The sequence below is a fragment of the Escherichia sp. HH41S genome, from assembly GCF_009820115.1.
Taxonomy (GTDB): Bacteria; Pseudomonadota; Gammaproteobacteria; order Enterobacterales; family Enterobacteriaceae; genus Escherichia; species Escherichia coli_F.
In genome coordinates this window covers 56,814-287,499 of record NZ_VNXE01000119.1, presented here as the reverse complement: position 1 = coordinate 287,499, position 230,686 = coordinate 56,814, and the positions used below count along the sequence as shown (strand labels likewise).

Genomic DNA, 230,686 nt, shown 5'->3' with positions numbered 1-230,686 from the left:
GCAAAATAGTCGCTCGTGTTTCATTGTCCATTTCTGCTCATGCACCATCTACACAGCTATCCGGATCTGCGCACTATGTTCCGCCGTCTGCTTATCGCAACAATAGTCGGTATTCTTGCGGCCTTTGCCGTTGCCGCGTTTCGTCACGCGATGCTGCTACTGGAATGGCTGTTCCTCAATAATGACTCCGGCAGTCTGGTCAATGCAGCGACGAATCTTTCTCCGTGGCGACGGCTGCTAACTCCGGCGCTCGGCGGACTGGCGGCGGGTTTGTTGCTGATGGGCTGGCAGAAATTTACCCAGCAACGCCCTCATGCGCCGACCGATTACATGGAAGCGTTGCAAACCGATGGTAAATTCGATTACGCAGCAAGCCTGGTTAAATCGCTTGCCTCTCTGCTGGTAGTAACTAGCGGCAGCGCAATTGGTCGCGAAGGTGCGATGATTCTTTTAGCTGCCCTTGCCGCCTCCTGTTTTGCTCAGCGTTTTACGCCACGCCAGGAGTGGAAATTATGGATCGCCTGTGGAGCTGCGGCGGGAATGGCTGCGGCTTACCGCGCCCCGCTTGCTGGCAGTTTATTTATAGCCGAAGTGCTGTTTGGCACTATGATGTTGGCCTCTCTCGGACCGGTGGTTATTTCTGCTGTCGTGGCGTTGCTGATTAGCAATCTGATTAATCATAGCGATGCATTACTCTACAGCGTGCAACTCTCAGTGACGGTTCAAGCTCGTGACTATGCGCTGATTATCAGTACTGGTGTGCTGGCAGGTCTATGCGGACCAGTGTTGTTAACGTTAATGAACGCCAGTCATCGAGGATTTGTTATTCTCAAACTTGCGCCCCCCTGGCAACTAGCACTCGGCGGGTTGATCGTGGGTCTGCTTTCTCTGTTCACCCCTGCCGTGTGGGGCAACGGCTATAGCACCGTACAATCCTTTTTAACCGCCCCGCCACTGTTTATGATCATTGGCGGGATCTTCCTTTGCAAACTGTTTGCTGTTCTGGCGAGTAGTGGTTCTGGCGCGCCCGGTGGTGTCTTTACACCGACGCTATTTATCGGTCTTGCCATTGGCATGTTGTATGGTCGTAGCCTGGGATTATGGTTTCCTGACGGCGAAGAAATGACACTCTTACTCGGATTAACCGGGATGGCGACACTGTTGGCGGCGACCACGCACGCGCCGATTATGTCGACGTTGATGATATGTGAAATGACCGGGGAGTATCAGCTACTCCCCGGTTTATTGATTGCCTGCGTAATTGCGTCGGTAATTTCGCGGACGTTACACCGTGACTCTATCTACCGACAGCACACTGCGCAGCATGGATAGGCGAATGTATTGCCCCAGTTCACGCTGTTCGGCGCGCGGCAGATAAGGCAGTTCACCAATGAGCGGTGCCGGAAGTTTTTTACCGAGCACATCAATGATTTCCGCATAATGCGCCAGTCCTGGGTTGATTCGGTTAGCCACCCAGCCAATGAGCGGCAGCCCGTCGTTGGCAATCGCCTGAGCTGTTAGCAGTGCATGGTTAATGCAACCTTCCTGAATACCGACAACCATCAACACCGGCAGTTGTTCCTGCACCACCCATTCAGAGAGCGGACGTAAATCATTCATCAGACTGCGCCAGCCGCCAGTCCCTTCTACCACGACATGATCGACTTTATCGGTCAGGTTTGCCAGGCCGTTTGAAATGAGGGTGTAATTGATTGGGCAACTATGCGCCACGCTACTTTCTTCTTCGCTTAACGCGATAGGATTAACTGCTTCATAAGGCAGTTCGATGGTTGAAACACTCTGCAACACCAGGGCATCTTTATTACGCAGCCCTTCGGGTGTCTCTTTGCTCCCCTTCGCTACGGGTTTATATCCCGCAACCGTTTTTCCCTGGGAGGCTAACGCTTGTAGCAATGCGCGGGAAACCACCGTTTTCCCTACAGAAGTGTCTGTACCGGTAATAAAGAAACGCTTCAGCATCACTAACTCCACCGTTATGCTTCACAAATATAAACCAGGAAAATAATTAACCTTGAAAGTCTAAGTTATGCTTTCCTGGCCCAAATTGAGATAGCGCAAATTTTGGTAGAACAGTTAAAAAATGTTAACCCTGCAACAGACGAATCAACAAAGAACCGTTATACATCGCGTCTTTTACCAGCGCAGCGCCCGCCATCGTACCCTGGTTAGAAAACTGGGTACTCTCAACGCTAATGTGCTGACTATACGCAGGAAGGGCCTGCTGACGGATGCTGTCCGAGATGACCGGGAAGAGGATATCTGCCGCTTTACTTAACGGTGAGCCAATCAGTATTTTTTGTGGGTTAAATAAATTCACCATGATGGCAAGAATGCGCCCGACATGCGCGCCTACCCCGGTAATGATGTCTTTTGCCAGCAGATCGCCGCGCAATGCCGCCTGACACAATGAGTCCACGGTTAACGGCTGTCCATGTAACATCGAGCTCATGGATTGATTGAGACGCAGCTGTGCCAGCTCAAGAATACTGTCCACACTGGCAATGGTTTCGAGGCAGCCGTGATTCCCGCAATAACAGCGTTTCCCATATGGGTCGACCTGCGTGTGACCAATCTCCACGAGGCTACTGCTGCCTGCGTGTAGCAGATGACCATCGGTAATGACGCCCGCCCCCACGTTGTGATCGATAACCACCTGAATCACATCGCGCGCCCCGCGTGAGGCACCAAACAAGGCCTCAGCCATCGTCCATGCGCTGATATCATGCTGAATATAAACCGGTACGCCGGTATGCTGCTCCAGCGCCTCGCCGAGCGGCATCTCTTTTACATCCTCGTAGAACGGCATGCGATGTACAATACCATTTTCCGTATCAATAATTCCCGGCAAGGTAATGGCAATCGAAGTCAGACGCTCAAGTTTTTTCTGATGGCGGATAAAAAACTGATCGATATGGGAAATGATACGATCCAACAATGGCGAGTCATCTTTTAACGCCAGTTCCTGCGACTCCTCCACCACCAGTTTGCTGCTCAGATCGCGCAAAGCAAGGAAAATCTCCCCGCGACTAATGCGCAGAGAAAGATAGTGCCAGGCTTCAGTTTCAACCACCAGCCCCACCGCCGGACGGCCACGGTTCCCCGCTTCTTTGATTTCCAGCTCTTGCACCAGGTGTGCTTCGAGCATCTCACGGACAATTTTGGTGATACTGGCAGGAGCCAGTTGCGCCAGACGGGAAAGATCGATACGCGAGACTGGACCAAGCTGATCAATCAGGCGATAAACCGCGCCCGCGTTGGTCTGCTTTATTTGATCAATGTGCCCAGGCTGGTTTTCAGCAACCACCGCATACTCCCTATATTTTCGCGCTCCGAAATAATCTGTAGGCTATGGTGAAGCACTTCAATACGTGTCGTCAAATTTTTACTTAGGCATGTGATTAACAGCACATTTTTCGGGCTTTTTCGCTGAAATTTCCCTCACCTGAGAGCATTCAGCAGATGAATACGAAAGTTACGCGCAGCCGGACTTTGTTCATGGTGTTTCGGCCAGACCAACCACATTTCAGAAACCGCATCCTCTTCAGCAATCGGCACCCAGCGCATTTCGTTGAGCTGAACACGTTTAAATGACGCAGGCAAAATTGAAACACCCAGACCAGCGGAAACCAGACCGATGATGGTCATTGCCTCACCCACCTCCTGAGTGATGACGGGCGTCAAATTGTAACGTCTCATCAGCCCGAGAATATCGTCATACAGCCCTGTCCCTACGTGCGGATCAAAAAAGACAAAGGGTTCTTTCGCCAGTTCAGCCAGCGTTACACTCGGGTTATTTGCCAGGGGATGATCGTGCGGGATCATCGCCATAAGCGGTTCATGGACGATGACTGCGTGTTCAAGCGTCTCCGGTAACGCTGTGTTACGCAGCAATCCCATATCCAGCGTTCCTTCAATGAGCGGAGCGATTTGCTCGCGAGTGTTCATTTCGCGGGTTTGTAAATGGACATCGGGATAATCACGACGAAACAGCGATAACGTATCGGACACCGCCCGAATAAAAGGAGCGGACGAAGTAAAACCAATGCGCAACTCCCCCGCTTCGCCCTGATGCAGCCTTTCAGCGCGAGCGGCAGCGTCATCCACCATAGACAGGATTTGCCGACTATCTGCAAGAAACTGTTTTCCTGCTTCCGTCAGCAATACACTGCGATTGGTCCTTGCCAGCAGTCGGGCACCAATTTGTTGCTCCAGCGCCTGAATCTGCTGACTTAGCGGTGGTTGCGAAATATTCAGGCGGGCAGCGGCGCGCCCGAAATGCAGCTCTTCCGCAACAGCAACAAAGTAACGCAGATGACGAAGTTCAATATTCATATTTAAAACATCTTATTTGAGATTATTAATATATTAGACAGAACAATTCGATTTTCCTAATCTATTCATAAGCCTGATCCACAGGCATATTTAGCAAGGATTTCAAGTGAGCCGTACTACAACTGTTGATGGCGCTCCGGCAAGCGTCACTGACAAGCAAAGCATTTCTCAGCCAAATCAATTTATTAAACGCGGTACGCCGCAATTTATGCGCGTCACCCTGGCGCTTTTCTCTGCCGGACTGGCAACCTTCGCACTTCTCTATTGTGTGCAACCTATCCTTCCGGTGCTTTCGCAGGAGTTTGGCTTAACGCCTGCGAACAGTAGTATTTCACTGTCCATTTCAACGGCGATGTTGGCTATCGGTTTGCTGTTTACTGGCCCGCTATCCGATGCCATTGGTCGCAAACCAGTGATGGTCACGGCGCTACTGTTGGCCTCCATTTGTACGTTACTTTCGACAATGATGACCAGCTGGCACGGCATTTTGATTATGCGCGCCTTGATTGGGCTTTCGTTAAGTGGCGTGGCAGCTGTTGGCATGACTTATCTTAGCGAGGAAATCCACCCCAGTTTCGTGGCCTTTTCGATGGGGTTGTATATCAGCGGCAACTCAATTGGCGGCATGAGCGGACGCTTAATTAGCGGTGTCTTCACGGACTTTTTCAACTGGCGAATTGCTCTGGCGGCTATCGGCTGTTTCGCGCTGGCCTCGGCGTTGATGTTCTGGAAAATCCTCCCGGAATCACGCCATTTTCGCCCGACTTCCCTGCGACCAAAGACGTTATTTATCAACTTTCGTCTGCACTGGCGTGACCGGGGATTGCCGTTATTGTTCGCAGAAGGCTTTTTGCTGATGGGGTCGTTCGTCACGCTGTTTAATTACATCGGCTATCGGTTGATGCTCTCCCCCTGGCATGTCAGTCAGGCCGTTGTCGGCTTATTATCGCTGGCCTATTTGACCGGTACATGGAGCTCACCCAAAGCCGGAACCATGACCACCCGCTATGGGCGCGGTCCGGTGATGTTGTTTTCGACGGGGGTTATGCTGTTTGGTTTACTGATGACCTTATTCAGCTCGCTGTGGCTAATCTTTGCCGGAATGTTACTCTTCTCAGCCGGATTCTTCGCAGCCCACTCCGTTGCCAGCAGCTGGATCGGCCCCCGCGCAAAACGCGCTAAAGGCCAGGCCTCCTCGCTGTATCTGTTCAGTTACTATCTGGGGTCGAGTATTGCCGGGACGCTGGGTGGTGTTTTCTGGCATAACTATGGCTGGAACGGCGTCGGCGCATTTATTGCTCTGATGCTGGTCATTGCTCTACTGGTCGGGACGCGTTTGCATCGTCGTCTGCACGCCTAAAAATAAGTCCGGACTGCGGTAAATACCCATCCGGACTTATTGCCTGCTCAAACCAACGTTAATAGCCATCCTAAAATAGACGAAGCGCCAGCCAATTCCCGCAGCGCATCTAGTGTTATCAGGATTATAAGTACCCAAATAAACGGATTCATTTTGCTGTGTGTCATTTATTACTGATGCGCAGTTATTCTACCGCTTTGTAAGTAGTAAAATAGTTAACCCGATCAAGACTACTATTATTGGTAGCTAAATTTCCCTTAAGTCACAATACGTTATTATCAACGCTGTAATTTATTTAACGTTTGTACATATCGTTACACGCTGAAACCAACCACTCACGGAAGTCTGCCATTCCCAGGGATATAGTTATTTCAACGGCCCCGCAGTGGGGTTAAATGAAAAAACAAATTGAGGGTATGACAATGAAAAAAGTATTAGCTCTGGTTGTTGCCGCTGCTATGGGTCTGTCTTCTGCCGCCTTTGCTGCAGAGACTGCGACCACACCTGCTCCGACTGCGACGACCACCAAAGCAGCGCCGGCGAAAACTACACATCATAAAAAACAGCATAAAGCAGCACCTGCCCAGAAAGCGCAGGCGGCTAAAAAGCATCATAAAAATGCGAAAGCTGAACAGAAAGCCCCTGAACAAAAAGCGCAGGCAGCGAAGAAACACGCCAAGAAACACAGCCATCAGCAACCGGCAAAACCTGCTGCACAACCCGCAGCGTAAGTTTTCAACAGTAATGCTGGCGCGCCCCCTCGCGCCTGAAAATTACGGTGCTAAGCGGGTAACGTTTAGCACCGCCTTTAGCGGAGGGTAGTATGGTGGGCCGTTATCGCTTTGAGTTCATTCTTATCATCCTTATTTTATGCGCACTGATTGCCACCCGTTTTTATCTTTCCTGATCGTAGTTATCTGATTTTACTCCCACTTTCATCCCGTCCCGTCTATAGTATTTATGAGGGTTTGCTTTTAATAATCATAATTACCCACCAGAGTGTGATATGCGTACAACCATTGCTGTAGTGTTGGGTGCAATTAGTTTGACGTCTGCTTTTGTGTTTGCAGATAAACCAGACGTTGCCAAATCGGCAAACGATGAGGTCAGCACCCTGTTTTTTGGTCATGATGATCGTGTGCCCGTGAATGACACGACCCAATCACCGTGGGATGCGGTTGGGCAACTGGAAACGGCCAGCGGCAATTTATGTACGGCGACGCTGATTGCACCCAATCTGGCATTAACGGCAGGACACTGTTTATTGACGCCGCCAAAGGGTAAAGCCGATAAAGCGGTGGCGCTGCGTTTTGTGTCAAATAAAGGTCTTTGGCGCTATGAGATCCACGACATAGAAGGCCGCGTTGACCCGACACTGGGAAAGCGGTTAAAAGCAGATGGGGATGGTTGGATTGTTCCTCCCGCAGCTGCGCCGTGGGACTTCGGTTTGATTGTGCTACGTAATCCCCCTTCTGGCATTACACCGTTGCCGTTATTTGCGGGAGATAAAGCCGCACTTACCGCCGCATTAAAAGCGGCAGGTCGAAAAGTGACTCAAGCGGGATATCCTGAAGATCACCTCGATACGCTATACAGTCATCAAAATTGCGAAGTAACTGGCTGGGCGCAAACGTCGGTGATGTCGCATCAGTGCGATACTTTGCCGGGTGATAGCGGTTCGCCACTGATGTTGCATACCGATGACGGCTGGCAGTTAATTGGCGTGCAAAGTTCGGCTCCTGCCGCGAAAGATCGCTGGCGTGCCGATAACCGGGCCATTTCTGTCACTGGTTTTCGCGACAAGCTAGACCAACTTTTGCAAAAATAGCATTCAAACGCTGCCCGACAGCACGGGCAGCGTGTTCATCAGGCAAACTTCACCATAATCATTCCAGCCAACAGCAAGACCAGACCAATCCAGCCTTTGCGATTTAAACGTTGACCAAACAAAACCCAACCTGCGACTAACGTGGCGGCAATACCAAATCCGCCCCACAATGCATAGGCTACAGACAAGTCAATCCCTTTAACGGCTTGAGAAAGCGCACTAAAGGCAGCCAGCACCGCCGCCAGGGAGAGCAAACCATAGATTTTGCGACGAAAGCCGTCAGAAAATTTCAAAAAGACATTAGCAACGATTTCCAGCACGATTGCCAATGCCAGCCAGACGGCGTGTACCCATTCAAACTGCGCCATGGTTCACCTCCGGCTCAGGTTTACGCGCTTTACGGGTACCTGATTTGATTAATACAATCCCAGCCACCAGGATCGTTAACCCGGCAATTTTCATCAGCGATAAACTTTCGTCGAATAACAAAACGCTAAACAAGGTAATCAATAAAATACCGATACCTTCCCACAGCGCATAAGCTACGCCTAAGGCGATTTTTTTAACGGCGAAGGAGAGAAATATATACGACAGAGAAATCATCACCAGCATTAAAATAAAACCGCCATTACCCTCACTGACGCTCGCCCATTTCATTGACAGCGTGCCGGTAATTTCCGTAGCAATAGCCAGACCTAATAAAATCCAATAAATATACATCGTCCTTCTCCTGCAAGAGAATTATTTTATCTTTCGCTCAATTCAGCGAAACCAGAGCAAAGTGATCAAGCCCCGCGCATAGCGCAAGGTTAGGCAGAAGAAAGGACTAAAGCGCGTTGCGCCAGTGCTGCTCACCTACGAGCAAGATAGTGGATGAGGTACGAAGATGGGTAAATGTAGAAAATAACGTCCTGAACAAATTGTCCATAATATTACAATTATCCGCAGTGTTGCTTCTCATCATCGCGGATGATAATTGTCCTCGGTAGTTGAACACGCCTGATTTGTATCATAGCTTAAGAATTAACTCAAAATATTTTCACTTCTTTACCCGAGCGGATTGATTTTCGTTATGATGACGGAACGAAAAAGACATTATTATTAGCAAAGAAAGAAAAAACGGGGACAAGCATGGCAAAGCCGATCATCACGCTCAATGGTCTAAAAATCGTCATTATGTTGGGAATGCTGGTCATTATTCTCTGCGGTATCCGTTTTGCCGCCGAGATCATCGTGCCGTTTATTCTCGCATTATTTATTGCTGTTATTCTTAACCCGCTGGTGCAACACATGGTCCGCTGGCGAGTGCCGCGTGTACTGGCGGTGTCGATTTTGATGACCATCATCGTGATGGCAATGGTGTTGCTGCTAGCTTATCTGGGGTCCGCGCTCAATGAATTGACGAGGACGTTGCCGCAATATCGCAACTCCATTATGACACCACTTCAAGCTATTGAACCGTTGTTGCAACGCGTAGGGATTGATGTCTCAGTTGACCAACTGGCGCATTACATTGACCCGAACGCAGCGATGACCTTGCTCACCAATCTACTGACGCAGTTATCTAATGCCATGTCATCAATATTTTTATTGCTGCTGACGGTGCTGTTTATGCTGCTCGAAGTGCCACAATTGCCCGGAAAATTTCAGCAAATGATGGCGCGTCCGGTTGAAGGGATGGCGGCGATTCAGCGTGCGATTGACAGTGTGTCTCATTATCTGGTGCTGAAAACAGCCATCAGCATCATCACCGGCCTGGTCGCCTGGGCGATGCTCGCCGCACTCGATGTTCGCTTCGCTTTTGTCTGGGGATTGCTGGCCTTTGCGCTTAATTACATCCCGAATATTGGTTCAGTCCTCGCGGCAATCCCCCCTATCGCTCAGGTACTGGTGTTTAATGGCTTCTACGAAGCGTTGCTGGTGCTGGCGGGATATCTGCTGATTAATCTGGTCTTCGGCAATATTCTGGAGCCGCGGATCATGGGGCGTGGGCTGGGGCTTTCCACATTGGTGGTATTTCTGTCGTTGATTTTTTGGGGATGGTTGTTAGGACCGGTGGGTATGCTGCTTTCCGTTCCGTTGACAATTATTGTCAAAATTGCGCTTGAACAAACAGCGGGAGGTCAAAGCATCGCCGTTCTGTTAAGCGATCTCAATAAAGAGTGACGGCCTCCGCAGAGGCCGTCAAGTTTACAGAGCTTTCAGGATTGCATCCACGCTGGCTTTGGCGTCACCAAACAGCATGTGGGTGTTTTCCTTGAAGAACAGCGGGTTTTGCACACCAGCATAGCCAGTGTTCATCGAACGTTTAAAAACAATCACGTTCTGCGCTTTCCACACTTCCAGCACAGGCATACCAGCAATCGGACTCTTCGGATCATCCTGCGCCGCCGGGTTAACCGTATCGTTAGCACCAATCACCAGTACGGTATCGGTATCAGCAAAGTCATCGTTGATCTCGTCCATTTCCAGCACGATGTCATACGGTACTTTTGCTTCAGCCAGCAATACGTTCATATGCCCAGGCAAACGCCCCGCAACCGGGTGGATACCGAAACGCACATTGATACCACGAGCGCGCAGTTTCTCGGTTATTTCAGCGACAGGATATTGCGCCTGCGCGACTGCCATGCCGTACCCCGGAGTAATGATCACTGAATGGGAGTTTTTCAGCAGTTCCGCTGTCTCTTCTGCGGTGATTTCGCGGTGCTCGCCCACTTCCTGATCATCGCCAGTAGAAGAGCCATCGGTGCCGAAACCACCCGCAATAACGCTGATAAAGGAACGGTTCATCGCCTTACACATAATGTAAGAAAGGATTGCCCCCGAAGAACCGACCAGCGCGCCGGTCACGATCAGCAGGTCGTTGCTAAGCATAAAGCCCGCTGCCGCTGCCGCCCAACCAGAGTATGAGTTCAGCATTGACACGACGACTGGCATATCTGCACCACCGATGGAGGCGACTAAATGCCAGCCAAATACCAGCGCAATGGCGGTCATTATCAGCAATGCCAGCACTTGCAGGCCGACGCTGTCCGTGCGAACAAATACAATCAGCAGCAGGAAGGAAACGACCAGAGCCGCCAGGTTCATTTTGTGACGGTTTGGCAGCATCAACGGTTTAGACGAAATCTTGCCACACAGTTTGCCGAACGCCACCACCGACCCCGTGAACGTTACCGCCCCGATGAAGATACCGAGGAACACTTCCGTCAGGTGAATATTGACCAGAATCGGTTCCATTCCCGCGTCATGATGCAGATAGCTGTTAAAACCAACCAGTACTGCTGCCAGACCCACGAAGCTATGCAGGATTGCCACCAGTTCTGGCATTTCGGTCATTTCAACTTTCTTCGCCAGGCGGATACCAATTGCCCCACCGATGACCATCGCCAACAATATCCAGCCAACATTACCCGTATCCGGTCCAAAGATGGTTGCGATTAACGCAATCGCCATCCCGGCGATACCGAAGTTGTTACCCTGGCGAGACGTTTCATGTTTCGAAAGCCCGGCCAGACTGAAGATAAACAGGATCGCGGCAACAATGTATGCAGCTGTAACTAATCCTCCAGACATATGTTACCCCTTAATTTTTGCGGAACATTTTCAGCATGCGCTGAGTCACGGTGAAGCCACCGAAAATATTAATGCTGGCTATAAGCACCGCGATAAAACTAAGGAAGCTAACCCAGCCGCCCTGGCCAATCTGCAACAGTGCTCCGACAACAATAATCCCTGAAATCGCGTTGGTGACCGACATCAACGGTGTATGCAGCGCGTGCGAAACATTCCACACCACGTAATAGCCGACAACGCACGCCAGCGCGAAAACGGTGAAGTGCCCAAGAAACTCTTTCGGCGCAACGCTTGCCAGCCAGCCGAAAAGGATAATTGCCAGCGCCATCAAGGCATATTTACGCCACGGTGAGCAGGTACATTTTTCCTCAGTTTTCACTTCCGGTGCCGCTTTTTGTGCCGCCTGCGGCTGAGCTGATACCTGAATCGGCGGTGCCGGCCAGGTAATTTCGCCAGCACGGATCACGGTCACACCGCGAATCACCACATCATCAAAATCAACCGTGATGTTGCCGTCTTTCTCTTTGCACAACAGTTTCAGCAGATTAACGAGGTTAGTGCCGTAAAGCTGTGAGGATTGCGTCGGCAGACGGCCCGGAAGATCGGTATAACCAATCACTTTGACACCATTTTCCGTAGTGAAAATTTCACCCGGTACGGTGTATTCACAGTTGCCGCCGTTTTGGGCTGCCAGGTCGACAATCACACTGCCCGACTTCATGGAGTCAACCATTTCACGGGTAATCAGCTTCGGCGCTGGTTTGCCTGGAATAAGCGCGGTGGTGACAATGATATCGACCTCTTTTGCCTGGGCGGCAAAGAGCTCCATTTCCGCTTTGATGAACGCATCCGACATCACTTTGGCATAGCCATCGCCGTTGCCCGCTTCCTCTTTAAAGTCCAGCTCGAGGAATTCCGCGCCCATACTTTGAACTTGTTCTTTCACTTCCGGGCGGGTGTCGAATGCACGCACAATCGCGCCGAGACTATTGGCTGCGCCAATGGCGGCCAGACCTGCAACACCCGCACCAATCACCATCACTTTTGCCGGTGGCACTTTCCCTGCCGCCGTGATTTGCCCGGTAAAGAAGCGCCCAAATTCATGTGCCGCTTCAACAATGGCGCGATAACCAGCGATGTTCGCCATCGAACTGAGTGCGTCCAGCGATTGTGCGCGTGAGATACGCGGCACAGAGTCCATCGCCATCACGGTCACGTTACGTTCCGCAAGTTTTTGCATTAATTCCGGATTCTGCGCAGGCCAGATAAAACTCACCAGCGTTGTCCCTGGATTCAGTAACGCAATTTCATCATCTAACGGCGCATTGACCTTCAGAATGATCTCTGACTGCCAGACGTTATTCCCTTCTACAATTTCGGCGCCCGCTTGCACAAACGCTTTATCGTCAAAACTTGCCAGTTGACCCGCGCCGCTCTCTACCGCGACGGTAAAACCCAGTTTCAGCAGCTGTTCCACTGTTTTTGGCGTTGCTGCAACACGGGTTTCATTGGTTAACCGTTCTCTTGGTATGCCAATTCGCATGATATTCCCTTCCATCGGTTTTATTGATGATGGTTTGCCTGTGTCAGGATCCACACAAGCCGCTCATGTACGAGCTAAATGTTACTCCGTTAAAATAAATTAGTAACAAACGCCCTATAACGTACTGAAAATTATGCCTGTGATCTAGCGCCAAAAATCAGTATTTCGGCGTGAACTCGCAAAATATTAACGATTCAGCCGTGATAGTGGGATAAACACCTTAGAACGCTAGATAAAGACTGATAATTATCTTCGGTGGACAGGTAAAACGTGATATCGCCCCGGCACGAATCATTACTTAACATTAAATTAACTTATACAATTCAGTTGCTTCAGTAGTATTGATGCTGATACGGCTGTTTTTTAAGCATAGACCGTCATTTGAACAGGATTAAAATTGGCTTAAGGAATGTGATATGAAAAATGACGCAGACAGTTACACCGTTTAAATGCAATAATCAGCCACGTTTCTCGTTAATAACAATACCAGTACCTGGTTTGCGCAAGGCGAAGGATTATTTTTATGAAGCTTAAGAACACCCTCCTGGCGTCGGCACTGCTTTCTGCTACGGCCTTTTCCGTTAACGCAGCAACAGAACTGACACCGGAGCAAGCGGCAGCGGTTAAACCTTTTGACCGTGTAGTGGTTACCGGTCGTTTTAATGCTATTGGCGAAGCGGTGAAAGCCGTTTCTCGTCGCGCTGATAAAGAAGGTGCCGCCTCTTTTTATGTTGTCGACACTTCTGATTTTGGTAACAGCGGTAACTGGCGTGTGGTCGCTGACCTCTATAAAGCCGATGCTGAAAAAGCCGAAGAAACAAGTAATCGCGTTATCAACGGTGTTGTCGAACTGCCAAAAGATCAGGCCGTTCTGATTGAACCGTTTGATACGGTTACCGTTCAGGGCTTCTATCGTAGCCAGCCTGAAGTCAATGACGCCATCACCAAAGCGGCAAAAGCGAAAGGCGCTTACGCTTTCTACATTGTTCGTCAAATCGATGCTAACCAGGGCGGTAACCAGCGCATTACAGCGTTCATCTATAAAAAAGATGCTAAGAAACGCGTCGTACAAAGCCCGGATGTGATCCCGGCAGATTCCGAAGCGGGACGTGCAGCTCTGGCTGCGGGTGGCGAAGCAGCGAAGAAAGTAGAGATCCCAGGGGTTGCGACAACCGCATCACCAAGTTCTGAAGTTGGTCGCTTCTTTGAAACCCAGTCATCAAAAGGCGGGCGTTACACTGTCACGCTTCCTGATGGTACTAAAGTCGAAGAATTGAACAAAGCAACAGCAGCGATGATGGTTCCATTCGACAGCATCAAATTCTCTGGCAACTATGGCAACATGACCGAAGTCTCCTATCAGGTTGCGAAACGTGCCGCGAAGAAAGGCGCTAAGTATTACCACATCACCCGCCAGTGGCAGGAACGTGGTAATAACCTCACCGTTAGCGCAGATCTGTATAAATAACTATTCAGTTACCACTATAAGGCGGCTTAATGCCGCCTTTCGCATTTTTAGTCACAAATTTCCCCACGACCATTGCATGCAGACACATCTCTTCGTAAAATCCCGCGCTTCAGTGGCAAACTCCATTTTTATGCGTTTTGCCCTAATATTTATTCTTCTAATCACGTTTTAACCACTGGATATCGATGGAAAAGAAACTGGGACTGAGCGCACTCACCGCGCTGGTATTAAGCTCAATGCTGGGCGCGGGTGTTTTCAGTCTGCCGCAAAATATGGCGGCAGTTGCCAGCCCGGCAGCACTGCTCATCGGCTGGAGCATTACTGGTGCTGGCATTTTATTGCTGGCCTTTGCCATGCTGATCCTCACACGCATTCGCCCCGAGCTTGACGGCGGCATCTTTACCTATGCCCGCGAAGGGTTTGGTGAGTTAATCGGCTTTTGTTCCGCATGGGGGTACTGGCTGTGCGCGGTTATCGCCAACGTCTCCTATCTGGTGATCGTTTTTTCCGCGTTAAGCTTTTTTACGGACACGCCGGAATTGCGTCTGTTTGGCGATGGCAATACCTGGCAATCGATCGTCGGTGCCTCGGCTTTATTGTGGATTGTTCACTTTTTGATCCTGCGCGGGGTACAAACCGCTGCCAGCATTAACCTGGTGGCGACACTGGCAAAATTGTTGCCGCTGGGCCTGTTTATTGTGCTGGCGATGATGATGTTCAAACTGGACACCTTCAAGCTCGACTTTACTGGCCTTGCACTTGGCGTACCGGTATGGGAACAGGTGAAAAACACCATGCTGATCACCCTGTGGGTTTTCATTGGTGTGGAAGGTGCTGTGGTCGTTTCGGCGCGTGCGCGTAATAAACGTGATGTAGGTAAAGCAACACTGCTGGCGGTTCTCTCCGCTCTGGGCGTTTACTTGCTGGTAACGCTGCTTTCGCTGGGCGTGGTAGCACGTCCTGAACTGGCTGAAATTCGTAACCCGTCAATGGCCGGTCTGATGGTGGAAATGATGGGACCGTGGGGCGAAATCATCATCGCTGCCGGTTTGATCGTTTCCGTTTGCGGTGCGTACTTAAGCTGGACCATCATGGCGGCAGAAGTTCCGTTCCTGGCAGCCACCCATAAAGCATTCCCGCGCATTTTCGCGCGCCAGAACGCACAAGCCGCGCCATCCGCCTCACTGTGGCTGACCAATATCTGCGTGCAAATTTGTCTGGTACTGATCTGGCTGACCGGTTCCGATTACAACACATTGCTGACCATCGCCTCAGAAATGATTCTGGTGCCTTATTTCCTGGTCGGCGCGTTCTTGCTGAAAATTGCAACCCGTCCACTGCATAAAGCGGTAGGTGTCGGTGCCTGCATTTATGGCTTATGGTTATTGTACGCCTCTGGTCCAATGCATCTGCTGTTGTCCGTCGTTCTGTATGCGCCAGGGCTACTGGTCTTCCTGTACGCGCGTAAAACGCATACACATGATAATGTACTGAATCGTCAGGAAATGGTGCTGATTGGCATGCTGTTAATTGCCTCAGTTCCGGCGACCTGGATGCTGGTGGGATAACGTTCATCCCATCGTTGGATAGCAAAGGAGATAACGATGGGTAAAACCCAGCCCTTGCCAATATTAATTACTGGAGGCGGCCGTCGCATCGGCCTCGCCCTCGCATGGCATTTCATTAATCAAAAGCAACCGGTGATAGTCAGCTATCGGACACACTATCCTGCCATTGATGGGCTGATGAATGCGGGTGCGCTGTGTATTCAGGCTGATTTTTCGACCAACGACGGTGTGATGGCGTTTGCCGATGAAGTGCTAAAAAGCACCCACGGCCTGCGTGCGGTGTTGCACAATGCCAGTGCGTGGATGGCAGAAAAACCAGGTATGCCACTCACCGACGTACTGGCCTGCATGATGCAGATCCACGTTAATGCCCCATACCTACTTAACCACGCGCTGGAAAGATTACTGCGTGGGCACGGACACGCCGCCAGCGATATCATTCACTTTACCGATTATGTGGTGGAGCGCGGTAGCGACAAACATATTGCCTATGCTGCAAGCAAAGCGGCACTGGATAATATGACCCGCTCGTTTGCCCGCAAGCTGGCACCGGAAGTGAAAGTGAATTCTATTGCGCCATCGCTGATCCTGTTTAATGAGCATGATGATGCCGAATATCGACAACAGGCGCTGAATAAATCACTGATGAAAACCGCGCCTGGCGAGAAAGAAGTGATCGACCTGGTCGATTACTTACTTACCAGCTGCTTTGTCACCGGACGCAGTTTCCCTCTTGATGGCGGTCGTCATCTGCGTTAATGCAGCTTAATCCAGCATATAATCAACACCCATGCGCTTAGTCCCCAGCACACTACAGAACCGATAAAAGCGGCGGGCAAGCGCATAATTCCGGTGAAATACCACAGCGACACCAGGTAAACAAAATAGGGAATTATCGACCACATACTAAAAATGATTGTTGCACGTAAGGCTTCAATGCCGCGTTCGCTGGCAACAATATAATGCGCGATGAGCGCAAAGGTCGGGAAAAGTGGAATCAGCCCGGCGATATAATAATTTTTCGTTTTTGCTAAAACACCAATCAACAGCACTACCAGCGCACCGAGCGCGGCTTTGATTACCAGCCCCATCTTTTTACCTTAACACTTCCATAACAAGTCACCAGTAGAATACCTGATGAAAACTTGTTTAGAAACGATTGATAGTAAGTAAAAACAGCGCGGTGTATTGTGACGTTTTTATATCTACCGTGAATAATATGAACACTATCGTATTTGTGGAAGATGATGCGGAAGTCGGTTCACTGATTGCCGCGTACCTGGCAAAACATGATATGCAGGTTACCGTAGAGCCGCGCGGCGACCAGGCCGAAGAAACTATTCTGCGAGAAAATCCGGATTTGGTGTTACTCGATATCATGCTGCCCGGCAAGGACGGCATGACCATTTGTCGTGATTTACGCGCAAAGTGGTCCGGACCGATTGTTCTTCTAACCTCTCTCGATAGCGACATGAACCACATCCTGGCACTGGAAATGGGTGCCTGCGACTATATTCTCAAAACGACACCCCCTGCTGTATTGTTAGCGCGCTTACGTTTACATTTGCGTCAGAATGAGCAAGCCACACTGACCAAAGGTCTTCAGGAAACGACGCTGACTCCCTACAAAGCCCTGCATTTCGGCACGTTGACCATCGATCCCATCAACCGCGTAGTCACTCTGGCTAATGCTGAAATCTCGCTCTCGACGGCTGATTTCGAATTATTGTGGGAATTAGCCACTCATGCCGGGCAAATCATGGACCGCGATGCATTGCTGAAGAACTTACGCGGCGTCAGTTATGATGGTCTGGATCGTAGCGTGGATGTGGCTATTTCGCGATTAAGAAAAAAACTGCTCGATAACGCCGCCGAACCTTATCGCATTAAAACTGTGCGTAACAAAGGCTATCTTTTTGCGCCTCATGCATGGGAATAAGCGATGAAAAAACTGTTTATCCAGTTTTACCTGTTATTGTTTGTCTGCTTCCTTGTGATGTCTCTGCTGGTTGGGCTGGTGTACAAATTTACCGCCGAACGCGCGGGCAAACAGTCGCTGGATGATTTGATGAACAGTTCGCTGTATCTGATGCGCAGCGAATTGCGTGAGATCCCCCCACACGATTGGGGTAAGACGCTGAAGGAGATGGATTTAAATCTCTCTTTCGATCTGCGTGTCGAGCCGCTGAGTAAATATCATCTTGATGATATTTCCATGCACCGGCTGCGTGGCGGCGAAATTGTCGCTCTGGACGATCAGTACACCTTTTTGCAACGTATCCCGCGCAGCCACTACGTGCTGGCAGTTGGTCCTGTTCCGTATCTTTATTACCTCCATCAGATGCGATTGCTGGATATCGCCCTGATCGCTTTTATTGCCATTTCCCTCGCCTTTCCGGTGTTTATATGGATGCGTCCGCACTGGCAGGATATGTTAAAACTGGAAGCAGCGGCGCAACGATTTGGCGATGGGCATCTCAGTGAGCGTATCCACTTTGATGAAGGTTCGAGCTTTGAACGACTTGGCGTCGCATTTAACCAGATGGCGGACAATATCAACGCCTTGATTGCCAGCAAAAAACAGCTTATTGACGGTATCGCTCACGAACTGCGAACACCGTTAGTGCGCCTGCGTTATCGACTGGAAATGAGCGATAACCTGAGCGCCGCCGAATCCCAGGCGTTGAATCGCGATATCAGTCAACTTGAAGCTTTAATTGAAGAGCTGCTGACTTATGCCCGACTCGATCGCCCACAAAACGAGCTTCATCTTAGCGAACCAGACCTGCCGTTGTGGCTGTCAACGCATCTGGCAGACATTCAGGCAGTAACGCCCGATAAAACGGTACGGATTAAAACGCTCGCGCAAGGCCATTATGCAGCGTTGGATATGCGCTTAATGGAGCGCGTGCTGGATAATTTGCTCAATAACGCCCTGCGCTACTGTCACTCAACGGTTGAAACCAGCCTGCTACTGTCGGGGAACAGAGCGACATTAATTGTTGAGGATGATGGCCCAGGGATCGCCCCAGAAAATCGCGAACACATCTTTGAACCTTTTGTTCGCCTCGACCCCAGCCGCGACCGCGCAACCGGCGGCTGTGGGCTAGGGCTGGCAATTGTTCACTCTATAGCACTGGCAATGGGCGGCACGGTTAACTGTGACACCAGCGAACTGGGGGGTGCCCGCTTCTCGTTTAGCTGGCCGTTATGGCATAACATCCCGCAATTTACCTCTGCCTGACACTACGCGCACGGTGGTCAAGTCACCACCACTGTGCTATAAAATAAGGATGTTGTAACTAAAGTGGTTAATATTATGGCTCGTTACGATCTCGTAGACCGACTCAACACTACCTTTCGCCAGATGGAACAAGAGCTAGCTGCATTTGCCGCTGAGCTAGAACAGCACAAATTGCTGGTTGCCCGCGTGTTCTCTTTACCGGAGGTGAAAAAAGAGGATGAGCATAATCCGCTTAATCGTATTGAGGTAAAGCAACATCTCGGCAAAGAGGCGCAAGCGCTGGCGATACGTCATTTCCGCCATTTGTTTATTCAGCAACAGTCCGAAAATCGCAGCAGCAAGGCTGCTGTTCGACTGCCTGGCGTGTTGTGTTACCAGGTCGATAACCTTTCGCAAGCAGTGTTGGTCAGTCATATTCAGCGCATCAATCAACTCAAGACTACGTTCGAGCATATCGTCACGGTTGAGTCAGAACTTCCCACAGCGGCGCGTTTTGAATGGGTGCATCGTCATTTGCCGGGGCTGATCACCCTTAATGCTTACCGAACGCTCGCTGTTCTGCACGACCCCGCCACTTTACGTTTTGGCTGGGCGAATAAACATATCATTAAGAATTTGCATCGTGATGAAGTCCTGGCACTGCTGGAAAAAAGCCTGAAATCACCGCGCAGTGTTGCACCGTGGACGCGCGAGGAGTGGCACAGAAAGCTGGAGCGAGAGTATCAGGATATTGCTGCCCTGTCGCAGAATGCGAAGTTAAAAATCAAACGTCCGGTGAAGGTGCAGCCGATTGCCCGCGTCTGGTATAAGGGAGATCAAAAACAAGTACAACACGCCTGCCCTACGCCGCTTATTGCGCTGATTAATCGGGATAATGGTGCGGGCGTGCCGGACGTTGGCGAGTTGTTAAATTACGATGCTGACAATGTGCAGCACCGCTATAAACCACAGGCGCAGCCGCTTCGCTTGATCATTCCACGGCTGCACCTGTATGTTGCAGATTAACGCCCTGCTTTCATACTGCCGACCATCTGTTCTGGCCGTACCCAGCTGTCAAACTCGGCTTCGCTAAGATAACCCAGCGCAAGGGCCGCAGCTTTTAAGGTCAGCCCTTCTTTATGCGCTTTTTTGGCGATCTCGGCGGCTTTGTCATAACCAATGTGAGTGTTGAGCGCAGTCACCAGCATCAGCGATTCATTGAGTAATTGATTGATTCGCTCACGATTCGGTTCAATGCCCACTGCGCAGTGTTTGTTGAAACTTTCCATGCCATCTGCCAGCAAGCGCACCGATTGCAGGAAATTGTGGATCACCATCGGACGGAAGACGTTCAGTTCAAAGTTACCGGAAGCGCCCCCCATGTTGATCGCCACGTCGTTCCCCATCACCTGACAGCAGAGCATGGTTAATGCCTCACACTGGGTTGGGTTCACTTTCCCCGGCATGATTGAGCTGCCCGGCTCATTTTCCGGGATTGAGATTTCACCAATTCCGCAGCGCGGGCCTGAGGCCAGCCAGCGGACATCATTGGCAATTTTCATCAGTGACGCAGCCAACCCTTTCAACGCGCCGTGCGCCTGAACCAGGGCATCACAGGTCGCCAGCGCTTCAAATTTGTTCGGCGCGGTAACAAACGGTGCGCAGGTAATGACTGCCAGTTCATCTGCCACGCGACGCGCATACTCCGGATGGGTATTTAGTCCAGTACCCACAGCTGTACCGCCCATAGCCAGTTCCGCTACATGCGGCAGGCTGTATTCGATATGTTTGAGATTATGCTCCAGCATCGCTACCCAGCCGGAAATCTCCTGCCCCAGTGTTAGCGGCGTGGCATCCTGCAAGTGGGTACGACCAATTTTGACGATATCGGCAAATGCGCGCGATTTCTCATTCAGCGTCTGTGTCAGGGTTTTAAGCTGCGGAATGAGTTGCTTGCGCAGCGCCAGTAGCGCCGCAACGTGCATCGCCGTCGGAAAGACATCATTGGAACTTTGGCTTTTGTTCACGTCGTCGTTAGGGTGAACTTTACGCTCCATCCCGCGCACGCCGCCAAGTAATTCACTGGCCCGATTAGCCAGCACTTCGTTCATGTTCATATTACTTTGCGTGCCGGAGCCGGTCTGCCAGATTGCCAGCGGGAATTCGTCGTCATGCTGTCCTGCCAATACTTCATCCGCCGCCTGCCGAATGGCGCTCGCTTTCTCTTCAGACAGCAAGCCTAAATCTTCATTAACTTTTGCCGCTGCGCGCTTGGTTAGCGCCAGCGCATGAATCAGTGAGGTGGGCATTTTCTCCGTCGAAATGCGGAAATGCTCCAGCGAGCGTTGAGTTTGTGCGCCCCACAGCTTATCTGCCGGGACATCAATCGCCCCCATCGAATCTTTTTCGCTGCGTACTGTATTCATGGCCTGCTCCTCACCTGATTAATTTTTTCTTTCTGTTTTGCTTTCGTTAAGCAACTTTTAGCTCACTCATTATTTACTATTTGATAACAAATGTTTGGTCTTTCGTGCCATGTAAAAAAACCGCCCCGAAGGGCGGCTCTGTTTATTTCACACAGCGGGTGCACTGTGTGAGTTGTATCTGCTGGAAGAAGTCATTTCCTTTATCATCCACAAGGATAAACGCCGGGAAATCTTCTACTTCAATTTTCCAGATGGCTTCCATTCCCAGTTCCGGATATTCAACACATTCCAGGCTCTTAATACTTCCCTGCGCCAATACTGCTGCCGGACCACCGATACTACCGAGGTAGAAACCGCCGTGTTTTTTACAGGCATCCGTCACCTGCTGGCTGCGGTTGCCTTTCGCCAGCATGATCATACTGCCGCCCTGCGCTTGCAGTTGATCGACATAAGAATCCATCCGTCCGGCGGTCGTTGGGCCAAGAGAACCGGAGGCATAACCTTCCGGCGTTTTGGCCGGACCCGCATAGTAAATCGGATGATCTTTGATGTACTGCGGCAGCCCTTCACCGTTATCCATCCGCTCTTTCAGTTTGGCGTGAGCAATATCACGACCGACGATAATCGTGCCATTCAGCGATAAGCGTGTAGAAACGGGATACTGCGACAACTGTGCGAGGATCTCTTTCATCGGACGGTTAAGGTCAACGCGCACCGCTTCGCCTTCTCCCGCTTTGCGCAGCTCTTCCGGGATATATTTGCCTGGATTATGTTCCAGTTTTTCGATCCAGATCCCCTGACGGTTGATCTTCGCTTTGATATTACGGTCAGCAGAACAGGAGACGCCCATACCGACCGGGCAGGATGCGCCGTGACGTGGCAGGCGAATCACGCGGATGTCGTGAGCGAAGTATTTACCACCAAACTGCGCACCCAGACCAAGATTTTGCGCTTCGATCAGCAATTCTTTTTCAAGTTCCACATCGCGGAACGCCTGACCGTGCTCATTCCCTTCCGTTGGCAGTTCATCATAGTATTTAGCGGAAGCCAGTTTCACCGTTTTAAGATTCGTTTCTGCAGAAGTTCCACCAATAACGAACGCAATATGATAGGGAGGACAGGCCGCCGTACCCAGCGTGCGCATCTTCTCAACCAGGTAATTTTTCAGTTTTCCCGGCGTCAGTAACGCTTTGGTTTCCTGATAGAGATACGTCTTGTTTGCCGAACCGCCACCTTTGGCGATACAGAGGAATTTGTACTCGTCACCATCAACGGCATAAAGATCGATCTGCGCTGGTAAGTTAGTGCCGGTATTCACCTCTTTATACATATCCAGCGGCGCGTTTTGCGAGTAGCGCAGATTATCCTCGATATAAGTGTTATAGACACCGCGCGCCAGCGCTGCTTCATCACCGCCACCGGTCCATACACGCTGCCCTTTTTTACCAACAATAATCGCGGTGCCGGTATCCTGACAGGTTGGCAGAACGCCTTTTGCCGCGATGTCGGAGTTACGCAGGAATTGCAGCGCCACATATTTATCATTTTCGCTGGCTTCCGGGTCACGCAGAATGTCGGCCACCTGTTGTTGGTGAGCCGGACGCAGCATAAATGACGCATCATGAAACGCTTGACGCGCCAACAAAGTTAACGCTTCGGGTGCGACTTTCAAAATCTCCTGCCCTTCAAATTCAGATACGCTAACGTGTTCGCTGGTTAGCAGGTAATACTCAGTATCATCTTTTTTGAGTGGAAAAGGAGCCTGATAATGAAAGGGTTTGTTTGACATTGTTCTCTCACTTACTGCCTGGTTTGGTTATGCTCTGGGCGGGTGTTCCGTTGCCCTGTTAAAAGCGAGTAACAATATCCTACACACTTTTTTAACAAAAACTGAGACTAGTACGACTTTTTGCTGCTCCAGGTTACTTCCCGTAGGATTCTTGCTTTAATAGCGGGATTAATTTCCACATTTAAACAGGGATTGATCATGCAAAAACTCATTAACTCAGTGCAAAACTATGCCTGGGGCAGCAAAACGGCGTTGACTGAACTTTATGGTATGGAAAATCCGTCCAGCCAGCCGATGGCCGAGCTGTGGATGGGCGCACATCCGAAAAGCAGTTCACGGGTGCAGAATGCCGCCGGAGATATCGTTTCACTGCGTGATGTGATTGAGAGTGATAAATCGACTCTGCTCGGAGAGGCCGTTGCCAAACGCTTTGGCGAACTGCCTTTCCTGTTCAAAGTATTATGCGCAGCACAGCCGCTCTCCATTCAGGTTCATCCAAACAAACGCAATTCTGAAATCGGTTTTGCCAAAGAAAATGCCGCAGGTATTCCGTTGGATGCCGCCGAGCGTAACTATAAAGATCCTAACCACAAGCCGGAGCTGGTTTTTGCGCTGACGCCTTTCCTTGCGATGAACGCGTTTCGTGAGTTTTCCGAGATTGTCTCCCTACTCCAGCCAGTCGCAGGTGCACATCCGGCGATTGCTCACTTTTTACAACAGCCTGATGCCGAACGTTTAAGCGAACTGTTCGCCAGCCTGTTGAATATGCAGGGTGAAGAAAAATCCCGCGCGCTGGCGATTTTAAAATCGGCCCTCGACAGCCAGCAGGGTGAACCATGGCAAACGATTCGTTTAATTTCTGAATTTTACCCGGAAGACAGCGGTCTGTTCTCCCCGCTGTTGCTGAATGTGGTGAAATTGAATCCTGGCGAAGCGATGTTCCTGTTCGCTGAAACACCGCACGCTTACCTGCAAGGCGTGGCGCTGGAAGTGATGGCGAACTCCGATAACGTGCTGCGTGCAGGTCTGACGCCTAAATACATTGATATTCCGGAACTGGTTGCCAACGTGAAGTTCGAAGCCAAACCGGCTAACCAGTTGTTGACCCAGCCGGTGAAACAAGGTGCAGAACTGGATTTCCCGATTCCTGTGGATGATTTTGCCTTCTCGTTGCATGACCTTAGTGATAAAGAAACCACCATCAGCCAGCAGAGTGCCGCCATTTTGTTCTGCGTCGAAGGCGATGCAACGCTGTGTAAAGGTTCTCAGCAGTTACAGCTTAAACCGGGTGAATCAGCGTTTATTGCCGCCAACGAATCACCGGTGACTGTCAAAGGCCACGGCCGTTTAGCGCGTGTTTACAACAAGCTGTAAGAGCTTACTGGAAAAATTAACATCTCTTGCTAAGCTTATTAAAGGCTTATAACACCTTCAGGCGGCCAGTCCGCCTGATTTCATTTTATGGATAATCATTATGAATAAATCGCTGGTAGCGGTAGGCGTCATTGTTGCGCTAGGCGTAGTCTGGACAGGCGGCGCATGGTATACAGGCAAGAAGATAGAAACCCATCTCGAAGACATGGTCGCGCAGGCGAACGCGCAACTCAAACTGACAGCTCCTGAATCCAACCTGGAAGTAAGTTATCAAAACTATCATCGCGGCGTATTCAGCAGCCAGTTGCAGCTGTTGGTGAAACCCGTTGCCGGAAAAGAAAATCCGTGGATTAAAAGTGGTCAGAGCGTCATCTTCAACGAATCAGTTGATCATGGCCCCTTCCCCTTTGCCCAGATTAAAAAACTGAACCTGATCCCGTCTATGGCATCAATTCAAACCACGCTGGTCAATAACGAAGTAAGCAAGCCACTGTTTGATATGGCAAAGGGTGAAACGCCTTTTGAGATTAACTCCCGCATTGGTTATAGCGGTGATTCCAGTTCCGATATTTCGCTCAAGCCACTGAATTACGAGCAAAAGGATGAAAAAGTCGCCTTTAGCGGCGGCGAGTTCCAGTTAAATGCTGACAGAGACGGTAAAACTATCTCCCTTTCAGGGGAGGCGCAAAGTGGTCGGATAGACGCGGTTAACGAATACAACCAGAAAGTGCAGTTGACCTTTAATAATCTGAAAACCGACGGTTCCAGCACGCTGGCAAGTTTTGGTGAGCGCGTAGGAAACCAAAAACTGTCGCTGGAGAAAATGACCATTTCAGTGGAAGGCAAAGAACTGGCACTGCTGGAAGGCATGGAGATCAGCGGTAAATCGGATCTGGTCAATGACGGTAAAACGATCAATAGCCAACTGGATTACTCGCTAAACAGCCTGAAGGTACAGAATCAGGATCTGGGCAGCGGCAAGCTGACTTTAAAAGTCGGCCAGATTGATGGCGAAGCCTGGCATCAGTTTAGTCAGCAATATAACGCGCAAACTCAGGCGCTTCTGGCACAGCCAGAGATTGCCAACAATCCCGAACTTTATCAGGAGAAAGTGACGGAAGCCTTCTTTAGCGCCCTGCCGCTGATGTTGAAAGGCGATCCGGTGATTACTATCGCGCCGTTAAGCTGGAAAAACAGTCAGGGTGAAAGTGCGTTGAATCTGTCGCTGTTCCTGAAAGATCCGGCAACGACAAAAGAAGCGCCGCAAACGCTGGCACAGGAAGTAGACCGCTCGGTTAAATCTCTGGATGCGAAACTAACCATTCCGGTGGGTATGGCAACTGAGTTGATGACTCAGGTAGCGAAGCTGGAAGGTTATCAGGAAGATCAAGCGAAAAAACTGGCGAAACAGCAAGTTGAAGGTGCATCAGCAATGGGGCAGATGTTCCGTCTGACCACCTTGCAGGACAATACCATCACCACCAGCCTGCAATATGCTAACGGTCAGATCACGTTAAACGGGCAGAAAATGCCACTGGAAGATTTTGTTGGCATGTTTGCGATGCCGGCATTAAACGTTCCGGCTGTACCCGCTATTCCGCAGCAGTAATTCACAGCCAAAATGCCGGAGATTTTTCTCTCCGGCGTTTTTTCTTACTTCAGCATAAAGTCATACTGAATACTCATTTTCACATCCCAGTAATTCAGGCGATCGCCCAGTGTACTGCCATCTCGCTTTTCCCGCCCTTTATCGGCAGCAAGAAAGAAATTCATCCCTTGTAACGGCCCTTCGCTGACCCGATAGTTCATACCACCTAAGATACCCGCGCCTTCAATCCGCACATCTCGTTTACTGGATTCATAGCCGCGAGTCACAATCGGTGCAAATGTCAGCGTAAATTGCGGAGTTAAACGATAATTGACGCCCAATTGCCAGGACTGCATTCCTTCACGGTTACGATCAAGACTTAATGAAAAGGGATAGCCAATGTCGGTGTCCACCACGGCACCATTCATTGCATGGCGCAAATAACCACCACTGCCAAATACGCTTCCCCACGGCGCATTCCAGGTCAATTGTCCACTAACCAACGCCGTTTCATTGGGCTGGCTGGTATTACGACTTAAACCTTCGAGTTGCGCGTAAAAGCCGAGCAACTCCCCTTTCAACGTATAATTCGGGTCGAGCGGTATGCTTTTCTCGAGAATACTTTGTATCTGATTGGAAACATCTTTCTGTACCGATGCCCCCAGAGAATAGCGACTGGTATCATCATGCCAACTGGCGGCTAAAAAAGAACGTGCGCGATGTTTATCGTATTTTCCCGTCTGGCTGTTATAAACCCCTTCATCACGAATACCGGTTGTTGAATCGGTCCATAAAAATACTCGTGACCGCCACATTCCCCACAGATCAATATTTGGCGTTAAAGCCCAGTAACCTAATGCTCCTTCAGAAACTGTCGGTAATGTACGTTGCGAACTGCCAGCAATTAACGGAATACGATAAGGTAAGCTACCATAACTATAATCCGTCCCGAAGCGACCTAATTTAAGCAGGCTATTTTCACTGGGTTTTATTTTTACTGCACCCAGGGCAAAGCCAAAACTTTTATCACCATCAAGATACCACCGGGTACTCATATCAGCACGAGCACCTAATTTATAAACATAATACGCCCCGCCTTCAACGCCAATAATATTGGAATAATAACCACTATTGAAATCGAGCAATCCTCCCTGTACCCATGCGTAAATATCTCTTCCCGCGCCAGCACTGGGCTTATCCGCCCTGCGCAATTCGTTTTTCAGTCTGATGCGTAGTCCCGCTTCATCGTCAGCCAGTTGCGCCGCGTAAGCAGAGGTAAGGCCAGAGGCAGCCGTCAGGCAAATAACGGCCATGGCCACTATTTTTCTCATAGTTGCACCTTTGATGTTCTGATTATTTTTATTGAATATTAATTAGTGATATCGGTGATTAATTGCTGCTGCATTTTTTTACGATTATCAATTTCAACCACGATTTCTTTGAATTTTTTATCCGTGAGAGGATAAAACCAGATAATGACGAATGCCAGCAGCATAAATCCGCAAGGTACTAAGGCAATTGATGTGCGGATGCCCATAATAACTTCCGGCGTTTGCACCTGATTGGCAATATATCCGCTTAATCCCAAAATAAAGGCAGGAATTGAACCTCCGATTGCCTGACCGCATTTACGGGTAAATGAGAATAGTGAATAGGTGAGCCCTTCTATTCGCACGCCGGTCAGGTATTCACCGTATTCTACAGTATCAGCTTCCAGTGCCCACATCACGGTCATGGTAACGCCCTGACCAATTGAAGCGATGGCCAACGCAACCAACGCCACCGGCAGTGACCAGACCGAAACCCAGAAGAACAGCAGATAACCGCAGGTTCCCAGCAAAGCGCCAATCAGGAAGGTATTCTTTTTACCGATCCTCGCGACCATCCCCGGCACCAGCGGTGCCGATGCCACAGTACCGACCAGGTTTTGCACCAGTACCAGCACAGTGAACAGCCCGGTATCATTTAACACATAGCGCACGTAGAACAACGACGAGGCGCTGACCGCGAAGGTCGAAATCAGCACACACAGCGCACCGATGCACAACATAAACAGCGGGCGATTCCGTTTCAGGGTTTGCAGACTGATCTTCAATGACGGCTGCGCCACGATACGTACCACATTCTCACGCGTCGATTTGAAGCAGATGAAGTAAAGCACCATTCCGGCAATCGCCAGCACAATCGTCCAGAAATGGTATACCGACACCATCTCTTCCGGACTGGAGTTCTTAATGCTCGGTCCTATCAGAAATGCCAGACAGACAAAGGTCAATGAAGCGGCAATCCCGCGAGCCGCGCCCAGACGGGCGCGGGATTGTGGTTGTTGGGTCATCGCGGTAGCAAGTGAACCATAAGGGATATTCACCAGGCTGTAGCAAAGCCCGAGGCCCATGTAGGTCAAATATGCATACACTACTTTGCTGCTATGGCTCCAGTCGGTCGGCACCCAGAATACCAGCACACTGAAGATCATTAACGGCGCAGTACCGAAGAGTAAAAACGGGCGGAATTTTCCCCAGCGGGTATTCACACTGTCCACCACTCGTCCGGCAAAGACGTCGGCGAAGGCATCGAATACCCGCACCAGTAACAGCATGGTGCCCGCCGCAGCGGCACCGACGCCAGCGACGTCGGTGTAGTAACTCAACAGGAAGAGCGCCCCCATTGCGAAGGCGAAGTTATTGGCGACGTCACCGAGGCTGTAGCCGACGATGGTGCGCCAGGAGAGTTGTTGATTCATTGTTTGCCTCCCTGCTGCGGTTTTTCACCGAAGTTCATGCCAGTCCAGCGTTTTTGCAGCAGAAAAGCCGCCGACTTCGGTTTGCGGTCGCGGGTGAAGATCCCTTTCTTGTTACCGCCAACGCGCAATATGCCTTGTGAGGTCGCAAAATCGGCGAAATTCCATACCTGTTCACCGACGACGGCGCTGACTCGATCAAAGACGCGGTGATACATATCCAGCCATGCACACTGATACTCTTCACTCCACATGTCGGTGTACATTGAGTGCAGCCCGGCTAACGTATCCACGCCGTATTCGGTGATGATAATCGGCTGATGCAGTTTCTCCTGCCAGGCCAGCAGTTCTTTTTCCAGTACCTTCTCTGCCGTTTCCAAATCGCCGCTTTGGACATACCAACCGTAATAACGGTTCAGACACAGCACATCAAAGAGATCGCTGATGGTATCGGTGTGAGCGTCGCAGAACATTACATTGACGCAGGTGATCGGACGCGTCGGGTCGAGTTTACGCGTTGCTTCCGCCAGTGGCGCGAAATATTCCCGTGCACCTTGCGGACGGGTATCCGGTTCGTTGGCAATACTCCACATCACCACGCTTGGGTGGTTTTTGTCACGCGCAATCAGCTCTTTAATCGCCTGTAAGTGCGCCTGCTGGGTTTCTCCGTTGACTGCCTCTTCGCTGTACAGTTCTTTCGGCTTGTTGCCCGCTTCGAAACCAATGCCTAAAGAGAGGTTAAAGCCTACAGCTGCAGTTTCATCAATCACCACGATGCCATGTTCATCTGCCCAGTCGAGCATCTCTTCAGCGTAAGGGTAATGCGAGGTACGGTAGGAGTTGGCCCCAATCCAGTCCATTAATGCGTGATCGTGCACCATCAGCACGTTATCGAATCCTTTGCCACGCAAATCCGCATCTTCATGACGACCAAAGCCAGTAAAATAGAACGGTTTGTGGTTAATCAGGAACTGCTCGCCCTTCACTGCCACTGACCGGATGCCGACGCGCAGCGGGTAGATATCACACTCTGTCTGGCTTTTGGCTGTGACGCACAGTTCATAGAGATAACCTTCACCCGGTTGCCAGAGGTGCGGATTCACCACTTGCAAAGTCCCGCTGGTGCCTTGTCCAGTTGCAACCACCTGTTGATCCGCATCACGCAGTTCAACGCTGACATCACCATTTGCCACCACCTGCCAGTCAACAGACGCGTGGTTACAGTCTTGCGCGACATGCGTCACCACGGTGATATCGTCCACCCAGGTATTCGGCGTGGTGTAGAGCATTACGCTGCGATGGATCCCGGCGTAGTTAAAGAAATCATGAAAGTAAGACTGCTTTTTCTTGCCGTTTTCGTCGGTAATCACCATTCCCGGCGGGATAGTCTGCCAGTTCAGTTCGTTGTTCACACAAACAGTGATACGTACACTTTTCCCGGCAATAACATACGGCGTGACATCGGCTTCAAATGGCGTATAGCCGCCCTGATGCTCCATCACTTCCTGATTATTTACCCACACTTTGCCGTAATGAGTGACCGCATCGAAACGCAGTACAATACGCTGGCCCGCCCAACCTTTCGGTATAAAGACTTCGCGCTGATACCAGACGTTGCCCACATAATTACGAATATCTGCATCGGCGAACTGATCGTTAAAACTGCCCGGCACAGCAATTGCCCGGCTTTCTTGTAACGCGCTTTCCCACCAACGCTGATCAATTCCACAGTTTTCGCGATCCAGACTGAATGCCCACAGGCCGTCGAGTTTTTTGATTTCACGGGTTGGGGTTTCTACAGGACGTAACATAAGGGACTCCTCATTAAGATAAAAATACTGGTCAACCTTTAATCTGATTAGTTAACCAATTCTGTGTTGCACACAGTTATCTGTGAGAAACCCATGGAAGAGAAATGGAAATAAAAAGAACTGACACCGCGATCAAAAAACCAAAAACTGCAATACCCACAGCGTGATATAGATCGCATTAATCTTTAAAACAGCGTTGACAGAAGCCATAAAATAAGCAATCGAACGTTCGTTCGAGTATCTTAAAAACGATAAACTCTCATGACATATGGCTACGACGAATATTTTGGGGGGAATTCTCCGAACCCGGGAAGGATAATTTTTGCACAGAGAAATTACGATATGAAACGCGGGCTCAGTTGTCACCAGCCCGCGGAAAGAGAGAGAATCAGGATGCGGTTAAGATACCGCCAATCATCGCGCGTAATCCCTGAGCAAACGACGCTTCACGCGCCAGATCTTCCGCTTCGATATCGGCCAGTACACCGTAGGTCAGATCCAGCAGTAAACGTGAAGTCATTGCCGTGTTGATGTCTGGGCTTATCTCGCCTTTTTGCTGGGCATCACGCATCCGCTGGGCAACAAATTCCGTGATCGTCATATGCTTATTTTTAAGCATGGCGGCGACCTGTGGGTTACGCATCCCTTCCGCCATAATTTCGACCACCAGCGCCCGTTGCCCAAAGGCCTCATGGGTGAGAGAGACAATAGACTCGACCATGTAGTCAACGAAATGAATCCCTTCAATCGGTTCCCGGAAACGGGCCAGCGCCCTCTCCTGGTCCTGTAAGATAATCGCCTGAATCAAGGCTTCTTTGGAGATGAAATGGTGATAGAGCGTCCCGGGACTAATGGCGCAAGATTTACAGATGGCTTTCATCGAGGCACTGTGAAATCCATTTTCTGAAAAAATCTCTCTGGCAGCATTGAGGATCCGGGTCCGTGTCGGTTGTGCTTCAGTCTGCATGTTATCCATCATTAAACCATTATAGTTAGCGTGAATAACTAGTTTACCGCGTTGTCAGGTGAGCGCCTATCATTGCTGTTGAATAGTGCGAAGGCACACTCTATTCGTATACTTTTCACTCGTAAATTGGTTAACCAATATCCGTGATTTGGTTGCCAGTTGTTTAGCAGAGACGTTGATGAGTTTATCCCGGTAAACAACACGGACGGTTGTTTACCGGTCCGTTAGTGTATTAATTGAGCTCCTGTACCCCACCACCGGAGACGGTGAGAATTTGTCCGCTTACCCAGCTGGCTGCAGGCGAGCAAAGGAATAGCGCCGCGTTAGCAATATCTTGCGGTTGGCCCAGACGTCTGATCGGCGTGTGCTGTAACATTTTTTGTTCAATTTCTGGTGTAATAACTGATTTCAGGGCATCGGTTAATATTGCCCCCGGCGCAATGCCATTCACCCGAATATTTTTTTCACCCAGGTCAAACGCCATATTTCTGACCAGATGACTGGCCGCAGCTTTAGATGATGCATAGGAGGTCATGTTGATATTTTTATTTTCTGCCGCCATAGAAGTAATGGTCAGAATAACGCCACCGCCATTTTTTTCCATTTCTGGCGCAACAAGTTGTGACAGATGGAAAAAAGAAAATACATTCAGTTCATAAGCGCGGCGAAAATCTGCCATTGGCATATCAAACGGTTTAGGACCACCGCCACCGGCGTTGTTAACCAGGATATCAACTTTACCCAGCTTACTGACGGCAAAGTCTGCCAGTGCAGAGAGTTCCTGTTCGGAAGTAATATCGCAGCGGCAGGCAAATGCCTGACCACCCAGTTGTTGAATTTCATCTACAACATGATTAGCTGCATCGGCGTTAATATCACTGACCACCACAGATGCGCCAGCTGTCGCGAATGTAATGGCGATTTCTTTACCAATACCTGCACCCGCACCTGTAATGATGGCGCATTTTCCGTCGAGTCTCAGGTTGTCAGAATTAAACACATAAACCTCCTGTGAACTTCAGTAAAAATAAAAGGCACCGCCTGTGTGCCACATTTTTTATCATTAACCTTGAGGAAAGGACACTACCAGGTATAGCAGATAAAGAGAGGATTATTTCGCCGCAATGAGCCGGGCGGGAATAATAAGATTGCGTGAATGCGTCTCTTCATGGGTGATTTTTTGCATCATGCGATCCGCAAGTGTGGTACCAAGTTCCCGCGCTGGCGTGCTGGCCCAGGTAACGGGTATATCATCAAGTGTGGTTGGCGTTGCATCGGTAAATGCCGCCAACGAAACCTGTTGCTCAAAGTAACGATCGACTCCGCTTTCCCCGCTTTGCCTCCCTGCTTTCAGCAAACCAAACCATGCCCCCATCGCAATAGTTTCGTTATAGCAAACCACGGCGCTGATGGTCGGGTTATGACGTAAAAGCGCCGTGATAGCTTCCGCGGCTTGCTTCTGGCTGGAAGTGCACTCCAGCACCCAATCGCTGTGAAACGGCAGGCCAAATTTTAGTAGAGTCGCACAATAGCCCCCCACCCGTTCTGCCCGGGTTAATGAGGAACTTTGCCCTCCCAGCCAGGCGATACGCTGATGCCCATTGCGAATGAGATGCTCCGTCAACAACTGTGCAGCCTGCATGTTGTCCGGGCGAACCGTATCAACGTCATCAAGATAACTGGCACGGGAAGCGAAAATCACCGGGATAGCTTTTTCTTCTGCCATCCGTCGCAGGTCATCGCTGCTTCCTGCAGCCCCGGCAATTACCACACCATCGACCCCCTGATTCAGTAACAGTGAAAACCGTTGTGCCAGCTGCTCGCCGTCTTTACCGCCGTGAAGCAAAAAAACCATCCGTCCCTGCGCTTCCAGAGCTTCCGTCAATCCGGCCGTTAATTCGGCGTAAAACGGCGCAGATAAATCACGGACGATCAAACCAATGACGCCGCTTTGCCCGCCGCGCAGCGCCGACGCCTGACGGTTGCGCACAAATCCCAGCTCTTCAATGGCGGCGTTAACGCGTTCTCCTGTGGCGGTAGAGATTCGCCCTTTGCCACTTAGCACCAGCGAAACGGTACTTACCGACACGCCCGCAGCCAGCGCAACATCATGAATGGTTATTTTTTTGGCGGTAGCCATGCAGATGACCTACTCCCTGATTATGTGACAGATAAAACGTTTTACCTTTTATTTATCTTATACCCGCTATTATCGTTGCGTAATGTGATTTGTGCCTCACTAAAATTTGATAAAACGTTTTATCTTCTCGCGCAATTTACTGAATCCAGATTGTTCTCTACGAGGAGTCGTTTTATGACGGCGAAAACAGCACCGAAAGTCACGCTGTGGGAGTTCTTCCAGCAGTTAGGCAAAACCTTCATGCTACCCGTGGCATTATTGTCGTTCTGCGGCATTATGCTCGGCATTGGTAGTTCCCTTAGTAGCCACGATGTCATCACCCTGATCCCGGTCCTGGGCAACCCCGTGTTGCAGGCTATCTTTACCTGGATGAGTAAGATTGGCTCGTTTGCTTTTAGTTTCCTGCCAGTCATGTTCTGTATCGCCATCCCGCTGGGCCTGGCACGCGAAAACAAAGGTGTAGCGGCATTCGCTGGCTTCGTCGGTTATGCGGTAATGAACCTCGCGGTAAACTTCTGGTTGACCAATAAAGGCATTCTGCCAACCACAGACGCCGCAGTTCTGAAAGCCAATAACATCCAGAGCATTCTTGGGATCCAGTCGATCGATACAGGGATCCTCGGTGCGGTGATCGCCGGTATTATCGTCTGGATGCTCCATGAGCGTTTCCATAATATCCGCCTGCCGGATGCGCTGGCATTCTTCGGCGGTACGCGCTTCGTGCCAATCATCTCCTCGCTGGTGATGGGCCTTGTCGGTCTGGTGATTCCGTTAGTCTGGCCGATTTTCGCCATGGGTATTAGCGGCTTGGGCCATATGATAAACAGCGCGGGTGATTTCGGACCGATGCTGTTTGGTACCGGTGAACGTCTGCTGTTGCCGTTTGGTCTTCATCACATTCTGGTGGCATTAATTCGCTTTACCGACGCAGGCGGCACGCAGGAAGTCTGCGGTCAAACCGTCAGCGGCGCACTGACCATCTTCCAGGCGCAATTGAGTTGCCCGACCACTCACGGTTTTTCTGAAAGCGCCACGCGTTTCCTTTCGCAAGGCAAAATGCCTGCGTTTCTCGGCGGTCTGCCAGGTGCAGCGTTAGCTATGTATCACTGCGCGCGCCCGGAAAATCGCCATAAAATTAAAGGGCTGCTGATTTCTGGCCTGATCGCCTGTGTCGTTGGCGGCACGACCGAACCGCTGGAATTCCTGTTCCTGTTCGTAGCGCCAGTTCTGTATGTCATCCACGCGCTGTTAACCGGCCTCGGCTTCACCGTCATGTCTGTGCTCGGCGTCACCATCGGTAATACCGACGGCAATATCATCGACTTCGTGGTGTTCGGTATTTTGCATGGTCTGTCAACCAAGTGGTACATGGTGCCAGTGGTGGCGGCAATCTGGTTTGTCGTTTACTACGTCATCTTCCGTTTCGCTATCACCCGCTTCAATCTGAAAACCCCGGGGCGCGATAGCGAAGTTGCCAGCTCAATCGAAAAAGCCGTTGCCGGTGCGCCGGGTAAATCAGGTTACAACGTTCCGGCAATCCTCGAAGCCTTAGGCGGTGCCGACAATATTGTCAGCCTCGATAACTGCATTACCCGTCTGCGTTTGTCTGTGAAAGATATGTCGCTTGTTAATGTGCAGGCACTGAAGGACAATCGGGCAATTGGCGTAGTACAACTTAATCAACATAACCTGCAGGTTGTTATCGGGCCACAAGTTCAGTCAGTAAAAGATGAAATGGCCGGTCTGATGCATACTGTTCAGGCATAAGGATAAGATATGTTCGATTTTTCAAAGGTCGTGGATCGTCATGGCACATGGTGTACGCAGTGGGATTATGTCGCTGACCGTTTCGGCACTGCTGACCTGTTACCGTTCACGATTTCAGACATGGATTTTGCCACTGCCCCCTGCATTATCGAGGCGCTAAATCAGCGCCTGATGCACGGCGTGTTTGGCTACAGCCGCTGGAAAAACGATGAGTTTCTCGCGGCTATTGCCCACTGGTTTTCCACCCAGCATTACACCGCAATTGATACGCAGTCGGTGGTGTATGGCCCTTCTGTTATCTATATGGTTTCAGAACTGATTCGTCAGTGGTCTGAAAAAGGTGAAGGCGTGGTGATCCACACACCCGCCTATGACGCATTTTATAAGGTCATTGAAGGTAACCAGCGCACAGTAATGCCCGTTGCTTTAGAGAAGCAGGCTGACGGCTGGTTTTGCGATATGGGCAAGCTGGAAGCCGTGCTGGCGAAACCAGAATGTAAAATTATGCTTCTGTGTAGCCCACAGAATCCTACCGGGAAAGTGTGGACGTGCGATGAGCTGGAGATCATGGCTGACCTGTGCGAGCGTCATGGTGTGCGGGTTATCTCCGATGAAATCCATATGGATATGGTTTGGGGCGAGCAGCCGCATATTCCCTGGAGTAATGTGGCGCGCGGAGACTGGGCGTTGCTAACGTCGGGATCAAAAAGTTTCAATATTCCCGCCCTGACCGGTGCTTACGGGATTATAGAAAATAGCAGTAGCCGCGATGCCTATTTATCGGCACTGAAAGGACGTGATGGGCTTTCTTCCCCTTCGGTACTGGCGTTAACTGCTCATATCGCCGCCTATCAGCAAGGCGCACCGTGGCTGGATGCCTTACGCGTCTATCTGAAAGATAACCTGACGTATATTGCAGATAAAATGAACGCCGCGTTCCCTGAACTCAATTGGCAGATCCCGCAATCCACTTATCTGGCCTGGCTTGATCTACGTCCATTGAATATTGACGACAACGCGTTGCAAAAAGCGCTTATCGAGCAAGAGAAGGTCGCGATCATGCCGGGGTATACCTACGGTGAAGAAGGTCGTGGTTTTGTCCGTCTCAATGCCGGCTGCCCGCGTTCGAAACTGGAAAAAGGTGTTGCTGGATTAATTAACGCCATCCGCGCTGTTCGTTAACCCCAATTGCGCAACCTAAAAAATCGTTGCGCAATCGTGGATTTTTACCCTGCTTTGTTTTTATAATGGTGCGCACTTTTATATCCAGAAAAAGAGTGCGACCATGATTGATACCACCCTGCCATTAACTGATATCCATCGCCACCTTGATGGCAACATTCGTCCCCAGACCATTCTTGAACTTGGCCGCCAGTATAATATCTCGCTTCCTGCACAATCCCTGGAAACACTGATTCCCCACGTTCAGGTCATTGCCAACGAACCCGATCTTGTGAGCTTTCTGACCAAACTTGACTGGGGCGTTAAAGTTCTCGCCTCTCTTGATGCTTGCCGCCGCGTGGCATTTGAAAACATTGAAGATGCAGCCCGTAACGGCCTGCACTATGTCGAGCTGCGTTTTTCACCGGGCTACATGGCAATGGCACATCAGCTGCCTGTAGCGGGTGTTGTCGAAGCGGTGATCGATGGCGTACGTGAAGGTTGCCGCACCTTTGGTGTGCAGGCGAAGCTTATCGGCATTATGAGCCGGACCTTCGGTGAAGCCGCCTGTCAGCAAGAACTGGAGGCCTTTTTAGCCCACCGTGACCAGATTACCGCACTTGATTTAGCCGGTGATGAACTTGGTTTCCCGGGAAGTCTGTTCCTTTCTCACTTCAACCGCGCGCGTGATGCGGGCTGGCATATTACCGTCCATGCAGGCGAAGCTGCCGGGCCGGAAAGCATCTGGCAGGCGATTCGTGAACTGGGGGCGGAACGTATTGGACATGGCGTAAAAGCCATTGAAGATCGGGCGCTGATGGATTTTCTCGCCGAGCAACAAATTGGTATTGAATCCTGTCTGACCTCCAATATTCAGACCAGCACCGTGGCGGATCTGGCTGCACATCCGCTGAAAACGTTCCTTGAGCATGGCATTCGTGCCAGCATTAACACTGACGATCCCGGCGTACAGGGAGTGGATATCATTCACGAATATACCGTTGCCGCGCCAGCTGCTGGGTTATCCCGCGAGCAAATCCGCCAGGCACAGATTAATGGTCTGGAAATGGCTTTCCTCAGCGCAAAGGAAAAACGCGCACTGCGAGAAAAAGTCGCCGCGAAGTAACAAAAATGGATGGTGCTAATTGCACCATCCTCTTTTCACGCAAGGCACAGCGTCGCGCGATGTTTGGCGGATTCGATGCCCAGCTCAATCAACTCCATTACCTGGATTGCCTGACTTGCCGGAACCGGATTTTCACCATCGCCATTTAACGCATCACGAATAGCCGCATAGTAAGCCGGATAATTCCCCGGCACCGTCAACAGCGTTTCTTCGACACGTTCCTCACCTTCCACGCGGGTAAGTACGCCATCACGCATATCGTAGCCCCAGTCTTCCTGCGGCAGACGCTCGCCATTTTTCAGACGTTCTTCCTGTGGATCGAGGCCATATTTCACATAACTGCCTCGGGATCCATGCACGATATAACGTGCTGACTCAGCGGCTGCCAGCATGGTGCCGTGTAAAATGACTCGCCGCTGCGGATAGGACAAGATGGCGTGGAAATAATCAGTCGACTGCGCTCCGGGCCGTAACTGTGCCAAATCTACCGTCATGCTAACCGGTAAACCAAATAGCGTAATGGCCTGATCAAGAAGGTGCGGTGCTAAATCGTACCAGATACCGCTGCCAGGGCCGCCCTGTTCACGCCAACGATCGCGCACCTGCGGACGGAAGCGGTCAAAATGAGACTCAAAGTAAGCAACTTCACCCAGTACGCCTTCCGCGAGCAAACCTTTTAGCGTCAGGAAATCGCTATCCCAGCGACGGTTATGGAATACAGACAGCACACGCCCCAGGCTTTTTGCCAGCGCTTCCAGCTCTCGCGCTTGTGACAGTGTCACGGTAAAGGGTTTATCAACGACCACATGTTTACCCGCCTCAAGCGCCGCTTTGGCTAACGGGAAATGGGTATCGTTGGGTGTAGGGATGACAATCAGGTCTATGTTGGGATCGTTAAACAGATGCTTCGGCTCAGAGACAACCGTAACCGTTGGCCAGTCGGCTTTTACTTTTGTTTCATCGCTGCTGGAGATTACCGCCAGTTCCAGCCCGGGCGTGCCCGCAATCAGGGGCGCATGGAAGGTTTTGCTCGCATAACCATACCCAATCAACCCAACACGGATGTTGTCGCTCATGTCATTGCCTCTCATTGAAGTATGATGGCTATTTGACACTATCCTTTACCCTCGCTCAACAGTTTAATAACCTGCCAGCAATAAGGGATGTTGTTTAACTTAAGTCAAAAAAATAGCGAATTTTCCAACGACAAAAGCTAAATATCGCAAAAACCTCAGTAAAAATCTTGCTGGAGCTATTATTGCTAAGTAACATTTACCCCCTGAAGTTAATGGATCAATCAACAGAGATGTGGGCTGTAATGAATCGTCTTATTGAATTAACAGGTTGGATCGTTCTTGTCGTTTCAGTCATTCTTCTTGGCGTGGCGAGTCACATTGACAACTATCAGCCACCTGAACAGAGTGCTACGGTACAACACAAGTAAGCTCTACTCTTGTAGAGCGACATGCTGCCCGACCGGGTGCATGTTTTAACTTGTCGGATATTAAACCAGGAATTTATTATCTTGTTCGATGTTGTTGGTGATTGTCAGGGATAGTAAAGCGCGTTACTCTTTTCAGAGCAGTTTTTCATCCCTGAATATTTACCATCAGCGCATTCTTATTATTGTAATAATACAAACGTTCACTTTTGGTGAAATTTTATCATCACTAATAATACCTACCCCTTTGGTATTAATTATTTTATGGACCTTTTATGACTGTTCAGGACTACTTATTAAAATTTCGCAAAATCAGTTCACTCGAAAGTCTGGAAAAACTCTACGACCATCTTAATTACACCCTGACGGACGATCAGGAACTGATCAATATGTATCGTGCTGCCGATCACCGTCGCGCAGAGCTGGTTTCTGGCGGGCGTTTGTTTGACCTCGGCCAGGTACCGAAGTCCGTCTGGCACTATGTCCAATAAAGAAAGTAGCGATCGGTTATAAAAGCCTTATAATAACGCCCCTAAAATTAGATTTGCCTGTTTGCGTCGCTATTCTGGAGAACCTATGACCACCACAACGCCACAACGTATTGGAGGCTGGTTGCTTGGCCCATTGGCCTGGCTTTTAGTCGCTCTGTTAAGTACGACGCTGGCGTTGTTGCTGTATACCGCTGCGTTATCTTCTCCGCAAACATTTCAAACGCTCGGCGAACAAGCACTGACGACACAAATCTTATGGGGCGTTTCTTTTATTACCGCTATCGCCATGTGGTATTACACACTGTGGTTGACCATCGCTTTCTTTAAACGTCGGCGTTGTGTTCCTAAACACTATATTATCTGGCTGCTTATTTCCGTATTGCTGGCAGTAAAAGCGTTCGCTTTTTCACCCGTGGAAGATGGCATAGCTGTTCGCCAGTTACTGTTTACTTTGTTGGCAACCGCATTGATCGTCCCCTATTTTAAACGCTCGTCGCGGGTGAAAGCGACGTTTGTGAATCCGTAATAACCTTACAGTTAACCTGTTGTCGCCTGCTCTGGATTAACGGATAATAGGCGGCTTTTTTATTTCAGGCCGAAAAATGACTGACTACCTGTTACTGTTTGTCGGAACTGTACTGGTCAATAACTTTGTACTGGTCAAGTTTCTCGGCCTCTGTCCGTTTATGGGGGTTTCCAAAAAGCTGGAAACCGCGATGGGCATGGGGCTGGCTACAACGTTTGTGATGACGCTGGCGTCTATTTGCGCCTGGCTTATCGATACGTGGATTTTGATCCCGCTTAATCTGATTTACCTGCGCACCCTGGCGTTTATTCTGGTGATTGCTGTGGTTGTGCAGTTCACCGAGATGGTGGTGCGCAAAACCAGCCCGGTGCTTTACCGTCTGCTGGGGATTTTTTTGCCGCTTATCACCACCAACTGTGCAGTGCTCGGCGTGGCGTTGCTGAATATCAATCTCGGGCACAATTTCTTGCAGTCGGCGCTGTACGGTTTTTCCGCCGCTGTCGGTTTCTCGCTGGTGATGGTGCTCTTCGCCGCCATCCGCGAACGCCTTGCTGTGGCTGATGTCCCGGCACCTTTTCGCGGTAATGCCATTGCGTTAATTACCGCAGGTCTTATGTCTCTGGCCTTTATGGGCTTTAGTGGTTTGGTGAAGTTGTAATGAATGCTATCTGGATTGCCGTTGCCGCCGTGAGCCTGCTGGGCCTGGCGTTTGGCGCCATTCTGGGTTATGCCTCCCGCCGTTTTGCGGTGGAAGACGATCCGGTCGTTGAGAAAATTGACGAAATCTTACCGCAGAGCCAGTGTGGTCAATGCGGTTATCCCGGCTGTCGCCCCTACGCGGAAGCCATCAGCTGTAACGGTGAAAAAATTAACCGCTGCGCCCCAGGTGGCGAAGCTGTGATGCTAAAAATTGCTGAGTTGCTTAATGTCGAGCCACAGCCGCTGGATGGCGAAGCGCAAGAGCTAACGCCTGCGCGGATGGTGGCGTTTATTGATGAAAATAACTGTATTGGCTGCACTAAATGTATTCAGGCGTGTCCGGTAGACGCCATCGTTGGTGCTACCCGCGCCATGCATACGGTAATGAGTGATCTCTGTACGGGCTGCAATTTATGTGTTGACCCGTGCCCGACGCACTGCATCTCGTTGCAACCGGTTGCAGAAACACCTGACTCCTGGAAATGGGATCTGAACACCATTCCCGTGCGTATCATTCCCGTGGAACACCATGCTTAAGTTATTCTCTGCATTCAGAAAAAATAAAATCTGGGATTTCAACGGCGGCATCCATCCACCGGAGATGAAAACCCAGTCCAACGGTACGCCCCTGCGCCAGGTACCACTGGCGCAGCGTTTTGTCATACCACTGAAACAACATATTGGCGCTGAAGGTGAGTTGTGCGTTAGCGTCGGCGATAAAGTACTGCGCGGCCAGCCGCTTACCCGTGGACGCGGCAAAATGCTGCCAGTTCACGCGCCCACCTCGGGTACCGTTACGGCTATTGCGCCCCACTCTACGGCTCATCCTTCAGCTTTAGCTGAATTAAGCGTGATTATTGATGCCGATGGCGAAGACTGCTGGATCCCGCGCGACGGCTGGGACGATTATCGCTCTCGCAGTCGCGAAGAGTTAATCGAGCGCATTCATCAGTTTGGTGTTGCCGGGCTGGGTGGTGCGGGATTCCCGACAGGCGTTAAATTGCAGGGCGGCGGAGATAAGATTGAAACGTTGATTATCAACGCTGCTGAGTGCGAGCCGTACATTACCGCCGATGACCGTTTGATGCAGGATTGCGCGGCTCAGGTCGTAGAGGGTATTCGCATTCTTGCGCATATTCTGCAGCCACGCGAAATTCTTATCGGCATTGAAGATAACAAACCGCAGGCGATTTCCATGCTGCGCGCGGTGCTGGCGGACTCTCACGATATTTCTCTGCGGGTGATTCCAACCAAATATCCTTCTGGCGGTGCTAAACAATTAACCTACATTCTAACCGGGAAGCAGGTTCCACATGGCGGGCGTTCATCCGATATCGGCGTATTAATGCAAAACGTCGGCACTGCTTATGCAGTGAAACGTGCCGTTATCGATGGCGAACCGATTACTGAGCGTGTCGTGACCCTGACTGGCGAAGCAATCGCACGCCCGGGCAACGTCTGGGCACGGCTGGGTACGCCAGTGCGTCATTTATTGAATGATGCCGGATTCTGCCCCTCTGCCGATCAAATGGTGATTATGGGCGGCCCGCTAATGGGCTTTACCTTGCCATGGCTGGATGTCCCGGTCGTAAAGATTACCAACTGTCTGTTGGCTCCCTCTGCCAATGAGCTTGGCGAACCACAGGAAGAACAAAATTGCATCCGTTGTAGTGCCTGTGCTGACGCCTGCCCTGCGGATCTTTTGCCGCAACAGTTGTACTGGTTCAGCAAAGGTCAGCAACACGATAAAGCCACCTCGCATAACATTGCCGACTGCATTGAATGTGGGGCTTGCGCGTGGGTTTGCCCGAGCAATATTCCCCTGGTGCAATATTTCCGTCAGGAAAAAGCTGAAATTGCGGCTATTCGTCAGGAAGAAAAGCGCGCCGCAGAAGCCAAAGCGCGTTTCGAAGCGCGCCAGGCTCGTCTGGAGCGCGAAAAAGCGGCTCGCCTTGAACGACATAAGAGCGCAGCCGTTCAACCTGCAGCCAAAGATAAAGATGCGATTGCTGCCGCTCTGGCGCGGGTGAAAGAGAAACAGGCCCAGGCTACACAGCCTATTGTGATTAAAGCGGGCGAACGCCCGGATAACAGCGCAATTATTGCAGCACGGGAAGCCCGTAAAGCGCAAGCCAGAGCGAAACAGGCAGAACTGCAGCAAACTAACGACGCAGCAACCGTTGCTGATCCACGTAAAACCGCAGTTGAAGCCGCTATCGCCCGCGCCAAAGCGCGCAAGCTGGAGCAGCAACAGGCTAATGCGGAGCCAGAAGAACAGATCGATCCACGCAAAGCCGCCGTTGAAGCGGCTATTGCCCGTGCGAAAGCACGCAAGCTGGAACAGCAACAGGCTAACGCAGAACCAGAAGAACAGGTTGACCCGCGCAAAGCCGCCGTTGAAGCGGCTATTGCCCGCGCCAAAGCACGCAAGCTGGAACAGCAACAGGTTAACGCAGAACCAGAAGAGCAGGTTGACCCGCGCAAAGCCGCCGTTGAAGCGGCTATTGCCCGCGCCAAAGCACGCAAGCTGGAACAGCAACAGGCTAACGAAGAACCAGAAGAACAGGTCGATCCACGCAAAGCTGCCGTTGCCGCGGCTATTGCACGCGCCAAAGCACGCAAGCGGGAACAGCAACAGGCTAATGCGGTACCAGAAGAACAGGTTGATCCGCGCAAAGCGGCAGTTGCCGCGGCTATTGCCCGCGTTCAGGCCAAAAAAGCCGCCCAGCAAAAGGTTGTAAACGAGGACTAAATGGTATTCAGAATAGCTAGCTCCCCTTATACCCATAACCAGCGCCAAACATCGCGCATTATGCTGTTGGTGTTGCTCGCAGCCGTGCCAGGAATCGCAGCGCAACTGTGGTTTTTTGGTTGGGGTACTCTCGTTCAGATCCTGTTGGCGTCGGTCAGTGCTCTGTTAGCCGAAGCTCTCGTACTCAAACTACGCAAGCAGTCGGTAGCCGCAACGTTGAAAGATAACTCAGCATTGCTGACAGGCTTATTGCTGGCGGTAAGTATTCCCCCCCTCGCGCCATGGTGGATGGTCGTACTGGGTACGGTGTTTGCGGTGATCATCGCTAAACAGTTGTATGGCGGTCTGGGGCAAAACCCGTTTAATCCGGCAATGATTGGTTATGTGGTCTTACTGATCTCCTTCCCGGTGCAGATGACCAGCTGGTTACCGCCGCATGACATTGCGGTCAACATCCCTGGTTTTATCGACGCCATACAGGTTATTTTCAGCGGTCATACCACCAGTGGCAATGATATGAACACACTACGCTTAGGTATTGATGGCATTAGTCAGGCGACACCGCTGGATACATTTAAAACCTCTGTGCGTGCCGGTCATTCGGTTGAACAGATTATGCAATATCCGATCTACAGCGGTATTCTGGCGGGCGCTGGTTGGCAATGGGTAAATCTCGCCTGGCTGGCTGGCGGCGTGTGGTTGCTATGGCAGAAAGCGATTCGCTGGCATATTCCCCTCAGCTTCTTAGTAACGCTGGCGTTATGCGCAACGTTGGGCTGGTTGTTCTCACCAGAAACATTGGCAGCACCGCAAATTCATCTGCTGTCTGGAGCGACCATGCTCGGCGCATTCTTTATTTTGACTGACCCGGTTACTGCTTCTACGACCAATCGTGGTCGTCTTATTTTCGGCGCGCTGGCGGGTTTATTAGTCTGGTTGATCCGCAGTTTCGGCGGCTATCCTGACGGCGTGGCTTTTGCCGTCCTGCTGGCGAACATCACGGTTCCTCTGATCGATTACTACACGCGTCCGCGCGTCTACGGCCATCGCAAAGGGTAAACCATGCTGAAAACTATCCGAAAACACGGCATTACGTTGGCGCTATTTGCAGCGGGTTCAACAGGGTTAACTGCGGCCATCAACCAGATGACCAAAACGACGATTGCTGAACAGGCCAGTCTGCAACAAAAGGCGTTATTTGATCAGGTGCTGCCAGCCGAACGCTATAACAATGCGCTGGCACAGAGTTGCTATCTGGTAACTGCGCCAGAGTTAGGTAAAGGTGAGCATCGGGTTTACATCGCCAAACAGGATGACAAGCCGGTAGCCGCCGTTCTGGAAACAACCGCGCCAGATGGCTATTCCGGTGCGATTCAGCTGCTGGTGGGAGCCGATTTTAACGGCACGGTACTTGGCACGCGCGTGACAGAGCACCACGAAACGCCAGGGCTTGGCGATAAAATCGAACTGCGCCTTTCTGACTGGATCACCCATTTTGCGGGTAAAAAAATCAGTGGTGCGGATGATGCGCACTGGGCGGTGAAGAAAGATGGTGGTGATTTCGACCAGTTCACCGGCGCTACGATTACTCCCCGCGCGGTGGTTAATGCGGTAAAACGCGCCGGATTGTACGCTCAGACGTTACCGTCACAACTTTCTCAACTTCCTGCCTGTGGAGAATAAAGCGTGAGCGAAATTAAAGACGTTATTGTTCAGGGGTTGTGGAAAAACAACTCTGCGCTGGTCCAGCTGCTCGGCCTCTGTCCGCTATTGGCGGTCACGTCCACTGCCACTAACGCTCTGGGTTTAGGACTTGCGACTACGCTGGTACTGACGCTGACCAACTTGACCATTTCGACGCTGCGTCACTGGACGCCAGCCGAGATCCGCATTCCCATTTACGTGATGATCATCGCCTCGGTGGTCAGCGCTGTACAGATGCTGATCAACGCCTACGCCTTTGGTCTGTATCAATCGTTAGGGATTTTTATTCCGCTGATTGTCACTAACTGTATCGTTGTGGGCCGCGCTGAAGCCTTCGCCGCAAAAAAAGGTCCGGCGCTTTCGGCACTGGACGGCTTTTCAATTGGTATGGGCGCAACCTGCGCCATGTTCGTGCTGGGTTCACTACGCGAAATTATCGGCAATGGCACGTTGTTTGACGGTGCAGATGCGCTGTTAGGTAGCTGGGCCAAAGTATTACGCGTGGAGATTTTCCACACCGACTCCCCTTTCCTGCTGGCAATGCTGCCACCAGGTGCATTTATTGGCCTGGGACTGATGCTGGCAGGGAAATACCTGATTGATGAAAGAATGAAAAAGCGCCGTGCTGAAGCAGCTGCCGAACGTGCATTGCCAAACGGTGAAACAGGGAATGTCTGATGAACAAAGCAAAACGCCTGGAGATCCTCACTCGCCTGCGTGAGAACAATCCTCATCCCACCACCGAGCTTAATTTCAGTTCGCCTTTTGAATTGCTGATTGCCGTACTGCTTTCCGCTCAGGCGACCGATGTCAGTGTTAATAAGGCGACGGCGAAACTCTACCCGGTAGCGAATACGCCTGCAGCGATGCTTGAACTGGGCGTCGAAGGGGTGAAAACCTATATCAAAACCATTGGGCTTTATAACAGCAAAGCAGAAAATATCATCAAAACCTGCCGTATCTTACTGGAACAGCATAATGGCGAGGTTCCGGAAGATCGTGCTGCGCTTGAAGCCCTGCCTGGTGTAGGTCGTAAAACAGCCAACGTCGTATTAAACACTGCATTCGGCTGGCCGACTATTGCTGTCGACACGCACATTTTCCGCGTTTGTAATCGTACTCAATTTGCGCCGGGGAAAAACGTCGAACAGGTAGAAGAAAAGCTACTGAAAGTGGTTCCGGCAGAGTTTAAAGTCGACTGCCACCATTGGTTGATCCTGCACGGGCGTTATACCTGTATTGCCCGCAAGCCTCGCTGTGGCTCTTGTATTATTGAAGATCTTTGTGAATACAAAGAGAAAGTTGACATCTGAAGAAAAGGGGTAACACCGATTACCCCATTGATAACCTTTCTTTATCCTCTTTTAAAACATCTTTTTAACGTCAATGATGCCATTGCTTAGCGTTATCATCAGGTAATCCGTTTGCGGATAACCAAAAACGCAGGTTAATTGTTTTTTTAATAGCGAAATTTTCTATTCATTCGTGATCAAGATCACGATGCTGTGGCAATGTAAAAACATTGCAAGAACTAGGTTAAAATCATTTAAATTTACACACGCAACAAATATTGACCTACAAAACATTACACTGGCTATTTTTCAGAAACTGGACTATCTCACTAGGAAAAACGCTAAATAGCAGAACATATCGCCGTTAAGCCATCATCCCCCTCTCAGGGTAGTGAAAAAATCTGCCGTTACGTTTTTTGAAAAATTTAACGCTGGATAACATTTCCCGGAATGGTTGAATTCCCCGCCTCAGTTATATGTAACAGATTATTACAAAGGACTTGTCTGAAAGTGCAAGATAGTGAACATTACCTGCCGTTTCCCCTCCCACTATAACAATTGCGCGTATGTTTTTTAGGCATAACGCGAGAAAGCACCCCCGTTAATATGGGATGTAAAAAAAGAGGTAAAAGTGTCCACTGCAAACCAAAAACCAACTGAAAGCGTCAGTTTGAACGCTTTCAAACAACCGAAGGCGTTCTATCTCATCTTCTCGATTGAGTTATGGGAACGTTTTGGTTATTACGGCCTACAAGGAATTATGGCTGTTTACCTGGTTAAACAACTGGGTATGTCTGAAGCGGATTCAATCACCCTTTTCTCTTCCTTTAGTGCCCTGGTTTATGGTCTGGTCGCTATCGGCGGCTGGTTAGGTGACAAGGTACTGGGTACTAAACGCGTAATTATGCTTGGCGCTATTGTGCTGGCGATTGGTTATGCTCTGGTTGCCTGGTCTGGTCACGACGCCGGTATCGTTTATATGGGTATGGCGGCTATTGCGGTCGGTAACGGCCTGTTTAAAGCTAACCCGTCTTCTCTGCTTTCTACATGCTATGAGAAAAACGACCCGCGTCTGGACGGTGCATTCACCATGTACTACATGTCCGTCAACATCGGCTCTTTCTTCTCTATGATCGCCACCCCGTGGCTGGCCGCGAAATACGGCTGGAGTGTTGCGTTTGCGTTGAGCGTTGTAGGCCTGCTGATCACTATCGTTAACTTCGCCTTCTGCCAACGCTGGGTTAAACAGTACGGTTCAAAACCAGACTTCGAGCCTATCAACTACCGTAACCTGCTGCTGACCATTATTGGTGTTGTGGCACTGATCGCTATCGCCACCTGGCTGCTGCACAATCAGGAAGTTGCGCGTATGGCGCTGGGCGTTGTTGCCTTTGGTATCGTGGTTATCTTCGGTAAAGAAGCCTTCGCGATGAAAGGTGCTGCGCGTCGTAAAATGATCGTTGCCTTTATCCTGATGCTCGAAGCCATTATCTTCTTCGTGCTGTACAGCCAGATGCCAACGTCACTGAACTTCTTTGCGATTCGTAACGTTGAACACACCATTCTGGGCCTGGCCGTAGAACCTGAGCAGTATCAGGCACTGAACCCGTTCTGGATCATCATTGGTAGCCCGATTCTGGCCGCTATCTATAACAAGATGGGCGATACCCTGCCGATGCCAACTAAGTTTGCAATCGGTATGGTGATGTGTTCTGGTGCGTTCCTGATTCTGCCGCTAGGTGCAAAATTCGCGTCTGACGCAGGTATCGTGTCTGTAAGCTGGCTGGTCGCAAGCTATGGCCTGCAGAGTATCGGGGAACTTATGATCTCTGGTCTGGGTCTGGCAATGGTTGCTCAACTCGTTCCGCAGCGTCTGATGGGCTTCATTATGGGTAGCTGGTTCCTGACCACTGCCGGTGCAAACCTGATTGGTGGTTATGTTGCGGGTATGATGGCTGTGCCGGATAACGTTACCGATCCACTGATGTCACTGGAAGTCTATGGTCGCGTATTCTTGCAGATTGGTGTCGCTACTGCCGTTATTGCAGTACTGATGCTGCTGACCGCGCCGAAACTGCACCGCATGACGCAGGATGACGCTGCAGACAAAGCGGCGAAAGCTGCTGTAGCGTAAAATTCAGGGAAACTCTTTTACAAGCCGCTAACTTTTCGTTAGCGGCTTTTTTTTTGTTCAGCAACGCACTACCATACTTTAAACCACAGACAAAAGGAGTTACCGATGAAATTGTTCTACAAACCGGGCGCCTGCTCTCTCGCTTCCCATATCACCCTGCGTGAGAGCGGAAAGGATTTTACGCTCGTCAGTGTGGATTTAATGAAAAAACGTCTCGAAAACGGTGACGATTACTTTGCCGTTAACCCTAAGGGACAGGTGCCTGCATTGCTGCTGGACGATGGTACTTTGCTGACGGAAGGCGTAGCAATTATGCAGTATCTTGCCGACAGCGTCCCCGACCGCCAGTTGCTGGCACCGGTAAACAGTATTTCCCGCTATAAAACCATCGAATGGCTGAATTACATCGCCACCGAGCTGCATAAAGGTTTCACGCCTCTGTTTCGCCCTGATACACCGGAAGAGTACAAACCGACAGTTCGCGCGCAGCTGGAGAAGAAGCTGCAATATGTGAACGATGCACTGAAGGATGAGCACTGGATCTGCGGGCAACGATTTACAATTGCTGATGCCTATCTGTTTACGGTTCTGCGCTGGGCATACGCGGTAAAACTGAATCTGGAAGGGTTAAAGCACATCGCGGCATTTATGCAACGTATGGCTGAACGTCCGGAAGTACAAGACGCGCTGTCAGCGGAAGGCTTAAAGTAATAGCCATCGGCCCACAGGCTGTTGTGGGCCGAAATGAGATATTTCAGAGCTTTGTTGCGCTGAAATAATGTTCTGGTTTGGCAATACGATCCTGAGCAGCAACCACTTGCAGCTCATATTCCTGCATTGCTTTGGTGGTCACCATGATTTCGTATACTGCAGCGGTCACATGTTCCAGGGCCTCCTGCAGCGTTGCCCCCTGAAGCAGTTTCACCAGCAGTAAACCGCTCGTCACATCACCGACACCTACCGGTTGGCGCATACCAAAATCCACCAGCGGACGGCTGATATGCCAGGCTTCATCGGCGGTAACCAGCAGCATTTCAAAACGGTCACGGCTGTAGCCAGCCCGCGCCAGGTGTTTAACCAACACAATTTGTGGCCCTTGCGCAATGAGTTCACGCGCTGCCAGAACCGCTTCTTCGACGTTATTTACCGGATGCTCACAGAGTATCTCCAGCTCAACCAGATTCGGCGCAATGATATCGCTGGCAGGCAAACCGTGACGCACATGAAACTCTGCGACACCCGGTGCAACGATGCAGCCTTTTTCCGGATGACCCATTACCGGATCGCAAAAATATTTCGCCTGCGGATTCGCTGCTTTCACCTGACGAACGATACCGAGGATATGTTCACCCTGCTCCGCCGAACCCAGATAGCCACTTAATACGGCATCACAGGTGTGTAATTTATCAATGGCGGCAATGCCTTGCACAATTTCGGTTAAATGGCTGGGCGGCATCACGCAGCCAGTCCATTTGCCGTATTGAGTGTGATTAGAAAATTGAACGGTGTTCAGCGGCCAGACATTCGCGCCCAGGCGGCGCATCGGAAACTCTGCCGCACTGTTACCCGCATGACCATAAACAACGTGAGACTGGATAGCGAGAATATTTTTCATCATGTTCCCTGTATAAAAACCAGGGGGAGTGATTTCTCACTCCCCCTTTCCACTTAATGCATTATTTCCAGCAAATCAGACAGTAATTCTTTTTGCCGCGACGCAGTAAGGTAAAACGACCAAACAGACGATCTTCTTCTTTAAAGAAGTATTCAGGATCGGACTGTTTTTCACCGTTAATGGTGATGGCATTGGAGGCGATAGTTTTACGCGCCTGACCACGGGAAGGTTGCAGTTCGGAATCGACCAGCGCCTGCATCAGGTCTGCACCTTTTTCCATCTCAACCATCGGTACGCCGTCCTGCGCCAGCTGTTCGAAGTCCGCTTCACTCAGCGCACTCAAGGAACCACTGAACAGACATTCGGTAATACGTTTTGCTGCCTGCAAACCTTCTTCACCGTGAACCAGACGTGTCACCTGTTCCGCCAGTACATACTGGGCGCGCGGTGCTTTACCACTGTTTTTATCTTCTTCTTCCAGCGCGTTGATCTCTTCAATGCTCATAAAGGTGAAGAACTTCAGGAAGCGGTAAACGTCGGCATCCGCAGTGTTGATCCAGAACTGGTAGAATTTGTACGGACTGGTTTTCTTCGGATCTAACCAGACTGCGCCGCCTTCAGTTTTACCAAATTTGGTGCCGTCTGCTTTGGTGATCAGCGGAACGGTCAGGCCAAACACCTGATTCTGATGCAGACGACGGGTCAGGTCGATACCAGAAGTGATGTTACCCCACTGGTCAGAACCACCAATTTGCAGCACCACACCGTACTGTTTGTTCAGACAGGCAAAGTCATAACCCTGCAACAGGTTGTAGGAAAACTCAGTGAACGAAATCCCCTGATCTTCACGGTTGAGACGCTGCTTAACCGCTTCTTTGTTGATCATCTGGTTAACGGAGAAGTGTTTGCCAATATCGCGCAGGAAGGTCAGCACATTCATATTGCCGAACCAGTCATAGTTGTTCGCCGCGATAGCAGAGTTTTCTCCACAGTCGAAATCGAGGAACGGGGCAACCTGCTTGCGGATTTTGTCCACCCATTCCTGAACAGTTTCTTCGGTGTTCAGCTTACGCTCAGCAGCTTTGAAGCTCGGGTCGCCAATCAGCCCCGTCGCGCCGCCTACCAGCGCAACCGGCTTGTGGCCCGCCTGCTGGAAGCGTTTCAGGCATAACAATGGAACAAGATGCCCCAAATGCAAGCTGTCAGCGGTAGGATCGAAGCCGCAATAGAGCGCGATCGGGCCTTGCGCCAGTCGCTCTGCTAACGCTTCCTCGTCCGTCACCTGGGCTACCAGCCCCCGCTCTTGCAATTGTTTAATCAAGTTACTGCTTGCCATCAAAATCTCCATGTATATAACGACTGCACCTTTGCCGGTACACGACTTTTCGCCAGATGCGAAAGAGACATAGAATAAAGTGCCAGAATCAGGAGTACCAGCGATTAAAGCAAGATTTTTGCATCTTTTCAGGGGGCAAGACGATCAATCTTCCACGCATCATTTTCACGCTGGTACAAAAAGCGGTCATGCAGGCGATGCTCACCGCCCTGCCAGAACTCAATCTGTTCAAGGCTGACGCGAAAACCGCCCCAAAAACTCGGCAATGGCACTTCGCCCTGTTGAAACTTCTGCTTCAGCTCCAGGAATTTACTTTCAAGGATACCGCGGGCAGAAATGCGACTGGACTGCTTCGAAACCCATGCACCAATCTGGCTATCACGGGGGCGACTATGAAAATATTTCATCACTTCGAGAGTCGAAAGTCGTTCCGCTTTACCGATCACCATCACCTGGCGCTCAAGGGTATGCCACGGGAACAGCAGGCTAACGCGCGGATTATTTTCGATTTGATGTGCTTTACGGCTGCCGAGGTTAGTGTAAAACACCATGCCTTTTTCGTCGTAATGTTTGAGTAAAACGATGCGCTGATAAGGCTGACCATGTTCATCCACGGTAGCGACCACCATCGCGGTAGGGTCCGCCAGTTTGGCTTCACACGCCTGAGAGAGCCAGCGTTCAAAAAGGGTTAATGGATCGGCGGGAAGATCGCGGCGGCGTAATCCGCCTTTGGTGTATTCACGGCGCAGATGCGCGATTTGCTGCAATTCGTCGTTATCAGACATGGTTTTCTTTACGGATTGTCAGTGGGTGACGCTATTGTGCGCCGCCCCTGGAAAAATCTCAACGCTGTGGATTTTGTAACTGACAGTTATTCAAGACGATGCGGTCGCGTTTATAGACAGTCGCTTCCTCGCCTTTCGACCAGAAAACATAGATCCCGTCGGTGTAACGTGCACCAGACGCAGAAATGCCCTGTTTGAGATGCAGTAGTTGATTATCGTAAACAAAACTGACTTCCTGGCGCGGATTATTCAGTTTGACCGTCAACGGTTTTTCATCACACTGGTATTCCAGCGTATCGGTTTGCATGCGCTCAACCAGTTGATTGAACGCGCTACAGCCGGTGAGAAGGACCGGCAAACAGATCAGTAACAGTTTTTTCATAGACATATCCCGAAGACTTTCCTGGTCTGGAGGGCAATACGCCCTCCCTAACGTTCCAAGTGTAACGGCAGACGCGGTAAGAAAAATTCAGTTAACTCTGATATCACAGGTTAGCGGGGAAAATAGCCCCCAGTACCGTCTCCTGGCTTGCGCCAGTGACGGAAGGCAGATTTCCTGGTAATCCCGCCAGCGTCCGCCAGGCAAGCCAGGCGAAAGCCAATGCTTCCATGTCATCGCCACTAATGCCAACGGCATCGGTGGTGGTGACTTCTATGCCTGGCAGTAATGCCGCCAGACGCGCCATGAGTAGCGGATTACGACTTCCTCCACCACATACCATCAATCGTTCGCAGCCACCGCTCAACAAAACTTGTTCAGAAATGGTCACGGCGGTGAGTTCTGCCAGTGTCGCCTGTACATCACGGGGATCAACACCCGGAAAATGGCGCAAATGGCGCTCCAGCCAGCCGTAGTTAAAGTATTCGCGTCCGGTGCTTTTCGGTGCAGGTTGCGAGAAATACGGGTCGCTGAGCATATTTTGCAGCAGTGGGAGAATGACTTTACCCGCCCGTGCCCACTCGGCATCTTTATCGTAAGGTTTACCTGCCTGACGCCAGATCCAGGCATCCATCAGCATGTTACCAGGGCCGGTATCGTAGCCCCCTACCGGCTGCCCAGGAATGAGCAGTGACAGATTGGCGATGCCACCAATATTGAGCACCATTCGTCGCTCGGTTGGATGAGCCAGCAGCGCATGATGGAACGCAGGTACCAGCGGTGCGCCTTGTCCTCCCAAGGCAATATCGCGACGGCGAAAATCACCGACAACCGTAATTCCGGTGCGTGCCACAATTTGATTGTTATCGCCAATCTGTAAAGTGTGTGGTGCCACGCCCGTCGGTTCATGCCAGACGGTTTGACCGTGACAGCCGATCGCAACGATATCTCTCGCCTGCAGGTTTTGTTCCTTAAGCAAGGCATTGATCGCATCAGCAAAAAGTCGCCCGAGTTGAGTATCAAGCTGTCCAAACTGCGAAAGTGTAAGCTGCTGGCCCTGGCAAATATCCAGTACAGCCTGTTTCAGAGACACCGGGATCGGCCAGCTCAAACTTGCCAGCTGTGCGACCCGGTGTTCATCAATTGTCGCCAACACAACATCAACACCATCAAGGCTGGTGCCTGACATAACGCCAATAAAGCGGCCCGATTTCATAGTTCATCCTTTTTCAATCTGACGTTTGCGCACCACTCAAACATAAACTTTTCGTGAATACTATGCGGAATGACCGATTTTTACCGTTGGTAGTAAAACATTATCTTCAAATCAATAATCATCATGAATGTTTTGTTTATAATTGGTTGATCCTACTTTCATTATGATTTGCTCATATTTGGTAGAACATGTAACCATGGATTCACATATGCCATATACTTTGACCATGAGGGATGCTTGCGTGGCGTTTCATGGTGAACAGGAGATTTTTCAATGATTAAACGCGTATTGGTTGTTTCAATGGTAGGTCTGTCTCTTGTCGGTTGTGTTAATAACGACACCCTGTCAGGGGATGTTTATACCGCTTCTGAAGCGAAACAAGTACAGAATGTCAGCTATGGCACCATCGTTAACGTACGTCCGGTACAGATTCAGGGCGGTGATGATTCCAACGTTATCGGCGCAATTGGCGGTGCTGTTCTTGGTGGTTTCCTGGGGAATACTGTTGGTGGCGGAACCGGGCGTTCTCTGGCTACTGCTGCAGGCGCTGTTGCAGGTGGCGTAGCCGGTCAGGGCGTACAGAGTGCAATGAACAAAACGCAGGGTGTCGAGCTGGAAATTCGTAAAGACGATGGTAATACCATCATGGTGGTACAGAAACAAGGCAACACTCGTTTCTCTCCGGGCCAACGTGTCGTACTGGCCAGCAATGGCAGTCAGGTGACCGTTTCCCCGCGCTAAATAAGTTTGCGTGTGGTCAGGTTACTGACCACACGCCCCCTTTATTTCACCCTTTGGCCTGTAACTCAATGATATTATGCTCAAGTTTTGCGATGAGCTTAATCAGTTGTTCCAGTTCCTCTGCGGAGATGCCATGTAAAATTTCCGCGCGGGTTTTGTTAATAACAGCTTCCATTTCGCTGATCAGCGGCTCTGCCTTTTCCGTCAGTTTAATACGTTTAGCCCGACGATCGCTGGCACAAGTTTGACGCGAAATTAACCCTTTTTCTTCCAGTTGGTCCAGAGTACGGACCAGTGATGGCTGCTCGATGCCAATCGCTTTTGCCAGTTGAATTTGCGACTGGTCTGGAGGTAACTGATGGATATTGTGTAACGTAACCCAATGGGTTTGTGTTAACTCCAGCGGTTTCAGGCGATGGTCTATCAGAGCACGCCATATGCGCACCAACCGTGCCAGATCAGAACCTAGTGGCGATTCCAATTTCATCTCCTTATAATTAGCTTGCTAAGATATTATGCGGCTTTTAGAATAGTGTGCAGCAATTGTATTGCTAAAACAAATGTATTGCTGCATTTGGTTACCGTCAGACATATTTTTCAGAAATTGCGCGTAAATTTTTCGCACTTAAAGAATATTTATTAATCTAACGCAATATATTCGGTCGTAAAGGAATCTACTTTGTGAAGTTTATGCTCAATGCAACAGGATTGCCCTTACAAGATCTGGTGTTCGGTGCGTCCGTCTACTTTCCTCCATTTTTCAAAGCCTTCGCGTTTGGATTCGTCATCTGGCTTGTCGTACACCGCCTGCTTCGTGGCTGGATCTACGCCGGTGACATCTGGCATCCCTTGTTAATGGATTTATCGCTGTTTGCGATTTGCGTTTGCCTTTCCCTGGCAATACTGATTGCGTGGTAACTATGTCAATTAAAACAATTAAGTATTTCTCAACAATCATTGTAGCGGTAGTTGCGGTTCTTGCCGGATGGTGGCTGTGGAATTATTACATGCAATCTCCGTGGACACGCGACGGGAAAATACGCGCAGAACAGGTTTCTATCACCCCTCAGGTGTCGGGACGTATTGTTGAGCTGAATATAAAAGACAACCAACTGGTTAACGCGGGGGATCTTCTGCTCACGATCGATAAAACGCCCTTTCAGATCGCCGAGCTGAACGCACAGGCTCAGCTGGCGAAAGCGCAATCTGACCTCGCAAAAGCCAATAACGAAGCGAATCGTCGTCGTCATCTCTCACAAAATTTTATTTCTGCCGAAGAACTCGATACCGCTAACCTCAATGTTAAAGCGATGCAGGCCAGTGTTGATGCCGCACAGGCGACGCTGAAACAGGCACAATGGCAACTGGCGCAAACGGAAATTCGCGCCCCGGTGAGTGGATGGGTGACTAACCTCACTACCCGCATCGGCGATTACGCTGACACCGGGAAACCGCTGTTTGCCCTTGTCGACAGCCACTCGTTTTACGTCATTGGTTATTTTGAAGAAACCAAATTGCGCCATATCCGTGAAGGGGCACCAGCACAAATTACCCTTTATAGTGACAACAAAACGTTACAGGGTCACGTTTCCAGTATCGGTCGGGCGATTTATGATCAGAGCGTTGAAAGTGACTCAAGCCTTATTCCGGATGTGAAACCTAACGTCCCCTGGGTTCGCCTCGCCCAACGTGTTCCGGTCCGCTTTGCGCTGGATAAAGTCCCAGGCGATGTCACGCTGGTGTCGGGCACCACCTGTAGCATTGCCGTAGGTCAATAATGAGTGCATCGTCATGGTCCTTGCGCAATTTGCCCTGGTTCAGGGCCACGCTGGCGCAATGGCGTTATGCGTTACGCAATACCATTGCCATGTGTCTGGCGCTGACGATTGCCTATTATTTGAATCTTGATGAGCCCTATTGGGCGATGACCTCGGCTGCCGTGGTTAGCTTTCCCACCGTTGGCGGTGTCATCAGCAAAAGCCTCGGACGCATCGCTGGCAGTTTGCTGGGAGCCATTGCAGCACTGATTCTTGCCGGACATACGCTCAACGAACCTTGGTTTTTTCTATTGAGTATGTCGGCGTGGCTTGGCTTTTGTACCTGGGCCTGTGCGCACTTCACGAATAACGTCGCGTATGCATTTCAACTGGCGGGCTACACGGCTGCCATCATCGCCTTTCCGATGGTTAATATTACTGAGGCCAGCCAGCTGTGGGATATCGCTCAGGCGCGCGTTTGCGAGGTGATTGTCGGTATTTTGTGCGGCGGCATGATGATGATGATCCTGCCTAGCAGTTCCGATGCTACAGCCCTTTTAACCGCATTGAAAAACATGCACGCCCGATTGCTGGAACATGCCAGTTTACTCTGGCAGCCTGAAACAACCGATGCCATTCGTGCAGCACATGAGGGGGTGATTGGGCAGATACTGACCATGAATTTGCTGCGTATCCAGGCTTTCTGGAGCCACTATCGTTTTCGCCAGCAAAACGCACGCCTTAATGCGCTGCTCCACCAGCAATTACGTATGACCAGTGTCATCTCCAGCCTGCGACGTATGTTGCTCAACTGGCCCTCACCGCCAGGTGCCACACGAGAAATTCTCGACCAGTTGCTGACCGCGCTCGCCAGTTCGCAAACAGATTTTTACACCGTCGCACGTATTATTGCCCCGCTACGCCCGACCAACGTCGCCGACTACCGGCACGTCGCCTTCTGGCAGCGACTACGCTATTTTTGCCATCTTTATCTGCAAAGCAGTCAGGAATTACATCGTCTGCAAAGCGGCGTAGATGATCATGCCAGACTCCCACGGACATCCGGCCTGGCACGTCATACCGATAACGCCGAAGCTATGTGGAGCGGACTACGAACATTTTGTACATTGATGATAATTGGCGCATGGAGTATCGCTTCACAATGGGATGCCGGTGCCAATGCATTAACGCTGGCCGCAATTAGCTGCGTACTCTACTCCGCCGTCGCGGCACCGTTTAAGTCCTTGTCACTGCTAATGCGCACGCTAGTGTTACTTTCGCTATTTAGCTTTGTGGTCAAATTTGGCCTGATGGTGCAGATTAGCGATCTGTGGCAATTTTTACTGTTTCTCTTTCCACTGCTGGCGACGATGCAGCTTCTTAAATTGCAGATGCCCAAATTTGCCGCACTGTGGGGGCAACTGATTGTATTTATGGGGTCGTTTATCGCTGTCACTAATCCTCCGGTGTATGATTTTGCTGATTTTCTTAACGATAATTTGGCAAAAATCGTTGGCGTCGCGTTGGCGTGGTTAGCGTTCGCCATTTTGCGTCCAGGGTCGGATGCTCGTAAAAGCCGTCGTCATATTCACGCGCTGCGCCGGGATTTTGTCGATCAACTAAGCCGCCATCCAACACTGAGTGAAAGCGAATTTGAATCGCTCAGTTATCATCACGTCAGTCAGTTGAGTAACAGCCAGGATGCGCTGGCTCGCCGTTGGTTATTACGCTGGGGTGTGGTGTTGTTGAACTGTTCTCATGTTGTCTGGCAATTGCGCGAATGGGATTCGCGTTCCGATCCGTTATCGCGAGTACGGGATAACTGTATTTCATTGTTGCGTGGAGTGATGAGTGAGCGTGGCGTTCAGCAAAAGTCACTGGCGGCCACACTTGCAGAATTACAGCGGATTTGCGACAGCCTTGCCCGTCATCATCAACCTGCCGCCCAGGAGCTGGCGGCAATTGTCTGGCGGCTGTACTGCTCGCTTTCGCAACTTGAGCAAGCACCGCCGCAAGGTACGCTGGCCTCTTAATTACTTAATTACACCGCAGGCATAGCGTTCACCGCCACCGCCCAGCGGTTTAGGTTGATCGGACATATTATCGCCACCAACGTGGATCATCAGCGCTTTATCTTTGACTTGATCCAGTGATTTCAGACGAGGCGCGATGGCGGCATCGGTTGCTTTGCCGTCATTATTGACTACCAGTGCAGGCAGATCGCCTAAATGTCCGGCACCTTCTGGCCCTTCATGTTTACCGGTATTTTGTGGATCAAGATGCCCGCCTGCGGATTCCGCGGCTGTGGCTTTGCCATCTTTGGTAGCTGGCTGGCAGCTTCCTTTGGCATGAATATGGAAGCCATGTTCACCGGGGGGTAATGCTTTCAGATCGGGCGAAAACTCCAGACCTTTATCGGTTTCAGTAATGGTGACGCTACCAATTGACTGCCCAACCCCTTGCGACGTGACGAGGTTCATCTCGACTTTTTCACTGGCAGCTTGCGCGCCGGTAGCAACAACCAGCGCCAGAATAGCCAGACTAAAACGTTTCATAGGACCTCCGTTCATTGTGCATTCCTGAATAAGTGTAAACCAGTGACACATTTTTGAACGGCGGCTATTCCTAAAAGTGCTTACGGTACGTCGTAACCCAGTGCCGCTTTACGGATACGGAACCATTGTTGGCGAGTCATTTTCAGGGTTTCTGCTTCAACAGCTGCTCGCACGCGCTCAATTTTACCGGAGCCGATTATCGGCAGCGGCTGCGACGGTAAACGTAAAACCCAGGCGTAAACCACCTGTTCAATAGAGCCCGCGTTTAACTCCTCCGCCACCACAGCCAGTTCATCACGCAGCGGCTGGAAATAATCATCATTAAACAGACGACCACCACCAAGGCAGGACCACGCCATCGGACGAACACGCAGTTGCTGCAGTTGGTCGAGCGTGCCATCCAACAGTAACGGCTGATGCACCGGGGATATTTCCACCTGATTAGTGGCAAGGGTAAACGGCAGACGTGATTGCAACAGCGCAAATTGCGCAGGCGTAAAGTTCGATACGCCAAAATGACGCACTTTGCCGCTCTGATGCAGATGCTTAAACGCGTCTGCCACTTCATCGGCATCCATTAACGGGTCTGGTCGGTGGATTAACAGCAGATCCAGATGATCGGTCGCGAGATTAATCAGCGACTGTTCGGCGCTCTTAATGATGTGATCGCGGTCAGTAATATAATGACCAATGACATTTTCTTCACGCGCGGTCGTCGCGATACCGCATTTGCTGACAATTTCCATCCGTTCACGCAGATGAGGTGCCAGTTTCAGCGCCTCGCCAAACGCCGCTTCGCACTGATAGCCACCATAAATATCAGCATGGTCCACGGTGGTCACGCCGAGATCCAGATGCTCTTCAATAAAACTGACCAGCTGGCGGGCGGACATATTCCAGTCCATCAATCGCCAGTAGCCCATCACAAAACGGGAAAACTCCGGGCCTTGCGGCGCAATAGTAATACGCTGAACCATAATCGCTTCCTCTTATCAGATATGAGAGGAGTATACGCAAGATTAGGCTCAAAAGAGTGATGGTTGCTCCGGTTCGTCTGATGACGCTGGCTTATTTGCACGTAATTTGCGCATTAACCGCTGCCGACAAAGGCGCAGTACCTCTTGTTTTTCGCCATCGCTCATTTTATTCCAGTTAAAACGCTCATCCCGACTGCGAAAGCAGCCGCGACAAAATCCGCGTTCGTCAGACTGGCAAATTCCCCGGCACGGGCTCTGGACGGGAAAGAACTCTAATTGCTCCGCCACTTCGCCCTCCTCAGATAAGATTATTACCACTATTGAAGCTGTTAATGCCCAAAGTAGCAACTTTGCTTGCACTAGACCGACTGGTCTACTACACTCCAACACATGAACAAACACACCGAACATGATACTCGCGAACATCTCCTGGCGACGGGCGAGCAACTTTGCTTGCAACGTGGATTCACCGGGATGGGGCTAAGCGAATTACTAAAAACGGCTGAAGTGCCGAAAGGGTCCTTCTATCACTACTTTCACTCTAAAGAAGCGTTTGGCGTTGCCATGCTTGAGCGCCATTACGCCGCATATCACCAGCGACTGACGGAGTTGCTGCAATCCGGCGAAGGTAACTACCGCGACCGCATACTGGCTTATTACCAGCAAACACTGAACCAGTTTTGCCAACATGGAACCATCAGTGGTTGCCTGACAGTAAAACTCTCTGCCGAAGTGTGCGATCTGTCAGAAGATATGCGCAGCGCGATGGATAAAGGGGCTCGCGGCGTAATCGCCCTGCTCTCTCAGGCGCTGGAAAATGGCCGTGAGAACCATTGTTTAACCTTTTGTGGCGAACCGCTGCAACAGGCACAAGTGCTTTACGCACTGTGGCTTGGCGCGAATTTGCAGGCCAAAATTTCGCGCAGTTTCGAGCCACTGGAAAACGCGCTGGCCCATGTAAAAACCATTATTGCGACGCCTGCCGTTTAGCAGGCATTTTTTATCACCAGACCACCGGGAGCCTTTATGTCATCTGAAAAACTGTATTCCCCACTGAAAGTGGGCGCGATCACGGCGGCAAACCGTATTTTTATGGCACCGCTGACGCGTCTGCGCAGTATTGAACCGGGTGACATCCCTACCCCGTTGATGGCGGAATACTATCGCCAACGAGCCAGTGCCGGTTTGATTATTAGCGAAGCCACGCAAATTTCTGCCCAGGCAAAAGGATATGCCGGTGCGCCTGGCATCCATAGCCCGGAGCAAATTGCCGCATGGAAAAAAATCACCGCGGGAGTCCATGCTGAAAATGGTCACATGGCCGTGCAGCTTTGGCACACGGGGCGAATTTCTCACGCCAGCCTGCAGCCTGGCGGTCAGGCACCGGTAGCGCCTTCTGCACTTAGCGCGGGAACGCGTACTTCTCTGCGCGATGAAAAAGGTCAGGCGATCCGCGTTGAAACATCCATGCCACGTGCACTGGAACGGGAAGAGATTCCGGGCATCGTCAATGATTTCCGCCAGGCCATCGCTAACGCCCGTGAAGCTGGGTTTGATCTGGTGGAGCTACACTCTGCTCACGGTTATTTACTGCATCAGTTCCTTTCTCCTTCTTCAAACCATCGTACCGATCAGTACGGCGGCAGCGTGGAAAATCGCGCACGTCTGGTGCTGGAAGTGGTCGATGCCGGGATTGAAGAATGGGGAGCCGACCGCATTGGCATTCGTGTTTCGCCAATCGGTACTTTCCAGAACACGGATAATGGCCCAAATGAAGAAGCCGATGCACTGTATCTGATTGAACAACTGGGCAAACGTGGCATAGCTTACCTGCATATGTCCGAACCGGACTGGGCGGGAGGCCAACCGTATACTGACGCGTTCCGCGAAAAAGTACGCGCCCGTTTCCACGGTCCGATTATCGGCGCAGGTGCCTACACGGTAGAAAAAGCCGAAACGTTGATCGGCAAAGGATTGATTGATGCGGTGGCATTTGGTCGTGACTGGATTGCGAACCCGGATTTGGTTGCCCGCTTGCAGCGCAAAGCTGAGCTTAACCCACAGCGTGCCGAAAGTTTCTACGGTGGCGGCGCGGAAGGCTATACCGATTACCCGACGCTGTAATCCAACATTGCGAGCGGCGCAAAGCCGCCGCTATACTAAAACAACATTTTGAATCTGTTAGCCATTTTGAGGATATAAAGATGCGTCTTCTTCATACCATGCTGCGCGTTGGCGATCTGCAACGCTCCATCGATTTTTATACCAAAGTACTGGGCATGAAACTGCTGCGTACCAGCGAAAACCCGGAATACAAATACTCACTGGCGTTTGTTGGCTATGGCCCGGAAACCGAAGAAGCGGTGATTGAACTGACCTACAACTGGGGCGTGGATAAATACGAACTCGGCACTGCTTATGGTCACATCGCGCTTAGCGTAGATAACGCCGCTGAAGCGTGCGAAAAAATCCGTCAGAACGGCGGTAACGTCACCCGTGAAGCGGGTCCGGTAAAAGGCGGCACTACGGTTATCGCGTTTGTGGAAGATCCGGACGGCTACAAAATTGAATTAATCGAAGAAAAAGACGCCGGTCGCGGTCTGGGCAACTAATCTCCTGCCGGGCGTGAATTCATCGCGCCCGCATCTTTACTGCATCGACAAGTAATATTTGTCATAATGCGCGCTGCAATTTATCCGTATTAAGAGAATCAGATGTCCGATAACGCTCAACTTACCGGTCTGTGCGACCGTTTTCGTGGTTTTTATCCTGTTGTGATCGATGTTGAAACAGCTGGATTTAACGCCAAAACCGATGCGCTGCTTGAGATTGCCGCCATCACCCTGAAAATGGATGAACAAGGCTGGCTGATGCCGGACACCACATTACATTTCCACGTCGAACCATTTGTCGGCGCAAATTTGCAGCCAGAGGCCCTCGCCTTCAACGGCATTGACCCGAACGATCCCGATCGCGGCGCGGTCAGCGAATACGAGGCGCTGCACGAAATTTTTAAAGTTGTACGTAAAGGCATTAAAGCGAGCGGCTGTAACCGCGCCATTATGGTGGCGCACAACGCCAATTTCGATCACAGCTTTATGATGGCCGCCGCAGAACGCGCCTCACTGAAACGTAACCCGTTCCACCCTTTCGCCACTTTTGACACTGCTGCACTAGCCGGGCTGGCACTCGGACAAACCGTATTGTCAAAGGCTTGCCAGACCGCTGGCATGGACTTCGACAGCACCCAGGCGCACTCCGCGCTGTACGACACCGAACGCACTGCTGTGCTGTTTTGTGAAATCGTCAACCGCTGGAAACGTCTGGGAGGCTGGCCGCTACCTGCCGCCGAAGAGGTGTAATCGAGTCGATGCCTGATGACATGCAATGATTCAGGCATCTATAGTGAGGCTATTCCACGCATCATGCATGATATTCACGGGGAATAGCGTTAATGGCAGATAATCTAAACCCTTCATCGCCCCTGCCGGACGTGTTTTCACCGGCGACCCGCGACTGGTTTCTTCGCGCCTTTAAACAGCCGACCGCTGTCCAGTCGCAAACCTGGCATGTGGCGGCGCGAGGCGAGCATGCGCTGGTGATTGCACCGACTGGCTCCGGGAAAACGCTGGCAGCATTTCTCTACGCCCTCGATCAGCTCTTCCGCGAAGGCGGCGAAGATACCCGCGAGGCGCATAAGCGTAAAACCTCACGCATTCTCTATATTTCACCGATCAAAGCTCTGGGCACCGACGTTCAGCGCAACTTGCAGATCCCGTTACAGGGTATTGCCGATGAACGGCGGCGGCGCGGCGAAACGGAAGTCAATCTTCGCGTGGGGATCCGTACTGGCGATACGCCTGCACAGGAACGCAGCAAACTCACCCGTAATCCGCCGGATATTCTGATCACCACACCCGAATCACTCTATCTGATGCTGACCTCCCGCGCGCGCGAAACGCTACGCGGCGTCGAAACGGTAATTATTGATGAAGTCCACGCGGTAGCGGGCAGTAAACGTGGTGCGCATCTGGCGTTAAGTCTGGAGCGGCTCGATGCGCTGCTCCACACCTCAGCACAGCGAATTGGCCTTTCTGCCACTGTACGCTCAGCCAGCGATGTGGCAGCATTTCTTGGTGGCGATCGCCCGGTTACGGTAGTCAACCCGCCCGCAATGCGCCATCCGCAGATACGGATTGTCGTACCGGTCGCCAATATGGATGATGTCTCATCGGTTGCCAGCGGCACCGGCGAAGACAGCCATGCCGGCCGAGAAGGCTCCATCTGGCCATATATTGAAACGGGTATCCTTGATGAAGTTTTGCGCCATCGCTCGACCATTGTCTTTACTAATTCACGCGGGCTGGCGGAAAAACTGACGGCACGATTGAATGAGCTTTACGCCGCACGCTTACAGCGTTCCCCGTCTATCGCCGTTGATGCGGCCCATTTCGAGTCGACCTCCGGCGCAACCTCTAACCGTGTACAAAGTAGCGACATTTTTATTGCCCGCTCACACCACGGCTCCGTGTCTAAAGAACAACGAGCAATCACCGAACAGGCGCTGAAATCGGGTGAATTACGCTGCGTGGTCGCAACCTCCAGTCTCGAACTGGGGATTGATATGGGCGCGGTGGATCTGGTAATTCAGGTGGCAACGCCGCTTTCTGTTGCCAGTGGGTTACAACGCATTGGACGTGCCGGACACCAGGTAGGTGGTATCTCCAAAGGGCTTTTTTTCCCCCGAACCCGGCGTGACTTAGTCGATTCCGCAGTCATTGTTGAGTGTATGTTCGCAGGCAGGCTGGAAAACCTGACACCACCGCATAATCCACTCGACGTCCTTGCGCAGCAGACCGTTGCCGCCGCGGCGATGGATGCATTACAGGCAGACGAATGGTACTCCCGCGTACGCCGTGCCGCACCGTGGAAAGATCTGCCAAGACGTGTTTTTGACGCCACGCTGGATATGCTTTCCGGGCGCTATCCCTCTGGCGATTTTTCTGCTTTTCGACCAAAACTGGTCTGGAACAGGGAGACCGGGATATTGACCGCCCGACCTGGCGCTCAGCTGTTGGCGGTTACCAGCGGTGGCACCATTCCGGATCGTGGCATGTATAGCGTGTTATTACCCGAAGGTGAAGAACAGGCCGGTTCGCGGCGGGTGGGTGAACTGGATGAGGAGATGGTATATGAGTCGCGGGTGAACGACATTATCACTCTCGGCGCTACCTCATGGCGGATCCAGCAAATCACCCGCGATCAGGTGATTGTGACTCCTGCTCCAGGTCGTTCTGCCCGCCTTCCCTTCTGGCGTGGTGAAGGTAACGGACGTCCGGCAGAATTAGGCGAGATGATCGGCGATTTTCTCCATTTACTGGCGGATGGCGCGTTCTTTTCCGGGAATATTCCCCCGTGGCTGGCAGAAGAAAATACGATCGCCAATATTCAGGGGCTGATTGACGAGCAGCGCAACGCGACGGGTATTGTTCCGGGTAGTCGTCATCTGGTCCTCGAACGGTGCCGTGATGAAATTGGCGACTGGCGTATTATTTTGCATTCTCCCTATGGAAGACGGGTGCATGAACCCTGGGCGCTGGCGATTGCCGGGCGAATACATGCACTATGGGGCGCTGACGCGTCTGTGGTTGCCAGTGATGACGGCATTGTTGCGCGCATTCCTGACACCGATGGTAAATTGCCCGATGCCGCGATTTTTTTGTTTGAACCAGAAAAGTTGCTGCAAATTGTCCGCGAGGCGGTAGGCAGCTCGGCACTTTTCGCCGCCCGTTTTCGCGAATGCGCCGCGCGGGCATTATTAATGCCGGGCCGCACGCCGGGCCATCGCACCCCGCTCTGGCAACAACGGCTGCGCGCCAGTCAGTTGCTGGAAATCGCTCAGGGATATCCGGATTTTCCGGTCATTCTCGAAACCCTACGCGAATGTCTGCAAGATGTTTATGATCTTCCCGCTCTGGAGCGTTTGATGCGTCGCCTGAACGGTGGCGAAATTCAAATATCCGATGTAACGACCACTACGCCTTCGCCTTTCGCCGCCAGTTTATTGTTCGGCTATGTCGCGGAATTTATGTACCAGAGCGACGCCCCGCTGGCAGAGCGCCGGGCATCCGTACTGTCGCTGGACAGCGAGTTACTGCGCAATCTACTCGGTCAGGTTGATCCTGGTGAGTTACTCGACCCGCAAGTCATTCGTCAGGTGGAAGAAGAGTTACAGCGGCTGGCACCTGGCAGAAGAGCGAAAGGTGAAGAAGGATTGTTCGACCTGCTGCGCGAACTGGGGCCAATGACCGTTGAAGACCTGGCGCAACGGCATACAGGCAGCAGTGAAGAGATTGCGTCGTATCTGGAAAATCTTCTTGCAGTAAAACGAATCTTCCCGACGATGATTAGCGGGCAGGAGCGTCTTGCCTGTATGGATGATGCCGCCAGGCTGCGCGATGCCCTCGGCGTACGACTACCAGAGTCACTGCCAGAGATTTATTTGCACCGAGTCAGTTACCCGCTTCGCGACCTCTTTCTGCGCTATCTCCGGGCTCATGCTCTGGTCACGTCTGAACAACTGGCTCATGAGTTTAGTCTCGGTATTGCCATTGTCGAAGAGCAACTTCAGCAACTGCGCGAACAGGGGCTGGTGATGAATCTGCAACAAGGCATCTGGGTGAGCGATGAAGTATTTCGTCGTCTGCGTTTGCGCTCGCTGCAAGCCGCCAGAGAAGCGACACGTCCCGTTGCGGCCACGACCTATGCGCGATTGCTGCTGGAACGTCAGGGCGTATTACCCGCCACCGATGGTAGCCCGGCACTCTTTGCCTCAACATCGCCAGGCGTTTATGAGGGCGTGGATGGCGTCATGCGGGTGATCGAACAGCTTGCCGGAGTCGGTTTACCCGCCTCACTCTGGGAAAGCCAGATCCTGCCTGCCCGCGTACGCGACTATTCGCCAGAAATGCTCGATGAATTACTGGCAACCGGTGCGGTTATCTGGTCGGGGCAAAAAAAACTGGGTGAAGATGACGGTCTGGTGGCACTGCATCTACAGGAATATGCCGCAGAATCGTTCACTCCCGCCGAAGCAGATCAGGCGAATCGTTCGGCGCTGCAGCAAGCGATAATCGCTGTTCTGGCTGACGGAGGAGCCTGGTTTGCACAACAAATCAGCCAACGGATACGCGATAAAATCGACGAATCGGTTGATCCCTCAGCCCTGCAAGAGGCGTTATGGGCGCTGGTCTGGCAAGGCGTCATCACCAGCGACATTTGGGCACCGTTACGCGCCCTCACCCGCAGCAGTACCAACACACGCACCTCAACTCGTCGCAGCCACCGGGCTCGTCGTGGACGTCCTGTCTATGCGCAACCCGTCTCGCCGCTGCTATCTTACAACACACCAAATCTGGCTGGACGCTGGTCGTTATTGCAGGTGGAGCCACTAAACGATACCGAAAGGATGCTGGCGCTGGCGGAAAATATGCTCGACCGCTACGGCATCATCAGTCGTCAGGCGGTGATAGCCGAAAATATCCCTGGCGGGTTTCCATCGATGCAAACGCTTTGTCGAAGTATGGAAGACTCCGGGCGAATTATGCGAGGTCGTTTTGTAGAAGGTCTGGGTGGCGCGCAATTCGCTGAACGTCTGACTATTGACCGATTGCGCGATCTGGCGACACAAGCCACGCAAACGCGCCACTATACACCAGTGGCGCTCTCTGCCAACGATCCGGCTAATGCATGGGGAAATCTTCTGCCCTGGCCTGCACATCCGGCAACGCTGATACCAACGCGTCGGGCGGGTGCGCTGGTGGTCGTTTCTGGCGGCAAATTGTTACTCTATCTGGCGCAAGGTGGCAAAAAAATGCTGGTCTGGCAGGAAAAAGAGGAATTACTCGCCCCAGAGATTTTCCACGCGCTGACTACCGCACTGCGTCGCGAACCACGGCTGCGCTTTACGCTAACAGAAGTGAATGATCTACCGGTCCGGCAAACGCCGATGTTTACGCTGCTGCGTGAGGCGGGATTTTCAAGTTCGCCACAAGGACTGGATTGGGGATAGAGAAAGGACTGACGGATGCCCGTTCGCATCCGTCAGTATTGCAGGACGGATTATTCCGCGTCCGGCTCTTCAGACTTGTATTTAGCGGCAGTTTCTTTGATCAGCTGCTGCAGTTCGCCACGCTGATACATTTCGATCACGATATCACAACCGCCTACCAGCTCACCGTCAACCCACAGTTGCGGGAAGGTCGGCCAGTTAGCATATTTCGGCAGTTCAGCACGAATGTCCGGATTCTGCAGAATATCAACATAGGCAAAACGTTCGCCACATGCGGCAAGCGCCTGGACTGCCTGGGCAGAGAAACCGCAGCTCGGCAGTTTCGGTGAACCTTTCATGTACAGCAGGATCGGGTTTTCAGCAATCTGGCGTTGGATTTTTTCGATAGTGGTGCTCATTGTCTTGCTTCCTCAAACTTCTTTACGGCAGTAATCTGACATTGTAGCGGGTCAGTGCGGCATCGGAAAATAACATTTTCATCACGCTTTTGCTATTTTATCCCTTTGCTCCATATGTTGCATTTCAAATATTCGTTTCTTCTCTGACGCACGGCAAACTGGCGTATTTATGTCCATTTTAAGCTTTCACTGCTGCATTTTTTTGCGCTCGCCGACGAAACGTATTTTTTAACAATAAAAGCTATTAACTTTCTCTTCTTCTATGCATTAGAATTATCAAGTTTTGTAAATCAGACGCAGGCATGATAGACCTGCCTTAACAGAGGGACGCTCAGTGGCGCGGATAAACCGTATTTCGATCACGCTCTGTGCTTTACTTTTTACTACCCTGCCTTTAACGCCTATGGCCCATGCTTCAAAGCAAGCCAGGGAGAGTTCTGCTACCACTCATATCACCAAAAAAGCAGATAAAAAGAAAAGCACGGCAACCACCAAAAAGACCCAGAAAGCCAGCCAGAAAACAGCGAAAAAAGCCGCCAGTAAAAGTACGACCAAAAGCAAAACCGCTTCTTCCGTTAAAAAATCTTCCATTACCGCTTCTAAAAACGCCAAAACTCGCAGCAAACACGTCGTCAATAAAACGGCCTCAGCCAGCTTTACCGAAAAGTGTACCAAACGTAAGGGCTATAAATCGCATTGTGTGAAAGTCAAAAATGCCGCGTCAGGAACCCTTGCCGACGCACACAAAGCGAAGGTGCAAAAAGCCACAAAAGTGGCAATGAATAAACTGATGCAGCAAATTGGTAAGCCATATCGTTGGGGTGGCAGCTCACCGCGTACCGGTTTTGATTGCAGCGGCCTGGTTTATTACGCTTATAAAGATTTGGTGAAAATTCGTATTCCGCGTACGGCGAATGAAATGTATCACCTGCGTGATGCAGCACCTATCGAACGTAGTGAACTGAAAAACGGCGACCTGGTCTTCTTCCGTACTCAGGGACGCGGTACAGCCGATCATGTCGGCGTGTATGTCGGCAACGGCAAATTTATTCAGTCACCGCGTACGGGTCAGGAAATTCAAATCACTTCTCTCAGTGAAGACTACTGGCAGCGCCACTATGTTGGCGCTCGCCGGGTAATGACCCCAAAAACACTTCGCTAAAACTTTACCCTGTTGTTACGGCAACAGGGTAAGTTCATCTTTTGTCTCACCTTTTAATTTGCTACCCTATCCATACGCACAATAAGGCTATTGTACGTATGCAAATTAATAATAAAGGAGAGTAGCAATGTCATTCGAATTACCTGCACTACCATATGCTAAAGATGCTCTGGCACCGCACATTTCTGCGGAAACCATCGAGTATCACTACGGCAAGCATCATCAGACTTATGTCACTAACCTGAACAACCTGATTAAAGGTACCGCGTTTGAAGGTAAATCACTGGAAGAGATTATTCGCAGCTCTGAAGGTGGCGTATTCAACAACGCAGCTCAGGTCTGGAACCATACTTTCTACTGGAACTGCCTGGCACCGAACGCGGGTGGCGAACCGACTGGAAAAGTCGCTGAAGCTATCGCCGCATCTTTTGGCAGCTTTGCCGATTTCAAAGCACAGTTTACTGATGCAGCAATCAAAAACTTTGGTTCTGGCTGGACCTGGCTGGTGAAAAACAGCGATGGCAAACTGGCTATCGTTTCAACCTCTAACGCGGGTACTCCGCTGACCACCGATGCGACTCCACTGCTGACCGTTGATGTCTGGGAACACGCTTATTACATCGACTATCGCAATGCACGTCCTGGCTATCTGGAGCACTTCTGGGCGCTGGTGAACTGGGAATTCGTAGCGAAAAATCTCGCTGCATAATAACTGATGGCAAATGCAGCATTGCCTGATGCGCTTCGCTTACCATGCCAACACGGATGAGTCGTTAACACCGCATCCGGCAAGATAAATCGCACGTTGCCAGCAACTGTAACGCAGAAGGTTATCCTTCTGCGTTTTTGTTTAATTAGCTGTTGGCAACGCAAACTGTTTCAGGTTGTTTTCTGGCTGACATAAACACCAGCAATAATGCCAGTCCCGCGACAATCGCCCCCATCACCGGCACAAAGCTGTATCCCAGCCCAGCGGAAATTACCGCACCACCAGCAGCTGCTCCCAGCGCATTTCCAAGATTAAAGGCACCAATATTGACTGATGAAGACAGACCTGGCGCTTCACTGGCGACACGCATCACGCGCATCTGTAACGGCGGTACGACCGCAAAGGTTGCAGCGCCCCACACCACCATGCTAATAGCTGCGCCGAACTCATTGCGGGCCAGGAACGGGATTGCCAGCATAATCACCATCAGCAGCAACAAAAAGCCTTTCAACGTGCCGTTAACTGAACGATCTGCAAGTTTGCCGCCGAGATAGTTACCGATAGAGAATCCGACACCAATCAGCACCAGCATTGCCGTGACGAACACCGGTGTTGCGTGGGTAATACTTTGCAGTACCGGAGAGATATAGGTGTAGAGGGTAAACATGGCGCCAGCTCCCAGCACCGTCGTCAGCAATGCAGACAGCACCTGCGGACGCATTAATACCGCCAGCTCTTTTTTCACTTCAGGTCGTGCCCCTGCACCACCTTTAGGTAATGAGAAGAACAGACTTACCATTGAAATCACGCCCAGCCCCGCCGTTGCCAGAAATGACATCCGCCAGCCGATGGTTTCACCCAACCAGGTCGCCGCCGGCACGCCACCGATATTTGCCAGGGTTAACCCCATAAACATAGTGGCAACTGCGCTGGCCTGTTTATGTTTTGGCACCACGCTTGCGGCCACGACTGAACCCAAACCAAAAAATGCTCCGTGATTCAGGCTGGTCAAAATGCGTGAAAGCATCAGGGTCATATAATCCGGCGCGATGGCGGAAAGTACGTTGCCGAGCGTGAAAATTGCCATCAGGAAAATCAACGCACTGCGGCGGGCACGATGAGAAAGTAGAAGCGTCATCAGCGGCGCGCCAACCATTACGCCAACTGCATAGGCACTGATTAACATTCCGGCAGCGGGAATCGAGACATCCACACCGCGCGCAATGACGGGCAACAAGCCCATTGGCGAGAACTCCGTTGTCCCGATACCAAACGCGCCAATCGCCAGCGCCAGCAACGGATAGTTAATTTTCATGCCTTATCTCCACCTCTTCGCGTCATTACGCGATATTCATTAAAGTGGCGAAAGCATGACAGCAATCACAAAAAAATGAAAATAACAAAAAGAGAAAACACTTTTGCCATTTTGCTAACAAACAGGAAGGAGATGCGAGGGAGAATGCTCTCCCTCGAGAGGAAATCAGTGCAGCGCGGCAGTCAAACCCACGGCCACGATCAAACCGAGGACGATAATCGTTGTTACCAGTGAAAATTTAAGGTCGGTGCTCATCAAGTTTTCTCCTTTTTTATTACCACACAAAAAGTGATATTACGCATTTTTACACACTGTGATGAAAAAATCTCCCGTCATTTATAATGATAAGTGTTTTTACCACTTCCCCTTTTCGTCAAGATCGGCCAAAATTCCACGCTTACACTATTTGCGTACTGGCCATTGACCCCTTCCTGACGCTCCGTGTCGTTTTTCCGGCGTACCGCAACACTTTTGTTGTGCGTAAGGTGTGTAAAGGCAAACGTTTACCTTGCGATTTTGCAGGAGCTGAAGTTAGGGTCTGGAGTGAAATGGAATGGCAACAATAAAAGATGTAGCGAAACGAGCAAACGTTTCCACTACAACTGTGTCACACGTAATCAACAAAACACGTTTCGTCGCTGAAGAAACGCGCAACGCCGTGTGGGCAGCGATTAAAGAATTACACTACTCCCCTAGCGCGGTGGCGCGTAGCCTGAAGGTTAACCACACCAAGTCTATCGGTTTGCTGGCGACCAGCAGCGAAGCGGCCTATTTTGCCGAGATCATTGAAGCGGTTGAAAAAAATTGCTTCCAGAAAGGTTACACCCTGATTCTGGGTAATGCGTGGAACAATCTTGAGAAACAGCGGGCTTATCTGTCGATGATGGCGCAAAAACGCGTCGATGGTCTGCTGGTGATGTGTTCTGAGTACCCAGAGCCGTTGCTGGCGATGCTGGAAGAGTATCGCCATATCCCAATGGTGGTAATGGACTGGGGTGAAGCAAAAGCTGACTTCACCGATGCGGTCATTGATAACGCGTTCGAAGGCGGCTACATGGCCGGGCGTTATCTGATTGAACGCGGTCACCGCGAAATCGGCGTTATCCCCGGCCCGCTGGAACGTAACACTGGCGCAGGCCGCCTTGCCGGTTTTATGAAGGCGATGGAAGAAGCGATGATCAAGGTGCCGGAAAGCTGGATTGTACAGGGTGACTTTGAACCTGAATCCGGTTATCGCGCCATGCAGCAAATACTGTCGCAGCCGCATCGCCCTACTGCCGTCTTCTGTGGTGGCGATATCATGGCAATGGGCGCACTTTGTGCTGCTGATGAAATGGGTCTGCGCGTCCCGCAGGATGTTTCACTGATCGGTTATGATAACGTGCGCAACGCCCGCTATTTTACGCCGGCGCTGACCACGATCCATCAGCCAAAAGATTCGCTGGGTGAAACAGCGTTCAACATGCTGTTGGATCGTATTGTCAACAAACGTGAAGAACCGCAGTCCATTGAAGTGCATCCGCGCTTGATTGAACGCCGCTCCGTGGCTGACGGCCCGTTCCGAGACTATCGTCGTTAATCACCCGTTGCGGGAGTCTCTTCCGGCTCCCGCAGCCACTCCTTATTCAGCGTCTCACTATCGCCGAGATACTCAAGCAACCAGGTTAACGCAGGCGACATATCATTTTGCTGCCATGTCAGACAACATGCCGAATCCGGAAAGGGGTTTTCCAGTTCTAATGCTACCCACTTCCCCTCATTAAGCCACGGTTTGGCGAAATGTGTTGGCACCATCCCTATGCATAATCCTGCCGAGATACAGGTTGCCGATGATTCCCAGTCAGGCACGACAAGTCTTTTTTGGTTATCCAGCAACCAGGTAATACGTTTAGGTAGCGTTCGCGAGGTGTCTTCGCGCACCAATGACGGCCAGTTGCGCAACGTATCATCGCTGAACGGGCCATCCATCAACGCCAGCGGGTGGTGGCTGGCAACAACGCAACTCCAGCTTAGCATCCCCATATCCCGGAAGGCATAACGACCGCCTACCGGAATCGCGCGTGTTGCGCCAATCGCCAGTTCCACGCGCCCGTCGGAAAGCGCATCCCAGACACCGTTGAACACTTCCTGAAAGACAAGAAGTTCGACATCATCAAAATGGCGATAAAAATCAACGATCATCTGCCGTGTACGTTCTGGCCTGACAATATTATCCACTGCGATAGCTAACTGACCGCGCCAGCCGTTCGCTATCTGCTGACATTGCTGCCGAGTGATCTGCATTTTTTTGACAACAGAGCGCCCTTCTTTGAGAAACCACGCCCCGGCAGCGGTCAGTTCCACATCACGGTGACGTCGTTCAAACAGAGGCACCGCCAGCCACTCTTCCAGCTGACGCACGGTATAGCTGACCGCAGAAGGAACGCGATGCAACTCCTGGGCTGCAGCGCTAAAACTACCATTACGCGCTACCGCATCAACAACTTCGAGTGAATATTCTGACCACATAGTCTGCCTGCAAAATTTTTGAAACCAGTCATCAAATATTACCGTTTCACAACACTAATTTCACTCCCTACACTTTGCGGCGGTGTTTAATTGAGAGATTTAGAGAATATACATGCAACCTGGGAAAAGATTTTTAGTCTGGCTGGCAGGTTTGAGCGTACTCGGTTTTCTGGCAACCGATATGTATCTGCCTGCTTTCGCCGCCATACAGGCCGACCTGCAAACGCCTGCGTCTGCTGTCAGTGCCAGCCTTAGTCTGTTCCTTGCCGGATTTGCCGCAGCCCAGCTTCTGTGGGGGCCGTTCTCCGACCGTTATGGTCGTAAACCGGTGTTATTCATCGGCCTGACAATTTTTGCGTTAGGTAGTCTGGGGATGCTGTGGGTTGAAAACGCCGCCACGCTGCTGGTATTGCGTTTTGTACAGGCTGTAGGTGTCTGCGCCGCGGCGGTTATCTGGCAAGCGTTAGTGACGGATTATTATCCTTCACAGAAAGTTAACCGTATTTTTGCGACCATCATGCCGCTGGTGGGTCTATCTCCGGCACTGGCTCCTCTGTTAGGAAGCTGGCTGCTGGTCCATTTTTCCTGGCAGGCGATATTCGCCACCCTGTTTGCCATTACCGTGGTGCTGATTCTGCCTATTTTCTGGCTCAAACCCACGACGAAGGCCCGTAACAATAGTCAGGATGGTCTGACCTTTACCGACCTGCTACGTTCTAAAACCTATCGCGGCAACGTGCTGATATATGCGGCCTGTTCAGCCAGTTTTTTTGCATGGCTGACCGGCTCACCGTTCATCCTTAGTGAAATGGTCTACAGCCCGGCAGTTATTGGTTTAAGTTATGTCCCGCAAACTATCGCATTTCTGATTGGTGGTTATGGCTGTCGCGCCGCACTGCAGAAATGGCAAGGCAAGCAGTTATTACCGTGGTTGCTGGTACTGTTTGCTGTCAGCGTCATTGCGACCTGGGCTGCGGGCTTCATTAGCCATGTGTCGCTAGTCGAAATCCTGATCCCATTCTGTGTGATGGCGATTGCCAATGGCGCGATCTACCCGATTGTTGTCGCCCAGGCGCTGCGTCCCTTCCCACATGCAACTGGTCGCGCCGCAGCGTTGCAGAACACTCTACAACTGGGTCTGTGCTTCCTCGCAAGTCTGGTAGTTTCCTGGCTGATCAGTATCAGCACGCCATTGCTCACCACCACCAGCGTGATGTTATCAACAGTAGTGCTGGTTGCTCTGGGTTACATGATGCAACGTTGTGAAGAAGTGGACTGCCAGAATCATGGCAATGCCGAAGTCGCTCATAGCGAATCACACTGAACTATATCGATATACTTATACTTAGGCTGCTAACAAAATTTTGTTGTATGATTGAAATTAGCGGCCTATACTAATTTCGAGTTGTTAAAGCTACGATAAATATTATGTTTTTACGGGGACAGGATCGTTCCCGACTCACTATGGATGGTCATTTCGGCAAGGGTTCCTCCTTTCCCTCTGTTCTACGTCGGATTATAGACTCGCGGATTTTTCTGCGAGATTTCTCACAAAGCCCAAAAAGCGTCTACGCTGTTTTAAGGTTCTGATCACCGACCAGTGATGGAGAAACTATGAGTTCATCGTGTATAGAAGAAGTCAGTGTACCGGATGACAACTGGTACCGTATCGCCAACGAATTACTTAGCCGTGCCGGTATAGCCATTAACGGTTCTGCCCCGGCGGATATTCGTGTCAAAAACCCCGATTTTTTTAAACGCGTTCTGCAAGAAGGCTCTTTGGGGTTAGGCGAAAGTTATATGGATGGCTGGTGGGAATGTGACCGACTGGATATGTTTTTTAGCAAAGTCTTACGCGCAGGTCTCGAGAACCAACTCCCCCATCATTTCAAAGACACGCTGCGTATTGCCGGCGCTCGTCTCTTCAATCTTCAGAGTAAAAAACGTGCCTGGATAGTCGGCAAAGAGCATTACGATTTAGGTAATGACTTGTTCAGCCGCATGCTTGATCCCTTCATGCAATATTCCTGCGCTTACTGGAAAGATGCCGATAATCTGGAATCTGCCCAGCAGGCGAAGCTCAAAATGATTTGTGAAAAATTGCAGTTAAAACCAGGGATGCGCGTACTGGATATTGGCTGTGGCTGGGGCGGACTGGCGCATTACATGGCGTCTAACTATGACGTAAGCGTGGTGGGCGTCACCATTTCTGCTGAACAGCAAAAAATGGCTCAGGAACGCTGTGAAGGCCTGGATGTCACCATTTTGCTGCAAGATTATCGTGACCTGAACGACCAGTTTGATCGTATTGTTTCTGTGGGGATGTTCGAGCACGTCGGACCGAAAAATTACGATACCTATTTTGCGGTGGTGGATCGTAATTTGAAACCGGAAGGTATATTCCTGCTCCATACTATCGGTTCGAAAAAAACCGATCTGAATGTTGATCCCTGGATTAATAAATATATTTTCCCGAACGGTTGCCTGCCCTCTGTACGCCAGATTGCTCAGTCCAGCGAACCCCACTTTGTGATGGAAGACTGGCATAACTTCGGTGCTGATTACGATACTACGTTGATGGCGTGGTATGAGCGATTCCTCGCCGCGTGGCCAGAAATTGCGGATAACTACAGTGAACGCTTTAAACGGATGTTTACCTATTATCTGAATGCCTGTGCAGGTGCTTTCCGCGCCCGTGATATTCAGCTCTGGCAGGTGGTGTTCTCTCGCGGAGTCGAAAACGGCCTTCGAGTCGCTCGCTAGAGGCTATTCTATCGCCCCCGCTCCGGGGGCGATTTCAGATCAGGCTTCTGTACCTGGTTGATTCATGGCATTTTCTCGTGCCGCCAGCACACGTTCTACCGTATCTACCACTGCCTGAGTTTGTGGATCGATTTCAATGTTGACGCGTGCGCCGAGTTTTTTCTTCCCAAGAGTCGTGCGTTCCAGTGTTTCCGGAATTAAATGGACGCAAAAACGCGTTGGCGTGACTTCGCCGACGGTCAGGCTAATACCGTCGATGCCAATAAATCCTTTGTACAGGATATATTTCATCAACTGACTATCCTGGACTTTAAACCAGATCTGGCGATTATTTTCCGAGGTTAATATTTTCGCCACTTCAGCGGTGGTCATAATATGACCTGACATTAAGTGTCCGCCAATTTCATCGCTGAATTTCGCCGCACGCTCAACGTTTACCCAATCCCCCACTTTTAAATCGCCAAGATTGGTAATGCGTAACGTTTCTTTCATGAGGTCAAAACTGACATGGTTGCCGTTAATTTCCGTTACGGTCAGGCAGCAACCGTTATGCGCCACGGACGCACCGGTTTCCAGGCCGTCCAGCATGTGGTCGGGTAACTCCACCACATGCGTGCGAAAATTTGGTTTCTCGTCAATCGACACCAGTTTTGCGGTGCCCTGTACAATCCCCGTAAACATACTTACAACTCCTGAAATCAGTTAAGACATTCTGTTCAGCACAATAGCAGGTGGAAAACGCCCTTACCAGTGAAGGGGTAAGAATGGCTATTTTTTCACTGGAGAATTAATAAATCCTCGCTACAATAGACTGAATTTCCCCTGCTTCTTCTTTTTGCTGCCCATTCAGGCGGCTTTTTAGTCTCTCATATAACTACAAATAAAAGGTGTTCACGTGCAGAAGTATATCAGTGAAGCGCGTCTGTTATTAGCATTAGCAATCCCGGTGATTCTCGCGCAAATCGCCCAAACTGCGATGGGTTTTGTCGATACCGTGATGGCGGGCGGCTATAGTGCCACCGACATGGCGGCGGTCGCTATCGGTACTTCTATCTGGCTTCCGGCGATCCTCTTTGGTCATGGACTGCTGCTGGCATTAACGCCGGTTATCGCGCAATTAAATGGTTCCGGTCGACGTGAGCGCATTGCGCATCAGGTGCGACAAGGTTTCTGGCTGGCGGGTTTTGTTTCCGTTCTCATTATGCTGGTGCTGTGGAATGCAGGCTACATTATCCGCTCCATGGAAAACATCGATCCGGCTCTGGCGGACAAAGCCGTGGGTTATCTGCGTGCGTTGCTATGGGGCGCACCGGGCTATCTTTTCTTCCAGGTTGCCCGTAACCAGTGTGAAGGTCTGGCAAAAACCAAGCCGGGTATGGTGATGGGCTTTATCGGCCTGCTGGTGAACATTCCGGTGAACTATATCTTTATTTATGGTCATTTCGGTATGCCAGAGCTCGGTGGCGTTGGTTGTGGCGTAGCTACAGCGGCGGTGTATTGGGTCATGTTCCTTGCCATGGTTTCTTACATTAAACGCGCCCGCTCGATGCGCGATATTCGTAACGAAAAAGGCACCGCGAAGCCCGATCCTGCGGTTATGAAACGACTGATTCAACTCGGTTTGCCGATTGCACTGGCACTGTTCTTTGAAGTAACGCTGTTTGCCGTCGTGGCTCTGTTAGTGTCTCCGCTCGGTATTGTTGATGTCGCAGGACATCAGATTGCCCTGAACTTTAGTTCACTGATGTTCGTGCTTCCCATGTCGCTGGCGGCAGCGGTAACTATCCGCGTAGGTTATCGTCTGGGTCAGGGCTCAACGCTGGATGCGCAAACCGCTGCGCGGACCGGGCTTATGGTGGGTGTCTGTATGGCAACCCTGACGGCCATATTCACGGTTTCACTGCGGGAGCAAATCGCCCTGTTGTACAACGACAATCCCGAGGTTGTAACGCTGGCTGCGCATTTGATGTTGCTGGCGGCGGTATATCAGATTTCTGACTCAATCCAGGTCATTGGCAGTGGGATTTTGCGTGGATATAAAGATACGCGCTCCATTTTCTATATCACCTTTACGGCTTACTGGGTGCTGGGCTTGCCAAGCGGCTATATTCTGGCACTGACCGATCTGGTCGTTGAACCTATGGGGCCAGCAGGCTTCTGGATAGGGTTTATTATCGGCCTGACATCGGCAGCTATTATGATGATGCTGCGAATGCGTTTCCTGCAACGTCTGCCGTCAGCCATCATTCTGCAACGAGCGTCCCGCTAATAAAGACAAGGCGCAACCTTCACGGGTTGCGCCTGTGTTTTTACGCAGGCTGGAGCGTTGCGCCAATCCCGTCTTCGTCTGGCTGTAGTTTCAGTGCGTTACACAGAGTTTGCCGACTGGCATCGGTTATCTCAACGTGTATATCACCGTTAACTTCCCCTTTAACATTGATGAAGTCAGGTGAAATCTCTTTCGCACTGGTTTGCAGGCAAATCGTTCCCTCTCCGCGCAGGCGTTTAACTTTCAGTTGCACATGCGTTGCCGCAGAAGTGATCAACCACACTTTCCCGCCATCGAGATTAATGTTGCCCACATTTAAAGTGACGTTGTCACCTCTTACCGTGCTGCCATCGAGAATCAACACGCCGCCCTGCTGTACAGTAATCGTTGATTGTTGCAGATCTGCACCATAGCCAATAATCATTGAAGCGCCGTCCAGTAATGCAACACTCCCGGTCAGTTCAACCGGTGCGCGATCTTCCTCTACGACAAAATTTTCGTCCGCGCTGGTGGGTGACAACAAGATCACTGTCCCACCTTGTATTACCGCGTTTTCCAGCGTACCAGCATGCACTTCAGCCCGGCCACCCACATTAACGGACAGGTTTTGCGTCTTACCGGAACTATAGAGCTGAAGGCCATCCGTCCCCAGACGATAAATGGCTCCATTCTCAACAATAGTGTTAGAGTCTTCACCACCGAGATTATTCATGGTGCCACCAGCAAGCAATGTATCACTGGCTTTCCCCGCCAGCATAAAAACGCCGCCCTGATTAATCTCACAATTGCTGGCTTCCCCACCTGGATACACCAACAATTCACCACCTTCATCTACCACGACCGCTGAGGTTGTCCCATTGACCAACAGGCCGCCCTCTTGATCGAGAATGATTTTTTCCGCGCGATGGCCTTCCAGTACACGCAGGTTACCGCCATTTTCCAGCAACAAACCGCAGGCATAACCCTGATCAACGCTAAATTTACCTTCTGGATGGCGGCCATTAACCGTAGCGAGCGTAGAGAGACTAATTGCGCCTCCCTCTGACTGAACAATATCTGTGGCAATGGCACCGTCACTGACCGATAGCGTGCCATTGTTGCCGTACTGTGTGCATTTGGCGATCCCACCGGTTGCCACTTTCAACCAACCGGCCCCCGTGACCACGGTATTTTCGGCTCTTGCGCCAGCTTCAACAATTAACTCACCTTCAGTAAGTTGCGTCGCGCCAATGACCTCGCCGGTCTTAACAATTTGCACGTTCCCGTCGCTCATCAAGTTTTTCGCATCAGATCCCATGATTTATTCCTTTGCTGCATCTGTGTGCCTTTATTGCTACCTAAGTGTAAAGGCTACGGAGGATTTATCCACGACAGATTTTGAGATGGTGGCACACAACTCTGTTTAAACTCTGATACACAGATTATTGGGTTGTGTCAGATGTAAATGCGATCCTGAATAAAAATCGCCCTTGCAAATCAACAAAATATAGCCAATTTGCTTAAAAGCTCTGCAAACGGTCGAAATACCGCAGAAAAATACGTTTTGCCTCTTGCCACCTTCCCACTCTGCCGCTAATATTCGTCCCCGTTGTCACCTACAACGTTGCGTTCATAGCTCAGTTGGTTAGAGCACCACCTTGACATGGTGGGGGTCGTTGGTTCGAGTCCAATTGAACGCACCATCCTGCGTCCGTAGCTCAGTTGGTTAGAGCACCACCTTGACATGGTGGGGGTCGGTGGTTCGAGTCCACTCGGACGCACCAGATTTTCTTAATCTGGTCTTCTCCTTTTTCCCTCTGTTTCTTCTCTGTATCCAATACGTTAAAAGATTTACACTGTCTTCGTATGCGTTATCAGAAGGAGAATCGCTATGGCAACTTTGTTACAACTTCATTTTGCTTTTAATGGCCCATTTGGCGACGCAATGGCTGAGCAGCTTAAACCGCTTGCTGAGTCGATTAATCAGGAACCTGGTTTTCTGTGGAAGGTATGGACAGAAAGTGAAAAGAACCACGAAGCCGGTGGGATCTACCTTTTCACTGATGAAAAAAGCGCCCTTGCCTATCTGGAAAAACATACTGCCCGACTGAAAAATCTCGGCGTTGAGGAAGTTGTCGCCAAAGTTTTCGATGTCAATGAGCCACTGAGTCAAATCAATCAGGCAAAACTCGCCTGACAGATTTTAACCAAGGGCGGTTAGCGCCCTTTTCATCCCTGTCTGAAATTTCTCAAATTCTAAAAATTTCAACCAAACTTATCTGATAACACTAAATTCGAAAGAATGCGTACAGGTAAGTAACAATGAAAAAAATTGCTATTGTGGGTGCCGGGCCTACGGGGATCTACACCTTATTCTCGCTTCTACAGCAACAAACTCCACTTTCTATTTCTATCTTCGAGCAGGCTGACGAAGCCGGTGTCGGGATGCCATACAGTGATGAGGAAAACTCAAAACTGATGCTGGCAAATATTGCCAGTATTGAAATACCGCCGATTTATTGTACATATCTCGAATGGCTACAAAAGCAAGAAGCCAGCCATCTCCAGCGTTATGGCGTTAAAAAAGAAACCTTGCACGATCGCCAGTTTTTACCGCGAATTCTGCTGGGCGAATATTTCCGCGATCAATTTTTACGATTAGTAGACCAGGCACGACAGCAAAAATTTGCAGTGGCTGTTTATGAATCATGCCAGGTTACCGATCTGAAAATTATAAATGCTGGCGTCATGCTCGCTACAAATCAGGATTTACCCATCGAGACGTTTGATTTAGCGGTGATCGCGACGGGTCACGTCTGGCCTGATGAAGAAGAAGCAACCAGAACGTATTTTCCCAGCCCGTGGTCAGGCCTGATGGAAGCAAAGGTTGATGCGTGTAACGTGGGTATTATGGGAACATCCTTGAGCGGACTGGATGCGGCAATGGCAGTGGCTATTCAACATGGTTCATTTATTGAAGATGATAAACAACATGTTATTTATCAACTCAATAACACAAGTGAAAAGCTAAGTATTACGCTAATGTCACGCACGGGTATTTTACCGGAAGCCGATTTCTATTGCCCTATTCCCTACGAGCCCTTACACATCGTCACTGAACAGGCATTAAATGCGGAGATTCAAAAAGGCGAAGAGGGCCTTTTGGATCGAGTATTCGAATTAATAGTAGAGGAAATCAAATTTGCTGATCCAGACTGGAGCCAACGCATAGCCTTAGAGAGCCTGAATGTCGATTCCTTTGCTCAAGCCTGGTTTGCCGAGCGCAAACAACGCGACCCATTCGACTGGGCAGAAAAAAATCTCCAGGAAGTCGAACGCAATAAACGAGAAAAACATACTGTTCCCTGGCGTTATGTCATTCTGCGCCTGCATGAAGCCGTACAGGAAATTGTTCCTCATCTGAATGAACACGACCATAAACGGTTCAGTAAAGGCCTTGCCCGGGTTTTCATCGATAATTATGCGGCAATCCCTTCAGAGTCTATTCGTCGACTACTGGCCTTACGTGAAGCGGGAATCATTCATATTCTCGCCCTCGGTGAAGACTACGAAATGGAAATTAATGAGTCGCGCACCGTCCTGAAAACGGAAGACGATAGCTACTCGTTTGACGTTTTTATTGATGCCCGCGGGCAGCGTCCGCTTAAAGTGAAAGATATTCCTTTCCCTGGACTACGCGAACAATTACAGAAAACAGGGGATGAAATCCCTGATGTTGGCGAAGATTATACGCTACAGCAACCCGAAGAAATTCGTGGGCGCGTAGCGTTCGGCGCGTTGCCCTGGTTGATGCACGACCGGCCATTCGTACAGGGACTTACGGCATGTGCAGAAATTGGTGAGGCGATGGCTCAGGCGGTCGTAAAGCCTGCATCCCGTGCTCGTCGGCGTCTTTCGTTTGATCAAATGTAAAGCTATCAGCACTCAACAAACTGATGCTGTTCATTAAGGCGATAGCGGACTCCGGCTCGAATATTGTTTTCACCTTCAATGGCGACGGCGAAGCGAACTCTTTCGCCGTCATGATATGCCAGTGCGGCGCTTCCCCCTGGCCCGAGAATAATTGAGTCGACCACGCCCGTGCTCACTATTGTTGAATCTTCACCGCTGGCAATGATGTGTACATTGTCGCCGCTGTTGGCAATTCTGGCGTTTGCGCCAAAGCTGGCGATTTGCACCAGGTCACCATTACTGGCGACATGACACCGTTCACCCAATGTGCAAACGCGTACTCGCATTCCGGTATTCGCAATCCGACTACTATCTCCAGCGCTGCTTATCCGCGAAGAATTACCGGTTACAGCAACCCGTGCGCGTTCACCGGAGCTGCCAATGTGACTGTTAAAGCCGACACTTCCAATCCGCACGCTATAACCCATACTGGCAATTTGCGCGGCATACCCAGCAGTTGCGATTCTGGCATTATCCTCACAACAGCCGATGCGAGCATGATCGTCGCTGCGGGCAAACTGACTGCAAAATGGTCTCTCTCCGGGATCTATGGCCAGTTTTTGCATAGAAGAAACTTCCTGATGCGCGAAGTTTTCATCCGCCAGCCATTTTTTCCACGCATACTCAACCAGACTCTCCGCCCAGTCCGTATATCCTTCCTCAATAAGTGCATGATGAATATCGGCATAACTACCGCCGCGTGGGAAATGGCGCAGGAACCAGCGATACATCACCGCTCCGATACGCCATTCTCGCAGGTCTGCTCGTGTAATGATCATTCGTTAGTGCCGGTGATAGCCATCGACCATGCTTTTAAAGGTTTCGTGTGGCGTACGCCCCGTGGTGCAAAGATAAAGATGACCGAAGATAAAAAAGAGGCTTATAAATGCCAGAGCAAAATGCGCCTGCAATAACCAGTATCTTACGCCAGGAAACACATCTCCCACGGCTTGCGGATAGAGACACAGCAGCCCCGTCAATAGTAACAACGGCAGCAATCCATACATGACACCAACATAGGCGACCTGCTGTAAGGGATTAAATTTAGACTGTGTTGTTGCCGGGAAAGGATGTTCTTCCCCCTGCATAATGCCAAACAAATAAAATCGCGTTTGTTTTGCCGCTCGCTCCAGCCAACCCTGACGACGAATGCGATAGTGGTGACCATTACCCCCAACGGCATTGATCAGAACAAAGCCGAGCCAGCATGCCAGTAACAAAAATCCGCAAACTTCATGCACCGCAACCAGACTTTTAACCGCAGTTGCTCCCACCAGCGCAAAGTGATTTATCAGCCCACTTGCCAGCAACAATACAAAGAGTAACGCATTCGACCAGTGCCATAATCTGACCGCTTTGCTGTAAAGATAAATCTTCTCACCATGATCGGTGGCTGATTTCTTCACGCCACGAGCACGAAGCAAGGCATGCAGCCCCAGCACCAACCACATCCCAACCAGCAATAGCCCGGCAATGATCAACCACACCGGCCAAAATTCGGGAGTGAACTGTGGCACATAGTTCGCCAACTGGCTCTGAAACTGTTCAGCATGTTGCGACGGGTTCATACATTTTCCTTTTTAATCAAATGTTGACCGAATCGGCGATACAGATGCGGTTTCCCGGCACCAGGTAGCTGATATTGATAATATTTATTTTCTTGCAACCACGCTTGAATTTCTGGGCTATCTTCGCGACCAAAGATCAATGCATGTTCCGGGCAGGCGCTAACGCAAATGGGCGGAAAGCCTTTTGCTAGTCGGGACTCAGCGCAGAAATCACATTTATCTGCCACTTTAGTGACAGGATTAAGGTAGCGAACCTGGTACGGGCAAGCGCCAATGCAATAACTGCAGCCGATGCACTGCGATTTTTCTACCCGCACGATCCCCTGCTCATCACGCCACGACGCCCCTGTCGGGCAAACGTCGATGCAAGGAGCATCTTCACAGTGCTGGCATGACTGGCGAAAAAAGTGATACTGCGTTTCGTTGTCGTTATCGGTGACCGGTATGTGTGCTATCGATAAACGGCTTCCCTGAGCGGGGACGTGGTTAGTTTTACGGCATGCGCGGGCGCAAATATTACAGCCATTGCACCGTGACTCGTCATGAATCATGGCATACCGAACTTCCTTTTCTTGCCTCGTGTTCGCTAACAGAGAAGACGCAGAACCAGTAAAAAAGATTACTGTTCCCATCCCCAGAACAAATTTGCGTCGAGTGAAGGACATCTGATTATCCCCTAATGCAGTGGCTGCAACTGTCCACCCTATCCATGACATCTCCCTGAAATTTCAGGGGTTCTGAAACTGCTCTACCTCGAACCATTCGCATAAGCCATAAGCTTTGCCATAGGTCATAAATCGCTCGCTAAACAAGTACAACACCGCCGTCGATGACTCCACCTGCCGTATATCGGCATATTCAGGTGCAACATCCATCGCGGCGATCGCGGCTTCAATCTGCGCTTCCTGGAAGTAATATGGCGCTTGCATCAGCATGGCGACTTTGTAAGGACGAGGATAAGTCTGGCACTCAAAACGAACGGCGTGTGCAATAGCGCGACAAATGTCCTGCTCCACAACTTGCAAAGACATCGCCGCGTAGTTTTCACTCATGGCCTGCGTTGAGTAATAGTAATCATCCTGGCTTCCCGTCATACACGCGATATCCGCGTAGTCTCCGTTCTGCTTAATGTTTTCCAGCAAAACTGACAGTTCCTCTTCTGCAACCGAATAGGGTGGCGAGAGAAACACGGCGCGCGCCACCAACTGCCCAGCCGCAGAATGCTGGCGAATGAACTCTGCCAGGATTTCAGCAGGTTCTGGTTCTGTGATGTCTTCACTTACCGTATCAACGGGGTGGCGCATCCCCTGCAACCATTGCCGCTTCGCCTCGTCAATTTCGCTGACTTCCGCTAACGGCAAGACATCCTGATGGTTCATCTCACCCATTCCTTACGCAGGCAGTAGATTGTGTGCTGCCAGATCGGCGGCAATATCTTCCAGCCCCAGACGCTGCAATGTTTCGCGGGTCGGACAACCAAGCTGTGGGTCCCAGCCCATTTCTTTGTAGAACATCGTGAGCGAAGCATGCATATCGTCACGATCCATTTTGTCAGTACCTTCAGTAAAGACCGGGATCTGCGGATCCTTGTCGAATACCCAGGAACAGATAAGATCGTGTTCATTACGCATATCTTTGGTTTGCATCAGTTTTACCGTGTAGGCGCGATGCAACGTAAAGATACGCTCTGCAGCTAAATCTAATTTTTCCTGAGTCATATCTTCGCCAGTGATCGCTTTGAAGAATTTGGCTTCAAGCGCCAGATCGCCCCGATAATTACGGCTTTTCAGCGGCGAAACGGTCATTGGCCAGACCCAGTTGCACAGGGTGACGGCGTTATGCAAACAGACCCGCAACAGCGACCACTTAGCATATTTAATTTTTGCGTCATTGATTGGCGTGTAGTTTTTGGTTTCATCGTAAGCATCTTCAGAACCAAAAAGCTCTTTCGCCACTTCACGTTGCAGTTTCAATGGCAAACCGGAACCAATGAAGTTGATATGGGTATGCGTCATGCAGTCACGGTTGAACATACAGTTAACAATGGAGCCGACCTGCGCTGACGCTTCATTGGCGTGGTGAACTGGATAGCCAAACGGCGACCAGAGTTTATTTTTCGCGTAGCCCCAGTACTCTTCACCCAAATTCCAGCGTTCTGCGATAGCATATGAACCATCAGCCAGGTGACTCAGCTCACCCACACGATGCGCCAGACGGTAGTAAAAATCTTTAATGAAGTTAACGTCACCCGCTTCCAGTTGATCCCAGCGAATTTCCGCATACTCTTCAGCAGGCAGAACACGCTTGAACACCCCTTTGCTGTAACAATAGGTAAAGTCGCGATGCAGCTGACCGTAGTTACACCATAGGCCGTAGTCATCGAACAGATTCAAACCAACCAGGTTACCAATCACACGACCATCGTCTTTATCTTCAAAATCTTTCGGACCGTTCGGGAAGATGGTGGTATGGACAAAGTTTGCAACACAAGTGTTACCACCTGTGCTGGGCACGCCAAACTCTTTCACCCGAGGAATATTCATTTGGGTCATACAACGGATCGGGCAAGAGTGGCAGCCGCTCATTTTTACTGTGTATTTCTCTGCCGCCGGACCTAAGTCAAAAACGGATTTATAGGTACGAAAGCCGACCGTGTTCTGATTGCCTGGCGGAATTTCCCCCGTTTCAATCGGACCACCTTCAGCCGCGCCCCAAAACAGCCCTTTACGTGCTGTCCAACGTGATTTGGGATCTGAATACTCTGCCCACGATTGCGGCGTACTTGGCACGACATGGTTGTTATTCGCACCGATAAGTTCAGTCATCATGTAATCGTTGAGACGCTTCATCTCCTGATGATCGGCAATGTTGACCCCTTTCGTCCCTTCAACCGCAATCGCTTTCAGGTTTTTCGAACCCATTATTGCGCCAGTTCCCGCACCACCGCTGTGGTTACGGCTATTCAACATGCCAGAGAGAGGAACAAGGTTTTCCCCAGCCTGACCAATAGCCGCCACACAGGTTTCAGGGCTGGTCAATCGACAAATCTCTTCCGTAGTTGCGCGCGTCCCTTTTCCCCATAAGAAATCGGCTTTTTCCAGGCTAACTTTGTCATCTTTAATATTCAGCCATACCGGTGCTTTCGCTTTCCCTTCGATAATAATGACGTCGTATCCAGCGAATTTCATTTGCGCTGCAAAAAAGCCCCCCATATGGGCATCGACGACTAAATTTCCTTTGGTAAAAGTAGAAAGTGAGGTGATATTTACGCGAGAACTGCAGGGGGCACCAGATCCAGTTAATGGGCCGGTAGCAAAGACTAATTTATTCGCTTCATCGAAAGGTTTCGTGCCTGGCGGTACTTCGTCATACATAATTTTGTAGCCGAAGCCCATACCACCGACAAAACTTTTAAACTTACTGGAATCTTCGAGGGTAATATTTCCTGTCGTGAGATTGACTCTTAATATATTACCTGTCCAACCGTTAGCCATGATTTTTTCCTTTGCAAGATTCACACAGTAATATCTTTCCACTCGATAATTTTTAACGCCCCTGTTGGGCAGGCGTTTGCGCATTCACCGCATAACACACATTTCGAGGATTTTTTACTTTCGGTATTTACGGTGGCCATCATCCACGGGCATGCCGTCGTACAGGCGCTACAACCAATACAACGTTTATGATCGACGGTAATACAGCCTTCTTCCTGTTGCCAGGTAATCGCACCAATCGGGCAGACATTCATGCATTGCGGTTCTTTGCATTGACGGCAGGTGTCCGCGGTATAGTTGAGATCGCCATACAGGCCGCCACCAGAGCCAACCCCGTTATCGCCAAAGAAATAATTGCGATGGATTTTGATACGGGAGAAGAATGTCCCTACTGAGCCATCGTTGAAGTTGGTACAAGAGATTTCACAGCGGTGGCAACCCGTGCATCGCGCACGTTGGGTCACCAGCACCCCTTTGGGTGTATTTATCAACCCTACTGTGCCGCTATCAATATCTTCCTGTTTGCAACCCAAAAGTGAAAGTAACGCAGGGGCAATTGTTAGACCAGCAAGGCCTTTTCCTGATATACGCAAGAATTCTAATCGCGTTAAGCCAATATCTAATAGTGGACGATCAACCGGGTTCATTTATTTCGCATCCTCTTCGCAAACACAGTGCTGACAATTCAGCAGCCTGATATTAAGCATTCAACTAATACGCTGCTGACTCTGTCCCCAACACCAGATATTTTCCCTAACCCGATAGTGTATGAGAAAAGATTTAACGCTGATAAACTAATCCTTTATGGTTAGGAGGAAAAATAATGTGATTATTCCGAACTCTTAACATTGATCGTTATCAATTAAAAACACAAAGAAAAAAAATATAAGTGAAGTGATATTTATTATCATTTGAAATGAATTTAACTGATCCGACAATTATTTGTGACATTCATAGCAGAAAATAAAAATAATATTGCCGCTATAAATTAAAAAACATATCGAAATTCGTATAATTTCAGAAGTCGTCATTTACAAAAATTAACTGACTCGCAACTGAACTAAAAATATCAGGATGAAGCTTACCGCCTCATCCTGAATGGTCATTTAACCAGTGCGTTAATGACGGTTTCCATCGCCTGCTTTTCCAGCTCACTGCGCTGAATGCGTTTATTGGCTAATGCTGTACGTAATACGCCTGCGATAACAATATGCTTTGGTTCCTGCCCCAGATCGCGCATTTCCAGCACAACTTTACCGACAACTCTGCACATTTCTCGGTACAGTTCATCCTCTTTTGTCCGGTTTCCCATTCTTTATACCTATTTATCATGCCAACTATCAGCATATATCAATCTAACCAATTAAACAAAAACCAAACAAAATCAGACAAATAACGCGATAAATTATTTTCACTGTAGCAATTGAGCGATGATGTATTTATACACCGGATGAACTCTCACTTATCCTCACACTGACAACCCAGGCACCAGACGTTGCGCAAACAACGAGGTTTTTGCGTAACCCTTTCCCTGGAACGTTAAATCTTTGATAACAATTTATTGTCTAACGAGTTGTATATTTTTTGAAACGCTGTTTTTGTTTTCCTTTTGGATTAATTTCAGCGTATAATGCGCGCCAATTGACTCTTGAATGGTTTCAGCACTTTGGACTGTAGAACTCAACGACTCAAAAACAGGCACTCACGTTGGGCTGAGACACAAGCACACATTCCTCTGCACGCTTTTTCGATGTCACCTATCCTTAGAGCGAGGCACCACCACTTTCGTAATACCGAATTCGCTTTCCGGCAGTGCGACCAGAAAGCAAGTTTCTCCCATCCTTCTCAACTTAAAGACTAAGACTGTCATGAAAAAGACCAAAATTGTTTGCACCATCGGACCGAAAACCGAATCTGAAGAGATGTTAGCTAAAATGCTGGACGCTGGCATGAACGTTATGCGTCTGAACTTCTCTCATGGTGACTATGCAGAACACGGTCAGCGCATTCAGAATCTGCGCAACGTGATGAGCAAAACCGGTAAAACTGCCGCTATCCTGCTTGATACCAAAGGTCCAGAAATCCGCACCATGAAACTGGAAGGCGGTAACGACGTTTCTCTGAAAGCGGGTCAGACCTTTACTTTCACCACTGATAAATCTGTTATCGGCAACAGCGAAATGGTTGCGGTAACGTATGAAGGTTTCACGACCGACCTGTCTGTTGGCAACACCGTACTGGTTGACGATGGTCTGATCGGTATGGAAGTTACCGCCATTGAAGGTAACAAAGTTATCTGTAAAGTACTGAACAACGGCGACCTGGGCGAAAACAAAGGTGTGAACCTGCCGGGTGTTTCCATTGCCCTACCAGCACTGGCTGAAAAAGACAAACAAGACCTGATCTTCGGTTGCGAACAAGGCGTAGACTTTGTTGCTGCTTCCTTTATTCGTAAGCGTTCTGACGTTATCGAAATCCGTGAACATCTGAAAGCACACGGTGGTGAAAACATCCAAATCATCTCCAAAATCGAAAACCAGGAAGGCCTCAACAACTTCGACGAAATCCTCGAAGCCTCTGACGGCATCATGGTTGCGCGTGGCGACCTGGGTGTAGAAATCCCGGTAGAAGAAGTTATCTTCGCCCAGAAGATGATGATCGAAAAATGTATCCGTGCACGTAAAGTCGTTATCACTGCGACCCAGATGCTGGATTCCATGATCAAAAACCCACGCCCGACTCGCGCAGAAGCAGGTGACGTTGCAAACGCCATCCTCGACGGTACTGACGCAGTAATGCTGTCTGGTGAATCCGCAAAAGGTAAATACCCGTTGGAAGCAGTTTCTATCATGGCGACCATCTGCGAACGTACCGACCGCGTTATGAACAGCCGTCTCGAGTTCAACAATGACAACCGTAAACTGCGCATTACCGAAGCAGTATGCCGTGGCGCGGTTGAAACTGCTGAAAAACTGGATGCTCCGCTGATCGTGGTTGCTACCCAGGGCGGTAAATCTGCTCGTGCAGTACGTAAATACTTCCCGGATGCCACCATCCTGGCACTGACCACCAACGAAAAAACGGCTCATCAGTTGGTACTGAGCAAAGGCGTTGTGCCGCAGCTGGTTAAAGAAATCACTTCTACTGATGATTTCTACCGTCTGGGTAAAGAACTGGCTCTGCAGAGCGGTCTGGCACACAAAGGTGACGTCGTAGTTATGGTTTCTGGTGCACTGGTACCGAGCGGCACTACTAACACCGCATCTGTTCACGTCCTGTAATATTGCTTTTGTGAATTAATTTGTATATCGAAGCGCCCTGATGGGCGCTTTTTTTATTTAATCGATAACCAGAAGCAATAAAAAATCAAATCGGATTTCACTATATAATCCCACTTTATCTAAGATGAATCCGATGGAAGCATCCTGTTTTCTCTCAATTTTTTTATCTAAAACCCAGCGTTCGATGCTTCTTTGAGCGAACGATCAAAAATAAGTGCCTTCCCATCAAAAAAATATTCTCAACATAAAAAACTTTGTGTAATACTTGTAACGCTACATGGAGATTAACTCAATCTAGAGGGTATTAATAATGAAAGCTACTAAACTGGTACTGGGCGCGGTAATCCTGGGTTCTACTCTGCTGGCAGGTTGCTCCAGCAACGCTAAAATCGATCAGCTGTCTTCTGACGTTCAGACTCTGAACGCTAAAGTTGACCAGCTGAGCAACGACGTGAACGCAATGCGTTCCGACGTTCAGGCTGCTAAAGATGACGCAGCTCGTGCTAACCAGCGTCTGGACAACATGGCTACTAAATACCGCAAGTAATAGTACCTGTGAAGTGAAAAATGGCGCACATTGTGCGCCATTTTTTTTGCCTGCCATTTACCGCTACTGCGTCGCGCGTAACATATTCCCTTGTTCTGGTTCACCATTCTGCGCTGACTCTACTGAAGGCGCATTGCTGGCTACAGGCGTTGCGCCAGTGCTCACGGCAACTGGATACCCTGCCCGACGATACAACGCTTTATCGACTAACTTCTGGTCTACAGCCTTATTATCTTTAAATTGCGTGAAGCCTGCTGGCAGTGTGTAAGGCATTGTCTGAACGTTCTGCTGTTCTTCTGCTGATAGTGGTCGATGTACTTCCACATAACGCATCCCGTTCGGTTCCACGGAATATTTCACCGGTTCGTTGATCACTTTCACCGGCGTTCCCGTCCGCACGCTGGAGAACAAGGCTTTAATATCCGGTGCATTCATGCGAATACACCCTGAACTGACGCGCAAACCGACGCTGTCCGGCGCACTGGTTCCATGAATGAGGTATTCGCCATTACCATGCGCGAGGCGCAGTGCATAACGTCCTAGCGGGTTATTTGGCCCGGCAGGGACGACTGGCGGTAATTTAATGCCACGCTCCAGCGAACGCTGACGAATGCCCGCCGTAGGCGTCCAGGTTGGGTTAGGGATTTTCTGCCCCACACGCGTTTCCATCACTGGCGTTTCCAGTCCCTGCAATCCAATACCTATCGGATAGACCTGCACGATATTTTCTCCCGGCGGATAATAATAAAGGCGCAGCTCTGCAAGGTTAACGATAATCCCCTGACGCGGCGCATCAGGCAATAACAGTTGCGAAGGAATAGTTATCGTCGTACCGGGTTTTGGCACCGGAGCGATAGTGTTATTGGCTTCAAGTATCAACATTGCCGCAGTATCAAAACGTCGGGCGATGGCCTGAAGGTTTTTATCCCCTTCTTGCACCGTATACGTTTGATTTTGCCCAACCAGTCGGCTTCCGGTTGGTGGTAGCGGATAATCAACCGCCCAGGCAGCCTGAATGGCGCTAAAAGCGCCGATAAGCGTGAGTGTAAGCAAAGACGCGCGTTTCATTGTAAACCTCCTGTATTTGCCGGAGACTCACGCTGAAACGTCGGATGGCGCTTATGTTCACCTGAAACCAAAACACTCCTGTGCAGGCCAGTGTAAACATTGACCACCCGGCAATGTGAGTCCACCGGATGAAAGCTGTCCCTTTAGTTTAGCTAAGTGCAGCGGCTTTGGCGCGAATTGCGCGAATCATCGCTTCCAGACCTTGTGAGCGTGATGGGGTGAGATGTTGGGTGAGCGCCATTTTTTCAAACCACGGGCGCACATCGAAATTGACAATATCCTGCGGTGTCATTTGATCGTAAAGAATAAAGACGACCGCAATAAGCCCTTTCACAATGGCCGCATCGCTGTCGCCCTGTAATTCAATAATTCCCTGCGCATTTTGACGCATCACAATCCATACCTGACTCTGGCAGCCCTGGATGCTATTTTGCGGGCTTCTGTCTTCGTCGTGTAATTCTGGCAGACGCTGGCCCAGCTCAATAATGTAGAGATATTTCTCTTCCCAATTGGCGCAGCGTAAAAAATTACGCAGCAATTTTTCTTTATCCGGCAATACAGCCATAGTGCCTCCCTGTTATCCCAGCAAACGATGAATACGTTGCAATCCGGTCACCAGACGATCAACTTCTTCATGGGTGTTATACATGGCCAGCGACGCCCGACACATAGCAGGGACGTTGTAATAGGCCATTAATGGCATAGCGCAGTGATGTCCGGTACGCACAGCAATGCCGTAGTTATCGAGAAAACTGCCAACATCATAGGCGTGGTGTTTACCAAGATTAAAAGCAATAACGCCAAGTCTGTTCTGGGGACCATAGAGAGTGAGATCCGGTACAGATTCCAGCTGTGATAGCGCGTAGTGCATCAGATTCTGTTCATACTCGGCTATATTATTAAGCCCCAGCCCCGAAACATACTCGAGTGCCGCGCCAAGACCAATGATGCCTCCGGTATTGGGTGTGCCGGCTTCAAACCGCCACGGTGCTTTAGTCCAGGTAGTCCCTTCACTCAGGCTGACGGTGGCGATCATAGAACCGCCCCCTTCCCACGGCGGCATCTCCTGCAACAAGGCTTCTTTGACATAAAGAATGCCAATTCCAGTGGGGCCATACAGTTTATGCCCGGAGAACACGTAAAAATCGCAATCCAGCGCCTGAACGTCCACCGGATGATGCATCACCGCCTGAGCGCCATCCACCAGTACTTTTGCGCCATGTTGGTGTGCAAGGGTGATCATCTCGGCCAGCGGATTTTCTGTCCCAAGCACGTTGGAGACATGGGTAATTGCCAGCAGGCGAGTTTTCTCATCGAACAGATTAGGCAGTATCTCCAGCTGCAACGTACCGTCGGGGTTGAGAGGAATCACACGCAGCTCTGCACCCACTCGCGCGCAAAGCATTTGCCAGGGAACAATGTTAGCGTGGTGCTCCATCTGGCTGATGATGATGTTATCGCCCGCTCGCACGTTGCTGTTGCCCCAGCTATTGGCGACCAGGTTAATGCCTTCCGTGGTACCGCGGACAAACACCAATTCTTCCGCGGAACGGGCATTGATAAACAGCGAAGCACGCTTGCGCACGTTCTCCATTTTCTCGGTCGCCTGGGCGCTTAAGGTATGAATACCGCGATGCACCGCCGCGTAACCATGACGATAAAACTCCGCTTCGGCATCAATCACCTGGCTCGGTTTTTGCGCACTGGCAGCGCTGTCGAGATAAGCCAGCGGCAAACCGTTTACCTCACGAGAAAGCACCGGAAAGTCGGCCCGCACTTTGTCGACGGAAAAAGTCATCTTGCACCTCCTGGCAGTCGTTGACCGATTCGGGCCAGCACCTGCTGTTTAAGCCCCTCATCACGCAGTGCTTCCGTCAGTTCGGCAGCAAAGGCGTAAATGATCATCTGCTGGGCATCCTGCTGATTGATCCCACGCGAGCGCAGATAGAACATCTGTTCATCATCAATACGCCCCACCGTCGCGCCGTGGCTGCATTTCACATCATCTGCATAGATTTCCAGCTGCGGTTTCGTATCCACTTCTGCCAGTTTGCCCATCAGCAGATTATTGTTGGTCATCTGACCATCCGTTTTGATGGCGTGCTGCGCGACGTTGATCAAACCGTTAAATACCGCGCGGCCTTTGTCGCTGACGATAGTTTTGTGCAACTGTCGGCTGTTACAAAAACCTTTATTGTGTTCCAGCCAGGTACGGGTATCACACACCTCGTTTTTCACCGGCATCACCAGACTATTGATCCGCAGCGTGCTGTTTTCGCCATTGAGTTGCGTACTGGTGTTGTGTCGTAACACTGCGCCACCAAGCAGGAAACTGTGGCTAAATGCGGTAGCATCGTCAGCCAGCAATAAATCGTTATGGGCAAAGTGGTGACTGACCGGGTTTTCAAACGCCAGCTTGATATGCTGCAAGTGCGCGTTCGCTGCGACATTGATGGTAAAGCGCGCTCCGGTGAAATGACGAGCATCATTAAGGCTGACAAAATGTTCGATCACCGTCGCTTCGGCACCTTCCGCCAGATCCAGATGATGTCGGTAATGGGCAGTGTTCACCTCTTCACCTGCCACGCCCTGGGTAATATGCATTAACAGCAATGGCTTTGCCGGTCGTTGACCGCGCTTCACGGCGATATGCGTCACGCTTTGCGCCAGGCTTTCCGTCAGATGGAGAAATACTTCCGCCTGAATAGCATCGGGCAATCCCTGACGGTCGTCGTTAATGCTCACTTCATACCCGCTGCCTTCAGTTGTATCGCTAAGTTCTGGCACGTAGCGTCCATCAACATAAACCAGCCGCACAGCGTCTAATGTTAACGCTAAGGCATCACGCTGCTGTGGGGATATCTCTCCCGCAATGCTGACAAACTGGCTATTGGTCAGCCCTTCCAGCGGCGTATATTTCCAGTTTTCATGTTTACGTGTCGGCAGTCCGGTACGCAGCAATTGTTGTAAATGCTGCTGTGCTTGCGGGGAGCGTTTTGCACCCTCGGCTTCAAACAAATGATGCCACTGTTGCAGCACGTTACTGCTGTTCGGTAAGCCAGCCATAACCCTGCTCCTCCAGTTGTTTGACCAATGTGAAATCGCCGGATTTCACAATTCGTCCCTGATACAGCACATGGACGTAATCAGGCTTGATGTAGTCGAGAATGCGTTGGTAGTGCGTAACAATGATGAATGAACGCTTGCCGTCACGCAGCGAGTTCACGCCATCGGCAACCACTTTTAATGCGTCAATATCCAGCCCGGAGTCCGACTCATCAAGAATGCATAACTCCGGTTCCAGCACCGCCATTTGCAAAATATCGTTGCGCTTTTTCTCGCCGCCGGAAAAACCAACGTTTACCGAACGCGTTAATAAATCTTCCGGCATTTTCAGAAGAGCGATTTTCTCTTCCATCAAATCCTGAAAATCAAAGCGGTCGAGCGTTTCCTGGCCGCGATAGCTGCGTACCGCATTAAGTGCCGTTTGCAGGAAAAACTGGTTACTGACGCCGGGTATTTCCACCGGATACTGGAAGGCCATAAAGATGCCTTCGCCTGCACGTTCTTCCGGCGACAGCGCAAGCAAATCTTTGCCTTTAAACTCAACCGTGCCAGCCGTCACTTCATAATCTTCGCGTCCGGCAAGCGTTGCCGATAAGGTACTTTTCCCCGAACCATTGGGTCCCATAATGGCGTGAACTTCGCCGGGACGAACGTCGAGGCTTAATCCGCGCAGGATAGTTTTATCTTCCACGCTGACGTGTAAATCTTTAATACTTAACATGTTTATTCCTTATCCGACGCTGTGTTCAAGACTGATGGCGAGGAGTTTTTGTGCTTCAACGGCAAATTCCAGCGGCAGTTCTGAGAACACGTCTTTGCAGAAACCGTTAACAATCATCGAGATGGCGTCTTCTTCGCTGATCCCGCGTTGCAGGCAGTAAAACAGTTGATCTTCACCAATACGTGATGTCGTTGCCTCGTGCTCCAGTTGTGCGCTGTTATTGCGACATTCGACATACGGGAAGGTATGCGCCCCACAATTAGCGCCAATCAGCATTGAGTCGCACTGAGTGAAATTGCGCGCATTGGTTGCCGTCGGCATGATTTTCACTAAGCCGCGATAACTGTTCTGACTATGTCCGGCAGAGATCCCTTTCGAGATAATGGTCGATTTGGTGTTTTTACCGATGTGGATCATCTTGGTGCCGGTATCCGCTTGCTGATGACCGCTGGTCAGTGCCACCGAGTAAAACTCACCAATGGAGTTATCGCCGCGCAAAATGCAGCTGGGATATTTCCACGTAATCGCTGACCCGGTTTCTGATTGCGTCCATGACATTTTGCTGTTTTCGCCTTCGCACAAAGCACGCTTGGTGACGAAATTGAGAATACCGCCGGTGTTGTTATCGCCAGGGAACCAGTTTTGTACCGTGGAATATTTCACCTCGGCGTTTTTATGGATGATGACTTCCACCACCGCCGCGTGTAACTGATAGCTGTCACGCACCGGAGCGGAACAGCCTTCAATGTAGCTGACGTAGCTGTCTTCGTCGGCCACCAGAATGGTGCGCTCAAACTGCCCGGTTTTTTCCGCGTTAATGCGAAAATAGGTGGAAAGTTCCATCGGGCAGCGCACGCCTTTAGGCACATAAATAAACGTACCGTCAGAGGCTACCGCCGCATTAAGCGCGGCAAAGAAGTTGTCATTCCCCGGCACCACGGTGCCGAGATATTTACGCACCAGTTCCGGGTGATCGTGGATCGCCTCGCCAAAGGAGCAAAAAATAATTCCCTGCTCCGCCAGTTTTTCGCGATAAGTGGTGGCAACCGAAACAGAGTCGAAAATGGCATCCACCGCCACCTCTTTGCCTTCCCGCACGGGAACGCCCAACTGCTCAAACGCCGCCTCCACCTCTTTACTTAAAAAGGCGTTCGCGCCAGTTTGCTGCACCGCGCCGGGTTCAGACGCGCAGTTGTCGTCACAATTACCGCACGATGGTGCTGAGTAGTAGCTGTAATCCTGATAATTCAGCTTGTCGTAGTGCGCTTTCAGCCAGTGCGGTTCTTCCATCTCCAGCCATGCGCGATAGGCGTTGAGACGAAATTCCAGCATCCACTCCGGCTCATTACGCTTCGCCGAAATTGCGCGCACCACCTCTTCGTTTATCCCCTTTGCCAGCTCATCGGTGGCTAACTGGGTGAAGAATCCTTCTTTATAATTCAGCGGGCCGCCGGTCCAGGTTTTGACATCGTCAGTTGCTTCAGTATTACGAGACATAGTACCGCCTATACCCCAAAGCTTTCGCCACAGCCACATTCATTCTGGGCTTTAGGGTTGTGAAATTTGAATATCTGATTAAGTCCTTCACGAACGAAATCGACTTCCGTGCCATCAATAAACGGCATCGCTTGCAGCGGGACAAACAGCTTCGCGCCGTCGTGTTCAAACAGCAGATCGTCTTTGTCTGCCTCGCTAACACTGTCGAGCACATAGCCAAAGCCCGCGCAGCCCGTTTGCTTCACGCCTAAGCGCACGCCGACCATACCTGGTTGCTTTGCCACCAGCTCACGGATGTGGACCGCGGCAGCAGGTGTCAGCGTTAAGCCCTGCCAGGCGAAATCCTGTGGATTAAAGGTTCCTGAATGCATGTCCATCGATTTACCTCACTTCATCGCTTTCAGCGTATAACAGCATGTTAGTGATAATGATTATCAGTTCAACCCAGCAAACGCAGGGGCTTTACCGTAAAACATGCTTTTTGCCTGCTTTTAATAAGCATAGACCCTGATGTGTGGGTTAACAGGCACGCTAAGAATTAGGTATCTCATTGTTAGATAATGATTATTATCTAAGGAGCATTAAGGCTGTGATGAAAAAGAAAAAGTTGTATTGAAAATGACTATTTAAGAGATAGGTAAAAAAGTGCAGCGTTCAGAAATAAGAAAACCCTTAAGTCTGTGCATCACAGGCTTAAGGGTTTCTACCCCATCCGGCGCTTATCTCCGGCACTCACAGTGGCTTAGCTCTTGAAGGGGCGATAAGAATAGTCTCATAAAGCTAAGCCGCTGTTTTAGCACAAACTGCGATTTGTATTATTTTTGAACGTTATCAGGCGGGTAGATAAGCAGTATTAAGAAGGCCCTCGAACCTGGACGAAGATTAATCCAGGCCGATTTGGCGAACTCGCGGCATTACGTCAGGATCAATGCACGCCCAAACGCCAGGCAAAGTAGATTTCTTCTTTTAATTCAGCAGAAGAGAGAGTAAGCAAGTCAGCGAATTCAAGTTCTAATTGTTTCAGACGTTTGAGATATTGGGCAGGTGAAAGATTGCTTTGGTCACGGCGTAAAAATTCAATGGCCAGTTGGGTGGGATCAAGTTGAGTAGACATAGCATCCTCGCTTTTAGACAAGACCTGCACAGTATACCACCGTTTACTGTGCAGATAATGACCAAAAGCAATATGCGTCACACTTTTCTGGTGACAACGTCACAAAATGGCTGTCGTCAATCGTGACGAACAGCACAAACGCCCTTTCTCATCGAGGATTTCTATCTGCCAAACCTGATGACGTGAACCGAGATGCAACGATTTACATACGCCGCGTACCCGCCCTTCTCGTGCCGAGCGAACATGATTAGCATTGATTTCCAGACCAACCACTTTTTGCTCACCTTCGGTACATAAATAACCGGCAACGGAACCGATACTTTCAGCCAGCACCACGGACGCACCTCCATGCAGCAGCCCGAAAGGCTGCTTTGTCCGCGAGTCTACTGGCATTGTCGCTTCAAGCGTGTCATCACCAATATGTTCAAAGCGAATATCCAGCAACCCCACCATGTTTCCTTCACCCATTGCATTCAGTGCTTCCAGGGTGATTTTTCGTTTCCATATCATTTAATAATCTCCAGTAAAGCCTGCACAGGATGGCGTACCCCCGTGCCTTCAACCCGTTTTACCTGGCTGCGACAGGAATATCCGGTCGCCAGACAGCGGTTACGCGGCAGTCGCTGCATCGCCTGATGCCAGGATAACTCATAGATCCCGAGCGAGTTTTTATGATTTTTCGCTTCATGTCCGTAAGTCCCTGCCATGCCGCAGCAACCCACACTGACATTTTCCAGTTTCACGCCAAAACGGGCAAATATTGCCGCCCATTGTGCTGGAGCGCCCGGCAAGGCGGTAACTTCGGTACAGTGACCAAAGAAATACCATGATTCACCGCTGACTGTAGCCACTGGCTGTGACTCAAGTATGCTTGCCAACCATTCATTCGCCAGTAAGACCTTAAACTCGCCACGCTCCTCGCCCAGCGCCAGTTTATATTCATCGCGATAACAAAGTACCAGCGCTGGATCGACGCCCACCATTGGCATCCCCAGCTTCGCCATACGGTTGAGGAAATCCGCCGTCTTTTTCGCCGTCTTCGCAAAGCGATTAAGAAAGCCTTTGATATGCTGGGCTTTGCCATTTGGCGAAAATGGCAGTAACACGGGCTGGAAACCTAATTTTTCGACCAGACGGACAAAATCCGCCACCACTTGCGCATCGTAATAGCTAGTAAAGGGGTCCTGCACCACCAACACCGTGCGCGCTTTCTGCTCTGCATTGAGAGCTTCAAGCTGTTCCAGCGTCATGTTTGCCGAGCGATGCCCCACCATTTGTTGTTGCAGCGAGGGGACCGACAGCAGCGGCAAATCAACCATGCCAATATGTTTTTCCGAGAGTTTGCGCACCAGCGGCTGGTTAATGAAGAAGTTAAAGGTTTTCGGCGCGCGTGCCATCAGCGGCGCGTAGCTCTCAACCGTTGCCACCAAATGGTCACGTAATGGGCGTAAATAACGTGTGTGATAGAGCTGCAGGAAACGAGAGCGAAACTCCGGCACATCAATTTTGATGGGGCACTGGGTCGAACACGCTTTACACGCCAGACAGCCCGACATCGCCTCTTTGACTTCGTGTGAGAAGTCATATTCGCCTTTATTCGCATGCCAGCTATTGCGCGTGCGGGCAATTAACGTCCGCAAACTGACGCCGGATTCAGGCAGTTCTTGTTCCAGTTTGAGTGGGTCAATGCCGCGATCCGCCAACAAGCGCAGCCATTCACGCACCAGCGTTGCGCGCCCTTTCGGTGAATGAATCCGGTTCTGGGTGATCTTCATCGACGGACACATCGGACTACGGGCATCAAAGTTGAAGCATAAACCGTTGCCGTTACACTCCATCGCACCGCGCCACTGCTGGCGTACCGCAATGGGGATCTGTCGATCATATGTGCCACGCTTCACCGCGTCCACTTTCATCATCGGCGCATCGAGACCTTCTGGCGGGCAAATCTTCCCTGGGTTGAGTCGGTTATGCGGGTCAAATGCCGCTTTCACTTTGCGCAGTTCTGCAAAAAGTTCCTCACCGAAAAACGCCGGGCTGTATTCAGCGCGAAAACCTTTGCCGTGCTCGCCCCACAACAAACCACCGTATTTCGCAGTCAGCGCCACCACGTCATCAGAGATTTGCTTCATCAAAATCTCTTGTTGTGGATCGCACATATCCAGTGCCGGACGGACGTGCAAGACACCTGCGTCGACGTGACCGAACATACCGTAGCTTAAGCCGTGGCTGTCGAGCAGCGCGCGAAATTCAGCAATATAATCGGCCAGATGTTCCGGCGGTACGCAGGTATCCTCAGCAAACGGAATTGGCTTAGCGGCACCTTTGGCATTGCCAAGCAGACCAACGGCTTTTTTGCGCATCGCATAGATACGTTCAACACCCGCCAGTTCGCGGCACACCTGCCAGCCAATCACACCTGCCTGTTGGCTGGCAATCAGTTCATCCAACCGCGCACAGAGTGCATTTACCCGCTCATCAATCAGCGTCTCATCATCACCAGCAAATTCCACAATGTTCAGCCCGAGCATTTCTTTGTCAGGCACATCGGTAATCAACTCGCTGACGGAATGCCAGACAATATCTTCCCGCGCCAGATTCAGCACTTTTGAGTCCACCGTCTCTACCGAAAGCGCCCGCGCCTCAACCATAAACGGCGCGTTACGCAGCGCGGAGTCAAAAGAGTCATATTTGACGTTCACCAGACGGCGCACTTTAGGCAAGGGCGTAATATCCAGCCGCGCTTCGGTAATAAAGGCCAGCGTCCCTTCTGAACCCGTCAGAATGCGCGTCAGGTCGAACTCGGTCATCTCATCGTTAAAGACATGACGCAGATCGTAACCGGTAAGAAAGCGGTTAAGTTTGGGGAAGTTGTCGATGATTAACTGGCGTTGCTGACGGCAACGTTGATAAACCGTGTTATAAATTCGCCCGATTGCGGTATTGGTTTTACCCAGCGTTTCTGCCAGTTCGACGGGTAAAGGTTGCGTATCGAGAATATCGCCCCCCAACAACACCGCGCGTACGCCAAGTACGTGATCTGACGTTTTGCCATAGACCAGCGATCCCTGACCGGATGCATCGGTATTGATCATCCCACCGAGCGTTGCCCGGTTGCTGGTCGAAAGTTCCGGCGCAAAAAAGTAGCCGAACGGTTTCAGGTACTGATTGAGTTGATCTTTTATCACCCCGGCCTCAACGCGCACCCAGCCCTCTTCAGGGTTAATTTCGATGATGCGGTTCATATGGCGGGACATATCAACAATAATCCCCTGGTTGAGCGCCTGACCGTTAGTGCCGGTGCCGCCGCCGCGGGGGGTAAAGATCAGCGATGAATAGCGTTCCTGCGCGGCAAGACGGGCGATCAGCGCCACATCTGCGGTCGAACGCGGAAATACCACTGCATCGGGGAGAAGTTGGTAAATACTGTTGTCGGTCGACATTGTCAGACGATCGGCATAACTTGTCGCCGTATCGCCAGTAAAACCCTGTTGCTCCAGCTCTTGCAAAAAATTAAGCACCAATTGAACGACGCCGGGTGCCTGGGAAATCTGTGGAATCATTATATTGACCCTTTCCTGCGGTCTGTGATGTAGATCGATACATTGTTCTTTCAGGCTGCTAATAGCGCACTGAAAGGTGATGTTTGTTTACTCTATGGATTTCGAGTTGCAGGAAGGCGGCAAGCGAGTGAACTCCTGGAGCTTACAAAGTAAGTGACTGGGATGAACGAACGTAGCCGCAGCACATGCAATTTGAAATACGACGAGTAAATCGTTTGCGTGTTGCCTGAGTTGTTGTACCACATTTTTTTCTAACACGCCCATGAGAATTAAGGGCAGAATCGGCCTGTTAAAAACCGCTGAAATTGCTCATCATTATGCAGGTGAGTTTCGCGTGTTCACGTCGCGTCGACGATTTGACGCACAAAAAAGGTGAAAAGTAGTTATGGTAAATGTTCGTCAGCCCAGGGATGTCGCACAAATTCTGCTTTCGGTGCTGTTTTTAGCCATCATGATTGTGGCATGTCTGTGGATTGTTCAACCCTTTATTCTCGGCTTCGCATGGGCCGGTACGGTGGTTATCGCCACCTGGCCGGTATTGTTACGTTTGCAAAAGATCATGTTTGGCCGCCGCTCTCTCGCCGTTCTGGTGATGACGCTGTTATTAGTGATGGTGTTTATCATCCCTATTGCTTTGCTGGTTAACAGTATCGTCGACGGCAGCGGCCCGCTTATTAAAGCCATTTCCAGCGGTGACATGACGTTACCCGATCTGGCGTGGCTTAATACCATACCGGTGATTGGCACGAAGCTGTACGCAGGCTGGCACAACTTGCTGGATATGGGAGGCACGGCGATCATGGCCAAAGTCCGTCCTTATATTGGCACCACCACCACCTGGTTCGTTGGGCAGGCGGCGCATATCGGGCGCTTTATGGTGCATTGTGCGCTGATGCTTCTCTTCAGCGCCCTGCTGTACTGGCGCGGTGAACAAGTGGCGCAAGGCATTCGCCATTTTGCAACCCGTCTGGCAGGCGTTCGTGGAGATGCCGCCGTGCTGCTGGCGGCACAAGCTATCCGCGCAGTGGCGCTGGGTGTTGTGGTGACAGCGTTAGTACAGGCAGTGCTTGGCGGTATCGGCCTCGCGGTATCCGGCGTACCTTATGCAACTTTGCTCACGGTGTTAATGATCCTCTCCTGCCTTGTCCAACTTGGCCCGCTGCCGGTGCTGATTCCGGCGATTATCTGGCTCTACTGGACCGGCGATACCACCTGGGGCACGGTATTACTGGTATGGAGTGGTGTGGTTGGCACGCTGGATAACGTCATCCGCCCAATGTTAATTCGCATGGGTGCCGATTTACCGCTGATCCTGATTCTCTCTGGCGTTATTGGTGGTTTGATTGCTTTCGGCATGATCGGCCTGTTTATTGGTCCGGTTCTGTTAGCCGTTTCCTGGCGTCTTTTTGCCGCGTGGGTGGAAGAAGTCCCACCGCCGACTGACCAACCGGAAGAAGTTCTCGAAGAACTTGGCGAAATCGAGAAACCGAATAAGTAATTTCTCATCAGGCGGTTCTGCCGCCTGATTGTTAACCACCGCTAATTGATATTTGCTTGCTCTTCACTATATTTTCCTGCTTACCGCCATTCAGCTGGTAGTACCTGTCGCAAATTCTTTACAGTTTTTAAACTAATGAGACGAATCTGATCGACGCAAAAAGTCCGTATGCCTACTATTAGCTCACGGTTATAAATCAACATATTGATTTATAAGCATGGAAATCCCCTGAGTGAAACAACGAATTGCTGTGTGTAGTCTTTGCCCATCTCCCACGATGGGCTTTTTTTTAACATTTTTCTTCTTCGCTACCTCGCCCCCTCACTCTTTCCAATAATGTTGCACAAGATACTGTGACTCTCTTCAAGCCGTCGGCAGGCTGATAATGTTATTTATATTTTATTGTTTATTTCATGCAGCCATTACACGATGAACGCTTATGAACTCCAGGCTCTTCGCCATATTTTTGCCATGACTATTGATGAATGCGCGACCTGGATTGCCCAGACCGCTGACAGTGAAAGCTGGCATCAGTGGGAAAATGGCAAATGCGCCATTCCTGATCGTGTGGTCGAGCAACTGTTGGCTATGCGACAGCAACGAAAAAAACATCTTCATGCCATCATAGAGAAAATAAATAACCGCATCGGCAACAACACCATGCGTTTTTTCCCTGACTTAACCGCGTTTCAACGTGTCTACCCTGATGGAAATTTTATTGACTGGAAGATCTATCAATCGGTAGCCGCTGAATTATATGCACACGATCTGGAGCGCCTTTGTTAATTTTCCAAAGAAAGGAATTGTCGTTGTTACAACAATAATGAACGGATGCTGACACAACATCGCTTAACTTTTTAAAGCACCTTTGCTAAGTAGAACCTATGAAAAATCCCTATTTCCCTACCGCACTTGGGTTGTATTTTAATTACCTGGTGCATGGTATGGGCGTCATTTTGATGAGCCTGAATATGGCCTCGCTGGAGACGCTTTGGCAGACTAATGCCGCAGGCGTCTCAATAGTTATCTCATCGCTGGGTATTGGTCGATTAAGTGTCTTGCTTTTTGCAGGATTATTATCCGATCGCTTTGGTCGCCGCCCTTTTATCATGCTCGGGATGTGCTGCTATATGGCCTTCTTTTTTGGCATCCTGCACACCAATAACATCATTATCGCTTATGGTTTGGGCTTTCTGGCGGGAATGGCAAACAGTTTTCTCGATGCAGGCACCTATCCCAGTTTGATGGAAGCTTTTCCACGTTCATCGGGTACAGCTAATATTTTAATTAAAGCATTTGTTTCCAGCGGGCAATTTTTATTACCGCTAATCATCAGCCTGTTAGTGTGGGCTGAACTGTGGTTCGGCTGGTCCTTTATGATTGCCGCAGGCATTATGTTTATTAACGCTCTGTTTTTATACCGTTGTACGTTCCCACCCCATCCGGGTCGTCGCTTACCTGTCATAGAGAAAGCCACCAACTCTACGGAACATCGCTGTTCAATTATCGATTTAGCCAGTTATACCTTATATGGCTATATCTCAATGGCAACCTTTTATCTGGTTAGCCAGTGGCTGGCACAGTACGGACAATTTGTTGCAGGCATGTCATACACTATGTCGATCAAACTACTCAGTATCTACACCGTGGGTTCGCTGCTTTGTGTATTTATTACCGCTCCACTCATTCGTAATACCGTTCGCCCAACAACATTACTCATGCTGTACACCTTTATCTCATTTACTGCTCTGTTTACCGTCTGCCTGCATCCCACATTTTATGTGGTGATAATATTTGCTTTTGTCATTGGTTTTACCTCTGCTGGAGGTGTTGTGCAAATTGGCCTGACGTTAATGGCTGAACGTTTCCCCTACGCTAAAGGTAAAGCGACAGGGATCTATTACAGTGCGGGCAGTATTGCGACCTTTACTATTCCGTTGATTACGGCTCATCTGTCCCAAAGAAGTATTGCCGATATTATGTGGTTCGATACCGCCATCGCTGCCATTGGTTTTTTACTGGCACTGTTTATCGGCTTACGCAGCCGCAAAGAAACGCAGCATAACTCGCTAAAGGAAAATGTCGCTCCGGGTGGGTAATGCAATATTCTTTTCAGGTCATGCAAGATCTTACGGATAAATAACTCTTTCTGCGCTAACTAAGGAAAATCGCGGTCAAAAACAAACTATGACATGCAATATTCCTGGAAACATAAACTTTATGCCATGTACCCAGGGATAATCATCTTCAGTATAGTAATTATGTAAACCGTCGGAGAACAATACGTACGGTAACGAAATAATCTTTCAGCAAGGAGCTGTGAAAATGTCTCAAAATAAGGCTTTCAGCACGCCATTTATCCTGGCTGTTCTTTGTATTTACTTCAGCTATTTTCTGCACGGCATTAGTGTTATTACGCTTGCCCAAAATATGTCATCTCTGGCAGAAAAGTTTTCCACTGACAACGCGGGCATTGCCTATTTAATTTCCGGTATCGGTCTGGGCCGATTGATCAGTATTTTATTCTTCGGTGTGATCTCCGATAAGTTTGGTCGTCGGGCGGTAATATTAATGGCAGTAATAATGTATCTGCTATTCTTCTTTGGTATTCCCGCTTGCCCGAATTTAACTCTCGCCTACTGTCTGGCAGTGTGCGTAGGTATCGCTAACTCAGCATTGGATACGGGTGGCTACCCTGCGCTCATGGAATGCTTTCCGAAAGCCTCCGGTTCGGCGGTCATACTGGTTAAAGCGATGGTGTCATTCGGACAAATGTTCTACCCAATGCTGGTGAGCTATATGTTGCTCAATAACATCTGGTACGGCTATGGGCTGATTATTCCGGGTATTCTGTTTGTACTGATCACGCTGATGCTGTTGAAAAGCAAATTCCCCAGCCAGTTGGTGGACGCCAGCGTAGCTAATGAATTACCGCAAATGAACAGCAAACCGTTAGTCTGGCTGGAAGGTGTTTCATCGGTACTGTTCGGTGTAGCCGCATTCTCGACCTTTTATGTGATTGTGGTGTGGATGCCCAAATATGCGATGGCTTTTGCTGGTATGTCAGAAGCTGAAGCATTAAAAACCATCTCTTATTACAGTATGGGCTCGTTGGTCTGTGTCTTTATTTTTGCCGCACTACTGAAAAAAATGGTCCGGCCCATCTGGGCTAATGTATTTAACTCTGCACTGGCAACAATAACAGCAGCCATTATCTACCTGTACCCTTCTCCACTGGTGTGTAATGCCGGAGCCTTTGTTATCGGTTTCTCAGCAGCTGGCGGCATTTTACAGCTCGGCGTTTCGGTCATGTCAGAGTTTTTCCCCAAAAGCAAAGCCAAAGTCACCAGTATTTATATGATGATGGGTGGACTGGCTAACTTTGTTATTCCGCTGATTACCGGTTATCTGTCGAACATCGGCCTGCAATATATCATTGTTCTCGATTTTACTTTCGCGCTGCTGGCCCTGATTACCGCAATTATTGTTTTTATCCGCTATTACCGCGTTTTCATTATTCCTGAAAATGATGTGCGGTTTGGCGAGCGTAAATTTAGCACCCGGTTAAACACAATTAAGCATAGAGGTTAAAGGAGTTAATTATGGATGTTACCGCAAAATACGAATTGATTGGGTTGATGGCCTATCCTATCCGGCACAGTTTATCGCCCGAAATGCAGAATAAAGCCTTAGAAAAAGCGGGATTGCCATTTACCTATATGGCCTTCGAAGTGGATAACGATAGCTTTCCCGGAGCAATTGAAGGATTAAAAGCCCTCAAAATGCGCGGAACTGGTGTATCGATGCCAAACAAACAACTGGCGTGTGAATATGTTGATGAATTAACGCCAGCGGCCAAACTGGTGGGTGCCATCAACACCATCGTTAATGATGATGGCTATCTGCGTGGCTATAACACCGACGGCACGGGCCATATTCGCGCCATTAAAGAGAGCGGTTTTGATATCAAAGGCAAAACGATGGTGCTGTTAGGGGCCGGTGGTGCCTCAACGGCGATTGGCGCGCAGGGGGCAATTGAAGGTTTAAAAGAAATTAAACTCTTTAACCGTCGGGATGAGTTCTTCGATAAAGCCCTCGCCTTCGCGCAACGGGTTAACGAAAACACCGATTGCGTCGTGACAGTCACCGATCTCGCCGATCAGCAAGCCTTTGCTGAAGCCCTGGCTTCCGCCGACATTTTAACCAATGGCACAAAAGTGGGTATGAAACCCCTTGAGAATGAATCATTGGTTAATGATATCAGTCTGTTACATCCGGGACTTCTGGTCACTGAATGCGTGTATAACCCGCATATGACGAAGTTATTGCAGCAGGCGCAACAAGCTGGTTGCAAAACGATTGATGGATACGGCATGTTGTTGTGGCAAGGGGCTGAACAGTTCACGTTATGGACTGGCAAAGATTTCCCTCTGGAATATGTTAAACAGGTCATGGGGTTCGGTGCCTGACAGGCTGACCGCGTGCAGAAAGGGTAAAAAATGAAAACCGTAACTGTAAAAGATCTCGTCATTGGTACGGGCGCACCTAAAATCATCGTCTCGCTGATGGCGAAAGATATCGCCAGCGTGAAATCCGAAGCTCTCGCCTATCGTGAAGCGGACTTTGATATTCTGGAATGGCGTGTTGACCACTATGCCGACCTCTCCAATGTGGAGTCTGTCATGGCAGCGGCAAAAATTCTCCGTGAAAGCATGCCAGAAAAACCGCTGCTGTTTACCTTCCGCAGTGCCAAAGAAGGCGGCGAGCAGGCGATTTCCACCGAGGCTTATATTGCTCTCAATCGTGCAGCCATCGACAGCGGCCTGGTTGATATGATCGATCTGGAGTTATTTACCGGCGATGATCAGGTTAAAGAAACCGTGGCCTACGCCCACGCGCATGATGTGAAAGTTGTCATGTCCAACCATGACTTCCATAAAACGCCGGAAGCCGAAGAAATCATTGCCCGTCTGCGCAAAATGCAATCCTTCGACGCCGATATTCCTAAGATTGCGCTGATGCCGCAAAGTACCAGTGATGTGCTGACGTTGCTTAGTGCAACCCTGGAGATGCAGGAGCAGTATGCCGATCGCCCCATAATCACAATGTCGATGGCAAAAACTGGCGTAATTTCTCGTCTGGCTGGTGAAGTATTTGGGTCGGCGGCAACTTTTGGTGCGGTAAAAAAAGCCTCTGCGCCAGGGCAAATCTCGGTAAATGATTTGCGCACGGTATTAACTATTTTACATCAGGCATAAGCAATAATATTTCGGCGGGAATATCCTCCCCCGCCGAAATGAAAAAAGTATTTTTAACCGTATTTAATAAAAATATTTCGTGAGTCTCTGTGCGCTAATTCTCCATCTGGCGTAGGGAAAATCACACCTGAATCAGGAATTAACAATGAAACCTGTAAAACCACCTCGTATTAATGGACGAGTGCCGGTCCTGTCGGCACAGGAAGCGGTGAATTATATTCCCGACGAAGCGACACTTTGTGTGTTAGGCGCTGGCGGCGGTATTCTGGAAGCCACCACGTTAATTACTGCTCTTGCTGATAAATATAAACAGACTCAAACACCACGTAATTTATCGATTATTAGTCCAACAGGGCTTGGCGATCGCGCCGACCGTGGTATTAGTCCGCTGGCACAAGAAGGTCTGGTGAAATGGGCATTATGCGGTCACTGGGGACAATCGCCGCGTATTTCTGATCTCGCAGAACAAAATAAAATTATTGCTTATAACTATCCACAAGGTGTACTTACACAAACCTTACGCGCCGCCGCAGCCCACCAGCCTGGTATTATTAGTGATATTGGCATCGGAACATTTGTCGATCCACGCCAGCAAGGCGGCAAACTGAATGAAGTCACTAAAGAAGACCTGATTAAACTGGTCGAGTTTGATAACAAAGAATATCTCTATTACAAAGCGATTGCGCCGGATATCGCCTTCATTCGCGCTACCACCTGCGACAGCGAAGGCTACGCCACCTTTGAAGATGAGGTGATGTATCTCGACGCATTGGTTATTGCTCAGGCGGTGCACAATAACGGCGGTATTGTGATGATGCAGGTGCAGAAGATGGTTAAGAAAGCCACGCTGCATCCTAAATCTGTCCGTATTCCGGGTTATCTGGTGGATATTGTGGTAGTCGATCCGGATCAAACCCAACTGTATGGCGGTGCGCCGGTTAACCGCTTTATTTCTGGTGACTTCACCCTTGATGACAGCACCAAACTTAGCCTACCCCTAAACCAACGTAAATTAGTTGCGCGGCGCGCATTATTCGAAATGCGCAAAGGCGCGGTGGGGAATGTCGGCGTCGGTATTGCCGACGGCATTGGCCTGGTCGCCCGGGAAGAAGGTTGTGCTGATGACTTTATTCTGACGGTAGAAACAGGCCCAATTGGCGGTATTACTTCACAGGGGATCGCCTTTGGCGCGAACGTGAATACCCGTGCCATTCTGGATATGACGTCCCAGTTTGATTTTTATCACGGTGGCGGTCTGGATGTTTGTTATTTGAGTTTTGCTGAAGTCGACCAGCACGGTAACGTCGGCGTGCATAAATTCAATGGTAAAATCATGGGCACCGGTGGATTTATTGATATCAGTGCCACTTCGAAGAAAATCATTTTCTGCGGCACATTAACTGCGGGCAGTTTAAAAACAGAAATTGCCGACGGCAAATTAAATATCGTCCAGGAAGGACGGGTGAAGAAATTTATTCGGGAACTACCGGAAATTACTTTCAGCGGAAAAATCGCTCTCGAGCGAGGACTGGATGTTCGTTATATCACTGAGCGCGCCGTATTCACGCTAAAAGAAGACGGCCTGCATTTAATCGAAATCGCTCCTGGCGTCGATTTACAAAAAGATATTCTCGACAAAATGGATTTCACCCCAGTGATTTCGCCAGAACTCAAACTGATGGACGAAAGATTATTTATCGATGCGGCGATGGGTTTTGTCCTGCCTGAAGCGGCTCATTAACAGGAGTATCACGATGGATTTTTCTTTAACTGAAGAACAAGAACTGCTGCTGGCCAGTATTCGCGAACTGATTACGACTAACTTTCCGGAAGAGTATTTCCGCACCTGCGATCAAAACGGGACATACCCGCGTGAGTTTATGCGGGCACTGGCGGATAACGGCATTTCTATGCTTGGCGTGCCGGAAGAATTTGGTGGCATCCCTGCGGATTACGTCACCCAGATGTTGGCGCTGATGGAAGTGTCAAAATGCGGTGCTCCGGCATTTTTGATTACCAACGGTCAATGTATTCACAGCATGCGCCGTTTCGGTTCTGCTGAGCAGCTACGTAAAACGGCAGAGAGCACCCTGGAAACGGGTGATCCCGCCTATGCCCTGGCGTTGACGGAACCAGGCGCAGGCTCAGACAATAACAGTGCCACTACCACTTACACGCGTAAAAATGGCAAGGTTTACATCAACGGCCAGAAAACCTTTATTACCGGCGCGAAAGAGTACCCATATATGCTGGTGCTGGCGCGCGATCCAGAACCGAAAGATCCCAAAAAAGCCTTCACCCTGTGGTGGGTCGACTCCAGTAAGCCCGGCATTAAGATTAACCCGCTGCATAAAATCGGCTGGCATATGCTCAGCACCTGCGAAGTCTATCTCGACAACGTGGAAGTTGAAGAGAGCGACATGGTGGGCGAAGAAGGAATGGGTTTCCTCAATGTGATGTACAACTTTGAGATGGAACGCTTGATCAATGCCGCGCGCAGCACCGGCTTTGCCGAGTGTGCCTTTGAAGATGCCGCCCGCTATGCCAACCAGCGTATCGCTTTTGGTAAGCCCATTGGTCATAACCAGATGATCCAGGAAAAACTGGCGCTGATGGCGATTAAGATCGACAACATGCGCAACATGGTGTTGAAAGTGGCATGGCAAGCCGATCAGCATCAGTCACTGCGCACCAGCGCGGCGCTGGCAAAACTGTACTGCGCACGTACCGCAATGGAAGTTATTGATGATGCGATTCAAATCATGGGCGGTCTGGGCTATACCGATGAGGCGCGCGTCTCTCGCTTCTGGCGTGATGTCCGTTGTGAACGTATCGGCGGCGGTACAGACGAGATTATGATTTACGTAGCGGGTCGGCAGATCCTGAAAGATTATCAGAACAAATAATCTGCAGGCGGCGCAGCTTCTTAACAAACTGCGCCGCCAGATTTATCCGGCAAGACTTACTGGTTGAGGAAATTCAGATAGGATTTCTTGTTCCGCAAAACAGTTTTTAAATTGCCTGCGGTAATCGCTGGGCGAACAGCCGACATGGCGCAAAAACAGTTTGGCAAAGTGATCGACATTTTCATAACCCACACGCCAGGAGATCTCTGCCTGTGATAATTCAGTATTAGTGAGTGACCATTTCGCTTCCGTCATACGCCGTTGAATAACATAGTTAATAGGGGAAATACGATACTCTTTGGTAAATTCATGGCAGATATAACTGACGCTGGCACGAAATTTTTTCGATAACTGCTCTAAAGTGATTTTTTCGCGATAATTATTATTCAGATAGAAAAGAATATCTTTTATCAGAACATCTTTTTTAATATACCCCTGCTCCGAACGATAAGCATTTTTAAAGTTTTCGTAGTAAAGAATTGCTAACGTATAGGCAAATGCGTCCCATAACGAAGATGTTTGGCTATTTTTACTTTGCGGCAAAATCACACTTAGCTCATTAAATAAGGTTTTAATGACTTCTTTTCCCTGCCCTGCGGCAATTACCGGGCAAGAATGCGGTTGCAGTAGCTGATTTTCCTCAGCCCCCTGAAACTGAAAGCCGTACAGCGCACAGGTACACGTCGTTGCTGGATCGTTAACGTCAGAGGCCACCGCATGCAACCTGCCACGTTCTATCACCACAATGTCATCGGCATGCGCGACATATAACGAAGAATCGATGGTAAACCTTGCTACCCCTTTCTTGACGTAAATCAACTCGGTTTCATTGTCATGAACGTGATGTCCGGACTCCCATTTTGGATCATCGCTAAATGCAAAACGTGAAAGCCGTGGCGTTTTACCGGCGACAAACAGCGTTTCGCTGGCGTTATCAAAACAGCGTTGATACATGACAACCTCCCTATTCCATGAGCAAGCAAAAACAATATATGCCGGATAAAATACGGCGTGTATTGCGGTTATACAACCGCGTTTAGCGAGAGCTAAACAAGATTATTTACACTGAATGCAAGATTGTACGGTCATGGCATAACAACATTGCCGCAAATTGCACTTTTGTTTTAGCGATCGCATTTTTTTTGCAAGATTGTTGGCAAGGAAAACAGCTTGCTCCGTCGAAAACCCCGCACCGCTATCGCACACTATTTTCAGGCCATTTTTACCTTCCATCGGAGATGGTTCCGTATGCGACTCACAGGAGAAATCATGAAAATAATAACCTGCTTTAAGCTGGTGCCTGAAGAACAGGACATTGTTGTCACTCCAGAATATACCCTGAATTTCGACAATGCCGACGCCAAAATCAGCCAGTTCGATCTCAATGCCATTGAAGCTGCAAGCCAGATTGCAACAGATGACGATGAGATAGCCGCGCTGACCATTGGCGGCTCATTGTTGCAGAACTCGAAAGTGCGCAAAGACGTGCTATCCCGCGGGCCGCATAGCCTGTATTTGGTGCAGGATGCGCAACTTGAACATGCACTGCCTCTCGATACCGCAAAGGCGCTGGCGGCAGCAGTTGAAAAGATCGGCTTCGATTTACTGATCTTTGGTGAAGGTTCCGGCGACCTTTATGCCCAGCAGGTTGGCTTGCTGGTCGGAGAAATTCTGCAACTTCCGGTGATTAATGCAGTGAGTGCTATTCAGCGTCAGGGCAATACACTGGTGATTGAACGCACGCTTGAAGATGATGTTGAAGTTATTGAGCTCTCTGTTCCAGCCGTGCTCTGCGTCACCTCCGATATTAACATGCCACGCATTCCTTCGATGAAAGCCATTCTCGGCGCGGGTAAAAAACCGGTAAATCAGTGGCAGGCAAGTGATATTGGCTGGAGCCAGAGCACGCCACTTGCTGAACTGACCGGCATTCGCGTACCGCCGCAAACAGAACGTAAGCACATCATTCTCGATAACGATTCGCCGGAGGCCATTGCCGAGCTGGCGGAACATCTGAAGAAAGCCCTGAACTGAAGCCTACGGAGAAGAAACGATGAGTCAATTAAACAGCGTCTGGATCTTTAGCGATAATCCTGAACGTTATGCTGAACTGTTTGGCGGCGCTCAGCAATGGGGCCAACAGGTGTATGCCATTGTACAAAATACCGACCAGGCGCAGGCAGTTATGCCTTATGGGCCAAAATGTATTTATGTTCTTGAGCAAAACGACGCGCTGCAACGTACTGAAAATTACGCCGAAAGCATTGCTGCCCTGCTGAAAGATAAACACCCCGCTATGTTGCTGTTGGCCGCGACGAAACGTGGTAAAGCTCTGGCAGCACGGTTAAGTGTGCAACTGAATGCGGCGCTGGTGAACGATGCCACGGCGGTGGATATTGTCGATGGTCACATTTGCGCCGAACACCGGATGTATGGCGGGTTAGCGTTCGCTCAGGAAAAGATCAACAGCCCGCTGGCGATCATTACCCTTGCACCCGGTGTTCAGGAACCGTGCACCAGTGATATCTCTCATCAGTGCCCGACAGAAACGGTACCTTATGTTGCCCCGCGTCATGAAATTCTCTGTCGCGAACGCCGTGCGAAAGCGGCAAGCAGCGTGGACCTGAGCAAAGCAAAACGTGTGGTTGGCGTCGGTCGTGGTTTGGCGGCGCAGGATGACCTGAAAATGGTCCACGAACTGGCGGCGGTGCTGAATGCTGAAGTCGGCTGTTCACGTCCAATTGCCGAAGGCGAGAACTGGATGGAGCGTGAACGTTATATCGGTGTCTCCGGCGTGTTGCTGAAATCCGATCTCTACCTGACGCTGGGGATCTCCGGGCAGATCCAGCATATGGTTGGCGGCAACGGTGCAAAAGTGATTGTCGCCATTAATAAAGATAAAAATGCGCCAATCTTCAACTATGCCGACTACGGTCTGGTGGGCGATATTTACAAAGTCGTCCCTGCCCTGATTAGCCAGTTGAGCCGCTAATTCCCCTTTCAACCACATCTCCCGCTGTAAATGCAGCGGGAAGGGAGCATAACGCATGTCGGATGACAAATTTGATGCCATTGTGGTCGGTGCGGGCGTTGCCGGTAGCGTTGCCGCACTGGTCATGGCGCGAGCCGGGCTGGATGTCCTGGTGATAGAACGCGGCGACAGTGCCGGATGTAAAAACATGACCGGCGGGCGTCTTTATGCCCACACACTTGAAGCGATTATTCCAGGCTTTGCAGCATCAGCGCCGGTAGAACGCAAGGTCACACGCGAGAAAATCTCCTTCTTAACCGAAGAGAGTGCCGTTACCCTCGATTTTCACCGCGAGCAACCAGATGTTCCGCAACACGCGTCTTATACCGTATTGCGTAATCGTCTGGACCCGTGGTTGATAGAACAAGCCGAACAGGCTGGCGCGCAGTTTATCCCGGGCGTTCGTGTCGATGCGCTGGTTCGTGAAGGAAATAAGGTCACTGGCGTTCAGGCCGGGGAGGATATTCTCGAAGCGAATGTAGTGATTCTGGCTGATGGCGTTAACTCAATGCTTGGCCGCTCGCTGGGAATGGTTCCCGCTTCCGATCCGCATCATTACGCAGTTGGTGTTAAAGAGGTTATTGGCCTCACACCAGAACAGATCAACGATCGCTTTAATGTTACGGGCGAGGAAGGTGCCGCCTGGCTGTTTGCCGGTTCCCCTTCTGACGGCTTGATGGGCGGCGGATTCCTCTATACCAACAATGATTCCGTATCGCTGGGGCTGGTTTGTGGATTGGGTGATATCGCTCATGCGCAAAAAAGCGTGCCGCAAATGCTGGAAGATTTTAAACAACACCCCGCAATTCGCCCGCTGATTAGCGGCGGCAAACTGCTTGAATATTCCGCGCATATGGTGCCGGAGGGCGGTCTGGCAATGGTGCCGCAGCTGGTTAATGAGGGTGTGATGATCGTCGGTGACGCCGCAGGTTTCTGCCTCAATCTGGGCTTTACGGTTCGCGGAATGGATTTAGCCATCGCATCGGCCCAGGCTGCCGCCACAACGGTGATCGCCGCCAAAGAACGCGCGGATTTCTCCGCCAGCAGTCTGGCGCAATACAAACGTGAGCTGGAACAAAGTTGTGTTATGCGCGATATGCAGCATTTCCGCAAGATCCCGGCGCTGATGGAAAACCCGCGCCTGTTTAGCCAATACCCACGAATGGTCGCCGACATCATGAACGAAATGTTCACTATCGACGGTAAGCCTAACCAACCGGTACGCAAAATGATCATGGGACATGCGAAGAAAATTGGGCTGATCAACTTGCTGAAAGATGGCATTAAGGGAGCAACCGCGCTATGAGCCAGAACGCTACGGTTAACGTCGACATCAAATTAGGTGTCAATAAATTCCATGTTGATGAGGGTCACCCGCATATCATTCTGGCGGCAAATCCCGATATCAATGAATTCCGTAAATTAATGAAAGCTTGCCCTGCCGGACTTTATAAGCAGGATGACGCAGGAAACATACATTTTGATTCCGCCGGTTGTCTCGAATGCGGCACCTGTCGGGTGTTGTGTGGCAATACGATTCTCGAACAGTGGCAATATCCCGCAGGCACCTTCGGTATTGATTTTCGCTACGGCTAATCATGCATCCCACAGGCCCGTATCTCGGGCCTGATGTTCTGTTTCGAGAGTCCAAAATGAAAGTGACATTAACGTTTAACGAACAACGTCGTGCGGCGTATCGTCAGCAAGGATTATGGGGCGATGCTTCGCTGGCTGATTACTGGCAGCAGACCGCTCGTTCGATGCCAGATAAAATTGCCGTGGTCGATAATCATGGTGCATCGTACACCTATAGCGAGCTCGATCACGCCGCGAGCTGTCTGGCAAACTGGATGCTGGCGAAGGGTATTGAATCAGGGGATCGCATTGCTTTTCAACTGCCTGGCTGGTGTGAATTTACCGTTATCTATCTTGCCTGCCTGAAAACCGGTGCGGTTTCCGTGCCGCTGTTGCCTTCCTGGCGGGAAGCAGAACTGGTGTGGGTGCTCAATAAGTGTCAGGCAAAAATGTTCTTTGCACCGACGTTGTTTAAACAAACGCGTCCGGTAGATTTAATCCTGCCGCTGCAAAATCAGCTTCCACAACTACAACAAATTGTCGGCGTGGACAAACTGGCTCCCGCCACCTCTTCCCTCTCATTAAGTCAGATTCTCGCCGACAATACCCCACTGACTACGGCGATAACGACCCACGGCGATGAATTAGCCGCTGTGCTATTTACCTCCGGAACCGAGGGTCTGCCAAAGGGCGTGATGCTAACGCATAACAATATTCTCGCCAGTGAGCGGGCTTATTGCGCGCGGCTGAATCTGACCTGGCAGGATGTCTTTATGATGCCTGCGCCACTTGGTCACGCAACGGGCTTTCTGCATGGCGTAACGGCACCATTTTTAATTGGCGCTCGCAGCGTGTTGTTAGATATCTTTACCCCGGAAGCCTGTCTTTTGCTACTTGAGCAGCAACGGTGTACCTGCATGCTCGGCGCAACACCGTTTGTCTATGACCTTTTGAATTTACTGGAGAAACAGCCCGCAGACCTTTCTGCACTCCGCTTCTTTCTTTGCGGCGGCACCACGATCCCCAAAAAGGTGGCGCGTGAATGCCAACAACGCGGCATTAAATTATTAAGTGTTTATGGTTCCACAGAAAGTTCGCCGCATGCGGTGGTAAATCTCGACGATCCTTTGTCGCGCTTTATGAACACCGATGGTTACGCTACCGCAGGCGTAGAGATTAAAGTGGTCGATGATGCACGCAAGACCTTACCGCCTGGTTGTGTAGGTGAAGAGGCTTCGCGTGGTCCCAATGTGTTTATGGGGTATTTTGATGAACCTGAATTAACCGCCCGTGCGCTGGATGAAGAAGGCTGGTATTACAGCGGCGATCTCTGCCGAATGGATGAAGCTGGCTATATAAAAATAACCGGGCGCAAGAAAGATATTATTGTCCGCGGCGGGGAAAATATTAGCAGTCGTGAAGTGGAAGATATTTTATTACAGCATCCTAAAATTCATGATGCTTGTGTTGTGGCAATGCCCGATGAACGCTTAGGTGAACGTTCATGCGCTTATGTCGTGCTGAAAGCACCGCATCATTCATTATCGCTGGAAGATGTAGTGGCATTTTTTAGCCGTAAACGGGTCGCGAAATATAAATACCCTGAACATATCGTGGTAATCGAAAAACTACCGCGCACGGACTCCGGTAAAATACAAAAATTTTTGTTACGTAAAGATATTCTTCAACGGCTGGAACAAACATGCGTTGAGGCATAAGTCATAAATAATAAAGCACCTTACAAGCAAGGTGCTTTATTCAATCTCGATTAACCACGTCCGACATACGGCATATTATTTGCCATAATCGTTATTTCCAGCACATTCGTGGTTACTGGCAACTGAGCCATCATCTGAATGGCCGCTGCAACATCAGCAACATTCATCATATCTTCCGCTTTAATAGCACCATCTGCCTGATAAACGCCCTTACGCATCCGATTCGATAATGTCGTTTCCGCATTGCCGATATTAATTTGCCCGCAAGCGATATTAAATTTGCGACAATCCAGGGAAATGGCCTTGGTCAACCCGGTAACAGCATGTTTCGACGCCGTGTATGGCGCAGTATAGAGGCGCGGCGTCAGTGCAGAAATCGACGCATTGTTAATAATACGTCCTCCCATTGGCTGCTGCGCTTTCATGATTTTAATCGCCTCTTTCGAACACAAAAATGTCGAATGAATATTGGCGTTAAACACGCGCGTCCACTCAGTAAACTCAACCTCTTCAATACTTTTTGCCGGACTATTATTGCCCGCATTATTGAACAAGAGATCCAGTCGACCAAAAAGAGCCTTAATCTCGGCAAATAGCGCAACGACAGCGGACTCATCCGTAACATCGGCAACCAGAGGAATAAAGCGTTCCTTGGCTAATCCTTGTGCACATTGCTGTAAGGTTTCTTCGTTACGCGCGGCAACAATAACTGTATATCCAATGTCATAGAGTGCCTTTGCTGCTGCGTAGCCGATGCCTTTACTTCCCCCCGTCACCAGGGCAATTTTTGTCATAGCCAGCTCCGCCTATAATAAACTCATGTCGATTTTCACGACTGTTTTTTTGATTTTTTCCACGTTATCGATTTTATAGCATGCCCGATGCACTTCTTCCGGAAAGACCACCACAAACTGTCCTGGTGTTAGCGTGATGATTCGATCATTAATACGTTCATCAGCATAAAAAATAACATCACGGTCGCCCAGATGGCTTTCTACAACCGAGTTTTCCCCATCATCAAAATCCACACAAATCCGCTCTTCTCCGGCAATTAAAAAATGGACATCAAGATATTTACGATGAACTTCCGGTCGACATTCATGTAGTGGTTTAGTCATCGGTTCAACCACGGTATAAAATATTGAGTCATCCTGAATAAAAACCTTCTCTCCCACAGGAAGACTATTCAGATCATGTTGTGAAAGATACTCAATGACACGAGTGATGACAGGATGAAATGTCCGCTTTTGTTGTTCACTAAGATACGCGATATCACCATAAATCATATTTTCCGCCTTATTGAGTAACAGGGGTAATAACTGGCCGCCCGCTAAAGAAAGCCTGTAAGTTATCAAATACCAAATCCGCCATCGCATTAAACGTTTCGCTCGTACCACTGGCGATATGTGGCGTAAGGACAACGTTATCCAGCGACATTAATTGTTCTGGCACATGTGGTTCGTTGGCATAAACGTCCAGTGCCGCACCAGCAATGATGTTATTTTGCAGAGCATCAATCAGATCGGTTTCGTTCACCACTGATCCCCGGGAAATACTGATCAAATGCCCGGTTTTCCCCAGAGCCTGCAGCACCGTTTTGTCAATAACGCCGCGCGTACTCGCGCCGCCTGGCAGCGTCAGAACGAGGAAGTCCACCGCTTGCGCCAGAGAAACCAACGAATCATGCGCCGTCCAATCAGGTTTGTTATGCGGTTTTGGGTCGAAATAGTGAATTTCCATTTCAAATGCTGCTGCACGGCGGGCTACTGCGTTACCAATGTTCCCCAGACCGACAATTCCGCAACGTTTGCCACTCACTTTCGTCGCCATCGGGAAACGCCCCTCGTTTGGCCAACGGCCGTCACGAACATAACGATCGGCAATGTTAATACGTCGGGCAACATTGAGTAACAACGCTATACCAATGTCTGCGACACAGTCATTAAGCACGCCAGGTGTGTTGGTGACGATAACGCCATGCTCCCTGGCTGCCACGATATCAATAGGGTCATAACCCACACCGTTGCTGGCAATAATCTTCAGATTCGGAAATTTTTCTATTAGCGCCCGAGAAGCCCCCATTACCGGATTACCACTGGTCACCAGCGCCTGAATATCCGGCGCGATTTGCGTGTAAAAAGCGCCTTCGTCAGCCAGTTCCCACAGGCGATATGCGGTGAAGGTAGATTCAACTTTAGCCATTAAGCGGTCACTTAGTTTGCCGACGATCGCCACTTGAATATCTTTTAAGTTCATACACTATTCCTTGATTGATGTTTGTCACAGGCCACTTACCACAGGCCAAGAATTTTCCACCACACCGCCCCCAGTCCGAACCAGATGACAATGTTCAACAACATGACGATAAAGCCCAGCCGCCACCATTCTCGTTGCGAGACATAGCCAGCGCCGTAATAGATCACTGCGGGTCCGTTGCCATAATGCGAAATGCCGCTCATCAGGTTAGTGACGAACGCCAGTGACAGAGCCGCCATCATCGGCGGTGCGCCAGCAGCAACCGAGACGCTGCCAAAAGCGGCATACATCGCCACTACATGCGGCGTACTTCCGGCAAAGAAATAGTGGGAATAGCAATAAACTATCAGCAACACCGTCAACGTTATCTCCCACGGAATGCCGGTGAACAGCGCCGAGGTTGTGACGGCAAACCATTTGAACAGGCCAAGCTGATTGAGCTTATCTGCCATACAGATCATGACTCCCAGCCAGACCAGAATGTCCCAGGCCCCCTTCTCTGACTGCACATCCTGCCAGGTGATAATCCGGGTCATCAACATTAAACAGACGCCAGAAAGCGCGACAGCCGTCGCATCCAAGCCAGTCCATTTCGATGTACTCCAGGCCAATAATGAAAGCAGGAAAATGCCAATCGTCACGCGCTCATCACGGGTTACCGGCCCCATTTTGATAAGTTCTTCCTGTGCCAACGCTTTGGCTTCTGGCGTCTTTTTGATCTCTGGCGGGTAGAGTTTGTAAATGACCAACGGCATAGTGATAAAAGCGATAATGCCCGGCACCAGTGCGCTTAGCGTCCACATCCCCCATGAGATATCGACAAATAAAGTGCTGGCCGCCAGAGATACAATGAGTGCATTTGGCGCGCTGGCCGTCATAAACATCGAGGATGAGAGACAGTTGGAATGGAACACCGTCTGCATCAGATAAGCGCCTATTTTACGCGGCCCTTGATCCGGTTCAGATCCAAAGCTGTTAGAGACACTGCGAACAATCGGGAACAAAATCCCTCCTGCTCGCGCTGTGTTTGATGGCGTTGCGGGCGCGATAATCATATCGCTTAACGCCAATGTATAACCCAGACGCAACGAGCTGCCGCCAAATCCGCGAATCAGCAAATAGGCGATACGCCGCCCCAACCCCGTTTTGATGAATCCTTTCGCGTACAGGAATGCGGCGACAATAAGCCATACCGTCGTGCTGCTGAAACCTTTTAAGGCTTCGCTGGTTTTCATCATGCCGGTCAGCATAATAAAACTGATGGCTATTAACGCGATAGCGCCTACCGGCAACGGTTGCAGAATAAACGCCACCACAGTGGTGATAAATATGGCCAGAATGTGCCAGGTTAAGGGTGTTAATCCGTCGGGGACGGGGAAAAACCATATAGCGAGTGCGACAATCGCACAAATCAGGACTTTCAAATAGCAACTCATATGCAATCCCTGTAGCTGTTTCCCACCGCTCGCGGAGGGAATTTATCCTGTTTTCTGTACAGCCAGACAAATCAGAAAATCGGTTTTAGTTCGAATAAATTCTCTGAATTACATAATCTGCGCTTATGTCTGAATAACGGTGCGGTAATTTTTCATGGCCATATCCCTTTTTATGCTGTGGTTGAAGACAGTATAAAAACGGGACTCATCAGTGACTTCGTGCAATCCAACGAACTCTGGACGAAAAAATTACGCATATGCTTAAGGAAATTGACGTGTGGTCACATTCGGCTTTGAGAAAAAACGGTATCGAGAATTATTCTGTGGAGAGGATCGCAAACAAATTAAAATCAGAAAGAACAGCAGCCAATTATTCAGATGATGTCCGGAAGCTTTTTATATTGCACGAGCGCGTTTGCCCAAAGCAGGTTGTTAAAAGGTGGGGATATAGAAATGGACCCGGCGACTGAACGCCGCCGGGTTTTTATTTACTTGTTAAGTTCAGCCAGGCTTAACCAGGTTTGCACCACGGTGTCCGGGTTCAGAGACAGGCTATCGATCCCCTCTTCCATCAACCATGCAGCAAAGTCTTCGTGGTCGGATGGACCCTGACCGCAAATCCCGACATATTTGCCCTGCTTCTTCGCGGCACGAATCGCCATCGACAGCAGTGCTTTCACTGCATCGTTGCGCTCATCGAACAGTTCAGACACCACGCCAGAGTCTCGGTCCAGACCAAGCGCAAGCTGCGTCATATCGTTTGAGCCAATTGAGAAGCCGTCGAAATATTCGAGGAACTGCTCTGCCAGTAAGGCGTTGGACGGAATTTCACACATCATGATGATCTTCAGCCCGTTTTCACCACGTTTCAGCCCCTGGCGCGCCAGTTCTTCAACCACCGCTTTCGCCTGATCTACGGTACGCACGAACGGGATCATGATCTCAACGTTGGTCAGTCCCATGTCGTTGCGCACACGTTTCACCGCTTCACACTCCAGTGCGAAGCAGTCGCGGAAGCTGTCGGAAACATAACGTCCCGCGCCACGGAAGCCGAGCATTGGGTTCTCTTCATCTGGCTCGTAACGTTCACCACCGACCAGGTTGGCGTATTCGTTCGACTTAAAATCAGAGAGACGGACAATGACACGCTTCGGATAAAACGCAGCACCCAACGTCGCGATCCCTTCAGTCAGACGACCAACGTAAAACTCACGCGGAGAATCAAAACCTTTCATCATCTCGCGGATTTCGTTTTGCAACTGCGGTTCCTGATCGTCAAACTCAAGCAGTGCGCGTGGGTGGACGCCAATCATACGGTTGATGATAAATTCCAGACGCGCAAGGCCCACGCCTTCGTTCGGCAGGCAGGCGAAATCGAAAGCACGGTCCGGGTTACCGACGTTCATCATCACTTTCAACGGCAGATCCGGCATCGTTTCCACGCTGGAGCTTTTCACGCTAAATTCCAGCAACTCAGCATAGACGTAACCGGTATCACCCTCTGCACAAGAAACAGTGACGTTCTCACCGTCTTTCATCCGTTCTGTTGCATCACCACAGCCCACTACCGCCGGAATGCCCAGTTCACGAGCGATAATCGCCGCGTGACAGGTACGACCGCCACGGTTGGTGACGATGGCAGATGCTTTCTTCATGATCGGTTCCCAATCTGGGTCGGTCATGTCAGTAACCAGCACGTCGCCAGGTTCGATGCGGTTCATTTCGCTGATGTCATGGATGACTTTCACCGGACCCGCGCCGATGCGATGACCGATAGCGCGGCCTTCGGCGATAATCTTGCCCTGTGAATGCAGCGTATAACGTTCCATAACCTGACCGCGAGAACGCACAGTTTCTGGACGCGCCTGCACGATAAACAATTTACCGGTGTGGCCATCTTTCGCCCACTCAATATCCATCGGGCGACTGTAGTGTTTCTCAATTTGTACGGCCTGTTTTGCCAGTTCCTGCACTTCTTCGTTGGTCAGCGAGAAGATGTCACGCTGTTCCTGCGGTACGTCTTCGATTTTAACCTGCTTGCCGTGCTCCTGGGTCGGCGCGTAAACCATGCGGATTTTTTTTGACCCCATGGTGCGGCGCACGATAGCCGGGCGATTCGCCGCCAGTGTCGGTTTGTGCACGTAAAACTCATCCGGGTTAACCGCACCCTGCACGACCATTTCACCAAGGCCCCATGCGGAAGTGATAAACACCACCTGGTCAAAGCCGGATTCGGTATCAATGGAGAACAACACGCCAGAAGATGCGAGGTCGGAGCGCACCATCCGCTGAACACCGGCGGAGAGCGCCACGCCACGGTGATCGTAACCCTGGTGCACACGATAAGAGATGGCGCGATCGTTAAACAGAGAAGCAAATACATGTTTCACTGCCACGAGAACGGCGTCAAAACCCTGAACGTTGAGGAAAGTTTCCTGCTGACCGGCAAAAGAAGCGTCCGGCATATCTTCTGCAGTAGCGGAGGAACGCACCGCAAAAGAGGCGTTTTCGTCATCGGCGGAAAGCTGTGCATAGGCTTCGCGGATGGCGTTTTCCAGCTCAGGCTGGAAGGGAGTGTCGATAATCCACTGGCGGATTTGCGCGCCCGCTTTCGCAAGCTGGGTAACATCGTCAATATCCGTTTTATCCAGCAGTTCATAAATGCGCTGGTTTACGCCGCTTTGATCCAGAAACTGGTTAAACGCGTCGGCGGTTGTGGCGAAACCATTCGGAACGGAAACACCCATTCCGGAAAGGTTAGTAATCATTTCACCCAGGGAGGCATTTTTGCCCCCAACCCTGTCTACATCATTCATGCCGAGTTGGTTATACCAAAGCACCAGCGGTGACGAGCCATTGTTGGACATCGAACAATCCTTTTGTGATAAATGAACGGTTTGAGAAACACATTTCTGCGCATTTATCTTTGCATATTTAACCGGATGAAAAAAACGGTGAATCGTTCAAGCAAATATATTTTTTTACTTTTTAAGACTGATCCCAGCGTTGCGCAAATCTGCTCTCTTCGACAATTTCCACATAAACCATCGGTATAAACGAAACCGTAAAAATGAAATGCTGTTTTCATAAAAAATAAAATTGAAGGTTCATTTTATAAACCAGACATAACGTTCTACGCTTCTGTACGTTTTTAATTTATGCTTTCATAGAATTATGTCTGCATTACGGGAAGAACAAAATGGATAATGCTGTTGATCGCCACGTTTTTTATATTTCTGATGGTACGGCAATAACTGCGGAGGTATTAGGACACGCAGTAATGTCACAATTTCCCGTCACTATCAGCAGCATTACGCTGCCGTTTGTCGAAAATGAGAGCCGTGCACGGGCAGTGAAGGATCAGATTGACGCAATTTATCACCAGACAGGTGTGCGCCCACTGGTCTTCTACTCCATCGTGTTGCCGGAGATTCGCGCCATCATCTTGCAAAGTGAAGGCTTTTGCCAGGATATCGTTCAGGCGCTGGTTGCCCCGCTACAACAAGAGATGAAACTGGATCCAACGCCGATTGCTCATCGTACCCATGGCCTTAACCCTAATAATCTCAATAAATACGATGCGCGCATTGCGGCGATTGATTACACCCTTGCCCATGACGACGGCATTTCGTTGCGCAATCTGGACCAGGCTCAGGTGATCCTGCTCGGCGTTTCTCGCTGTGGTAAAACCCCCACCAGTTTGTATCTGGCAATGCAGTTTGGTATCCGCGCGGCAAACTACCCCTTTATTGCCGACGATATGGATAATCTGGTGCTACCCGCGTCGCTCAAACCGCTTCAGCATAAATTGTTCGGCCTGACTATCGACCCGGAACGTCTGGCAGCGATTCGCGAGGAACGTCGGGAGAACAGTCGCTATGCCTCGCTTCGTCAGTGCAGGATGGAAGTCGCGGAAGTGGAAGCGTTGTACCGTAAAAATCAGATCCCATGGATTAACAGTACCAATTATTCGGTAGAAGAGATTGCCACCAAGATCCTTGATATCATGGGCCTTAGTCGTCGAATGTACTAGAGAACTAGTGCATTAACTTGTTTTTTTGTTATCATGCTAACCACCCGGCGAGGTGTGACACACCTCGCACTTGAAATCAGCTGCGATTGGTTTATCGTGATGCGCATCACTTCCCGGTAGTCCTGCCGTAGAAGCAACAAATTTCTGAGACTTGTAATGAACAGAACTGACGAACTCCGTACTGCGCGTATTGAGAGCCTGGTAACGCCCGCCGAACTCGCGCTACGGTATCCCGTAACGCCTGGCGTCGCCACCCATGTCACCGACTCCCGCCGCAGAATTGAAAAAATACTGAATGGTGAAGATAAGCGACTGTTGGTCATTATTGGCCCCTGCTCGATCCACGATCTCACCGCTGCAATGGAGTACGCCACCCGTCTGCAGTCGCTGCGCAACCAGTACCAGTCACGGCTGGAAATCGTAATGCGCACCTATTTTGAAAAACCACGAACTGTTGTCGGCTGGAAAGGGCTAATCTCCGATCCGGATTTAAACGGCAGCTATCGGGTAAATCACGGTCTGGAGCTGGCGCGCAAATTACTTTTACAGGTAAATGAGCTGGGCGTCCCTACCGCGACTGAGTTCCTCGATATGGTGACCGGTCAGTTTATTGCTGATTTAATCAGTTGGGGCGCGATTGGCGCACGTACTACCGAAAGTCAGATCCACCGTGAAATGGCTTCGGCACTCTCCTGTCCAGTAGGTTTTAAAAATGGTACCGATGGCAACACGCGGATTGCCGTGGATGCTATCCGCGCAGCCCGCGCCAGCAATATGTTCCTCTCGCCAGACAAAAATGGTCAGATGACCATCTATCAGACCAGTGGCAACCCGTATGGCCATATTATTATGCGTGGCGGCAAAAAACCGAATTACCATGCGGATGATATCGCCGCTGCCTGCGATACGTTGCACGAGTTTGATTTACCTGAACATCTGGTGGTGGATTTCAGCCACGGTAACTGCCAGAAGCAGCACCGTCGCCAGTTAGAAGTTTGTGAGGATATTTGTCAGCAAATCCGCAATGGCTCTACGGCGATTGCTGGAATTATGGCGGAAAGTTTCCTGCGCGAAGGAACGCAAAAAATCGTCGGCGGTCAGCCGCTCACTTACGGTCAATCGATTACCGACCCGTGTCTGGGCTGGGAAGATACCGAACGCCTGGTCGAAAAACTCGCCTCTGCGGTTGATACCCGCTTCTGAATGCGTGCCCATTCCTGACGGAATGGGCATTTCTGCGCAACTTGTTGTCTTCTCAACAAATTACTGCTTGCTCTGGCCCGCCAGAATATTGATAATAAGAATCATTGTTATATCAATTATTATTAATTTTTATGCGTTATACGGATAGCAGAAAACTCACGCCTGAAACGGATGCCAATCACAAGACCGCTTCCCCGCAGCCCATTCGGCGAATTACCAGCCAGACACTGTTAGGTCCGGATGGCAAACTGATTATCGATCATGACGGGCAAGAATATCTGCTTCGTAAAACTCAGGCTGGCAAGCTGCTGTTGACCAAGTAGCCTTTAACTCGAGCAGCTGACTTGAAGCCGTTTACCCCAGTCAGGTGGACGACTGACATAGTCATCATCCCTGTCGCTGAAAGGATTTCGCAACGCCTCATGCAGGCGGTGCAATTCCGTCATATCACCCTTTTCTGCCGCTTCAATCGCCCGTTGCGCCAACCAGTTGCGCAACACCAGAGCTGGGTTAACGCTTTGCATCAGCTGCTGACGCTCACTATCGGTAACCTCGTCTTGTTGCAAACGTACCCGATAACGGGCAAACCAGTCATCAAATGCCGCACGATCGATAAACTCATCACGTAGCGGTGACGCCGCGCTGTACTGCTCGGTCAGACTCAGCATGCGGAATGTTCGGGTATAATCGCTGCGCTCTCGCGCCATCAGACTGAATAATTCATTCAGTAGCGCGTTATCCTCTTTTTGCTCCGTCATGAATCCCAGTTTCTGCCGCATCCTTTGTCCATAATGCGTCAACAAAACCTGCTGATAGCTGTCCAGGGCCTCATTCAGGGCATCTACGGCAACAAATGGTGACAATGTCTGCGCCAGACGCTGTAAATTCCACAACGCGACGGCAGGTTGATTATCAAAGCTATAACGCCCCTGGTGATCCGAGTGATTACAAATAAAACCGGGTTCGTAATCATCAAGAAAACCAAACGGCCCGTAATCAAGCGTCAGCCCCAGCAGCGACATGTTGTCGGTATTCATCACCCCATGAGCAAAGCCGACCGTCTGCCATTGGGCAATTAACGATGCGGTACGTGCGACAACATCGGTAAACCAGAGACGGTATTTGTCCTCATCATCTGCAAGATGTGACCAGTAATGACGAATAGCAAATTCAGCTAACTGACGAACCTTTTCCGGCTCGCGGCGATAGTAAAAATGTTCGAAATGACCAAAGCGCAGATGACTTGGTGCCACACGCATCAGCATCGCGCCTGGCTCCACCGTTTCCCGATACACTGGTGAATCGCTGGTGACGATACTCAACGCGCGGGTCGTCGGAATGCCCAGATAATGCATCGCCTCACTGGCGAGACTTTCTCGTATCGTCGAACGTAAAACCGCCCGTCCATCACCCATTCGCGAATAAGGCGTCAGGCCAGCACCTTTCAGATGCCAGTCCATTGTAGTGCCATCAGCAAGCCGTTGTTCGCCGAGTAAAATGCCGCGCCCATCACCCAGTTGACCCGCCCAGACGCCGAACTGATGACCACTGTAAACCTGCGCCAGTGGTGACATACCAGGCAGTAGGGTTTCGCCACCCCAGACACCTGCGCCATTTTTAAACAGTGACGATGGAATACCCAGCGTGTTAGCCAGTTCGGCATTATGCCAAATCAGCCGGGCATTATTTAAAGGCGTAGGGGAAAGTGTTGTATAGGTTGCTGGCAATTCATCGCGCCAACGGGTAATAAAAGACAGGGTCATAGATCCTCCTGTTTGATAGTGTAGACGGTTACTCTCGTCTTAAACACCAGCAAACAGGAGGGTTATCGCTGAACCAACGTCGTTATCTGATTTACAGGAACGGCAGGCCACAGGCATCCCTGGAGAGCATGGAAATCAAAGGGGGTAATCTGTGCCATTATTTCTGGCGTATCAATACCCCCCGCGATGATGCAATTGCAAAATGGGGAAATTTGCGCCTGGATCGCACGAATAAACGGTTCGAAGGAGCGATGCGTGATTTGTTGCTGAATAAAACTTTTATCCAGCATGACGCGGGTGAAAAGACCATCAAAAACCGCTTTCATTGTGCTATTGCCTGCGCCCAAATTACCTAACACAAGGGGATACATTTGCGATAAGGACAAAAGATCGCGATTATCTTTTCCTTCATCGAGATGCGGGTAATTCTCATTAATCAACAGTTCAATAAACGGATATTTTAATAGTTCGCCCGCGTAATTATCCCTGTCTAATAATAAAGTAGCCACTTGTGGGGTTAAATTAAGCCAGGCAAAGAGTTTATGTTGAATAAAAAAGTGTTGGCATGATTTTAGCAATTCCAACTGCTCAGAAAATAATTGCCAATGTTGCTCCTCGGTAAGTTGCGCTATAACCCGACTCGTCGGTATACGAACCGTACCATCTTCACTGGAGAAATGGGTAATTAACTCAACGCCGACAAGGTCTTGCTGGTTATCTCTTATCGGCAGGAAATAGCAATCAGAATGATAAAGATTCTCCAAAAAAATCTTCATGGTAACCGTCCCTCTCGAAGGATGTTTTTCAGTATCCGGCTAAAAGGGATGAGGCCATAAGACATAACAATTACAGAAGGAGTAACTTTCATTTGTTCCATGTTAACCACTTTTTCAGGGGGCCTTTTTTTAGATTATCCTGATTATAAACGAATAATCCATTTACGGTATTTTTGTCTGTAAAATACTACTGTATTCAGGAGTAAATGGACGGAGATGTATCATCGCCGTCCATTTTTCGACATACTAGATTCGTCTCGCCTGCCAGAAATTTTTCTGCCAATAGACATTATCAAGAGAGGAACGCATCACTCCCTTGCTGGTAGAGGCGTGGATAAATTGGTTGTTGGTATCGTAAATACCTACATGCAAACCATTTTGTCCAGAACCCGTTTTGAAAAAGACCAGATCGCCAGGCAGCAACTCGTCTTTATCAATTTGCGTGCCGATAGAGGCTTGTTGTTTGGTTTCACGGGGCAGCTGCAAATCGAAACGATCGCGCATCGTCACAACCACAAACCCCGAACAGTCCACACCGCGCCGCGTCATGCCACCATAACGATACGGCGTGCCATGCCAGCTCTGTAGCTGGTCGTTCAAACCGGCAATAACGGTAATCGAATCAGAAAGTCTGGCATTTGGCGGCGGTGCTTTATGGTGGCTACACCCGGCCAGAAACAGTGCTGTGATCAAAATAAGGCAGAAACGCATTCCGTACGGTTCCTCTGTTTTTTATTCTTGCATTAATTTAGCGTCGTAATTACCCGATTTTCAAGATACTCATGAAATCAGATGGTCGAAATCAGCATTCTGTGACCTTCGATATCCAGACGGCGAAAATTCATCCCATAGGCCTGCGCCAGATTTGGCGGCGTGAGCACCTCTTCTCTGCGTCCACTGGCCAGCATTTTTCCACCTTTTAGCAACCACGCCCGATGCGCATGACGCAAGGTGTGGTTGAGATCGTGACTGCTCATCACAATCGCCAGTCCTTGCTGACACAGCGCGCTCAGAATTTTGTCTAACGCACTTTGTTGCGCAACATCAAGACTGTTCATAGGCTCATCAAGAAGTAGTAATTGGCCTGCGGGATTGGCTTGTGGTGTGATTTGCAGCACCACCGCAGCAAGACGTACGCGTTGCCATTCGCCGCCGGAAAGTTGATTGGTGCTACGTCCGAGTTTGTCATCAAGAGCCAGCGCCCCTGCGACATCATTCAGCAGTTCGGTACGCGTTTTATCGTGCTGATGCAGTGTCAGGTAGTGCCAGACCGGCATTGCAAACGGTGGCGTCTGTTGTTGTGAAAGATAGGCGCGATGCAGCGCGAGTTTTGTTGCGGACCATGCTTCCAGTGGTTGCCCCGCGAACTGAATGCTTCCCTTACCGCTGGTCATTCCGGCCATTCGCGCCAGTAAGGTACTCTTACCCGCGCCATTCGGCCCCACCAGATGCAGGATCTCCCCAGCCCGAACCTCGCCAGAAAGCGGCCCAAGGCGGGTTGATTCCGCAACATCCTGTAGCTGCATCACAATAGACATTATTTCGCCAACGCCAGTTTAATGCTTTCCATCACAATGGGATCTTCCGGCGTCATATCCGGGGAAAAACGCTGGATGACCAATCCGTCCCTGCCAACTAAAAATTTCTCAAAATTCCATAAAATATCATCAGGGTACAGCGGTGCACGACCTTTGCTGACCATACGGGCATAGAATCCGCTCTCTTCCGGCGCGACTGCCGTCGGCGCTGCGGCAATCAATTTTTGATACAGCGGATGGCGTCCTTCGCCATTAACTTCAATCTTACTGAACATCGGGAACGTCACCCCCCAGGTAGTGGTGCAGTAAGTTTTAATCTCTTCATCGCTGCCCGGTTCTTGCTCCAGAAACTGGTTGCACGGGAATCCCAGCACCACAAAACCACGATCGGCCCAGGCTTTCTGAATATTCTCCAACTGCTCATATTGCGGCGTTAAGCCACACTTTGAGGCGACATTGACAATCAACAGCACATTACCGGCGTACTTCTCCAGCGTGGTCACTTCACCGTCGATATCTTTCACTACGGTCGTCAGAATGGAATCTTGCATCGTTTCTCCTGGGTGGTCAGTAAAAATCTTAGCTTTTAATCATAGACCGTCTTTTTGCGGCTAACGTCCTGCTTTTAACAATAACCAGATAAACACCGGCGCACCCAACGTTGCGGTGACCACGCCAATAGGCAGCTCTGCGGCAGCTAATGCCAGGCGCGCTACAACATCGGCCAGCAGCAATGCGCTCGCCCCTGCCAGCGCGCAGCCGGGAAGTAATACGCGATGATCGGTCAAACCACATAACCGGAGAATATGTGGGATCACCAGACCAATAAAGCCGATAGCACCCGCCAACGCCACACTGACGCCAACCATCCAGCCGGTCGCTGCCACCAGCACATTGCGCCAGAACCACAGGGGTAAACCCAGTTGCCGCGCCGAGATCTCGCCAAGTGCTAACATATTCATCGGTCTGGACTGACAACAGATCCACAACAACACGGGGATCAATGCCAGCATCAGCCAACTTTGCCGCCAGTCTACGCCGCCAAAACCGCCCATCATCCAGTACATCAGCTGACGTAAATCAACAGAGGTGGAAAAGTAGATAGCCCACGTCATTAGTGCGCTACAGATAATCCCTAATGCAACGCCTGCCAGCAATAACCGACTGGTCGAAAGATGACGACGGGCAAAACGTAAGAGTATTAAAGTGATGATAAGCGCGCCAGCAATCGCACACAGCCCTAGTGCCCAGTTTGGGAGTTGCCCTTGCCCAAGCAATACCGCGGCGATAAGCCCTACGCCTGCGCCGTTAGAGACGCCAAGTAGTCCAGGTTCTGCCAGAGGATTTTCAAACAATGCCTGCATTACAGCGCCGGATATAGCCAGCGCCGCACCAACCAGCAATACAGCCAGCGTACGTGGCAGGCGAATTTGCCAGACGAACAGTTCGCCACGAGGAGTAAACCAGTCACCTGGCGAAATCCATTGTTCACCGGCGCAAAGGCTTAAGAGAAGCGCCAGCAGCATCAAAACTGACAGGCATAATAACCAGCGAATATTTTGTCGCTGTTGTTGGCGGGCAAGTGTCAGCATGGTATCCGTTCTGCTGAAGTGTCATGGCGTTGATTTTACGGTGACTCTTCGACAGTGAAAAGAAAAAAGGCCGCAGAGCGGCCTTTTTAGTTAGATCAGATTACTCGTCTTTGGGCGAAGCGTTTTCGACCCGGCTTTTTAACTTCTGCCCGGGTCTGAAGGTCACCACGCGCCGTGCTGTAATGGGAATATCCTCGCCCGTTTTCGGGTTACGTCCCGGGCGTTGATTCTTATCACGCAGATCGAAGTTACCAAAACCAGAGAGTTTCACCTGTTCGCCGTTTTCCAGAGCTCGACGGATCTCTTCGAAAAACAGTTCAACCAGTTCTTTGGCATCCCGCTTGCTAAGCCCAAGCTTATCAAACAGATATTCTGACATTTCAGCTTTTGTAAGCGCCATAGGTTCAATCCCTCAATGATGCCTGGAATCGCTCTTTTAATGCCTCTACACATTTGGCGACGGTAGCGGCAATCTCCTCTTCTTCGAGTGTACGGCTGGTATCTTGCAGGATCAGGCTTATGGCGAGGCTCTTATACCCCTCCGCAACACCCTTACCGCGGTACACGTCAAATAAGTTTACGCCAACTACCTGATTTACGCCAACTTTCTTACATTCGGATAAAATATCCGCTGCGGGAACGTTTTCTGCGACCACCACCGCGATGTCACGACGGTTCGCCGGGAAGCGAGAAATTTCGCGCGCCTGAGGCACCACGCGGTCTGCGAGCTTGTTCCACTCCAGTTCGAACACCAGAGTGCGACCGTTAAGATCCAGTTTACGTTCCAGTTCAGGATGAACAACCCCAACAAAACCAATACGTTCACCTTTCAGATAAATCGCTGCGGATTGCCCCGGATGCAGTGCCGGATTCGCTTCTGCACGGAACTCAACCTCATTCAGTTTACCGGTCAGGTCGAGAACGGATTCAAGATCGCCTTTCAAATCATAGAAATCAACGGTCTCTTTTGCCAGGTTCCAGTGCTCTTCGTAACGGTTACCGCAAATCACACCGGCTAACATCAGATCCTGACGAATGCCCAACGGTGCCTGAGTATCTGGCACGAAACGCAGACCACTTTCGAAAATGCGCACACGGTTCTGCTGACGGTTCTGGTTGTACACCACGGTTGCCAGCAGGCCGGTCCACAGGGAAAGACGCATTGCTGACATTTCAACGGAAATAGGGCTTGGCAGCAGTAAGGCTTCAACGCCTGGATGGATCATCTGCTGCACTTTCGGATCAACGAAGCTGTAGGTGATCACTTCCTGATAGCCTTTGTCGTTGAGCAGCGTTTTCACGCGCTTGAGCGACAGATCGGCTTCGCGGTGAGTACCCATAATCAGGTTTGCCTGCACCGGCTCATCAGGGATGTTGTTGTAGCCGTAAACACGCGCGACTTCTTCGACCAGATCTTCTTCAATCTCCATGTCGAAACGCCAGCTCGGCGCAACTGCCTGCCACTCGTCTTTGCCTTCGGTCACTTCGCAGCCGAGACGACGCAGAATGTCAGTGACCTGCTCATCGGCAATATGATGGCCAATCAGGCGATCCAGTTTGCTGCGACGCAAAGTGATGGTTGCACGCTTCGGCAGCGTTGCTTCGTTGGTGATATCAATTACCGGACCAGCCTCACCACCGCAGATGTCGATCAGCAGACGGGTCGCACGTTCCATCGCTTTGTGCTGCAGTGCCGGATCAACGCCACGCTCATAACGGTGAGACGCATCAGTATGCAGGCCATGACGACGAGCACGACCGGTGATAGACAGCGGGCTGAAGAAAGCGCATTCCAACAGGACGTTTTGCGTTTCGTCATTCACGCCAGAGTGTTCGCCACCAAAGATGCCGCCCATCGCCAGCGCCTTGTTGTGGTCGGCGATGACCAGGGTGTCAGCGTTCAGCTTCGCTTCGGTACCGTCGAGCAGTACCAGCGTTTCGCCCTCTTTCGCCATCCGCACCACAATGCCGCCTTCAATGCGATCTTTATCGAAAGCGTGCATCGGCTGGCCCAGTTCGAGCAGCACATAGTTGGTGACGTCAACAACTGCATCGATAGAACGGATCCCGCAACGACGCAGTTTTTCTTTCATCCACAGCGGAGTTGGCGCTTTAACGTTAATGCCTTTTACCACACGGCCAAGATAACGCGGGCAGGCTTCCGGCGCTTCTACTGCAATCGGCAGCGTGTCGTCGATGGTCGCACCAACCGGAACGATTTCCGGTTCAACCAGCGGAAGCTGGTTCAGCACGGCAACATCACGCGCCACGCCGATAATGCCTAAGCAATCGGCACGGTTTGGTGTCACGCTGATTTCGATGGTGTTGTCATCGAGTTTCAGGTATTCGCGGATGTCGGTGCCAATCGGCGCATCCGCTGGCAGTTCGATAATGCCGCTGTGATCGTCAGAAATTCCCAGCTCAGAAAAGGAGCACAGCATCCCTTCAGACGGTTCGCCGCGCAGTTTTGCCGCTTTAATTTTGAAATCACCCGGCAGAACAGCACCAATGGTCGCTACCGCCACACGCAGGCCCTGACGGCAGTTTGGCGCACCGCAGACAATGTCCAGCAGGCGATCGCCGCCGACATTCACTTTTGTCACTCGCAGTTTGTCAGCGTTCGGATGCTGCGCACACTCAACCACTTCACCCACAACCACGCCGTGGAAGCTACCGGCAACCGGTTCTACACCGTCAACTTCCAGGCCCGCCATAGTGATTTGATTTGCCAGCGCATTGCTATCAATCGCCGGGTTCACCCATTCGCGTAACCACAGTTCACTGAATTTCATAATCTATTCCTGCCTTATTTAAACTGTTTGAGGAAACGCAGATCGTTTTCGAAGAATGAACGCAGGTCGGTGACGCCGTAACGCAACATAGTCAGACGCTCCATCCCCATCCCGAAGGCGAAACCAGAGTAAACTTCCGGATCGATGCCAACATTACGCAGCACGTTCGGATGCACCATCCCGCAGCCCAGTACTTCCAGCCATTTACCGTTTTTACCCATGACGTCCACTTCTGCAGAAGGTTCGGTAAACGGGAAGTAGGAAGGACGGAAGCGGATCTGCAAATCTTCCTCAAAGAAGTTACGCAGGAAGTCGTGCAGCGTGCCTTTCAGGTTGGTAAAGCTGATGTTGGTATCAACAATCAGACCTTCCATCTGATGGAACATCGGCGTGTGAGTCTGGTCGTAGTCGTTACGATAAACGCGGCCAGGCGCGATGATACGAATCGGTGGCTGCTGAGCTTTCATGGTGCGGATCTGTACGCCAGAGGTCTGGGTACGCAGCAGGCGGGTAGCGTCAAACCAGAAAGTGTCGTGGTCAGCGCGCGCCGGGTGGTGACCAGGAATGTTCAGAGCATCGAAGTTATGATAATCGTCTTCGATTTCCGGCCCGGTTGCCACGGTAAAGCCAAGCTCACCGAAGAAACTTTCGATACGGTCGATGGTACGGGTCACCGGATGCAGACCGCCGTTTTCAATACGACGACCCGGCAGGGAGACATCAATCGTTTCCGCAGCCAGACGCGCATTCAGCGCTGCGCTTTCCAGTTCCGCTTTACGTGCATTCAGCGCCTGCTGAACCTGCTCTTTCGCTTCGTTGATAACCGCACCGGCTGCCGGGCGTTCTTCTGGCGGCAGCTCACGCAGGGTCGTCATCTGAAGGGTTAAGTGCCCTTTTTTACCCAAATATTCGACGCGCACATTGTCTAACGCGGCAACATCTGACGCCTGGCTAATGGCCGCCTTCGCACTGGCAACCAGTTCTGCGAGATGTGACATGGTTTTCCTCATTGTGTCAGTGGTGACACTGGTTCGTTGGACTTAGAGCCTATCCCATCAGGCTATTTTACTTGCCATTTTGGTCCCGGGCAGTGCTCGAAATCCTCACGTACTTAAGTACGCTCCGGTTTCTCCGCGCTGGCCGTGCCCAGACTGGCTGCGACAATTACGCCTGATGAGACAGGCTTTTTATTTTTCAAAACGCGCATACAAAAAAAGCCTCCACTGGGAGGCTTTCAGGCGCTGTTTTCCGTTTCTCTTCTCACGCGCTAGCCTCCTGGAGTCAGGTGCTAAAGTAAAAAAAGAAGCGGAAAATAGCAGCATTCATTGCTTGCGTTACCTTTTGGTACTTTTCAAAAGACCTTTATTGAAAAGGCTACGGCGATAAAAGTCAATGTTTTGATGGCGTTGAAACGAAAAGAGGGAGACTAGCTCCCTCTTTCAACTGGCTTATGCCAGAGCTGCTTTCGCTTTTTCAACCAGAGCGGTGAACGCTACTTTGTCGAATACTGCGATATCAGCCAGGATCTTACGGTCGATTTCAACAGAGGCTTTTTTCAGGCCATTGATGAATTTGCTGTAAGAAATACCGTTCTGACGTGCTGCTGCGTTGATACGCGCAATCCACAGTTGACGGAACTGACGCTTACGTTGACGACGGTCACGGTAAGCATACTGACCAGCTTTGATAACAGCCTGGAAGGCAACGCGGTATACGCGAGAACGCGCACCGTAGTAGCCTTTAGCTTGTTTCAAAATTTTCTTGTGACGTGCGCGTGCAATAACACCACGTTTTACGCGAGCCATATGTGCTCTCCTGTATCTATATTCTAATTAAAAAGTTAAAAAACGTTAACGGCTTATGCGTACGGCAGGCACGCGATTACCAGGCCCAGATCGCCTTTGGAAACCATGGCTTTCGGACGCAGGTGACGTTTACGTTTGGTCGCTTTTTTGGTCAGAATGTGACGCAGGTTAGCGTGCTTGTGCTTAAAACCACCTTTACCGGTTTTTTTGAAGCGCTTAGCAGCACCGCGTACGGTCTTAATTTTTGGCATTTTAATAACTTCCACTTCGCATTGTTAATAAACGAAACAAAGGCGAACAAAGCCTATGAAGCCCAAAGGCTCCACAGACAGTGCTACTTGAAGGCCTTACTGTTTCTTCTTAGGAGCGAGCACCATGATCATCTGGCGGCCTTCGATCTTCGTTGGGAAGGATTCGACCACTGCCAGTTCTTGCAAATCGTCTTTCACGCGATTAAGCACTTCCATACCGATTTGCTGGTGCGCCATCTCACGACCGCGGAAACGCAGCGTGATTTTGGCTTTATCACCCTCTTCGAGAAAGCGAATCAGGCTGCGGAGTTTTACCTGATAGTCGCCTTCATCTGTACCAGGACGGAATTTAATTTCCTTAACCTGGATAACTTTTTGCTTTTTCTTCTGTTCCTTAGAAGACTTGCTCTTTTCATAGAGGAATTTGCCGTAATCCATTATACGACAAACCGGCGGCTCGGCGTTAGGGCTGATCTCGACTAAGTCTACTCCGGCTTCTTCTGCTTTCTCCAGAGCTTCTCTCAGACTCACAATACCAAGCTGCTCGCCTTCCAGACCTGTTAAGCGAACTTCCTGGGCGCGAATTTCGCCATTGATACGGTTAGGGCGCGCCGTTTGAACTCGTTTTCCGCCTTTAATACCTTATTCCTCCAATTGTTTAAGACTGCGGCTGCGAATCTCTTGTTGCAGCTTCTCGATCACTTCATTTACGTCCATGCTTCCCAGGTCTTTACCACGGCGGGTGCGAACGGCAACTTTGCCTGATTCCACCTCTTTATCACCACAGACCAGCATATATGGGACGCGACGCAAAGTGTGCTCGCGGATTTTAAAGCCAATCTTCTCATTTCTCAAGTCTGCTTTAACACGAATGCCCGCATTTGATAGTTTTTGCGTCAATTCGTTAACGTATTCAGACTGTGAATCGGTAATATTCATGATAACAACCTGAACCGGCGCAAGCCAGGTCGGGAAGAAACCAGCGAATTCTTCGGTCAGGATACCGATGAAACGTTCCATCGACCCCAGAATTGCGCGGTGAATCATTACCGGTACCTTACGCTCGTTGTCTTCACCCACATAGGAGGCGCTCAGACGAGACGGCAAGGAGAAGTCCAGCTGTACTGTACCGCACTGCCATGCACGATCGAGGCAGTCATACAGGGTAAATTCAATTTTCGGACCGTAGAAAGCGCCTTCACCCAGTTGATATTCAAACGGGATGTTGTTTTCTTCCAGCGCAACTGCCAGGTCCGCCTCAGCACGATCCCACATTTCGTCGCTGCCAATACGTTTTTCAGGACGAGTGGAGAGTTTGACGACGATCTTCTCGAAGCCAAAAGTGCTGTACATATCATAGACTAAACGGATACATCCGTTAACTTCATCGCGAATTTGTTCTTCAGTACAGAAGATATGCGCGTCATCCTGGGTAAAACCACGTACACGCATCAGGCCATGCAGCGAACCTGACGGCTCGTTACGGTGGCAGCTACCAAACTCGGCCATACGCAGCGGCAGATCGCGATAAGACTTCAGCCCCTGGTTGAAAATTTGTACGTGACCCGGGCAGTTCATCGGCTTAATGCAGTATTCACGGTTCTCAGAAGACGTGGTGAACATTGCATCTTTGTAGTTGTCCCAGTGACCGGTTTTTTCCCACAGAACACGGTCCATCATGAACGGACCTTTAACTTCCTGATACTGGTACTCTTTCAGTTTAGAACGAACAAACACTTCCAGTTCACGGAAGATGGTCCAACCGTCGTTGTGCCAGAAGACCATACCCGGCGCTTCTTCCTGCATATGGTACAGGTCGAGCTGTTTACCGATTTTACGGTGGTCGCGTTTCGCGGCTTCTTCCAGGCGCTGCAGGTAAGCGTTTAGCGCTTTTTTGTCTGCCCACGCCGTACCGTAAATACGTTGCAACATTTTGTTGTTGCTGTCGCCACGCCAGTAAGCCCCTGCCGTTTTCATCAGTTTGAAATGATGGCAGAAACGCATGTTCGGTACGTGCGGACCGCGGCACATGTCGACATATTCTTCATGGAAGTACAGACCTGGCTTGTCATCATGGGCGATGTTTTCGTCAAGAATGGAGACTTTGTAGCTCTCCCCACGGTTGGCGAAAGTTTCACGCGCTTCGTGCCAGCTGACTTTCTTTTTAATGACGTCGTAGTTTTTCTCAGCAAGCTCATGCATCCGCTTCTCGAGTGCTTCGACATCTTCCTGGGTTAACGTGCGGTCAAGATCAACGTCGTAATAAAAACCGTTGTCAATAACCGGGCCGATTGCCATTTTGGTATGCGGCCAAAGTTGTTTAATCGCGTGCCCTAACAGGTGCGCACAGGAGTGACGAATGATCTCCAGACCTTCTTCGTCTTTGGCGGTAATGATCGACAGTTGTGCGTCGTTTTCAATCAGATCGCAAGCATCAACCAGTTCACCATTAACGCGCCCTGCGATACAGGCTTTCGCCAGACCTGGACCAATGTCCAGCGCAACATCCATGGGGCTTACAGCGTGGTCGTAATGGCGTTGGCTGCCATCAGGAAGAGTTATAACAGGCATTTTATATCCTTATTTGCAGTGGTGACCCACACGAAAGATCACATACAAAGAAAAATTTGTTTATTAACAGTTCATTGCGAAACCATCTAGCCAACAAATGCTAAATTGGTTCGCAATCAGGTACACAAATGAAAGACATTAACCTCTCACCTTCCACCCGGTTGAACGATGTTAACACTAAAAAAAGGGAGATTGTACCTTTCCGTTTCACATTGATTCGATTCGCAATTCGTTTGTAGTGAGTACACCAGCAAAACGCTTAAAGAACCACTGATAACATCACGCAGCGTCTGAAAGGTTTACTGCTAGCGGATTTACGCAGATAAACTGAATCCAGCAAAGTTCGTTGCGCTATTTGGCGGTGGTATTTAAACGATCATGAGATTAATGACGAACTGGTCATATCGCAATGATAAAAGTGACACAATTCTTATAGCAATTTTTCGTGCACATTTCGTTCTGGCGATAATAATTAATCATCATACTCAAAACCTCCAGACATATATAAGGCGAATAGATTATGAGTGAAAACGATATCATTATCAGAACTCATTATAAGTCTCCTCATAGAGTGCACATCGATAGCGACATACCAACGCCTTCAGCAGAGCCTATTAATCAATTTGCGCGCCAGCTCATCACCCTACTTGATAGCTCTGATTTAAGTTCGATGCTGTCATACTGTGTTACTCAAGAATTTACCGCAAGCTGTCGAAAAATATCACAAAATTGTTATTCCACTGCCCTTTTTATCATTAAATTTGCCACTTCCCCCATCCATGCAGAAAATATACTCATTACATTACACTATAAAAAAGAAATCATTTCCTTACTTCTGGAAACCACGCCCATTAAAGCTAACCATTTGCGAAGCATACTGGATTATATTGAACAGGAACAGTCAACTGCCGAAAAACGTAACCATTGCATGAAGCTGTCAAAAAAAATCCATAGAGAAAAAACTATACAACCAACAGTAAATCTCAATGGTAGTGCATTTTTTTTGCAATCTCCTTCTGACGCTATTTTTTGTCGCCATCTGTCATTACAATATGCCCTTGATTCCTTGGGAAATGGAAAAGGCAAAGTCAACCTGATTAAACATTACTCCTCCGTTGAATCCATACAACAGCATGTCCCTATAGTCCGGGACGCGGAGTTCAGAGCATTACTTCGCCATCCTCCTGCAGGGAGTCGCGTTATCGCGAGTAAGGATTTTGGCTTCGCTTTAGATATTTTCTTCTGTCGAATGATGGCAAACAATGTCAGTCATATGTCCGCGATTTTATATATAGACAATCATACTTTATCAGTAAGGCTACGAATAAAGCTGGCAGCGGATGGACAGTTAAATTATGTTGTGTCCGTTTACGATCCGAACGACACCAATGTTGCCGTCAGAGGCACCCACAGGACAGCACTAGGCTTTGTCTCGCTTGATAAGTTCATCAGTTCAGGTCCCGATGCTCAGACCTGGGCTGATATGTATGTTCGCAACTGTGCAATTGCAATTCTCCCTCTATTACCTGAGGGAGTTCCAGCGGCTATTTTCGCGGGTATTGCGACACGAATGCCATTTGCCCCTATACATCCATCGGCAATGTTGTTAATAATGGCCACAGGACAGACTCAACAGCTTATTACATTATTCAAACAGTTGCGCATACTCCCTGAAAAAGAAATCATTAAAATAATAACTGCGCAGAATAGCGTTGGTACTCCTGCTTTATTTCTGGCTATGATGAACGGACATACTGACAACGTAAAAATATTTATGCAAGAAATTCAGTCACTGGTAAATAGTAGCATCATTCATAAAAATAATCTAGTTAAGTTACTGCAAACTAAAAGTGCCAATGACACACCTGGACTCTACATTACCATGTTGTATGGATTCGATGAAATAATCAATATCTTCCTTAATACATTAACCACTCCAATAGCACAAGAGCTTTTAAACAAAAAGCTGGTAATGGATATTTTAGCAATGAAAATACACGACGGTGAACCAGGATTATTCGCTGCAATGGAAAATAATCACCCTTTGTGTGTCACACGGTTCCTCTCAAAAATTTATGGAATCGCCTTTAAATATAACCTCAGTAAAATTAACATCATGGATTTATTAAAAGGCGCAACAGCACATGGAACCCCTGCTTTATACATCGCCATGAGCAAGGGTAATGAAGACGTCGTGCTATCTTATATATCGACGCTGTGTACTTTTGCAAAAAAATATTCTTTTAGTCAACATCAGTTATTTACACTGTTGGCCGCTAAAAATCATGACAACATATCAGCTGTTCATATAGCCATTCATCATAATCATTATAAAACGGTAGAAACATATTATGCAGCTATAAATGTAATCAGCCAAAGCCTGAGCTTTAGTCCAGATGAACTACAGGCGTATTTATAACTAAATATTTACGATGTATATGTTGATACATATACTTTAAACTCAATAACAGTGACCGGGTGCACAACGCCACCCGACGGCTGCAATTGCAAAAAATCCCTTGTTGCCTGTCCCTTTTGTTACACTCCGTTATCACGCACAAGAGATATGCAGGACACTGGTATGCCGACTAAACGCTTTGATAAAAAACACTGGAAGATGGTGGTGGTGCTACTGGCAATCTGTGGCGCTATGTTGTTGCTACGTTGGGCAGCAATGATTTGGGGCTGGGCAGTGACAAACGAAAACGGCCAGACCGCATACTACGGTCCGGCAGATAATGTTACATGCTGTAGCCCAGCGATAAGGTTGTCCGACGATCGGTATGTTCCGGTGCAGACTCTGGAGGTTCAGAGTTCCATGTGACGTTGTAAGCCACCTTCAGTCCAAAATGTTCATTAATAGCAACATTTAATGCGCTTTCAGAGTTCAGCGTTGTGTCTTCCGCGCCAAAGACGGAAACACCCTGCGTAAATTTAGCGTTGTCAGTCAACTGCCATGCATAAGCCCCGGAGGCATAACCCAGCGGCTGGGTTTCACTGGCATTGTCGGTATATTTGTCGTAACGCACACCTGGACCGAATTCAAAGCGGAAACTGTGTACCGGGCCATTCAAAAACTGGCGACCATAACCCGCGGTCAACACATCGCGCTCTCGATAGCCGTTATAACGGTCTGTCAGCCAGCTTGCCTGCCCAAATAAATAGTCATAATCAGTTAAATTAAAACGGCTACGCCCGCCCGCCGCATATTTTTCTGAAGAACGCTCATCATTAGAAGAGGTATTACTGGCGTTCCCCCACAGCGACCAGGCAGTGGTATGTCCATACCAGGTCATGGTAGTGTCAGCCGTAAGTGAGGAGCTTTTCGTATTGCCTGATTGTGCAAGATATCCTGCGTTCAGATTACCTTCGAAAGGTTTTTTAGCGCTGGCAGGATCGTCCATGACAGTAAAAACGGAATCATCGGCAGCTGCATTCAGTGACGCAAACATGCCCCCCGCCAACATAACGATGGCAGGAACTGTCTTCAAAAGCTTCATTTATCAAGAGTCCGTACAACAAAAAAAGAGACCTTCGCGGTCCCGGAAACTTTCTTAAGGATCAAAGATTAGCGTCCCTGGAAAGGTAACGAATTATAAAAAGGCGCGAATAACTTAGCAATGTATTCTTATTTCATTTTTTGAATAAGCATGTGGCGAAAACAGATTTTTATTTATATATATTTATCTGCAAAATTTTAAATAAAGCTCTAATAAATCATATTGTTAATTTCTTCACTTTCCGCTGATTCGGTGCCAGACTGAAATCAGCCTATAGGAGGAAATGATGGTACGTATCTATACGTTGACACTTGCGCCCTCTCTCGATAGCGCAACAATTACCCCGCAAATTTATCCCGAAGGAAAGCTGCGCTGTACCGCACCGGTATTCGAACCCGGAGGCGGCGGCATCAACGTCGCCCGCGCCATTGCCCATCTTGGAGGCAGTGCCACAGCGATCTTCCCGGCGGGTGGTGCGACCGGCGAACATCTGGTTTCACTGTTGGCAGATGAAAATGTCCCCGTCGCTACTGTAGAAGCCAAAGACTGGACCCGGCAGAATTTACACGTACATGTGGAAGCAAGCGGTGAGCAGTATCGTTTTGTCATGCCAGGCGCGGCATTAAGTGAAGATGAGTTTCGCCAGCTTGAAGAGCAAGTTCTGGAAATTGAATCCGGTGCTATCCTGGTCATAAGCGGAAGCCTGCCGCCAGGTGTGAAGCTAGAAAAATTAACCCAACTGATTTCCGCTGCGCAAAACCAAGGGATCCGCTGTATCGTCGACAGTTCTGGCGAAGCGTTAAGTGCAGCACTGGCGATTGGTAACATCGAGTTGGTTAAGCCTAACCAAAAAGAACTCAGTGCGCTGGTGAATCGCGAACTCACCCAGCCAGACGATGTCCGCAAAGCCGCGCAGGAAATCGTTAATAGCGGCAAGGCCAAACGAGTTGTCGTTTCCCTGGGTCCACAAGGGGCGCTGGGCGTTGATAGTGAAAACTGCATTCAGGTTGTGCCACCACCGGTGAAAAGCCAGAGCACCGTAGGCGCTGGTGACAGCATGGTCGGCGCGATGACACTGAAACTGGCAGAAAATGCCTCTCTTGAAGAGATGGTCCGTTTTGGCGTAGCTGCGGGGAGTGCAGCCACACTCAATCAGGGAACACGCCTGTGCTCCCATGACGATACACAAAAAATTTACGCTTACCTTTCCCGCTAACTGAAACATTCCCCCTGCATTGGGGGAATCACCACCAACCTGTCGGCAACGCGTTTCTCCGACTATGCTCAAAAGTCATGTGATAACAAAGGGGTGAACTATGGCCAGTGGCGATCTTGTCCGTTATGTCATAACCGTCATGTTGCACGAGGATACATTGACTGAAATTAACGAGTTGAATAATTACCTGACTCGCGACGGTTTTTTGCTCACCATGACGGATGATGATGGAAATATCCATGAGCTGGGGACTAACACTTTTGGACTTATCAGTACCCAAAGTGAAGAAGAAATTAGAGAACTGGTTTCGGGGCTTACCCAAAGTGCAACCGGCAAAGATCCTGAAATCACCATCACGACCTGGGAGGAATGGAATAGCAACAGAAAATAAATGGTTTTTGGGCAATAATCAGTCTGTGGTGTGCGTTAGCTCGTGTTTTTACACCGCATTCTTGCGCTAACCTTATGATCTGGCAGACAACATGGGAGAGACATCATGTGGCAGGCAATCAGTCGTCTTTTGAGCGAGCAGTTAGGTGAAGGCGAAATCGAACTGCGTAATGAACTGCCTGGCGGAGAAGTCCATGCCGCATGGCATTTGCGCTATGCAGGACGTGACTTTTTCGTCAAATGTGATGAAAGGGAACTGCTTCCCGGTTTTACCGCCGAAGCCGACCAACTGGAGTTACTGTCGCGTAGTAAAACCGTCACCGTGCCTAAGGTTTGGGCAGTTGGCGCTGACCGTGACTACAGTTTTCTGGTGATGGATTATCTCCCACCTCGCCCGCTGGATGCGCATAGCGCATTTATTCTTGGTCAGCAAATTGCGCGTTTACATCAATGGAGCGACCAACCGCAATTTGGCCTCGATTTCGATAACGCGCTCTCCACAACTCCCCAGCCCAACACCTGGCAACGTCGCTGGTCAACTTTTTTTGCTGAACAACGGATTGGCTGGCAGCTGGAACTGGCGGCAGAAAAAGGGATCGCTTTCGGCAATATCGATGCCATCGTCGAGCATATTCAGCAGCGTCTGGCCTCGCATCAACCGCAGCCTTCTCTGTTGCACGGCGATTTATGGTCCGGCAACTGTGCGCTGGGTCCGGATGGCCCGTACATTTTCGACCCGGCCTGCTACTGGGGTGACCGAGAGTGCGACCTGGCGATGTTACCGCTGCATACTGAACAGCCGCCACAAATCTATGACGGCTATCAGTCAGTATCCCCGCTACCTGCCGATTTCCTTGAACGTCAACCGGTTTACCAACTCTACACGCTGTTAAATCGTGCAAGGTTATTTGGCGGTCAGCATTTGGTTATTGCTCAGCAGTCACTGGATAGATTATTAGCAGCATGATATGTCTTGGGGATAATGGCCGCTCCGCGCGGCCTTTTGATTAAATAAACCCAAGCAGAGAAAAGAACACATAACCTGCAGCAATACAAATAACCGGCAGGATATACAGCGAGAAAAACTGCAGGAAAATAGTATGGTGCGGGACAACAATACGTGACTCAATCTGTTCGCGTGTTAGCCCCTCTTCCCCTTTGGCTTTTTCCAGAATGAGTTGATCTTCAACACCTTCCCGCAAGAAACGCGCCTGGCGACTCATCCGGGCACCGGAGTCCTGCAACGCCAGTCCGACAAAAATCAGGATGAAAATCACCCAGAACATAACGTTCACGCCACCATTAAAATTGGGCGTCGGGGAGTTATACCAGAACAGATTCAAAAAAGGCGTATTCGCCTGCATCATATCGATCATGACATGAGTAAAGTCGAGCATGACCGCATTAATGCCTTCCTGGTTTTCCTGCCGGGTATTCATAAATTTCAGCAAAGAAATCAATGTAGAGATCAATGCAGGTATAAAAATCACCCAACCTAAAATCCTTTTCAAAACAGCAATGCGTCCAGCTTGTTGATACGTCATGAGTTCTCCTTGATTAAGACGCGTCGTTTCACTTAGTTTACCTGTAGATATCTGTTTTCGCCCATTCTTTAAAGGCGATATGATAGGCGCTTAATCATAAGCACGGCTTAATACCTTACACATAATGCTCTAAAGGAGAGGTTGTAATGTCAACCCCGCGTCAGATTCTTGCTGCAATTTTTGATATGGATGGATTACTTATCGACTCAGAACCTTTATGGGATCGAGCTGAACTGGATGTGATGGCAAGCCTGGGGGTGGATATCTCCCGTCGTAACGAGCTGCCGGACACCTTAGGTTTACGCATCGATATGGTGGTCGATCTTTGGTACGCCCGGCAACCCTGGAATGGTCCAAGCCGTCAGGAAGTAGTAGAACGGGTTATTGCTCGTGCCATTTCACTGGTTGAAGAGACACGCCCATTATTGCCAGGCGTGCGTGAAGCCGTTGAGTTATGCAAAGAACAAGGTTTATTGGTGGGACTGGCCTCCGCGTCACCACTACATATGCTGGAAAAAGTGTTGACCATGTTTGACTTACGCGACAGTTTCGATGCTCTCGCCTCGGCTGAAAAATTGCCTTACAGCAAACCGCATCCGCAAGTATATCTTGACTGCGCAGCAAAACTGGGCGTTGACCCACTGACCTGCGTAGCGCTGGAAGATTCGGTAAATGGCATGATCGCCTCTAAAGCAGCCCGCATGCGTTCCATCGTCGTTCCTGCGCCAGAAGCGCAAAATGATCCACGTTTTGTATTAGCAAACGTCAAACTCTCATCGCTGACAGAACTCACCGCAAAAGACCTTCTCGGTTAATAACCAAGGGCAGTTATCACGCTGCCCCTGGTTCTTTATCTGAATTTGCATTCAACTGGCGGATTAATCGTCAATTTAAGAGAAAGAGTTACACCGTCACTACTTCCGTGCACTGTATAAAAATCCTATACTGTACGTATCGACAGTTTAGTGAGTTTTATCATGACGGCGGAAGGTCACCTTCTCTTTTCTATTGCTTGTGCGGTATTTGCCAAAAATGCCGAGCTGACGCCCGTGCTGGCACAGGGTGACTGGTGGCATATTGTCCCTTCCGCAATCCTGACGTGTTTGTTACCGGACATCGATCACCCAAAGTCGTTTCTTGGGCAGCGATTAAAGTGGATATCAAAACCGATCGCCCGCGCTTTTGGGCATCGTGGTTTTACCCACAGTCTGCTGGCGGTATTTGCGCTGCTGGCAACCTTTTACCTTAAGGTTCCTGAAAGCTGGTTCATTCCGGCTGATGCGTTGCAGGGCATGGTGCTGGGTTATTTGAGCCACATACTTGCCGATATGCTGACACCCGCCGGTGTTCCCCTGCTCTGGCCATGCCGCTGGCGTTTCCGCTTGCCTATCCTGGTTCCCCAAAAGGGCAACCAACTGGAACGTTTTATCTGCATGGCATTATTTGTCTGGTCGGTATGGATGCCCCATTCATTACCCGAAAACAGCGCTGTTCGTTGGTCATCGCAAATGATCAATACCTTGCAGATCCAGTTTCATCGGCTTATTAAGCATCAGGTTGAATACTAAAAAGGCAAAAATCGCCTTTCTGGAATAAGCAATTCCATTTGAATATAAGAGCCAGCTCACAGTTCTGTTAATCTTGCGCCAACACTATGACTGCTACGCAGTGATAGAAATAATAAGATCAGGAGAACGGGGATGAACTTTCCATTAATTGCGAACATCGTGGTGTTCGTTGTACTGCTGTTTGCGCTGGCTCAGACCCGCCATAAACAGTGGAGTCTGGCGAAAAAAGTGCTGGTGGGTCTGGTGATGGGTGTGGTTTTTGGCCTCGCCCTGCATACCATTTATGGTTCTGACAGCCAGGTACTTAAAGATTCTGTACAGTGGTTTAACATCGTTGGTAACGGCTATGTTCAACTGCTGCAAATGATCGTTATGCCGTTAGTCTTCGCCTCTATTCTGAGCGCGGTTGCCCGTCTGCATAACGCATCACAGTTAGGCAAAATCAGTTTTCTGACCATCGGAACGCTTTTGTTTACCACGCTGATTGCGGCGCTGGTCGGTGTGCTGGTCACCAACCTGTTTGGTTTGACGGCTGAAGGTCTGGTTCAGGGTGGTGCAGAAACTGCACGTTTGAACGCCATCGAAAGTAACTATGTTGGTAAAGTCTCTGACCTGAGCGTTCCGCAGCTGGTCTTGTCCTTTATCCCGAAAAACCCGTTTGCCGATCTGACCGGAGCCAATCCGACGTCAATTATCAGCGTGGTAATTTTTGCCGCATTCCTCGGCGTAGCTGCGCTGAAGCTGCTGAAGGATGATGCGCCGAAAGGTGAACGCGTCTTAACCGCTATCGATACCCTGCAAAGCTGGGTGATGAAACTGGTTCGCCTGGTCATGCAGCTGACCCCTTACGGCGTTCTGGCGCTGATGACCAAAGTGGTTGCAGGTTCTAACCTGCAAGACATCATCAAACTGGGTAGTTTCGTTGTCGCGTCCTACCTCGGTCTTCTGATTATGTTTGCAGTGCATGGCCTTCTGCTGGGCATTAATGGCGTGAGCCCGCTGAAGTACTTCCGTAAGGTATGGCCAGTACTGACGTTTGCCTTTACCAGCCGTTCCAGCGCCGCGTCTATCCCGCTTAATGTGGAAGCACAAACGCGTCGTCTGGGTGTACCTGAATCTATCGCCAGTTTCGCCGCCTCTTTCGGTGCGACCATTGGTCAGAACGGCTGTGCCGGTTTGTATCCGGCAATGCTGGCAGTGATGGTTGCTCCGACGGTCGGCATTAACCCACTGGACCCGATGTGGATTGCAACTCTGGTCGGTATTGTTACCGTTAGTTCCGCAGGCGTTGCCGGTGTCGGTGGTGGCGCAACTTTCGCCGCACTGATTGTGCTACCTGCGATGGGCCTGCCTGTAACGCTGGTGGCATTGTTAATCTCCGTTGAACCGCTTATCGACATGGGCCGTACGGCGCTAAACGTTAGTGGCTCGATGACCGCTGGCACGCTGACCAGCCAGTGGCTGAAGCAAACCGATAAAGCCATTCTGGATAGCGAAGACGACGCCGAACTGGCACACCGTTAATTCTTATGCTGGCAACGGTCCGTTTTGTATAGGGGCCGTTGCCTTACTTTTTAAATGTTCCATCGCGGCGATGCATACTGACTCATATTTAAACAGATCGTCAGCGAAAAAAATGGCTAACTTATCAATACATTCCTGACTCAATGAATGTGCTTGTAGCGAGAAGCTTAAAACCTCATACCCAAGACGTTTTCTAAGTGAACTATCTGAAATACTCATAATCTCTTCAAGCACACCACTTCCCATTCCCGGAAGATTCAGTGGATTAAAAAGAAGATTGACATTAAGCATTGATATTACCGAAGGGAAGTTTAACAAACGTTCATTATTTTGAATTGCAGAAAAAATACTCCCGGCAGGATGTATATAATCTTGATCATAGTAAATGGTTGTCAAATAATAAATCACCAACTTATTTTTTATATTAATCAAATTAGTCATCTTATCTGGGCGAAAGACAAAAGCGAAATCCATTCCGGCAAAACTCTCATTAACACTTCTTATACGAAGTTCACTACCATTGGGATTGTCAATTATAACTTTATATTTAATATTATCTGGCAGAGACGTGTCAAAACTAAGCACTGGTGCTCTGGGTATGGATACGTCATACTTAATATTAGACATAGAGGCAATCATATAATTAAAGTGTGATTCAACGATTTCATCGCTGCCACATTGCCCCGTTGATATAAAGAAAGCGAGTTCTGTCAGGGTCGATTGAAGCTTTCCCTTATAGAGTTCGAATGCCTGATTTTGAATATTCACATTGTAATAATTACTCTGTATTAGACTTGTATAAATCATCTATCACCTCAGTTTATAAACCCTAATCATTACGCATTTTGATTTGAGTAATTGACAATCTAAGTTTAAGAGTAACGTCACAGAATGAACTATCAAAAATAGCTCATCCTGACCAGGATAATTTTGACATTTTAGAACTAATAACCAGTTAAAGAAAAAAGAGCATTTATTTTATAGCAGTAGATCGTTAAATGCAGCTTTTTGTTACAGGTGATTTGAATGAATGTTGCATCGAAATACAGAATTTCAGGCCATGTAACTCCCGGCCAAACCGGGAGGTACGTAATCCTTACTCAGTCACTTCCCCTTCCTGGCGGATCTGATTTGCCCAACGCTGGGCGGATTCAGGCACAGTAAACGCCGGTGAGCGCAGAAATGACTCTCCCATCAGTACAAACGCAACATATTTGCCACGCAGCATCCAGACATCACGAAACGAATCCATCTTTATCGCATGTTCTGGCGGCGCGGGTTCCGTGCGTGGGACATAGCTAATAATCTGGCGGTTTTGCTGACGGAGCGGTTTCTTCATTACTGGCTTCACTAAACGCATATTAAAAATCAGAAAAACTGTAGTTTAGCCGATTTAGCCCCTGTACGTCCCGCTTTGCGTGTATTTCATAACACCGTTTCCAGAATAGTCTCCGAAGCGGGATCTGGCTGGTGGTCTATAGTTAGAGAGTTTTTTGACCAAAACAGCGGCCCTTTCAGTAATACATTAAGGAGACGAGTTCAATGTCGCAACATAACGAAAAGAACCCACATCAGCACCAGTCACCACTACACGATTCCAGCGAAGCGAAACCGGGGATGGACTCACTGGCACCTGAGGACGGTTCCCATCGTCCAGCGGCTGAACCGACGCCACCGGGAGCGCAGCCAACCGCGCCAGGGAGTCTGAAAGCCCCTGATACACGTAACGAAAAAATCAATTCTCTGGAAGACGTTCGCAAAGGTAGTGAAAATTATGCACTTACCACCAACCAGGGTGTACGCATCGCCGATGATCAAAACTCCCTACGCGCCGGTAGCCGTGGCCCAACACTGCTGGAAGATTTTATTCTGCGCGAGAAAATCACTCACTTTGACCATGAGCGCATCCCGGAACGTATTGTTCATGCACGCGGATCAGCCGCTCACGGTTATTTCCAGCCATATAAAAGCTTAAGCGATATTACCAAAGCGGATTTCCTCTCAGATCCGAACAAAATCACCCCAGTATTTGTACGTTTCTCTACCGTTCAGGGTGGTGCTGGCTCTGCCGATACCGTGCGTGATATCCGTGGCTTTGCCACCAAGTTCTATACCGAAGAGGGTATTTTTGACCTTGTTGGCAATAACACGCCAATCTTCTTTATCCAGGATGCGCATAAATTCCCCGATTTTGTTCATGCGGTAAAACCAGAACCACACTGGGCAATTCCACAAGGGCAAAGCGCCCACGATACTTTCTGGGATTATGTTTCTCTGCAACCTGAAACTCTGCACAACGTGATGTGGGCGATGTCGGATCGTGGTATCCCGCGCAGCTATCGCACCATGGAAGGCTTCGGTATTCACACCTTCCGCCTGATTAATGCCGAAGGGAAGGCAACGTTCGTACGTTTCCACTGGAAACCACTGGCAGGTAAAGCCTCACTGGTTTGGGATGAAGCACAAAAACTAACCGGACGTGACCCGGACTTCCACCGCCGCGAGTTGTGGGAAGCCATCGAAGCAGGCGATTTTCCGGAATACGAACTGGGCTTCCAGTTGATTCCTGAAGAAGATGAATTCAAGTTTGACTTCGATCTTCTCGATCCAACCAAACTCATCCCGGAAGAACTGGTGCCCGTTCAGCGTGTTGGCAAAATGGTGCTTAATCGTAATCCGGATAACTTCTTTGCCGAAAACGAACAAGCAGCTTTCCATCCAGGCCATATTGTTCCTGGTCTGGACTTCACCAACGATCCCCTGTTACAGGGACGTTTGTTCTCCTATACCGATACACAAATCAGTCGTCTTGGCGGACCCAATTTCCATGAAATTCCGATTAACCGCCCGACCTGCCCATACCACAACTTCCAGCGTGATGGCATGCACCGCATGGGTATCGACACTAACCCGGCGAATTACGAACCGAACTCGATCAACGATAACTGGCCGCGCGAAACACCGCCGGGGCCGAAACGTGGCGGTTTTGAATCATACCAGGAACGCGTGGAAGGCAATAAAGTTCGCGAGCGCAGTCCATCGTTTGGCGAATATTATTCCCATCCGCGTCTGTTCTGGCTAAGTCAGACGCCATTCGAGCAGCGCCATGTTGTCGATGGTTTCAGCTTTGAGTTAAGCAAAGTAGTTCGTCCGTATATTCGTGAGCGCGTTGTTGACCAGCTGGCGCATATTGATCTCACTCTGGCCCAGGCGGTGGCGAAAAATCTCGGTATCGAGCTGACGGACGACCAGTTGAATATCACCCCGCCTCCGGACGTCAACGGTCTGAAAAAGGATCCATCCTTAAGTCTGTACGCCATTCCTGACGGTGATGTAAAAGGTCGCGTGGTAGCGATTTTGCTTAATGATGAAGTGAGATCGGCAGACCTTCTGGCCATTCTCAAGGCGCTGAAGGCCAAAGGCGTTCATGCCAAACTGCTCTACTCCCGAATGGGTGAAGTGACTGCGGATGACGGTACGGTGCTGCCTATAGCCGCTACATTTGCCGGAGCGCCTTCGCTGACGGTCGATGCGGTTATTGTCCCTTGCGGCAATATCGCGGATATCGCTGACAACGGCGATGCCAACTACTACCTGATGGAAGCCTACAAACACCTTAAACCGATTGCGCTGGCGGGAGACGCGCGCAAGTTTAAAGCAACAATCAAGGTCGCTGACCAGGGTGAAGAAGGGATTGTGGAAGCTGACAGCGCCGATGGTAGTTTTATGGATGAACTGTTAACGCTGATGGCAGCACACCGCGTGTGGTCACGCATTCCTAAGATTGACAAAATCCCGGCGTAAATATGGATAAGGTCACGTCCCCTGGGGAGTGACCTTACCACCTTACTTACACATCAAGATAACTCCCCAACCGATAACCACGCTCAGCAATTGCATATTTCAACGACGCTGATGTCAGCACTTCCAGCTCCGTTAACCGTGGGAAGCAGTAAGCACTCTGGCGAATCGTATTATCGATAAACGCCGGGTGGCACATCACTTCCAGAGAGCGCTCGCCGCGATGACTGGAGTCATCAAGCACTTGCAGGAACAGTGTCTCGCTAATCTCTTCACCATAAAACGCGCTACTGAATCCCTGCGAACTGCGCAGATTAGCCGGTAAATCACCAACGTTAGATAGCGGCTGACGGTCGATGCGCAACGCTATCCCCTCTTCAGCCGCAAACCTGGCAACAATCGGGAAAATCTGCGGGAACATATGCACATGATGATGGCTATCAAGATGCGTAGGTTTGCGTCCAAATAGCTCAATGAAACGCAAATACTGACTGGCGAGCTCCTGAGTAATTTCTTCCAGCGGTAAAGCATCTTCTTCTGCCAACTGCCAGATCCATTTTCCCAGCACACCATCGCGGGTTAACCCCGGCATAGCTGTCAGTGCCTTGCCCATAGTAAGGACAAAGTGCATCCCTATGGCCAGACTCGGTTCATCACGACTCAACTGCACTGCATGGTCAATAGCCTGCCCATTCACCAGCGCCGTCGTCGACGTGACAATCCCATTGCGACAGGCCTCGATAATGCCGTAGTTCTGACCTTTGCTTAAGCCAAAATCATCGGCATTAACAATCAGTAAGCGTTCCATAATCAGCCTCGGTTAATGTGCTTTTTTAAGCTCTGCGATGCAGTCGGCAAAATTTGGCAGCCATTTCTCGTGCGCCAGAATCATCTCGCGTGCCAGCAGCTCAGCATCGCGATCGGAATGCACCAACGGACTAAGGTTTAGCGCCAGTAACACATCGTTAAAGTCCCCGCTAAGTGCGGCGTTGCTGGCAGCAATCTCGAAGCCTTTGATGGTGTGAATCAGCCCCATCACTTTATCATCGAAATGCGTAATGCGCGGATGTGGCGTCGCGCCATCGCGCCCCAGTGTACAGGTCATTTCTACCGCCCAGTCTGCCGGAATATTATCAATATGCCCATGATGCGGGATATTAACGTAATGTTCTGCTTGCTTATCGTTGTAGATAGCGTTGATCACTTCGCACGCTGCATCAGAGTAATAAGCCCCACCGCGCTGTTCCAGTTCTTTCGGCTTAACTTTCAACTCCGGGTTTTTATACAGCTCAAAAAGTTGTTTCTCGACTTTCTGTACTACCTGCGCTCGTGCGCCGCCTTTGTAGTATTCGCCCATTTCAATAGCCAGCATCTCTTTTTGCTTGAAGTAATAAAGCAAATAAGAACACGGCAACAGATTCAGAGAACGAATTAAGCCTTCGCTAAATGGCAGATCGAAAATATTTTTAACGCCAGATGCTTTTAACTGCCCGGATGCCACACCATCAAGCAATTCGGCAAAGCGTGATTTGCCATTTACCAGCACATCCTTAATGAACACCATATGGTTGAGGCCGAACAAATCGATAGATAAATCATCGCTGTCTTTCAGAGTCAGAACATCGCGAATAAACATCTTCATGCCGATCGGAATATTACACACGCCGATAAAGCGTTTAAATCCGGTATGACGATAGACGGCTTCAGTGACCATTCCCGCCGGGTTAGTAAAGTTAATCACCCATGCATTCGGACAAAGTTCTTCGACATCTTTTACGATGTCAAAAATCACCGGAATGGTACGCAGACCTTTAAACAAACCGCCCGCGCCGTTAGTTTCCTGACCAAGATAACCATGACTTAATGGAATACGTTCATCCAGTTCGCGCGCCGGTAATTGGCCTACGCGCAGTTGGGTAGTAACGAAATCAGCATCTTTCAATGCTTCGCGGCGATCCAGCGTTTTATAAAGCTTCATCGGGACGCCAGCGTTATCAATCATCCGTTGGCAGAGATCAAAAATAATATCCAGTTTCGCTTTACCACCTTCGACATCCACCAGCCATAATTCGCTGACTGGCAATTCGTGGTAACGCTTAATAAATCCTTCCAGTAATTCCGGGGTATAGCTGCTCCCGCCACCAATAGTGACGACTTTTAATATCTGGTTCATAAACTCTCCCTTCAGTACAGAGTACTGATATCTGGCATATCTGCCCCCCCGGACATAAATAATCCAGCAACAGGACAGATATGTGAATTGTCAGGTATAACGACTTACTGATTAAATTCAGTCAATTTCTTACGATAGCTCTTAGGCGTAAAGGACGTTAATTTCTTAAACGTTTTAATAAACAAGCTCGGGCTACTATAACCGGCCTCAAACGCAATATCCGTCACAGAATAGTTGGTCATTTCCAGTTGTTTTTTGGCAAAATTAATACGGATCTCATTAATAATCTGCATTGGTGTTTTGCCATAATATCGTTGAGTCGCTCGCGTCAAATATTCCTGTGATTTGGCTGACAACGTCACCATATTCTCCAGTGCCGATTCACTAAACTGCTCTTTATCATGCATCTTTTCTACCGTACTTTTCAGCCACTGCGGTACATCATCAATCACCTGTTCTTCGCGGTAATGACGCAAACGGTTAATGACATAAAAAGTAACCATCTCAACAAACTCTTCCAGCCCTGTTTCGCGGAAATTCAATGAAGAAATCACGGTTTCCACATAGGTGAGAAAAGCGTTATTGGTCCGGTATACCTGCGAAGCGACAAAGCAATAAGGCAACAACGGCAGGTAATGCTGCTCAAAAAAGCGTTTACTGATCCCAACGTTCAATATGCGCGTGGCACCAAACTCATAAAAACTTTGATGGTGCGAACCTAACGGAATAAAAACAAAATCGCCCCGTTCCAGTAACACGCGCTTACCGTTAATCTCCTGGAAATAACGCCCGGTTAATACCAGAGTAAATTCATAATAGTCGTGCTGATGCAGTCCGCTGATACTCTCAGTTTTGTTGTAGATAAACACATGGAAGTTTTTGCCATTAAACAACTGCTGTTCTCGGGCAGTGGCAATTTCCGGCGCGTTAATCACTGGCTGCATCATCGACTCCTTATGCCTTCAGTTTTTCATGAAGCTCAATTAATTCAGTAATCAGTTCACGCGCAAGCATGGACGTCATTAAATGATCCTGAGCGTGGACCAGCACCAGACTCACTTTCATCTTACCTTCGCCCGCATCGCCTTCAATCAGTTTCGTCTGTACCAGATGCGCTTCATTCAATGCCATCCGTGACTGATCCATCATCGCTTTTGCTGCGGCAAAATCGCCCTGCTTCGCCTGTTTCAGTGCGGCATACGCCAGGCTGCGCGCTTGTCCGGAGTTGATGATAAGCCCCATCACCACTTCTTCCAGCTCTTCAGCTTCTGTTTGCGTATCAGGAATATTGTCAAGATCCATCATATATCGTTCCTCATTTATTCCCGGTACAGCGTTACCCGTACCGGTATCGATTAAAATTTCAGGGCATTAGCAATATCTTCTTCACTCTCTTCTTTATCAATCGCGTTTTGTGCTTTGTTAGCCACCACAACAAAGGGCAGATAAATTAACGTTGCGATACCAAGGTTGAAGAGTGCGACCAGCAATGCAGCGACGCTACCGTTGGTGTTAAAGAAGGCTCCCAAACCGGTTGGCATGGTCCACGGTGCAATATTGGTCACCGGAGGAATAATGCCCATGTAGTACGCTGCCAGAGTGATTGCCGCCAGAATCGGTTGTACCAGTACAAACGGGATAAACATCACCGGGTTCATGATAATTGGCAAACCAAACAGAATCGGTTCGTTAATCTGGAAGATGCCGGACGGCAGCGCCAGTTTTGCCACCTGACGATAATCAGCACGGCGAGAAGCGATAAAGATAGCCAGGATCAGACCCAAAGTCGCACCACTGCCACCGAGGAAAATAAAGGAGTCCAGCATCGGCTTGGCCCAGATATGGAAGGTCTTACCGGCTGCCAGCGCCGCTTCGACGGAACCATATTGCTGATAGGTCGCGATATTTTCCAGCGCCCAAGGCGTCATAATGCCGTTGTCCAGTGCGGTCAGCGCCAGCGCACCATGAATACCGAAGAACCAGAGTAGTGGAACAAAGATCACATAGGCCCAGCCCACCACGCTACCCAACGATGCCAGTGGGGTTGAGATGGTATCCATAATGATCTGATGGAAGTTGGTGCCCCAGGTATTCAACGCCCAGGCAATAATCCCCATCACGGAAAGAATAATAAAGCCGGGAATTAATGCCGAGAAGGAACGCGATACTGAAGCAGGTACGCTGTCGGGCAATTTAATGACCCAATTGCGGCGGACAATAAAGGTAAACATTTCTGCCACCACCAGGCCAATAATAATCCCGGAGATGATATTCGCCCCACCTAACCAGTTTGCGCCAACCGCATAGGCCTCACCGACACTATATGGGGTGACGGTCATAAATGCTGCAACGGATAACAACCCAGCCGCCAGCGCATCGACTTTACGCTCTTCTGCCAGCGCCATGCCAATAAAGAACGGTGCCATTAAAGACATTATCCCTAATGTTCCGTTATATACGTTGCCGCCAATACCTTTCAGACCATTAAGTGTTTCAATGGTTGAGGCATCCAGGCGAATACCTAAGGAATAAAAAAACGACCCCTCCCCAAAGCTTAGAAAAACGTTGTTAATTAATACAAACATGGCCCCCGCAAGGGTTAACGGCATTAAGCGAATAAAGCCATTTTTGATTGCATTAACGTGTGGCTGCTTTCCTATTTTAACTGCAAAAGGGAGGAGTACCTTTTCAAGCGATGCAATAACATTACTCATAGAAAAATACCCTTAAAAACCGCAATTTAAATATTGCGGTATTGATTTATGAAATAACTCTTTGACGGGAAAATTTAAAATAAATTAATTTGCTGCGGCTTTTTTAATCGCTGCAACCGCAGCCTTAAGCACGCCTAAACCATCGACTTTGCCATAAAGCAGCGAGTCAATTACTTCAACCGGTTTGTTGGGTAACAAACGCTGGATTTCGGGCAACATATAAGCAATCTGCGGCCCTAATAACACGACATCGGCATTCTGACCTTTTTCACCAGCCAGTGTTTCCGGAAATGCTTCAATAATGACCGGAACTTCATATTTTTCTGCCTGTGCGCGCATTTTTGATACCAGTAAAGAGGTAGACATGCCCGCAGAACAAAACAGATAAATGTGTTTCTTTTCCATAAAACAGCCCTCATCGACGATTATCTGTCAGCCAGACACTCCGCAAGCCTTAACCTGCTTCCATGCTCTGGGTAACTTGCGAAACCAACATGACTTTTTTTGTGGCTGAAAGGAGTATACGGTATAGACCTGAGCAATAGTATTTCTTTGACCTTATAAATTGTCTCTCCTTGACCTGTGGTTATGACCCTCTTCACATTTCGGGCAAATAATTCGCGAAGATAATTAAGAACACAGGCCAAAAAAAACCGGCGCAATGGCCGGTTTCCGTTGTTACTCAAGCTTTCAGGCGAAGTGATTAATTCGCAGCCTGTGGATCAGTGTCGTATTCAGCACAGGTCTGATAACCGGAGTTGATGACATGTCCGGTATCATCTAACGCGACAAAGTAGGTTTCTGCTTTACCATCACGTTGACCCAGGATGTACGTCTGGCAAGTACCACGAGCATGAATCATGCTCACTTCAGACGAAGGTTTACCCGCAATTTGTGCAACCTGCGCCCGGCTCATGCCTTTTTTGACGTCTTTCACCACAGGCTGTACAAACTGGTCTTTGGTACGATCATAAGCCGTACAACCCGCCAGCATGGTTAATACCGCCGCTGCACTCAGAATTCCTGCCATATTCTTGTTCATATTCCGTCCTCTTGTTTATCAGCGTGTTAGATAAGCCTGGAATACATTGGGCGCTTTTTCAAGCCCGTGAACGAAACGGCTCCGCTTTCAGAGGATTCCTGTATGACGTTTTAACCACCATTCAGCCCGCTGTCGCTTGTCGTTTCAGTAGCAACGGGTTAGCTTTAAGGAAGTTTTGTCTTTTCTGTCTGGAGGGGTTCAATGACATTGCAACAACAAATAATAAAGGCGCTGGGCGCAAAACCGCAGATTAATGCTGAAGAGGAAATTCGTCGTAGTGTCGATTTTCTGAAAAGCTACCTGCAAACTTATCCGTTCATTAAATCACTGGTGCTCGGGATCAGCGGCGGTCAGGACTCCACGCTTGCCGGTAAGCTGTGCCAGATGGCAATTAATGAGCTGCGCCAGGAAACCGGCAACGAATCGCTGCAATTTATTGCCGTACGCCTGCCCTATGGTGTTCAGGCCGACGAACAAGATTGTCAGGATGCCATTGCCTTTATTCAACCGGATCGCGTATTAACCGTTAATATCAAGGGCGCGGTATTGGCCAGCGAACAGGCGCTGCGCGAAGCGGGTATTGAATTAAGTGATTTTGTCCGTGGCAATGAAAAAGCGCGTGAGCGGATGAAAGCACAATATAGCATTGCGGGTATGACCAGCGGTGTCGTGGTGGGCACCGATCATGCAGCAGAAGCCATTACCGGATTCTTCACTAAATATGGTGACGGCGGTACGGACATTAATCCGCTGTATCGCCTCAACAAACGTCAGGGTAAACAGTTACTGGCGGCATTAGGTTGTCCGGAACATCTTTATAAGAAAGCCCCAACGGCCGATCTGGAAGATGATCGCCCTTCTCTGCCAGATGAAGTGGCACTCGGCGTGACCTATGACAATATCGACGACTATCTGGAAGGGAAAAACGTACCTGAACAGGTCGCCAGAACAATAGAGAACTGGTATCTGAAAACTGAACATAAACGCCGTCCGCCAATTACCGTTTTCGATGATTTCTGGAAAAAGTAATAATTTGCACATTTGGTTTGTGCGAAAAAGAGTACTTTGTTCACGCCGGATGCGGCGTGAACGCCTTATTCGACCTACAAAACTATTCAAATTCAATACATTGCAGGAGTCGAATAGGCCTGACAGGCGTAGCACGTCTCATGGTGTAACCTTTGTCATCGACCCGCCTCTTTTTTAATCGCTCCCCGCCTGTTACACTGGATAGATAACCAGCACTCGGAGTCAACAGTGGTACGGCGTTTAACTTCTCCGCGGCTCGAATTTGAAGCTGCGGCAATTTATGAATATCCCGAACATTTACGTTCTTTTCTCAGCGAATTACCCACTCGCCCTGGCGTGTATTTGTTTCATGGCGAAAGTGACACCATGCCGCTCTATATTGGCAAAAGCGTCAATATCCGCAGTCGCGTCCTTTCTCATTTACGCACCCCGGATGAAGCCGCCATGCTGCGGCAATCCCGACGCATCAGCTGGATATGTACCGCCGGTGAAATCGGCGCTCTACTCCTTGAAGCGCGATTAATCAAAGAGCAGCAGCCGCTATTTAATAAACGCTTGCGCCGCAATCGCCAGCTCTGCGCCCTGCAGCTGAATGAAAAGCGTGTTGATGTGGTGTATGCCAAAGAGGTGGATTTTTCACGAGCCCCCAACCTGTTTGGCCTGTTTGCCAATAGGCGCGCAGCTTTACAAGCATTGCAGACCATCGCTGATGAACAAAAACTTTGTTATGGCCTGTTGGGACTGGAACCGTTAAGCCGCGGTCGTGCATGTTTTCGTTCTGCATTAAAACGTTGCGCCGGGGCGTGTTGCGGTAAAGAGAGCCCTGAGGAACATGCGCTACGCTTGCGCCAGGCTCTGGCGCGTTTGCGGGTGGTGTGTTGGCCTTGGCAAGGTGCGGTGGCACTGAAAGAACAGCACCCGGAAATGACTCAATATCATATTGTTCAAAACTGGCTGTGGCTGGGGGCGGTTAATTCGCTGGAAGAAGCGACAACGTTAATTCGGACACCCGCGGGGTTTGATCACGACGGTTATAAAATTCTCTGTAAACCTTTGCTTTCTGGTAACTATGAAATTACCGAACTTGATCCGGTGAATGACCCGCAAGCCAGTTGATTTCACTGAATAACAGTTTACCTTGCGGTTGTAAAAGCCGCAGGGTGTGCCTGCCATCGAACCAGCACGCGCCCTGGTCGGTAGTGAGCAGTTTATCGCCCAGTTGCCACGCCCCGTTAATCACAAACACCACCCCGCCGCGTGAGCCAAAGGTAGTAAACGTACGTTCGGCAATTCTGACTTTCGCCTTACAGACATCCAGGCGTGTCATGATGTTGAAATCCATCGACATCTGCCCTGCCGTCAGTTTCGCTTTAACCACCTGGTCCGCCGCAAAGGCAAAAGGCTGTAACGGTTTTAAGGTATGGTTAAAGCGGTCTGCGCTTTCAAGGAACATCTCGCCGCCTTCCAGCAACGTCACTATCCTTTCCATACCTGGAAACAAAGAAAACTCCCCATTCGCCGCGATGGATGCAATGCTGGCACGCCAGTAAAAATCACGTTTTGCCGGTGGGAAAGTGCAAATTTCGCGCGTTTCACCGGCAGCGTTTCGCCACAAATTCACCGACATTTTACGCATATCAAAGTATTCCATACTCGCTCCCGGCCCGTTCTTTTCATTGTTATCGTTCAGGTAACCGTGGATGGTTATCGGCAACTCGGGTGATTTACGTTAGTGGCGATCAGGCTTTTTTTGCATCTGTTTGAGAACAAAAAAGAAAACCGCCGATCCTGTCCACCGCATTACTGCAAGGTAGTGGACAAGACCGGCGGTCTTAAGTTTTTTGGCTGAAAGATTATTCAGCAGTTGCAGGCATTTTACCTTTTGCCGCTGGACGTTCTGTCAGACGCTTCTCAAAATTAGCATTAAATTGCTTTTTCTGTTCCGGCGTCAGGATGTTGTAAATCTTGTTCTGGGTTTCCATGTGCGCCAGCATGTTAGCTTTGCGCTGTTCTTCCATTTTTGCGATCTGCGCTTCAGCTTTTGCTTTATCGAAGGTATCGCTGGCAATGATGTCATGCATTGCGCGACGTTCTTCCAGCGGCGGACGTTTCATCTGGTCACGCTGGCCTTTCATGATTTCGCGAATCTGCTGTTTCTGCGCGTCGGTCAGGTTCAGGTCTTTGAACATCATGTCTTGATGCGGACCGAACTTGCCTTTGTGGTGCATCATCGGCTTCGCGTCAGCCGGTGCTGAGGTAGTGGTGTCTGCGGCATGGGCCAGGTTAGCCGCGCCAAGAGCCAGGGTAGAGGCAACAAACAGTGCAGTTAATTTACGCATATTCTATATCCTTCCTTTCAGTTATTTATTACGGCTTTCTTAAGTAGCGTGCCGTGTTGACGAGATTAACTTTACTGACTTTAGCGTCAATTAATCAGAGCAACGGTAAAACAATGAAAGTGTAAAAAACACTTTTGCGCCAATTATGGAGAAAAAAAGAAAATTTGATGGAGAGTAATGAGAGAATATTACAACACGATGATTTTGCAGAGATTATGAAGAACTATACCGGATGACTGGTGATAAATAAAGCAAATAACCAGGATTAATCTGTATTAATTTATAAGAAAGTAACTTAATACCCGCAGAATGATTTCTGCGGGTAAGTATTAGCTTATTTTTTCGAGCATTAATCCCGCGCGTAATCCCAACGCTACCAACGGATTAGGGAATAACACATACTCTACATCATGGGTTACGGTAAAACGTTCCTCACCGTCCTGCGCCAGCAACGTTCCTTTCTTAAACGGCATAAAATTCAGCGTGTCACTTGCCATATGCATTTCGAAGGACGGCGAGTGGCGAGTAATTTGCGAAACCACCCGATAACGGAGCGACGGCGTTCTCACGATACCGACACTCTCACCAGATAGCAGCGCAGCAATTGCGCTGGCAGTGACTGCAAACTGGCGAAGATCGTTTTGTCCAAAGGGCAACGCTTTGCCGAGTTCCAGCGTACAGGCCAGCGCGCCAAAATGTCTGGCGCTGAAATGGGTAAACGTACCACCAGGCGCCTGATGAAACACCAGTGCCTCCAGCCCCGCCGCCCCCAGCCACGTCAGAAATTTCTCGTCCCAGGGAATGTCGCGTTGCGGTAATACACCGAACTGCGGATGCAAGGAGCCACGAATTGCGGTATGTAGATCAAGGTGCCAGCGAATAGATTCCTTGCCCTGGTCATAAAAATCTTCCAGGCACTGTTCCAGTTCGCGCGCGCGACAGGTTTCCCCGCTTTCAGCAAATAGCTGCCAACGTCCGCCAAACATTCGGTTCATATCGCTATGGCAATAACGTTTCCCTTGCTTCAGCGCAGGAGGATTCCCGAGGATCACCAGCAGCCGCCAACGTAACGGGATCTCGCCATGAGATATCGCGCCAAGCAACGCGTCCAGCATCTCCACAGGTGCCGTCTCATTACCATGTATTCCCGCTGAAATCACCAGCGCACCTTGCGGTGGCGTTAATGGCGTCAGTTCCAGCACGCCATCGCCCAGCCAGCGCCAGCGAACGCCGTTGATTTCTCGCTCGGTGATAACCGGTTTTTTACCCGTTAAGGTCAGAGCAAGAAAATTATCCATTGCCCCCTCCCTCGCGCTGGAACGGATAAACCGAACCGAGATTCAGTAATTGGCTCAATACATCCAGTGCTTCCCGCCCTTCGCGCAGCAGCAGCGGATCAGCCAGATCCGCCGCAGTAAGACGATCGCGGTAGTAACGCTCCACCCAGTCATTGAGCGCATTAAACAGCGTATCGTTCATCATCACCGCCGGATTCACCGCCCGGCGTTCTTCTTCTGTCAACACCACGCGCAACCGCAGGCACGCCGGGCCGCCGCCGTTTGCCATACTTTCACGTAAATCAAAAACTTTTAGTTCGCTAATCGGGTTGTCAGCGGCAAGGAGTTCATTGAGATAACGCCATACTCCTGCGTGTTCCTGACACTCCTGAGGCAGCACCAACATCATGGAACCATCATCGCGACTCAGTAACTGGCTGTTAAACAGATACGTAGACACCGCATCCGACACGGAAACCTGTGCCGCCGGAACTTCTATCGCCATAAAACCATTGACCCGCGAACGCAGGTTTGCCAGTAACTGTGACTGGCGAGCGAACGCCTGTTGATGGCAAAACAGCACCTGGCGGTTGCTCACGGCAATCACGTCATTATGAAAAACGCCCTGGTCGATAACGTCCGGGTTTTGCTGGGCGAAAAACACCTGTTGGGGATTCACCTGATTCAACCTTGCCACCGCCTCGCTGGCTTCGCGTGTCTGCCGCGCCGGATAATGGGAAGGTCGGGAAACATTGCCCTCTTCTCGCCCGTAGACAAAAAGCTGAATACCCGGTTCACCATAATGGCCGCCCAGACGATTGTGGTTTGCCGCCCCCTCGTCACCGAGCAAGGCCACCTGTGGCAACGCCGAATGGATAGCGAATTTTTTCTCCTCGTTGAAAATCGCTTTTAACAGCGATTCGGTCACAGACGCTTCCAGCGAGCGGTGAAATTTATTGTTCAGGTTGGCAACGGTGAGATGCACTTTGCCATCCAGCGTATCGGCGGATGGCGCGACCGTTGCCGCATTGGCTACCCACATTGGAGATGCGGAACTGACGCTGGAAAGCCAATGCGGTGCCTGACGTGCAACCTTTTCCAGTACCTGCTCATCGCTACCACTGAATCCCAACTGACGTAAAACCGGAATAAACGGGCGCTCGTGCGGTGGGATAACCGCCTGGGGAAATCCCAAATCGGCAAGGGCTTTCATTTTCAGTAAGCCCTGTTTCGCCGCCAGTCGCGGGTTAGAGACCTGAAAACGATGACGGGTAGAGGCTTCATTACCAAACGACAGGCCCGCGTAATGATGCGTCAGCCCTACCAGCCCGTCGAAATTGACTTCCCAGGCGTTCATCGCACCACCTCATCGGAAAAATCCAGACCGGGGTTAAGCGTCGTGGGCAACGTTAACGAGTCTGACTCCAGGCTTGCCATCGGCCAGGCGCAGTAATCGGCGGCATACCAGGCACTGGGGCGATGGTTACCGGAAGCGCCAATACCGCCGAATGGTGCGGTACTGGCAGCACCGGTAAGCGGTTTGTTCCAGTTAACAATCCCTGCTCGCGCCTCCAGCAAAAGTTGATCGAATTTTTCCCGCGCGGGGGAAACCAGACCGCAAGAGAGTCCGAAGCGAGTGTTATTCGCCATTCGAATCGCTTCATCGAAAGTATCATACCGCCAGACGCGCAATAACGGTCCGAACACCTCTTCATCTGGTACGCCAGCAACGCCCGTCATTTCAATGATCCCCGGCGTCAGCAACGATGTTCCAGCGCGCAGTAAACGTGGCGCAAGCAGGGTTCGTCCGCCCATCGCTTCCAGTTCCTGCCAGGCGGTAACCACCTGCTGCGCGGCCTGATCTGATATCAGCCCGCCAAGAAACGGCTGCGGTTCGTCATCCCAGTTCCCTGGCGTTAATCGCTGGCTGACGGCAACCAGACGGGCAAGAAATGCATCGCCCTGCGCCCCGCTTTTAAGCAATAAACGGCGGGCGCAGGTACACCGTTGCCCGGCAGTGACAAATGCTGACTGAATAGTCAGATGGACAGCGGCATCGATATCCGTCACCTCATCAATAATCAGCGGGTTATTACCGCCCATCTCAAGAGCAAGGATTTTTTCCGGCTGACCAGAGAGCTGGCGATGTAACTGGTAGCCGGTATTGGCGCTGCCGGTAAACAGCAAGCCGTCGAGATCCTCCAGCGCACTCAGCGCCTGCCCTGTTTCACGCCCGCCCTGCACCAGGTTCAGCACGCCCGGCGGCAAGCCAGCCTGCTGCCATAAGCGCATTACCACTTCGCCGCTCCAGGGTGTCAGTTCGCTGGGTTTAAAGATAATGGTGTTACCTGCCAGCAATGCCGGAACGATATGTCCGTTCGGCAAATGACCAGGGAAATTATACGGCCCAAACACCGCCAGCACGCCGTGCGGGCGATGTCGCAGGCTCGCCGCGCCGTCCGGCATTTCACTACGCTGCTCGCCGGTACGAACGTGATACGCCTTAATTGATATCGCGATTTTATTGATCATCGCCGTCACTTCGGTTGCCGCTTCCCAGCGCGGCTTACCCGTTTCTCTGGCAATAATCGCGGTTAATTCGGCTTTATTGCTTTCCAGCAGTGCGGCAAAGCGTTCGACAACTGCCTGACGATCAGCAAATGAAAGACGCGCCCAGCGCGGAAACGCCGCACGGGCTGCCCGACAAGCCTGCCCGACCTGAGCGGCATCGGCATCATTGCCCTGCCATAACACCTCGCCCGATACCGGATTACGCTTCACACGCAATGCACCCTGGCCGGTCACCCAGTCACCGTTGATCCATAAAGTCATGCTGTTTTCTCCTCTGCGCACAGGCGCACCAGACGAACGCGATCCCCTGCGTGGCATTTGAGGGCATCCAGTTGTGCGGCGGTTAAAATCAAACGCTCGGTCGCTGGATCGGTACGCACCAGCACCACGCGGAAATGGTGATAATTTTCATTGGCGACCAGGCAGGCCGGGATTTCGCCCTGCGCAGGCTGCCCTTCTGCCACTTCCACCAGCCGACTTTTGCGAATGGCTCGCACGCGGTCGATGTCACACTCAAGCGTCGGCCCGCCGTCAAAAATGTCGATATAGTTACGGTAGCGAAAACCTTCTTTCTCCAGCACCGCGCGGGCAGGCGCGGTCTGCGGATGTACCTGACCGATGACGTCCTGCGCTTCCTGGGATAAAAAGTGGGTATAGATCGGATGTTTCGGCATCAGTTCTGCAATAAACGCCTTTTGCCCGGTGCCGCAGAGAAAATCGGCGCGGCTAAAATCCATCGAAAAGAAGCGTTTACCGAGGCTTTGCCAGAACGGTGAATAGCCGTGTTCGTCTATCACCCCGCGCATTTCGGCGACCACTTTGTCATTAAACTTGTCGCGAAAAGCCGCCATAAACATAAAGCGCGATTTCGACAGCAAATAGCCGTTGCCCTCTTTGCGCCACTCCGGGTCGAGAAATAGCGTGCACAACTCGCTGCTGCCGGTGTGATCATTACTGAGAAACAGCGTCGGTAACGCGTTATAGACATTTAGCTCTTTTGAGGCGTGAACCAGCGTGCCGACGCGATAGTTATACCAGGGATCGTTCAGACCAACCGCAACCTCTATAGCGCAAATTCCTGCCACAGTGCCTGTCTCACTATCTTCCAGTACAAACACATAGCCCTGCTCACTTTTGGGCAGTTCGCCTTGCCAGGTTTTGATTGCCCTTTCGATACGCGCCGAAAGCGTGGCTTCATTGGCGGGAAGCGACGTCAGGCCGCCGCCCGTTTTGCTGGCAAGCTGCATTAACGCTGAGACATCAGTGCGTTCAACGGGACGGATGACCATCATGATGAACCTCCGCTCACAAAGCGTTCACAGGCCGCAGCAAAACGATCCAGCCCGGTTGTCACCTCTTCTTCGCTGACATTGAGCGCTGGTGCAAAACGCACCACGTTGCCACCCGCAATCAGTACCATCACGCCTGCTTTCGCCGCTTCCTGAGAAATTTGTTTCGCTTGCCCGGCGTAATCAGCATTCAGTACACAGCCAATTAAAAGACCTAAGCCGCGAACTTCACTGAACAAACCATAGCGGTGATTAATGGTATTAAGACGCTCAACAAACCAGTCGTGACGCTGTTTAACGCCATTAAGCATCTCTGGCGTGTTGATGAGATCCAGTACTTTACCTGCCACCGCCGAGGCCAGCGGATTACCGCCATAAGTGGTGCCATGTGTGCCCACGGTCATCACGCTGGCGCATTCTTCGGTTGCCAACAGAGCGCCAACGGGGAAACCGCCGCCCAGTGCTTTGGCGGTAGTTAACAGATCGGGCGTCACGCCGTAGTGCATATAGGCATACAGTTCCCCGGTACGCCCGACGCCCGTTTGTACTTCATCAAAAATCAGCAATGCGTTGTGGCGGTCACACAGTTCGCGAAGTCCCTGTAAAAATGCGTTGCTGGCTGGCACCACACCACCTTCTCCCTGAATGGGTTCGACAATCACCGCACAGGTAGAGTCGTCAATCAGCGCACTGGCAGAGTTAATATCGTTATATGCAGCATGACGAATATCCGGCGGCAGTGGCGCAAAATCCTGTGAATAGGCTGGCTGTCCGCCCGCGCTGACGGTAAACAGCGTGCGCCCGTGGAACGCATTTTTAAACGCCACGATGCCGCTCTTATGGCTGCCGAAGCGGTCGTAAGCGAATTTACGTGCCAGTTTGAGCGCCGCTTCATTGGCTTCCGCACCAGAGTTACAGAAGAACACGCGATCGGCAAAAGTGGCGTCGATCAATTTTTTCGCCAGTCGCAGTACCGGCTCGTTGGTGTAACCATTACCGGTATGCCAGAACTTACTCGCCTGTTCGTTCAGCGCCTCGCGCAGTTCCGGGTGCGCATGGCCCAGTGCGTTCACCGCAATGCCACCCGCGAAGTCGATATACTCTTTCCCCTGCTGATCCCACAAGCGCGAACCTTCGCCACGTACCGGAATAAATGGTGCCGGAGCGTAAACAGGTATCATCCATTCATCAAAGTTTTCACGCGTAATTGGCTGAGACATAGCGACCTCTACAGTAAATAATTCGTTATTTATATGTTAATTATAAGTAATGTTTGCGCTGTAAATGTAGATTGCAGGGTTCGTGCCAGCCAGTGATAAAAGTGCATAAATGGCAGAGGCTAACTGGAAATCAAGCAGTTATAACCAAACCATATGCATTTAAAGTGCATATAAAGTGAATACGTTTGCGATGTAGGTGAATAAAAAGAATAAAAAACGCAATGTTATGCAGAAGTAAAATATAATTCTGGAATTGTGATCATTGACGAAATTTACTGGAAATTACTGCGCCATTCTGACGCAGCGCGCACCAAAAGCGGGCATTTTTTGCGCCATCGTTGACATCATTAACAACCATCGATCAAATCACTTAACAACAGGCGGTAAGCAAAGCGAAATTCTGCTACCATCCACGCATTCTTTATCTGAATTAATGGCAGCGACTATGAAATTTGTCTCTTTTAATATCAACGGCCTGCGCGCCAGACCTCACCAGCTTGAAGCCATCGTCGAAAAGCACCAACCGGATGTGATTGGCCTGCAGGAGACAAAAGTTCATGACGATATGTTTCCGCTCGAAGAGGTGGCGAAGCTCGGCTACAACGTGTTTTATCACGGGCAGAAAGGCCATTATGGCGTGGCGCTGCTGACCAAAGAGACGCCGATTGCCGTGCGTCGCGGCTTCCCTGACGACGGCGAAGAGGCACAGCGGCGAATTATTATGGCGGAAATCCCCTCGCCGCTGGGCAATGTCACCGTGATCAACGGTTACTTCCCGCAGGGTGAAAGCCGCGACCATCCGATAAAATTCCCGGCGAAGGCGCAGTTTTATCAGAATCTGCAAAATTATTTGGAAACCGAACTCAAGCGTGAAAATCCGGTGCTGATTATGGGCGATATGAATATCAGTCCTACCGACCTGGATATTGGCATTGGCGAAGAGAACCGTAAGCGCTGGCTGCGTACCGGAAAATGTTCTTTCCTTCCGGAGGAACGCGAATGGATGGAGAGACTGATGAGCTGGGGGTTGGTCGATACCTTCCGCCATGCGAATCCGCAAACGGCAGATCGTTTCTCATGGTTTGATTACCGCTCAAAAGGTTTTGACGATAACCGTGGTCTGCGCATCGACCTGCTTCTCGCCAGCCAACCGCTGGCAGAATGTTGCGTAGAAACCGGCATCGACTATGAAATTCGCAGCATGGAAAAACCGTCCGATCACGCCCCCGTCTGGGCGACCTTCCGCCGCTAATTTAGCTGCTCTCCTGACTCAAACGGAGTCAGGAGAATTAACCTTGAGAAAAATCAACAAACTGTCAGTAATGATTTGTTGCCTGCCGTCCTTTGTTATACCGTCACTGCGTTTTTAGTTGTCTGACCACTTCTCTATTATCAAGTTTGATATAGGAAACTCCACAATGAACGCTGAGCGTAAATTTCTTTTTGCCTGTTTTATTTTTGCGCTGGTCATTTACGCTATCCACGCTTGCGGTTTATTCGATCTGCTCACCGATTTACCCCACTTACAGACACTCATTCGCCAGAGCGGATTGTTCGGTTATTGCCTTTATATTGTGTTATTCATCATTGCCACCCTCTTTCTGTTACCAGGAAGCATACTGGTGATCGCTGGAGGCATAGTTTTTGGCCCGATCTTAGGGACACTACTCTCATTAATTGCCGCCACGCTGGCCTCCTCGAGTTCATTCCTGTTGGCACGCTTTTTGGGGCGCGATTTATTGCTGAAATACGTTGGTCACAGCCATACCTTCCAGGCCATTGAAAAAGGCATTGCACATAACGGTATCGATTTTTTAATTCTTACCCGCTTAATCCCGCTGTTTCCTTACAATATTCAAAATTACGCCTACGGATTAACCACTATCGCCTTCTGGCCTTATACCTTTATTTCGGCACTCACTACCCTGCCCGGTATCGTTATTTATACCGTGATGGCCAGCGATCTCGCCAGTGAAGGCATTACGCTGCGCTTTATTTTACAACTCTGTCTGGCGGGCCTGGCACTGTTTATTCTCGTCCAGCTTGCCAAACTCTACGCCCGACACAAACACGTGGATCTGTCTGCTTCGCGCCGCAGCCCACTTACTCACCCAAAAAATGAAGGATAGAACGATGTTGCAACATTATTCAGCGTCATGGAAAAAAGGACTGGCTGCACTCTGCTTACTGGCTGTTGCCGGGCTTAGCGGCTGCGATCAAAAAGAGAATGCGGCTGCAAAAGTGGAATACGACGGACTTTCGAACAGCCAACCGCTGCGTGTCGATGCCAATAACCATACGGTCACCATGCTGGTACAAATTAATGGCCGTTTCCTGACAGACGACACTCGACACGGCATAGTGTTTAAAGATGGCTCCAACGGACATAAATCGCTGTTTATGGGTTATGCGACCCCGAAAGCATTTTATGAAGCACTGAAACAAGCCGGTGGTATCCCGGGCGAAAACATGACCATGGAGAATAAAGAAACGACTCATGTAGCGGGCAGCAAACTGGATATTTCGGTCAACTGGCAAGGGGCAGCAAAAGCGTATTCATTCGATGAGGTGATTGTCGACAATAACGGTAAAAAACTGGACATGCGCTTTGGCGGTAATTTAGCCGCCGCAGAAGAGAAGAAAACGGGCTGCCTGGTATGTCTGGATAGCTGCCCGGTCGGCATCGTCAGCAATGCAACATACACTTATGGTGCGGTGGAAAAACGTGGTGAAGTGCAATTCAAAGGCAATGCCTCGGTTCTCCCGGCAGATAACACGCTGGCTACGGTTACCTTTAAAATCACCGAATAAAGCCACGATAAAGGATGATGAAGATGCAATCGCGTAAAATCTGGTACTACCGTATAACCCTCATCATCCTGTTGTTCGCTATGCTGCTGGCATGGGCACTGCTTCCCGGCGTCCATCAGTTTATCAATCGCAGCGTTGCGGCGTTTGCCGCCGTGGACCAACAGGGTATAGAACGCTTTATTCAGTCTTACGGCGCACTGGCAGCAGTTGTCTCGTTCATGTTGATGATTTTACAGGCCATTGCTGCACCGCTGCCTGCATTTTTGATCACCTTTGCCAATGCCTCGCTGTTCGGTGCGTTCTGGGGTGGCTTGCTGTCGTGGACCAGTTCTATGGCGGGCGCGGCGCTATGCTTTTTTATTGCCAGAGTGATGGGCCGCGAAGTGGTGGAAAAATTAACCGGTAAAACCGTGCTTGACAGTATGGACGGCTTTTTCACTCGCTACGGCAAACACACTATCCTGGTATGCCGGTTATTGCCTTTTGTCCCTTTCGATCCAATCAGCTATGCTGCCGGTTTGACGTCAATACGTTTTCGCTCGTTTTTTATCGCCACCGGGCTTGGTCAGTTACCGGCGACTATTGTTTATTCCTGGGCGGGCAGTATGTTAACGGGCGGTACCTTCTGGTTTGTCACCGGACTGTTTATTCTGTTTGCCCTGACCGTGGTGATTTTTATGGCGAAAAAAATATGGCTTGAACGCCAGAAGAGGAATGCCTGATGGGTTTACCACCGCTTAGCAAAATTCCTTTAAGTTTACGTCCGCAGGCGTGGCTGCATCGTCGCCATTACGGCGAGGTGCTAAGTCCAATTCGCTGGTGGGGACGGATCCCGTTTATCTTTTATCTGGTGTCGATGTTTGTCGGTTGGCTGGAGCGTAAACGCTCACCGCTCGATCCGGTAGTGCGATCGCTTGTCAGCGCGCGCATTGCGCAAATGTGCCTGTGTGAGTTTTGCGTGGATATCACCAGTATGAAAGTCGCCGAGCGCACTGGCAGCACCGATAAACTGCTGGCAGTGGCTGACTGGCGGCAAAGCCCGCTCTTTAGCGATGAAGAACGGCTGGCGCTGGAGTACGCCGAAGCCGCAAGCGTAACGCCGCCAACAGTCGATGCAGCCCTGCGTACCCGACTGGCTACGCATTTTGACGCCCAGGCGCTCACCGAACTGACGGCATTGATCGGCCTGCAAAATCTGTCAGCCCGTTTTAATTCTGCCATGGACATTCCCGCTCAGGGGCTGTGCCGTATTCCTGAAAAACGTTCTTAAGGAGAGATGATGCGCCATTGTGGGTGGTTGCTGGGATTGTTATCGCTGTTTTCTCTGGCAACACATGCCAGTGACTGGCAGGAAGTTAAAAATGAGGCCAAAGGGCAAACCGTCTGGTTTAACGCCTGGGGCGGCGATACCGCAATTAACCGCTATCTCGACTGGGTTAGCGGCGAGATGAAAACCCATTATGATATAAACCTGAAGATTGTCCGCCTGGCGGATGCCGCAGACGCGGTGAAGCGCATTCAGACCGAAGCCGCAGCCGGGCGCGAGACAGGCGGTTCGGTGGATCTGCTCTGGGTGAACGGCGAAAACTTCCGCACCTTAAAAGAGGCCAATTTACTGCAAACCGGCTGGGCTGAGACTCTGCCAAACTGGCGTTATGTCGATACACAACTGCCGGTACGGGAAGATTTTTCTGTACCTGTCGAAGGCGCAGAATCGCCGTGGGGCGGCGCACAACTGACGTTTATCGCCCGCCGCGATGTTACGCCACTGCCACCACAAACACCGCAAGCCTTACTGGAATTCGCTAAAGCCAATCCTGGCACGGTTACCTATCCGCGCCCGCCAGACTTTACTGGCACCGCATTTCTTGAACAGTTACTGATTATGCTGACGCCAGATCCCGCAGCATTAAAAGAAGCGCCGAACGATGCGACTTTCGCCCGTATCACTGCGCCCTTGTGGCAATATCTTGATGCGCTGCATCCGTATCTATGGCGCGAAGGAAAGGATTTCCCACCTTCGCCCGCGCGGATGGATGCTCTGCTGAAAACTGGCACATTGCGCCTGTCGCTGACCTTTAATCCTGCACATGCCCAGCAAAAAATCGCCAGTGGCGATTTGCCGGCAAGCAGTTACAGTTTTGGCTTTCGCGAGGGGATGATTGGCAACGTGCATTTCGTCACCGTTCCTGCCAACGCGAATGCCAGTGCTGCGGCGAAGGTGGTTGCCAATTTCCTGCTCTCACCTGATGCACAGCTACGTAAAGCAGACCCTGCTGTCTGGGGCGATCCATCGGTTCTCGATCCACAAAAACTGCCTGACGGGCAGCGCGAAATATTGCAATCAAGAATGCCGCAGGATCTGCCGCCGGTACTGGCTGAACCGCACGCAGGTTGGGTAAATGCGCTGGAACAAGAATGGCTACACCGTTACGGTACGCATTAATCTTGTTGCTGTGGGCGATGGTGGCGGTGATTTATGCACCGCTGATCCCGGCGGCGTTCACGCTGATATCGCCTGCTTTGTCGTTGGCACACTGGCAGGCGTTATTTGCCGATCCGCAGCTACCGCAGGCATTACTGGCGACGCTGGTGTCAACAACCATCGCGGCGCTCGGCGCATTGACGATTGCCCTGCTGGTAGTTATGGCGCTGTGGCCTGGGCCGAAATGGCAGCGTATGTGCGCCCGTCTGCCGTGGCTGCTCGCCATTCCCCATGTGGCTTTTGCCACCAGCGCCCTGTTGCTGTTTGCTGAAGGTGGCCTGGTTTATCAGGTTTTTCCTTTTCTCACTCCGCCGATGGATAAATTGGGTATTGGGCTGGGCCTTACCCTGGCGGTGAAAGAAAGCGCATTTCTGCTGTGGATCTTAGCGGCAGTATTGAGCGAGAAACGGCTGTTGCAGCAGGTTATTGTACTGGATTCGCTGGGCTACAGCCGCTGGCAATGTCTGAACTGGTTGTTGTTGCCCTCCGTCGCGCCTGCACTGGCAATGGCGATGCTGGCTATTGTGGCATGGTCGTTGTCGGTCGTGGATGTGGCAATTATTCTCGGGCCGGGTAATCCACCGACGCTGGCGGTAATTAGCTGGCAGTGGCTAACCCAGGGTGGCATTGACCAACAGACAAAAGGCGCGCTTGCCAGTCTGCTGCTGATGCTGTTACTCGCCGCCTACGTTTTGCTTGGTTATCTGTTATGGCGCGCCTGGCGACGCACGATCCCCCAGGAAGATGGCGTTCGTAAGCACGCCACTCCTTTATTACCCGGTAATACACTGGCGATTTTTTTACCCTTAACCGGTGTGCTCTGTGTGGCTCTGCTGGCGATCCTCGCGGATCAGTCGACGATCAATAGTGAAGCGCTCATCAACAGCCTGACGATGGGACTTACCGCGACGTTTCTCGCTTTAATCCTGTTACTGGCCTGGCTGGAATGGGGATCACTACGGAGGCAATTCTGGCTATGGTTGCCCATATTGTTACCCGCTCTGCCGCTGGTGGCGGGCCAGTACATGCTGGCGCTATGGCTGAACATAGATGGGAGCTGGACAGCGGTGGTCTGGGGGCATCTGCTGTGGGTAATGCCGTGGATGCTGTTTATCCTGCAACCCGCCTGGCAGCGCATTGATTCACGGTTAATTTTGATTGCGCAAACACTGGGCTGGTCGCGGGCCAAAATCTTCTTTTACGTGAAATGCCCACTCATGTTGCGCCCTGCGCTGATTACCTTCGCGGTGGGATTTTCAGTCAGTATTGCGCAGTATATGCCGACGCTGTGGCTGGGCGCGGGGCGTTTTCCGACACTCACTACCGAAGCGGTGGCGTTAAGTAGCGGCGGCAGTAACGGTATTCTCGCTGCCCAGGCCCTTTGGCAACTGCTATTACCGCTTATTATTTTTGCCCTGACCGCGTTAGTCGCAAAATGGGTAGGTTATGTCAGACAAGGACTCCGCTAATGCTCTGCGTGAAAAATGTTTCGCTACGTTTACCAGAAAGCCGCTTGCTGACAAACGTTAACTTTACGGTGGATAAAGGTGACATTGTCACGTTAATGGGGCCGTCTGGCTGTGGAAAATCTACACTGTTTTCATGGATGATTGGTGCGCTGGCCGGACAGTTTTCTTGTGCAGGTGAGCTATGGCTCAATGAGCAACGGATTGACATGCTACCCACCGCACAGCGTCAGATTGGCATTCTTTTCCAGGATGCACTGTTATTTGACCAGTTCAGCGTCGGGCAAAATTTACTGCTGGCGCTACCGGAGACACTTAAGGGGAATGCCCGACGTAATGCCGTGAATGATGCACTTGAGCGTTCAGGCCTTGACGGAGCTTTCCATCAGGATCCTGCCACTTTGTCTGGTGGTCAGCGAGCGCGCGTTGCTCTGCTACGCGCCCTTCTCGCCCAGCCAAAAGCGTTACTCCTGGATGAGCCGTTCAGCCGTCTTGATGTGGCTCTGCGCGATAATTTTCGCCAGTGGGTGTTCAGCGAAGTTCGCGAACTGGCGATCCCCGTCGTTCAGGTAACGCACGATCTCCAGGATGTTCCTGCTGATAGTTCTGTTCTGGATATGGCGCAGTGGTCAGAAAATTACAACAAACTGCGATAACGCAAAGTTTTTCCCAATGTGTCAGTTCAGAATGGCGCACTCAAAACTACAATGTCGGGATTTTCGATGAAACGTGTTTCTCAAATGACCGCGCTGGCAATGGCTTTAGGGCTGGCTTGCGCTTCTTCGTGGGCCGCTGAACTGGCGAAGCCTCTTACACTTGACCAGCTTCAACAACAAAATGGCAAAGCGATAGATACTCGCCCCAGCGCGTTTTATAACGGCTGGCCACAAACCTTAAATGGCCCTTCTGGTCATGAACCTGCCGCCTTAAACCTCTCTGCTAGCTGGCTCGACAAAATGAGCACCGAACAGCTCAACGCGTGGATCAAGCAACATAACCTGAAAACCGACGCTCCGGTGGCGCTGTACGGTAATGACAAAGATGTCGACGCCGTCAAAACGCGACTGCAAAAAGCAGGTTTTACGCATATCTCCATTTTGAGTGACGCGCTAAGCGAACCTTCCCGTCTGCAAAAACTGCCGCACTTTGAGCAGCTGGTTTATCCGCAATGGCTGCATGACCTGCAACAAGGAAAAGACGTTACAGCGAAACCTGCCGGTGACTGGAAAGTCATTGAAGCAGCCTGGGGCGCACCGAAACTTTATCTTATCAGCCATATTCCTGGCGCGGATTACATTGACACCAACGAAGTGGAAAGCGAACCGCTATGGAATAAAGTCTCTGATGAGCAACTGAAAGCGATGCTGGCAAAGCATGGCATTCGTCATGACACCACGGTGATTCTATATGGTCGCGATGTATACGCAGCAGCGCGTGTAGCACAGATTATGCTCTATGCAGGGGTGAAAGATGTGCGCCTGCTGGACGGCGGCTGGCAAACCTGGTCCGACGCGGGACTGCCTGTTGAGCGCGGAACACCACCGAAAGTGAAAGCTGAACCGGATTTCGGCGTGAAGATCCCGGCGCAACCGCAGTTGATGCTTGATATGGAACAGGCCCGTGGGCTGCTGCATCGCCAGGATGCATCGCTGGTGAGCATTCGTTCGTGGCCAGAATTTATCGGTACGACCAGTGGTTACAGCTATATTAAGCCAAAAGGTGAAATAGCCGGAGCCCGTTGGGGACACGCTGGTAGCGACTCGACGCATATGGAGGATTTCCATAACCCGGATGGCACCATGCGTAGCGCCGATGATATTGCCGCTATGTGGAAAGCATGGAATATCAAACCAGATCAGCAAGTTTCATTCTACTGCGGCACCGGCTGGCGCGCGTCCGAAACCTTTATGTACGCACGAGCAATGGGCTGGAATAACGTCTCCGTTTACGACGGCGGCTGGTACGAATGGAGCAGCGATCCGAAAAATCCCGTAGCAACCGGTGAGCGCGGCCCGGACAGCAGCAAATAACATTGCAATTACTGGCGCTGGAGCGACTTCAGCGTCAGATACCCACTCCACACCCGCGTAAAGGTCGTCATCCAGCACAACGCACCAAATACCCACGCAAACCACGGAAAATAAGCTGGCAAGAGGCAACTCAGAACAAACAGCAAAATCGTCTCGCTGCCTTCGGTTAACCCGCCCAGATAATAAAACGATTTATGCGCATAACCGGGATTATCAATCTGATGTTTCGCCGCCAGCGCAGCAAAAGCGAGAAAACTGCTTCCCGTGCCAATAAACGCAAACAGCAGCCAGCCGCCCGCCAGCGCGTTTTGCTCCGGTGCGGCGAGGATAAACCCAAAAGGCACCAGTGCGTAAAAAAGAAAATCGAGAGAAATATCGAGAAAGCCACCCGCGTCGGTAAGTCCTCTTCGCCGCGCCAACGCGCCGTCCAGACCATCAAGCAGCCTGTTCAACAAAATGACGATTAGCGCCGCCAGATACCAGCCCAGCGCCAGAAACGGCAGTGCCAGCACGCCGATGGCAAATCCCACTAATGTTAAACCATCTGGCGTAATGCCGGGTTTATCCAGCACCTTCACACACTGATGCAACAAAGGTTTAATTCGGGGATGAAGATGGCGGTCTAACACAGGCACTCCTTAAATATAAAGCCTTTCTGATTGAGCAACAGTGCGGATATTATGGCATTTTTCGCTTATCTGCCCGTGTGTAATTTATGAATATGATTGAAGTTGTTGCCGCCATCATCGAACGTGATGGCAAAATTTTACTCGCTCAACGCCCCGCCCATAGCGATCAGGCGGGATTATGGGAGTTTGCCGGTGGTAAAGTCGAGCCGGATGAAAGCCAGCGGCAGGCGCTGGTGCGTGAGTTACGCGAAGAATTGGGCATCGAAGCAACTGTGGGTGAGTATGTTGCCAGCCATCAGCGAGAAGTGTCGGGGCGGATTATCCATCTTCATGCCTGGCACGTACCCCACTTCCACGGGACGTTACAGGCACATGAACATCAGGCGCTGGTCTGGTGCTCACCTGAAGAGGCTCTGCAATATCCGCTGGCCCCTGCTGACATTCCACTATTAAAGGCGTTTATGGCTTTACGCGCCGCCAGACCAGCGGATTAGTGCTAAGAGTTTTGTCATCCCGCTGGCATTGCAGCAGTATTCCTTCGGCTTTAATTACCGCCCCTTCAGAATAGTTTTGATCCTGATAGACGCAGCACTGATTACAGGGCTGCGCTGACTGCCCGCCTGAACTGAATACTTCAGGCGGTACGTTTACCTCCACGTCCGGACGATAATGCGGGTTAGCCAGTGCAATGAATGGAAATGCCAATGCTAGGGCGAACAATGCTCGACTCACAGGGAACTCCTTAACGTTTTTGTCTCTGCTACTGATAACGGTAGCCTGGCGGCAAAACTTTAGCGTCTGAGTTATCGCTTTTGGTTATGAGATTTCTCCCGTTATTAATTTGCTTTCGTGAGTCATTTTTTTCTTGCTTACCGTCACATTCTTGATGGTATAGTCGAAAACTGCAAAAGCACATGACATAAACAACATAAGCATAATCGTATTAATATATAAGGGTTTTATATCTATGGATCAGACATATTCTCTGGAGTCATTCCTCAACCATGTCCAAAAGCGCGACCCGAATCAAACCGAGTTCGCGCAAGCCGTTCGTGAAGTAATGACCACACTCTGGCCTTTTCTTGAACAAAATCCAAAATATCGCCAAATGTCATTACTGGAGCGCTTGGTTGAGCCGGAGCGCGTGATCCAGTTTCGCGTGGTATGGGTTGACGATCGCAACCAGGTGCAGGTCAACCGTGCATGGCGCGTGCAGTTCAGCTCCGCCATCGGCCCGTACAAAGGTGGTATCCGCTTCCATCCGTCGGTAAACCTCTCCATTCTCAAATTCCTCGGCTTTGAACAAACCTTCAAAAATGCCCTGACAACTCTGCCGATGGGCGGTGGTAAAGGCGGCAGCGATTTCGACCCGAAAGGGAAAAGCGAAGGCGAAGTGATGCGGTTCTGCCAGGCGCTAATGACTGAACTGTATCGCCACCTGGGCGCAGATACCGACGTTCCGGCGGGCGATATCGGCGTTGGTGGTCGTGAAGTCGGCTTTATGGCGGGGATGATGAAAAAGCTCTCCAACAATACCGCCTGCGTCTTCACCGGTAAGGGGCTTTCTTTTGGCGGCAGTCTTATTCGCCCGGAAGCAACCGGCTACGGTCTGGTTTATTTCACAGAAGCAATGCTAAAACGCCACGGTATGGGTTTTGAAGGGATGCGCGTTTCCGTTTCTGGCTCCGGCAACGTCGCTCAGTACGCTATCGAAAAAGCGATGGAATTTGGTGCTCGTGTGATCACTGCGTCAGACTCCAGTGGCACTGTCGTTGATGAAAGCGGATTCACGAAAGAGAAACTGGCGCGTCTTATCGAAATCAAAGCCAGCCGCGATGGTCGTGTGGCAGATTACGCCAAAGAATTTGGTCTGGTCTATCTCGAAGGCCAACAGCCGTGGTCTGTACCAGTTGATATCGCCCTGCCTTGCGCCACCCAGAACGAACTGGATGTTGACGCCGCGCATCAGCTTATCGCCAATGGCGTTAAAGCCGTCGCCGAAGGGGCGAATATGCCGACCACCATCGAAGCGACTGAACTGTTCCAGCAGGCAGGCGTACTGTTTGCACCGGGTAAAGCGGCTAATGCTGGCGGTGTAGCAACATCGGGCCTGGAAATGGCGCAAAACGCTGCGCGCCTGGGCTGGAAAGCCGAGAAAGTTGACGCACGTTTGCATCACATCATGCTGGATATCCACCATGCCTGTGTTGAGCATGGTGGTGAAGGTGAGCAAACCAACTACGTGCAGGGCGCGAACATTGCCGGTTTTGTGAAGGTTGCCGATGCGATGCTGGCGCAGGGTGTGATTTAAGTCATTAGCGCCGTTTCAGGCGTTTATGCCAGATGCGGCGTGAACGCCTTATCTGGCCTACGAAAACTGACTGCATCAGAGCATTACATTATCACTCCACTGCCCGCCTCTGCTGATGGCGGGCTTTTTTTCGCTGCTCGCTTACGGGGTGAAGTCTTTTTATTTCCTTCTCCGCCATCTGGAGCCACTATGCCGCGAAACTGCCGCACCGGCGTACGTTTGGCCTGATCAATCAACTGATACAGCGTCCCCACCAACGGTTGCATAAAGTCCTGATAGCGGCACTGCTTTTCGCTGATTTGCGTCAGCACCGATTCCCAGTGCGCGGTCATGTCCGGTCGCGTCGCCATCTCTGGCAGCGAATGGAATAATGCTTTTCCGGCGTCGGTGGAGTGGATATAGCGTCCTTTTTTGGTCAGGAAGCCTCGCTTGAACAGCAGTTCAATAATCCCGGCGCGAGTCGCTTCTGTCCCCAGACCATCGGTGGCACGAAGGATCTTTTTCAGATCTTTGTCCTGCACAAAGCGCGCGATCCCGGTCATCGCCGAAAGCAGTGTTGCATCGGTAAAATGGCGCGGCGGCTGGGTTTGCCGCTCTACCACTTCACCTTTTTCACACAGCAACTCATCGCCTTTCGCCACCACAGGCAGTGGCGTGCCGTCGTTTTCTTCATCGCGCTCTTTGCTGCCTAACAGCGTGCGCCAGCCTGCTTCAGCTAGAAAACGGGCTTTAGCGACAAATTTGCCTTTGGCTATTTCCAGTTCGATAACACACTTGCGGAACACCGCGTCCGGACAGAACTGCATCAAATACTGACGAGCAATCAGGTTATAGACCTTCGCCTCGTTTTCCGTCAGGTTGATGGCAGAACTCCTCGCGGTCGGGATGATGGCGTGGTGCGCATCGACCTTTTTGTCATCCCAACAGCGGTTGCGTATATCTGGATCTACCACTGGTTGCGGCAACAGATCCGGCGCATGGACGCCGATAGCATTCATCACCGCGTGGCGTCCGGCAAAATGTTCTTCTGGCAAATAGCGACAATCGGAACGCGGATAAGTGATTAGCTTGTGCGTTTCGTACAGCTTCTGGCAAATATCAAGCACATTCTGCGCGCTCAGACCAAAGCGTTTTGCCGCTTCAATCTGCAACGCCGAAAGCGAAAACGGCAGCGGCGCGGATTCTGATTCCCGTTTATCGTTATAGCTGGTGACAATAGCCGGTTGACCACTAATGCGGTTAACTACATGCTCCGCCAGCGGACGATGTAACAAGCGCCCTTCTTCATCCTGGTACGGTTCACACGCTTCGCTCGGTTGCCAGATAGCGGTAAACCGCTCATCGGCAGGTGTCACGATATGCGCTTTGACTTCAAAGAAGTCTTTAGCCACGAAGTTTTCAATTTCTTCATCGCGGCGCACCACCAGCCCGAGCACGGGCGTCTGCACGCGTCCCACGGAAAGCACGCCCTGATAACCCGCATTACGACCGAGAATGGTGTACGCGCGGGTCATATTGATGCCGTATAACCAGTCGGCTCGTGCTCGCGCCAGCGCAGAAACGCACAGTGGTACAAACTCGCTATTGGAGCGAAGACGATCGATCGCCCGCTCAACCGCCTGCGGGTTCAGGTCGTTTATCAAACAACGCTGTACCTGCTGGCGCTTTTCCGGTGCCAGTTGCAGGTAGTCCAGCACTTCATCCACCAGCAATTGTCCTTCGCGATCCGGGTCCCCGGCGTGAACGATTTCGCTGGCTTCATGCAGGAAGCGTTTGATCACATTAAGTTGTTTGGTCACGGAGGGTCGTGGCTGTAATTGCCACTTTTCCGGGACAATGGGGAGATCGGCCAGGTTCCAGCGCGCATAGCGACTGTCGTAGGCGTCTGGCTGCGCCTGCTCAAGCAGGTGACCGATACACCAGGTCACCACCTGGCCATTACCGCACTCGATAAAGCCATCGCCTTTCCGGTGCGGTTTGGGCAGGACATCAGCAATGGCGCGCGCCAGACTCGGTTTTTCGGCAATAAACAACCGCATTGAATTAACGGATCTCAACCATGGCACGACCGCCGCGCGCTGGCACCAGTTCGCCAATCGCCGTCAGTTCAATGCCAAACTCGGCGGCTGTAGCTTTGACCTCATTTTCTGCTTCCGGCATGACCGCCAGCAGCAGACCGCCAGAAGTTTGCGGATCGCACAGCAGATCGCGCACTTCACGCGGCATTTCACCCATCAGATGCCCATAGCTGGCAAAGTTACGTTCGGTGCCGCCAGGCACTGCGCCCAACTTAATGTACTCTTCAACCCCCGGCAGTTTCGGGATCGCTTCATAGTCGACTCGCGCCTGCACACCAGCACCCTGACACATTTCGCTCAAATGCCCCAGCAGACCAAAACCAGTCACGTCAGTCATCGCTTTTACGCCTTCGATGTTGGCAAAGGACGCGCCTGCAATATTCATCCGGCACATCACTTCCGTCGCTAGTCCCTGATGTTCTGGTTTCAGCAGTGATTTTTTCTCAGCCGTAGTAAGAACGCCAATTCCCAGCGGTTTCGTCAGGAACAGTTTGCATCCGGCTTGTGCAGTACTGTTTTTCTTCACCCGCTCGGTCGGTACGATCCCCGTTACCGCCAGACCAAAAATCGGCTCCGGCGCATCGATGGAGTGACCGCCAGCCAGCGCAATACCCGCCTGACGGCATGCATAGCGTCCACCTTCGGTTACTTCGCGGGCAATTTCAGGGGAAAGTTTGTTAATAGGCCAGCCGAGGATCGCAATCGCCATAATCGGTTTGCCACCCATCGCGAAGATATCGCTGATGGCGTTAGTCGCCGCAATGCGGCCAAAATCGAAAGGATTATCAACGATCGGCATAAAGAAGTCGGTGGTACTGATAACGCTGGTGCCATTGCCCAGATCGTACACCGCCGCATCGTCGCGGGTTTCATTACCCACAAGCAAATTCGGATCAACAAACTTCGCCTGCTCACTGTGCAGGATGGTTTCCAACACTTTTGGGGAAATTTTACAGCCGCAACCTGCACCGTGGCTGTATTGGGTCAAACGAATCGAGTTCTCGCTCATGGACATCTCCTGTCAATGCAATCCGGGTATGGTAACCCTCATTCCATGAAGTGATAAGTGAGAGTGTCTGAATTCCTGCGCCTTTGCTCACAATCCAGACAGTTTCGCGACAATTATCAGAAATAAGTCACAAACGGCGTCGGGTCCGGAACGTTTATCGATGTAGATGCTTTCAACTGCGGCGTACCAAGGTAGAGAAAACCGACAATTTTATCCTGCTCACGGCAACCGAATGCTTCACGCACTACCGGACTTTCAGTTAATGCGCCACTGCGCCAGATGCCGCCAAACCCCTGGGCAACTGCTGCCATTTGCATCGCCATGACCGCACATCCCGCAGACATTTCCTGTTCCCAGCGCGGGACTTTATGATTTTCTTCGCATTTTGCCACCACCGTTATGATGAGCGGTGCGCGGAACGGCGCATTACGCGCTTTGTCGATAGCTTTGTCATCACTACCGGCAGCAATCGCCCCCTGTTCCAATAATGCGCTGAAACGCTCGCGTCCTTCCCCTTCAATCACAAAAAAATGCCACGGTTGCATGGACTTATGGTCCGGGGCACGCATACCCGCTCGCAGTATGTTTTGCAGTTGTTCACCCGTTGGCGCAGGTTCAGCCAGGCGGGAGGCGCTACGGCGATTGATCAATAGTTCGAGTGCATCCATTTGATTAACTCCTGTCATGATATTTATTCACAAAATTAACACGAGAGTGGATTTTGTTACAGCACAGTCCGCAATTCCTGCTGACAAGTGCCGGTTGGGTCATTACGATAACCACATCTATTGCGCCTGTGACAGGTGTGACCTTAAGTTGGGAGAATACATGCGAACCCTTTGGCGATTTATTGCCGGATTTTTTAAATGGACGTGGCGTCTGCTGAATTTCGTCCGTGAAATGGTACTTAACCTGTTCTTTATTTTTCTCGTACTGGTTGGTGTGGGGATCTGGATGCAGGTCAGTGGCGGTGATTCGAAAGAAACGGCCAGTCGTGGCGCGCTGCTGCTGGACATATCTGGTGTAATCGTCGATAAACCCGACAGTTCTCAGCGGTTTAGTAAGCTAAGCCGCCAGCTGCTTGGTGCCAGTTCCGATCGTCTGCAGGAAAACTCACTGTTTGATATCGTCAACACCATTCGCCAGGCGAAGGACGACCGCAATATCACCGGTATCGTGATGGATCTGAAAAACTTCGCAGGCGGCGACCAGCCGTCTATGCAGTACATCGGCAAAGCCCTGAAAGAGTTTCGTGACAGCGGGAAACCAGTTTATGCCATAGGCGAGAACTACAGCCAGGGGCAATATTATCTCGCCAGTTTCGCCAACAAAATTTGGCTATCTCCACAAGGCGTGGTGGATCTGCACGGTTTTGCTACCAACGGTCTGTACTACAAATCGTTACTGGATAAGCTGAAAGTCTCCACCCATGTGTTCCGCGTGGGTACGTATAAATCTGCCGTTGAACCGTTTATTCGTGATGATATGTCACCGGCAGCCCGCGAAGCTGACAGCCGCTGGATCGGTGAGCTGTGGCAAAACTATCTGAATACTGTTGCCGCTAACCGGCAGATCCCTGCTCAGCAGGTATTCCCTGGTGCGCAAGGGTTGCTTGAGAGTTTAACCAAAACAGGTGGCGATACCGCGAAATATGCGCTGGAAAACAAGCTGGTCGATGCACTGGCATCAAGTGCCGAAATCGAAAAAGCTCTGACCAAAGAGTTCGGCTGGAGTAAGACTGATAAAAATTATCGCGCCATCAGTTATTACGATTACGCATTGAAAACGCCGGCAGATACCGGTGACAGCATCGGTGTCGTCTTCGCGAATGGCGCAATTATGGATGGCGAGGAAACTCAGGGGAATGTCGGCGGAGATACCACTGCGGCACAAATCCGCGACGCTCGCCTTGACCCGAAAGTGAAAGCGATTGTTCTGCGCGTTAATAGCCCAGGCGGCAGCGTTACCGCGTCCGAAGTGATTCGCGCTGAACTGGCAGCAGCCAGGGCAGCGGGTAAGCCTGTGGTTGTATCGATGGGCGGCATGGCGGCATCTGGTGGTTACTGGATTTCCACGCCAGCTAATTACATTGTGGCTAACCCCAGCACCCTGACCGGTTCTATCGGTATCTTCGGCGTGATCACTACCGTAGAAAATAGTTTGGATTCGATTGGTGTTCATACCGATGGCGTCTCAACTTCACCACTGGCGGATGTTTCTATCACCAAGGCACTGCCGCCGGAAGCGCAGCAGATGATGCAGTTAAGCATTGAGAATGGCTATAAACGCTTTATCACGCTGGTTGCTGATGCGCGTCATTCGACGCCGGAGCAGATTGATAAAATCGCCCAGGGCCACGTCTGGACCGGTCAGGATGCAAAAGCTAACGGGCTGGTCGATAGTCTCGGAGATTTCGATGATGCGGTTGCCAAAGCAGCAGAGCTGGCAAAAGTGAAACAGTGGCATCTGGAATACTACGTTGATGAACCGACCTTCTTCGACAAAGTGATGGACAATATGTCTGGTTCTGTCCGGGCAATGTTGCCAGATGCGTTCCAGGCCATGTTACCTGCACCGCTGGCCTCGGTAGCCTCTACCGTTAAAAGTGAAAGCGACAAGCTGGCAGCGTTTAACGACCCACAAAACCGTTATGCGTTTTGCCTGACCTGCGCCAACGTGCGTTAAATCCTGCAAAAATGTGGCCGATATGCTGTCGGCCACACTCCTGAATCGGACTGTCTTTCACTCCCTCTCTCCACTACATTCCCTTGCTCATTTAGCATCTGATATGGAGTCATCAGTGAATAAGGCCCCCTCTTTAATTGCCGCTATCGTCCTCGGACTGGGGATTAGCGCCTGTGGTTATTTTGTTGGCGATGGTGTTAAACATTTAAAAACCAATAACCGTTATGTAAATGTGCGTGGGCTTTCTGAAAAAGAAGTTCGCGCAGATACGGCAGAATTAACAATTGCGATTAACTTTAAGGGTAATATTCCCGGCGAACTGTTCCCGAAACTGGAAGACGCGCAGAAAAAAATTGTTGCCGAACTCAATGCTCAGGGGATTAACGAGAAAGAGATAACCCTGGGCCAATGGACAAGCAAGCGAACAGATTCCTTTTATCTGAAAGATGATCCCACAATGCCACGCTATAACGCAGACGGGTCAGTGACGATAAAAACCCATAATGTTGCTGCTGTCGAAAAAGTCGTCGCGAAATTAAACGAACTGCAAGTTGCTACGGAGGGCGCTATCGCTGAGAGCAAAGTCGCCTATCGCTTTAATGGTATTGGCGCACTGCGCGCTGAGATGATTGCCGCCGCCACCAAAGATGCACGCAACGCAGCATTACAATTTGCAACGGACTCAGGTAGCCAGGTGGGGTCAATTAGCGATGCCTCACAAGGCGTGTTCCAGATCTTCGCCAGTGGCAGTGATGAAGATGATCCTACGGCGATTAATAAAACGGTACGCGTAGTCACCACCGTAACCTATGCGTTGCAGGATTAACCACTTTTCTCCGGCGGGACACTAATCCCTCCGTTCTGCCGGACTTTTCTCATATCCACAGAGTATCCAGGTGCGCTCGCTGCCCCTCACGTATATACTTTTGCTCTTTCGATATCATTCATATCAATATCATGCAAAAGAAATCAATTTACGTCGCCTACACGGGCGGGACCATCGGGATGCAGCGTTCCGAGCAGGGTTATATTCCGGTGTCAGGTCATCTACAACGCCAACTGGCGCTGATGCCGGAATTCCATCGCCCGGAGATGCCAGATTTCACCATTCATGAATATACGCCGCTGATGGACTCTTCAGATATGACGCCAGAAGACTGGCAGCATATTGCTGAAGATATTAAAGCGCATTATGACGACTATGATGGTTTTGTCATTCTGCACGGCACCGACACGATGGCGTATACCGCCTCTGCGCTGTCGTTCATGCTCGAGAATCTCGGTAAACCGGTCATTGTGACAGGGTCACAAATCCCGCTGGCTGAGTTACGCTCTGACGGACAAATTAATCTGCTGAATGCGTTGTACGTTGCGGCGAATTATCCTATCAACGAAGTAACTCTCTTTTTTAATAATCGACTTTATCGTGGCAACCGTACCACCAAAGCCCATGCCGATGGTTTTGATGCGTTTGCCTCTCCAAACCTTCCTCCGTTACTGGAAGCAGGTATCCATATTCGTCGTTTGAATACGCCACCCGCCCCGCACGGTGAAGGGGAATTGATCGTTCATCCAATCACCCCACAACCGATTGGCGTAGTGACGATTTATCCAGGGATTTCTGCTGACGTCGTGCGCAATTTTCTGCGCCAACCGGTGAAGGCATTGATTCTGCGCTCATATGGCGTGGGTAATGCGCCACAAAACAAAGCCTTCCTGCAAGAATTACAAGAAGCCAGCGATCGCGGAATTGTGGTAGTCAACCTGACACAATGTATGTCCGGCAAAGTGAACATGGGGGGTTATGCCACCGGTAACGCCCTCGCCCATGCCGGCGTTATTGGCGGTGCAGATATGACTGTAGAAGCCACGCTAACCAAACTGCATTACCTGCTTAGCCAGGAACTGGATACTGAAACCATTCGCAAGGCCATGAGCCAAAACCTGCGCGGCGAACTGACGCCGGATGATTAAGGAGACTGCAATGCCCCCTCGCGCCCTGTTACTGGTCGATTTACAAAATGATTTCTGTGCTGGTGGCGCGCTCGCCGTGCCGGAAGGTGACAGTACGGTGGATGTCGCTAACCGCCTGATTGACTGGTGCCAGTCGCGCGGTGAAGCGGTTATCGCCAGTCAAGACTGGCACCCGGCGAATCACGGCAGTTTTGCCAGTCAGCACGGTGTAGAGCCTTATACGCCAGGCCAACTCGACGGTTTGCCACAAACCTTCTGGCCAGATCACTGTGTGCAGAACAGTGAAGGCGCACAATTACATCCGTTACTGAACCAAAAAGCGATCGCAGCGGTGTTCCATAAAGGCGAAAATCCTTTAGTTGACAGTTACAGTGCCTTTTTTGATAACGGCCGTCGGCAGAAAACCACGCTCGATGACTGGTTACGCGATCATGAAATCGATGAATTGATCATTATGGGCCTGGCTACTGACTATTGCGTGAAGTTTACCGTGCTGGACGCGTTACAGTTAGGTTATAAGGTTAATGTGATTACCGATGGTTGTCGTGGCGTGAATATCCAGCCACAGGACAGTGCGCACGCGTTTATGGAGATGTCAGCAGCTGGGGCAACGCTATATACGCTGGCAGACTGGGAAGAGACGCAGGAGTAATATTAGTTGGATTCATCTCTGGCCTACATTTCCTCAATGACATTGTAGGCCAGATAATACTTGTCAGTGTTGCATTTAACCTACTTGCAGCTAAAACACGACGTCCGAACAAGTCTATTTGCCCTCCCTTAATAACAGGCTTAAATACTAGACAACTCATTCACTTAAACATGGCAATAGGCTTTGCTGAGATACCAAAATCTTCTTTTAACTGTTGTTTGCTCTTCATAACCATCTGACCATTTGTGTCAATTGTCATATGCTGAGCTTCGGTATTATGGCGGGCTTGCCAAAGCATCACCAATTGCAGGCAGTTCTCTTTTTGTTCCTCGGTCAGCGCAACACCATCGGGCCATTTTCCCAGTTCAACAGCAGTCGACAAACGCTGGTATACCTCAGGCGTCATGCTGTTGATAATGTCATCAAGATTCATAATTTTTCCGCTCCTGTGGAATAAGTTGCTGAATCGTTTTTTCAACCGTTGATTTCTTCGCCGTTTTCGCCATCGGTAAAGCGTAAAGAGGCTGAGTTAACACAATAACGTTCACCCGTTGGCTGCGGCCCGTCGGGGAAGACATGCCCCAGATGGGCATCACAGTTACCGCAACGAATTTCTATGCGCTGCATTCCATGTGACAAGTCTTTGATATAACGAATGGATTCTTCACTCACCGGTTCGTAGAAACTGGGCCAGCCACAGCCGGAATCATACTTGGTTTGGGAATGAAACAGCGGGGCATCGCAGATCAAACAGTGATATACGCCGTCACGCTTGTTATGCAGTAAACGACCCGTAAATGGCGGCTCTGTCCCATGATTCTGCGTCACGTAGAACTGCATCTCGGACAAATTTTTTTTCAGTTCTTCTGCCGAAGGTTTATTAGCCATTTGCTCACATCTCACTTTAATCGTGCTCACATTACGTGACTGATTCTAACAAAACATTAACACCAACTGGCAAAATTTTGTCCTAAACTTGATCTCGACGAAATGGCTGCACCTAAATCGTGATGAAAATCACATTTTTATCGTAATTGCCCTTTAAAATTCGGGGCGCCGACCCCATGTGGTCTCAAGCCCAAAGGAAGAGTGAGGCGAGTCAGTCGCATAATGCTTAGGCACAGGATTGATTTGTCGCAATGATTGACACGATTCCGCTTGACGCTGCGTAAGGTTTTTGTAATTTTACAGGCAACCTTTTATTCACTAACAAATAGCTGGTGGAATATATGACTATCAAAGTAGGTATCAACGGTTTTGGCCGTATCGGTCGCATTGTTTTCCGTGCTGCTCAGAAACGTTCTGACATCGAGATCGTTGCAATCAACGACCTGTTAGACGCTGATTACATGGCATACATGCTGAAATATGACTCCACTCACGGCCGTTTCGACGGTACCGTTGAAGTGAAAGACGGTCATCTGATCGTTAACGGTAAAAAAATCCGTGTTACCGCTGAACGTGATCCGGCTAACCTGAAATGGGACGAAGTTGGTGTTGACGTTGTCGCTGAAGCAACTGGTCTGTTCCTGACTGACGAAACTGCTCGTAAACACATCACCGCTGGTGCGAAAAAAGTGGTTATGACTGGTCCGTCTAAAGACAACACTCCGATGTTCGTTAAAGGCGCTAACTTCGACAAATATGCTGGTCAGGACATCGTTTCTAACGCTTCCTGCACCACCAACTGCCTGGCTCCGCTGGCTAAAGTTATCAACGATAACTTCGGCATCATCGAAGGTCTGATGACCACCGTTCACGCTACTACCGCTACTCAGAAAACCGTTGACGGCCCGTCTCACAAAGACTGGCGCGGCGGCCGTGGTGCTTCCCAGAACATCATCCCGTCCTCTACCGGTGCTGCTAAAGCTGTAGGTAAAGTACTGCCAGAACTGAATGGCAAACTGACTGGTATGGCGTTCCGCGTTCCGACCCCGAACGTATCCGTAGTTGACCTGACCGTTCGTCTGGAAAAAGCTGCAACTTACGAGCAGATCAAAGCTGCCGTTAAAGCTGCTGCTGAAGGCGAAATGAAAGGCGTTCTGGGCTACACCGAAGATGACGTAGTATCTACCGATTTCAACGGCGAAGTTTGCACTTCCGTGTTCGATGCTAAAGCGGGTATCGCTCTGAACGACAACTTCGTGAAACTGGTATCCTGGTACGACAACGAAACCGGTTACTCCAACAAAGTTCTGGACCTGATCGCTCACATCTCCAAATAAGTTGAGATGACTCTGTGATCTAAAAAGAGCGACTTCGGTCGCTCTTTTTTTTACCTGATAAAATGAAGTTAAAGGACTGCGTCATGATTAAGAAAATTTTTGCCCTTCCGGTCATCGAACAAATCTCCCCTGTCCTCTCCCGTCGTAAACTGGATGAACTGGACCTCATTGTGGTCGATCATCCCCAGGTAAAAGCCTCTTTTGCATTACAGGGCGCACACCTTCTCTCGTGGAAACCTGCGGGTGCAGAAGAAGTTCTGTGGTTGAGTAACAACACACCGTTCAAAAATGGCGTCGCCATTCGCGGTGGCATACCGGTTTGCTGGCCGTGGTTTGGTCCGGCTGCACAACAAGGTCTGCCTGCGCACGGTTTTGCCCGCAACCTGCCGTGGACGCTGAAATCACATCGTGAAGATGCTGATGGTGTAGCGCTGACTTTTGAATTGACACAAAGCGAAGAGACGAAAAAATTCTGGCCGCACGACTTTACGCTGTTAGCGCATTTCCACGTGGGTAAAACCTGTGAAATCGATCTTGAAGCACACGGCGAATTTGAAACTACCTCTGCTCTGCATACCTACTTTAACGTGGGTGATATCGCTAAGGTAAGCGTCAGTGGACTAGGCGATCGCTTCATTGATAAAGTAAATGACGCGAAAGAAGATGTACTGACCGACGGTATTCAGACCTTCCCTGACCGTACCGATCGCGTGTATCTGAATCCGCAAGATTGCAGCGTAATTAATGACGAAGCGCTGAATCGTATTATCGCCGTAGGCCACCAGCATCATCTGAACGTTGTAGGCTGGAACCCAGGACCGGCGCTTTCAGTTAGCATGGGCGATATGCCGGATGATGGCTACAAGACCTTTGTTTGTGTAGAAACGGCATACGCTTCAGAAACGCAAAAAGTCACCAAAGAGAAACCTGCACATCTGGCGCAATCCATTCGCGTTGCGAAACGTTAATTTGCGTTAATATTGTGTGCCGGGTGCGATGCATCCGGCACGTATCAACATCACACCATATCCAACGCAGTTTTTCCTTTTGGTGCCGGATACGCTTTATCCAGCATAACTAATTCCGCTGACGAAAGTTCAACCTCAAGCACAGCCGCATTTTGTTGGACATGTGCGACAGTTGCCGCTTTTGGAATCGCCATCACACCCTGATGGCTGATTACCCACGCCAACAATACTTGTGCCGCACTGATATTGTGAGCATGTGCAATTTCGTTGACTACCGCATTTTTTAACAGTCCATTGCGCAACCGGCCGGCCTGGGCTAATGGACTGTAAGCCATCACCGGCATCTGCTGTTTCTGGCACCAGGGCAGTAGATCGTACTCAATCCCTCGTGAACCGAGATGGTAAAGCACCTGATTAGTGGCACACTGATTTCCCCCCGGCAGCTGCCAGAGTTCCTGCATATCGGCATAATCAAGGTTAGAAACGCCCCAGCGGCGGATTTTTCCCTGGGCGATCAATTTTTCCATCGCTGCGACAGTCTCTTCGAGAGCGAAACTGCCAGACCAGTGTAATAAGTAGAGATCGAGATAATCAGTATTGAGACGGCGTAAACTGGCTTCGCATGCATTTATCGCTTTTTGCCCGCCAGCATTCCACGGATAGACTTTAGAGACGAGAAAGACGTTCTCACGCAGACCGATTAATGCTTCCCCAACCACTTTTTCGGCACCGCCATCGGCATACATTTCGGCGGTATCAATGAGGGTTAAACCGAGTTCAATGCCCGCGCGTAGTGCAGCAACTTCTGTTTTACGCTGACTGGCATCTTCGCCCATATACCATGTTCCCTGCCCTATGGCTGGCAGTAAGACATCGCCACTAAATTGAATCATTTTTTGTTGCATTGTTTCCTCCCAGGTATTGCACCACCGTAATGCAAAACAGGGCGTTACGCCCTGTTTTTATGCACAAAATGCCCTGGAAAGATGCATTATCAGAATTTGTAGGTGATCCCGGTAGAAATCAGGCCAGTCCAGGATTTATCCACCATTGGGCTGTCAGTAACTTCATCAGACAGACGGGTGTAGCGCGCGGTACCGTAAACACTCCAGTCACCGAGGAAGTTGTAGCTGGCACTTAGCTCCAGGTAAGGGCTCCAGCTGTCGTTCGGGTTATAGCCACGCAGACCGCTGCGCGCAGACTCTTTGCGCGATACGCCATAATAGTATTCGTTCTGGTTTTCGCTGTTCCACTGCACACCAATACCCGGAGTCACGGTCAGGCCACCGTTGGTGTAACGATACAACCAGGCCATATCCCAGATGATGCCGTTGCTGTTATCCAGGGTATCGCCAGCCAGGGTGGTACGCAGGTAACCGTACTGGGTAAAGTGAGCATAAGACAGACCAGCCATCATGGTGCTCTTACGGTCATCCAGGTGACGCATTTGGTGATCGCCACTGTCTTTAGCTTTGAAGTAAAGCGGCGACCAGTAAGCGGTAATTGAAAGTTTATCCGTTGCGTCATTCCACAGGTAGTAACCACCACCTAAGCCACGGAACCAGAAGTTATCGCCTTCATAGTTGATTACCGGTACTGGGTAAACATCGGTATCGTAATCTTTATATGGGTGTTCAACGACACCTACGCCTGCGCCCAGGGAAAATTTACCTTCAGCGTGCGCTACGCCTGCAGACGTTGCGATAAGCACTCCAAGTGCCAGAAGTTTGAGTTTGGTCACAATTAATCATTCCTTAAACAAATGTTTAGCGGGCGACAAAGTTTACCCGTCAATACATCGAAACCCAACCTTTTTACGTTTTCATTTTTTAAAGTAACTGTTTAATTTTCCTGACGCAGATGACACCACGCTTACAGCCAAATGAATTACGCGTTACTGGCGACCCTGGTCTTTACATTAATTATGCAAATTTTATGGATGAGTTGTTGATATGCCATTGAAATTAAGAAAGCCGTGCAGGCAAGTTTTCCATTTGCCATCTACGCTTAATTTTGAAGGTGTATCACCGGGCACGTTGTTCTCATCGTCGATAAAATGGCATGAGAGTTGCTGTGTTTTAGCAAGAGACGTCGTTCAGTTTACCTCTTCCGGGAGCCTCTACTATTCATATGAACGGCTCTTAACCTGTGCTAAAAAACGAAAGGACGGCATACCATGAATATATTCGATCACTATCGCCAGCGATATGAAGCTGCCAAGGACGAAGAGTTCACACTGCAGGAGTTTCTTACCACTTGTCGGCAAGATCGCAGTGCTTATGCCAACGCGGCTGAGCGGCTATTGATGGCTATCGGTGAGCCTGTCATGGTCGATACAGCCCAGGAACCCAGACTTTCTCGACTCTTTTCTAACCGGGTCATTGCACGTTACCCGGCCTTTGAAGAGTTTTACGGCATGGAAGACGCGATTGAACAGATTGTCTCTTATCTGAAACACGCGGCTCAGGGGCTGGAGGAGAAGAAACAAATCCTGTATCTGCTGGGGCCTGTGGGTGGGGGTAAATCATCGCTTGCTGAGCGACTGAAATCATTAATGCAGCTCGTGCCGATCTATGTATTAAGCGCTAACGGTGAGCGGAGCCCGGTCAACGATCATCCGTTCTGTCTTTTCAATCCGCAAGAAGATGCGCAGATTCTGGAAAAAGAGTATGGCATTCCTCGACGCTATCTTGGCACCATCATGTCGCCGTGGGCAGCAAAACGCCTGCATGAATTTGGTGGCGATATTACTAAGTTCCGGGTGGTAAAGGTCTGGCCGTCAATTCTGCAACAAATTGCTATCGCCAAAACGGAACCTGGCGATGAGAACAACCAGGACATCTCAGCGCTGGTAGGGAAAGTCGATATCCGTAAACTCGAACACTACGCGCAGAACGATCCGGACGCCTACGGATATTCCGGTGCACTATGCCGCGCCAACCAGGGGATCATGGAGTTTGTCGAGATGTTTAAAGCACCGATTAAAGTGCTGCATCCCCTGTTAACCGCCACTCAGGAAGGTAACTACAACGGGACGGAAGGTATCTCCGCCTTGCCGTTTAACGGGATTATTCTCGCCCATTCGAACGAATCCGAATGGGTCACTTTCCGTAATAACAAGAACAACGAAGCCTTCCTCGATCGTGTTTATATCGTGAAGGTGCCATATTGCTTGCGTATTTCCGAAGAGATCAAAATCTACGAGAAATTGCTTAATCACAGTGAACTGACTCACGCCCCCTGCGCACCTGGCACGCTGGAAACGCTGTCTCGTTTTTCCATTCTTTCGCGTCTGAAAGAGCCGGAAAACTCCAGCATTTATTCGAAGATGCGGGTTTATGATGGCGAAAGTCTGAAAGACACCGATCCGAAAGCCAAGTCGTATCAGGAATATCGTGACTACGCAGGCGTTGATGAAGGGATGAACGGTCTGTCCACGCGTTTTGCGTTTAAGATCCTCTCTCGCGTGTTCAACTTCGACCACGTGGAAGTGGCAGCAAACCCTGTTCATCTGTTCTACGTCCTGGAACAGCAGATCGAGCGCGAGCAGTTCCCTCAGGAGCAGGCTGAGCGTTATCTCGAGTTCCTGAAAGGTTACTTGATTCCGAAATATGCCGAGTTTATCGGTAAAGAGATTCAAACTGCGTATCTTGAATCCTATTCTGAATATGGACAAAACATTTTTGACCGTTATGTCACGTATGCAGATTTCTGGATTCAGGATCAGGAGTATCGCGACCCGGATACCGGGCAGCTGTTTGACCGCGAATCTCTCAACGCTGAGCTGGAGAAAATTGAGAAACCGGCGGGGATCAGTAATCCAAAAGATTTCCGCAACGAGATTGTCAACTTCGTACTGCGCGCCAGAGCGAATAACAGCGGACGCAATCCGAACTGGACCAGCTATGAAAAACTGCGCACGGTTATTGAGAAGAAAATGTTCTCTAATACCGAGGAGCTGTTGCCAGTTATTTCGTTTAACGCCAAAACGTCAACCGACGAGCAGAAGAAACACGACGATTTTGTCGACCGTATGATGGAAAAAGGCTACACCCGTAAACAGGTGCGTTTACTGTGCGAATGGTATTTGCGCGTACGTAAATCGTCTTAACAACCATGGCCCGGTACGCATGCTACCGGGCCTACAACGACAGCGAACCGTGGGCCAGAGAAGCGGCAACACAGGCGTAGCAAACAGTTGGCAAATGTAGTACGGGGGGCATATGACCTGGTTTATTGACCGGCGTCTGAACGGCAAAAACAAAAGCATGGTGAATCGCCAGCGTTTTTTACGCCGTTATAAAGCGCAAATTAAACAGTCGATCTCCGAGGCCATTAATAAGCGTTCGGTGACTGACGTCGACAGCGGCGAGTCCGTATCCATTCCAACGGAAGATATTAGCGAACCGATGTTTCATCAGGGACGTGGCGGCCTGCGCCACCGCGTTCATCCGGGCAATGACCATTTCGTCCAGAATGACCGCATTGAACGCCCCCAGGGCGGCGGCGGTGGTTCCGGCAGTGGTCAGGGCCAGGCCAGCCAGGATGGTGAAGGTCAGGATGAATTTGTCTTTCAGATTTCGAAAGATGAGTATCTTGATCTGCTCTTTGAAGATTTGGCCTTACCGAATCTGAAACAAAACCAACAACGCCAGCTGACCGAATATAAAACGCATCGGGCGGGTTATACCGCTAACGGCGTTCCTGCCAATATCAGCGTTGTGCGTTCATTGCAGAACTCACTGGCGCGACGCACAGCCATGACGGCGGGCAAGCGGCGGGAACTTCATGCGCTGGAAGAGAATTTGGCCATCATCAGCAACAGTGAGCCTGCGCAACTACTGGAAGAGGAACGTCTGCGCAAAGAAATTGCAGAATTACGTGCCAAAATTGAACGCGTCCCTTTTATTGACACCTTCGATTTACGTTACAAGAACTACGAAAAACGACCCGATCCCTCCAGCCAGGCAGTGATGTTTTGCCTGATGGACGTTTCGGGTTCAATGGATCAGTCCACTAAAGATATGGCTAAGCGTTTTTATATTCTGCTGTATCTGTTCCTTAGCAGAACGTATAAGAACGTGGAAGTCGTTTACATCCGGCACCATACCCAGGCGAAAGAAGTCGATGAACATGAGTTTTTCTACTCACAGGAAACTGGCGGTACCATTGTTTCCAGCGCCCTGAAACTGATGGATGAAGTGGTGAAAGAGCGTTATAACCCGGCGCAATGGAATATTTACGCGGCACAAGCATCGGACGGCGATAACTGGGCCGATGACTCTCCACTTTGCCATGAAATCCTGGCGAAAAAATTATTGCCCGTTGTTCGTTATTACAGCTATATCGAAATTACCCGTCGCGCTCATCAGACACTGTGGCGAGAATATGAACATCTGCAATCTACTTTCGACAATTTTGCGATGCAGCATATCCGCGACCAGGATGATATTTATCCGGTGTTCCGTGAACTATTTCATAAACAAAATGCAACAACCAAAGACTAAAACTATCAGCCGGGTAATCGTCGCCTGGCTGTTTTTTAGCACACTGTAAATCATCTCATTTATTATATACATTAACTTACAATCGCTTTAAATATGACAGCATAACCTTTACACAATTTAGTTCCAGAAAACAATCATTCGGAAAAATGCTTCGTTCAACACGTATTTACCCGTGTTATTCTTTAATTATTTTGCATCGTTACCGAAAATTGATCCTGGTCAAAACCATATATCTCTGCCATCAATAAAATCCAGCACTCACATTGCTCTCCTTTTTATGGTTTCTATGGGTACACAAAAATTAAAAGCTCAAGGCTTTTTTATTTTCAGCTTATTGCTGACGTTAATTTTATTTTGCATCACCACCTTATATAACGAAAACACGAATGTAAAACTCATCCCACAGATGAATTACCTGATGGTTGTTGTGGCTTTGTTTTTCCTTAACGCCGTCATTTTTCTTTTCATGTTAATGAAGTATTTCACTAACAAACAAATTTTACCAACACTCATTTTAAGCCTTGCATTTTTAAGTGGCCTTATCTATTTAGTTGAAACCATTGTAATTATCCATAAACCAATCAACGGCAGTACACTGATCCAGACAAAGTCGAATGATGTTTCTATTTTCTATATTTTCCGCCAACTCAGTTTCATTTGTTTAACCTCGCTGGCGCTCTTTTGTTATGGGAAAGACAACATCCTTGACAACAATAAGAAAAAAACTGGCATTCTGTTGCTGGCGCTGATTCCTTTTTTAGTTTTTCCCCTTCTGGCACACAATCTGAGCAGTTATAACGCTGACTATTCTTTGTATGTCGTCGATTACTGTCCGGACAACCATACTGCGACCTGGGGAATCAACTATACAAAAATATTGGTTTGTTTGTGGGCATTTTTACTGTTCTTTATTATCATGCGTACACGATTAGCCAGCGAACTATGGCCGTTAATAGCATTATTATGTCTGGCATCGCTATGCTGCAACTTACTTCTACTGACTCTGGATGAGTATAATTACACCATCTGGTATATCAGTCGCGGGATTGAAGTTTCCAGTAAACTGTTTGTTGTGTCTTTTCTGATTTATAACATTTTTCAGGAACTGCAACTCTCCAGCAAACTGGCAGTTCATGATGTACTGACCAATATTTATAATCGGCGCTACTTTTTCAACAGCGTAGAGTCATTATTGTCGCGACCTGTTGTTAAGGACTTTTGTGTCATGCTGGTTGATATTAATCAGTTCAAGCGCATCAATGCCCAATGGGGACATCGTGTGGGTGATAAAGTGCTGGTTTCAATTGTCGATATTATCCAGCAAAGCATCCGCCCCGATGATATTTTAGCGCGACTGGAGGGTGAGGTGTTTGGCTTGCTATTTACCGAACTCAATAGTGCCCAGGCAAAAATCATTGCGGAACGTATGCGTAAAAATGTCGAACTCCTGACCGGTTTTAGTAACAGATATGATGTTCCTGAACAAATGACCATCAGTATTGGCACGGTTTTTTCAACGGGTGACACGCGTAATATCTCGCTTGTCATGACGGAAGCAGATAAAGCCTTACGCGAAGCGAAAAGCGAGGGGGGCAACAAAGTGATTATTCATCATATTTAAGTGCAAAAATATTCAGAGCCATGCTTTTTGCGTGGCTTTTGCATACAATTTATTACTATTACCCCTAAATTTCCCCTCCCCAGCGGCGCAGAGATGAGTATAATTAGCGCCCCTGTGCCAGGCCGCAATCGAACTTTATCTGGTTTTCTCGTTTCACTAACCGAAGGAGTGCCATTTATCATGAAATTGCACCATAGAATGCTCCGGCATTTTATCGCCGCAAGTGTCATTGTGCTGACATCTTCCTTCCTTATTTTTGAACTTGTCGCCAGCGACAGAGCAATGAGTGCCTATCTGCGCTATATCGTGCAGAGAGCAGACTCCTCCTTTCTTTATGATAAGTATCAGAATCAGAGCATTGCCGCGCATGTGATGCGCGCTCTCGCTGCTGAGCAGTCGGAAGTGTCGCCAGAACAGCGGCGCGCCATCTGCGAGGCTTTTGAGTCTGCCAATAATACCCATGGTTTAAACCTGACTGCCCATAAGTACACGGGCTTACACGGTACACTACAAACCGCATCCACTGACTGCGACACAATTGTGGAAGCTGCGGCACTATTACCCGCTTTTGATCAGGCAGTGGAAGGCAACCGCCACCAGGATGATTATGGTTCAGGTCTTGGAATGGCCGAAGAGAAATTTCACTATTATCTCGATCTCAATGACCTCTATGTCTATTTTTATGAGCCGGTTAATGTTGAGTACTTTGCGATGAATAACTGGTCCTTCCTGCAGTCAGGAAGCATTGGCATCGATCGCAAAGATATTGAAAAAGTTTTTACCGGTCGCACCGTATTATCGAGCATTTACCAGGATCAGCGTACTAAACAGAACGTGATGAGTTTGCTGACGCCGGTATATGTCGCAGGGCAGCTAAAAGGGATTGTGCTGCTGGATATTAACAAAAACAATCTGCGGAATATCTTTTACACGCATGACCGCCCTCTCCTCTGGCGTTTTCTCAATGTCACGCTAACTGATACAGATTCAGGGCGCGACATTATCATCAACCAGAGCGAAGATAATCTGTTCCAGTATGTCAGTTACGTCCATGACTTACCGGGCGGTATTCGTGTCTCGTTATCCATTGATATTCTTTACTTTATCACGTCTTCGTGGAAAAGCGTTCTGTTCTGGATTTTGACGGCGTTAATTTTGCTGAATATGGTCCGGATGCACTTCCGTTTATACCAAAATGTGTCGCGAGAAAATATTAGTGATGCGATGACCGGACTGTATAATCGCAAAATTTTAACCCCTGAACTGGAGCAGCGGTTGCAAAAACTGGTGCAATCCGGTTCTTCGGTGATGTTTATTGCAATTGACATGGACAAGTTAAAGCAAATAAATGACACCCTCGGTCATCAGGAGGGGGATTTAGCGATTACGTTATTAGCTCAGGCGATTAAACAGTCGATTCGTAAAAGTGATTATGCCATCCGACTCGGTGGCGATGAATTCTGCATCATTCTTGTCGATTCGACGCCGCAAATTGCAGCACAACTGCCTGAACGTATCGAAAAACGTCTGCAACATATCGCGCCTCAGAAAGAGATCGGCTTCTCTTCCGGTATTTACGCGATGAAAGAAAACGATACGTTACATGATGCATATAAAGCTTCCGATGAGCGTTTATATGTCAATAAGCAGAACAAAAACAGCCGTTCATGATAACCTTCTGTGGTTGTTTGCTTGTAATCTCAGGAGCATGAAATGACTGAAATGGCTAAAGGAAGCGTGACGCATCAGCGGTTAATCGCTTTATTATCACAAGAAGGTGCTGACTTCCGCGTCGTTACCCATGAAGCGGTAGGTAAATGTGAAGCGGTGTCAGAAATTCGTGGCACCGCTTTAGGCCAGGGGGCTAAGGCACTGGTATGTAAAGTCAAAGGCAATGGTGTAAATCAACATGTTCTGGCGATCCTCGCGGCCGATCAACAGGCCGATCTGAGCCAACTCGCCAGCCATATAGGCGGATTACGCGCTTCGTTGGCCAGCCCGGCGGAAGTCGATGAACTCACAGGCTGTGTCTTCGGCGCGATCCCCCCTTTCAGCTTCCATCCAAAACTCAAACTGGTTGCCGATCCCCTACTCTTCGAACGATTTGATGAAATCGCCTTCAATGCAGGCATGCTGGATAAATCCGTTATTTTGAAAACCGCGGATTATTTGCGCATTGCGCAACCAGAACTGGTCAATTTCCGCCGCACTGCGTAACTAGCCTGTCCGTTCAATAAGCAGAACGGACAAAACCAGCACAACAGCAATGGCAAAAAACGATGACGTGATAATCAGTGTCTCGACAAACATTTGATCGTTCATAGTATGCCCCGGGGAGATAGCTGTTTTCACGTTATTGTTAGCGTGCACAAATGGCAGTTTGATGACAGTTCGCCTGATTTTTTATGCAAAAAACGTAAAGATTTTCTACTTCCTTCCTGCAGCAAGCGTAAAGTAAGCAGGCTTATTATTTTTTGGCAAGGAAACCACGATGTTTGATGTCACTTTGCTGATCCTGCTCGGGTTAGCTGCGCTGGGCTTTATCAGTCATAACACCACTGTCGCCGTTTCAATTCTGGTGTTAATCATTGTCCGCGTCACACCGTTAAGCACCTTTTTCCCGTGGATTGAAAAACAGGGGCTAAGTATCGGGATAATCATTCTGACGATTGGCGTTATGGCCCCCATCGCCAGCGGGACGCTACCGCCCTCAACTCTGATTCACTCGTTTCTGAACTGGAAATCGCTGGTGGCAATTGCAGTAGGCGTTATTGTCTCCTGGCTAGGTGGGCGCGGCGTGACGTTAATGGGCAGCCAGCCGCAACTGGTCGCCGGGCTGCTGGTGGGCACTGTTTTGGGCGTGGCGCTATTTCGCGGCGTACCGGTTGGCCCGCTTATTGCCGCGGGTCTGGTTTCGCTGATTGTGGGGAAACAGTAGTTAATCCCGCAATATATCGGCCTGGCGTTTGCCCCAGGCCTTTCTTAAACATAGTAATAAAGGCCGTTGTTGAATCATACCCCAGCGTATGAGCAACTTTCTGTACAGTATCGCCTTTCACTAATCCCTGAAGCGCCATAATCAGCTGTAACTGCTGACGCCACTGGCGAAAACTCAACCCCGTCTCTTTCACTATCAGCCGGGCAAGATTGCGTTCACTCATCGCAAAAAAGCCAGCCCATTGCCCCAATGAGCCCCACTCGACGGGCTCTTTCGCCATCATCTCCACCATCGTGCGGATTTTAGGATGAGAAGAAACGGGCAGGTGCAGCTGTTGTTGTGGCTGCTGAGGGAGTTCATCAAACAGGACCTGAATTAATCTGCGGGTCATCGGCTCAGCACGCTGAGTCGTCGTCCTGTTTGCCAGGGTTAAAATTAATTCCCGGCATAAGGGCGATATTTTCAATGTGCAACATGTTGTCGGCATTGTCACTGCGCTGGGTTCGATAAACAGAAAACAGAGTTCAGCGTTAGCTGTCACTTGATTGCTATGTTTCACCCCGCCCGGTATCCAAACCGCATATTGTGGCGGCACCATCCACAAAGCATTTTCCACCGTACAGGTAATTGCACCATGTAGTGCCAGTATCAACTGCCCTTTGCGGTGCTTATGTACAGGACTGGTTAACTCATCCGTTCCGGCGTGAATACAAAATGCGACCGCGGCTTCATGGTGTCGGTCGGGTTCATAGCCATTGAGATTCAACCTGTGCATCATTTTGTCCGAATTTAGCGATATTTTGTCATTTTAGCTTGATTCAACATAACAATAAAAACGGTAAGGTACAGCCTCGTTTGTAACAATGAGAAGCATATGACCTGTTCAACTTCATTAAGCGGTAAAAACAGGATTGTCCTTATCGCTGGCATTCTGATGATTGCCACAACATTACGCGTCACCTTTACCGGCGCAGCACCGTTACTGGATACGATTCGTTCCGCTTACTCGCTAACGACGGCGCAAACCGGCTTATTGACCACCCTGCCATTATTAGCCTTTGCGCTAATCTCACCGCTGGCCGCCCCGGTGGCGCGACGTTTTGGTATGGAACGTAGCCTGTTTGCCGCGTTACTTTTGATCTGTGCTGGTATTGCAATTCGCTCTCTCCCTTCGCCTTACTTATTATTTGGCGGTACAGCGGTCATTGGCGGTGGGATTGCATTAGGCAATGTCTTACTGCCAGGATTAATTAAACGCGATTTTCCTCATTCCGTCGCCAGACTTACCGGCGCATATTCCCTGACAATGGGAGCTGCGGCGGCACTGGGATCGGCTATGGTCGTGCCGCTGGCTTTGAACGGTTTTGGCTGGCAAGGCGCGTTGCTCATGCTGATGTGTTTTCCTCTGCTGGCTTTTTTTTTATGGCTGCCACAGTGGCGAAGTCAACAACATGCAAATTTGAGTACCTCACGCGCCTTACATACTCGGGGTATCTGGCGTTCGCCGCTTGCCTGGCAGGTAACATTGTTTCTTGGGATCAACTCACTCGTCTATTACGTGATTATTGGCTGGCTTCCGGCGATCCTCATCAGTCACGGCTATAGCGAAGCACAGGCGGGTTCACTGCATGGTTTGCTGCAACTAGCCACAGCAGCTCCCGGTTTGCTGATCCCACTTTTCTTACATCATGTGAAAGATCAGCGTGGTATTGCAGCGTTCGTTGCCTTGATGTGCGCAGTGGGCGCGGTTGGGCTCTGCTTTATGCCAGCGCACGCGATCACATGGACTCTGCTTTTCGGTTTTGGTTCCGGCGCAACAATGATACTGGGGTTGACGTTCATTGGTCTGCGGGCAAGTTCTGCGCATCAGGCGGCGGCACTCTCGGGGATGGCACAATCCGTCGGGTATTTGCTGGCAGCCTGTGGGCCGCCGCTGATGGGTAAAATACACGATGCTAACGGTGACTGGTCCGTACCACTGATGGGTGTTGCAATACTTTCACTACTGATGGCGATTTTCGGACTTTGCGCCGGAAGAGACAAAGAAATTCGCTAATATCCGGTGCTATAGTGACGTGACAAATCATGCGTGAAAGGGAGAACAAATACGATGAATATTCAGTGCAAACGCGTTTATGATCCGGCTGAACAGAGCGATGGTTATCGCGTACTGGTCGACCGCCTCTGGCCACGTGGTATCAAAAAAACCGATTTAGCCCTTGATGAGTGGGATAAAGAAATCACGCCGTCAACGGAACTGCGCAAAGCCTTTCACGGCGAAGTCGTCGATTTTGCAACCTTTCGCGAGCAATATCTTGCAGAACTGGCGCAACACGAGCAAGAAGGAAAGCGGCTGGCAGACATCGCCAAAAAACAGCCGCTAACCCTGCTCTACTCAGCAAAAAACACCACGCAGAACCATGCGCTGGTGCTGGCAGACTGGCTACGTAGCTTGTGATTTTAGTGCAGCATCCGGCGGTTATTTTTCACCAGCCGGATGGTCCCGTCGCCACAATGCCCATTCATCAATCGTTTCACCGCCCGGTAATTTGCAATTGTTGCTGACCCCTTGCGCTGTCTGCACAGGAATGAGCGTCCCGCCCTTCTGCTGGCAATAGACCGACGCCGGATTTGCCATACCAATCTGCGGCGGTTTAGGTGCTTCTGGCTGAGAAGGGGTTGAACAACCAGCCAGGACCAGCAAGCAAGGCAGAACAAAACTGATAATTTTCATTTATTGATCTCACATATTTATCCAAGCTTAGAGTATCGCGGTATCGTTTTGTTTTGCAGCACTATTTTTATTACATTCACTCAAATCATATTACGCCTTGTTTCATCTTTGTTGTTGATGTTTTATCATGCCTGCAAAGATTAAATAATCAGCATTTACCCGCCGTATCCTGGAGTTGTTTCGTGTCAGATCAGATTATCGCCCGCGTCTCGCAATCCCTTGCCAAAGAACAGTCACTGGAAAGCCTGGTCCGACAGCTTCTGGAGATGCTGGAAATGGTCACTGATATGGAATCAACCTACCTGACCAAAGTGGATGTCGAAGCGCGCCTGCAGCATATAATGTTTGCCCGTAACAGCCAGAAAATGCACATCCCGGAGAATTTTACCGTCTCGTGGGATTACTCGTTATGCAAACGCGCCATTGATGAAAACTGCTTTTTCAGCGATGAAGTCCCCGACCGTTGGGGCGACTGTATTGCGGCACGCAATCTTGGCATCACCACATTTCTGAGCACGCCAATTCACTTACCGGATGGATCATTCTATGGCACGCTTTGCGCCGCCAGCAGTGAGAAGCGCCAGTGGAGTGAACGCGCGGAACAGGTTTTGCAGTTATTCGCCGGACTGATTGCACAATATATTCAAAAAGAGGCGCTGGTTGAACAGCTGCGCGAAGCCAATGCCGCACTGATTGCGCAATCGTATACCGACTCGTTAACCGGGCTACCGAATCGGCGGGCGATTTTTGAAAACCTGACGACGCTGTTTTCTCTTGCGAGGCATCTTAACCATAAGATAATGATCGCATTTATCGATCTGGATAACTTCAAATTAATCAATGATCGTTTTGGTCATAATAGTGGCGATCTGTTTCTTATTCAGGTTGGCGAGCGCCTTAATACGCTCCAGCAAAATGGCGAAGTTATTGGTCGTCTCGGCGGTGATGAGTTTTTGGTTGTTTCACTGAACAATGAGAATGCGGATATTCCATCGCTGCGAGAACGTATTCAACAGCAAATACGCGGAGAATATCACTTAGGTGATGTTGATTTGTATTATCCTGGTGCCAGTCTTGGCATAGTAGAAGTCGATCCTGAAACGACCGATGCAGACAGCGCCCTGCATGCTGCCGATATCGCGATGTATCAGGAGAAAAAACACAAACAGAAAACACCTTTTGTCGCGCATTCAGCGCTACATTCCTGAGGCGTATTCACATCCTTTTGATTGGTGATAACATGCGAATCGGTATTATTTTTCCGGTTGTAATCTTTATTACAGCGGTCGTATTTTTAGCATGGTTTTTTATTGGCGGCTATGCTGCCCCGGGAGCATAAAGATGAAAAAAACAACGATTATTATGATGGGCGTAGCGATTATTGTCGTTCTCGGCACTGAGTTGGGATGGTGGTAACGTCACATCTAAAAAATAGCAAAGGCTGCCTGTGTGCAGCCTTTGTGCAATTTACGCGTTAACTTTTGATCTTTCTGTAGATAAACAGCACGACAATCGCACCAATAACGGCAACCACGAAGCTGCCAAAATTGAAGCCATCGACTTTACCAAAGCCAAACAGCGTGCTGATCCATCCGCCGACTACGGCACCGACTATCCCCAGCAGGATAGTCATAAAGAATCCACCACCATCTTTACCTGGCATGATCCACTTCGCCAGAATACCGGCAATAAGCCCAAAAATAATCCATGACAGAATGCCCATTGTTTCCTCACTTATCTGTTTTGCATTAGCGGGTTAGTCGCTGATAAAAAGCATAGCACAACATCAGGAGGGCAAGATTTGTGACAAGCATCACGGAGGATTTTTTTGCGATGGCGCAGAAATTGCGCCATCTACGATCAGTGATAATTACCAACCACAAACATCATGTTCGTTTTCCGTGTCATAAGAACGCACGGTATTCACCAGATCTTTTATCACTTCAGCCGCCACTTCTGGCACCAGCAAAGTCATCGGCGTCTCTGTTTCATAATCGACAGAAACACCATTGCTGTTATTGGTAACGGTCACGGTATACGTTGCTTTGCCCATGATTCATTTCCCGTTATGAATGACTTTCCGTTGTTGCGCGCCTTCCATCAGGACTTCAGGAGCAACGAAGAAGTCAATGTTGAAATAAGTATCGTCAGTCATGGTTTCAATGTTGTGCCACTTTTCTGGCGGAAACACCGCAAACTGCCCCGCTTCGATAAGGATCACTTGATCAGGCTCTGTACTGTGTTCATCAGCGTAGCCGAGATATTTGACCGCCCCATGCATAACGGAAAGGCGTGGGTAAACCCCCGGGCGCGTTCCTTTATCAAGATGACGTTCGAATATTCCGGCAGGCGCAGTTTGTTTATTCCAGAAAGGCGTTGAGCGCGTATGAATATAATTCTGTGGGATTTGCAGCATCCTTTTCCCTCCTTCGGTGAATGCGCTGAAAACGGTTTATTTCAGCCGTTTCAGGGTACGCCTGATAATTTGCATTTTAAATACCATTTATTGGTTACTATTTAGCACCGTATCAGAGAAGAATCAGGGAGGATTACAGGTGGGAAGCCCGCGACAACGCGGGCTGAATGCATCAGGACTGGAGCGTCGCCAGTCGGGCGGCGAAACCCACAAAGATCAAACCAATCAGTGAGTTGCCCACTTTAGCCAGTTTCTTTTTGGTACGTATATACTGCGTGACAAAAGCACCAGAAATAATCAGGAAGCTCAAATAGCAGAAACTCACCAGTTCCAGCGTCGTCGCCAGAATAAAGAATGAAATTCCCGTATGTGGGGCATTAACATCGATAAACTGTACAAAAAACGACACATAGAACAAAATGGCTTTCGGATTAGTCAGGCTCAAAATTAACGCGCGCTTAAAGATGGCACCGTATTGGGGCTCGTCGGATTTGACCTCGCTATTTTTACCCTTCAGGGTCGCGTAGAGAATTTTACTCCCCAGGTAGAGCAAATAAAACGCACCAAGATAACGTACAATGTTGAATAATATCGGGGTGGTTTTAATTAATGTCGCCACTCCGGCCCATGCCAGAAACATCAATACTGCATCGCCAATAAATACGCCACAGGCCGCAAGATAACCGCCTTTGATACCGCTACTGACGCTATTTTTGAGTACAAACAGGGTATTTGGCCCTGGCACCAACACAATAAAAATGGCTCCAACCAGATAGGTCCAGTAATTCAGTACCCCGTATTCAGCGAACACATTAACCTCTTTAATTATCTATCGATCATGCGCGATTAAAGGTGAATATGCTAACCAATCTCTAGCGGCTTAGAAAGGAGAAAATCAGGGTTTAACCTGATATCAACCCGATAATTGAATCATTAATCAGGCGTGGTCCAGTGAAAAATTCGGGTAGTGCTCGGCAAAATACTGGCGTAAAAATTCTACCGTTATCCGCACTTTCGCTGACGTCGCCAGCCTTGAAACATAAACGGCCCAGACATTTGCTGGCTGGTAATACTCCGGTAGCACTTGCACTAAATGACCACTGGCAATATTTTCGCTGACATCCCACCAGGAGCGTAGCGCAATCCCCTGACCATCAAGACACCACTGATGAACAATTTCTCCATGATTAGACGACAGCGGGCCGGTGACTTTAATCGCATGGTGGCCTTCTTTATTGCGTAATTGCCAGATACCAAAAGGATGATCGCGCTCTTTAATGACCAGGCACGGCAATGCAGAAAGGTCGGTTAAATGTTTCGGCGTGCCATATTGCGCAATAAATTCCGGCGATGCGCAGAGAATACGGTAATTGGTCGCCAGTTTGCGGGCGATTAAGTTAGGTGCAATGTCATCACCAATACGAATATCGAGATCGACGCCTTCATTGACCAAATCGACCAGTCGGTCTTCCACATCAAAACGTAACTCCAGTTGCGGATACGCCTTCGCCAACGCCGATAACGCCGGAGCCACCACCTGCCGTCCAAAACCAAAGCTGCTGATAATACGCAACATCCCCTGCGGCACCTGACGCACGTCAGAAAGCTCGTCCATCATCTGGCCGACATCTTGCAAAATCCGCTGCGCCCATTCATAAATCCGCTCTCCTTCTTCGGTAATAGTGACGCGGCGGGTGGTACGGTGTAACAACACCACATTTAGCGTTTGTTCCAGCAAGGCGATGCGCTTGCTGACGAACGCCGGTGAAACACCCAATTCTTCTGCCACGGAGGCAAAACCAGCCCGGCGAGCCACTAGCATAAAGACGCGCAAATCGTTCAGCAGCGGTAAATTATTCATGATTCGTGTTTTATGTTTCACCAGTTACGGGGATTAATTCCTTTTCAGTCAATTATAGGATGAGGGTATTGTCAATTTTGATGGTCAGGAAGTGAGAACCCAATGATGAAAACGATGCGTATTGCTGCGATCCCGGGAGACGGGATTGGCAAAGAAGTCCTTCCTGAAGGGATTCGCGTGTTACAGGCTGCCGCTGAGCGCTGGGGCTTCGCCTTGAGTTTTGAGCAAATGGAGTGGGCGAGCTGCGAGTATTACAGCCATCACGGTAAAATGATGCCGGACGACTGGCATGAGCAACTTAGCCGTTTCGACGCCATCTATTTTGGTGCCGTCGGCTGGCCGGATACCGTTCCGGACCATATTTCGTTGTGGGGTTCGCTGCTGAAATTTCGTCGTGAGTTCGACCAGTACGTCAACCTGCGCCCGGTTCGTCTCTTTCCTGGCGTTCCCTGCCCGCTGGCGGGAAAACATCCTGGCGACATCGATTTTTACGTGGTCAGGGAAAACACCGAAGGCGAATATTCCTCGCTCGGCGGTAGAGTGAATGAAGGTACAGAGCATGAAGTCGTCATTCAGGAATCGGTATTTACTCGTCGTGGTGTCGATCGTATTTTGCGCTATGCCTTTGAACTTGCGCAAAGCCGCCCACGTAAGACGCTAACTTCTGCCACTAAATCGAACGGTTTAGCCATCAGCATGCCGTACTGGGATGAGCGAGTGGAAGCAATGGCTGAGAATTACCCGGAGATCCGCTGGGACAAGCAGCATATTGACATTCTCTGCGCACGTTTTGTGATGCAGCCGGAACGCTTCGATGTGGTAGTGGCGTCCAATTTGTTTGGCGATATCCTTTCCGATCTTGGCCCGGCCTGCACCGGTACCATTGGCATTGCCCCATCCGCCAACCTGAATCCGGAACGCACTTTCCCGTCGCTCTTCGAGCCAGTCCACGGTTCCGCGCCGGATATCTACGGGAAAAATATTGCTAACCCTATCGCCACGATTTGGGCCGGTGCAATGATGCTCGATTTTCTCGGCAATGGCGATGAGCGTTTCCAGCAAGCGCATAACGGTATTCTGGCCGCGATTGAAGAAGTGATTGCTCACGGGCCGAAAACACCTGATATGAAAGGCAATGCCACCACGCCACAGGTTGCCGACGCGATTTGCAAAATTATTTTGCGTTAAGGTCAAACCAGTTTATTTGAACCGCGTCACTGACGCGGTTTTTTTATTCGTTCTTTGCAGTAAATAACCTGCGTCATTTCACCTTTTATTGTTTCCGTTTCGTGTTTTATGGCTTTCCGTATTCTTAATTGTTTAATTTATGTAACATGTAAATAATCAATTTGTTAAACACAACATACAACTCATACCCTGCAAATAATTACAACTGGCAAAAGCCAGAGACGGGCTTTTATGCCCAGGAGATGACTCATGATGAGCAATGTTAAGAAAAAAGATGTGCCGTTGATAAGCATCAGCCTGGTGGCCATTCTTTTCATCGCAGCTGCATTAAGCCTTTTCCCACAACAATCGGCCGACGCGGCCAACGCTATATACACTTTTGTCACGCGTACGTTAGGTTCCGCCGTACAGGTATTGGTTTTGCTGGCAATGGGACTGGTGATTTATTTAGCCACCAGTAAATACGGCAATATTCGTCTTGGCGAAGGAAAACCGGAATACAGCACGCTCTCCTGGCTGTTTATGTTTATTTGTGCAGGTTTAGGTTCTTCTACGCTTTATTGGGGGGTTGCTGAATGGGCCTATTATTATCAAACGCCTGGATTAAATATCGCACCGCGTTCACAACAGGCACTCGAATTTAGCGTTCCCTACTCCTTCTTCCACTGGGGCATCAGCGCCTGGGCAACTTATACGCTGGCCTCATTAATCATGGCTTATCACTTTCATGTGCGGAAAAATAAAGGGCTGAGCCTTTCCGGCATTATTGCTGCTATTACCGGCGTTCGCCCGCAAGGCCCGTGGGGGAAACTGGTCGATTTGATGTTCCTGATCGCCACTGTCGGCGCACTGACCATTTCCCTTGTTGTCACCGCAGCAACCTTTACCCGTGGGCTTTCCGCGCTGACCGGTTTACCCGATAACTTTACCGTACAGGCATTTGTGATCCTGCTTTCCGGCGGCATTTTTTGCCTAAGCTCGTGGATTGGTATCAACAACGGTTTGCAACGTCTAAGCAAAATGGTTGGCTGGGGCGCATTCCTGCTGCCATTGCTGGTGCTGATTGTCGGTCCAACCGAATTTATTACCAACAGCATCATCAATGCCATCGGCCTGACCACGCAAAACTTCCTGCAAATGAGCTTATTCACCGATCCGCTTGGCGATGGTTCATTTACCCGCAACTGGACCGTTTTCTACTGGCTGTGGTGGATCTCATACACCCCTGGCGTAGCAATGTTTGTCACCCGAGTTTCGCGCGGTCGTAAGATTAAAGAAGTTATCTGGGGACTGATCCTCGGCAGCACCGTCGGTTGCTGGTTCTTCTTCGGCGTAATGGAAAGCTATGCCATTCATCAGTTTATCAATGGCGTAATCAACGTCCCACAGGTGCTGGAAACACTGGGCGGCGAAACAGCTGTGCAACAAGTTCTGATGTCGTTGCCAGCCGGTAAATTGTTCCTCGCCGCATACCTGGGCGTGATGATTATTTTCCTTGCCTCGCATATGGATGCGGTGGCCTACACCATGGCGGCAACCAGTACGCGTAATCTCCAGGAAGGTGACGATCCTGACCGTGGGCTGCGTCTTTTCTGGTGCGTGGTAATTACCCTGATCCCGCTTTCAATTCTTTTCACTGGCGCGTCGCTGGAAACGATGAAAACCACTGTCGTCCTCACTGCCCTTCCCTTCCTCGCCATTTTACTGGTGAAAGTCGGCGGATTTATTCGCTGGCTGAAACAGGATTACGCCGACATTCCGGCTCATCAAGTTGAACATTATCTCCCGCAGACACCGGTTGAAGCCCCGGGAAAAGCGCCAGTGCTTCCTGCTGGAACCGTATTCAAAGGCGACAACTGAACGCCATCATCCTAACGATAAAGGTATCCCTATGAGCAATCTGAGCCCTGACTTTGTACTACCCGAAAATTTTTGCGCTAACCCACAAGAGGCGTGGACCATTCCTGCCCGTTTTTATACCGATCAGAACGCGTTTGAACACGAAAAAGAGAACGTCTTCGCCAAAAGCTGGATTTGCGTCGCTCACAGCAGCGAACTGGCGAATGCCAATGATTATGTGACGCGTGAGATCATTGGCGAAAGCATCGTGCTGGTACGCGGTCGTGATAAGGTTTTGCGCGCGTTCTATAACGTTTGCCCGCACCGTGGTCATCAGTTATTGAGCGGCGAAGGGAAAGCGAAAAATGTGATTACCTGCCCGTATCACACCTGGGCATTCAAACTCGATGGCAACCTGGCCCATGCGCGTAACTGCGAAAACGTCGCCAATTTCGATAGCGACAAAGCGCAACTGGTTCCAGTACGTCTGGAAGAATATGCCGGATTCGTCTTCATCAACATGGACCCCAACGCCACCAGCGTAGAAGATCAGTTACCCGGTCTGGGGGCGAAAGTGCTGGAAGCCTGCCCGGAAGTCCACAACCTGAAACTGGCGGCCCGCTTTACCACCCGCACGCCTGCCAACTGGAAGAACATTGTCGATAACTATCTCGAGTGCTATCACTGTGGTCCGGCGCATCCAGGTTTCTCCGACTCCGTTCAGGTTGATCGTTACTGGCACACCATGCACGGTAACTGGACGCTGCAGTACGGTTTCGCCAAACCGTCCGAACAGTCTTTCAAATTCGAAGAGGGCACGGATGCGGCATTCCATGGTTTCTGGCTGTGGCCGTGCACGATGCTGAACGTCACCCCGATCAAAGGCATGATGACGGTCATTTATGAATTCCCGGTGGATTCTGAAACTACCCTGCAAAACTACGATATTTACTTCACCAATGAAGAGTTAACCGACGAGCAAAAATCACTGATTGAGTGGTATCGCGACGTGTTCCGTCCGGAAGATTTACGTCTGGTTGAAAGCGTACAGAAAGGGCTGAAATCGCGTGGCTATCGTGGTCAGGGGCGCATCATGGCCGACAGTAGCGGTAGCGGCATTTCCGAACACGGTATCGCCCATTTCCATAATCTGCTGGCGCAGGTGTTTAAGGACTAATGACATCGGCGGCGGTATTTTCCGCCGCTGGGCTGATTTTTGATGGAGTACAGCAATGTCAGACTATCAAATGTTTGAAGTACAGGTGAGTCAGGTTGCCCCCCTTACCGAACAGGTGAAACGCTTCACGCTGGTGGCAACCGATGGCAAACCATTACCTGCGTTTACTGGAGGAAGTCACATCATTGTGCAGATGAGCGATGGTGATAACCAGTACAGCAATGCTTATTCACTCCTGAGCTCGCCGCATGACACCTCTAGTTATCAGATTGCCGTTCGGCTGGAAGAAAACTCGCGCGGTGGTTCGCGCTTTTTGCATCAGCAGGTGAAAGCAGGCGATCGGTTGACCATTTCGACGCCTAATAATCTGTTTGCGCTAATTCCCTCGGCCAGAAAGCATCTGTTTATCGCGGGCGGTATTGGTATCACCCCTTTCCTGTCGCACATGGCAGAGTTGCAATACAGCGACGTCGACTGGCAGTTACATTACTGCTCGCGAAATCCAGAAAGTTGCGCATTTCGTGATGAGCTAGTCCAGCATCCGCAGGCCGAGAAAGTCCATTTGCATCATTCATCAACCGGAACACGACTGGAATTAGCGCGATTATTGGCGGATATCGAACCTGGCACACATGTTTATACCTGTGGCCCCGAGGCGCTAAATGAGGCGGTAAGAAGTGAAGCTGCGCGTCTGGACATCGCCACCGATACGCTGCACTTTGAGCAATTTGCTATCGAAGACAAAACCGGCGATGCATTTACGCTGGTGCTTGCCCGTTCCGGAAAAGAGTTTGTGGTGCCGGAAGAGATGACTATTTTGCAGGTTATTGAAAATAGTAAAGCAGCGAAAGTGGAATGTTTATGTCGTGAAGGGGTATGCGGAACCTGCGAAACGGCAATACTGGAAGGTGAAGCTGACCATCGGGATCAGTATTTTAGCGATGAAGAGCGTGCCAGCCAGCAAAGTATGTTGATCTGTTGTTCACGCGCGAAGGGTAAACGCCTGGTGTTGGATTTGTAGTTTGTCTGAAGCCGGACACACCCTGTCCGGCTCAGGAAGGTTTTACTGCGGATATTCCTGCAATAAATTGTGTAATGCTTCCGCCATCAGCTCACCACGCCAGCCGGAAATCAGCTCGGGCAAATTGTTCTGTGGTTTCAGTTTCCAGTGCCAGTTCAGCAGCTGGTTGATTTGCCGACGCGATGCCAGCAATTCGGCGCTGATCTTGTGTGTTTCGCTCACGTCAGTAATCAGCGACTTAATCGCTTTAAACGCTTTACGATAACCCGGCATGTCCATCAGGTTAAGCATCGGCTGCGGTAAGGCCTCTTCCGGCAATGTCTGCGCTTTTTCCACCAGCGCCAGCAGCGTTTTACCGTGGAAGCGGATTTCGCTACCGGATAAGCCCAGGCTGTCCAGTTCGCCAAGACTTCCCGGCATATAACGTGCTACCGACCACAAATGCTCTTCACGCACAACAAAGTTCACCGCCAGATCGCGCTCCCGAGCCTTACGCAGTCGCCAATCGGCTAACAGTTGCAGACAGGCCAGTTGGCGTGTGCGTAACTGCCAGGCATTGGTGATATCACGCCAGGCATCTTCCGGCGCAACGACTTCCTGACGACGCATTTGCATCAGGCGGCATTCATCCAGCGCCGCAGGTAGCCAGCCGGAGGCCTCCGTTTCTACCATAAGCTTTGCGGTGATCGGTAACAGATACCAGACATCCGCCGCTGCGTATTCACACTGACGTTCAGTCAGCGGTCTGGCCAGCCAGTCGGTGCGCGATTCACTCTTGTCGAGCGTAACGCCGGAATACTCTTCCACCATGGAAGCAAAACCCCATGACATCGGGCGTCCGCAGAAGGCAGCAAGGATTTGCGTGTCAATCAGGGGTTGTGGTAATTCGCCAAAGACATTGAGGAACACTTCCAGATCTTCACTGCCCGCATGGAGAAATTTTGTGATGGACTGATCGCGCAGTATCGCTTTCAGCGGTGACCAGTCGGAGATCCCGAGAGGATCAATTAGCGCCAGATGCTCACCATCAAAAAGTTGAATTAGACCCAGTTGCGGGTAATAGGTGCGCGTACGAACAAATTCAGTATCCAGGGCTATCGCCGGAAAGGCACGGACGGCTTCACACAAAGAAGCCAGCGCATCGTCCGTGGTAATCATTTGGTAATTCAAATTGTATTCTCTTTAGTGGGCGTCAAAAAAAACGCCGGATTAACCGGCGTCTGACGACTGACTTAACGCTCAGGCTTTATTGTCCACTTTGCCGCGCGCTTCGTCACGTAATTCTCGTCGCAAAATTTTTCCGACGTTAGATTTCGGTAACTCATCACGAAACTCCACCAGCTTCGGTACTTTGTAGCCCGTGAGCTGACGGCGGCAAAAGGTCACCAGTGACTCTTCGGTAAGCGATGGATCTTTTTTCACTACGAAGATTTTCACCGCTTCACCACTGGAGCCGGAAGGTACGCCAACAGCTGCGACTTCCTGTACGCCAGGATGCTGCATGACGACATCTTCAATTTCGTTGGGATAGACATTAAAACCGGAAACCAGAATCATGTCTTTTTTACGATCGACAATGCGCAGGAATCCTTCTTCATCCATCACCGCGATATCGCCGGTGTGTAACCAGCCATTTTTGATGATTTCATCGGTAGCATCCGGACGCTGCCAGTAACCCAGCATCACCTGCGGTCCTTTGACACAAAGCTCACCCGGTTGACCCGGTGGTACTTCATTATCATCATCATCCACCAGTTTGGCTTCCGTCGACGGCACCGGCAAACCGATGCTACCACTATGATAATCAATATCATACGGGTTAACGCTGACCAGCGGCGCACACTCGGTCAGGCCATAACCTTCCAGCAGATACTGTCCGGTCAGTTTCACCCAACGTTCTGCCACCACTTGCTGAACAGGCATCCCACCGCCTGCGGAAAGGTGCAGACTGGAGAAATCCAGCTGCTGGAACTCTTTATTGTTCAGCAACGCATTGAACAAGGTGTTAACGCCGGTTATCGCGGTAAACGGATATTTCGCTAACTCTTTTACCAACCCTGGAATATCGCGCGGGTTAGTGATAAGCAAGTTCTGCCCACCCAGTTCAATAAACAGCAGGCAGTTAATGGTCAGAGCAAAAATGTGATACAGCGGCAGTGCCGTCACCACCAGCTCTTTGCCCGGATGCAACAGCGGCCCATAAGTCGCGTTAACTTGTTCCAGATTCGCCAGCATATTGCGGTGAGTCAGCATCGCGCCCTTCGCCACACCAGTGGTACCGCCGGTATATTGCAGGAAAGCTAAATCTTCTGGCACCAGTTCGGGTTTGACGTACTGCATCCGGTAGCCGTTATGCAGTGCGCTACGAAATGAGATGGCATCTGGCAAATGGTATTTCGGCACCAGACGCTTGATGTATTTAACAACGAAATTGACTACCGTGCCTTTTGCCGTAGATAGCTGATCGCCCATACGGGTCAGAATTACGTGCTGAACGGCGGTTTTATCAACCACTTTTTCCAGAGTGTGGGCAAAGTTAGACACGATAACAATCGCCGATGCGCCGCTATCGTTAAGCTGATGCTCCAGCTCACGCGGGGTATACAACGGGTTAACGTTTACAACGATCATCCCGGCACGCAAAATGCCGAACAGCGCCACCGGATATTGCAATAAATTAGGCATCATCAACGCAACGCGATCGCCTTTCTTCAGTCCCAACCCTTGTTGCAAATAAGCGGCAAACGCGCGACTGCGTTCTTCCAGTTTGCGGAAGGTCATCACCTCCCCCATATTCACAAACGCGGGTTGATCGGCGTAGCGCGCGACCGACTGCTCAAACATATCTACCAGAGATTGATAACGGTCAGGGTTGATCTCCGTCGGAACGTCCGCGGGATAACGGTTAAGCCAAACCTTCTTCAATTCTTCACCTCTAAAATGCGTGTTCGTCGTCATCGCAACCCCAAATGATATACATGCTGTTAACATAATATTAACTCATCATACCAGCTTGATAATTACCCAACGAAAAGGTTGCGAAGCGCGTCACTATTTATTTTTATCTTTACCGTAAGAATGCAGAAACAGCGGACCAGCCGCTGTTTCTTTTTCTTTAAAAACAAGCAATTATTCAGTTACAACAGTTTGTACTCTCGCGGGGCCGGGATTATACCAGCCCCATCCACCGTAGCCATAGGGCCAGCCACGACCGCCATAAAACCATGGATCAATCGGCTGAGGCGGCATAATCACCTGCTGGGTTAAATGCCAACGTTTGTAACCCGTTACCTGCATCACCATAAATTTATAGGGCGTGTTGCCGATTTTGCCGTCAACCGCACCGGTGATTGGTCCAACTACCGTGACCAATTGTCCACGAAAATCTAGCGGATCCAGAAAACCGTTCACATCGGCATAAATGCGACCGCGAGAAGGTTCTCCCAGCGTCGGTCTGGCTCCACTGTCCAGCGGTACGGTGGCAATTTCCAGGCGGGTTTTCCCTTGCTGGTTTTGTACCGCAACCACTTTGCCGCCAAAGCGTGCCTCCTGACCAACGTACAGCTGCGGCGCACTCATTACCCGAACTAAATCTTGTTGCGGCGTGGGACTGTTGCCTTTAATGGCGTCCGGCACAGTGACACAACCGCTGAGCATTAGCGCAAACGTACCTGCCAGTATGCCTTTGATAACATTCTTTTGAACCGCCATGATGCGACTCCTTTTTTTCTCAGGGCATACTCTTAAGATTCATTCTTTGCCCGGAAGTTTCTTCCATGCGACGTTGTTACGTAAATAAACCGGTTCGGCATGTTCCACCGCCACCGTTTTACCCTCGGCAAACATCTGACAAGCAATCGGCAGCATATCTTCTGCAGCGGGCAGTAACACTTCGCCATCGCGCAGGGCCAAACCGCTCTCTTTACCGAGATCCGGCCAGGCTTGCCAGCCCGTCCCTACCGTCACCCATTCGCCGGAAAGCTGTTGCATCCGTTCATGAACGAGTTCAGGTTTGAGTACGGCTTCGGTTTCTTCACCGTGCCAGATACCATTTTCATCACGCTGATATTCGGCCCAGTAAACTTCGCCCATTCGCGCGTCAATGGCTGCCAGCACGCGGGTTGCGCCGTTTTTGCGCCACGCCCCTTGCGCCATCGTCATTAGCGTGGAGACGCCAATCATCGGTAATTCCGCGCCAAGCGCCAGCCCTTGCGCAATGCCAATACCAATGCGCACGCCGGTAAAGCTACCGGGGCCGCGCCCGTAAGCCAGAGCATTTATGTCCGTCAGGGAAGTTCCGCTGGTGGTCAGGATATCCTGCACCATCGGTAAGATTCGTTGAGTATGTTCACGAGGGCAAAGCTCAAAATGAGCGTTGACAGTGCCGTCGTTCCACAGGGCGACAGAGCAGGCCTCTGTCGCGGTATCGATAGCCAGAATTCGCATGGGTCTTCGTGCTTAGATCAATAAAAAGGCGCGCATCATACCATACTCCATCACAAATTACCTGGAGGATGGTATCGCAAGGAAACGAACCGCACGGGCAATGTCACGGGTGCGCGGCGCTGGCGGCAGACTGGCGAGAAACGTCGCGCCGTAAGGGCGCATCACCAGCCGATTGTCGCAAATCACCAAAACCCCTCGATCGTCGGCGTCGCGAATCAGTCGCCCTACTCCCTGCTTGAGAGTAATGACCGCATCCGGCAGTTGTACTTCATCGAACGGGTCACCACCGCGCAAACGGCAATCTTCCATGCGCGCTTTTAACAACGGGTCATCCGGGGAGGTAAACGGCAACTTGTCGATAATCACCAGTGACAATGTATCGCCACGCACGTCCACCCCCTCCCAGAAACTGCTGGTCGCCACAAGCAGCGCGTTACCGGCGCTGACAAACTGCTGTAGCAGTTGGCCTTTGCTGGTTTCCCCCTGCAACAACACGGGAAGCGTCATGGTAGCGCGGAACTGCTCGGCCAGATCGCGCATCATGGCGTGCGAGGTACAAAGCATAAAACAACGACCGTTGTTAGCTTCGATGATCGGTCGCAACATTGCCGCCAGTTGCCGTGCGGAGCCCGGTTGATTGGTTTGCGGCAGGTTGCGCGGCACACAGAGTAACGCCTGGCGGCTGTAATCAAACGGGCTGGGTAACAGCAACGACTCTGCCTGTTCAATGCCAAGCCGCGAGGTAAAATGATGCAGATCGTCATTCACCGACAGCGTTGCTGAGGTAAAGATCCAGCTACCTGGTTTTTGCGCCATTAATTCTTTGAATTTATCCGCCACGCTAAGCGGCGTGAGTGCCAGAGTAAAATGGCGCGAAGTGCATTCGTACCAGTAGCTGTAGCCCGGCTGATTGATCTCTTTTAGCCGTTTCAGCCGCGTACGATACAACGTGGCGCGCTCAAATGCCGCATCCAGCAAGACGGAACGCCCCAGCGACAGTTTCGCCACGTCATAACAAAGTTCCAGGGTGTCATCGAGCAGTAAAAATGCTCGCTGAATTTGCGGATTAGCTAACAGTTCGCGCAGGTTGCCACGATAACCTGGCTCACCTAATTGCAGGCGAAAATCCTGCGCGCTCTGGGCAAGGCGGTCGGCGCACTTTTGTAACTGCTGGGTGTCTTTTAATTCGGTGCGGTAGGCGATGGTGATGTCTTTTGCCAGGTCGAGCAGTTGTCGACTGGAGAGTGACTGACCAAAATACTGGCTGGCAATGTCAGGCAGTTGGTGGGCTTCGTCGAAGATCATCACGTCAGCTTCCGGGATCAGTTCGCCAAATCCACTCTCTTTCACCACCATATCCGCCAGAAAGAGATGATGGTTTACCACCACCACATCGGCGTCCATCGCTTTTTTGCGTGCTTTGACCACAAAGCAATCTTTATACATCGGGCAGTCGCTGCCAAGGCAGTTGTCGTTGGTGCTGGTGACCAGCGGCCACGCCTGTGAATCTTCCGCCACGCTGACGCAGGTGCTGATATCACCATCGACTGTTTGATTAGACCAGGAGCGCAGCAGGATCACATCGCTTAAAATTTGTACCGGTAGATCGCCACCCGCCAGCGCCTGCTGTTCGAGACGTTCGAGGCAGAGGTAGTTAGAGCGCCCTTTCAGCAACGCCACGTTGCCCGTATATTTCAACGCCTTTGAAACCGTTGGCAAATCGCGGCTGTAGAGCTGATCCTGCAACGCTTTTGAACCGGTCGAGATAATGACTTTCTTTTTCGCCCGCAGCGCAGGGGCCAGGTAAGCGTAGGTTTTGCCCGTACCGGTTCCGGCCTCCACCACCAGCGGCTGGCTTTTATCTATCGCCCCGGCGACGGCTACCGCCATCTGACGCTGTGGTTCTCGCGGCTTAAAGCCTGGTATCGCTTTCGCCAGCTGACCGTCTGGTGCAAAATCGTCCGTCACACTACCCCCTGTTGATTTGAACAGGGATTATGTCAGGATGAGGGCGCTTTCGCCAGTTGAAGTGGTGACGGCGACCTCACATTGTGGCAGTCTTTGCAGCACGAAAATGGAAGGATAATGAGGACAAAATGATGACTATCGTTCGTATCGATGCTGAAGCCCGCTGGTCTGATGTAGTAATCCACAACAACACGCTCTACTACACTGGTGTACCGGAAAACCTCGACGCCAATGCCTTTGAGCAAACCGCCAACACGCTGGCGCAGATTGACGCCGTGCTGGAAAAACAGGGCAGCAATAAATCGAGCATTCTGGATGCCACCATTTTCCTGGCTGATAAAAACGACTTCGCGGCGATGAATAAAGCGTGGGATGCCTGGGTTGTCGCGGGTCATGCGCCGGTGCGCTGCACGGTACAAGCGGGTTTGATGAACCCGAAGTATAAAGTTGAAATTAAGATTGTGGCTGCGGTGTAAGCTTTATCGAAGCAAAATAAGTCAGACGATAATTTATCGATAATACTGGTCGGTTTTACATAAATCGACCAGAGATTAAGATATTACTGTTGATGCTCCTGCTAATTCATTATTTATTTTTATAATTTCAATTTTAGCTATAAAACTAACTATATAAATAAACATAACAATGCCGTTGTGTTCGCCCTTCGATTAGCATCTCTGGTTTTCTTTCTTAGCTGAACATCTGGTTATAGCGTGAGAACTGACCGTTAATTTTCTCCCTCTTACTGGATAACACACCATGAGCTGCTACCTTTAAAACACCTGAATGTCAACAGGTTAACTCGTGCCATATCGTTATAATCCCTTTGATATTAGATGCAAATTAAGGTCATATATAGCCTTATCGATAACATGGTTAATTTTAAGGATAAGAATATGCCTGCTGTAATAGATAAAGCCCTGGATTTCATTGGTGCCATGGATGTATCAGCGCCAACACCAAGTTCGATGAATGAAAGCACGGCGAAGGGAATCTTTAAATATTTGAAAGAACTGGGAGTACCCGCGAGTGCCGCTGATATTACGGCGCGAGCTGACCAGGAAGGCTGGAACCCTGGGTTCACGGAAAAAATGGTTGGATGGGCAAAAAAAATGGAGTCTGGTGAACGCTCTGTGATTAAAAATCCTGAATACTTTTCAACATATATGCAGGAAGAACTAAAAGCACTGGTCTGAGTTAAATTTACATCAGCATAAATGGGGCAGGACGCTTTTAACCACATATAAAAAGCGTCCTTTTTCTCACAATCAAATAATCATCGGCTTCTATAACGAAATCAATACGGATTAGAGTCTTACTCGTCTTCATCCTCAAATCGCGCCACAATCCGCTCACCGGAATGGTTGGCACGCAGCTCTTCTGCCACCAACGCGATTGCCTGGCCGCTGCTCATCCCTTGTGCCATCAGCTCCTGGATCCGCTCGACGGCTTTTTGCTGCTGTTCATGGGTGAGTGAAGGTAAACCTGCAAACATTGTTAACTCCTGCTAAATTGTTGGCGCTAATTATTTCATGCTACCCGGCACATAGCCAGTAGAGTCAGGACTGATGAAGACGTTATCTCCCGCTGTGATTACTTTACCCTGGCGTCAGGACGCCGCTGAATTTTATTTCTCCCGCTTAAGTCACCTGCCGTGGGCGATGCTTTTACACTCCGGCTATGCCGATCATCCATATAGCCGCTTTGATATTGTGGTCGCCGAGCCGATTTGCACTTTAACCACTTTCGGTAAAGAAACCGTTGTTAGTGAAAGCGAAAAACGCACAACGACCACTGATGACCCGCTACAGGTGCTCCAGCAGGTGCTGGATCGCGCAGACATTCGCCCAGCGCATAACGAAGATTTGCCATTTCAGGGCGGCGCGCTGGGGTTGTTTGGCTACGATCTGGGCCGCCGTTTTGAGTCACTGCCAGAAATTGCGCAGCAAGATATCGTTCTGCCGGATATGGCTGTGGGTATCTACGACTGGGCGCTCATTGTCGACCACCAGCGTCAAACAGTTTCTTTGCTGAGTCATAATGATGTCAATGCCCGTCGGGCCTGGCTGGAAAGCCAGCAATTCTCGCCGCAGGAAGATTTCACGCTCACTTCCGACTGGCAATCCAATATGACCCGCGAGCTGTACGGCGAAAAATTTCGCCAGGTACAGGAATATCTGCACAGCGGTGATTGCTATCAGGTGAATCTCGCCCAGCGTTTCCATGCGACCTATTCTGGCGATGAATGGCAGGCATTCCTTCAGCTTAATCAGGCCAACCGCGCGCCATTTAGCGCTTTTTTACGTCTTGAACAGGGCGCGATTTTAAGCCTTTCGCCAGAGCGGTTTATTCTTTGTGATAATAGTGAAATCCAGACCCGCCCGATTAAAGGCACGCTACCACGCCTGCCCGATCCTCAGGAAGATAGCAAACAAGCAGAAAAACTGGCGAACTCAGCGAAAGATCGTGCCGAAAATCTGATGATTGTCGATTTAATGCGTAATGATATCGGTCGTGTTGCCGTAGCAGGTTCGGTAAAAGTACCAGAGCTGTTCGTGGTGGAATCCTTCCCTGCCGTGCATCATCTGGTCAGCACCATAACGGCGCAACTACCAGAACAGTTACACACCAGCGATCTGCTGCGCGCAGCTTTTCCTGGTGGCTCAATAACTGGAGCACCGAAAGTACGGGCTATGGAAATTATCGACGAACTGGAACCGCAGCGACGCAATGCCTGGTGCGGCAGCATTGGCTATTTGAGCTTTTGCGGCAACATGGATACCAGCATTACTATCCGCACGCTGACTGCCATTAACGGACAAATATACTGCTCTGCGGGCGGTGGAATTGTCGCCGATAGCCAGGAAGAAGCGGAATATCAGGAAACTTTTGATAAAGTTAATAAGATATTACGCCAACTGGAGAAGTAAGACGTGGAATACCGTAGCCTGACGCTTGATGATTTTTTATCGCGTTTTCAACTTTTGCGCCCGCAAATTAACCGGGAAACCCTAAATCATCGTCAGGCTGCCGTGTTAATCCCCATCGTCCGTCGACCGCAACCGGGGTTGTTGCTGACTCAGCGTTCGATTCATCTGCGTAAACACGCCGGACAAGTGGCGTTTCCAGGCGGCGCAGTGGATGATACGGACGCGTCAGTTATCGCCGCTGCGCTGCGCGAAGCTGAAGAAGAGGTTGCTATACCACCTTCCGCCGTCGAAGTTATCGGCGTGCTGCCGCCCGTCGATAGCGTCACTGGCTACCAGGTAACGCCAGTGGTCGGCATTATCCCGCCCGATCTGCCGTATCGCGCCAGTGAAGATGAAGTCTCGGCGGTGTTTGAAATGCCCCTCGCCCAGGCGCTGCATTTAGGCCGTTATCACCCGTTAGATATCTACCGCCGTGGCGATTCACATCGGGTATGGCTGTCCTGGTATGAACAGTATTTTGTATGGGGAATGACCGCAGGCATAATTCGTGAGCTGGCGCTGCAAATTGGTGTGAAACCCTGACTATACTTATCTTTACATCTACAAAACACTACTTGAGACAATCATCGCAATATTAGTTAAATCGCGGTTTTTGATTAGTTTAATTCATGTGAATAGTTAAGCCAGTCGCCGCGTTCCCTCTTACACTATGCGCTGTTATTCGTTCGTTACTGGAAGTCCAGTCACCTTGTCAGGAGTATTATCGTGATTAGTCTATTCGACATGTTTAAGGTGGGGATTGGTCCCTCATCTTCCCATACCGTAGGGCCTATGAAGGCGGGTAAACAGTTCGTCGATGATCTGGTCGAAAAAGGCTTACTGGATAGCGTTACTCGCGTTGCCGTGGACGTTTATGGTTCACTGTCGCTGACGGGTAAAGGCCACCACACCGATATCGCCATTATTATGGGTCTTGCAGGTAACGAACCTGCCACCGTGGATATCGACAGTATTCCCGGTTTTATTCGCGACGTAGAAGAGCGCGAACGTCTGCTGCTGGCACAGGGACGGCATGAAGTGGATTTCCCGCGCGACAACGGGATGCGTTTTCATAACGGCAACCTGCCGCTGCATGAAAACGGTATGCAAATCCACGCCTATAACGGCGATGAAGTCGTCTACAGCAAAACTTATTATTCCATCGGCGGCGGTTTTATCGTCGATGAAGAACACTTTGGTCAGGATGCCGCCAACGAAGTGAGCGTGCCGTATCCGTTCAAATCTGCCACCGAACTGCTCGCGTACTGTAATGAAACCGGCTATTCGCTGTCTGGTCTCGCTATGCAGAACGAACTGGCGCTGCACAGCAAGAAAGAGATCGACGAGTATTTCGCGCATGTCTGGCAAACCATGCAGGCATGTATCGATCGCGGGATGAACACCGAAGGCGTACTGCCAGGCCCGCTGCGCGTGCCGCGTCGTGCGTCGGCCCTGCGCCGGATGCTGGTTTCCAGCGATAAACTGTCTAACGATCCGATGAATGTCATTGACTGGGTAAACATGTTTGCGCTGGCAGTTAACGAAGAAAACGCCGCCGGTGGTCGTGTGGTAACTGCGCCAACCAACGGTGCTTGTGGCATTGTTCCGGCAGTGCTGGCTTATTATGACCACTTTATTGAATCGGTTAGCCCGGACATCTATACCCGTTACTTTATGGCTGCGGGCGCGATTGGTGCACTGTATAAAATGAACGCCTCTATTTCCGGTGCGGAAGTCGGTTGCCAGGGCGAAGTGGGTGTTGCCTGTTCAATGGCTGCTGCGGGCCTTGCCGAGCTGTTGGGCGGTAGCCCGGAACAGGTTTGTGTGGCAGCGGAAATTGGCATGGAGCACAACCTCGGTCTGACCTGTGACCCTGTTGCAGGGCAAGTTCAGGTGCCGTGCATTGAACGTAACGCCATTGCGTCAGTCAAGGCGATTAACGCCGCGCGGATGGCCCTGCGTCGCACCAGTGCGCCGCGCGTCTCGCTGGATAAAGTCATCGAAACGATGTACGAAACCGGTAAAGACATGAACGCCAAGTACCGCGAAACGTCTCGTGGTGGTCTGGCAATTAAAGTCCAGTGTGACTAATACTTTATCCTCGCCCATCTGCAACGGATGGGCGAATTTATCCCTGCTTTCTCGTCTGCTGTAATTTTCCCCACTACACTTCCACTGTTGCGTCAGGCGTTTGTCGCCATACGCTTACAGGGTGGCCCGCATGCAAAAAGCACAACGGATCATTAAAACCTATCGCCGTAATCGAATGATTGTTTGTACGATTTGCGCACTCGTTACGCTCGCTTCGACCCTGAGCGTGCGATTTATTTCACAGCGTAACTTAAATCAACAACGGGTAGTACAATTCGCCAATCACGCTGTAGAGGAATTAGATAAAGTACTGCTTCCCCTACAGGCAGGTAGCGAAGTATTACTTCCGCTAATTGGTCTGCCCTGCTCTGTCGCCCATTTGCCATTACGTAAACAGGCGGCAAAACTCCAAACTGTGCGATCCATTGGCCTGGTGCAAGACGGCACACTTTATTGCTCCAGCATTTTTGGTTATCGCAATGTGCCCGTCGTGGACATTCTGGCTGAACTTCCTGCACCGCAACCACTTTTACGACTGACGACCGACCATGCCCTGATTAAAGGCAGTCCGGTTTTGATTCAATGGACGCCTGCAGCGGGCAGTAGCAATGCTGGGGTCATGGAGATGATCAACATCGACTTACTGGCGGCAATGCTGCTTGAGCCACAACTGCCGCAAATCAGTAGCGCCAGCCTGACGGTGGACGATCGGCATTTGCTCTATGGTAATGGGCTGGTAGATTCCCTTCCGCAACCTGAAGACAATGAAAACTATCATGTTTCTTCGCAACGCTTTCCTTTTACCATTAACGTTAATGGTCCGGGGGCTACGGCGCTGGCATGGCACTATCTTCCAACACAATTACCGCTGGCGGTGCTGCTAAGTTTACTTGTGGGCTATATCGCCTGGCTGGCGACCGCTTACCGGATGAGTTTTTCCCGTGAAATCAATCTGGGCCTGGCGCAACATGAGTTCGAATTGTTCTGCCAGCCTTTGCTTAATGCGCGCAGCCAGCAATGTATTGGTGTAGAGATTTTGCTGCGCTGGAACAATCCACGTCAGGGCTGGATTTCACCGGATGTGTTTATTCCTATCGCGGAAGAACATCATTTAATTGTGCCACTGACCCGCTATGTGATGGCAGAAACCATCCGTCAGCGGCATGTTTTCCCAATGAGTAGTCAGTTTCATGTTGGCATTAACGTCGCACCCAGCCATTTTCGCCGTGGTGTACTGATAAAAGATCTCAATCAGTACTGGTTTAGCGCTCACCCGATTCAGCAACTGATCCTCGAAATCACCGAACGCGATGCCTTACTGGATGTTGATTATCGGATTGCCCGCGAGCTGCATCGTAAAAACGTCAAACTGGCGATTGATGACTTCGGCACCGGCAACAGTTCATTTTCCTGGCTTGAAACATTACGTCCTGACGTGCTGAAAATTGATAAGTCATTTACCGCAGCTATAGGTTCTGACGCGGTTAACTCGACGGTGACCGATATCATCATCGCACTGGGGCAAAGACTGAATATTGAACTGGTGGCGGAGGGTGTGGAAACACAAGAACAGGCGAAGTATTTGCGCCGTCATGGCGTGCATATTTTGCAAGGGTATTTGTACGCACAGCCGATGCCGCTACGCGATTTTCCCAAATGGCTGGCGGGCAGCCAACCGCCGCCCGCCCGGCATAATGGACATATCACGCCCGTTATGCCGTTACGTTAACGCTTACTCATCTTCATCGTGCGCCGGTTGCTCTTTAACAATGCGAACCAGATCAACACGATAATCATTGGCTTCAATGATGGTGATATGCAGTGGCCCTACATCAATCACATCGCCCACACGGGGAATGTGACCATTTGCCGAGATCACGAGGCCCGCGACCGTCGCGATATCATCGTCATCGGCAAGGTGCTCAACATCAAGCGCCTGCTGCAAGGCATGCAAATCTGTACCGCCTTTTACCAGCCAGCCGTCACCATCGGTAATGATTTCCGGCGTTTCGTCAGCGTCCGGGAATTCACCCGCAATGGCTTCCAGCACATCCAGCGGCGTGACCAGGCCTTGTACCACACCAAACTCGTTGGTCACGATAACAAAGCTCCCGCGAGCACGACGCAGCACGCCCAGTAGGTTGATCGGGTCAAGGGTTTCAGGGACGATAATCGCCGGAGACGCCGAAGCAATCGCCGCCACATCAACACCTTCTTCGAGCGCCACCAGCAGTTCTTTAGCACGTACGATACCGATGATTTCATCCAGTTCACCGCGACATACCGGGAACAGACTGTGCGGTGAGGAGAGCAGCTGCTCACGGATTTCATCCACCCCGAGATTAGCGTCAACCCAGCTTATTTCACCGCGCGGCGTCATGATCCCGCGCAGAGAACGCGACGCCAGCGTCAATACACCGTTAATCATGTAACGTTCTTCTTCGGCAAACGCACCTTCCGGTACCGGGATAGGCATCGGGTTATCGGCATCGTGCTGAACATTGGCCTGACGTTTCCCCCCCATCAAACGCAGGATGGCATCGGCAGTACGCGCACGCAGCGGCAAAGTCGACTGGTGACGAATAAAGTTGCGACGCGCAATCTGGTTAAACACTTCGATGATGATCGAGAAGCCAATCGCGGCATACAGGTAACCTTTCGGAATGTGGAAACCGAAACCTTCTGCCACCAGACTCAGACCAATCATTAACAGGAAGCTCAGACAGAGCACCACTACCGTTGGATGCTGATTAACAAATCGCGTCAGCGGTTTCGATGCCAGCAGCATAACCGCCATCGCAATCACCACCGCAGCCATCATCACCGGTAGATGGTTAACCATCCCTACAGCAGTAATCACCGCATCCAACGAGAAGACGGCGTCAAGGATGACGATCTGTGTGACGACCACCCAGAAACTGGCGTAGCCTTTACCGTGGCCGGAATCATGATCGCGGTTTTCCAGCCGTTCATGCAGTTCGGTTGTTGCTTTGAACAGCAAGAATATCCCCCCGAACAACATAATCAGGTCGCGTCCGGAGAAGGAGAAATCCATGACGGTAAAGAGCGGTTTGGTCAGCGTGACCATCCATGAAATCAGCGACAGCAGCCC

Annotated in this window: 226 protein-coding genes, 2 tRNA genes, 1 other RNA gene, 1 pseudogene and 1 other annotated feature (1 of these 231 running past the window's edge); of the genes and pseudogenes, 117 read left to right on the top strand and 113 right to left on the bottom strand. The window is 50.1% G+C overall.

Features of this window, described 5'->3' with window-relative positions; translation table 11 throughout:
- Positions 1–39 precede the first annotated feature (39 nt).
- Positions 40–1,332 carry a voltage-gated ClC-type chloride channel ClcB gene (gene clcB, locus FQZ95_RS23360; protein ID WP_072004023.1) on the top strand — a complete coding sequence of 431 codons (1,293 nt, stop codon included), beginning with the start codon at positions 40–42 and terminating at the stop codon, positions 1,330–1,332.
- Here clcB and bioD read toward each other — a convergent pair.
- The 3 genes from bioD to FQZ95_RS23345 all read right to left on the bottom strand — a co-directional run bounded on the left by bioD (position 1,285) and on the right by FQZ95_RS23345 (position 4,353).
- Positions 1,285–1,980 (bottom strand): dethiobiotin synthase, encoded by a 696-nt coding sequence (gene bioD, locus FQZ95_RS23355; RefSeq protein ID WP_032184291.1) that lies wholly within the window; start codon positions 1,978–1,980, stop codon positions 1,285–1,287. The two genes, clcB and bioD, sit on opposite strands and share 48 nt — an antisense overlap.
- Before the next feature lie 124 nt (positions 1,981–2,104).
- On the bottom strand, positions 2,105–3,325 hold the full coding sequence (gene mlc, locus FQZ95_RS23350) for a sugar metabolism global transcriptional regulator Mlc (protein WP_000225276.1): 1,221 nt from the start codon (positions 3,323–3,325) through the stop codon (positions 2,105–2,107).
- A gap of 134 nt (positions 3,326–3,459) precedes the next feature.
- Positions 3,460–4,353, bottom strand: coding sequence for a LysR family transcriptional regulator (locus FQZ95_RS23345; RefSeq protein ID WP_001019560.1), 894 nt, complete (start codon positions 4,351–4,353; stop codon positions 3,460–3,462).
- 106 nt (positions 4,354–4,459) lie between these two features.
- Between FQZ95_RS23345 and FQZ95_RS23340 the strand changes: the two genes are divergently transcribed.
- A complete protein-coding gene (locus FQZ95_RS23340) occupies positions 4,460–5,713 on the top strand; it encodes an MFS transporter (RefSeq protein WP_000091858.1) in 1,254 nt (417 codons plus the stop codon).
- Positions 5,714–5,760: 47 nt separating this feature from the next.
- Here the strand turns inward: FQZ95_RS23340 and FQZ95_RS27080 are convergent, their stop codons facing one another.
- Positions 5,761–5,865 (bottom strand): KPN_01571 family protein, encoded by a 105-nt coding sequence (locus FQZ95_RS27080; RefSeq protein WP_442898508.1) that lies wholly within the window; start codon positions 5,863–5,865, stop codon positions 5,761–5,763.
- Positions 5,866–6,135: 270 nt separating this feature from the next.
- Here FQZ95_RS27080 and asr point away from each other — a divergent pair, with 270 nt between their 5' ends.
- The 3 genes from asr (at position 6,136) to FQZ95_RS23325 (ending at position 7,541) form a co-directional block, all read left to right on the top strand.
- Positions 6,136–6,444 carry an acid resistance repetitive basic protein Asr gene (gene asr, locus FQZ95_RS23335; protein ID WP_001362115.1) on the top strand — a complete coding sequence of 103 codons (309 nt, stop codon included), beginning with the start codon at positions 6,136–6,138 and terminating at the stop codon, positions 6,442–6,444.
- 92 nt (positions 6,445–6,536) lie between these two features.
- Complete coding sequence (locus tag FQZ95_RS23330; protein ID WP_000233092.1) at positions 6,537–6,620, top strand: hypothetical protein; 84 nt, start codon at positions 6,537–6,539, stop codon at positions 6,618–6,620.
- Positions 6,621–6,719: 99 nt separating this feature from the next.
- Positions 6,720–7,541 (top strand): trypsin-like serine peptidase, encoded by an 822-nt coding sequence (locus FQZ95_RS23325; RefSeq protein ID WP_001260847.1) that lies wholly within the window; start codon positions 6,720–6,722, stop codon positions 7,539–7,541.
- Positions 7,542–7,579: 38 nt separating this feature from the next.
- Here the strand turns inward: FQZ95_RS23325 and mdtI are convergent, their stop codons facing one another.
- The 3 genes from mdtI to FQZ95_RS27075 form a co-directional block, all read right to left on the bottom strand.
- Positions 7,580–7,909: a multidrug/spermidine efflux SMR transporter subunit MdtI gene (mdtI, locus tag FQZ95_RS23320; protein WP_000046674.1), complete on the bottom strand. Its 330-nt coding sequence runs from the start codon at positions 7,907–7,909 to the stop codon at positions 7,580–7,582.
- Complete coding sequence (mdtJ, locus tag FQZ95_RS23315) at positions 7,896–8,261, bottom strand: multidrug/spermidine efflux SMR transporter subunit MdtJ (RefSeq protein ID WP_160530750.1); 366 nt, start codon at positions 8,259–8,261, stop codon at positions 7,896–7,898. Before mdtJ ends, mdtI begins: the two co-directional genes overlap by 14 nt.
- Before the next feature lie 106 nt (positions 8,262–8,367).
- Positions 8,368–8,538, bottom strand: coding sequence for a protein YdgV (locus tag FQZ95_RS27075; protein WP_085948401.1), 171 nt, complete (start codon positions 8,536–8,538; stop codon positions 8,368–8,370).
- Between the two features lie 134 nt (positions 8,539–8,672).
- Here FQZ95_RS27075 and tqsA point away from each other — a divergent pair, with 134 nt between their 5' ends.
- Positions 8,673–9,707: an AI-2 transporter TqsA gene (gene tqsA, locus FQZ95_RS23310; RefSeq protein WP_001118215.1), complete on the top strand. Its 1,035-nt coding sequence runs from the start codon at positions 8,673–8,675 to the stop codon at positions 9,705–9,707.
- 24 nt (positions 9,708–9,731) lie between these two features.
- On the opposite strand, the gene pntB is transcribed toward tqsA, so the two are convergent.
- On the bottom strand, positions 9,732–11,120 hold the full coding sequence (gene pntB / locus FQZ95_RS23305; RefSeq protein ID WP_000014044.1) for a Re/Si-specific NAD(P)(+) transhydrogenase subunit beta: 1,389 nt from the start codon (positions 11,118–11,120) through the stop codon (positions 9,732–9,734).
- 10 nt (positions 11,121–11,130) lie between these two features.
- Positions 11,131–12,663, bottom strand: a complete 1,533-nt coding sequence (pntA, locus tag FQZ95_RS23300) for a Re/Si-specific NAD(P)(+) transhydrogenase subunit alpha (RefSeq protein ID WP_160530748.1) — start codon at positions 12,661–12,663, stop codon at positions 11,131–11,133.
- 523 nt (positions 12,664–13,186) lie between these two features.
- On the opposite strand from pntA, the gene ydgH reads away from it, so the two are divergent.
- From ydgH to folM, 3 genes are all read left to right on the top strand, one after another.
- Positions 13,187–14,131 carry a DUF1471 family protein YdgH gene (gene ydgH, locus FQZ95_RS23295; RefSeq protein WP_000769317.1) on the top strand — a complete coding sequence of 315 codons (945 nt, stop codon included), beginning with the start codon at positions 13,187–13,189 and terminating at the stop codon, positions 14,129–14,131.
- 185 nt (positions 14,132–14,316) lie between these two features.
- A complete protein-coding gene (locus FQZ95_RS23290; protein WP_000412394.1) occupies positions 14,317–15,699 on the top strand; it encodes an amino acid permease in 1,383 nt (460 codons plus the stop codon).
- Between the two features lie 36 nt (positions 15,700–15,735).
- Positions 15,736–16,458: a dihydromonapterin reductase gene (folM, locus tag FQZ95_RS23285; protein WP_000520808.1), complete on the top strand. Its 723-nt coding sequence runs from the start codon at positions 15,736–15,738 to the stop codon at positions 16,456–16,458.
- On the opposite strand, the gene FQZ95_RS23280 is transcribed toward folM, so the two are convergent.
- Positions 16,455–16,790 carry a GlpM family protein gene (locus tag FQZ95_RS23280; RefSeq protein WP_000524867.1) on the bottom strand — a complete coding sequence of 112 codons (336 nt, stop codon included), beginning with the start codon at positions 16,788–16,790 and terminating at the stop codon, positions 16,455–16,457. The genes folM and FQZ95_RS23280 overlap by 4 nt on opposite strands.
- A 128-nt stretch (positions 16,791–16,918) precedes the next feature.
- Here FQZ95_RS23280 and rstA point away from each other — a divergent pair, with 128 nt between their 5' ends.
- The 3 genes from rstA (at position 16,919) to tus (ending at position 19,948) form a co-directional block, all read left to right on the top strand.
- Positions 16,919–17,638: a two-component system response regulator RstA gene (rstA, locus tag FQZ95_RS23275; protein ID WP_001092512.1), complete on the top strand. Its 720-nt coding sequence runs from the start codon at positions 16,919–16,921 to the stop codon at positions 17,636–17,638.
- Positions 17,639–17,641: 3 nt separating this feature from the next.
- Positions 17,642–18,943, top strand: coding sequence for a two-component system sensor histidine kinase RstB (gene rstB, locus FQZ95_RS23270; RefSeq protein WP_000732518.1), 1,302 nt, complete (start codon positions 17,642–17,644; stop codon positions 18,941–18,943).
- Between the two features lie 75 nt (positions 18,944–19,018).
- Complete coding sequence (gene tus, locus FQZ95_RS23265; RefSeq protein ID WP_074496919.1) at positions 19,019–19,948, top strand: DNA replication terminus site-binding protein; 930 nt, start codon at positions 19,019–19,021, stop codon at positions 19,946–19,948.
- On the opposite strand, the gene fumC is transcribed toward tus, so the two are convergent.
- Together fumC and fumB are read right to left on the bottom strand one after the other, a co-directional pair.
- On the bottom strand, positions 19,945–21,348 hold the full coding sequence (gene fumC, locus FQZ95_RS23260; protein WP_001099088.1) for a class II fumarate hydratase: 1,404 nt from the start codon (positions 21,346–21,348) through the stop codon (positions 19,945–19,947). The two genes, tus and fumC, sit on opposite strands and share 4 nt — an antisense overlap.
- 142 nt (positions 21,349–21,490) lie before the next feature.
- The gene (gene fumB / locus FQZ95_RS23255) at positions 21,491–23,137 is read right to left on the bottom strand and encodes a class I fumarate hydratase (RefSeq protein ID WP_000066639.1); all 1,647 of its coding nucleotides are present in this window, start codon (positions 23,135–23,137) and stop codon (positions 21,491–21,493) included.
- Between the two features lie 198 nt (positions 23,138–23,335).
- Between fumB and manA the strand changes: the two genes are divergently transcribed.
- Positions 23,336–24,511, top strand: coding sequence for a mannose-6-phosphate isomerase (gene manA / locus FQZ95_RS23250; RefSeq protein WP_105267531.1), 1,176 nt, complete (start codon positions 23,336–23,338; stop codon positions 24,509–24,511).
- A gap of 100 nt (positions 24,512–24,611) precedes the next feature.
- Positions 24,612–26,120 (top strand): YdgA family protein, encoded by a 1,509-nt coding sequence (locus FQZ95_RS23245; protein WP_160530746.1) that lies wholly within the window; start codon positions 24,612–24,614, stop codon positions 26,118–26,120.
- A gap of 44 nt (positions 26,121–26,164) precedes the next feature.
- Here FQZ95_RS23245 and uidC read toward each other — a convergent pair whose 3' ends face one another.
- The 6 genes from uidC to malI all read right to left on the bottom strand — a co-directional run bounded on the left by uidC (position 26,165) and on the right by malI (position 33,757).
- Entirely contained in the window at positions 26,165–27,430 is a 1,266-nt protein-coding gene (gene uidC / locus FQZ95_RS23240) for a glucuronide uptake porin UidC (RefSeq protein ID WP_105278792.1), read from the bottom strand.
- A 38-nt stretch (positions 27,431–27,468) separates the two neighbouring features.
- On the bottom strand, positions 27,469–28,842 hold the full coding sequence (uidB, locus tag FQZ95_RS23235) for a glucuronide transporter (protein WP_105278793.1): 1,374 nt from the start codon (positions 28,840–28,842) through the stop codon (positions 27,469–27,471).
- On the bottom strand, positions 28,839–30,650 hold the full coding sequence (uidA, locus tag FQZ95_RS23230) for a beta-glucuronidase (RefSeq protein ID WP_000945913.1): 1,812 nt from the start codon (positions 30,648–30,650) through the stop codon (positions 28,839–28,841). Before uidA ends, uidB begins: the two co-directional genes overlap by 4 nt.
- Positions 30,651–31,038: 388 nt before the next feature.
- The gene (gene uidR, locus FQZ95_RS23225; protein WP_000969092.1) at positions 31,039–31,629 is read right to left on the bottom strand and encodes a DNA-binding transcriptional regulator UidR; all 591 of its coding nucleotides are present in this window, start codon (positions 31,627–31,629) and stop codon (positions 31,039–31,041) included.
- A gap of 220 nt (positions 31,630–31,849) precedes the next feature.
- The gene (gene hdhA / locus FQZ95_RS23220; protein ID WP_000483362.1) at positions 31,850–32,617 is read right to left on the bottom strand and encodes a 7-alpha-hydroxysteroid dehydrogenase; all 768 of its coding nucleotides are present in this window, start codon (positions 32,615–32,617) and stop codon (positions 31,850–31,852) included.
- Positions 32,618–32,728: 111 nt separating this feature from the next.
- Complete coding sequence (gene malI, locus FQZ95_RS23215; RefSeq protein ID WP_000179513.1) at positions 32,729–33,757, bottom strand: mal regulon transcriptional regulator MalI; 1,029 nt, start codon at positions 33,755–33,757, stop codon at positions 32,729–32,731.
- A 174-nt stretch (positions 33,758–33,931) separates the two neighbouring features.
- Here malI and malX point away from each other — a divergent pair, with 174 nt between their 5' ends.
- The 3 genes from malX to add all read left to right on the top strand — a co-directional run bounded on the left by malX (position 33,932) and on the right by add (position 37,811).
- Complete coding sequence (malX, locus tag FQZ95_RS23210) at positions 33,932–35,524, top strand: PTS maltose transporter subunit IICB (RefSeq protein ID WP_000125609.1); 1,593 nt, start codon at positions 33,932–33,934, stop codon at positions 35,522–35,524.
- Between the two features lie 9 nt (positions 35,525–35,533).
- Entirely contained in the window at positions 35,534–36,706 is a 1,173-nt protein-coding gene (malY, locus tag FQZ95_RS23205; protein ID WP_160530744.1) for a bifunctional maltose regulon transcriptional repressor/cystathionine beta-lyase MalY, read from the top strand.
- Positions 36,707–36,809: 103 nt separating this feature from the next.
- Entirely contained in the window at positions 36,810–37,811 is a 1,002-nt protein-coding gene (add, locus tag FQZ95_RS23200) for an adenosine deaminase (protein ID WP_105276987.1), read from the top strand.
- A gap of 35 nt (positions 37,812–37,846) precedes the next feature.
- Here the strand turns inward: add and FQZ95_RS23195 are convergent, their stop codons facing one another.
- Positions 37,847–38,887: an oxidoreductase gene (locus FQZ95_RS23195; protein WP_001282537.1), complete on the bottom strand. Its 1,041-nt coding sequence runs from the start codon at positions 38,885–38,887 to the stop codon at positions 37,847–37,849.
- A gap of 242 nt (positions 38,888–39,129) precedes the next feature.
- Here FQZ95_RS23195 and blr point away from each other — a divergent pair, with 242 nt between their 5' ends.
- From blr to gstA, 12 genes are all read left to right on the top strand, one after another.
- Positions 39,130–39,255 (top strand): division septum protein Blr, encoded by a 126-nt coding sequence (blr, locus tag FQZ95_RS23190; protein WP_024166213.1) that lies wholly within the window; start codon positions 39,130–39,132, stop codon positions 39,253–39,255.
- A gap of 272 nt (positions 39,256–39,527) precedes the next feature.
- The gene (gene ydgT, locus FQZ95_RS23185; RefSeq protein WP_000217950.1) at positions 39,528–39,743 is read left to right on the top strand and encodes a transcription modulator YdgT; all 216 of its coding nucleotides are present in this window, start codon (positions 39,528–39,530) and stop codon (positions 39,741–39,743) included.
- Between the two features lie 85 nt (positions 39,744–39,828).
- Positions 39,829–40,269 (top strand): DUF2569 domain-containing protein, encoded by a 441-nt coding sequence (locus tag FQZ95_RS23180; RefSeq protein ID WP_001306099.1) that lies wholly within the window; start codon positions 39,829–39,831, stop codon positions 40,267–40,269.
- Positions 40,270–40,345: 76 nt separating this feature from the next.
- Positions 40,346–40,927 (top strand): electron transport complex subunit RsxA, encoded by a 582-nt coding sequence (gene rsxA / locus FQZ95_RS23175; protein ID WP_000133193.1) that lies wholly within the window; start codon positions 40,346–40,348, stop codon positions 40,925–40,927.
- Positions 40,927–41,505: an electron transport complex subunit RsxB gene (gene rsxB / locus FQZ95_RS23170; protein WP_000991806.1), complete on the top strand. Its 579-nt coding sequence runs from the start codon at positions 40,927–40,929 to the stop codon at positions 41,503–41,505. The genes rsxA and rsxB overlap by 1 nt, the downstream gene beginning before the upstream one ends.
- Entirely contained in the window at positions 41,498–43,720 is a 2,223-nt protein-coding gene (rsxC, locus tag FQZ95_RS23165; protein WP_160530742.1) for an electron transport complex subunit RsxC, read from the top strand. Before rsxB ends, rsxC begins: the two co-directional genes overlap by 8 nt.
- Complete coding sequence (gene rsxD / locus FQZ95_RS23160; protein WP_105287955.1) at positions 43,721–44,779, top strand: electron transport complex subunit RsxD; 1,059 nt, start codon at positions 43,721–43,723, stop codon at positions 44,777–44,779.
- A 3-nt stretch (positions 44,780–44,782) separates the two neighbouring features.
- Positions 44,783–45,403, top strand: a complete 621-nt coding sequence (rsxG, locus tag FQZ95_RS23155) for an electron transport complex subunit RsxG (protein ID WP_000920799.1) — start codon at positions 44,783–44,785, stop codon at positions 45,401–45,403.
- Between the two features lie 3 nt (positions 45,404–45,406).
- The gene (rsxE, locus tag FQZ95_RS23150) at positions 45,407–46,102 is read left to right on the top strand and encodes an electron transport complex subunit RsxE (RefSeq protein WP_001289652.1); all 696 of its coding nucleotides are present in this window, start codon (positions 45,407–45,409) and stop codon (positions 46,100–46,102) included.
- A complete protein-coding gene (gene nth, locus FQZ95_RS23145) occupies positions 46,102–46,737 on the top strand; it encodes an endonuclease III (protein ID WP_001030339.1) in 636 nt (211 codons plus the stop codon). The genes rsxE and nth overlap by 1 nt, the downstream gene beginning before the upstream one ends.
- Positions 46,738–47,347: 610 nt before the next feature.
- Positions 47,348–48,850 carry a dipeptide/tripeptide permease DtpA gene (dtpA, locus tag FQZ95_RS23140; protein WP_000100942.1) on the top strand — a complete coding sequence of 501 codons (1,503 nt, stop codon included), beginning with the start codon at positions 47,348–47,350 and terminating at the stop codon, positions 48,848–48,850.
- Between the two features lie 105 nt (positions 48,851–48,955).
- A complete protein-coding gene (gstA, locus tag FQZ95_RS23135) occupies positions 48,956–49,561 on the top strand; it encodes a glutathione transferase GstA (protein ID WP_105271119.1) in 606 nt (201 codons plus the stop codon).
- A gap of 43 nt (positions 49,562–49,604) precedes the next feature.
- Here gstA and pdxY read toward each other — a convergent pair whose 3' ends face one another.
- The 5 genes from pdxY to anmK form a co-directional block, all read right to left on the bottom strand.
- Positions 49,605–50,465: a pyridoxal kinase PdxY gene (gene pdxY / locus FQZ95_RS23130; RefSeq protein WP_001302086.1), complete on the bottom strand. Its 861-nt coding sequence runs from the start codon at positions 50,463–50,465 to the stop codon at positions 49,605–49,607.
- A gap of 61 nt (positions 50,466–50,526) precedes the next feature.
- Entirely contained in the window at positions 50,527–51,801 is a 1,275-nt protein-coding gene (gene tyrS, locus FQZ95_RS23125) for a tyrosine--tRNA ligase (protein WP_001295400.1), read from the bottom strand.
- A 128-nt stretch (positions 51,802–51,929) separates the two neighbouring features.
- The gene (pdxH, locus tag FQZ95_RS23120) at positions 51,930–52,586 is read right to left on the bottom strand and encodes a pyridoxamine 5'-phosphate oxidase (protein ID WP_001282319.1); all 657 of its coding nucleotides are present in this window, start codon (positions 52,584–52,586) and stop codon (positions 51,930–51,932) included.
- Positions 52,587–52,644: 58 nt separating this feature from the next.
- Positions 52,645–52,974 carry a C-type lysozyme inhibitor gene (mliC, locus tag FQZ95_RS23115; protein WP_000061974.1) on the bottom strand — a complete coding sequence of 110 codons (330 nt, stop codon included), beginning with the start codon at positions 52,972–52,974 and terminating at the stop codon, positions 52,645–52,647.
- 97 nt (positions 52,975–53,071) lie between these two features.
- On the bottom strand, positions 53,072–54,181 hold the full coding sequence (gene anmK / locus FQZ95_RS23110) for an anhydro-N-acetylmuramic acid kinase (protein ID WP_160530740.1): 1,110 nt from the start codon (positions 54,179–54,181) through the stop codon (positions 53,072–53,074).
- A 273-nt stretch (positions 54,182–54,454) separates the two neighbouring features.
- Here anmK and slyB point away from each other — a divergent pair, with 273 nt between their 5' ends.
- A complete protein-coding gene (gene slyB, locus FQZ95_RS23105) occupies positions 54,455–54,922 on the top strand; it encodes an outer membrane lipoprotein SlyB (protein WP_000597196.1) in 468 nt (155 codons plus the stop codon).
- A gap of 46 nt (positions 54,923–54,968) precedes the next feature.
- On the opposite strand, the gene slyA is transcribed toward slyB, so the two are convergent.
- Positions 54,969–55,403, bottom strand: a complete 435-nt coding sequence (gene slyA, locus FQZ95_RS23100; RefSeq protein WP_000445640.1) for a transcriptional regulator SlyA — start codon at positions 55,401–55,403, stop codon at positions 54,969–54,971.
- A 200-nt stretch (positions 55,404–55,603) separates the two neighbouring features.
- On the opposite strand from slyA, the gene FQZ95_RS23095 reads away from it, so the two are divergent.
- Genes FQZ95_RS23095 through FQZ95_RS23085 form a run of 3 tightly spaced genes read left to right on the top strand, consistent with a single transcriptional unit; the run spans position 55,604 to position 58,712 of the window.
- Entirely contained in the window at positions 55,604–55,840 is a 237-nt protein-coding gene (locus FQZ95_RS23095; protein ID WP_000670999.1) for a DUF1656 domain-containing protein, read from the top strand.
- Positions 55,841–55,842: 2 nt separating this feature from the next.
- On the top strand, positions 55,843–56,700 hold the full coding sequence (locus tag FQZ95_RS23090) for an efflux RND transporter periplasmic adaptor subunit (protein WP_001300356.1): 858 nt from the start codon (positions 55,843–55,845) through the stop codon (positions 56,698–56,700).
- Positions 56,700–58,712, top strand: coding sequence for an FUSC family protein (locus FQZ95_RS23085; RefSeq protein WP_160530738.1), 2,013 nt, complete (start codon positions 56,700–56,702; stop codon positions 58,710–58,712). The genes FQZ95_RS23090 and FQZ95_RS23085 overlap by 1 nt, the downstream gene beginning before the upstream one ends.
- Here FQZ95_RS23085 and sodC read toward each other — a convergent pair whose 3' ends face one another.
- From sodC to FQZ95_RS23070, 3 genes are all read right to left on the bottom strand, one after another.
- Complete coding sequence (gene sodC, locus FQZ95_RS23080) at positions 58,713–59,234, bottom strand: superoxide dismutase [Cu-Zn] SodC (protein ID WP_160530737.1); 522 nt, start codon at positions 59,232–59,234, stop codon at positions 58,713–58,715.
- Positions 59,235–59,314: 80 nt separating this feature from the next.
- Entirely contained in the window at positions 59,315–60,211 is an 897-nt protein-coding gene (locus FQZ95_RS23075; RefSeq protein ID WP_000250656.1) for an aldo/keto reductase, read from the bottom strand.
- A gap of 48 nt (positions 60,212–60,259) precedes the next feature.
- Complete coding sequence (locus FQZ95_RS23070) at positions 60,260–60,499, bottom strand: DUF1289 domain-containing protein (protein WP_000840481.1); 240 nt, start codon at positions 60,497–60,499, stop codon at positions 60,260–60,262.
- 102 nt (positions 60,500–60,601) lie between these two features.
- Between FQZ95_RS23070 and nemR the strand changes: the two genes are divergently transcribed.
- The 5 genes from nemR (at position 60,602) to FQZ95_RS23045 (ending at position 68,282) form a co-directional block, all read left to right on the top strand.
- Positions 60,602–61,201 carry a DNA-binding transcriptional regulator NemR gene (gene nemR / locus FQZ95_RS23065; protein WP_105271116.1) on the top strand — a complete coding sequence of 200 codons (600 nt, stop codon included), beginning with the start codon at positions 60,602–60,604 and terminating at the stop codon, positions 61,199–61,201.
- Positions 61,202–61,237: 36 nt separating this feature from the next.
- Positions 61,238–62,335 carry an N-ethylmaleimide reductase gene (gene nemA / locus FQZ95_RS23060; RefSeq protein ID WP_039021260.1) on the top strand — a complete coding sequence of 366 codons (1,098 nt, stop codon included), beginning with the start codon at positions 61,238–61,240 and terminating at the stop codon, positions 62,333–62,335.
- 80 nt (positions 62,336–62,415) lie between these two features.
- The gene (gloA, locus tag FQZ95_RS23055) at positions 62,416–62,823 is read left to right on the top strand and encodes a lactoylglutathione lyase (protein WP_001237796.1); all 408 of its coding nucleotides are present in this window, start codon (positions 62,416–62,418) and stop codon (positions 62,821–62,823) included.
- A 102-nt stretch (positions 62,824–62,925) separates the two neighbouring features.
- Entirely contained in the window at positions 62,926–63,573 is a 648-nt protein-coding gene (gene rnt / locus FQZ95_RS23050) for a ribonuclease T (RefSeq protein WP_001282281.1), read from the top strand.
- A 92-nt stretch (positions 63,574–63,665) separates the two neighbouring features.
- Positions 63,666–68,282: an ATP-dependent helicase gene (locus FQZ95_RS23045; protein ID WP_160530735.1), complete on the top strand. Its 4,617-nt coding sequence runs from the start codon at positions 63,666–63,668 to the stop codon at positions 68,280–68,282.
- A gap of 50 nt (positions 68,283–68,332) precedes the next feature.
- On the opposite strand, the gene grxD is transcribed toward FQZ95_RS23045, so the two are convergent.
- Entirely contained in the window at positions 68,333–68,680 is a 348-nt protein-coding gene (grxD, locus tag FQZ95_RS23040) for a monothiol glutaredoxin 4 (protein WP_000108172.1), read from the bottom strand.
- Between the two features lie 334 nt (positions 68,681–69,014).
- On the opposite strand from grxD, the gene mepH reads away from it, so the two are divergent.
- Complete coding sequence (mepH, locus tag FQZ95_RS23035) at positions 69,015–69,842, top strand: peptidoglycan DD-endopeptidase MepH (RefSeq protein ID WP_000101187.1); 828 nt, start codon at positions 69,015–69,017, stop codon at positions 69,840–69,842.
- A 127-nt stretch (positions 69,843–69,969) separates the two neighbouring features.
- The gene (sodB, locus tag FQZ95_RS23030) at positions 69,970–70,551 is read left to right on the top strand and encodes a superoxide dismutase [Fe] (protein ID WP_000007283.1); all 582 of its coding nucleotides are present in this window, start codon (positions 69,970–69,972) and stop codon (positions 70,549–70,551) included.
- Positions 70,552–70,696: 145 nt separating this feature from the next.
- Here sodB and FQZ95_RS23025 read toward each other — a convergent pair whose 3' ends face one another.
- Both FQZ95_RS23025 and cydH read right to left on the bottom strand, forming a co-directional pair.
- Positions 70,697–71,866: an MFS transporter gene (locus FQZ95_RS23025; protein ID WP_000701040.1), complete on the bottom strand. Its 1,170-nt coding sequence runs from the start codon at positions 71,864–71,866 to the stop codon at positions 70,697–70,699.
- A 165-nt stretch (positions 71,867–72,031) separates the two neighbouring features.
- On the bottom strand, positions 72,032–72,121 hold the full coding sequence (gene cydH, locus FQZ95_RS23020) for a cytochrome bd-I accessory subunit CydH (protein WP_000102278.1): 90 nt from the start codon (positions 72,119–72,121) through the stop codon (positions 72,032–72,034).
- Between the two features lie 298 nt (positions 72,122–72,419).
- On the opposite strand from cydH, the gene purR reads away from it, so the two are divergent.
- Positions 72,420–73,445, top strand: coding sequence for an HTH-type transcriptional repressor PurR (purR, locus tag FQZ95_RS23015; RefSeq protein WP_000190982.1), 1,026 nt, complete (start codon positions 72,420–72,422; stop codon positions 73,443–73,445).
- On the opposite strand, the gene punR is transcribed toward purR, so the two are convergent.
- The gene (punR, locus tag FQZ95_RS23010; RefSeq protein ID WP_000269493.1) at positions 73,442–74,374 is read right to left on the bottom strand and encodes a DNA-binding transcriptional activator PunR; all 933 of its coding nucleotides are present in this window, start codon (positions 74,372–74,374) and stop codon (positions 73,442–73,444) included. The genes purR and punR overlap by 4 nt on opposite strands.
- Positions 74,375–74,486: 112 nt before the next feature.
- On the opposite strand from punR, the gene punC reads away from it, so the two are divergent.
- Together punC and cfa are read left to right on the top strand one after the other, a co-directional pair.
- Complete coding sequence (gene punC / locus FQZ95_RS23005; protein ID WP_160530733.1) at positions 74,487–75,698, top strand: purine nucleoside transporter PunC; 1,212 nt, start codon at positions 74,487–74,489, stop codon at positions 75,696–75,698.
- A 290-nt stretch (positions 75,699–75,988) separates the two neighbouring features.
- Positions 75,989–77,137, top strand: coding sequence for a cyclopropane fatty acyl phospholipid synthase (gene cfa / locus FQZ95_RS23000; protein ID WP_000098896.1), 1,149 nt, complete (start codon positions 75,989–75,991; stop codon positions 77,135–77,137).
- A 39-nt stretch (positions 77,138–77,176) separates the two neighbouring features.
- Here cfa and ribE read toward each other — a convergent pair whose 3' ends face one another.
- Positions 77,177–77,818: a riboflavin synthase gene (ribE, locus tag FQZ95_RS22995; RefSeq protein WP_000493947.1), complete on the bottom strand. Its 642-nt coding sequence runs from the start codon at positions 77,816–77,818 to the stop codon at positions 77,177–77,179.
- A 214-nt stretch (positions 77,819–78,032) separates the two neighbouring features.
- Here ribE and mdtK point away from each other — a divergent pair, with 214 nt between their 5' ends.
- Positions 78,033–79,406 (top strand): multidrug efflux MATE transporter MdtK, encoded by a 1,374-nt coding sequence (mdtK, locus tag FQZ95_RS22990; RefSeq protein WP_001174940.1) that lies wholly within the window; start codon positions 78,033–78,035, stop codon positions 79,404–79,406.
- Between the two features lie 40 nt (positions 79,407–79,446).
- Here the strand turns inward: mdtK and FQZ95_RS22985 are convergent, their stop codons facing one another.
- On the bottom strand, positions 79,447–80,703 hold the full coding sequence (locus tag FQZ95_RS22985) for an AIDA repeat-containing protein (protein WP_032184327.1): 1,257 nt from the start codon (positions 80,701–80,703) through the stop codon (positions 79,447–79,449).
- 308 nt (positions 80,704–81,011) lie between these two features.
- Between FQZ95_RS22985 and FQZ95_RS22980 the strand changes: the two genes are divergently transcribed.
- From FQZ95_RS22980 to FQZ95_RS22965, 4 genes are all read left to right on the top strand, one after another.
- A tRNA-Val gene (locus tag FQZ95_RS22980) sits at positions 81,012–81,088 on the top strand.
- 4 nt (positions 81,089–81,092) lie between these two features.
- A tRNA-Val gene (locus tag FQZ95_RS22975) sits at positions 81,093–81,169 on the top strand.
- A gap of 107 nt (positions 81,170–81,276) precedes the next feature.
- The gene (locus FQZ95_RS22970) at positions 81,277–81,582 is read left to right on the top strand and encodes a monooxygenase (protein WP_000212657.1); all 306 of its coding nucleotides are present in this window, start codon (positions 81,277–81,279) and stop codon (positions 81,580–81,582) included.
- A 125-nt stretch (positions 81,583–81,707) separates the two neighbouring features.
- The gene (locus FQZ95_RS22965; RefSeq protein WP_039021255.1) at positions 81,708–83,318 is read left to right on the top strand and encodes an FAD-NAD(P)-binding protein; all 1,611 of its coding nucleotides are present in this window, start codon (positions 81,708–81,710) and stop codon (positions 83,316–83,318) included.
- Positions 83,319–83,323: 5 nt separating this feature from the next.
- Here the strand turns inward: FQZ95_RS22965 and ydhT are convergent, their stop codons facing one another.
- From ydhT to fumD, 7 genes are all read right to left on the bottom strand, one after another.
- Positions 83,324–84,136 carry a protein YdhT gene (gene ydhT / locus FQZ95_RS22960; protein ID WP_032184329.1) on the bottom strand — a complete coding sequence of 271 codons (813 nt, stop codon included), beginning with the start codon at positions 84,134–84,136 and terminating at the stop codon, positions 83,324–83,326.
- A 3-nt stretch (positions 84,137–84,139) separates the two neighbouring features.
- Positions 84,140–84,925, bottom strand: a complete 786-nt coding sequence (gene phsC / locus FQZ95_RS22955) for a thiosulfate reductase cytochrome B subunit (RefSeq protein ID WP_032303136.1) — start codon at positions 84,923–84,925, stop codon at positions 84,140–84,142.
- A complete protein-coding gene (locus FQZ95_RS22950; RefSeq protein WP_001602609.1) occupies positions 84,922–85,590 on the bottom strand; it encodes a 4Fe-4S dicluster domain-containing protein in 669 nt (222 codons plus the stop codon). The genes phsC and FQZ95_RS22950 overlap by 4 nt, the downstream gene beginning before the upstream one ends.
- Positions 85,591–85,653: 63 nt before the next feature.
- Positions 85,654–86,304, bottom strand: coding sequence for a YdhW family putative oxidoreductase system protein (locus FQZ95_RS22945; RefSeq protein WP_024212173.1), 651 nt, complete (start codon positions 86,302–86,304; stop codon positions 85,654–85,656).
- Positions 86,305–86,316: 12 nt separating this feature from the next.
- Positions 86,317–88,419 carry an aldehyde ferredoxin oxidoreductase gene (locus tag FQZ95_RS22940; RefSeq protein ID WP_105282126.1) on the bottom strand — a complete coding sequence of 701 codons (2,103 nt, stop codon included), beginning with the start codon at positions 88,417–88,419 and terminating at the stop codon, positions 86,317–86,319.
- Between the two features lie 20 nt (positions 88,420–88,439).
- Positions 88,440–89,066, bottom strand: a complete 627-nt coding sequence (locus FQZ95_RS22935) for a ferredoxin-like protein (protein WP_001070227.1) — start codon at positions 89,064–89,066, stop codon at positions 88,440–88,442.
- Between the two features lie 455 nt (positions 89,067–89,521).
- On the bottom strand, positions 89,522–89,731 hold the full coding sequence (gene fumD, locus FQZ95_RS22930) for a fumarate hydratase FumD (protein ID WP_000528342.1): 210 nt from the start codon (positions 89,729–89,731) through the stop codon (positions 89,522–89,524).
- A gap of 354 nt (positions 89,732–90,085) precedes the next feature.
- Between fumD and ynhH the strand changes: the two genes are divergently transcribed.
- From ynhH to lpp, 3 genes are all read left to right on the top strand, one after another.
- A complete protein-coding gene (ynhH, locus tag FQZ95_RS26785; protein WP_248793860.1) occupies positions 90,086–90,280 on the top strand; it encodes a protein YnhH in 195 nt (64 codons plus the stop codon).
- Between the two features lie 7 nt (positions 90,281–90,287).
- Positions 90,288–91,700: a pyruvate kinase PykF gene (gene pykF, locus FQZ95_RS22925; protein WP_000751442.1), complete on the top strand. Its 1,413-nt coding sequence runs from the start codon at positions 90,288–90,290 to the stop codon at positions 91,698–91,700.
- A gap of 310 nt (positions 91,701–92,010) precedes the next feature.
- Positions 92,011–92,247, top strand: coding sequence for a murein lipoprotein Lpp (gene lpp / locus FQZ95_RS22920; protein ID WP_000648420.1), 237 nt, complete (start codon positions 92,011–92,013; stop codon positions 92,245–92,247).
- Between the two features lie 63 nt (positions 92,248–92,310).
- Here the strand turns inward: lpp and ldtE are convergent, their stop codons facing one another.
- From ldtE to ydiJ, 10 genes are all read right to left on the bottom strand, one after another.
- Positions 92,311–93,315, bottom strand: a complete 1,005-nt coding sequence (gene ldtE / locus FQZ95_RS22915; RefSeq protein WP_160530730.1) for a L,D-transpeptidase LdtE — start codon at positions 93,313–93,315, stop codon at positions 92,311–92,313.
- Positions 93,316–93,463: 148 nt separating this feature from the next.
- On the bottom strand, positions 93,464–93,880 hold the full coding sequence (gene sufE / locus FQZ95_RS22910) for a cysteine desulfuration protein SufE (RefSeq protein WP_000279727.1): 417 nt from the start codon (positions 93,878–93,880) through the stop codon (positions 93,464–93,466).
- Between the two features lie 12 nt (positions 93,881–93,892).
- Positions 93,893–95,113 carry a cysteine desulfurase SufS gene (gene sufS / locus FQZ95_RS22905; RefSeq protein WP_000144553.1) on the bottom strand — a complete coding sequence of 407 codons (1,221 nt, stop codon included), beginning with the start codon at positions 95,111–95,113 and terminating at the stop codon, positions 93,893–93,895.
- A complete protein-coding gene (gene sufD, locus FQZ95_RS22900) occupies positions 95,110–96,381 on the bottom strand; it encodes a Fe-S cluster assembly protein SufD (protein ID WP_032184333.1) in 1,272 nt (423 codons plus the stop codon). The genes sufS and sufD overlap by 4 nt, the downstream gene beginning before the upstream one ends.
- On the bottom strand, positions 96,356–97,102 hold the full coding sequence (gene sufC / locus FQZ95_RS22895; protein ID WP_000948889.1) for a Fe-S cluster assembly ATPase SufC: 747 nt from the start codon (positions 97,100–97,102) through the stop codon (positions 96,356–96,358). The genes sufD and sufC overlap by 26 nt, the downstream gene beginning before the upstream one ends.
- Positions 97,103–97,111: 9 nt before the next feature.
- On the bottom strand, positions 97,112–98,599 hold the full coding sequence (gene sufB, locus FQZ95_RS22890) for a Fe-S cluster assembly protein SufB (RefSeq protein ID WP_001308677.1): 1,488 nt from the start codon (positions 98,597–98,599) through the stop codon (positions 97,112–97,114).
- An 8-nt stretch (positions 98,600–98,607) separates the two neighbouring features.
- Positions 98,608–98,976, bottom strand: a complete 369-nt coding sequence (gene sufA, locus FQZ95_RS22885) for a Fe-S cluster assembly scaffold SufA (RefSeq protein ID WP_032184334.1) — start codon at positions 98,974–98,976, stop codon at positions 98,608–98,610.
- A 548-nt stretch (positions 98,977–99,524) separates the two neighbouring features.
- Positions 99,525–99,713 carry a YdiH family protein gene (locus tag FQZ95_RS22880; RefSeq protein WP_001296104.1) on the bottom strand — a complete coding sequence of 63 codons (189 nt, stop codon included), beginning with the start codon at positions 99,711–99,713 and terminating at the stop codon, positions 99,525–99,527.
- 99 nt (positions 99,714–99,812) lie between these two features.
- Entirely contained in the window at positions 99,813–100,223 is a 411-nt protein-coding gene (gene menI / locus FQZ95_RS22875) for a 1,4-dihydroxy-2-naphthoyl-CoA hydrolase (protein WP_160530728.1), read from the bottom strand.
- The gene (ydiJ, locus tag FQZ95_RS22870) at positions 100,220–103,276 is read right to left on the bottom strand and encodes a D-2-hydroxyglutarate dehydrogenase YdiJ (protein ID WP_160530726.1); all 3,057 of its coding nucleotides are present in this window, start codon (positions 103,274–103,276) and stop codon (positions 100,220–100,222) included. Before ydiJ ends, menI begins: the two co-directional genes overlap by 4 nt.
- A 385-nt stretch (positions 103,277–103,661) precedes the next feature.
- Between ydiJ and ydiK the strand changes: the two genes are divergently transcribed.
- The 9 genes from ydiK (at position 103,662) to FQZ95_RS22825 (ending at position 112,938) form a co-directional block, all read left to right on the top strand.
- The gene (gene ydiK / locus FQZ95_RS22865) at positions 103,662–104,774 is read left to right on the top strand and encodes an AI-2E family transporter YdiK (protein WP_000248647.1); all 1,113 of its coding nucleotides are present in this window, start codon (positions 103,662–103,664) and stop codon (positions 104,772–104,774) included.
- A gap of 185 nt (positions 104,775–104,959) precedes the next feature.
- Positions 104,960–105,067: antisense sRNA RprA (gene rprA / locus FQZ95_RS22860), an RNA gene on the top strand.
- A gap of 136 nt (positions 105,068–105,203) precedes the next feature.
- On the top strand, positions 105,204–105,560 hold the full coding sequence (locus FQZ95_RS22855) for a YdiL family protein (protein WP_088541852.1): 357 nt from the start codon (positions 105,204–105,206) through the stop codon (positions 105,558–105,560).
- A gap of 98 nt (positions 105,561–105,658) precedes the next feature.
- The gene (locus tag FQZ95_RS22850) at positions 105,659–106,873 is read left to right on the top strand and encodes an MFS transporter (RefSeq protein ID WP_105276972.1); all 1,215 of its coding nucleotides are present in this window, start codon (positions 105,659–105,661) and stop codon (positions 106,871–106,873) included.
- A gap of 226 nt (positions 106,874–107,099) precedes the next feature.
- On the top strand, positions 107,100–108,365 hold the full coding sequence (locus tag FQZ95_RS22845; RefSeq protein ID WP_032184339.1) for an MFS transporter: 1,266 nt from the start codon (positions 107,100–107,102) through the stop codon (positions 108,363–108,365).
- Between the two features lie 11 nt (positions 108,366–108,376).
- Entirely contained in the window at positions 108,377–109,243 is an 867-nt protein-coding gene (ydiB, locus tag FQZ95_RS22840; protein WP_000383469.1) for a quinate/shikimate dehydrogenase, read from the top strand.
- A gap of 30 nt (positions 109,244–109,273) precedes the next feature.
- Positions 109,274–110,032: a type I 3-dehydroquinate dehydratase gene (aroD, locus tag FQZ95_RS22835; protein WP_032184340.1), complete on the top strand. Its 759-nt coding sequence runs from the start codon at positions 109,274–109,276 to the stop codon at positions 110,030–110,032.
- 145 nt (positions 110,033–110,177) lie between these two features.
- A complete protein-coding gene (locus FQZ95_RS22830) occupies positions 110,178–111,773 on the top strand; it encodes an acyl CoA:acetate/3-ketoacid CoA transferase (RefSeq protein WP_032184342.1) in 1,596 nt (531 codons plus the stop codon).
- Positions 111,774–111,786: 13 nt separating this feature from the next.
- Complete coding sequence (locus FQZ95_RS22825; protein WP_000347836.1) at positions 111,787–112,938, top strand: acyl-CoA dehydrogenase; 1,152 nt, start codon at positions 111,787–111,789, stop codon at positions 112,936–112,938.
- Between the two features lie 42 nt (positions 112,939–112,980).
- Here the strand turns inward: FQZ95_RS22825 and FQZ95_RS22820 are convergent, their stop codons facing one another.
- Positions 112,981–113,892, bottom strand: coding sequence for an AraC family transcriptional regulator (locus FQZ95_RS22820; RefSeq protein ID WP_000284798.1), 912 nt, complete (start codon positions 113,890–113,892; stop codon positions 112,981–112,983).
- Positions 113,893–114,207: 315 nt separating this feature from the next.
- Here FQZ95_RS22820 and FQZ95_RS22815 point away from each other — a divergent pair, with 315 nt between their 5' ends.
- From FQZ95_RS22815 to fadK, 5 genes are read left to right on the top strand one after another with little or no spacing between them, the layout of a single operon-like run.
- Positions 114,208–114,972 carry an electron transfer flavoprotein gene (locus FQZ95_RS22815; protein ID WP_000692119.1) on the top strand — a complete coding sequence of 255 codons (765 nt, stop codon included), beginning with the start codon at positions 114,208–114,210 and terminating at the stop codon, positions 114,970–114,972.
- Positions 114,973–114,991: 19 nt separating this feature from the next.
- Positions 114,992–115,930: an electron transfer flavoprotein subunit alpha gene (locus FQZ95_RS22810; protein WP_032184345.1), complete on the top strand. Its 939-nt coding sequence runs from the start codon at positions 114,992–114,994 to the stop codon at positions 115,928–115,930.
- 55 nt (positions 115,931–115,985) lie between these two features.
- Positions 115,986–117,275 (top strand): FAD-dependent oxidoreductase, encoded by a 1,290-nt coding sequence (locus tag FQZ95_RS22805; RefSeq protein ID WP_032184346.1) that lies wholly within the window; start codon positions 115,986–115,988, stop codon positions 117,273–117,275.
- Positions 117,272–117,565, top strand: coding sequence for a ferredoxin family protein (locus FQZ95_RS22800; protein ID WP_000081071.1), 294 nt, complete (start codon positions 117,272–117,274; stop codon positions 117,563–117,565). The genes FQZ95_RS22805 and FQZ95_RS22800 overlap by 4 nt, the downstream gene beginning before the upstream one ends.
- Before the next feature lie 56 nt (positions 117,566–117,621).
- The gene (gene fadK, locus FQZ95_RS22795) at positions 117,622–119,262 is read left to right on the top strand and encodes a medium-chain fatty-acid--CoA ligase (RefSeq protein ID WP_202384192.1); all 1,641 of its coding nucleotides are present in this window, start codon (positions 117,622–117,624) and stop codon (positions 119,260–119,262) included.
- 50 nt (positions 119,263–119,312) lie between these two features.
- Here fadK and FQZ95_RS22790 read toward each other — a convergent pair whose 3' ends face one another.
- From FQZ95_RS22790 to ppsA, 5 genes are all read right to left on the bottom strand, one after another.
- Positions 119,313–120,056, bottom strand: a complete 744-nt coding sequence (locus FQZ95_RS22790; RefSeq protein ID WP_000160965.1) for an SDR family oxidoreductase — start codon at positions 120,054–120,056, stop codon at positions 119,313–119,315.
- Between the two features lie 12 nt (positions 120,057–120,068).
- On the bottom strand, positions 120,069–120,548 hold the full coding sequence (locus tag FQZ95_RS22785) for a YhcH/YjgK/YiaL family protein (RefSeq protein WP_000639091.1): 480 nt from the start codon (positions 120,546–120,548) through the stop codon (positions 120,069–120,071).
- A gap of 10 nt (positions 120,549–120,558) precedes the next feature.
- The gene (locus FQZ95_RS22780; RefSeq protein ID WP_001049279.1) at positions 120,559–121,518 is read right to left on the bottom strand and encodes a 2-hydroxyacid dehydrogenase; all 960 of its coding nucleotides are present in this window, start codon (positions 121,516–121,518) and stop codon (positions 120,559–120,561) included.
- A gap of 35 nt (positions 121,519–121,553) precedes the next feature.
- Positions 121,554–122,954, bottom strand: a complete 1,401-nt coding sequence (locus FQZ95_RS22775) for an anion permease (protein ID WP_001278074.1) — start codon at positions 122,952–122,954, stop codon at positions 121,554–121,556.
- Positions 122,955–123,442: 488 nt separating this feature from the next.
- Complete coding sequence (gene ppsA, locus FQZ95_RS22770; RefSeq protein WP_160530722.1) at positions 123,443–125,821, bottom strand: phosphoenolpyruvate synthase; 2,379 nt, start codon at positions 125,819–125,821, stop codon at positions 123,443–123,445.
- Between the two features lie 332 nt (positions 125,822–126,153).
- Here ppsA and ppsR point away from each other — a divergent pair, with 332 nt between their 5' ends.
- The 3 genes from ppsR (at position 126,154) to hemP (ending at position 128,513) form a co-directional block, all read left to right on the top strand.
- The gene (gene ppsR, locus FQZ95_RS22765; RefSeq protein WP_000368046.1) at positions 126,154–126,987 is read left to right on the top strand and encodes a posphoenolpyruvate synthetase regulatory kinase/phosphorylase PpsR; all 834 of its coding nucleotides are present in this window, start codon (positions 126,154–126,156) and stop codon (positions 126,985–126,987) included.
- 156 nt (positions 126,988–127,143) lie between these two features.
- Positions 127,144–128,190 (top strand): 3-deoxy-7-phosphoheptulonate synthase AroH, encoded by a 1,047-nt coding sequence (gene aroH / locus FQZ95_RS22760; RefSeq protein ID WP_160530720.1) that lies wholly within the window; start codon positions 127,144–127,146, stop codon positions 128,188–128,190.
- A gap of 131 nt (positions 128,191–128,321) precedes the next feature.
- Positions 128,322–128,513, top strand: a complete 192-nt coding sequence (hemP, locus tag FQZ95_RS22755) for a hemin uptake protein HemP (protein ID WP_001270810.1) — start codon at positions 128,322–128,324, stop codon at positions 128,511–128,513.
- A 3-nt stretch (positions 128,514–128,516) separates the two neighbouring features.
- Here the strand turns inward: hemP and selO are convergent, their stop codons facing one another.
- The 14 genes from selO to thrS all read right to left on the bottom strand — a co-directional run bounded on the left by selO (position 128,517) and on the right by thrS (position 141,278).
- Complete coding sequence (selO, locus tag FQZ95_RS22750) at positions 128,517–129,953, bottom strand: protein adenylyltransferase SelO (RefSeq protein ID WP_105276969.1); 1,437 nt, start codon at positions 129,951–129,953, stop codon at positions 128,517–128,519.
- Positions 129,954–130,015: 62 nt separating this feature from the next.
- Complete coding sequence (gene ydiV, locus FQZ95_RS22745; RefSeq protein ID WP_160530719.1) at positions 130,016–130,729, bottom strand: anti-FlhDC factor; 714 nt, start codon at positions 130,727–130,729, stop codon at positions 130,016–130,018.
- Positions 130,730–130,975: 246 nt separating this feature from the next.
- Positions 130,976–131,440, bottom strand: coding sequence for a C40 family peptidase (locus FQZ95_RS22740; protein ID WP_001209785.1), 465 nt, complete (start codon positions 131,438–131,440; stop codon positions 130,976–130,978).
- A 77-nt stretch (positions 131,441–131,517) separates the two neighbouring features.
- Positions 131,518–132,267: a vitamin B12 ABC transporter ATP-binding protein BtuD gene (btuD, locus tag FQZ95_RS22735; RefSeq protein ID WP_000029466.1), complete on the bottom strand. Its 750-nt coding sequence runs from the start codon at positions 132,265–132,267 to the stop codon at positions 131,518–131,520.
- Positions 132,267–132,818, bottom strand: coding sequence for a bifunctional thioredoxin/glutathione peroxidase (btuE, locus tag FQZ95_RS22730; protein WP_001154187.1), 552 nt, complete (start codon positions 132,816–132,818; stop codon positions 132,267–132,269). The genes btuD and btuE overlap by 1 nt, the downstream gene beginning before the upstream one ends.
- Before the next feature lie 60 nt (positions 132,819–132,878).
- The gene (gene btuC / locus FQZ95_RS22725; RefSeq protein WP_000956530.1) at positions 132,879–133,859 is read right to left on the bottom strand and encodes a vitamin B12 ABC transporter permease BtuC; all 981 of its coding nucleotides are present in this window, start codon (positions 133,857–133,859) and stop codon (positions 132,879–132,881) included.
- A 100-nt stretch (positions 133,860–133,959) separates the two neighbouring features.
- Positions 133,960–134,259: an integration host factor subunit alpha gene (ihfA, locus tag FQZ95_RS22720; RefSeq protein ID WP_001229265.1), complete on the bottom strand. Its 300-nt coding sequence runs from the start codon at positions 134,257–134,259 to the stop codon at positions 133,960–133,962.
- Positions 134,260–134,263: 4 nt separating this feature from the next.
- Entirely contained in the window at positions 134,264–136,651 is a 2,388-nt protein-coding gene (gene pheT / locus FQZ95_RS22715) for a phenylalanine--tRNA ligase subunit beta (protein WP_105271097.1), read from the bottom strand.
- A 14-nt stretch (positions 136,652–136,665) separates the two neighbouring features.
- Positions 136,666–137,649: a phenylalanine--tRNA ligase subunit alpha gene (pheS, locus tag FQZ95_RS22710; RefSeq protein WP_000018588.1), complete on the bottom strand. Its 984-nt coding sequence runs from the start codon at positions 137,647–137,649 to the stop codon at positions 136,666–136,668.
- 209 nt (positions 137,650–137,858) lie between these two features.
- Positions 137,859–137,983 (bottom strand) — a sequence feature (Phe leader region).
- The gene (gene pheM / locus FQZ95_RS22705) at positions 137,933–137,977 is read right to left on the bottom strand and encodes a pheST operon leader peptide PheM (RefSeq protein ID WP_001386830.1); all 45 of its coding nucleotides are present in this window, start codon (positions 137,975–137,977) and stop codon (positions 137,933–137,935) included. Its footprint overlaps the feature before it by 45 nt.
- A gap of 116 nt (positions 137,984–138,099) precedes the next feature.
- On the bottom strand, positions 138,100–138,456 hold the full coding sequence (rplT, locus tag FQZ95_RS22700; RefSeq protein WP_000124850.1) for a 50S ribosomal protein L20: 357 nt from the start codon (positions 138,454–138,456) through the stop codon (positions 138,100–138,102).
- Positions 138,457–138,509: 53 nt separating this feature from the next.
- A complete protein-coding gene (gene rpmI / locus FQZ95_RS22695) occupies positions 138,510–138,707 on the bottom strand; it encodes a 50S ribosomal protein L35 (RefSeq protein ID WP_001124225.1) in 198 nt (65 codons plus the stop codon).
- Between the two features lie 96 nt (positions 138,708–138,803).
- On the bottom strand, positions 138,804–139,346 hold the full coding sequence (gene infC, locus FQZ95_RS22690) for a translation initiation factor IF-3 (protein WP_001700733.1): 543 nt from the start codon (positions 139,344–139,346) through the stop codon (positions 138,804–138,806).
- Between the two features lie 3 nt (positions 139,347–139,349).
- Entirely contained in the window at positions 139,350–141,278 is a 1,929-nt protein-coding gene (thrS, locus tag FQZ95_RS22685) for a threonine--tRNA ligase (protein ID WP_001144202.1), read from the bottom strand.
- A 520-nt stretch (positions 141,279–141,798) separates the two neighbouring features.
- Here thrS and espL1 point away from each other — a divergent pair.
- Together espL1 and yniD are read left to right on the top strand one after the other, a co-directional pair.
- Positions 141,799–143,697 (top strand): type III secretion system effector EspL1, encoded by a 1,899-nt coding sequence (gene espL1 / locus FQZ95_RS22680; protein WP_160530717.1) that lies wholly within the window; start codon positions 141,799–141,801, stop codon positions 143,695–143,697.
- Positions 143,698–143,859: 162 nt separating this feature from the next.
- Positions 143,860–143,964 (top strand): annotated as a pseudogene (yniD, locus tag FQZ95_RS22675) (small membrane protein YniD); the annotation flags it as partial.
- A 55-nt stretch (positions 143,965–144,019) separates the two neighbouring features.
- Here the strand turns inward: yniD and FQZ95_RS22670 are convergent.
- The gene (locus FQZ95_RS22670; protein ID WP_000771391.1) at positions 144,020–144,778 is read right to left on the bottom strand and encodes a DUF481 domain-containing protein; all 759 of its coding nucleotides are present in this window, start codon (positions 144,776–144,778) and stop codon (positions 144,020–144,022) included.
- 286 nt (positions 144,779–145,064) lie between these two features.
- On the opposite strand from FQZ95_RS22670, the gene pfkB reads away from it, so the two are divergent.
- From pfkB to FQZ95_RS22655, 3 genes are all read left to right on the top strand, one after another.
- The gene (pfkB, locus tag FQZ95_RS22665) at positions 145,065–145,994 is read left to right on the top strand and encodes a 6-phosphofructokinase II (RefSeq protein WP_000251742.1); all 930 of its coding nucleotides are present in this window, start codon (positions 145,065–145,067) and stop codon (positions 145,992–145,994) included.
- A gap of 100 nt (positions 145,995–146,094) precedes the next feature.
- Complete coding sequence (gene ghoS, locus FQZ95_RS22660; RefSeq protein ID WP_000146149.1) at positions 146,095–146,385, top strand: type V toxin-antitoxin system endoribonuclease antitoxin GhoS; 291 nt, start codon at positions 146,095–146,097, stop codon at positions 146,383–146,385.
- A gap of 105 nt (positions 146,386–146,490) precedes the next feature.
- The gene (locus FQZ95_RS22655; protein ID WP_000267670.1) at positions 146,491–147,351 is read left to right on the top strand and encodes a fructosamine kinase family protein; all 861 of its coding nucleotides are present in this window, start codon (positions 146,491–146,493) and stop codon (positions 147,349–147,351) included.
- Positions 147,352–147,391: 40 nt separating this feature from the next.
- Here the strand turns inward: FQZ95_RS22655 and FQZ95_RS22650 are convergent, their stop codons facing one another.
- The gene (locus tag FQZ95_RS22650; protein WP_000222172.1) at positions 147,392–147,928 is read right to left on the bottom strand and encodes a YniB family protein; all 537 of its coding nucleotides are present in this window, start codon (positions 147,926–147,928) and stop codon (positions 147,392–147,394) included.
- 146 nt (positions 147,929–148,074) lie between these two features.
- Between FQZ95_RS22650 and hxpB the strand changes: the two genes are divergently transcribed.
- The 3 genes from hxpB to tcyP all read left to right on the top strand — a co-directional run bounded on the left by hxpB (position 148,075) and on the right by tcyP (position 151,020).
- Complete coding sequence (gene hxpB / locus FQZ95_RS22645; protein WP_160530715.1) at positions 148,075–148,743, top strand: hexitol phosphatase HxpB; 669 nt, start codon at positions 148,075–148,077, stop codon at positions 148,741–148,743.
- Positions 148,744–148,905: 162 nt separating this feature from the next.
- The gene (locus FQZ95_RS22640) at positions 148,906–149,496 is read left to right on the top strand and encodes a metal-dependent hydrolase (RefSeq protein ID WP_001295408.1); all 591 of its coding nucleotides are present in this window, start codon (positions 148,906–148,908) and stop codon (positions 149,494–149,496) included.
- Between the two features lie 132 nt (positions 149,497–149,628).
- Positions 149,629–151,020 carry a cystine/sulfocysteine:cation symporter gene (gene tcyP, locus FQZ95_RS22635; RefSeq protein ID WP_001010714.1) on the top strand — a complete coding sequence of 464 codons (1,392 nt, stop codon included), beginning with the start codon at positions 149,629–149,631 and terminating at the stop codon, positions 151,018–151,020.
- A gap of 3 nt (positions 151,021–151,023) precedes the next feature.
- Here the strand turns inward: tcyP and FQZ95_RS22630 are convergent, their stop codons facing one another.
- Together FQZ95_RS22630 and cedA are read right to left on the bottom strand one after the other, a co-directional pair.
- Positions 151,024–151,827 carry a hypothetical protein gene (locus FQZ95_RS22630; RefSeq protein ID WP_160530713.1) on the bottom strand — a complete coding sequence of 268 codons (804 nt, stop codon included), beginning with the start codon at positions 151,825–151,827 and terminating at the stop codon, positions 151,024–151,026.
- 289 nt (positions 151,828–152,116) lie between these two features.
- Entirely contained in the window at positions 152,117–152,380 is a 264-nt protein-coding gene (cedA, locus tag FQZ95_RS22625) for a cell division activator CedA (RefSeq protein ID WP_001241561.1), read from the bottom strand.
- 182 nt (positions 152,381–152,562) lie between these two features.
- Here cedA and katE point away from each other — a divergent pair, with 182 nt between their 5' ends.
- Positions 152,563–154,824 carry a catalase HPII gene (gene katE / locus FQZ95_RS22620; RefSeq protein ID WP_000077828.1) on the top strand — a complete coding sequence of 754 codons (2,262 nt, stop codon included), beginning with the start codon at positions 152,563–152,565 and terminating at the stop codon, positions 154,822–154,824.
- A gap of 46 nt (positions 154,825–154,870) precedes the next feature.
- Here katE and chbG read toward each other — a convergent pair whose 3' ends face one another.
- The 7 genes from chbG to osmE form a co-directional block, all read right to left on the bottom strand.
- On the bottom strand, positions 154,871–155,629 hold the full coding sequence (gene chbG / locus FQZ95_RS22615) for a chitin disaccharide deacetylase (protein WP_160530710.1): 759 nt from the start codon (positions 155,627–155,629) through the stop codon (positions 154,871–154,873).
- Between the two features lie 12 nt (positions 155,630–155,641).
- A complete protein-coding gene (gene celF, locus FQZ95_RS22610; protein ID WP_160530708.1) occupies positions 155,642–156,994 on the bottom strand; it encodes a 6-phospho-beta-glucosidase in 1,353 nt (450 codons plus the stop codon).
- 104 nt (positions 156,995–157,098) lie between these two features.
- Entirely contained in the window at positions 157,099–157,941 is an 843-nt protein-coding gene (gene chbR / locus FQZ95_RS22605; RefSeq protein ID WP_000983653.1) for a transcriptional regulator ChbR, read from the bottom strand.
- 7 nt (positions 157,942–157,948) lie between these two features.
- On the bottom strand, positions 157,949–158,299 hold the full coding sequence (gene chbA, locus FQZ95_RS22600; RefSeq protein WP_000968919.1) for a PTS N,N'-diacetylchitobiose transporter subunit IIA: 351 nt from the start codon (positions 158,297–158,299) through the stop codon (positions 157,949–157,951).
- A gap of 50 nt (positions 158,300–158,349) precedes the next feature.
- Positions 158,350–159,708, bottom strand: coding sequence for a PTS N,N'-diacetylchitobiose transporter subunit IIC (gene chbC, locus FQZ95_RS22595; protein WP_000073041.1), 1,359 nt, complete (start codon positions 159,706–159,708; stop codon positions 158,350–158,352).
- Positions 159,709–159,792: 84 nt separating this feature from the next.
- Entirely contained in the window at positions 159,793–160,113 is a 321-nt protein-coding gene (chbB, locus tag FQZ95_RS22590; RefSeq protein ID WP_000412169.1) for a PTS N,N'-diacetylchitobiose transporter subunit IIB, read from the bottom strand.
- A 298-nt stretch (positions 160,114–160,411) separates the two neighbouring features.
- Positions 160,412–160,750: an osmotically-inducible lipoprotein OsmE gene (osmE, locus tag FQZ95_RS22585; RefSeq protein WP_105271095.1), complete on the bottom strand. Its 339-nt coding sequence runs from the start codon at positions 160,748–160,750 to the stop codon at positions 160,412–160,414.
- Between the two features lie 201 nt (positions 160,751–160,951).
- Here osmE and nadE point away from each other — a divergent pair, with 201 nt between their 5' ends.
- Entirely contained in the window at positions 160,952–161,779 is an 828-nt protein-coding gene (nadE, locus tag FQZ95_RS22580) for an ammonia-dependent NAD(+) synthetase (RefSeq protein ID WP_000175037.1), read from the top strand.
- A 228-nt stretch (positions 161,780–162,007) separates the two neighbouring features.
- Entirely contained in the window at positions 162,008–162,895 is an 888-nt protein-coding gene (cho, locus tag FQZ95_RS22575) for an excinuclease Cho (protein ID WP_032184363.1), read from the top strand.
- On the opposite strand, the gene ves is transcribed toward cho, so the two are convergent.
- The 7 genes from ves to astC form a co-directional block, all read right to left on the bottom strand.
- The gene (gene ves, locus FQZ95_RS22570; protein ID WP_032184364.1) at positions 162,855–163,430 is read right to left on the bottom strand and encodes an environmental stress-induced protein Ves; all 576 of its coding nucleotides are present in this window, start codon (positions 163,428–163,430) and stop codon (positions 162,855–162,857) included. The two genes, cho and ves, sit on opposite strands and share 41 nt — an antisense overlap.
- A gap of 202 nt (positions 163,431–163,632) precedes the next feature.
- Positions 163,633–164,118, bottom strand: coding sequence for an ATP-independent periplasmic protein-refolding chaperone Spy (gene spy, locus FQZ95_RS22565; RefSeq protein ID WP_001228990.1), 486 nt, complete (start codon positions 164,116–164,118; stop codon positions 163,633–163,635).
- A gap of 329 nt (positions 164,119–164,447) precedes the next feature.
- The gene (gene astE, locus FQZ95_RS22560; RefSeq protein WP_032184366.1) at positions 164,448–165,416 is read right to left on the bottom strand and encodes a succinylglutamate desuccinylase; all 969 of its coding nucleotides are present in this window, start codon (positions 165,414–165,416) and stop codon (positions 164,448–164,450) included.
- Complete coding sequence (gene astB / locus FQZ95_RS22555) at positions 165,409–166,752, bottom strand: N-succinylarginine dihydrolase (RefSeq protein ID WP_032184367.1); 1,344 nt, start codon at positions 166,750–166,752, stop codon at positions 165,409–165,411. The genes astE and astB overlap by 8 nt, the downstream gene beginning before the upstream one ends.
- Positions 166,749–168,227: a succinylglutamate-semialdehyde dehydrogenase gene (gene astD / locus FQZ95_RS22550; protein ID WP_160530706.1), complete on the bottom strand. Its 1,479-nt coding sequence runs from the start codon at positions 168,225–168,227 to the stop codon at positions 166,749–166,751. Before astD ends, astB begins: the two co-directional genes overlap by 4 nt.
- Positions 168,224–169,258 carry an arginine N-succinyltransferase gene (gene astA / locus FQZ95_RS22545; RefSeq protein ID WP_160530704.1) on the bottom strand — a complete coding sequence of 345 codons (1,035 nt, stop codon included), beginning with the start codon at positions 169,256–169,258 and terminating at the stop codon, positions 168,224–168,226. Before astA ends, astD begins: the two co-directional genes overlap by 4 nt.
- Positions 169,255–170,475: a succinylornithine/acetylornithine transaminase gene (gene astC / locus FQZ95_RS22540; RefSeq protein WP_160530702.1), complete on the bottom strand. Its 1,221-nt coding sequence runs from the start codon at positions 170,473–170,475 to the stop codon at positions 169,255–169,257. Before astC ends, astA begins: the two co-directional genes overlap by 4 nt.
- Positions 170,476–170,920: 445 nt before the next feature.
- Here astC and xthA point away from each other — a divergent pair, with 445 nt between their 5' ends.
- From xthA to ynjE, 9 genes are all read left to right on the top strand, one after another.
- A complete protein-coding gene (gene xthA, locus FQZ95_RS22535; protein WP_032184371.1) occupies positions 170,921–171,727 on the top strand; it encodes an exodeoxyribonuclease III in 807 nt (268 codons plus the stop codon).
- Between the two features lie 166 nt (positions 171,728–171,893).
- A complete protein-coding gene (locus FQZ95_RS22530; RefSeq protein WP_001353166.1) occupies positions 171,894–172,604 on the top strand; it encodes a TVP38/TMEM64 family protein in 711 nt (236 codons plus the stop codon).
- A 4-nt stretch (positions 172,605–172,608) separates the two neighbouring features.
- Complete coding sequence (ydjY, locus tag FQZ95_RS22525; protein WP_160530700.1) at positions 172,609–173,286, top strand: lipoprotein YdjY; 678 nt, start codon at positions 172,609–172,611, stop codon at positions 173,284–173,286.
- 14 nt (positions 173,287–173,300) lie between these two features.
- Positions 173,301–174,008: a TVP38/TMEM64 family protein gene (locus FQZ95_RS22520; RefSeq protein WP_000977148.1), complete on the top strand. Its 708-nt coding sequence runs from the start codon at positions 173,301–173,303 to the stop codon at positions 174,006–174,008.
- A complete protein-coding gene (locus FQZ95_RS22515) occupies positions 174,008–174,556 on the top strand; it encodes a carboxymuconolactone decarboxylase family protein (protein ID WP_000524104.1) in 549 nt (182 codons plus the stop codon). The genes FQZ95_RS22520 and FQZ95_RS22515 overlap by 1 nt, the downstream gene beginning before the upstream one ends.
- 9 nt (positions 174,557–174,565) lie before the next feature.
- A complete protein-coding gene (locus FQZ95_RS22510; protein WP_105287929.1) occupies positions 174,566–175,732 on the top strand; it encodes an ABC transporter substrate-binding protein in 1,167 nt (388 codons plus the stop codon).
- On the top strand, positions 175,705–177,240 hold the full coding sequence (locus FQZ95_RS22505; RefSeq protein WP_160530697.1) for an ABC transporter permease subunit: 1,536 nt from the start codon (positions 175,705–175,707) through the stop codon (positions 177,238–177,240). The genes FQZ95_RS22510 and FQZ95_RS22505 overlap by 28 nt, the downstream gene beginning before the upstream one ends.
- Positions 177,240–177,893, top strand: coding sequence for an ATP-binding cassette domain-containing protein (locus FQZ95_RS22500; protein ID WP_032184378.1), 654 nt, complete (start codon positions 177,240–177,242; stop codon positions 177,891–177,893). Before FQZ95_RS22505 ends, FQZ95_RS22500 begins: the two co-directional genes overlap by 1 nt.
- A gap of 66 nt (positions 177,894–177,959) precedes the next feature.
- A complete protein-coding gene (gene ynjE, locus FQZ95_RS22495) occupies positions 177,960–179,267 on the top strand; it encodes a thiosulfate sulfurtransferase YnjE (RefSeq protein WP_001354713.1) in 1,308 nt (435 codons plus the stop codon).
- 8 nt (positions 179,268–179,275) lie between these two features.
- On the opposite strand, the gene FQZ95_RS22490 is transcribed toward ynjE, so the two are convergent.
- The gene (locus FQZ95_RS22490) at positions 179,276–179,896 is read right to left on the bottom strand and encodes a CDP-alcohol phosphatidyltransferase family protein (protein WP_001353164.1); all 621 of its coding nucleotides are present in this window, start codon (positions 179,894–179,896) and stop codon (positions 179,276–179,278) included.
- An 86-nt stretch (positions 179,897–179,982) separates the two neighbouring features.
- On the opposite strand from FQZ95_RS22490, the gene nudG reads away from it, so the two are divergent.
- Positions 179,983–180,390, top strand: coding sequence for a CTP pyrophosphohydrolase (gene nudG, locus FQZ95_RS22485; RefSeq protein WP_105271085.1), 408 nt, complete (start codon positions 179,983–179,985; stop codon positions 180,388–180,390).
- Here the strand turns inward: nudG and FQZ95_RS22480 are convergent.
- Positions 180,356–180,628: a DUF1496 domain-containing protein gene (locus tag FQZ95_RS22480; RefSeq protein ID WP_160530695.1), complete on the bottom strand. Its 273-nt coding sequence runs from the start codon at positions 180,626–180,628 to the stop codon at positions 180,356–180,358. The two genes, nudG and FQZ95_RS22480, sit on opposite strands and share 35 nt — an antisense overlap.
- Before the next feature lie 235 nt (positions 180,629–180,863).
- Between FQZ95_RS22480 and gdhA the strand changes: the two genes are divergently transcribed.
- Entirely contained in the window at positions 180,864–182,207 is a 1,344-nt protein-coding gene (gene gdhA, locus FQZ95_RS22475; protein WP_160530692.1) for an NADP-specific glutamate dehydrogenase, read from the top strand.
- Between the two features lie 83 nt (positions 182,208–182,290).
- Here the strand turns inward: gdhA and topB are convergent, their stop codons facing one another.
- The 3 genes from topB to FQZ95_RS22460 all read right to left on the bottom strand — a co-directional run bounded on the left by topB (position 182,291) and on the right by FQZ95_RS22460 (position 185,962).
- Positions 182,291–184,246, bottom strand: coding sequence for a DNA topoisomerase III (topB, locus tag FQZ95_RS22470; RefSeq protein ID WP_160530781.1), 1,956 nt, complete (start codon positions 184,244–184,246; stop codon positions 182,291–182,293).
- Between the two features lie 4 nt (positions 184,247–184,250).
- Positions 184,251–185,294 (bottom strand): selenide, water dikinase SelD, encoded by a 1,044-nt coding sequence (selD, locus tag FQZ95_RS22465; RefSeq protein ID WP_001295485.1) that lies wholly within the window; start codon positions 185,292–185,294, stop codon positions 184,251–184,253.
- A gap of 116 nt (positions 185,295–185,410) precedes the next feature.
- Positions 185,411–185,962, bottom strand: coding sequence for an NAD(P)H nitroreductase (locus FQZ95_RS22460; protein ID WP_000339269.1), 552 nt, complete (start codon positions 185,960–185,962; stop codon positions 185,411–185,413).
- 160 nt (positions 185,963–186,122) lie between these two features.
- Between FQZ95_RS22460 and sppA the strand changes: the two genes are divergently transcribed.
- The 4 genes from sppA to pncA all read left to right on the top strand — a co-directional run bounded on the left by sppA (position 186,123) and on the right by pncA (position 190,605).
- Positions 186,123–187,979: a signal peptide peptidase SppA gene (sppA, locus tag FQZ95_RS22455; RefSeq protein ID WP_105267323.1), complete on the top strand. Its 1,857-nt coding sequence runs from the start codon at positions 186,123–186,125 to the stop codon at positions 187,977–187,979.
- 115 nt (positions 187,980–188,094) lie between these two features.
- Entirely contained in the window at positions 188,095–188,805 is a 711-nt protein-coding gene (locus tag FQZ95_RS22450) for an SIMPL domain-containing protein (RefSeq protein WP_001030438.1), read from the top strand.
- A gap of 131 nt (positions 188,806–188,936) precedes the next feature.
- Positions 188,937–189,953 carry an asparaginase gene (gene ansA / locus FQZ95_RS22445; RefSeq protein ID WP_001170162.1) on the top strand — a complete coding sequence of 339 codons (1,017 nt, stop codon included), beginning with the start codon at positions 188,937–188,939 and terminating at the stop codon, positions 189,951–189,953.
- A gap of 10 nt (positions 189,954–189,963) precedes the next feature.
- Positions 189,964–190,605: a bifunctional nicotinamidase/pyrazinamidase gene (gene pncA / locus FQZ95_RS22440; protein WP_001135079.1), complete on the top strand. Its 642-nt coding sequence runs from the start codon at positions 189,964–189,966 to the stop codon at positions 190,603–190,605.
- Positions 190,606–190,765: 160 nt separating this feature from the next.
- Here the strand turns inward: pncA and FQZ95_RS22435 are convergent, their stop codons facing one another.
- Positions 190,766–191,038 (bottom strand): YeaC family protein, encoded by a 273-nt coding sequence (locus FQZ95_RS22435; protein ID WP_001046790.1) that lies wholly within the window; start codon positions 191,036–191,038, stop codon positions 190,766–190,768.
- 41 nt (positions 191,039–191,079) lie between these two features.
- The gene (msrB, locus tag FQZ95_RS22430; RefSeq protein ID WP_001284618.1) at positions 191,080–191,493 is read right to left on the bottom strand and encodes a peptide-methionine (R)-S-oxide reductase MsrB; all 414 of its coding nucleotides are present in this window, start codon (positions 191,491–191,493) and stop codon (positions 191,080–191,082) included.
- A gap of 341 nt (positions 191,494–191,834) precedes the next feature.
- Between msrB and gapA the strand changes: the two genes are divergently transcribed.
- Together gapA and FQZ95_RS22420 are read left to right on the top strand one after the other, a co-directional pair.
- Positions 191,835–192,830, top strand: a complete 996-nt coding sequence (gene gapA, locus FQZ95_RS22425; RefSeq protein WP_000153502.1) for a glyceraldehyde-3-phosphate dehydrogenase — start codon at positions 191,835–191,837, stop codon at positions 192,828–192,830.
- A gap of 83 nt (positions 192,831–192,913) precedes the next feature.
- Positions 192,914–193,798: a D-hexose-6-phosphate mutarotase gene (locus FQZ95_RS22420; RefSeq protein ID WP_088541827.1), complete on the top strand. Its 885-nt coding sequence runs from the start codon at positions 192,914–192,916 to the stop codon at positions 193,796–193,798.
- A 50-nt stretch (positions 193,799–193,848) separates the two neighbouring features.
- Here the strand turns inward: FQZ95_RS22420 and yeaE are convergent, their stop codons facing one another.
- Both yeaE and mipA read right to left on the bottom strand, forming a co-directional pair.
- The gene (gene yeaE, locus FQZ95_RS22415) at positions 193,849–194,703 is read right to left on the bottom strand and encodes a methylglyoxal reductase YeaE (RefSeq protein ID WP_106907460.1); all 855 of its coding nucleotides are present in this window, start codon (positions 194,701–194,703) and stop codon (positions 193,849–193,851) included.
- Between the two features lie 89 nt (positions 194,704–194,792).
- A complete protein-coding gene (mipA, locus tag FQZ95_RS22410; RefSeq protein ID WP_022645785.1) occupies positions 194,793–195,539 on the bottom strand; it encodes a scaffolding protein MipA in 747 nt (248 codons plus the stop codon).
- Positions 195,540–195,974: 435 nt separating this feature from the next.
- Here mipA and yeaG point away from each other — a divergent pair, with 435 nt between their 5' ends.
- The 5 genes from yeaG (at position 195,975) to yeaK (ending at position 203,143) form a co-directional block, all read left to right on the top strand.
- A complete protein-coding gene (yeaG, locus tag FQZ95_RS22405; protein ID WP_001019882.1) occupies positions 195,975–197,909 on the top strand; it encodes a protein kinase YeaG in 1,935 nt (644 codons plus the stop codon).
- 112 nt (positions 197,910–198,021) lie between these two features.
- A complete protein-coding gene (locus tag FQZ95_RS22400; RefSeq protein ID WP_032303191.1) occupies positions 198,022–199,305 on the top strand; it encodes a YeaH/YhbH family protein in 1,284 nt (427 codons plus the stop codon).
- A gap of 277 nt (positions 199,306–199,582) precedes the next feature.
- A complete protein-coding gene (locus FQZ95_RS22395) occupies positions 199,583–200,926 on the top strand; it encodes a sensor domain-containing diguanylate cyclase (protein ID WP_123059825.1) in 1,344 nt (447 codons plus the stop codon).
- Between the two features lie 180 nt (positions 200,927–201,106).
- Positions 201,107–202,597 (top strand): diguanylate cyclase DgcJ, encoded by a 1,491-nt coding sequence (gene dgcJ, locus FQZ95_RS22390; protein ID WP_088541816.1) that lies wholly within the window; start codon positions 201,107–201,109, stop codon positions 202,595–202,597.
- A 42-nt stretch (positions 202,598–202,639) separates the two neighbouring features.
- Complete coding sequence (gene yeaK / locus FQZ95_RS22385) at positions 202,640–203,143, top strand: mischarged aminoacyl-tRNA deacylase (RefSeq protein ID WP_000138043.1); 504 nt, start codon at positions 202,640–202,642, stop codon at positions 203,141–203,143.
- Here yeaK and yoaI read toward each other — a convergent pair whose 3' ends face one another.
- On the bottom strand, positions 203,144–203,248 hold the full coding sequence (gene yoaI / locus FQZ95_RS22380) for a small membrane protein YoaI (RefSeq protein WP_000999630.1): 105 nt from the start codon (positions 203,246–203,248) through the stop codon (positions 203,144–203,146). It abuts the gene before it with no gap.
- Between the two features lie 169 nt (positions 203,249–203,417).
- Here yoaI and FQZ95_RS22375 point away from each other — a divergent pair, with 169 nt between their 5' ends.
- The gene (locus FQZ95_RS22375) at positions 203,418–203,864 is read left to right on the top strand and encodes a DUF441 domain-containing protein (protein ID WP_000460707.1); all 447 of its coding nucleotides are present in this window, start codon (positions 203,418–203,420) and stop codon (positions 203,862–203,864) included.
- Here FQZ95_RS22375 and nimR read toward each other — a convergent pair.
- Positions 203,821–204,642 carry a DNA-binding transcriptional regulator NimR gene (nimR, locus tag FQZ95_RS22370; protein ID WP_088541815.1) on the bottom strand — a complete coding sequence of 274 codons (822 nt, stop codon included), beginning with the start codon at positions 204,640–204,642 and terminating at the stop codon, positions 203,821–203,823. The genes FQZ95_RS22375 and nimR overlap by 44 nt on opposite strands.
- Positions 204,643–204,738: 96 nt before the next feature.
- Here nimR and nimT point away from each other — a divergent pair, with 96 nt between their 5' ends.
- Positions 204,739–205,920, top strand: a complete 1,182-nt coding sequence (gene nimT / locus FQZ95_RS22365) for a 2-nitroimidazole transporter (protein WP_160530691.1) — start codon at positions 204,739–204,741, stop codon at positions 205,918–205,920.
- Between the two features lie 54 nt (positions 205,921–205,974).
- Positions 205,975–206,322 carry a DUF488 domain-containing protein gene (locus FQZ95_RS22360; protein ID WP_001025381.1) on the top strand — a complete coding sequence of 116 codons (348 nt, stop codon included), beginning with the start codon at positions 205,975–205,977 and terminating at the stop codon, positions 206,320–206,322.
- Between the two features lie 21 nt (positions 206,323–206,343).
- Here the strand turns inward: FQZ95_RS22360 and yoaF are convergent, their stop codons facing one another.
- Positions 206,344–206,598 (bottom strand): DUF333 domain-containing lipoprotein YoaF, encoded by a 255-nt coding sequence (gene yoaF / locus FQZ95_RS22355; protein WP_000691930.1) that lies wholly within the window; start codon positions 206,596–206,598, stop codon positions 206,344–206,346.
- 182 nt (positions 206,599–206,780) lie between these two features.
- On the opposite strand from yoaF, the gene dgcP reads away from it, so the two are divergent.
- The 3 genes from dgcP to yoaJ are packed head-to-tail and all read left to right on the top strand — an operon-like array spanning position 206,781 to position 208,014.
- The gene (gene dgcP / locus FQZ95_RS22350; protein ID WP_024212062.1) at positions 206,781–207,806 is read left to right on the top strand and encodes a diguanylate cyclase DgcP; all 1,026 of its coding nucleotides are present in this window, start codon (positions 206,781–206,783) and stop codon (positions 207,804–207,806) included.
- Between the two features lie 32 nt (positions 207,807–207,838).
- On the top strand, positions 207,839–207,937 hold the full coding sequence (locus tag FQZ95_RS22345; protein WP_001219350.1) for a YoaK family small membrane protein: 99 nt from the start codon (positions 207,839–207,841) through the stop codon (positions 207,935–207,937).
- A 2-nt stretch (positions 207,938–207,939) separates the two neighbouring features.
- Complete coding sequence (yoaJ, locus tag FQZ95_RS22340; protein ID WP_001386836.1) at positions 207,940–208,014, top strand: protein YoaJ; 75 nt, start codon at positions 207,940–207,942, stop codon at positions 208,012–208,014.
- 58 nt (positions 208,015–208,072) lie between these two features.
- On the opposite strand, the gene FQZ95_RS22335 is transcribed toward yoaJ, so the two are convergent.
- The 5 genes from FQZ95_RS22335 to dmlR all read right to left on the bottom strand — a co-directional run bounded on the left by FQZ95_RS22335 (position 208,073) and on the right by dmlR (position 210,875).
- Positions 208,073–208,321: a GlsB/YeaQ/YmgE family stress response membrane protein gene (locus FQZ95_RS22335; RefSeq protein WP_000512153.1), complete on the bottom strand. Its 249-nt coding sequence runs from the start codon at positions 208,319–208,321 to the stop codon at positions 208,073–208,075.
- Between the two features lie 147 nt (positions 208,322–208,468).
- Positions 208,469–208,651, bottom strand: coding sequence for a DUF1869 domain-containing protein (locus FQZ95_RS22330; protein ID WP_000513737.1), 183 nt, complete (start codon positions 208,649–208,651; stop codon positions 208,469–208,471).
- A 3-nt stretch (positions 208,652–208,654) separates the two neighbouring features.
- Complete coding sequence (gene yeaR, locus FQZ95_RS22325; protein WP_160530689.1) at positions 208,655–209,014, bottom strand: DUF1971 domain-containing protein YeaR; 360 nt, start codon at positions 209,012–209,014, stop codon at positions 208,655–208,657.
- 172 nt (positions 209,015–209,186) lie between these two features.
- Positions 209,187–209,825 carry a leucine efflux protein LeuE gene (gene leuE / locus FQZ95_RS22320; RefSeq protein ID WP_105276943.1) on the bottom strand — a complete coding sequence of 213 codons (639 nt, stop codon included), beginning with the start codon at positions 209,823–209,825 and terminating at the stop codon, positions 209,187–209,189.
- Between the two features lie 126 nt (positions 209,826–209,951).
- Positions 209,952–210,875 (bottom strand): DNA-binding transcriptional regulator DmlR, encoded by a 924-nt coding sequence (gene dmlR / locus FQZ95_RS22315; protein WP_001353156.1) that lies wholly within the window; start codon positions 210,873–210,875, stop codon positions 209,952–209,954.
- Between the two features lie 102 nt (positions 210,876–210,977).
- Here dmlR and dmlA point away from each other — a divergent pair, with 102 nt between their 5' ends.
- The 4 genes from dmlA (at position 210,978) to yeaX (ending at position 216,100) form a co-directional block, all read left to right on the top strand.
- The gene (gene dmlA / locus FQZ95_RS22310; RefSeq protein ID WP_062864323.1) at positions 210,978–212,063 is read left to right on the top strand and encodes a multifunctional D-malate/3-isopropylmalate/tartarate dehydrogenase; all 1,086 of its coding nucleotides are present in this window, start codon (positions 210,978–210,980) and stop codon (positions 212,061–212,063) included.
- 249 nt (positions 212,064–212,312) lie between these two features.
- Positions 212,313–213,923: a BCCT family transporter YeaV gene (gene yeaV / locus FQZ95_RS22305; RefSeq protein WP_000987522.1), complete on the top strand. Its 1,611-nt coding sequence runs from the start codon at positions 212,313–212,315 to the stop codon at positions 213,921–213,923.
- A 31-nt stretch (positions 213,924–213,954) separates the two neighbouring features.
- Positions 213,955–215,079 (top strand): carnitine monooxygenase, oxygenase subunit YeaW, encoded by a 1,125-nt coding sequence (gene yeaW / locus FQZ95_RS22300; protein ID WP_160530687.1) that lies wholly within the window; start codon positions 213,955–213,957, stop codon positions 215,077–215,079.
- Between the two features lie 55 nt (positions 215,080–215,134).
- Complete coding sequence (yeaX, locus tag FQZ95_RS22295) at positions 215,135–216,100, top strand: carnitine monooxygenase reductase subunit YeaX (protein WP_032184401.1); 966 nt, start codon at positions 215,135–215,137, stop codon at positions 216,098–216,100.
- A 42-nt stretch (positions 216,101–216,142) separates the two neighbouring features.
- On the opposite strand, the gene rnd is transcribed toward yeaX, so the two are convergent.
- The 5 genes from rnd to FQZ95_RS22270 all read right to left on the bottom strand — a co-directional run bounded on the left by rnd (position 216,143) and on the right by FQZ95_RS22270 (position 222,514).
- The gene (gene rnd / locus FQZ95_RS22290) at positions 216,143–217,258 is read right to left on the bottom strand and encodes a ribonuclease D (RefSeq protein ID WP_123057322.1); all 1,116 of its coding nucleotides are present in this window, start codon (positions 217,256–217,258) and stop codon (positions 216,143–216,145) included.
- Positions 217,259–217,339: 81 nt separating this feature from the next.
- Positions 217,340–219,025: a long-chain-fatty-acid--CoA ligase FadD gene (gene fadD, locus FQZ95_RS22285; RefSeq protein ID WP_000758422.1), complete on the bottom strand. Its 1,686-nt coding sequence runs from the start codon at positions 219,023–219,025 to the stop codon at positions 217,340–217,342.
- A gap of 204 nt (positions 219,026–219,229) precedes the next feature.
- Positions 219,230–219,811: a Slp family lipoprotein YeaY gene (yeaY, locus tag FQZ95_RS22280; protein WP_032303203.1), complete on the bottom strand. Its 582-nt coding sequence runs from the start codon at positions 219,809–219,811 to the stop codon at positions 219,230–219,232.
- A gap of 39 nt (positions 219,812–219,850) precedes the next feature.
- Complete coding sequence (gene tsaB, locus FQZ95_RS22275; RefSeq protein WP_001220973.1) at positions 219,851–220,546, bottom strand: tRNA (adenosine(37)-N6)-threonylcarbamoyltransferase complex dimerization subunit type 1 TsaB; 696 nt, start codon at positions 220,544–220,546, stop codon at positions 219,851–219,853.
- Positions 220,547–220,603: 57 nt separating this feature from the next.
- The gene (locus tag FQZ95_RS22270) at positions 220,604–222,514 is read right to left on the bottom strand and encodes an ATP-dependent DNA helicase (protein ID WP_105276939.1); all 1,911 of its coding nucleotides are present in this window, start codon (positions 222,512–222,514) and stop codon (positions 220,604–220,606) included.
- A 131-nt stretch (positions 222,515–222,645) separates the two neighbouring features.
- Between FQZ95_RS22270 and FQZ95_RS22265 the strand changes: the two genes are divergently transcribed.
- Complete coding sequence (locus FQZ95_RS22265) at positions 222,646–222,990, top strand: RidA family protein (RefSeq protein ID WP_001354727.1); 345 nt, start codon at positions 222,646–222,648, stop codon at positions 222,988–222,990.
- A 420-nt stretch (positions 222,991–223,410) separates the two neighbouring features.
- Positions 223,411–223,710 (top strand): DUF1889 family protein, encoded by a 300-nt coding sequence (locus FQZ95_RS22260; RefSeq protein WP_001111990.1) that lies wholly within the window; start codon positions 223,411–223,413, stop codon positions 223,708–223,710.
- 119 nt (positions 223,711–223,829) lie between these two features.
- Here FQZ95_RS22260 and FQZ95_RS22255 read toward each other — a convergent pair whose 3' ends face one another.
- Positions 223,830–224,009, bottom strand: coding sequence for a YoaH family protein (locus tag FQZ95_RS22255; RefSeq protein WP_000457334.1), 180 nt, complete (start codon positions 224,007–224,009; stop codon positions 223,830–223,832).
- A gap of 73 nt (positions 224,010–224,082) precedes the next feature.
- Between FQZ95_RS22255 and pabB the strand changes: the two genes are divergently transcribed.
- From pabB to FQZ95_RS22235, 4 genes are all read left to right on the top strand, one after another.
- Positions 224,083–225,444, top strand: coding sequence for an aminodeoxychorismate synthase component 1 (gene pabB, locus FQZ95_RS22250; protein WP_160530685.1), 1,362 nt, complete (start codon positions 224,083–224,085; stop codon positions 225,442–225,444).
- Between the two features lie 3 nt (positions 225,445–225,447).
- Positions 225,448–226,026, top strand: a complete 579-nt coding sequence (locus tag FQZ95_RS22245) for a CoA pyrophosphatase (protein ID WP_000456725.1) — start codon at positions 225,448–225,450, stop codon at positions 226,024–226,026.
- Positions 226,027–226,209: 183 nt separating this feature from the next.
- On the top strand, positions 226,210–227,574 hold the full coding sequence (gene sdaA, locus FQZ95_RS22240; RefSeq protein ID WP_000624298.1) for an L-serine ammonia-lyase: 1,365 nt from the start codon (positions 226,210–226,212) through the stop codon (positions 227,572–227,574).
- A 130-nt stretch (positions 227,575–227,704) separates the two neighbouring features.
- Positions 227,705–229,303, top strand: a complete 1,599-nt coding sequence (locus FQZ95_RS22235; protein WP_001353154.1) for an EAL domain-containing protein — start codon at positions 227,705–227,707, stop codon at positions 229,301–229,303.
- A gap of 3 nt (positions 229,304–229,306) precedes the next feature.
- Here FQZ95_RS22235 and yoaE read toward each other — a convergent pair whose 3' ends face one another.
- Positions 229,307–230,686 carry the 3' portion of a CNNM family cation transport protein YoaE gene (gene yoaE, locus FQZ95_RS22230; RefSeq protein ID WP_000394976.1) on the bottom strand. It continues 177 nt past the right edge of the window, so only the last 1,380 of its 1,557 coding nucleotides appear in the window; its start codon lies beyond the right edge, outside the window; it ends in the stop codon at positions 229,307–229,309.

Coding starts and splice junctions, on each gene's coding strand:
- clcB (WP_072004023.1), top strand. CDS start 40: ATGCACCATCTACACAGCTATCCGGATCTGCGCACTATGTTCCGCCGT.
- bioD (WP_032184291.1), bottom strand. CDS start 1,980: ATGCTGAAGCGTTTCTTTATTACCGGTACAGACACTTCTGTAGGGAAA.
- FQZ95_RS23345 (WP_001019560.1), bottom strand. CDS start 4,353: ATGAATATTGAACTTCGTCATCTGCGTTACTTTGTTGCTGTTGCGGAA.
- FQZ95_RS27080 (WP_442898508.1), bottom strand. CDS start 5,865: ATGAATCCGTTTATTTGGGTACTTATAATCCTGATAACACTAGATGCG.
- asr (WP_001362115.1), top strand. CDS start 6,136: ATGAAAAAAGTATTAGCTCTGGTTGTTGCCGCTGCTATGGGTCTGTCT.
- FQZ95_RS23330 (WP_000233092.1), top strand. CDS start 6,537: ATGGTGGGCCGTTATCGCTTTGAGTTCATTCTTATCATCCTTATTTTA.
- FQZ95_RS23325 (WP_001260847.1), top strand. CDS start 6,720: ATGCGTACAACCATTGCTGTAGTGTTGGGTGCAATTAGTTTGACGTCT.
- mdtI (WP_000046674.1), bottom strand. CDS start 7,909: ATGGCGCAGTTTGAATGGGTACACGCCGTCTGGCTGGCATTGGCAATC.
- mdtJ (WP_160530750.1), bottom strand. CDS start 8,261: ATGTATATTTATTGGATTTTATTAGGTCTGGCTATTGCTACGGAAATT.
- tqsA (WP_001118215.1), top strand. CDS start 8,673: ATGGCAAAGCCGATCATCACGCTCAATGGTCTAAAAATCGTCATTATG.
- pntB (WP_000014044.1), bottom strand. CDS start 11,120: ATGTCTGGAGGATTAGTTACAGCTGCATACATTGTTGCCGCGATCCTG.
- pntA (WP_160530748.1), bottom strand. CDS start 12,663: ATGCGAATTGGCATACCAAGAGAACGGTTAACCAATGAAACCCGTGTT.
- ydgH (WP_000769317.1), top strand. CDS start 13,187: ATGAAGCTTAAGAACACCCTCCTGGCGTCGGCACTGCTTTCTGCTACG.
- FQZ95_RS23290 (WP_000412394.1), top strand. CDS start 14,317: ATGGAAAAGAAACTGGGACTGAGCGCACTCACCGCGCTGGTATTAAGC.
- folM (WP_000520808.1), top strand. CDS start 15,736: ATGGGTAAAACCCAGCCCTTGCCAATATTAATTACTGGAGGCGGCCGT.
- FQZ95_RS23280 (WP_000524867.1), bottom strand. CDS start 16,790: ATGGGGCTGGTAATCAAAGCCGCGCTCGGTGCGCTGGTAGTGCTGTTG.
- rstA (WP_001092512.1), top strand. CDS start 16,919: ATGAACACTATCGTATTTGTGGAAGATGATGCGGAAGTCGGTTCACTG.
- rstB (WP_000732518.1), top strand. CDS start 17,642: ATGAAAAAACTGTTTATCCAGTTTTACCTGTTATTGTTTGTCTGCTTC.
- tus (WP_074496919.1), top strand. CDS start 19,019: ATGGCTCGTTACGATCTCGTAGACCGACTCAACACTACCTTTCGCCAG.
- fumC (WP_001099088.1), bottom strand. CDS start 21,348: ATGAATACAGTACGCAGCGAAAAAGATTCGATGGGGGCGATTGATGTC.
- fumB (WP_000066639.1), bottom strand. CDS start 23,137: ATGTCAAACAAACCCTTTCATTATCAGGCTCCTTTTCCACTCAAAAAA.
- manA (WP_105267531.1), top strand. CDS start 23,336: ATGCAAAAACTCATTAACTCAGTGCAAAACTATGCCTGGGGCAGCAAA.
- FQZ95_RS23245 (WP_160530746.1), top strand. CDS start 24,612: ATGAATAAATCGCTGGTAGCGGTAGGCGTCATTGTTGCGCTAGGCGTA.
- uidC (WP_105278792.1), bottom strand. CDS start 27,430: ATGAGAAAAATAGTGGCCATGGCCGTTATTTGCCTGACGGCTGCCTCT.
- uidB (WP_105278793.1), bottom strand. CDS start 28,842: ATGAATCAACAACTCTCCTGGCGCACCATCGTCGGCTACAGCCTCGGT.
- uidA (WP_000945913.1), bottom strand. CDS start 30,650: ATGTTACGTCCTGTAGAAACCCCAACCCGTGAAATCAAAAAACTCGAC.
- uidR (WP_000969092.1), bottom strand. CDS start 31,629: ATGATGGATAACATGCAGACTGAAGCACAACCGACACGGACCCGGATC.
- malI (WP_000179513.1), bottom strand. CDS start 33,757: ATGGCTACCGCCAAAAAAATAACCATTCATGATGTTGCGCTGGCTGCG.
- malX (WP_000125609.1), top strand. CDS start 33,932: ATGACGGCGAAAACAGCACCGAAAGTCACGCTGTGGGAGTTCTTCCAG.
- malY (WP_160530744.1), top strand. CDS start 35,534: ATGTTCGATTTTTCAAAGGTCGTGGATCGTCATGGCACATGGTGTACG.
- add (WP_105276987.1), top strand. CDS start 36,810: ATGATTGATACCACCCTGCCATTAACTGATATCCATCGCCACCTTGAT.
- FQZ95_RS23195 (WP_001282537.1), bottom strand. CDS start 38,887: ATGAGCGACAACATCCGTGTTGGGTTGATTGGGTATGGTTATGCGAGC.
- blr (WP_024166213.1), top strand. CDS start 39,130: ATGAATCGTCTTATTGAATTAACAGGTTGGATCGTTCTTGTCGTTTCA.
- ydgT (WP_000217950.1), top strand. CDS start 39,528: ATGACTGTTCAGGACTACTTATTAAAATTTCGCAAAATCAGTTCACTC.
- FQZ95_RS23180 (WP_001306099.1), top strand. CDS start 39,829: ATGACCACCACAACGCCACAACGTATTGGAGGCTGGTTGCTTGGCCCA.
- rsxA (WP_000133193.1), top strand. CDS start 40,346: ATGACTGACTACCTGTTACTGTTTGTCGGAACTGTACTGGTCAATAAC.
- rsxB (WP_000991806.1), top strand. CDS start 40,927: ATGAATGCTATCTGGATTGCCGTTGCCGCCGTGAGCCTGCTGGGCCTG.
- rsxC (WP_160530742.1), top strand. CDS start 41,498: ATGCTTAAGTTATTCTCTGCATTCAGAAAAAATAAAATCTGGGATTTC.
- rsxD (WP_105287955.1), top strand. CDS start 43,721: ATGGTATTCAGAATAGCTAGCTCCCCTTATACCCATAACCAGCGCCAA.
- rsxG (WP_000920799.1), top strand. CDS start 44,783: ATGCTGAAAACTATCCGAAAACACGGCATTACGTTGGCGCTATTTGCA.
- nth (WP_001030339.1), top strand. CDS start 46,102: ATGAACAAAGCAAAACGCCTGGAGATCCTCACTCGCCTGCGTGAGAAC.
- gstA (WP_105271119.1), top strand. CDS start 48,956: ATGAAATTGTTCTACAAACCGGGCGCCTGCTCTCTCGCTTCCCATATC.
- pdxY (WP_001302086.1), bottom strand. CDS start 50,465: ATGAAAAATATTCTCGCTATCCAGTCTCACGTTGTTTATGGTCATGCG.
- tyrS (WP_001295400.1), bottom strand. CDS start 51,801: ATGGCAAGCAGTAACTTGATTAAACAATTGCAAGAGCGGGGGCTGGTA.
- pdxH (WP_001282319.1), bottom strand. CDS start 52,586: ATGTCTGATAACGACGAATTGCAGCAAATCGCGCATCTGCGCCGTGAA.
- mliC (WP_000061974.1), bottom strand. CDS start 52,974: ATGTCTATGAAAAAACTGTTACTGATCTGTTTGCCGGTCCTTCTCACC.
- anmK (WP_160530740.1), bottom strand. CDS start 54,181: ATGAAATCGGGCCGCTTTATTGGCGTTATGTCAGGCACCAGCCTTGAT.
- slyB (WP_000597196.1), top strand. CDS start 54,455: ATGATTAAACGCGTATTGGTTGTTTCAATGGTAGGTCTGTCTCTTGTC.
- FQZ95_RS23090 (WP_001300356.1), top strand. CDS start 55,843: ATGTCAATTAAAACAATTAAGTATTTCTCAACAATCATTGTAGCGGTA.
- FQZ95_RS23085 (WP_160530738.1), top strand. CDS start 56,700: ATGAGTGCATCGTCATGGTCCTTGCGCAATTTGCCCTGGTTCAGGGCC.
- sodC (WP_160530737.1), bottom strand. CDS start 59,234: ATGAAACGTTTTAGTCTGGCTATTCTGGCGCTGGTTGTTGCTACCGGC.
- FQZ95_RS23075 (WP_000250656.1), bottom strand. CDS start 60,211: ATGGTTCAGCGTATTACTATTGCGCCGCAAGGCCCGGAGTTTTCCCGT.
- nemR (WP_105271116.1), top strand. CDS start 60,602: ATGAACAAACACACCGAACATGATACTCGCGAACATCTCCTGGCGACG.
- nemA (WP_039021260.1), top strand. CDS start 61,238: ATGTCATCTGAAAAACTGTATTCCCCACTGAAAGTGGGCGCGATCACG.
- gloA (WP_001237796.1), top strand. CDS start 62,416: ATGCGTCTTCTTCATACCATGCTGCGCGTTGGCGATCTGCAACGCTCC.
- rnt (WP_001282281.1), top strand. CDS start 62,926: ATGTCCGATAACGCTCAACTTACCGGTCTGTGCGACCGTTTTCGTGGT.
- FQZ95_RS23045 (WP_160530735.1), top strand. CDS start 63,666: ATGGCAGATAATCTAAACCCTTCATCGCCCCTGCCGGACGTGTTTTCA.
- grxD (WP_000108172.1), bottom strand. CDS start 68,680: ATGAGCACCACTATCGAAAAAATCCAACGCCAGATTGCTGAAAACCCG.
- sodB (WP_000007283.1), top strand. CDS start 69,970: ATGTCATTCGAATTACCTGCACTACCATATGCTAAAGATGCTCTGGCA.
- FQZ95_RS23025 (WP_000701040.1), bottom strand. CDS start 71,866: ATGAAAATTAACTATCCGTTGCTGGCGCTGGCGATTGGCGCGTTTGGT.
- cydH (WP_000102278.1), bottom strand. CDS start 72,121: ATGAGCACCGACCTTAAATTTTCACTGGTAACAACGATTATCGTCCTC.
- purR (WP_000190982.1), top strand. CDS start 72,420: ATGGCAACAATAAAAGATGTAGCGAAACGAGCAAACGTTTCCACTACA.
- punR (WP_000269493.1), bottom strand. CDS start 74,374: ATGTGGTCAGAATATTCACTCGAAGTTGTTGATGCGGTAGCGCGTAAT.
- punC (WP_160530733.1), top strand. CDS start 74,487: ATGCAACCTGGGAAAAGATTTTTAGTCTGGCTGGCAGGTTTGAGCGTA.
- cfa (WP_000098896.1), top strand. CDS start 75,989: ATGAGTTCATCGTGTATAGAAGAAGTCAGTGTACCGGATGACAACTGG.
- ribE (WP_000493947.1), bottom strand. CDS start 77,818: ATGTTTACGGGGATTGTACAGGGCACCGCAAAACTGGTGTCGATTGAC.
- FQZ95_RS22985 (WP_032184327.1), bottom strand. CDS start 80,703: ATGGGATCTGATGCGAAAAACTTGATGAGCGACGGGAACGTGCAAATT.
- FQZ95_RS22970 (WP_000212657.1), top strand. CDS start 81,277: ATGGCAACTTTGTTACAACTTCATTTTGCTTTTAATGGCCCATTTGGC.
- FQZ95_RS22965 (WP_039021255.1), top strand. CDS start 81,708: ATGAAAAAAATTGCTATTGTGGGTGCCGGGCCTACGGGGATCTACACC.
- ydhT (WP_032184329.1), bottom strand. CDS start 84,136: ATGATCATTACACGAGCAGACCTGCGAGAATGGCGTATCGGAGCGGTG.
- phsC (WP_032303136.1), bottom strand. CDS start 84,925: ATGAACCCGTCGCAACATGCTGAACAGTTTCAGAGCCAGTTGGCGAAC.
- FQZ95_RS22950 (WP_001602609.1), bottom strand. CDS start 85,590: ATGTCCTTCACTCGACGCAAATTTGTTCTGGGGATGGGAACAGTAATC.
- FQZ95_RS22945 (WP_024212173.1), bottom strand. CDS start 86,304: ATGAACCATCAGGATGTCTTGCCGTTAGCGGAAGTCAGCGAAATTGAC.
- FQZ95_RS22940 (WP_105282126.1), bottom strand. CDS start 88,419: ATGGCTAACGGTTGGACAGGTAATATATTAAGAGTCAATCTCACGACA.
- FQZ95_RS22935 (WP_001070227.1), bottom strand. CDS start 89,066: ATGAACCCGGTTGATCGTCCACTATTAGATATTGGCTTAACGCGATTA.
- fumD (WP_000528342.1), bottom strand. CDS start 89,731: ATGGGAAACCGGACAAAAGAGGATGAACTGTACCGAGAAATGTGCAGA.
- pykF (WP_000751442.1), top strand. CDS start 90,288: ATGAAAAAGACCAAAATTGTTTGCACCATCGGACCGAAAACCGAATCT.
- lpp (WP_000648420.1), top strand. CDS start 92,011: ATGAAAGCTACTAAACTGGTACTGGGCGCGGTAATCCTGGGTTCTACT.
- ldtE (WP_160530730.1), bottom strand. CDS start 93,315: ATGAAACGCGCGTCTTTGCTTACACTCACGCTTATCGGCGCTTTTAGC.
- sufE (WP_000279727.1), bottom strand. CDS start 93,880: ATGGCTGTATTGCCGGATAAAGAAAAATTGCTGCGTAATTTTTTACGC.
- sufS (WP_000144553.1), bottom strand. CDS start 95,113: ATGACTTTTTCCGTCGACAAAGTGCGGGCCGACTTTCCGGTGCTTTCT.
- sufD (WP_032184333.1), bottom strand. CDS start 96,381: ATGGCTGGCTTACCGAACAGCAGTAACGTGCTGCAACAGTGGCATCAT.
- sufC (WP_000948889.1), bottom strand. CDS start 97,102: ATGTTAAGTATTAAAGATTTACACGTCAGCGTGGAAGATAAAACTATC.
- sufB (WP_001308677.1), bottom strand. CDS start 98,599: ATGTCTCGTAATACTGAAGCAACTGACGATGTCAAAACCTGGACCGGC.
- sufA (WP_032184334.1), bottom strand. CDS start 98,976: ATGGACATGCATTCAGGAACCTTTAATCCACAGGATTTCGCCTGGCAG.
- FQZ95_RS22880 (WP_001296104.1), bottom strand. CDS start 99,713: ATGTCTACTCAACTTGATCCCACCCAACTGGCCATTGAATTTTTACGC.
- menI (WP_160530728.1), bottom strand. CDS start 100,223: ATGATATGGAAACGAAAAATCACCCTGGAAGCACTGAATGCAATGGGT.
- ydiJ (WP_160530726.1), bottom strand. CDS start 103,276: ATGATTCCACAGATTTCCCAGGCACCCGGCGTCGTTCAATTGGTGCTT.
- ydiK (WP_000248647.1), top strand. CDS start 103,662: ATGGTAAATGTTCGTCAGCCCAGGGATGTCGCACAAATTCTGCTTTCG.
- FQZ95_RS22855 (WP_088541852.1), top strand. CDS start 105,204: ATGAACGCTTATGAACTCCAGGCTCTTCGCCATATTTTTGCCATGACT.
- FQZ95_RS22850 (WP_105276972.1), top strand. CDS start 105,659: ATGAAAAATCCCTATTTCCCTACCGCACTTGGGTTGTATTTTAATTAC.
- FQZ95_RS22845 (WP_032184339.1), top strand. CDS start 107,100: ATGTCTCAAAATAAGGCTTTCAGCACGCCATTTATCCTGGCTGTTCTT.
- ydiB (WP_000383469.1), top strand. CDS start 108,377: ATGGATGTTACCGCAAAATACGAATTGATTGGGTTGATGGCCTATCCT.
- aroD (WP_032184340.1), top strand. CDS start 109,274: ATGAAAACCGTAACTGTAAAAGATCTCGTCATTGGTACGGGCGCACCT.
- FQZ95_RS22830 (WP_032184342.1), top strand. CDS start 110,178: ATGAAACCTGTAAAACCACCTCGTATTAATGGACGAGTGCCGGTCCTG.
- FQZ95_RS22825 (WP_000347836.1), top strand. CDS start 111,787: ATGGATTTTTCTTTAACTGAAGAACAAGAACTGCTGCTGGCCAGTATT.
- FQZ95_RS22820 (WP_000284798.1), bottom strand. CDS start 113,892: ATGTATCAACGCTGTTTTGATAACGCCAGCGAAACGCTGTTTGTCGCC.
- FQZ95_RS22815 (WP_000692119.1), top strand. CDS start 114,208: ATGAAAATAATAACCTGCTTTAAGCTGGTGCCTGAAGAACAGGACATT.
- FQZ95_RS22810 (WP_032184345.1), top strand. CDS start 114,992: ATGAGTCAATTAAACAGCGTCTGGATCTTTAGCGATAATCCTGAACGT.
- FQZ95_RS22805 (WP_032184346.1), top strand. CDS start 115,986: ATGTCGGATGACAAATTTGATGCCATTGTGGTCGGTGCGGGCGTTGCC.
- FQZ95_RS22800 (WP_000081071.1), top strand. CDS start 117,272: ATGAGCCAGAACGCTACGGTTAACGTCGACATCAAATTAGGTGTCAAT.
- fadK (WP_202384192.1), top strand. CDS start 117,622: ATGAAAGTGACATTAACGTTTAACGAACAACGTCGTGCGGCGTATCGT.
- FQZ95_RS22790 (WP_000160965.1), bottom strand. CDS start 120,056: ATGACAAAAATTGCCCTGGTGACGGGGGGAAGTAAAGGCATCGGCTAC.
- FQZ95_RS22785 (WP_000639091.1), bottom strand. CDS start 120,548: ATGATTTATGGTGATATCGCGTATCTTAGTGAACAACAAAAGCGGACA.
- FQZ95_RS22780 (WP_001049279.1), bottom strand. CDS start 121,518: ATGAACTTAAAAGATATTCAAGTGGCGATCGTCGGCAAACTAAGTGAC.
- FQZ95_RS22775 (WP_001278074.1), bottom strand. CDS start 122,954: ATGAGTTGCTATTTGAAAGTCCTGATTTGTGCGATTGTCGCACTCGCT.
- ppsA (WP_160530722.1), bottom strand. CDS start 125,821: ATGTCCAACAATGGCTCGTCACCGCTGGTGCTTTGGTATAACCAACTC.
- ppsR (WP_000368046.1), top strand. CDS start 126,154: ATGGATAATGCTGTTGATCGCCACGTTTTTTATATTTCTGATGGTACG.
- aroH (WP_160530720.1), top strand. CDS start 127,144: ATGAACAGAACTGACGAACTCCGTACTGCGCGTATTGAGAGCCTGGTA.
- hemP (WP_001270810.1), top strand. CDS start 128,322: ATGCGTTATACGGATAGCAGAAAACTCACGCCTGAAACGGATGCCAAT.
- selO (WP_105276969.1), bottom strand. CDS start 129,953: ATGACCCTGTCTTTTATTACCCGTTGGCGCGATGAATTGCCAGCAACC.
- ydiV (WP_160530719.1), bottom strand. CDS start 130,729: ATGAAGATTTTTTTGGAGAATCTTTATCATTCTGATTGCTATTTCCTG.
- FQZ95_RS22740 (WP_001209785.1), bottom strand. CDS start 131,440: ATGCGTTTCTGCCTTATTTTGATCACAGCACTGTTTCTGGCCGGGTGT.
- btuD (WP_000029466.1), bottom strand. CDS start 132,267: ATGTCTATTGTGATGCAGCTACAGGATGTTGCGGAATCAACCCGCCTT.
- btuE (WP_001154187.1), bottom strand. CDS start 132,818: ATGCAAGATTCCATTCTGACGACCGTAGTGAAAGATATCGACGGTGAA.
- btuC (WP_000956530.1), bottom strand. CDS start 133,859: ATGCTGACACTTGCCCGCCAACAACAGCGACAAAATATTCGCTGGTTA.
- ihfA (WP_001229265.1), bottom strand. CDS start 134,259: ATGGCGCTTACAAAAGCTGAAATGTCAGAATATCTGTTTGATAAGCTT.
- pheT (WP_105271097.1), bottom strand. CDS start 136,651: ATGAAATTCAGTGAACTGTGGTTACGCGAATGGGTGAACCCGGCGATT.
- pheS (WP_000018588.1), bottom strand. CDS start 137,649: ATGTCACATCTCGCAGAACTGGTTGCCAGTGCGAAGGCGGCCATTAGC.
- rplT (WP_000124850.1), bottom strand. CDS start 138,456: ATGGCTCGCGTAAAACGTGGTGTTATTGCACGCGCACGTCACAAGAAA.
- rpmI (WP_001124225.1), bottom strand. CDS start 138,707: ATGCCAAAAATTAAGACCGTACGCGGTGCTGCTAAGCGCTTCAAAAAA.
- thrS (WP_001144202.1), bottom strand. CDS start 141,278: ATGCCTGTTATAACTCTTCCTGATGGCAGCCAACGCCATTACGACCAC.
- espL1 (WP_160530717.1), top strand. CDS start 141,799: ATGAGTGAAAACGATATCATTATCAGAACTCATTATAAGTCTCCTCAT.
- FQZ95_RS22670 (WP_000771391.1), bottom strand. CDS start 144,778: ATGAAGCTTTTGAAGACAGTTCCTGCCATCGTTATGTTGGCGGGGGGC.
- pfkB (WP_000251742.1), top strand. CDS start 145,065: ATGGTACGTATCTATACGTTGACACTTGCGCCCTCTCTCGATAGCGCA.
- ghoS (WP_000146149.1), top strand. CDS start 146,095: ATGGCCAGTGGCGATCTTGTCCGTTATGTCATAACCGTCATGTTGCAC.
- FQZ95_RS22655 (WP_000267670.1), top strand. CDS start 146,491: ATGTGGCAGGCAATCAGTCGTCTTTTGAGCGAGCAGTTAGGTGAAGGC.
- FQZ95_RS22650 (WP_000222172.1), bottom strand. CDS start 147,928: ATGACGTATCAACAAGCTGGACGCATTGCTGTTTTGAAAAGGATTTTA.
- hxpB (WP_160530715.1), top strand. CDS start 148,075: ATGTCAACCCCGCGTCAGATTCTTGCTGCAATTTTTGATATGGATGGA.
- FQZ95_RS22640 (WP_001295408.1), top strand. CDS start 148,906: ATGACGGCGGAAGGTCACCTTCTCTTTTCTATTGCTTGTGCGGTATTT.
- tcyP (WP_001010714.1), top strand. CDS start 149,629: ATGAACTTTCCATTAATTGCGAACATCGTGGTGTTCGTTGTACTGCTG.
- FQZ95_RS22630 (WP_160530713.1), bottom strand. CDS start 151,827: ATGATTTATACAAGTCTAATACAGAGTAATTATTACAATGTGAATATT.
- cedA (WP_001241561.1), bottom strand. CDS start 152,380: ATGCGTTTAGTGAAGCCAGTAATGAAGAAACCGCTCCGTCAGCAAAAC.
- katE (WP_000077828.1), top strand. CDS start 152,563: ATGTCGCAACATAACGAAAAGAACCCACATCAGCACCAGTCACCACTA.
- chbG (WP_160530710.1), bottom strand. CDS start 155,629: ATGGAACGCTTACTGATTGTTAATGCCGATGATTTTGGCTTAAGCAAA.
- celF (WP_160530708.1), bottom strand. CDS start 156,994: ATGAACCAGATATTAAAAGTCGTCACTATTGGTGGCGGGAGCAGCTAT.
- chbR (WP_000983653.1), bottom strand. CDS start 157,941: ATGATGCAGCCAGTGATTAACGCGCCGGAAATTGCCACTGCCCGAGAA.
- chbA (WP_000968919.1), bottom strand. CDS start 158,299: ATGATGGATCTTGACAATATTCCTGATACGCAAACAGAAGCTGAAGAG.
- chbC (WP_000073041.1), bottom strand. CDS start 159,708: ATGAGTAATGTTATTGCATCGCTTGAAAAGGTACTCCTCCCTTTTGCA.
- chbB (WP_000412169.1), bottom strand. CDS start 160,113: ATGGAAAAGAAACACATTTATCTGTTTTGTTCTGCGGGCATGTCTACC.
- osmE (WP_105271095.1), bottom strand. CDS start 160,750: ATGAACAAGAATATGGCAGGAATTCTGAGTGCAGCGGCGGTATTAACC.
- nadE (WP_000175037.1), top strand. CDS start 160,952: ATGACATTGCAACAACAAATAATAAAGGCGCTGGGCGCAAAACCGCAG.
- ves (WP_032184364.1), bottom strand. CDS start 163,430: ATGGAATACTTTGATATGCGTAAAATGTCGGTGAATTTGTGGCGAAAC.
- spy (WP_001228990.1), bottom strand. CDS start 164,118: ATGCGTAAATTAACTGCACTGTTTGTTGCCTCTACCCTGGCTCTTGGC.
- astE (WP_032184366.1), bottom strand. CDS start 165,416: ATGGATAATTTTCTTGCTCTGACCTTAACGGGTAAAAAACCGGTTATC.
- astB (WP_032184367.1), bottom strand. CDS start 166,752: ATGAACGCCTGGGAAGTCAATTTCGACGGGCTGGTAGGGCTGACGCAT.
- astD (WP_160530706.1), bottom strand. CDS start 168,227: ATGACTTTATGGATCAACGGTGACTGGGTGACCGGCCAGGGTGCATTG.
- astA (WP_160530704.1), bottom strand. CDS start 169,258: ATGATGGTCATCCGTCCCGTTGAACGCACTGATGTCTCAGCGTTAATG.
- astC (WP_160530702.1), bottom strand. CDS start 170,475: ATGTCTCAGCCAATTACGCGTGAAAACTTTGATGAATGGATGATACCT.
- xthA (WP_032184371.1), top strand. CDS start 170,921: ATGAAATTTGTCTCTTTTAATATCAACGGCCTGCGCGCCAGACCTCAC.
- FQZ95_RS22530 (WP_001353166.1), top strand. CDS start 171,894: ATGAACGCTGAGCGTAAATTTCTTTTTGCCTGTTTTATTTTTGCGCTG.
- ydjY (WP_160530700.1), top strand. CDS start 172,609: ATGTTGCAACATTATTCAGCGTCATGGAAAAAAGGACTGGCTGCACTC.
- FQZ95_RS22520 (WP_000977148.1), top strand. CDS start 173,301: ATGATGAAGATGCAATCGCGTAAAATCTGGTACTACCGTATAACCCTC.
- FQZ95_RS22515 (WP_000524104.1), top strand. CDS start 174,008: ATGGGTTTACCACCGCTTAGCAAAATTCCTTTAAGTTTACGTCCGCAG.
- FQZ95_RS22510 (WP_105287929.1), top strand. CDS start 174,566: ATGCGCCATTGTGGGTGGTTGCTGGGATTGTTATCGCTGTTTTCTCTG.
- FQZ95_RS22505 (WP_160530697.1), top strand. CDS start 175,705: ATGGCTACACCGTTACGGTACGCATTAATCTTGTTGCTGTGGGCGATG.
- FQZ95_RS22500 (WP_032184378.1), top strand. CDS start 177,240: ATGCTCTGCGTGAAAAATGTTTCGCTACGTTTACCAGAAAGCCGCTTG.
- ynjE (WP_001354713.1), top strand. CDS start 177,960: ATGAAACGTGTTTCTCAAATGACCGCGCTGGCAATGGCTTTAGGGCTG.
- nudG (WP_105271085.1), top strand. CDS start 179,983: ATGAATATGATTGAAGTTGTTGCCGCCATCATCGAACGTGATGGCAAA.
- gdhA (WP_160530692.1), top strand. CDS start 180,864: ATGGATCAGACATATTCTCTGGAGTCATTCCTCAACCATGTCCAAAAG.
- topB (WP_160530781.1), bottom strand. CDS start 184,246: ATGCGGTTGTTTATTGCCGAAAAACCGAGTCTGGCGCGCGCCATTGCT.
- selD (WP_001295485.1), bottom strand. CDS start 185,294: ATGAGCGAGAACTCGATTCGTTTGACCCAATACAGCCACGGTGCAGGT.
- FQZ95_RS22460 (WP_000339269.1), bottom strand. CDS start 185,962: ATGGATGCACTCGAACTATTGATCAATCGCCGTAGCGCCTCCCGCCTG.
- sppA (WP_105267323.1), top strand. CDS start 186,123: ATGCGAACCCTTTGGCGATTTATTGCCGGATTTTTTAAATGGACGTGG.
- ansA (WP_001170162.1), top strand. CDS start 188,937: ATGCAAAAGAAATCAATTTACGTCGCCTACACGGGCGGGACCATCGGG.
- pncA (WP_001135079.1), top strand. CDS start 189,964: ATGCCCCCTCGCGCCCTGTTACTGGTCGATTTACAAAATGATTTCTGT.
- FQZ95_RS22435 (WP_001046790.1), bottom strand. CDS start 191,038: ATGAATCTTGATGACATTATCAACAGCATGACGCCTGAGGTATACCAG.
- msrB (WP_001284618.1), bottom strand. CDS start 191,493: ATGGCTAATAAACCTTCGGCAGAAGAACTGAAAAAAAATTTGTCCGAG.
- gapA (WP_000153502.1), top strand. CDS start 191,835: ATGACTATCAAAGTAGGTATCAACGGTTTTGGCCGTATCGGTCGCATT.
- FQZ95_RS22420 (WP_088541827.1), top strand. CDS start 192,914: ATGATTAAGAAAATTTTTGCCCTTCCGGTCATCGAACAAATCTCCCCT.
- yeaE (WP_106907460.1), bottom strand. CDS start 194,703: ATGCAACAAAAAATGATTCAATTTAGTGGCGATGTCTTACTGCCAGCC.
- yeaG (WP_001019882.1), top strand. CDS start 195,975: ATGAATATATTCGATCACTATCGCCAGCGATATGAAGCTGCCAAGGAC.
- FQZ95_RS22400 (WP_032303191.1), top strand. CDS start 198,022: ATGACCTGGTTTATTGACCGGCGTCTGAACGGCAAAAACAAAAGCATG.
- FQZ95_RS22395 (WP_123059825.1), top strand. CDS start 199,583: ATGGTTTCTATGGGTACACAAAAATTAAAAGCTCAAGGCTTTTTTATT.
- dgcJ (WP_088541816.1), top strand. CDS start 201,107: ATGAAATTGCACCATAGAATGCTCCGGCATTTTATCGCCGCAAGTGTC.
- yeaK (WP_000138043.1), top strand. CDS start 202,640: ATGACTGAAATGGCTAAAGGAAGCGTGACGCATCAGCGGTTAATCGCT.
- yoaI (WP_000999630.1), bottom strand. CDS start 203,248: ATGAACGATCAAATGTTTGTCGAGACACTGATTATCACGTCATCGTTT.
- FQZ95_RS22375 (WP_000460707.1), top strand. CDS start 203,418: ATGTTTGATGTCACTTTGCTGATCCTGCTCGGGTTAGCTGCGCTGGGC.
- nimR (WP_088541815.1), bottom strand. CDS start 204,642: ATGATGCACAGGTTGAATCTCAATGGCTATGAACCCGACCGACACCAT.
- nimT (WP_160530691.1), top strand. CDS start 204,739: ATGACCTGTTCAACTTCATTAAGCGGTAAAAACAGGATTGTCCTTATC.
- FQZ95_RS22360 (WP_001025381.1), top strand. CDS start 205,975: ATGAATATTCAGTGCAAACGCGTTTATGATCCGGCTGAACAGAGCGAT.
- yoaF (WP_000691930.1), bottom strand. CDS start 206,598: ATGAAAATTATCAGTTTTGTTCTGCCTTGCTTGCTGGTCCTGGCTGGT.
- FQZ95_RS22345 (WP_001219350.1), top strand. CDS start 207,839: ATGCGAATCGGTATTATTTTTCCGGTTGTAATCTTTATTACAGCGGTC.
- FQZ95_RS22335 (WP_000512153.1), bottom strand. CDS start 208,321: ATGGGCATTCTGTCATGGATTATTTTTGGGCTTATTGCCGGTATTCTG.
- FQZ95_RS22330 (WP_000513737.1), bottom strand. CDS start 208,651: ATGGGCAAAGCAACGTATACCGTGACCGTTACCAATAACAGCAATGGT.
- yeaR (WP_160530689.1), bottom strand. CDS start 209,014: ATGCTGCAAATCCCACAGAATTATATTCATACGCGCTCAACGCCTTTC.
- dmlR (WP_001353156.1), bottom strand. CDS start 210,875: ATGAATAATTTACCGCTGCTGAACGATTTGCGCGTCTTTATGCTAGTG.
- dmlA (WP_062864323.1), top strand. CDS start 210,978: ATGATGAAAACGATGCGTATTGCTGCGATCCCGGGAGACGGGATTGGC.
- yeaV (WP_000987522.1), top strand. CDS start 212,313: ATGATGAGCAATGTTAAGAAAAAAGATGTGCCGTTGATAAGCATCAGC.
- yeaW (WP_160530687.1), top strand. CDS start 213,955: ATGAGCAATCTGAGCCCTGACTTTGTACTACCCGAAAATTTTTGCGCT.
- yeaX (WP_032184401.1), top strand. CDS start 215,135: ATGTCAGACTATCAAATGTTTGAAGTACAGGTGAGTCAGGTTGCCCCC.
- rnd (WP_123057322.1), bottom strand. CDS start 217,258: ATGATTACCACGGACGATGCGCTGGCTTCTTTGTGTGAAGCCGTCCGT.
- yeaY (WP_032303203.1), bottom strand. CDS start 219,811: ATGGCGGTTCAAAAGAATGTTATCAAAGGCATACTGGCAGGTACGTTT.
- tsaB (WP_001220973.1), bottom strand. CDS start 220,546: ATGCGAATTCTGGCTATCGATACCGCGACAGAGGCCTGCTCTGTCGCC.
- FQZ95_RS22265 (WP_001354727.1), top strand. CDS start 222,646: ATGACTATCGTTCGTATCGATGCTGAAGCCCGCTGGTCTGATGTAGTA.
- FQZ95_RS22260 (WP_001111990.1), top strand. CDS start 223,411: ATGCCTGCTGTAATAGATAAAGCCCTGGATTTCATTGGTGCCATGGAT.
- FQZ95_RS22255 (WP_000457334.1), bottom strand. CDS start 224,009: ATGTTTGCAGGTTTACCTTCACTCACCCATGAACAGCAGCAAAAAGCC.
- pabB (WP_160530685.1), top strand. CDS start 224,083: ATGAAGACGTTATCTCCCGCTGTGATTACTTTACCCTGGCGTCAGGAC.
- FQZ95_RS22235 (WP_001353154.1), top strand. CDS start 227,705: ATGCAAAAAGCACAACGGATCATTAAAACCTATCGCCGTAATCGAATG.